Source organism: Pseudomonas sp. USTB-Z (assembly GCF_019691255.1).
GTDB classification, from domain to species: domain Bacteria; phylum Pseudomonadota; class Gammaproteobacteria; order Pseudomonadales; family Pseudomonadaceae; genus Aquipseudomonas; species Aquipseudomonas alloputida.
This window is the reverse complement of the sequence record NZ_JAECZP010000007.1, coordinates 56,258-236,821: the sequence shown is the minus strand read 5'-3', so window position 1 is coordinate 236,821 and position 180,564 is coordinate 56,258. Positions and strand designations below refer to the sequence as shown.

The 180,564-nt window shown below is 59.7% G+C and carries 175 protein-coding genes, 1 tRNA gene and 4 pseudogenes (1 of these 180 running past the window's edge); 84 read left to right on the top strand and 96 right to left on the bottom strand.

Annotated elements, in window-relative coordinates:
• Nucleotides 1-203 precede the first annotated feature (203 nt).
• The 8 genes from I8746_RS11190 to I8746_RS11155 form a co-directional block, all read right to left on the bottom strand.
• Nucleotides 204-977: an enoyl-CoA hydratase gene (locus tag I8746_RS11190; protein ID WP_003250095.1), complete on the bottom strand. Its 774-nt coding sequence runs from the start codon at nt 975-977 to the stop codon at nt 204-206.
• A gap of 13 nt (nt 978-990) precedes the next feature.
• On the bottom strand, nt 991-2,118 hold the full coding sequence (locus I8746_RS11185; RefSeq protein ID WP_012053107.1) for an acyl-CoA dehydrogenase: 1,128 nt from the start codon (nt 2,116-2,118) through the stop codon (nt 991-993).
• 8 nt (nt 2,119-2,126) lie between these two features.
• Complete coding sequence (locus I8746_RS11180) at nt 2,127-3,320, bottom strand: acetyl-CoA C-acyltransferase (protein WP_012053108.1); 1,194 nt, start codon at nt 3,318-3,320, stop codon at nt 2,127-2,129.
• Between the two features lie 11 nt (nt 3,321-3,331).
• Nucleotides 3,332-4,099, bottom strand: coding sequence for an SDR family NAD(P)-dependent oxidoreductase (locus I8746_RS11175; protein WP_003250091.1), 768 nt, complete (start codon nt 4,097-4,099; stop codon nt 3,332-3,334).
• A gap of 13 nt (nt 4,100-4,112) precedes the next feature.
• Nucleotides 4,113-5,759, bottom strand: a complete 1,647-nt coding sequence (locus tag I8746_RS11170) for an acyl-CoA synthetase (protein WP_221100680.1) — start codon at nt 5,757-5,759, stop codon at nt 4,113-4,115.
• Nucleotides 5,760-5,881: 122 nt separating this feature from the next.
• A complete protein-coding gene (locus tag I8746_RS11165) occupies nt 5,882-10,327 on the bottom strand; it encodes an NEL-type E3 ubiquitin ligase domain-containing protein (protein WP_221100679.1) in 4,446 nt (1,481 codons plus the stop codon).
• A 146-nt stretch (nt 10,328-10,473) separates the two neighbouring features.
• Entirely contained in the window at nt 10,474-11,496 is a 1,023-nt protein-coding gene (locus I8746_RS11160; RefSeq protein WP_012053111.1) for an AraC family transcriptional regulator, read from the bottom strand.
• A 200-nt stretch (nt 11,497-11,696) separates the two neighbouring features.
• Entirely contained in the window at nt 11,697-12,560 is an 864-nt protein-coding gene (locus tag I8746_RS11155; protein WP_003250081.1) for a LysR substrate-binding domain-containing protein, read from the bottom strand.
• Nucleotides 12,561-12,672: 112 nt separating this feature from the next.
• On the opposite strand from I8746_RS11155, the gene I8746_RS11150 reads away from it, so the two are divergent.
• Together I8746_RS11150 and phnX are read left to right on the top strand one after the other, a co-directional pair.
• Nucleotides 12,673-13,779: a 2-aminoethylphosphonate--pyruvate transaminase gene (locus I8746_RS11150; RefSeq protein ID WP_014753879.1), complete on the top strand. Its 1,107-nt coding sequence runs from the start codon at nt 12,673-12,675 to the stop codon at nt 13,777-13,779.
• A gap of 34 nt (nt 13,780-13,813) precedes the next feature.
• On the top strand, nt 13,814-14,641 hold the full coding sequence (phnX, locus tag I8746_RS11145; protein ID WP_003250077.1) for a phosphonoacetaldehyde hydrolase: 828 nt from the start codon (nt 13,814-13,816) through the stop codon (nt 14,639-14,641).
• 228 nt (nt 14,642-14,869) lie between these two features.
• Here the strand turns inward: phnX and I8746_RS11140 are convergent, their stop codons facing one another.
• Nucleotides 14,870-15,934 carry an AI-2E family transporter gene (locus tag I8746_RS11140; protein WP_221100678.1) on the bottom strand — a complete coding sequence of 355 codons (1,065 nt, stop codon included), beginning with the start codon at nt 15,932-15,934 and terminating at the stop codon, nt 14,870-14,872.
• Nucleotides 15,935-16,067: 133 nt separating this feature from the next.
• Between I8746_RS11140 and yegQ the strand changes: the two genes are divergently transcribed.
• The 5 genes and pseudogenes from yegQ (at nt 16,068) to I8746_RS11115 (ending at nt 19,799) form a co-directional block, all read left to right on the top strand.
• Nucleotides 16,068-17,402 (top strand): tRNA 5-hydroxyuridine modification protein YegQ, encoded by a 1,335-nt coding sequence (gene yegQ / locus I8746_RS11135; RefSeq protein WP_221100677.1) that lies wholly within the window; start codon nt 16,068-16,070, stop codon nt 17,400-17,402.
• 144 nt (nt 17,403-17,546) lie between these two features.
• Nucleotides 17,547-17,845, top strand: a pseudogene (locus I8746_RS11130) (copper resistance protein B); the annotation flags it as partial.
• Nucleotides 17,846-17,859: 14 nt separating this feature from the next.
• Complete coding sequence (locus I8746_RS11125) at nt 17,860-18,288, top strand: DUF411 domain-containing protein (RefSeq protein ID WP_003248913.1); 429 nt, start codon at nt 17,860-17,862, stop codon at nt 18,286-18,288.
• Nucleotides 18,288-18,725 (top strand): YqaA family protein, encoded by a 438-nt coding sequence (locus tag I8746_RS11120; protein ID WP_003248912.1) that lies wholly within the window; start codon nt 18,288-18,290, stop codon nt 18,723-18,725. Before I8746_RS11125 ends, I8746_RS11120 begins: the two co-directional genes overlap by 1 nt.
• A 75-nt stretch (nt 18,726-18,800) precedes the next feature.
• On the top strand, nt 18,801-19,799 hold the full coding sequence (locus I8746_RS11115) for an alpha/beta fold hydrolase (RefSeq protein ID WP_014753884.1): 999 nt from the start codon (nt 18,801-18,803) through the stop codon (nt 19,797-19,799).
• 74 nt (nt 19,800-19,873) lie between these two features.
• Here the strand turns inward: I8746_RS11115 and I8746_RS11110 are convergent, their stop codons facing one another.
• The 6 genes from I8746_RS11110 to I8746_RS11085 form a co-directional block, all read right to left on the bottom strand.
• The gene (locus I8746_RS11110; protein ID WP_014753885.1) at nt 19,874-20,455 is read right to left on the bottom strand and encodes a DinB family protein; all 582 of its coding nucleotides are present in this window, start codon (nt 20,453-20,455) and stop codon (nt 19,874-19,876) included.
• Between the two features lie 13 nt (nt 20,456-20,468).
• Nucleotides 20,469-21,575, bottom strand: coding sequence for a cell division protein ZapE (zapE, locus tag I8746_RS11105; RefSeq protein WP_221100676.1), 1,107 nt, complete (start codon nt 21,573-21,575; stop codon nt 20,469-20,471).
• A 42-nt stretch (nt 21,576-21,617) separates the two neighbouring features.
• Nucleotides 21,618-22,763: a PQQ-dependent sugar dehydrogenase gene (locus I8746_RS11100; protein WP_047604604.1), complete on the bottom strand. Its 1,146-nt coding sequence runs from the start codon at nt 22,761-22,763 to the stop codon at nt 21,618-21,620.
• 22 nt (nt 22,764-22,785) lie between these two features.
• Nucleotides 22,786-23,103: a hypothetical protein gene (locus I8746_RS11095; RefSeq protein WP_012053118.1), complete on the bottom strand. Its 318-nt coding sequence runs from the start codon at nt 23,101-23,103 to the stop codon at nt 22,786-22,788.
• 155 nt (nt 23,104-23,258) lie between these two features.
• A complete protein-coding gene (gene speB, locus I8746_RS11090) occupies nt 23,259-24,224 on the bottom strand; it encodes an agmatinase (protein WP_221100675.1) in 966 nt (321 codons plus the stop codon).
• 25 nt (nt 24,225-24,249) lie between these two features.
• A complete protein-coding gene (locus I8746_RS11085) occupies nt 24,250-25,329 on the bottom strand; it encodes an extracellular solute-binding protein (protein ID WP_012053120.1) in 1,080 nt (359 codons plus the stop codon).
• Nucleotides 25,330-25,431: 102 nt separating this feature from the next.
• Between I8746_RS11085 and I8746_RS11080 the strand changes: the two genes are divergently transcribed.
• On the top strand, nt 25,432-26,322 hold the full coding sequence (locus I8746_RS11080) for a LysR family transcriptional regulator (RefSeq protein WP_221100674.1): 891 nt from the start codon (nt 25,432-25,434) through the stop codon (nt 26,320-26,322).
• A gap of 206 nt (nt 26,323-26,528) precedes the next feature.
• On the opposite strand, the gene I8746_RS11075 is transcribed toward I8746_RS11080, so the two are convergent.
• On the bottom strand, nt 26,529-28,955 hold the full coding sequence (locus tag I8746_RS11075; RefSeq protein WP_004576765.1) for a TonB-dependent receptor: 2,427 nt from the start codon (nt 28,953-28,955) through the stop codon (nt 26,529-26,531).
• Between the two features lie 227 nt (nt 28,956-29,182).
• The gene (locus tag I8746_RS11070) at nt 29,183-30,307 is read right to left on the bottom strand and encodes a sigma-70 family RNA polymerase sigma factor (RefSeq protein WP_221100673.1); all 1,125 of its coding nucleotides are present in this window, start codon (nt 30,305-30,307) and stop codon (nt 29,183-29,185) included.
• A 131-nt stretch (nt 30,308-30,438) separates the two neighbouring features.
• Between I8746_RS11070 and I8746_RS11065 the strand changes: the two genes are divergently transcribed.
• On the top strand, nt 30,439-30,918 hold the full coding sequence (locus I8746_RS11065; protein WP_221100672.1) for an LEA type 2 family protein: 480 nt from the start codon (nt 30,439-30,441) through the stop codon (nt 30,916-30,918).
• A 20-nt stretch (nt 30,919-30,938) separates the two neighbouring features.
• Here I8746_RS11065 and I8746_RS11060 read toward each other — a convergent pair whose 3' ends face one another.
• Complete coding sequence (locus I8746_RS11060) at nt 30,939-31,202, bottom strand: hypothetical protein (protein ID WP_003248880.1); 264 nt, start codon at nt 31,200-31,202, stop codon at nt 30,939-30,941.
• A gap of 130 nt (nt 31,203-31,332) precedes the next feature.
• On the opposite strand from I8746_RS11060, the gene I8746_RS11055 reads away from it, so the two are divergent.
• The gene (locus I8746_RS11055) at nt 31,333-31,653 is read left to right on the top strand and encodes a YqjD family protein (RefSeq protein WP_003248878.1); all 321 of its coding nucleotides are present in this window, start codon (nt 31,333-31,335) and stop codon (nt 31,651-31,653) included.
• A gap of 22 nt (nt 31,654-31,675) precedes the next feature.
• Here I8746_RS11055 and I8746_RS11050 read toward each other — a convergent pair whose 3' ends face one another.
• Nucleotides 31,676-32,293, bottom strand: a complete 618-nt coding sequence (locus I8746_RS11050) for a tRNA-(ms[2]io[6]A)-hydroxylase (RefSeq protein ID WP_003248869.1) — start codon at nt 32,291-32,293, stop codon at nt 31,676-31,678.
• Between the two features lie 154 nt (nt 32,294-32,447).
• Between I8746_RS11050 and I8746_RS11045 the strand changes: the two genes are divergently transcribed.
• The gene (locus tag I8746_RS11045; RefSeq protein WP_012053126.1) at nt 32,448-33,311 is read left to right on the top strand and encodes a universal stress protein; all 864 of its coding nucleotides are present in this window, start codon (nt 32,448-32,450) and stop codon (nt 33,309-33,311) included.
• A gap of 113 nt (nt 33,312-33,424) precedes the next feature.
• Here the strand turns inward: I8746_RS11045 and I8746_RS11040 are convergent, their stop codons facing one another.
• The 10 genes from I8746_RS11040 to I8746_RS10995 all read right to left on the bottom strand — a co-directional run bounded on the left by I8746_RS11040 (nt 33,425) and on the right by I8746_RS10995 (nt 44,538).
• Complete coding sequence (locus I8746_RS11040) at nt 33,425-33,628, bottom strand: formate dehydrogenase subunit delta (protein WP_012053127.1); 204 nt, start codon at nt 33,626-33,628, stop codon at nt 33,425-33,427.
• Entirely contained in the window at nt 33,625-36,507 is a 2,883-nt protein-coding gene (fdhF, locus tag I8746_RS11035; RefSeq protein ID WP_221100671.1) for a formate dehydrogenase subunit alpha, read from the bottom strand. The genes I8746_RS11040 and fdhF overlap by 4 nt, the downstream gene beginning before the upstream one ends.
• On the bottom strand, nt 36,504-38,063 hold the full coding sequence (locus I8746_RS11030) for an NADH-quinone oxidoreductase subunit NuoF (RefSeq protein ID WP_221100670.1): 1,560 nt from the start codon (nt 38,061-38,063) through the stop codon (nt 36,504-36,506). Before I8746_RS11030 ends, fdhF begins: the two co-directional genes overlap by 4 nt.
• Complete coding sequence (locus tag I8746_RS11025; RefSeq protein ID WP_003248859.1) at nt 38,057-38,539, bottom strand: formate dehydrogenase subunit gamma; 483 nt, start codon at nt 38,537-38,539, stop codon at nt 38,057-38,059. The genes I8746_RS11030 and I8746_RS11025 overlap by 7 nt, the downstream gene beginning before the upstream one ends.
• Nucleotides 38,540-38,941: 402 nt before the next feature.
• Nucleotides 38,942-39,463: a ProQ/FinO family protein gene (locus tag I8746_RS11020; protein ID WP_014753898.1), complete on the bottom strand. Its 522-nt coding sequence runs from the start codon at nt 39,461-39,463 to the stop codon at nt 38,942-38,944.
• Nucleotides 39,464-39,585: 122 nt separating this feature from the next.
• Entirely contained in the window at nt 39,586-40,140 is a 555-nt protein-coding gene (locus I8746_RS11015) for a helix-turn-helix domain-containing protein (protein ID WP_012053131.1), read from the bottom strand.
• A 183-nt stretch (nt 40,141-40,323) separates the two neighbouring features.
• Nucleotides 40,324-41,682: an aspartate aminotransferase family protein gene (locus tag I8746_RS11010; protein WP_019752090.1), complete on the bottom strand. Its 1,359-nt coding sequence runs from the start codon at nt 41,680-41,682 to the stop codon at nt 40,324-40,326.
• A 69-nt stretch (nt 41,683-41,751) separates the two neighbouring features.
• Nucleotides 41,752-42,525, bottom strand: coding sequence for a gamma-glutamyl-gamma-aminobutyrate hydrolase family protein (locus I8746_RS11005; protein ID WP_012053133.1), 774 nt, complete (start codon nt 42,523-42,525; stop codon nt 41,752-41,754).
• A gap of 84 nt (nt 42,526-42,609) precedes the next feature.
• Nucleotides 42,610-43,956: a glutamine synthetase family protein gene (locus I8746_RS11000; RefSeq protein ID WP_003248849.1), complete on the bottom strand. Its 1,347-nt coding sequence runs from the start codon at nt 43,954-43,956 to the stop codon at nt 42,610-42,612.
• A gap of 27 nt (nt 43,957-43,983) precedes the next feature.
• On the bottom strand, nt 43,984-44,538 hold the full coding sequence (locus I8746_RS10995; protein ID WP_003248847.1) for a helix-turn-helix domain-containing protein: 555 nt from the start codon (nt 44,536-44,538) through the stop codon (nt 43,984-43,986).
• 213 nt (nt 44,539-44,751) lie between these two features.
• On the opposite strand from I8746_RS10995, the gene I8746_RS10990 reads away from it, so the two are divergent.
• Nucleotides 44,752-45,645 carry a LysR substrate-binding domain-containing protein gene (locus tag I8746_RS10990; RefSeq protein WP_221100689.1) on the top strand — a complete coding sequence of 298 codons (894 nt, stop codon included), beginning with the start codon at nt 44,752-44,754 and terminating at the stop codon, nt 45,643-45,645.
• Nucleotides 45,646-45,744: 99 nt separating this feature from the next.
• A complete protein-coding gene (locus I8746_RS10985) occupies nt 45,745-46,449 on the top strand; it encodes an SDR family oxidoreductase (protein WP_014859677.1) in 705 nt (234 codons plus the stop codon).
• A gap of 94 nt (nt 46,450-46,543) precedes the next feature.
• On the opposite strand, the gene I8746_RS10980 is transcribed toward I8746_RS10985, so the two are convergent.
• Entirely contained in the window at nt 46,544-47,029 is a 486-nt protein-coding gene (locus I8746_RS10980) for a hypothetical protein (RefSeq protein ID WP_004576755.1), read from the bottom strand.
• Nucleotides 47,030-47,404: 375 nt separating this feature from the next.
• Nucleotides 47,405-48,331, bottom strand: a complete 927-nt coding sequence (locus tag I8746_RS10975; RefSeq protein WP_004576754.1) for a LysR substrate-binding domain-containing protein — start codon at nt 48,329-48,331, stop codon at nt 47,405-47,407.
• A 186-nt stretch (nt 48,332-48,517) separates the two neighbouring features.
• Between I8746_RS10975 and I8746_RS10970 the strand changes: the two genes are divergently transcribed.
• The 4 genes from I8746_RS10970 (at nt 48,518) to I8746_RS10955 (ending at nt 52,387) form a co-directional block, all read left to right on the top strand.
• A complete protein-coding gene (locus tag I8746_RS10970) occupies nt 48,518-49,864 on the top strand; it encodes a dicarboxylate/amino acid:cation symporter (protein WP_221100669.1) in 1,347 nt (448 codons plus the stop codon).
• A 10-nt stretch (nt 49,865-49,874) separates the two neighbouring features.
• Nucleotides 49,875-50,783 (top strand): L(+)-tartrate dehydratase subunit alpha, encoded by a 909-nt coding sequence (gene ttdA / locus I8746_RS10965; RefSeq protein ID WP_004576752.1) that lies wholly within the window; start codon nt 49,875-49,877, stop codon nt 50,781-50,783.
• Entirely contained in the window at nt 50,780-51,388 is a 609-nt protein-coding gene (gene ttdB, locus I8746_RS10960) for a L(+)-tartrate dehydratase subunit beta (protein ID WP_004576751.1), read from the top strand. Before ttdA ends, ttdB begins: the two co-directional genes overlap by 4 nt.
• Before the next feature lie 132 nt (nt 51,389-51,520).
• A complete protein-coding gene (locus I8746_RS10955; RefSeq protein WP_004576750.1) occupies nt 51,521-52,387 on the top strand; it encodes an oxaloacetate decarboxylase in 867 nt (288 codons plus the stop codon).
• 75 nt (nt 52,388-52,462) lie between these two features.
• On the opposite strand, the gene I8746_RS10950 is transcribed toward I8746_RS10955, so the two are convergent.
• The 4 genes and pseudogenes from I8746_RS10950 to I8746_RS10935 form a co-directional block, all read right to left on the bottom strand.
• Nucleotides 52,463-53,440 carry a DMT family transporter gene (locus I8746_RS10950; RefSeq protein WP_143999824.1) on the bottom strand — a complete coding sequence of 326 codons (978 nt, stop codon included), beginning with the start codon at nt 53,438-53,440 and terminating at the stop codon, nt 52,463-52,465.
• A gap of 5 nt (nt 53,441-53,445) precedes the next feature.
• The gene (locus tag I8746_RS10945; RefSeq protein WP_221100668.1) at nt 53,446-54,000 is read right to left on the bottom strand and encodes a TetR/AcrR family transcriptional regulator; all 555 of its coding nucleotides are present in this window, start codon (nt 53,998-54,000) and stop codon (nt 53,446-53,448) included.
• Between the two features lie 438 nt (nt 54,001-54,438).
• Entirely contained in the window at nt 54,439-54,873 is a 435-nt protein-coding gene (locus tag I8746_RS27165) for a hypothetical protein (protein ID WP_259674121.1), read from the bottom strand.
• 186 nt (nt 54,874-55,059) lie between these two features.
• Nucleotides 55,060-55,176 (bottom strand): annotated as a pseudogene (locus I8746_RS10935) (IS5/IS1182 family transposase); the annotation flags it as partial.
• 174 nt (nt 55,177-55,350) lie between these two features.
• On the opposite strand from I8746_RS10935, the gene I8746_RS10930 reads away from it, so the two are divergent.
• Nucleotides 55,351-55,968, top strand: a complete 618-nt coding sequence (locus I8746_RS10930; protein ID WP_080756779.1) for a LysE family translocator — start codon at nt 55,351-55,353, stop codon at nt 55,966-55,968.
• Nucleotides 55,969-56,013: 45 nt separating this feature from the next.
• Here I8746_RS10930 and I8746_RS10925 read toward each other — a convergent pair whose 3' ends face one another.
• Together I8746_RS10925 and I8746_RS27545 are read right to left on the bottom strand one after the other, a co-directional pair.
• Complete coding sequence (locus tag I8746_RS10925; RefSeq protein WP_012053142.1) at nt 56,014-56,322, bottom strand: chorismate mutase; 309 nt, start codon at nt 56,320-56,322, stop codon at nt 56,014-56,016.
• An 83-nt stretch (nt 56,323-56,405) separates the two neighbouring features.
• Nucleotides 56,406-56,559 (bottom strand): annotated as a pseudogene (locus I8746_RS27545) (tyrosine-type recombinase/integrase); the annotation flags it as partial.
• 251 nt (nt 56,560-56,810) lie between these two features.
• Between I8746_RS27545 and dusA the strand changes: the two are divergent.
• The 3 genes from dusA (at nt 56,811) to I8746_RS10910 (ending at nt 60,937) form a co-directional block, all read left to right on the top strand.
• Nucleotides 56,811-57,821 (top strand): tRNA dihydrouridine(20/20a) synthase DusA, encoded by a 1,011-nt coding sequence (gene dusA / locus I8746_RS10920; protein ID WP_003248827.1) that lies wholly within the window; start codon nt 56,811-56,813, stop codon nt 57,819-57,821.
• Between the two features lie 156 nt (nt 57,822-57,977).
• A complete protein-coding gene (tal, locus tag I8746_RS10915; protein WP_012053145.1) occupies nt 57,978-58,904 on the top strand; it encodes a transaldolase in 927 nt (308 codons plus the stop codon).
• Between the two features lie 179 nt (nt 58,905-59,083).
• Nucleotides 59,084-60,937, top strand: coding sequence for an alkaline phosphatase D family protein (locus I8746_RS10910; RefSeq protein ID WP_221100667.1), 1,854 nt, complete (start codon nt 59,084-59,086; stop codon nt 60,935-60,937).
• A 145-nt stretch (nt 60,938-61,082) separates the two neighbouring features.
• Here I8746_RS10910 and rssC read toward each other — a convergent pair whose 3' ends face one another.
• Together rssC and rssB are read right to left on the bottom strand one after the other, a co-directional pair.
• The gene (rssC, locus tag I8746_RS10905; RefSeq protein WP_003248823.1) at nt 61,083-61,565 is read right to left on the bottom strand and encodes an anti-sigma factor antagonist RssC; all 483 of its coding nucleotides are present in this window, start codon (nt 61,563-61,565) and stop codon (nt 61,083-61,085) included.
• Complete coding sequence (gene rssB / locus I8746_RS10900) at nt 61,562-62,743, bottom strand: two-component system response regulator RssB (protein ID WP_003248822.1); 1,182 nt, start codon at nt 62,741-62,743, stop codon at nt 61,562-61,564. The genes rssC and rssB overlap by 4 nt, the downstream gene beginning before the upstream one ends.
• Before the next feature lie 270 nt (nt 62,744-63,013).
• Here rssB and I8746_RS10895 point away from each other — a divergent pair, with 270 nt between their 5' ends.
• Nucleotides 63,014-63,313: a PilZ domain-containing protein gene (locus tag I8746_RS10895; RefSeq protein ID WP_012053147.1), complete on the top strand. Its 300-nt coding sequence runs from the start codon at nt 63,014-63,016 to the stop codon at nt 63,311-63,313.
• A 34-nt stretch (nt 63,314-63,347) separates the two neighbouring features.
• On the opposite strand, the gene I8746_RS10890 is transcribed toward I8746_RS10895, so the two are convergent.
• The gene (locus tag I8746_RS10890; RefSeq protein ID WP_012053148.1) at nt 63,348-64,055 is read right to left on the bottom strand and encodes a VacJ family lipoprotein; all 708 of its coding nucleotides are present in this window, start codon (nt 64,053-64,055) and stop codon (nt 63,348-63,350) included.
• Nucleotides 64,056-64,256: 201 nt separating this feature from the next.
• Between I8746_RS10890 and I8746_RS10885 the strand changes: the two genes are divergently transcribed.
• Together I8746_RS10885 and I8746_RS10880 are read left to right on the top strand one after the other, a co-directional pair.
• Nucleotides 64,257-64,820, top strand: a complete 564-nt coding sequence (locus tag I8746_RS10885) for a hypothetical protein (RefSeq protein WP_012053149.1) — start codon at nt 64,257-64,259, stop codon at nt 64,818-64,820.
• A gap of 122 nt (nt 64,821-64,942) precedes the next feature.
• Nucleotides 64,943-65,206 (top strand): DUF4404 family protein, encoded by a 264-nt coding sequence (locus I8746_RS10880; RefSeq protein WP_003248815.1) that lies wholly within the window; start codon nt 64,943-64,945, stop codon nt 65,204-65,206.
• Nucleotides 65,207-65,237: 31 nt separating this feature from the next.
• Here I8746_RS10880 and queF read toward each other — a convergent pair whose 3' ends face one another.
• Nucleotides 65,238-66,068 (bottom strand): NADPH-dependent 7-cyano-7-deazaguanine reductase QueF, encoded by an 831-nt coding sequence (gene queF, locus I8746_RS10875; protein WP_004576985.1) that lies wholly within the window; start codon nt 66,066-66,068, stop codon nt 65,238-65,240.
• A 68-nt stretch (nt 66,069-66,136) separates the two neighbouring features.
• A complete protein-coding gene (locus tag I8746_RS10870; protein WP_221100666.1) occupies nt 66,137-66,664 on the bottom strand; it encodes a plastocyanin/azurin family copper-binding protein in 528 nt (175 codons plus the stop codon).
• Between the two features lie 199 nt (nt 66,665-66,863).
• On the opposite strand from I8746_RS10870, the gene cinR reads away from it, so the two are divergent.
• Complete coding sequence (gene cinR / locus I8746_RS10865) at nt 66,864-67,544, top strand: two-component system response regulator CinR (protein WP_014753919.1); 681 nt, start codon at nt 66,864-66,866, stop codon at nt 67,542-67,544.
• On the top strand, nt 67,541-68,893 hold the full coding sequence (gene cinS / locus I8746_RS10860; RefSeq protein WP_143999820.1) for a two-component system sensor histidine kinase CinS: 1,353 nt from the start codon (nt 67,541-67,543) through the stop codon (nt 68,891-68,893). Before cinR ends, cinS begins: the two co-directional genes overlap by 4 nt.
• 39 nt (nt 68,894-68,932) lie before the next feature.
• Here the strand turns inward: cinS and I8746_RS10855 are convergent, their stop codons facing one another.
• From I8746_RS10855 to I8746_RS10845, 3 genes are read right to left on the bottom strand one after another with little or no spacing between them, the layout of a single operon-like run.
• Entirely contained in the window at nt 68,933-70,174 is a 1,242-nt protein-coding gene (locus I8746_RS10855) for a lipoprotein-releasing ABC transporter permease subunit (RefSeq protein ID WP_003248806.1), read from the bottom strand.
• Between the two features lie 60 nt (nt 70,175-70,234).
• The gene (gene lolD, locus I8746_RS10850; RefSeq protein WP_014753922.1) at nt 70,235-70,918 is read right to left on the bottom strand and encodes a lipoprotein-releasing ABC transporter ATP-binding protein LolD; all 684 of its coding nucleotides are present in this window, start codon (nt 70,916-70,918) and stop codon (nt 70,235-70,237) included.
• Nucleotides 70,919-70,925: 7 nt separating this feature from the next.
• Nucleotides 70,926-72,176 (bottom strand): lipoprotein-releasing ABC transporter permease subunit, encoded by a 1,251-nt coding sequence (locus I8746_RS10845; RefSeq protein WP_003248802.1) that lies wholly within the window; start codon nt 72,174-72,176, stop codon nt 70,926-70,928.
• Between the two features lie 93 nt (nt 72,177-72,269).
• Here I8746_RS10845 and I8746_RS10840 point away from each other — a divergent pair, with 93 nt between their 5' ends.
• Both I8746_RS10840 and I8746_RS10835 read left to right on the top strand, forming a co-directional pair.
• Entirely contained in the window at nt 72,270-72,854 is a 585-nt protein-coding gene (locus I8746_RS10840; RefSeq protein WP_003248801.1) for a PilZ domain-containing protein, read from the top strand.
• Nucleotides 72,855-72,885: 31 nt separating this feature from the next.
• Nucleotides 72,886-73,602 carry a glycerophosphodiester phosphodiesterase family protein gene (locus I8746_RS10835; protein WP_003248799.1) on the top strand — a complete coding sequence of 239 codons (717 nt, stop codon included), beginning with the start codon at nt 72,886-72,888 and terminating at the stop codon, nt 73,600-73,602.
• A 48-nt stretch (nt 73,603-73,650) separates the two neighbouring features.
• Here the strand turns inward: I8746_RS10835 and sthA are convergent, their stop codons facing one another.
• From sthA to I8746_RS10820, 3 genes are all read right to left on the bottom strand, one after another.
• The gene (gene sthA, locus I8746_RS10830) at nt 73,651-75,045 is read right to left on the bottom strand and encodes a Si-specific NAD(P)(+) transhydrogenase (protein WP_010953139.1); all 1,395 of its coding nucleotides are present in this window, start codon (nt 75,043-75,045) and stop codon (nt 73,651-73,653) included.
• A gap of 204 nt (nt 75,046-75,249) precedes the next feature.
• A complete protein-coding gene (locus I8746_RS10825; RefSeq protein ID WP_221100665.1) occupies nt 75,250-76,248 on the bottom strand; it encodes an FAD:protein FMN transferase in 999 nt (332 codons plus the stop codon).
• A gap of 179 nt (nt 76,249-76,427) precedes the next feature.
• A complete protein-coding gene (locus I8746_RS10820; protein WP_010953137.1) occupies nt 76,428-77,891 on the bottom strand; it encodes a glyceraldehyde-3-phosphate dehydrogenase in 1,464 nt (487 codons plus the stop codon).
• Nucleotides 77,892-78,058: 167 nt separating this feature from the next.
• On the opposite strand from I8746_RS10820, the gene mfd reads away from it, so the two are divergent.
• The 3 genes from mfd to I8746_RS10805 are packed head-to-tail and all read left to right on the top strand — an operon-like array spanning nt 78,059 to nt 85,412.
• On the top strand, nt 78,059-81,508 hold the full coding sequence (mfd, locus tag I8746_RS10815) for a transcription-repair coupling factor (RefSeq protein ID WP_012053155.1): 3,450 nt from the start codon (nt 78,059-78,061) through the stop codon (nt 81,506-81,508).
• A 9-nt stretch (nt 81,509-81,517) separates the two neighbouring features.
• Entirely contained in the window at nt 81,518-82,090 is a 573-nt protein-coding gene (locus I8746_RS10810) for a CsiV family protein (protein ID WP_212627878.1), read from the top strand.
• 4 nt (nt 82,091-82,094) lie between these two features.
• Nucleotides 82,095-85,412, top strand: a complete 3,318-nt coding sequence (locus I8746_RS10805) for a DEAD/DEAH box helicase (RefSeq protein WP_221100664.1) — start codon at nt 82,095-82,097, stop codon at nt 85,410-85,412.
• Nucleotides 85,413-85,780: 368 nt separating this feature from the next.
• Here the strand turns inward: I8746_RS10805 and nagZ are convergent, their stop codons facing one another.
• Both nagZ and I8746_RS10795 read right to left on the bottom strand, forming a co-directional pair.
• Entirely contained in the window at nt 85,781-86,779 is a 999-nt protein-coding gene (gene nagZ, locus I8746_RS10800) for a beta-N-acetylhexosaminidase (protein WP_178085923.1), read from the bottom strand.
• Nucleotides 86,780-86,968: 189 nt separating this feature from the next.
• On the bottom strand, nt 86,969-87,676 hold the full coding sequence (locus I8746_RS10795) for a TetR/AcrR family transcriptional regulator (protein ID WP_003248784.1): 708 nt from the start codon (nt 87,674-87,676) through the stop codon (nt 86,969-86,971).
• Nucleotides 87,677-87,891: 215 nt separating this feature from the next.
• Between I8746_RS10795 and lexA the strand changes: the two genes are divergently transcribed.
• The gene (lexA, locus tag I8746_RS10790) at nt 87,892-88,500 is read left to right on the top strand and encodes a transcriptional repressor LexA (RefSeq protein WP_003248781.1); all 609 of its coding nucleotides are present in this window, start codon (nt 87,892-87,894) and stop codon (nt 88,498-88,500) included.
• Between the two features lie 13 nt (nt 88,501-88,513).
• Entirely contained in the window at nt 88,514-88,990 is a 477-nt protein-coding gene (gene sulA / locus I8746_RS10785; protein WP_104962209.1) for an SOS-induced cell division inhibitor SulA, read from the top strand.
• Between the two features lie 50 nt (nt 88,991-89,040).
• Here sulA and I8746_RS10780 read toward each other — a convergent pair whose 3' ends face one another.
• The 7 genes from I8746_RS10780 to I8746_RS10750 form a co-directional block, all read right to left on the bottom strand.
• A complete protein-coding gene (locus tag I8746_RS10780; protein ID WP_003248777.1) occupies nt 89,041-89,274 on the bottom strand; it encodes a hypothetical protein in 234 nt (77 codons plus the stop codon).
• A gap of 50 nt (nt 89,275-89,324) precedes the next feature.
• A complete protein-coding gene (locus I8746_RS10775; RefSeq protein ID WP_003248773.1) occupies nt 89,325-89,840 on the bottom strand; it encodes a DUF6586 family protein in 516 nt (171 codons plus the stop codon).
• A 189-nt stretch (nt 89,841-90,029) separates the two neighbouring features.
• Nucleotides 90,030-92,639, bottom strand: a complete 2,610-nt coding sequence (gene topA, locus I8746_RS10770) for a type I DNA topoisomerase (protein ID WP_003248770.1) — start codon at nt 92,637-92,639, stop codon at nt 90,030-90,032.
• 100 nt (nt 92,640-92,739) lie between these two features.
• A complete protein-coding gene (locus tag I8746_RS10765) occupies nt 92,740-92,991 on the bottom strand; it encodes a DUF1653 domain-containing protein (RefSeq protein ID WP_003248769.1) in 252 nt (83 codons plus the stop codon).
• A gap of 75 nt (nt 92,992-93,066) precedes the next feature.
• On the bottom strand, nt 93,067-94,242 hold the full coding sequence (gene fadA, locus I8746_RS10760) for an acetyl-CoA C-acyltransferase FadA (RefSeq protein ID WP_003248768.1): 1,176 nt from the start codon (nt 94,240-94,242) through the stop codon (nt 93,067-93,069).
• A 31-nt stretch (nt 94,243-94,273) separates the two neighbouring features.
• Complete coding sequence (fadB, locus tag I8746_RS10755; protein WP_221100663.1) at nt 94,274-96,421, bottom strand: fatty acid oxidation complex subunit alpha FadB; 2,148 nt, start codon at nt 96,419-96,421, stop codon at nt 94,274-94,276.
• A gap of 611 nt (nt 96,422-97,032) precedes the next feature.
• The gene (locus I8746_RS10750; RefSeq protein WP_221100662.1) at nt 97,033-97,470 is read right to left on the bottom strand and encodes a hypothetical protein; all 438 of its coding nucleotides are present in this window, start codon (nt 97,468-97,470) and stop codon (nt 97,033-97,035) included.
• A 110-nt stretch (nt 97,471-97,580) separates the two neighbouring features.
• Between I8746_RS10750 and I8746_RS10745 the strand changes: the two genes are divergently transcribed.
• Entirely contained in the window at nt 97,581-98,021 is a 441-nt protein-coding gene (locus I8746_RS10745; RefSeq protein ID WP_012053160.1) for a universal stress protein, read from the top strand.
• A gap of 107 nt (nt 98,022-98,128) precedes the next feature.
• Here the strand turns inward: I8746_RS10745 and I8746_RS10740 are convergent, their stop codons facing one another.
• Nucleotides 98,129-100,057 (bottom strand): ATP-binding cassette domain-containing protein, encoded by a 1,929-nt coding sequence (locus I8746_RS10740; protein ID WP_003248759.1) that lies wholly within the window; start codon nt 100,055-100,057, stop codon nt 98,129-98,131.
• Nucleotides 100,058-100,277: 220 nt separating this feature from the next.
• Here I8746_RS10740 and I8746_RS10735 point away from each other — a divergent pair, with 220 nt between their 5' ends.
• Nucleotides 100,278-102,203 (top strand): transglycosylase SLT domain-containing protein, encoded by a 1,926-nt coding sequence (locus I8746_RS10735; protein WP_221100661.1) that lies wholly within the window; start codon nt 100,278-100,280, stop codon nt 102,201-102,203.
• 111 nt (nt 102,204-102,314) lie between these two features.
• Here the strand turns inward: I8746_RS10735 and I8746_RS10730 are convergent, their stop codons facing one another.
• Nucleotides 102,315-103,118, bottom strand: coding sequence for an MOSC domain-containing protein (locus tag I8746_RS10730; RefSeq protein ID WP_221100660.1), 804 nt, complete (start codon nt 103,116-103,118; stop codon nt 102,315-102,317).
• Between the two features lie 55 nt (nt 103,119-103,173).
• The gene (locus tag I8746_RS10725; protein WP_003248753.1) at nt 103,174-104,109 is read right to left on the bottom strand and encodes a chemotaxis protein CheV; all 936 of its coding nucleotides are present in this window, start codon (nt 104,107-104,109) and stop codon (nt 103,174-103,176) included.
• Nucleotides 104,110-104,460: 351 nt separating this feature from the next.
• On the opposite strand from I8746_RS10725, the gene I8746_RS10720 reads away from it, so the two are divergent.
• The 3 genes from I8746_RS10720 (at nt 104,461) to I8746_RS10710 (ending at nt 106,882) form a co-directional block, all read left to right on the top strand.
• A complete protein-coding gene (locus tag I8746_RS10720; RefSeq protein WP_017147798.1) occupies nt 104,461-104,970 on the top strand; it encodes a hypothetical protein in 510 nt (169 codons plus the stop codon).
• Between the two features lie 366 nt (nt 104,971-105,336).
• The gene (locus I8746_RS10715) at nt 105,337-106,233 is read left to right on the top strand and encodes a sensor histidine kinase (RefSeq protein WP_221100659.1); all 897 of its coding nucleotides are present in this window, start codon (nt 105,337-105,339) and stop codon (nt 106,231-106,233) included.
• A complete protein-coding gene (locus I8746_RS10710) occupies nt 106,223-106,882 on the top strand; it encodes a response regulator transcription factor (protein WP_012053165.1) in 660 nt (219 codons plus the stop codon). The genes I8746_RS10715 and I8746_RS10710 overlap by 11 nt, the downstream gene beginning before the upstream one ends.
• Here I8746_RS10710 and yegS read toward each other — a convergent pair.
• A complete protein-coding gene (gene yegS / locus I8746_RS10705; protein ID WP_221100658.1) occupies nt 106,866-107,753 on the bottom strand; it encodes a lipid kinase YegS in 888 nt (295 codons plus the stop codon). The genes I8746_RS10710 and yegS overlap by 17 nt on opposite strands.
• 256 nt (nt 107,754-108,009) lie before the next feature.
• Between yegS and I8746_RS10700 the strand changes: the two genes are divergently transcribed.
• On the top strand, nt 108,010-109,257 hold the full coding sequence (locus I8746_RS10700; protein ID WP_012053167.1) for a glycosyltransferase family 4 protein: 1,248 nt from the start codon (nt 108,010-108,012) through the stop codon (nt 109,255-109,257).
• Here I8746_RS10700 and glp read toward each other — a convergent pair.
• A complete protein-coding gene (glp, locus tag I8746_RS10695; protein WP_017147801.1) occupies nt 109,246-110,472 on the bottom strand; it encodes a gephyrin-like molybdotransferase Glp in 1,227 nt (408 codons plus the stop codon). The two genes, I8746_RS10700 and glp, sit on opposite strands and share 12 nt — an antisense overlap.
• Nucleotides 110,456-110,995: a molybdenum cofactor biosynthesis protein B gene (moaB, locus tag I8746_RS10690; protein WP_003248741.1), complete on the bottom strand. Its 540-nt coding sequence runs from the start codon at nt 110,993-110,995 to the stop codon at nt 110,456-110,458. Before moaB ends, glp begins: the two co-directional genes overlap by 17 nt.
• Nucleotides 110,996-111,182: 187 nt before the next feature.
• Between moaB and I8746_RS10685 the strand changes: the two genes are divergently transcribed.
• Both I8746_RS10685 and I8746_RS10680 read left to right on the top strand, forming a co-directional pair.
• Complete coding sequence (locus tag I8746_RS10685; RefSeq protein ID WP_003248738.1) at nt 111,183-111,404, top strand: YgdI/YgdR family lipoprotein; 222 nt, start codon at nt 111,183-111,185, stop codon at nt 111,402-111,404.
• An 80-nt stretch (nt 111,405-111,484) separates the two neighbouring features.
• A tRNA-Pro gene (locus I8746_RS10680) sits at nt 111,485-111,561 on the top strand.
• 107 nt (nt 111,562-111,668) lie between these two features.
• On the opposite strand, the gene I8746_RS27540 is transcribed toward I8746_RS10680, so the two are convergent.
• The 3 genes and pseudogenes from I8746_RS27540 to I8746_RS10670 all read right to left on the bottom strand — a co-directional run bounded on the left by I8746_RS27540 (nt 111,669) and on the right by I8746_RS10670 (nt 115,220).
• Nucleotides 111,669-112,382, bottom strand: a complete 714-nt coding sequence (locus I8746_RS27540; RefSeq protein WP_373270671.1) for a methyl-accepting chemotaxis protein — start codon at nt 112,380-112,382, stop codon at nt 111,669-111,671.
• Nucleotides 112,383-112,553: 171 nt separating this feature from the next.
• Nucleotides 112,554-112,712: pseudogene (locus tag I8746_RS27535) on the bottom strand (HAMP domain-containing protein); the annotation flags it as partial.
• 744 nt (nt 112,713-113,456) lie between these two features.
• Nucleotides 113,457-115,220, bottom strand: coding sequence for an ABC transporter transmembrane domain-containing protein (locus I8746_RS10670; RefSeq protein ID WP_221100657.1), 1,764 nt, complete (start codon nt 115,218-115,220; stop codon nt 113,457-113,459).
• 210 nt (nt 115,221-115,430) lie between these two features.
• On the opposite strand from I8746_RS10670, the gene I8746_RS10665 reads away from it, so the two are divergent.
• A complete protein-coding gene (locus I8746_RS10665; RefSeq protein ID WP_003248731.1) occupies nt 115,431-115,604 on the top strand; it encodes a PA1571 family protein in 174 nt (57 codons plus the stop codon).
• A 114-nt stretch (nt 115,605-115,718) separates the two neighbouring features.
• On the opposite strand, the gene pdxB is transcribed toward I8746_RS10665, so the two are convergent.
• From pdxB to rlmM, 4 genes are all read right to left on the bottom strand, one after another.
• Nucleotides 115,719-116,861: a 4-phosphoerythronate dehydrogenase PdxB gene (pdxB, locus tag I8746_RS10660; protein WP_221100656.1), complete on the bottom strand. Its 1,143-nt coding sequence runs from the start codon at nt 116,859-116,861 to the stop codon at nt 115,719-115,721.
• Nucleotides 116,862-116,921: 60 nt separating this feature from the next.
• Nucleotides 116,922-117,164: a sulfurtransferase TusA gene (gene tusA / locus I8746_RS10655; RefSeq protein ID WP_003248727.1), complete on the bottom strand. Its 243-nt coding sequence runs from the start codon at nt 117,162-117,164 to the stop codon at nt 116,922-116,924.
• A gap of 21 nt (nt 117,165-117,185) precedes the next feature.
• A complete protein-coding gene (locus tag I8746_RS10650; RefSeq protein ID WP_176393465.1) occupies nt 117,186-117,341 on the bottom strand; it encodes a hypothetical protein in 156 nt (51 codons plus the stop codon).
• 651 nt (nt 117,342-117,992) lie between these two features.
• On the bottom strand, nt 117,993-119,057 hold the full coding sequence (gene rlmM, locus I8746_RS10645) for a 23S rRNA (cytidine(2498)-2'-O)-methyltransferase RlmM (RefSeq protein WP_012053172.1): 1,065 nt from the start codon (nt 119,055-119,057) through the stop codon (nt 117,993-117,995).
• Nucleotides 119,058-119,281: 224 nt separating this feature from the next.
• Between rlmM and acnA the strand changes: the two genes are divergently transcribed.
• Together acnA and I8746_RS10635 are read left to right on the top strand one after the other, a co-directional pair.
• Nucleotides 119,282-122,023, top strand: coding sequence for an aconitate hydratase AcnA (gene acnA / locus I8746_RS10640; RefSeq protein ID WP_221100655.1), 2,742 nt, complete (start codon nt 119,282-119,284; stop codon nt 122,021-122,023).
• A 250-nt stretch (nt 122,024-122,273) separates the two neighbouring features.
• Entirely contained in the window at nt 122,274-123,839 is a 1,566-nt protein-coding gene (locus tag I8746_RS10635; RefSeq protein ID WP_012053174.1) for a PAS domain-containing methyl-accepting chemotaxis protein, read from the top strand.
• Between the two features lie 236 nt (nt 123,840-124,075).
• Here the strand turns inward: I8746_RS10635 and I8746_RS10630 are convergent, their stop codons facing one another.
• The 5 genes from I8746_RS10630 to I8746_RS10610 form a co-directional block, all read right to left on the bottom strand.
• Nucleotides 124,076-124,960: a pseudouridine synthase gene (locus I8746_RS10630; protein WP_041168504.1), complete on the bottom strand. Its 885-nt coding sequence runs from the start codon at nt 124,958-124,960 to the stop codon at nt 124,076-124,078.
• Nucleotides 124,961-125,011: 51 nt separating this feature from the next.
• Complete coding sequence (locus I8746_RS10625; RefSeq protein ID WP_003248718.1) at nt 125,012-125,320, bottom strand: hypothetical protein; 309 nt, start codon at nt 125,318-125,320, stop codon at nt 125,012-125,014.
• 65 nt (nt 125,321-125,385) lie between these two features.
• Nucleotides 125,386-125,817 carry a D-Ala-D-Ala carboxypeptidase family metallohydrolase gene (locus I8746_RS10620; protein WP_012053176.1) on the bottom strand — a complete coding sequence of 144 codons (432 nt, stop codon included), beginning with the start codon at nt 125,815-125,817 and terminating at the stop codon, nt 125,386-125,388.
• A gap of 108 nt (nt 125,818-125,925) precedes the next feature.
• A complete protein-coding gene (locus tag I8746_RS10615; RefSeq protein WP_003248714.1) occupies nt 125,926-126,165 on the bottom strand; it encodes a glutaredoxin family protein in 240 nt (79 codons plus the stop codon).
• 73 nt (nt 126,166-126,238) lie between these two features.
• Nucleotides 126,239-127,447: an ammonium transporter gene (locus I8746_RS10610; protein WP_012053177.1), complete on the bottom strand. Its 1,209-nt coding sequence runs from the start codon at nt 127,445-127,447 to the stop codon at nt 126,239-126,241.
• Between the two features lie 312 nt (nt 127,448-127,759).
• Between I8746_RS10610 and I8746_RS10605 the strand changes: the two genes are divergently transcribed.
• From I8746_RS10605 to I8746_RS10570, 8 genes are all read left to right on the top strand, one after another.
• Nucleotides 127,760-128,074 (top strand): YqjD family protein, encoded by a 315-nt coding sequence (locus I8746_RS10605; RefSeq protein WP_010953104.1) that lies wholly within the window; start codon nt 127,760-127,762, stop codon nt 128,072-128,074.
• Nucleotides 128,075-128,083: 9 nt separating this feature from the next.
• Nucleotides 128,084-128,458: a phage holin family protein gene (locus tag I8746_RS10600; protein ID WP_003248706.1), complete on the top strand. Its 375-nt coding sequence runs from the start codon at nt 128,084-128,086 to the stop codon at nt 128,456-128,458.
• Nucleotides 128,455-128,784, top strand: a complete 330-nt coding sequence (locus tag I8746_RS10595; RefSeq protein WP_014591805.1) for a hypothetical protein — start codon at nt 128,455-128,457, stop codon at nt 128,782-128,784. Before I8746_RS10600 ends, I8746_RS10595 begins: the two co-directional genes overlap by 4 nt.
• 144 nt (nt 128,785-128,928) lie before the next feature.
• The gene (locus I8746_RS10590; protein ID WP_014753953.1) at nt 128,929-130,260 is read left to right on the top strand and encodes a deoxyguanosinetriphosphate triphosphohydrolase; all 1,332 of its coding nucleotides are present in this window, start codon (nt 128,929-128,931) and stop codon (nt 130,258-130,260) included.
• Nucleotides 130,261-130,702: 442 nt separating this feature from the next.
• Nucleotides 130,703-132,844: a hypothetical protein gene (locus I8746_RS10585; RefSeq protein ID WP_221100654.1), complete on the top strand. Its 2,142-nt coding sequence runs from the start codon at nt 130,703-130,705 to the stop codon at nt 132,842-132,844.
• Nucleotides 132,837-134,984, top strand: coding sequence for a hypothetical protein (locus I8746_RS10580; RefSeq protein WP_221100653.1), 2,148 nt, complete (start codon nt 132,837-132,839; stop codon nt 134,982-134,984). The genes I8746_RS10585 and I8746_RS10580 overlap by 8 nt, the downstream gene beginning before the upstream one ends.
• Complete coding sequence (locus tag I8746_RS10575; protein ID WP_221100652.1) at nt 134,962-135,516, top strand: hypothetical protein; 555 nt, start codon at nt 134,962-134,964, stop codon at nt 135,514-135,516. The genes I8746_RS10580 and I8746_RS10575 overlap by 23 nt, the downstream gene beginning before the upstream one ends.
• Nucleotides 135,509-136,963: a hypothetical protein gene (locus tag I8746_RS10570; protein ID WP_221100651.1), complete on the top strand. Its 1,455-nt coding sequence runs from the start codon at nt 135,509-135,511 to the stop codon at nt 136,961-136,963. The genes I8746_RS10575 and I8746_RS10570 overlap by 8 nt, the downstream gene beginning before the upstream one ends.
• 302 nt (nt 136,964-137,265) lie before the next feature.
• Here I8746_RS10570 and I8746_RS10565 read toward each other — a convergent pair whose 3' ends face one another.
• Nucleotides 137,266-137,661 carry a hypothetical protein gene (locus tag I8746_RS10565; protein WP_221100650.1) on the bottom strand — a complete coding sequence of 132 codons (396 nt, stop codon included), beginning with the start codon at nt 137,659-137,661 and terminating at the stop codon, nt 137,266-137,268.
• A 950-nt stretch (nt 137,662-138,611) separates the two neighbouring features.
• Here I8746_RS10565 and I8746_RS10560 point away from each other — a divergent pair.
• The 3 genes from I8746_RS10560 to I8746_RS10550 all read left to right on the top strand — a co-directional run bounded on the left by I8746_RS10560 (nt 138,612) and on the right by I8746_RS10550 (nt 140,229).
• On the top strand, nt 138,612-139,160 hold the full coding sequence (locus I8746_RS10560; RefSeq protein WP_221100649.1) for a hypothetical protein: 549 nt from the start codon (nt 138,612-138,614) through the stop codon (nt 139,158-139,160).
• On the top strand, nt 139,157-139,732 hold the full coding sequence (locus I8746_RS10555; protein WP_221100648.1) for a hypothetical protein: 576 nt from the start codon (nt 139,157-139,159) through the stop codon (nt 139,730-139,732). The genes I8746_RS10560 and I8746_RS10555 overlap by 4 nt, the downstream gene beginning before the upstream one ends.
• A gap of 263 nt (nt 139,733-139,995) precedes the next feature.
• Complete coding sequence (locus I8746_RS10550; RefSeq protein ID WP_221100690.1) at nt 139,996-140,229, top strand: hypothetical protein; 234 nt, start codon at nt 139,996-139,998, stop codon at nt 140,227-140,229.
• A gap of 99 nt (nt 140,230-140,328) precedes the next feature.
• On the opposite strand, the gene I8746_RS10545 is transcribed toward I8746_RS10550, so the two are convergent.
• The 3 genes from I8746_RS10545 to I8746_RS10535 all read right to left on the bottom strand — a co-directional run bounded on the left by I8746_RS10545 (nt 140,329) and on the right by I8746_RS10535 (nt 141,545).
• Nucleotides 140,329-140,721 carry a hypothetical protein gene (locus tag I8746_RS10545; RefSeq protein ID WP_221100647.1) on the bottom strand — a complete coding sequence of 131 codons (393 nt, stop codon included), beginning with the start codon at nt 140,719-140,721 and terminating at the stop codon, nt 140,329-140,331.
• Between the two features lie 11 nt (nt 140,722-140,732).
• Nucleotides 140,733-140,951, bottom strand: a complete 219-nt coding sequence (locus tag I8746_RS10540; protein WP_221100646.1) for a hypothetical protein — start codon at nt 140,949-140,951, stop codon at nt 140,733-140,735.
• Nucleotides 140,952-141,101: 150 nt separating this feature from the next.
• Entirely contained in the window at nt 141,102-141,545 is a 444-nt protein-coding gene (locus I8746_RS10535; RefSeq protein WP_221100645.1) for a hypothetical protein, read from the bottom strand.
• Nucleotides 141,546-141,770: 225 nt separating this feature from the next.
• Here I8746_RS10535 and I8746_RS10530 point away from each other — a divergent pair, with 225 nt between their 5' ends.
• From I8746_RS10530 to I8746_RS10520, 3 genes are read left to right on the top strand one after another with little or no spacing between them, the layout of a single operon-like run.
• Nucleotides 141,771-142,157: a hypothetical protein gene (locus I8746_RS10530; protein ID WP_221100644.1), complete on the top strand. Its 387-nt coding sequence runs from the start codon at nt 141,771-141,773 to the stop codon at nt 142,155-142,157.
• Nucleotides 142,157-142,384, top strand: coding sequence for a type II toxin-antitoxin system Phd/YefM family antitoxin (locus tag I8746_RS10525; RefSeq protein WP_221100643.1), 228 nt, complete (start codon nt 142,157-142,159; stop codon nt 142,382-142,384). Before I8746_RS10530 ends, I8746_RS10525 begins: the two co-directional genes overlap by 1 nt.
• 15 nt (nt 142,385-142,399) lie before the next feature.
• Complete coding sequence (locus I8746_RS10520) at nt 142,400-142,723, top strand: hypothetical protein (protein ID WP_221100642.1); 324 nt, start codon at nt 142,400-142,402, stop codon at nt 142,721-142,723.
• A 480-nt stretch (nt 142,724-143,203) separates the two neighbouring features.
• On the opposite strand, the gene I8746_RS27155 is transcribed toward I8746_RS10520, so the two are convergent.
• Entirely contained in the window at nt 143,204-143,422 is a 219-nt protein-coding gene (locus I8746_RS27155; protein ID WP_259674120.1) for a hypothetical protein, read from the bottom strand.
• Between I8746_RS27155 and I8746_RS10515 the strand changes: the two genes are divergently transcribed.
• The 4 genes from I8746_RS10515 to I8746_RS10500 all read left to right on the top strand — a co-directional run bounded on the left by I8746_RS10515 (nt 143,324) and on the right by I8746_RS10500 (nt 148,632).
• A complete protein-coding gene (locus I8746_RS10515; RefSeq protein WP_221100641.1) occupies nt 143,324-143,626 on the top strand; it encodes a hypothetical protein in 303 nt (100 codons plus the stop codon). The two genes, I8746_RS27155 and I8746_RS10515, sit on opposite strands and share 99 nt — an antisense overlap.
• Nucleotides 143,627-143,724: 98 nt before the next feature.
• Nucleotides 143,725-147,039 carry a hypothetical protein gene (locus tag I8746_RS10510; RefSeq protein WP_221100640.1) on the top strand — a complete coding sequence of 1,105 codons (3,315 nt, stop codon included), beginning with the start codon at nt 143,725-143,727 and terminating at the stop codon, nt 147,037-147,039.
• Nucleotides 146,999-147,445, top strand: coding sequence for a response regulator (locus I8746_RS10505; protein ID WP_221100639.1), 447 nt, complete (start codon nt 146,999-147,001; stop codon nt 147,443-147,445). The genes I8746_RS10510 and I8746_RS10505 overlap by 41 nt, the downstream gene beginning before the upstream one ends.
• Nucleotides 147,439-148,632 carry an alpha/beta hydrolase gene (locus I8746_RS10500; RefSeq protein WP_221100638.1) on the top strand — a complete coding sequence of 398 codons (1,194 nt, stop codon included), beginning with the start codon at nt 147,439-147,441 and terminating at the stop codon, nt 148,630-148,632. The genes I8746_RS10505 and I8746_RS10500 overlap by 7 nt, the downstream gene beginning before the upstream one ends.
• Before the next feature lie 138 nt (nt 148,633-148,770).
• On the opposite strand, the gene I8746_RS10495 is transcribed toward I8746_RS10500, so the two are convergent.
• Together I8746_RS10495 and I8746_RS10490 are read right to left on the bottom strand one after the other, a co-directional pair.
• Nucleotides 148,771-148,980, bottom strand: a complete 210-nt coding sequence (locus I8746_RS10495; RefSeq protein WP_221100688.1) for a hypothetical protein — start codon at nt 148,978-148,980, stop codon at nt 148,771-148,773.
• Nucleotides 148,981-149,410: 430 nt separating this feature from the next.
• Complete coding sequence (locus tag I8746_RS10490) at nt 149,411-149,776, bottom strand: hypothetical protein (protein WP_221100637.1); 366 nt, start codon at nt 149,774-149,776, stop codon at nt 149,411-149,413.
• A 15-nt stretch (nt 149,777-149,791) separates the two neighbouring features.
• On the opposite strand from I8746_RS10490, the gene I8746_RS10485 reads away from it, so the two are divergent.
• Both I8746_RS10485 and I8746_RS10480 read left to right on the top strand, forming a co-directional pair.
• On the top strand, nt 149,792-150,232 hold the full coding sequence (locus I8746_RS10485) for a 3'-5' exoribonuclease (protein ID WP_221100636.1): 441 nt from the start codon (nt 149,792-149,794) through the stop codon (nt 150,230-150,232).
• A gap of 141 nt (nt 150,233-150,373) precedes the next feature.
• Nucleotides 150,374-152,971: a hypothetical protein gene (locus I8746_RS10480; RefSeq protein ID WP_221100635.1), complete on the top strand. Its 2,598-nt coding sequence runs from the start codon at nt 150,374-150,376 to the stop codon at nt 152,969-152,971.
• A 48-nt stretch (nt 152,972-153,019) separates the two neighbouring features.
• On the opposite strand, the gene I8746_RS10475 is transcribed toward I8746_RS10480, so the two are convergent.
• The 3 genes from I8746_RS10475 to I8746_RS10465 all read right to left on the bottom strand — a co-directional run bounded on the left by I8746_RS10475 (nt 153,020) and on the right by I8746_RS10465 (nt 154,113).
• Nucleotides 153,020-153,229 (bottom strand): hypothetical protein, encoded by a 210-nt coding sequence (locus I8746_RS10475; RefSeq protein ID WP_221100634.1) that lies wholly within the window; start codon nt 153,227-153,229, stop codon nt 153,020-153,022.
• Between the two features lie 63 nt (nt 153,230-153,292).
• Nucleotides 153,293-153,523: a hypothetical protein gene (locus I8746_RS10470; protein WP_221100633.1), complete on the bottom strand. Its 231-nt coding sequence runs from the start codon at nt 153,521-153,523 to the stop codon at nt 153,293-153,295.
• A 221-nt stretch (nt 153,524-153,744) separates the two neighbouring features.
• Nucleotides 153,745-154,113, bottom strand: a complete 369-nt coding sequence (locus tag I8746_RS10465) for a histone-like nucleoid-structuring protein, MvaT/MvaU family (RefSeq protein ID WP_221100632.1) — start codon at nt 154,111-154,113, stop codon at nt 153,745-153,747.
• A gap of 275 nt (nt 154,114-154,388) precedes the next feature.
• On the opposite strand from I8746_RS10465, the gene I8746_RS10460 reads away from it, so the two are divergent.
• Nucleotides 154,389-155,081, top strand: a complete 693-nt coding sequence (locus I8746_RS10460) for a DUF421 domain-containing protein (protein ID WP_221100687.1) — start codon at nt 154,389-154,391, stop codon at nt 155,079-155,081.
• A 59-nt stretch (nt 155,082-155,140) separates the two neighbouring features.
• Here I8746_RS10460 and I8746_RS27150 read toward each other — a convergent pair whose 3' ends face one another.
• Complete coding sequence (locus I8746_RS27150) at nt 155,141-155,500, bottom strand: hypothetical protein (RefSeq protein WP_259674119.1); 360 nt, start codon at nt 155,498-155,500, stop codon at nt 155,141-155,143.
• Between the two features lie 262 nt (nt 155,501-155,762).
• Here I8746_RS27150 and I8746_RS10450 point away from each other — a divergent pair, with 262 nt between their 5' ends.
• The 3 genes from I8746_RS10450 to I8746_RS10440 all read left to right on the top strand — a co-directional run bounded on the left by I8746_RS10450 (nt 155,763) and on the right by I8746_RS10440 (nt 158,987).
• Nucleotides 155,763-156,557 carry an OBAP family protein gene (locus I8746_RS10450; RefSeq protein ID WP_221100631.1) on the top strand — a complete coding sequence of 265 codons (795 nt, stop codon included), beginning with the start codon at nt 155,763-155,765 and terminating at the stop codon, nt 156,555-156,557.
• A 427-nt stretch (nt 156,558-156,984) separates the two neighbouring features.
• Complete coding sequence (locus tag I8746_RS10445; RefSeq protein WP_221100630.1) at nt 156,985-158,571, top strand: phospholipase D family protein; 1,587 nt, start codon at nt 156,985-156,987, stop codon at nt 158,569-158,571.
• A 65-nt stretch (nt 158,572-158,636) separates the two neighbouring features.
• Nucleotides 158,637-158,987, top strand: a complete 351-nt coding sequence (locus I8746_RS10440) for a DUF5329 domain-containing protein (protein WP_259674124.1) — start codon at nt 158,637-158,639, stop codon at nt 158,985-158,987.
• Between the two features lie 108 nt (nt 158,988-159,095).
• Here I8746_RS10440 and I8746_RS27145 read toward each other — a convergent pair whose 3' ends face one another.
• Complete coding sequence (locus tag I8746_RS27145; RefSeq protein WP_064614520.1) at nt 159,096-159,386, bottom strand: hypothetical protein; 291 nt, start codon at nt 159,384-159,386, stop codon at nt 159,096-159,098.
• Nucleotides 159,387-159,641: 255 nt separating this feature from the next.
• Nucleotides 159,642-159,884, bottom strand: coding sequence for an NUDIX domain-containing protein (locus tag I8746_RS10435; protein WP_256545451.1), 243 nt, complete (start codon nt 159,882-159,884; stop codon nt 159,642-159,644).
• A gap of 459 nt (nt 159,885-160,343) precedes the next feature.
• On the opposite strand from I8746_RS10435, the gene I8746_RS27135 reads away from it, so the two are divergent.
• On the top strand, nt 160,344-160,580 hold the full coding sequence (locus I8746_RS27135; protein ID WP_082916951.1) for a hypothetical protein: 237 nt from the start codon (nt 160,344-160,346) through the stop codon (nt 160,578-160,580).
• Nucleotides 160,581-160,869: 289 nt separating this feature from the next.
• Nucleotides 160,870-161,223: a hypothetical protein gene (locus I8746_RS10430; RefSeq protein ID WP_221100628.1), complete on the top strand. Its 354-nt coding sequence runs from the start codon at nt 160,870-160,872 to the stop codon at nt 161,221-161,223.
• A 1,246-nt stretch (nt 161,224-162,469) separates the two neighbouring features.
• On the opposite strand, the gene I8746_RS10425 is transcribed toward I8746_RS10430, so the two are convergent.
• The gene (locus I8746_RS10425; RefSeq protein WP_221100627.1) at nt 162,470-163,399 is read right to left on the bottom strand and encodes a LysR family transcriptional regulator; all 930 of its coding nucleotides are present in this window, start codon (nt 163,397-163,399) and stop codon (nt 162,470-162,472) included.
• 228 nt (nt 163,400-163,627) lie between these two features.
• On the opposite strand from I8746_RS10425, the gene I8746_RS10420 reads away from it, so the two are divergent.
• The 4 genes from I8746_RS10420 to I8746_RS10405 all read left to right on the top strand — a co-directional run bounded on the left by I8746_RS10420 (nt 163,628) and on the right by I8746_RS10405 (nt 167,295).
• Nucleotides 163,628-165,064: an NAD-dependent succinate-semialdehyde dehydrogenase gene (locus tag I8746_RS10420; protein WP_221100626.1), complete on the top strand. Its 1,437-nt coding sequence runs from the start codon at nt 163,628-163,630 to the stop codon at nt 165,062-165,064.
• An 11-nt stretch (nt 165,065-165,075) separates the two neighbouring features.
• Nucleotides 165,076-165,414, top strand: coding sequence for a carboxymuconolactone decarboxylase family protein (locus tag I8746_RS10415; RefSeq protein ID WP_221100625.1), 339 nt, complete (start codon nt 165,076-165,078; stop codon nt 165,412-165,414).
• Complete coding sequence (locus I8746_RS10410) at nt 165,411-166,430, top strand: NAD(P)H-quinone oxidoreductase (protein ID WP_221100624.1); 1,020 nt, start codon at nt 165,411-165,413, stop codon at nt 166,428-166,430. The genes I8746_RS10415 and I8746_RS10410 overlap by 4 nt, the downstream gene beginning before the upstream one ends.
• A 385-nt stretch (nt 166,431-166,815) precedes the next feature.
• Entirely contained in the window at nt 166,816-167,295 is a 480-nt protein-coding gene (locus I8746_RS10405; protein ID WP_221100623.1) for a carboxymuconolactone decarboxylase family protein, read from the top strand.
• Here I8746_RS10405 and I8746_RS10400 read toward each other — a convergent pair.
• Nucleotides 167,288-168,724, bottom strand: coding sequence for a PLP-dependent aminotransferase family protein (locus I8746_RS10400; protein ID WP_221100622.1), 1,437 nt, complete (start codon nt 168,722-168,724; stop codon nt 167,288-167,290). The genes I8746_RS10405 and I8746_RS10400 overlap by 8 nt on opposite strands.
• A 90-nt stretch (nt 168,725-168,814) precedes the next feature.
• Here I8746_RS10400 and I8746_RS10395 point away from each other — a divergent pair, with 90 nt between their 5' ends.
• The 3 genes from I8746_RS10395 to I8746_RS10385 all read left to right on the top strand — a co-directional run bounded on the left by I8746_RS10395 (nt 168,815) and on the right by I8746_RS10385 (nt 170,562).
• Nucleotides 168,815-169,297, top strand: a complete 483-nt coding sequence (locus I8746_RS10395) for a GNAT family N-acetyltransferase (protein WP_099454507.1) — start codon at nt 168,815-168,817, stop codon at nt 169,295-169,297.
• Nucleotides 169,298-169,327: 30 nt separating this feature from the next.
• Complete coding sequence (locus I8746_RS10390; RefSeq protein WP_221100621.1) at nt 169,328-170,002, top strand: FMN-dependent NADH-azoreductase; 675 nt, start codon at nt 169,328-169,330, stop codon at nt 170,000-170,002.
• A gap of 110 nt (nt 170,003-170,112) precedes the next feature.
• Complete coding sequence (locus I8746_RS10385; protein WP_221100620.1) at nt 170,113-170,562, top strand: carboxymuconolactone decarboxylase family protein; 450 nt, start codon at nt 170,113-170,115, stop codon at nt 170,560-170,562.
• A 282-nt stretch (nt 170,563-170,844) separates the two neighbouring features.
• Here the strand turns inward: I8746_RS10385 and I8746_RS10380 are convergent, their stop codons facing one another.
• From I8746_RS10380 to I8746_RS10370, 3 genes are all read right to left on the bottom strand, one after another.
• Entirely contained in the window at nt 170,845-171,069 is a 225-nt protein-coding gene (locus tag I8746_RS10380) for a PepSY domain-containing protein (protein ID WP_221100619.1), read from the bottom strand.
• A gap of 121 nt (nt 171,070-171,190) precedes the next feature.
• Entirely contained in the window at nt 171,191-171,421 is a 231-nt protein-coding gene (locus I8746_RS10375; protein ID WP_114942061.1) for a hypothetical protein, read from the bottom strand.
• Between the two features lie 99 nt (nt 171,422-171,520).
• Nucleotides 171,521-171,934: an NUDIX hydrolase gene (locus tag I8746_RS10370; RefSeq protein ID WP_180688409.1), complete on the bottom strand. Its 414-nt coding sequence runs from the start codon at nt 171,932-171,934 to the stop codon at nt 171,521-171,523.
• 210 nt (nt 171,935-172,144) lie between these two features.
• On the opposite strand from I8746_RS10370, the gene I8746_RS27130 reads away from it, so the two are divergent.
• The gene (locus I8746_RS27130) at nt 172,145-172,435 is read left to right on the top strand and encodes a hypothetical protein (RefSeq protein ID WP_259674118.1); all 291 of its coding nucleotides are present in this window, start codon (nt 172,145-172,147) and stop codon (nt 172,433-172,435) included.
• Between the two features lie 293 nt (nt 172,436-172,728).
• Here the strand turns inward: I8746_RS27130 and I8746_RS27125 are convergent, their stop codons facing one another.
• Together I8746_RS27125 and I8746_RS10365 are read right to left on the bottom strand one after the other, a co-directional pair.
• Nucleotides 172,729-173,019 carry a hypothetical protein gene (locus tag I8746_RS27125; protein WP_064614514.1) on the bottom strand — a complete coding sequence of 97 codons (291 nt, stop codon included), beginning with the start codon at nt 173,017-173,019 and terminating at the stop codon, nt 172,729-172,731.
• A gap of 139 nt (nt 173,020-173,158) precedes the next feature.
• Entirely contained in the window at nt 173,159-173,560 is a 402-nt protein-coding gene (locus I8746_RS10365; protein WP_221100618.1) for a hypothetical protein, read from the bottom strand.
• Between the two features lie 295 nt (nt 173,561-173,855).
• Here I8746_RS10365 and I8746_RS10360 point away from each other — a divergent pair, with 295 nt between their 5' ends.
• Together I8746_RS10360 and I8746_RS10355 are read left to right on the top strand one after the other, a co-directional pair.
• The gene (locus I8746_RS10360) at nt 173,856-174,671 is read left to right on the top strand and encodes an alpha/beta fold hydrolase (protein WP_221100617.1); all 816 of its coding nucleotides are present in this window, start codon (nt 173,856-173,858) and stop codon (nt 174,669-174,671) included.
• Nucleotides 174,661-175,863, top strand: a complete 1,203-nt coding sequence (locus I8746_RS10355; RefSeq protein WP_221100616.1) for a PAS domain-containing sensor histidine kinase — start codon at nt 174,661-174,663, stop codon at nt 175,861-175,863. Before I8746_RS10360 ends, I8746_RS10355 begins: the two co-directional genes overlap by 11 nt.
• Before the next feature lie 45 nt (nt 175,864-175,908).
• Here the strand turns inward: I8746_RS10355 and I8746_RS10350 are convergent, their stop codons facing one another.
• Nucleotides 175,909-176,136, bottom strand: a complete 228-nt coding sequence (locus I8746_RS10350) for a hypothetical protein (protein ID WP_259674117.1) — start codon at nt 176,134-176,136, stop codon at nt 175,909-175,911.
• Nucleotides 176,137-177,175: 1,039 nt separating this feature from the next.
• Between I8746_RS10350 and I8746_RS10345 the strand changes: the two genes are divergently transcribed.
• From I8746_RS10345 to I8746_RS10330, 4 genes are all read left to right on the top strand, one after another.
• Nucleotides 177,176-178,378: a zinc-dependent alcohol dehydrogenase gene (locus I8746_RS10345; RefSeq protein ID WP_221100684.1), complete on the top strand. Its 1,203-nt coding sequence runs from the start codon at nt 177,176-177,178 to the stop codon at nt 178,376-178,378.
• Nucleotides 178,379-178,391: 13 nt separating this feature from the next.
• The gene (locus I8746_RS10340; RefSeq protein ID WP_064614504.1) at nt 178,392-178,625 is read left to right on the top strand and encodes a PLD nuclease N-terminal domain-containing protein; all 234 of its coding nucleotides are present in this window, start codon (nt 178,392-178,394) and stop codon (nt 178,623-178,625) included.
• Nucleotides 178,626-178,658: 33 nt separating this feature from the next.
• Nucleotides 178,659-179,987: an SDR family oxidoreductase gene (locus tag I8746_RS10335; protein ID WP_221100615.1), complete on the top strand. Its 1,329-nt coding sequence runs from the start codon at nt 178,659-178,661 to the stop codon at nt 179,985-179,987.
• 83 nt (nt 179,988-180,070) lie between these two features.
• Nucleotides 180,071-180,564: the 5' portion of a type 1 glutamine amidotransferase domain-containing protein gene (locus tag I8746_RS10330; protein WP_221100614.1), read on the top strand. It continues 46 nt past the right edge of the window; only the first 494 of its 540 coding nucleotides appear in the window; the start codon lies at nt 180,071-180,073; its stop codon lies beyond the right edge, outside the window.

Genomic DNA, 180,564 nt, shown 5'->3' with positions numbered 1-180,564 from the left:
CTCCCGGGAGTACGCGCTGCAGGCCCCATCCATGGGGCCTCAGCGCTTGACGGGCATCCATGCCCGTCACCTCCCTTCGCAAGCCCTACGCTCGGCCTCCTGAAGTCGCAACCCGCGTCGTCTGAACTATCGCGCACTTAGAAGCAAAAGCCACAGCCACGGCAACGGCAACGGCAACGGCAACGGCAACGAACCGAGTCTGATCAACGGTCCTTGAACTGTGCCTCACGCTTGGCGATGAATGCGGCCATGCCTTCTTTCTGGTCTTCGGTGGAGAACGCCGCATGGAAGACCCGACGCTCAAAACGAACCCCCTCGCTGAGGGTGACTTCAAATGCTCGGTTGACGCTCTCCTTGACCATCATGCTCACCGGAATCGACTTGCTGGCAATGGTCGCCGCCACCTTCAGCGCCTCTTCCACCAGTTCTGCCTGCGGCACGATCCGCGCCACCAAACCTGCTCGCTCGGCTTCTTCCGCCCCCATCAGGCGGCCGGTCAGGCAAAGCTCCATGGCCTTCGCCTTGCCCACCGCACGCGTCAGCCGCTGGGTGCCGCCCATACCCGGCAGCACGCCCAGGTTGATTTCCGGTTGACCAAATTTGGCATTGTCCGCAGCGAGGATAAAGTCGCACATCATCGCCAACTCACAGCCGCCGCCCAGGGCAAATCCAGACACGGCAGCAATGATCGGCTTACGGCGATTGGCAATGCGGTCGGCGTCGCTGAACAGGTCGTCGACGTAGATCTGCGGGTATTGCAGCTCAGCCATTTCCTTGATGTCGGCGCCAGCGGCAAAGGCTTTGGCCGAGCCTGTCAGCACCACGCAGCCGATGTTCGGGTCGCGCTCAAGCTGGTCCAAGGCCTGGTTGATCTCACCGACAATCTGCGCGTTCAGCGCATTGAGCGCCTGCGGGCGGTTGAGGGTGATCAGGCCGACCTTGCCGTGGATGTCCAACAGGATGGTTTCGAATGCCATGCAGTCTGCTCCTTCAAAGATTGCGCGCAATGACCATGCGCTGAATGTCGCTGGTGCCTTCGTAGATCTGGCAAACCCGAACGTCGCGGTAGATCCGCTCCAGCGGGAAGTCACTCAGATAGCCATAACCACCCAGGGTCTGCAAGGCATCCGAACAGACCTTTTCGGCCATTTCCGAGGCGAACAGCTTGGCCATCGACGCTTCCACCAGTGCCGGACGCCCCGCATCACGAAGGGCAGCGGCGTGCAATACCATCTGCCGGGCAACGGAAACTTTCGTTGCCATGTCAGCCAGGCGGAACGCCACGGCCTGGTGCTCGATCAGCGGTTTGCCAAAGCTTTGGCGCTCGTTGGCATAGTCGCGCGCCACTTCGAACGCCGCGCGGGCCATACCCACCGCTTGCGAGGCGATGCCGATACGGCCGCCTTCAAGATTGGCCAGGGCGATCTTGTAGCCTTCACCCTCCGCACCCAGCCGGTTGGCCACTGGAACGTGCACATTGTCGAAAACGATCTGGCAGGTGTCGGAGGCGTGCTGGCCGAGTTTGTCCTCGACCCGCGCTACCTGGTAGCCCGGCGAATCGGTCGGCACGATGAAGGCGCTGATGCCACGCTTGCCAGCCTCCGGGTCGGTGACTGCAAACACGATCACGACGCCGGCGTTCTGCCCCGAGGTAATGAACTGTTTGCTGCCATTGAGCACGTAATGGTCGCCCTCCAGGCGTGCACGGGTCTTCAGGCTGCTGGCATCGGAGCCAGCCTGCGGCTCGGTCAGGGCGAAAGCACCGAGCATCGCACCTGTCGCCAGCGGGGTGAGGAATTGCTCTTTCTGCTGCTCGTTGCCGAAGCGCAGGATCGGCACGCAACCCACCGAGTTGTGCACGCTCATGATGGTCGAGCAGGCACCATCACCCGCAGCGATTTCCTCCAGCGCCATGGCATAGGCCACATAACCCGTGTCGCTGCCGCCCCACTGCTCGGGCACCAGCATGCCGAACAGGCCCAGTTCGGCCATTTCGTCGATGGCCTCTTTCGGAAAGCGATGGTCCTTGTCCCATTGCTCGGCAAACGGCTTCAGGCGTTCCTGGGCGAACGCACGTACCGCGTCGGCGATCTGTTGTTGCTCGTCATTTACCAGCATGGTTCACCTCAGTACAGGCATTCAACAGCCATGGCCGTGGCCTCGCCACCGCCGATGCAGATGGCCGCCACACCCCGTCGCAGATTGTTCTGGCGCAAGGCCGACAACAGGGTGACCAGAATACGTGCGCCAGAAGCGCCGATCGGGTGACCGAGGGCGCAGGCGCCGCCATGGATATTGACCTTGTCGTGTGGCAGGTCGAGGTGTTTCATGGCCGCCAGGGTGACCACGGCGAAGGCCTCGTTGATCTCGAACAGGTCGACTTCGGCCAGGTTCCAGCCGGTGCGCTTCATCAGTTTGTCGATCGCGCCGATCGGGGCGGTCGGGAACAACGCCGGGGTGTCGGCAAAGGCGGCGTGACCGTGGATGACGGCCAATGGCTTGAGGCCACGTTTGTCGGCCTCGGAGCGGCGCATCAGCACCAGCGCCGCAGCGCCGTCGGAAATCGAACTGGCGTTGGCCGCCGTCACGGTGCCGCCTTCACGAAACGCCGGTTTGAGCTGCGCTATCTTGTCCAGGCGTGCCTTGGGCGGCTGCTCGTCATCCTTGATGACGCGCTTTTCCTTGCCCTCGGTGACTTCCACCGGCACGATCTCGGCGGCAAAACGGCCGCTGCTGATGGCTTCCTGCGCTCGGGTCAGCGAGGCGATGGCGAACTGGTCCTGGGCCTCGCGACTGAAAGAATTGGCCTGGGCACAGTCCTCGGCAAAGGTGCCCATCAGGCGGCCTTTGTCGTAGGCGTCTTCGAGGCCGTCCATGAACATGTGGTCGATGATCTTGCCGTGGCCCATGCGGTAGCCGCCACGGGCTTTGTCCAGCAGGTACGGCGCGTTGGTCATGCTTTCCATGCCACCCGCCACTACCACATCTGCGGTGCCGACCAGCAGCAGGTCATGGGCCATGATCGCGGCTTGCATACCCGAGCCGCACATCTTGTTCAGGGTGGTGCAGGTGGTGTGTTTGTCCAGCCCGGCGCCCAGCGCGGCCTGGCGTGCCGGCGCCTGGCCCTGGCCGGCCGGCAGCACGCAGCCGAACAGTACCTGCTCGACACAGGCGGCATCGATGCCGGCACGTTCCACGGCAGCACGAATGGCGGCGCTGCCCAGTTGCGGCGCAGTCAGGCTCTTGAGGTCGCCCTGCAACCCGCCCATGGGCGTGCGCACGGCGCTGACGATAACGATGGGGTCATTGGCGAGGGTCATGTTCGCTCTCCTTACTTGGCAGCCATGCGCAGCGCACCGTCGAGGCGGATGACCTCACCGTTGAGCATGCTGTTCTCGATGATGTGGCGGGCCAGCGCGGCGTATTCCTGCGGGCGGCCCAAGCGGGGCGGGAACGGCACGCCGGCAGCCAGTGAAGCACGCACCTCATCGCTCATGCCGGCCATCATAGGTGTTTCAAAGATGCCCGGAGCGATGGTCATCACGCGGATGCCGAAGCGTGCCAGTTCGCGCGCGGCCGGCAAGGTCAGGCTGGCAATGGCCCCCTTGGAGGCAGCGTAGGCGGCCTGGCCAATCTGGCCGTCATAGGCGGCAATGGAGGCCGTGTTGATGATGACCCCACGCTCGCCGCTCTCATCGGCAGCCCCTTCGGCCATGGCCGCCGCAGCCAGACGCAACAGGTTGAAGCTGCCGATCAGGTTGACGTTGATGACCTTGGCGAAGCTGGCCAGGCCATGCGGGCCCTGCTTGCCCAGCACCTTCTCGGCACCGACGATGCCGGCACAATTGACCAACCCATGCAAGCTGCCAAAGGCGCTGACAGCTGCATCGACAGCCGACTGGGCCGCCTGCTCGTCACTGATATCAGCCACGGCGAAACGGGCGTTGTCGCCCAGTTCGCGGGCCTTGGCTTCGACAGCCTGGGCATTGAGGTCGACCAGCATGACCTTGGCGCCAGCCTCGACCAGCATCTGTGCAGTCGCGGCACCCAGCCCGGAAGCGGCGCCACTGACGATGAAATGTTTATTGGCTATGTGCATGAGTACTTTCCTTTCAGACGCTGACAGGGGTGGCCTGTTGCGCTTGTTGTTTGGCGACTTCCTGGTTGCGCAGGATGAAGCGTTGCAGCTTGCCGCTCGGGGTCTTGGGCAGCTCGCTGACGAATTCGATTTCCCTGGGGTAGGCATGCGCGTAGAGGCGCTGGCGCACGTGCTGGCGCAAGGTTTCTTCCAGCTCGACGCTTCCGGCGTAGCCGCTGGCCAATACCACGAACGCCTTGATCAGCTCGGTGCGCTCCGGGTCGGGCTTGCCGATCACCGCGGCCTCGATCACCGCCGGGTGCTCGATCAACGCGCTTTCCACATCGAACGGCCCCACCCGGTAACCGGAGGTGGTGATCACGTCGTCGCTACGGCCAACGAAGCTGATGCTGCCATCCGGGTTCAGCTCGACAGTGTCGCCGCTGAGGTAGTACTTGCCGACGAAGGCTTTGGTCGGCAGGCCGTGGTAACCGCCGAACCAGCATAGCGGCGACTGCTCGCGGTCAACGGCGAGGATGCCTGGCTGGCCGGCTGGCCGCTCGTTGCCCTGCTCGTCCAGCACCACGATGCGGTGGCCGGGGATGGCATAGCCGGCAGAGCCCAGGTGCACCGGGTGCTTCAGACCATGGTGATTGCACAGCACCATGCCCAGTTCGGTCTGGCCGTAGTGATCGTGAATGGTCACGCCCAGCTCGTCGGCGAACCAGCGGATCACCTCGGGGTTAAGCGGTTCGCCGGCACTGCTGACCACCCGCAGGCGGCCCTTGATCGGTACCGAAAAATCTTTGCCCGCCGCAATCAGCAAGCGATACGCGGTCGGCGAGCCGGCCAGGTTGGTGATACCCAGCTTGTCGATCACCCGGGCGCAGCTCTCGACACTGAACGGGCCATCGTAGAACGTGGTGGCATGCCCCAGCGACAATGGGCCGGTAACGGCGTAATACAAGCCGTACGCCCAACCCGGGTCGGCCAGGTTCCAGAAGTTGTCCTCGGGCAGCAGCTCGATGGCATCACGCATGTAGCCCTGAAACGCGACGATCGCACGCAGTGGTACTTCCAGGGGTTTTGCCGGGCCAGTGGTTCCAGAAGTGAACATCAGCAGGAATGGATCGTTGCCTGAGCGCATCACCGGCTCACATACGTCCGCTGCGCGCTCCAGGCATTGCTGGAAGTCCAGCTCACCACTGCGGGCCTTGACAGTGATGATGGTCGGGCAGACGTGCACATCGTCCAGCTTGGCGCGGTTGTGGCTATCGGTGACTATCACTCGGGCATGGGATTGCTCAAGCCGGTGCTCGATGGCCTTGGGGCCGAACGCGGTGAACAAGGGCTGGTAGACCGCCCCGAGGCGCCAGGTAGCGAGGATGGTCACCAACAGTTCGGGGGTGCGCGGCATCAAGCCGGCAACCCGGTCGCCTGCGCCTACCCCCTGCGCCTTTAGCACATTGGCAAACCGGGCAGCCTGCACCTGAAGCTGATCGAAGCTATAGCGCGCGCTGTTACCATCGCGGTCTTCATGAATCAGTGCCAGCTTGCCGTCACCGGCATGGCGGTCACAGCATTCGACACAGGCATTAAGGGCTTCAAGGTTGCCGTGCAATGCCGCCACAACGGCCTGGTCATGGTCAAACGTGCGAGCGGCCTCGGCGTAATCGCGCATCATCGGACTCCTGGTTTCTTGTTTTTGGAGTTGAAGCATCGGTCCGACGATGTTCGCGCCGCTCATGCGCGGCGGCAATGGCCAAAGCTGTCAATCTGGATGACTGGTTTGGCCGCCGCCCGTCACCCCTCTGCGCGCTCGGCTGCACGCAGGTAGGACTGGGTGAGCCCTGCGACCAGGCGTTCGATGTCGAGGTCCTGCTGTGCCTGCAGCCGGTGTAGTTGCTGCTCGAAGGCCGCCGGCACCAAGACAGGACGTTGAGCCTGCAGCTCAAGCGTACGCCGCGTGTAATCCGCACTGAGGGCATCGAACATCTGGTCATGTAGCTGGCGCAGGTAACGTCGCCAGAACGCGCGCTGGCTCAGGCTATCGGTCAGGCCCTCGATGGTCTGCGCGCGCGTAACCCGCAGGAACGCATCCTCTATCTGGGCCTGTGTCAGCGCGACAGCTTCGGGATAGCGCATGGCATATGGCTGGTTGGGCAGCTGCAACCGGCTACGAAGTTGCACCCTGTAAGCCAGCCCCAATGCCAACTGGTCAATATGTTCACTGGCAGCCAGACGCTGCCGGCCATCCTGGTAGGCAATCCCTTCCAGTTGATCCAGCCGGAACAGTTGCCTGCCCAGTTCGAGCAACTCACCTCTGCTTTCAGGGTTGGCTGCGGCGGCTTCTGCCTGCGCCTGCCTCACCGATACTTGCAGTGCACTGAAATGACTGGCAACGGCGTCCGAACATGACAGCGGCCGGCCGGCCTGTTCAAAGATCCGCCGGCACAGCACCGGGTCGCCGTCCAGCGTAGCCAGCAGTGTCCATACGCCGTCAACCAGCGCATCCCGCCCTTCACCCGCTTCGCTGTAGTCCGCTGTCATCTCCAGGCGAGCCAACAACCTGAACAACCCACTGCTACCCGCTTGCTCCAGCAACCGCAGCCACACGTCCTCCCGCTCGGCCTGAACCGTCGCATCCGTATGGCCCACCCAACGCGTACGGGCCCTGACCAGGTCAACTGACCCCAACTGATCAGGTGAGTGCCGGTGCTCTTCGATCACGTCGAGTGCATACAAGCCTCTTTGCTGCATGACCGACAAGGGGTTGTTTTCTATCAGAATGGCGCGTCGAAATGCATAAGGCATCAGCTGGATCTCGGTGGGCACTTCGCGGAGTTGATTGTTGCGCAGGTCAGCACACTCGAGTAGACCACAGAGCTCCAGGCGACGCGGCCAACTGCCCAGGCGACAATGACGCAGGTTCAGGCTTGTCAGCCGAGAAAGTTGGTGGAAGCTCATGTCCAGCGCTTCCAGCCGGTTATGACTGAGATCAAGATGCGCAAGGTTGGACAAACCATGCAAAACGCCGATCGCCTGGGCATCGAGGCGTATCTCGTTATGCGCCAACCGAAGCGATTGAAGATTCGGTAAATGGGCAATGCCTGTTGGTAGACGCATCAACGCGTTGTTGTTGAGGTTCAGGTGCGTCAGGGCAGTGAAGGGGCGAAGGAAGTCGACCGGTATGTCAGTAATCCGGGTGTCGTTCACGCTCAGCAGGGTAATGCGATGGAAATCGATGTTCGGCGGCAGTGCCGGCAGTGTGCGCAAACTCAAACCGCTCATCGACAAGCGCTGCCCTTGTGTTTGCCCCTCGCCGGCCGAAACAGGCTCGCCCTGCAGTCGCCAGGCTCGCAGGATGCTATCGGCCGTCAACCTGCGGGCGGCGCGTCGACCCTCCTGCAACTCGGCACCGACCCAGCGATTCAGGTACAGCACCAGTTGGTCATGGGCTTCCTGCAGTTCTACCAGGCGCTCGAAGACTGGCTGCGGGCCTTGTTGCACACGCGCCAGCTCCACATCGAGCGCGGCCTCGTCCAGGCCAGGATAAAGCGACCGTAGCTGGTCACGAATGATCGCCCGCTCATCTCTGGGTGCAGCGCCAGGGCGGCCACTGAGCGGGTATCCCACGCGTCCATCGTCCATGCGACGCCCTGGATTGAGCCAGGCCTGCTCCTCTGGCCAGCCGAGCATGCGCGCGATATCCCAATGGGAAGCGGGTAACCGCGCCAGAAGTTTCTCACGCAATTGGCTCGCCGCAGCACTGCCCACCCGTTGCATCGCTGCCCGCTGCTCTGATGTCAGTGCGGCAAAAAGCGCCTCGAAGATACATCCCGGCTCGTCAGCAATAAGCACGTGTGGCACACCTGACCCGTTGTAGATCAGAAACCTGCCTTCATGCCGGACCACTATTCTTCTTGCCTCGGTTTGCCCGCCGCTACCGAGGCGCCTGATAGACCGCCCATCCAGCCCGCTGTCACGCAAGTCAAGGTCAAGGTGCTCGAGTTCGAAGCTATCCAGCAACGCAAGGGCCAACTCGCCGGTGACATCACTGTACGCTGTGCTCAGATACAATCCCGCCAGCCCCCGGCTCAGGCGAGCCAGACGCAAGAGCGAACGGGCGTTGTTCGCGCACGGCAATGGCAGCCGCCGCTCGACCCGCGCCATTTGGTGCTCAAGCTCATGCGCTTGGTCGGTTACTTCATTTATGTAGGCCGAAGGCAAACCCGGGAAGTCCCGCTTGACCAACATGCTCAGCGGGTCTGCTGCAAGTGGCTGCTCTGTCAGGTGGGCAAACAATTGCGGCCGCAACCCGGCCTCATGCACCCGGATCTGCTCCAGTCCGGCGCCCACGTCTGGCCTTGCTTCACACCAGGCCAGCAGTTCACTGTCCGATGGCACCAACGCCTTCAGCCGAACACGCTCGAAAAACGTTTGAATGCGTGCATGCGCCTGGAAGGCGCGCAAGGTTTGGCCAAGGCTCACCGGCGCCGGGCGATTTTCCACGAGAACGCCGCGCAACAAATCTGCATCGATACCTGCCACCCGCATGATCTGCTCGGCCTGATGCGCGTCGACAGGGGAATGCTGTGGCCATAATGCATCCAGCATGCGAGCAGGCGCCTGCCAGCTGAGTGGTTGCTCACGCATCAGCTGCCAGCCACGCTCACCATTGTGCAACACGACCGGCCCGTAGCCGCCCTCACTCGCTACATGGCGCAGGCGATAGGGGCCATCGGCGATAGGCTGATGCACTTCGAAGTTGCGCCCATCGATACGGACCCAGCGGCGGCCCACCTCGCCATAGCGTCCCTCGTCAACCAGGTCGATAGCGCCCGGCAGTGATCGATAATTCCTGGCGTTGAACTGCCACAGGCGACCGCGCCCATTCCCAAGGCTTACCGGCTCCAGGCCCGCAACAAACGCACTGCGCACAAAACTGACACCCGCCACCGTCGCAGCGGTAGCCGCCAAGGTTTCGGCAACCCCCAGCAGATGCTGCAGCGCTTCGTGTTGGTGCCCTCTCGACCAATCCCGTGTCCCTTCGAACACTTCAGCGCACGTCTGGGCAACCACCTGACCCAGCAGCACGCCGCCCACAGCCGGGATGAACAAGCCGGCGAGGTTTACCAGGTCCAGACCTGCCGCTTTCCACTCAGCGTGTCTGGCGCTTACCGCCAGGCTATCAGCGTCGGCAGTCGGTACCAGCAGCAACCGGGCATCTTCCTTGGCCCGTTGCACTTGCCGAGTCGCCAGTTGCGTGAAGATCCCTCCTTCAGGAGTTTCACCCTCAAGCTCCAGGTCCGGCAGCTTGTCTTTCAGGCGCTTGCCGAGGGTACTGACAAAACCTGCACGGTGCTCAAGGCTGATGAGCTGTGTGAAGTACTGCCAGTATCCGGGATCTGGCAACAACATTGCCACGGTACTGTTCATGGAGGCGGCATTGTCGAAGAACCGCAATGCCTGCCGGGGATCACCAGGCAGGTAAAGTACGATGCCCCGATCATTTCCCGCCTTGTCATGCAGGTGGATCAGCAAGCCATCGACCACAGGTTTCCCTAATGCCCTCAGCAGCATGGGTTTGCCTTCAAGCCCTCGTTGTCGCCGCTCCTGACCGTGGTCCACCAGCTCACGCAGTGCAAGCTGCACATCGACGCTTATGTTTCCCTGCAAAGCCGCAAGCTCGGTCGCCAGCTTCAACCCCGAACGTTTGTCTTCAGCCAGCACCGCCTGGGTAGCTGGCGGGAAGATCCTTTGCAACGCGTCCTGATAGCGCTGACCAACGTCCAGATTGCGACAGGCCGTAATCAATGCTTCCAGCGATGCATTCAATGGTTTATCGCTGCCTGGCAAAACCAGCCCCGTGCCCTCGTAGTAGCGGGTATTCGCAGCAAAGTTGCGCATCAGCCGCAGTAACCCGTTTTCACGCGTCTGGCTGTACCCGTATGTCTGTTGCAAGGTACCTGGCAGTGTGCCGAAGCGCGGCGCTACCCGCAGCCATTCGAGCTGGGCAAATACCTGCCCGTCCGGCAACGGTGCATCCAGCAAAGCCGCCAGGTGCTTCTCGGCAAACTGCTGGAGCGGCAGTAACTCAAGCGTCAGGCCACTCAAGCGTGCCTGGCTGGCGTGGTGCGCGTTCAGGCTGGTGCGCAGGGTGTTGATCTGGCCCCGTGACGCGCGTTTGAGCCACTCAGGTAATCGGGCACCGATGAATGGGTCATGGCCCGTCGTGTTGATAATCATGGTGGGTTCCCCCCGCTATTTGACGAAGCCAACCATGTTGTTCAAATGCCGGGCCAGGATGCAGAGGGAACGGGTTCGATCGGCGCCTGCTCGGTAAGCCTTCTGGGCCCGCGCGGTAATGCACTACGACGGGAAGTGTTCGCCCTTCAGTGCCCTGCCCCTCGCGCCTGGATCAATGCCCGATAATGCCCTGGGTTGCAGCCGAACCACTTGCGAAATGCCTTATAGAACGAGCTGCTGTCGGCGAACCCCAAGCGCTCGGCAAGCTCGCCCATGGCCAGGTCTTCCTGGCTGAGCCAGGCGATCGCCAGCTCCCGTCGTACGCTGTCCTTCAAGCCCTGGTAGTTCTGCCCCTCTTCTGCCAGGCGCCGCCGCAGGGTCGATGGCGACAGGCACAGCTGCCGGGCCAGGCGGTCAGCATCGGGCCACTGCGCAGGGGCCAGGCGCAGCAGGTCGGTGCGGATACGCCGCCCGAGGCTGGCCGGGTCACGGTATTTGACCAGGATATTGCCCGGCGCTTCGGCCAGAAAACGCTGCAGTTCCTCTTCACTGCGCCGCAGGGGCAAGTCGAGGCATTGCGAAGCGATGATCATGCGTGTGCGTGGACGCTCAAAATGCAGGTTTTCCGAAAACATGACCCGGTAGTCGTCGCAAAAGGGTGGTTCGGTACACCGCAGATCAATGCTCAGAATCGGGATACGCCGTCCGGCCAGCCAGCAGGTCACGCCATGCACGATCATCCAGAACGTGAAATAGGTGAACGCGCGGCGCGGTTCGTCACGCGGCTCATTGATGACAATTTCGGCCAGGCCTTGCTGGCGCACCAGGCTGGGCTGCATGTCTTGAAGCATCAGCGACAGAAATGCCAGCGAGGTTTCCAGGCCTGCACCCAGAGTTGGTTGGCCCATGCTGGCACGGCACATGAATGCCAGGCTGCCACTGCGCAGACCGCGCGGGTCCATCGCGAAAAATTCGTCGTTGCAGCGCCGGGCCAGCAAGCGCCACAGGCGGGCATAGGACTCGGCACTGACCCTTGCCTCTGGCAGGTGCAATTGTTCAACGGCGATGCCCGCCCTGGCCAGCAAGCCGCTGTCAGGCTCACCGGCAGGGCAGGTCTGCAACAGCGCTTCGCGCACCAGCTGCATGGAAATGGTGTCTTTGTCGCTCATCGACGGTCCTGTCGGCTGATTGCCGGCCATATTAGGGTCTGTATGAAAAGCCTTGAGACGAAGGTCAGGCAAGGCGAAAACAGCCGAGGAAGCGGAGTTTACGGGTTGTAAATGAGCATTCCGAGGCTGTTTTCAACGCAGCATCACCGAGTATCAAGGCTTTTCATACAGAGCCTAGGGTGCCCCGCAGCAAACAGCCATCATAGCCCCGCTGCCAGGCTCAGGAATGCCTGAATCAGGCGCAGTTCGCGACGGCGCTCCAGGCAGCCGATCACGTGTTGGTTGACAAGGCCCTCGCCGGCCAAGGGTCGTGCCACCACACGGGGATCATTGGCCACTTCAGTGGAAGAAACAACGCCAATACCCAGCTGCGAGGCCACTGCCTCGGTTACCGCCTCCCGGCTGTCCAGCTCCAGCAATACACGCGGTTGCACGCCCGCCTTGATGCAGGCCTTGTCGAAGGTGCGCCGGGTGGTGGAGCTGGGTTCGCGCAGCACCATGATCTGCTGGTGCAGCTCGGCCAACGGCAAGTCCTCCCGCTCGCTGGCCCAGGCGTGCCCCACGGGTAACAACGCACACAGGCGCGACTCACAGAGATTTTGCAGGTGCAGCCCTTTGCGCGGCTCGATTTCGGTCAGCACTGCCACGTCGGCATGCTCGCCGAGCAGCGCAGCCAACGTCTCCTGTGCATTGCCCAGACGCAAGTTGACGGTGACGCCAGGGTACCGCTCACGCAGCAGCGCCAGCATCGGCATGACCCGGTGCGGGCCGTCGGCGGCTACCTCCAGGCGCCCGGTCAGCAACTGGCGGTTGGCCTCGAGCATGGCCTGCGCTTCTTCAGCCAGGCCGAACATGGCGCGCGTGATGGCCGCCAGGCGCGTGCCCTCTTCGGTCAGTTCCACGCGCCGTGCAGTACGCCGCAGCAAGGTGATCTGGTAGTGCTCCTCCAGGGCCTTGACGTGCCCGGTCACCGCCGGCTGGCTGATGAACAGGCGCTCGGCAGCGCGGGTAAAGCTGCCCTCACGGGCCACGGCGTCGAAGGCGCGTAGCTGGAACAGGTTCATATTTATCGGCCTGACTTATAGCTGGGATAACAACAAACAATTTGATTGATGACAGTGCGAATTGCAACCTAGGCCCCGTAGTTTCAGCCCACCGCTTGTGAGGAATAACGGAATGAGCAACGCCCCGATTCTGCTGACCCCAGGTCCCCTGACCACATCAATCCGCACCCGCCAAGCCATGCTGGTGGACTGGGGCTCCTGGGACCGTGACTTCAACCAATTGACTGCCAGCGTCTGCGAACAACTGCTGGCCATCATCGACGGCGCCAGCAGCCACCACTGCGTGCCCCTGCAAGGCAGCGGCACCTTCGCCGTGGAAGCGGCCATCGGCACCTTGGTGCCACGCGATGGCAAGGTTCTGGTACTGATCAACGGCGCGTACGGCCAGCGCCTGGCGAAGATCTGCAAAGTGCTGGGTCGCACTTACAGCACCTTCGAAACGGCAGAAGACCAGCCGACCACCGCCGCCGACGTCGACCGGCTGCTGGCCGAAGACTCGGCCATCACCCATGTGGCGCTGATCCACTGTGAAACCAGCACCGGCATCCTGAACCCGCTGCCCGAAATCGCCCAGGTGATCAAACACCATGGCAAGCGCCTGATCATCGATGCCATGAGCTCGTTCGGTGCGCTGCCGATCGATGCCCGCGAAATCCCCTTCGAAGCGCTGATCGCAGCCTCCGGCAAGTGCCTGGAAGGCGTACCCGGCATGGGCTTCGTCTTCGCCGAAAAAAACGCCCTGGCGTCCGCCGAAGGCAATGCCCACTCGCTGGCCATGGACCTGCACGACCAGCACGCCTACATGGCCAAGACCGGGCAATGGCGCTTCACCCCGCCTACCCACGTGGTCGCGGCCCTGCACGAAGCACTGCAGCAATACAACGAGGAAGGTGGCCTTCCGGCCCGCCACCAGCGCTACGCAGACAACTGCAAGACGCTGCTCGACGGCATGGCAGCCATCGGCCTGCGCAGTTTCCTGCCTGCCGAGATCCAGGCGCCAATCATCGTCACCTTCCACGCCCCCACCGATGCCCGCTACCAGTTCAAGGACTTCTACGAGCGGGTCAAGGCCAAGGGTTTCATTCTCTACCCGGGCAAGTTGACCCAGGTCGAAACCTTCCGCGTCGGCTGCATCGGCGTGGTCGGGGCGGACGGCATGCAGGCCGCCGTGAATGCCGTGGCCGAGGTGCTGCGGGAAATGGAAGTGCTGGACATCTGACGCTTTGCCCACCCGAATTCAGGAGTTAGCGCACATGAACTACAACAACCCCACCCAACTGCAAGCCGCCATCCTCGACTGGGCTGGCACCGTGGTCGATTTCGGCTCATTCGCCCCCACCCAGATCTTTGTCGAGGCCTTTGCCGAGTTCGACGTGCAGGTGTCCATCGAAGAAGCCCGAGGCCCGATGGGCATGGGCAAATGGGACCATATCCGCACCCTGTGCGACGTACCGGAAATTGCCGAGCGCTACCGCAAGGTGTTCGGCCGTACCCCGACCGATGATGACGTCACCGCCATCTACAACCGCTTCATGCCGCTGCAGATCGAGAAGATCGCCGTGCACTCGGCACTGATCCCCGGTGCGCTGGACACCCTCACCGGTCTACGCCAGGACGGCCTGAAGATCGGCTCGTGCTCGGGTTACCCGAAAGTGGTGATGGACAAGGTGGTGGAACTGGCGGCGCAGAACGGCTACGTAGCCGACCATGTCGTGGCCACCGACGAAACCCCGAACGGCCGACCATGGCCGGCCCAGGCCTTGGCCAACGTGATTGCGCTGGGGATTGACGATGTAGCAGCCTGCGTGAAGGTGGACGACACCGTGCCAGGCATTCTTGAAGGCCGCCGTGCCGGCATGTGGACCGTGGCGCTGGTCTGCTCGGGTAATGCCTTGGGCCTGACCTGGGAAGGCTTCCGGGCGTTGAGTGCCGAGAAACTGGAAAGCGAGCGCCAGCGCATCCACGCACTGTTTGCCGGCTCCCGCCCGCACTACCTGATCGACACCATCAACGACCTGCCCGAAGTGATTGCCGACATCAACCGGCGCCTGGCCAAGGGCGAGATGCCGCAAGCCTTCTGACCCCTGCAGTTTCGCTGTGGTAGCGGCCCTTGCGCGACACAAGGCCGCGCCTACGGCGGCCTGCGCCCAATCACCGACCTGTGTCTACCCTCGATCAGGTGTAGGCGCGGGTTTACCCGCGAATACGGTAGCGGCGGCAACGGCGAACGGCGGGTGGAGATTGGCCAGCAGGGCCGGCCCTTTCGCGGGTGAACCCGCTCCTACGGCCGACAACCCTGAGCTAGAACGTTATTGTGGCAATTGCACCCGCGGTTTGGTCGCGGCAAAGATCGCCCAGCTTGAGACGAACAGCGCCGCGATCAATGGGCCAATCACGAAGCCGTTTAGGCCGAACACCGCCAGCCCGCCAAGGGTCGACACCAGGATCAGGTAGTCCGGCATGCGCGTATCCTTGCCCACCAGGATTGGCCGCAACACATTATCCACCAGGCCGATCACCAGCACCCCGAACGCGGTAAGCACCACCCCTGGCAGTATCGCCCCGGTCAGCAGGAAATACGCCGCCACCGGCGCCCAGATAATGCCCGCGCCCACCGCCGGCAGCAGCGACAGAAACGCCATCAGCACCGCCCACACCAACGCACTCGGGATATCCAGCACCCAGAAAATAAAGCCTCCCAACGCACCTTGGGTAATGGCCACCAGCACGTTGCCCTTCACCGTCGCCCTCACCACACGATTGAACTTCAACTGCAAACGACGCTTCTGGTGCTCGGGCAGCGGGACGGCCATCCGCACCCGGCGCGCGACTTCCGGACCATCACGCAGGAAAAAGAACAGCAAGTACATCATGATGCCAAAACTGATCAGGAACTCGAATGTGCCCTGCCCAAAGCTGAACGCCTGGCTGGCCAATACCTGGCTACCCTGGGTTGCCCACTTGGCGATCTTGTCACGCAACCCGTCGAGGTTACCCATGCCCATGGTGTCCAGGCCACGCTGGGCGAATGCCGGGAGCATGTCCTTGCCGCGCTCGACGTAACCGGCGATGTCCAGTTGCCCGCTTTCGATGCGCTGGTACAGCGTGGCGCCCTCTTGAACCAGCAGCGCGCTGGTGATGATCACCGGCAGGATCGCCACAAGCAGGCACACCAGCGTAGACGTGGCCGCGGCAAGGTTACGCCGCCGACCGCAGCGGATCAGCAAGTGACGCTGCAGCGGGGCGAACAAAATGCCGAGAATCACCGCCCAGAAGATTGCGCCGTAATACGGCAGAAGGATCCAGAAGAAGGCAATGGTCACCAACGCCAAGAGTACTGCCAGGGCTTTGTTCTGTAGCGCGGTTTCGTTCATCGCAGTTCCTCAAATGGCTTATGAGTGATTAGTGCACCGCACCTGGACAAAAGTGCCGCGCTCACTTGACGCAAATCAATACGCGCCTTGTCCATCGCCCCTAGCATCCCGGCCTTTTTGCCCCGGTGCGCACATGAACCCTACTGCCAAGCCCGAACTGCTGGCCCCCGCCGGCACCCTCAAGACCATGCGCTACGCGTTTGCCTACGGCGCCGATGCGGTCTACGCCGGCCAGCCGCGTTACAGCTTGCGGGTGCGCAACAACGCGTTCGATCACGCCAACCTGGCACTGGGGATCGAGGAGGCGCACGCCTTGGGCAAGCGCTTCTACGTGGTGGTCAACATCGCCCCGCACAATGCCAAGCTCAAGACCTTCCTCAAGGACCTGGCACCCGTGATCGAGATGGCGCCGGACGCGCTGATCATGTCCGACCCCGGGCTGATCATGCTGGTGCGCCAGCACTTCCCACAGATGCCGGTGCACCTGTCGGTGCAGGCCAACACCGTCAACTGGGCCAGCGTGCAGTTCTGGCAGCAACTTGGCCTGAGCCGGGTGATCCTGTCACGGGAGCTGTCGCTGGACGAAATCGAGGAAATCCGCCAGCAGGTGCCGGGCATGGAACTGGAAGTGTTCGTGCACGGCGCCCTGTGCATGGCCTATTCCGGCCGTTGCCTGCTGTCGGGCTACCTCAACAAGCGTGACGCCAACCAGGGTACCTGCACCAATGCCTGCCGCTGGAAGTACGACGCCACGCCGGCCACCGAGAACGCCACCGGTGACATCGTGCGCCAAGTGCAGCCCACCCTGGGCCTGGGTGCGCCCACCGACCAAGTGTTCCTGCTGCAGGAAAGCAACCGCCCCGGCACTGAAATGCCGGCGTTCGAGGATGAGCACGGCACCTACATCATGAACGCCAAGGACCTGCGCGCCATTCAGCACGTCGAGCGCCTGGCCTTGATGGGCGTGCATTCGCTGAAGATCGAAGGCCGTACCAAATCGCACTTCTACTGTGCCCGCGCGGTACAGTCGTATCGCCAGGCGATCGACGACGCGGTGGCCGGGCGACCATTCGACCGCGCCCTGATGGGCAACCTCGAATCCCTGGCGCAACGCGGTTACACCGAAGGTTTCCTGCGCCGCCACGTGCACGACGAGTACCAGAACTACCAGCGCGGCAACTCGATGTCCGAGCGCCAACAATTCGTTGGCGAGCTGACCGGCGTGCGCGTCGACGGCCTGGCCGAGGTCAAGGTGAAGAACCGCTTCGCCGTGGGCGACCATCTGGAGCTGATGACCCCGCGCGGTAACTACCACTTCGACCTGCACCGCCTGTGCAACCGCCAGCAGCACGCCATCGAGGTAGCACCGGGCGATGGCCACGTGGTGTATCTGCCGATCCCGGAACAGGTTGCCCTCGACTACGGCCTGCTGATGCGCGACCTCCGCATCGACGAAGCAGCAAGCTGACAACACTGTAATGTGCACATCAGCTACCTGACAGCCGGCGGCAGCGAACATCGTGGCGCTTCTGCATGAGGCCACGCCATGTTGCGCCCCCCTCGCGCCGTACGTTTGCCAAAGGCCTGGGCGCCGCCAGCACGCCGGCAGGGGCAACAAACCGCGCTGCGCCTGGAAGCCGCTTACGCTATGCTGCTGACCAACCGCTGGATACTGGAGCCGACCTGGAGGCCAACCTCTAAGGGCGCACCGACGCCGGGCGCGAACAAGGCGTGGGGCTGGCCGACAGCGAGGTGGGCCTGCGCCTGCGCGACAAGATCACGCGCGGCTTCGCCCCCTACGTCGGGCTCAGTTTCAACCGCCTGCACGGCTCGCGCGCCAACCAGGCCCTGGAAGACGGCGAAGAGCTGGGCCAGACCCGCCTTGTCGCCGGTATCCGCCTGCGTTTTTAAAGGAGTGCTTCACCATGCTGCGCAAACACCTGCTGACCCTGAGCCTGCTGGCCGTCACCGGCCTGGCCCAGGCCGCCGAGACCATCGACGTCTACCGCGACCCCAACTGCGGCTGCTGCAAGGCCTGGATCAGCCACCTGCGTGACAACGGTTTTACCGTCAACGACCACGTCGAGCCAAACATGAGCGCCGTCAAGCAACGCCTCGGTGTGGCGCCACGCCTAGCGTCTTGCCACACCGGGGTGATCGACGGCAAGTTCGTCGAAGGCCACGTGCCGGCCGAGCAGGTGCGCCTGCTGGCCAAGCGCAACGATCTCAAGGGCCTGGCGGTGCCGGGCATGCCCATGGGCTCGCCCGGCATGGAGATGGGTGACCACAAGGATGCCTACCAGGTCATCGGGGTGACCCAGGATGGCCAGGACACCGTGGTCGCCAACTACTGATGCTCAGCCTGGGGGCGCTGTTTCTCAGCGCCTTTGGTGCCGCCACCCTGCTGCCGCTGCAATCAGAGGCCGTGCTGGTCGGTCTGTTGCTGCGCCAGCCCGAGGCATGGGCGATCCTGCTGCTGGTAGCCACCCTGGGCAACGTGCTCGGCTCGGTGGTCAACTGGCTGCTGGGCCGGGCCATCGAGCACCTGCGCGACAAACGCTGGTTCCCTTTCAGCGCTGCCCAGCTGGCGCGTGCGCAGCAGCGCTACCAACGCTGGGGGCAATGGTCGCTGCTGCTCAGCTGGATGCCGGTGATCGGTGACCCGCTTACGCTGATCGCCGGGATCATGCGTGAGCCGTTCTGGCGCTTCCTGTTGCTGGTGACCCTGGCCAAGGCTGGCCGCTATGCCGTGCTTGCCATGATCACCCTGGGCTGGTTTCACGCCTGGTAACACCTTTCAGGTTTCGCGTGGTCCACTGCCTGTTACAGTCGCCCCATTCAACCTGGCCCTACACGGAGTTCCCCCATGCTGCGCGCAACCGCCCTCGCCCTGGCCTGCCTTGCCAGCAGTTCGGCCATCGCTGCCGAGTCGCCTACCTACGGCCCCCAGCTTGAAGGCTTCAGCTACCCGCACCCCCTCAAGCATTTCAACTTCAAGTCCCAGGGCCAGGCCCTGCAGATGGGCTACATGGACGTGCCCGCCCAGGGCCAGGCCAACGGCCACAACGTGGTGCTGATGCACGGCAAGAACTTCTGCGCCGCCACCTGGGAAACCACCATCGACGCCTTGAGCAAGGCCGGCTACCGGGTCATCGCGCCCGACCAGGTCGGCTTCTGTACATCAAGCAAACCGGCGCATTACCAGTACAGCTTTCAGCAACTGGCCGACAACACCCATGCCCTGCTCGAACAGCTGGGTGTGAAGCAAACCATTGTGCTCGGCCACTCCACCGGCGGCATGCTGGCCACCCGCTATGCGCTGATGTACCCACAGCAGGTGGAACGCCTGGCAATGGTCAACCCAATCGGCCTGGAAGACTGGAAAGCGCTGGGGGTGCCCTACCGCACCGTGGACCAGTGGTATGCCCGCGAACTCAAGCTGGATGCCGAAGGCGTACGTGCATATGAGCGCAAGACCTATTACGCCGGGCGCTGGAAGCCTGAATATGAACGCTGGGTGCAGATGCTGGTGGGCTTGAACAAAGGGCCAGGGCATGAAGCGGTGGCGTGGAACTCGGCACTGATCTACGACATGATCTTTACCCAGCCGGTGTACCACGAGTTCAAGCACCTGCAGATGCCGACCCTGCTGCTGATCGGCGACCAGGACACCACGGCCATCGGCAGCGATATCGCGCCGCCGGAGGTAAAGGCCAAGCTGGGCAACTATGCAGAGCTGGGGCCGCAGGTGGCCAAGCTGATACCCAAAGGTGAGCTGATCACGTTCGAAGGCATGGGGCACGCGCCGCAAATCGAGGAACCGGTGCGGTTCAATCGCACCCTGGTCGAATGGCTGGGCAAGTGAGCCAATGATTGGCCCCTGTGGGAGCACGCAGGCTTTGGGATTTTGCGCACGCCCGCTGCTGCCACAGGGTTCCTTTACACGTTCCAGACCTGCGTTTCTGTCCAGCCCAGCTCGGCAAAGTCGTCCGCCCGCAACTCAGCCTCTTCTTCGCAGAAAAACTCATCCAGCTGTGGTGGTCTGACCGCTGTATCACTGAGCATTGCGTGCACCTGCCCACGGTGATGCACCTGATGTTCGAACAGATGCGCCAGCAACCGCAGCCGCTGCTCGCGCTGCACCCGATCGGGCCGTACGACGCTCACATAGCGGCCAAGGTCGCCATCACTCAGCCCCCGGCAGTAGGCGATCAAACGGTGGTCAGCCTGGGCCTGCTCGGCATGCAGATCGGTACAGGTGGCAAACGGCTGCTCCGGGTCGAAAAAGCGTTCGCCGTCGGCATCGGGCTGCTCGCCGCGCTGCTCGCACTCGAGCATATGCAGGTAAAACCAATCCACCGTCAGCAAGTGGTTGAGGGTGGCCTTGATCGACGGGAAGAAGCTGCAACGCGGGGCGACGAACTCGTCCTGGGTCAGTTGCAGGCAGGCCTTGTACAGGCGATGGTTGGCCCAGCCATTGTTATAGGCCTGGGTCAGCAGATGATGCGATAGCGGCTGCATGGTCGGCTCCTTTTCAGGCGAAGCGTTGCAGTTGCATCTCCCGTAGCCGGCTCAGGGTGCGCTGGTACGGGAACGCCAGATACCCTTGAGTGTAGAGGGCATCGAGCGGCACCTGTGCCTCCAGGTACAACGCCACCCGACGGTCATAGCATTCGTCGACCAGGGCAATGAAGCGGCGAACCGCATCGTCCTTGGGCGACAGCGCCGGCAGTTCACGGTCACCCGCCACGACCCTCGCCGCGCCATCTTCGGTGCCACGGGCAATCCGCCCCGCCCGCTGTTCCCCGCCCAGCGCCGGAATGCCGGAGACCAGAATCGAGGGAAAACGGTCGCACAAGGCCATGAACTCCATGGCCGCCAAGGGTTGATCGCACAGATCCGTGAAACGACACCAGATAGCCTGCTCACTGCGCCGCACGACGTGAATGTGCCTTGAGCCAATAACCAAGGGCTGATCCGTGCCGGCGTCTTCGGGGCTGAGCTGGCGAAACACCTCGGCCAACGGGCTGGCCTGCCCTGCCTCGGCTACCCAATAGCGCTGCCGCGCTTCACCGGGGTGCAGGCGGTGATCCTGCTCGCCCGCTACCGGCAGGACCTGCATGTGACGACCAATGGCGGCGATGGCCGGCAGGAACCGCTCGCGGTTGAAACCATCGCGGTAGAGCTGCTCGGGTGGCTGGTTGGAAGTGGCAACAATCACCACGCCCTGATCGAACAATACCTGGAACAGGCGGCCGAGGATGATCGCATCACCGATGTCGTTGACGAACAGTTCATCGAAGCACAGCACACGGATTTGCCGCGCCAGCTCCGCCGCCAGGGCCAATAGCGGGTCGGCGGTGCCGTTGAGCTGAAACAGGCGTTGATGCACCCAGGCCATGAAGTGATGAAAGTGCTGGCGCCGGCTCGGTATGCGCAGACACTGGTGGAACTGGTCCATCAACCAGGTCTTGCCGCGCCCGACCGGGCCCCAGAGGTAGAGGCCCTGGGTGGGGCGGCCCTGCTCGAGGGACTGGAAGCAGGCTTGCAAAGCCTCGACGACGCGGGCCTGGGCGGGGTCAGCGACGTAGCCCCGAGTGCTCAGGGCTTGCTGGTAGAGGGTTTGGGGGTCGATGGCCATGGCCGCATTCTACCCGACTGTCACCCTCGGTGCAGGCGCGCGTCAGTCGGCCAGGCCGACCTTGAGTAGCGCGCCGTCCTTGTCATCGGTCAGTACATACAGGTAACCATCTGGCCCCATCCGCACATCACGGATACGTGCCTTCAGGTCACCGAGCAACCGCTCTTCGTGCACCACCTTGTCACCCTCCAGTTGCAAGCGGATCAATTCCTGCGTGGCCAGCGCCCCTATGAACAGATTGTGGTCCCAGGCCTTGAACGTTGGGCTGTCGTAGAACGCCATACCGCTGATACCCGGTGACTTTTCCCATACATGGTGCGGGTCGACCATGCCGTCTACATGCTCGCCCTTGGCCTCGGGGATGGGCAGCAGCGAGTAGTTGATGCCGTGGGTCGCAATCGGCCAACCATAGTTCTTGCCAGGCTTTGGAATGTTGATTTCATCCCCTCCGCGCGGGCCGTGTTCGTGGGTCCACAGCTGGCCGGTCCAGGGGTTGAGCGCGGCGCCTTGCTGATTACGGTGGCCGTACGACCAGATCTCCGGGCGCACGTTGTCCTTGCCGACGAAGGGGTTGTCTTTGGGCACTTCGCCGTCCGGCAGAATACGCACGACCTTGCCTTGCAACTTATCCAGGTCCTGGGCAGTGGGACGTTGGTTGTTCTCGCCCAGGGCGATGAACAGGTAGCCATTGCGGTCGAACACCAGCCGCGAGCCGAAGTGGTTACCCACCGACAGCTTGGGCAGCTGGCGGAAGATCACGGTGAAATGCTCCAGCCGGGCGCGGTCCTCGGACAGCTGCCCGCGGCCGACCGCAGTACCGGCCTTGCCGTCACTGCCCTCCTCGGCGTAGGACAGGTAAACGGTGCGGTCCTTGCCGAACTCCGGTGACAGTGCCACATCCAGCAAGCCGCCCTGGCCTTCGGCCCAGACTTTGGGTACACCGCTGATCGGCGGGCCGACCTTGCCTTCGGCATTGACCAGCCGCAGGTTGCCGGCGCGCTCGGTCACCAGCATGTCCTTGCCACCAGGCAGGAAGGCCAGGGCCCAGGGGTTGCGCAGGCCATCGGCAAGCGTGTCGACGATCAAGGTGCCTTCTTCGCTGGGAAACCGCTGTTCGGCCGCGGCATGCGCCCACAGTGGCAGTAGCGCGGCGGCGGTCAGGGTGACTAGCCAGGGTGCTCGAAGCATGCCGGATTCCTTTCAAGTGGGCTTAAGGCGCACGAGGGTTGTCGCGCGGTGGCCGGGTGGGTTCCAGGTTCGGGGTTTGCTGCTGACGGCGCAGGTTGTCGCCATTGCCGATGCCGCGATTGTCCAGGGTGGGTGGGCGCTGGTACGGGTCGGTGGACGGGCCACGTACCGGTGGCGCAGCCGGCATGCTGCCTTGACGGCTGTTGGGGTTGGCCCGCTGGATCGGGCTGTTGTAAGGGTTGTTGTTGCCGGCAGCACGTTGCACGGGCTGCTGCGCAGCCGCGTGCGTGGGCAGGCACAAGGCCAGGCCGAGGGCCAGGATGGGCAATGTCGGGGTCATGCTTCACCTCCTGTACGAAAATGCCGCGCCTGGTGGGTTTGATAGCCTAAGGCGCGAGGGGTTCGTGGCAAAAGTGTGAATGCGGGTGGAGTTGATTCCTGATGTTTCAGTATGGGCCGCGGAGGGCTGCTTCGCCCTCCAATGGCCGCAACCTTCTACTGGCCGTTATCCACCTCGTGCCGCGCCGCATACAGGCACAGCATCTCCATGGCCAGGGTTGCCCCGGCCAATGCGGTGATATCGGCATGGTCATAGGCTGGCGCCACTTCCACCAAGTCCATGCCTACCAGGTTGATGCCACGCAGCCCACCCAGAATCTCCAGCGCCTGCACCGTGCTCAGCCCGCCACACACCGGGGTTCCGGTACCGGGCGCGTAGGCCGGGTCGAGGCAGTCGATGTCGAAGGTCAGGTACACCGGCCGCTCGCCCACCCGCTGGCGAATCGCTGCAATCACCGCCTCTGTGCCCTGGCGGTGCACCTGCCTGGCGTCGAGAATGGCAAAGCCCTGGCTGTCGTCATTGGTCGTGCGCAGGCCAATCTGCACCGAGTGGGCCGGGTCAACCAGGCCTTCGCGGGCGGCATGCCAGAACATGGTGCCGTGGTCGATGCGCTTACCCGCCTCGTCCGGCCAGGTGTCACTGTGCGCATCGAAATGGATCAGCGCCAGCGGGCCATGGCGGCGGGCGTGAGCCTTGAGCAGCGGGTAGCTGATGAAGTGGTCGCCACCAAGGGTCAGCATGGCGCAACCCGCCTGCAGAATGTGCTCGGCATGGGCCTCGATGCTGTCCGGTACCGACTGCGGCGTGCCGCTGTCGAAGGGGCAGTCGCCATAGTCGATGACCGCCAGGTGGTCGAACGGGTCGAACGCCCACGGCCAGTGGCGGGCCCAGGCCTGCTGGACCGAGGCAGCACGGATCGCCCGCGGGCCGAAGCGCGCGCCGGGGCGGTTACTGGTGGCCGTGTCGAACGGCACACCGCTGACCACCACATCCACACCGCGCAAGTCGCGGCTGTAGCGGCGGCGGGAAAAACTGACAACACCGGCGTAGGTGCTTTCTGCGGCGGTACCATACAGGCTATCGCGGGTCATGGCCTGGTCATTGCTTGCGGCTTGGTCCACGGTCGGGCTCCTTGATTGTCATGGGCTACTGCCGGCTGCGGAAGGCGGTCCACAGACGGTTGCGTTGGCGCAGGTCGGCCAAGGCCATGCTGCGGTCGGCATACAGGCGCTGACGCACCTCGGCCGACGGATAGATATCCGGGTCGTTGCGCACCGCTTCGTCCACCAGCGGCGTGGCAGCCTGGTTGGCATTGGCGAAGAACAGCGTGTTGGTCAGCGCTGCCACCGACTCTGGCTTGAGCATGAAGGCGATGAACGCCCGTGCGGCCTCGGGGTGCGGGGCGTCCTTGGGGATGACCAGGTTGTCCTGCCATACCAGCGTGCCTTCGCGGGGGATGCGGTAGATCACCTCGAACGGCTTGCCGGCACGGCGGGCCTGGTCGGCGGCCATCGCGGCATCACCGTTGTAGGTCAACGCCAGGCACACGCTGCCATTGGCCAGGTCGTTGATCTGCCGGCCGTTGGCAACGTAGCTGACCGACGGCTGCAACTGGCTGAGCAGGTTCTGCGCGGCAGCCAGGTCATCCTTGTTCTGGCTGTAAGGGTCCTTGCCCAGGTAGTTCAGGGCTACGCCGATCACCTCCTGGGGCGAGTCAGGCAAAGCGATGCCGCAACCCTTCAGGCGGGTGGCGTACTCGGGCTTGAACAACAGGTCGAGGCTGTCCAGCGGTACATCGCCAAGGCGCTGGCGTACTGCCTCCACATTTACCCCCAGGCCCAGCGTGCCCCAGGTGTACGGCACAGCATGGCGGTTGCCGGGGTCAACCTCGGCCAGTTTGCCCAGCAGGTCCTTGTCGAGGTTGCCATAGCCAGGCATGGCCTGAGCGTCCAGCGGTTGCAGGGCATTGGCCTTGAGCGCCCGGGCCAGCACGGTGGATGACGGCACCACCACGTCGTAGCCGCTACCACCGGTCAACAGCTTGGTTTCCAGCACCTCGGGGGTGTCAAAGGTGTCGTAACGCACCTTGTAGCCCGTTTCCTGTTCGAAGCGCTGCAAGGTTTGCGGGGCGACGTAATCGGCCCAGCTGTAGAGATTGACGACCTTTTCTTCGGCCTGCAGCGGCAGGGCCAGAACCAGAGACAAAAGGCACAACGATCGACGCATGGCGGACACCTCGGCAAATGGGTGGATGCCGCGAGCATGCCAGCCGGGTTACATTGCACAAATGGCAAGTTTGCAAAGCTGACATTCATCAGGAGCAATGTAATGCTCGGACAAGTGCACGACCCCGACCTGCACCTTCTGCGGCTGTTCGTCACTGTAGTCGAGGCGGGTGGCTTCAGCGCCGCTCAAGGCGTGCTGGGCCTGAGCCAGCCCACCATCAGCCAGCGCATGGCGCAACTGGAGGCACGCGTGGGTTACCGCCTGTGCAGCCGCGGCAAGGGTGGTTTTCGCCTGACGGAAAAAGGTGAATTGCTATTGGACGCGGCGCATGGGCTACTGCTGAACATTGAGCAGTTTCGCCAGCAGGCCAACGGCGTTGCCGGGCGGCTGCTGGGAACTGTGCGCATAGGCATGGCGGAAAATCAGGACAAGGCGGTGAGCCTGAAACTGGCGGCGGCCATTGCGGCATTTCGCAGGCGAGAAGAATCGGTGCAACTGGAGCTTGTCAGTGCACCGCCGGCGGAGCTGGAACGGCTGTTGCTGGAGCAGCGGTTGGACTATGCCATCAGCTATTTTTCCGGCAACCAGGCGGCCTTTGATTACCAGCCCTTGTTCGCGGAGCGCCAGCGGCTGTATTGCGGCAAGGGGCATGTGCTGTATGGCGAGACGGATGTTGGGCTTGAGCGGTTGCTGGACATGGACCAGGTGCGCCATCCGTACCGTTTTCTCAAAGGGGGCGAGCCATTCCAGAGCAGACGCAGCACGGCAGTGGCGGAGCAGATCGAGAGCGTGCTGACGTTCATTCTGTCTGGGCGGCATATTGGCTACTTGCCATGCCACTGTGCACAGGCCTGGGAGGCCGAGGGGCTGTTATGGGCGTTGGACCCTGAGCTTGATTTTGGGGTGCCGTTCACCTTGGCCCGGCACCGGGCACAGGGGGTTGGAGAGGCAGCCCATGTATTTGCGCAGGATTTGCTGGCGGCGTTTGCCTGAACCGGCCCCTTCGCGGGTTTACCCGCGAAGGGGCCGGGCCTGCTGGCCAATTTACACCCGCCGTTCACCGTTGCCGCCGCTACCGTATTCGCGGGTAAACCCGCTCCTACATCGGATCGGTGGTGGACACCTGTCGGTGGCTGGGCACAGGCACCGTCGTGTAGGAGCGGGTTCACCCGCGAAAGGGCCGGTTCAGGCAACCACAATCAGTAAGCCATGCTCCAGGTCAGGGTGTAGGTCCGCCCGCGCCCCTGGTAGTCATACAGATACGCCGGCCCGTAGGTCGGCGAATAGAACAACGTCGCACGCTGTCCCCATACCGTGCTGTACTGTTTGTCCAGCACGTTCTGGATACCGGCACTGACGGTGCCGAAACCGGTGTCTTGGCTGCCCAGCAGGTCAAAGGTGGTGTAACCGTCAATCTCGTGATCGGCATCGTCCTTCAGGCTGAAGGCATGGTTGGCCTGCAACCGTGCACTGCGGCCATCGCCTTTCCAGCCGACGAACGCGGTGGCCTTGGACAACGAGGCATAACGGGCATCGCGCTTGATCCAGCCGCCATCCTCGGCCTCTTCCTCGGAGCGTGTCATGTGCAATGTGCCGCCGGTTTCCCAGCCGGTCTGGAAGTGCCGGGTCAGTGCACCTTCAAAGCCAAAGTCGCGGCTTTTCTGCTCTTCCACGTCGATGGTCAGCGTTTGCGAATCGACGTTGATGATCTTGTCCGACCAGATGTAGTACAGCGCTGCCTGTGCATCCCAATCCAGGTCGGCATAGCGCCAGCCCACTTCCACCTGGCGGCTCTTGATACCGGCCAACGGGTTATCGGCCACGCTCAGGCCCGGCTTGCCGTAGTACTTGGCCGGGTCAGGCAGGTCGAAGCCTTCGCCATAGTTGCTCCACACCTGGTGGCCGTTCTTGAAGTCGTAGATGGCACCGACGTTGAACAGGTTGACCTGATAGTCGTTACTGCCACCTGGCACGCCCTTGAAGTCGCTGACATCCACGTCCATCTGCTGGCGCCGGGCACCACCGGACAATGTCAGGTTGTCGGTGGCATGCCAGTCCAGCTGGGCATACACCGACACACCATCCACCCGGTAGCTGGGGTAGCGTGCGGCCTTGCTGTCTTTTTCCAGCTCCAGGCCACCCGACTCGGACGAGGTCTGGGCGTTGAAGGTGGTCTGCTCGGCGTTGAAGCGCTCGCGGTCCAGGTCAACGCCGTAGGTCAGCTTTAGCGTATCCCACTGTTTGGCAAACAGGCCCTTGAGGCTGGTGACTTCGAAGTTTTGCTGCGAGGCCGCAAAGTACACCCCGCGCGAGCCGGTGGGCGTGGCACGGTTGTAGTACGGGAACGGGTAGAAGTTGTCGTCTTCCTTGCGGTACGAGGCCTGCAGGTAGAAGTCCTGGCCGAGCACGTCGGTGTGGTGGTAATTGGCGTTGAGCAGCAAGCGCCGCGTACGCGGCTCCAGGTCCGATGAATAACCGCTGCGCAGTTCGGCGTCTTCCAGGTCGGATGGCGCGTTGTAGTTCAGGTTGGGGAAGTAGATACCCGTGCTGCCGTGGTTGCCCGAGTCGTAGTACTGGGCCAACAGGTCGAGGCTCTGCTGGTCGTTCAGCTGCAGGCCCAAGGTACCGAGTACGTCGATGGTGCGGTTGTACTGCAGGTCGGTCTGGGTGTTGTCGATGAAAATCTGGTCACCAGCACCATCGTAGAAGGCTTCGTTCTGCTCACCGGAAACGCCCAACCGGGCATTGACCCGTTCGTTGCCGCCGCTGACCGACTGGGCGAAGCGGGTGGCCAGGTCGTCGCTGTTGTTGAAACCGCTGCTGGCCCCCAACTGGGTTTCGAAGCGCGCCGGGCCAGGCTCACCCTTTTTGGTCACGATGTTGATGATGCCGCCAGTGGCGCCACCGCCGTAGATGGCGCTGGCGCCAGACAGCACTTCGACGCGCTCGACGTTGAACGGCGAAATGCTGTCGAACTGGCGCGACAGGCCGCGGGAGCTGTTCTGGCTGACCCCGTCGATCATCACCAGCACGTTGCGCCCACGCATGTTCTGGCCGTAATTGGTGCGCCCTTCCGGCGCCAGGTCAAGGCCCGGTACCAGCTTGCCAATGGCTTCCTTCAGGCTGACGCCGCTGTCGATCTGCTCGCGCAATTGCTGCTGGTCGACCACCCAGACGGTCCCAGGGATTTCGCTGATGGCGGTGCTGGTGCGCGAGGCTACGCTGACTTCGATCGGCTTGAGGTTGACCGCCTGCGGCGCGGCCTCGGCCTTGCGCAGGGTGACGGTGCGAGCCTCGCTGAACTGCCAGCTCATGCCGCTGCCGGCCAACAACTGCTGCAGGGCCTGCTCGACACTGTAGTTGCCCTGCAACGCCGGGCTGACCTGGCCGGCGACATCGCCTGTGGTGTACAGCAGGTGCAGGCCGGCTTGGTCGGCGAAGGTGGTCAGCGCCTGGTCCAGCGGCTGGGCTGGCAGGTCGAGCTGGACCTGGCGAGCTTGCATCTGGGTCTGTTCGGCAGTCGTCGCGGCCCCTGCGTGCAGGGGGCCGAGCAACAGGGCCATGGCACTGCAAGACATCAAGGCATGGTGAAAAGGACCGCGACGGCGGTGCAAGGGCTTGAGCATCAGAGGCACGAATGAGCTTCCTGACAAGTCGTAAATGAGAATGGGTTGCTGATCAGTCTCACTACGACGATCTGGCTTGCAGGAACTTGCAGTGCCAAATGGAAAATATTTTTATTTCTGTCCGGCCTCTTCGCGGGCAAGCCCGCTCCTACAACGACTGCGCCCGCCTGAAGATTGTGCGACCTGTGCAGGAACGGGCTTGCCGCTAAGAGGCCGGCACAGGCTGATCAATGCACCACGGCCAACCACGGCAGGTAAGTCACCTTCAGGCCATACCGCTGCTCCAACGTGCGCAACAGGGCCTCAGGTTCATCCAGGTCAAACACCCCGCTCACTTCCATCGCAGCCAGCTTGCTGTCGGACAACACAATGCGCCCATGCCGGTATCGCTCAAGCTCCGTCAGCACCTGCCCCAGCGGTTTGCCGTTGAAGATCAGCTTGCCACGCTGCCAGGCCATCTGCGTGCCGGCATCGGCCGCCACCGCCAGTTCATGTTCACCCACCTTGGCTTCACCGCGTGCCAACACGACGTGGCCATCGCGCTGCACGCTGAAGGTGGCGGCATTGCCCTGCACCCGCGCACCGGCCGTTTCGACCACGAACGGACGTGAATCATCGGCGGTCTCGAACAGCGCCTCACCCGCATCGAGTACCACACGCCGCTCATGCTCGCTGAACGCCACGCTCAAGGCACTGGCGCTGTTCAGCGTCACCCGTGTGCCATCTGCCAGGGTAATGACCTGCCGCTCGCCCACGGCGGAGTGGTAATCGGCCAGCAGCATCGGGGCTTGCTGCCAACCCGCCACGGCGGCGACCAGCAACACCACCGATGCCGCCACACCCGCCTGCTTCAGCCGGCCGCGGCAATGGCGCAAGGCCTGGCCGATATACTTTGCCACCATGCTCTCGGAAACCCCCAGGCGTTGAGCGACCTGCTTCTGGGTCAGGCCCTCGACACGGTTGAGCAACAGCGCCTGGCGGGCATTGTCGGGCAACTGCAACAGCGCCTGGTCAAGAATCTGCAAGCGCTCGCGGGCCAGCAACGCCGCCTCGGGTGCCGGCGCCGGACAGGCCACCTCACAGGCTCCGTCGCTGTCCTCGTGGCTGGCGGCGATGCGTTGCTCACGGCGCAAGGCGTCAATCGCCAGGTTGCCGGCCACACGGAAAATGAAACTGCGCGCGTGCACCACCGGCACCGCCTGCTCGTCGATGTTCACCAGCTTCAGGTAGGTTTCCTGCGCCACATCGGCCGCGCGCTGACGGTCGCTCATGCGCCGCGTCAGAAACTGCAGCAGGTCGTCGTAGTGCTCCTGGAAGCTTGCCAGCAGGCCCGACATGGGTGAAGTCAGCATGATTGGGGAACAGCCAGTAAGAGAGGTTATCGGGCGTTAATGAGAAACAGTATCTTTCATATGAACCGATACTTTCAACGTCGACGCGCATTTGCCACACTGCCAGCTCCACTCCGGCAAGGTCACAGCCCATGACTGCCCGTCTGTACCGCTACACCCGCCTGTTTCTGGTCCTGCTGATGGCCTTTGGCCTGGCGGCCTGTGCGCTGCTCCAGCCACGCGACCCGGTGAACATCAGCGTGATCGGCATCGAACCACTGCCCGGGCAGGAGCTGGAACTGCGCATGGCGGTGAAAATGCGGGTGCAAAACCCCAATGAGGCACCGATCGATTACAACGGCATTGCCTTGAACCTGGAAGTGAACGGCCAGCCGCTGGCCGCTGGTGTCAGTGACCAGCAGGGGCACATTGGCCGCTACGACGAAGCGGTGATCGTGGTGCCGGTAAGCATCACGGCGTTTTCCTTCCTGCGCCAGGCCTATGGGCTGGGCAAGGTAGATTCGCTGCAGGGTCTACCCTACAAGCTGCGCGGCAAACTGGCCGGCGGGCCGCTGGGGACCGTGCGTTTTACCGATGAAGGCAAGCTGGACCTGCCCAAGGGCACCTACTGATAAGCGCCGGGCGGGTGTGCTCAGCGGTTGGCGCTGGCTGCGGCCATCAGCTTGTTGACTTCGCTGCGCACCATGCTGGCGTATTCAGGCGGCGTCATGCCGTCCAGTTCGGCGCGCACCCACTCGGCCCATTTGCCCTTGCGCCGTGGCTTTTCGGCAATCAGCCGGGCGGCTTCGCCCTTGGCTTTGCCCAGGTTGTTCTGCCACATCTCGAACAACCGGGCCTTCTCTGCCTCGATCTGCGCCCGTTCCTCGAAGCTCATGTTGGCCAGATTGAAACTCATGAAGGTACCTGCAGGTTTGAAAATGGCCGCTATCTTACACCCAGGCACAGCATCACCGGAAAGTCGCCGCAACTTTCCCGACGTGGCGGCATCCATTGTTCACATCACCCCCATTGACGAGGACGAGTTCATGGCCCGGAAGAACGCCACACTGGCTGACAGCGATCAGATCAAGGACCAGGTATTCAGCGAACTGCAATCGCTGATAGAAGAATCGGAAAAACTGCTGAACGACAGTGCCGCACTGGTCGGCGAAGAAGCAGAGACGTTGCGCGCCCAGGTGAGCCTGAAGCTGCGCCAGGCACGCCAGGCGGCGAGCAACGTGCGCAGCAAGGCGCAACCGGTGGTGGACGCCACTCAGGACTACATCGGCGGCCACCCCTGGCAGACCGTGGCCATTTCCGCCGGCCTCGGGTTGGCGGTAGGCCTGCTACTGGGTCGGCGCAGTTAAGGCCTGCGCCGCCTGGTGCACATCAGGCGGCCAAAGCCTGCGGGATGCCGCTGTGGAAGCGCAGTTCCTGGTCTGGCGACTGGATCAGCTCCATTTCCGCCGCGCGTACCAGCTCGACACGGCGGGCGATGTCCGCCTCATCACCGTAGTTGTGCGCCAGTTTCAGGTAGCCCTGGTAGTGGCGCGCTTCGCTTTTCAGCAACCCGTGGTAGAAGCGGCCCAGCTCTTCATCCAGATGTGGCACCAGCGCGGCAAAACGTTCGCAACTGCGCGCCTCGATGAACGCGCCCACCACCAGTGTATCCACCAGCTTGACCGGCTCGTGGGCGCGCACCAGTCGGCGCAACCCCGACGCGTAACGCCCCGCCGATACCGGGCGCAACGGCACCCCACGACGCTTCATGAGGCGTAACACCTGTTCGTGATGCACCAGCTCCTCGCGGGCCAGGCGCGACATCATGTTGATCAGATCAAGGTGAGTGTTGTACTTGGCGATCAGGCTCAAGGCCGTGCTGGCGGCCTTGAACTCGCAGTTCTTGTGGTCGATCAGCAGGGTTTCCTGGTCGGCGAGCGCCGCTTCGATCCAGGCGTCTGGCGTCGGGCAGCCAAGAAAGGCGTCGATTTCGGGGATCAGGGACATAAGCGTGCAACCACACAGAACAGGCAGGGCCGGCGATTATACCGGCGGCGGCTGGCGGTGCCAGTGACTATGCTTGATGTACATCAAGCGCTGGAGGGGGAAGCGCCGACTATAGTCAGGCATTGGTCGCCATCATCGAAGGGAGTTAACGCCCATGCAAGCCGTCCGCAGCATTCTCGTCGTCCTCGACCCCGCGCACGCTCACAGCCGGGCGCTTACGCGCGCCAAGCTGATTGCAGGCGTCACGGGCGCACGCCTGCACTTGCTGATGTGTGACAAGCGGCATGATCACAGTGCGCTGCTCAGCCTGCTGAGCAGCCAGTTGCATGATGACGGCTACGCCAATGTCACCCATGAAGAGGGCTGGCGCGACAGCCTGCACGACACCATCATCCATGTACAGCAGGCCGAAGGCTGCGAACTGGTGATCAAGGAACACCGCCCGGACAACCCGCTGAAAAAGGCCCTGCTCACCCCCAGCGACTGGAAGCTGCTGCGCCAATGCCCGGGTACCGTGCTGATGGTCAAGAGCGAACGGCCGTGGACCGGGGGCAAGATTTTGGCGGCAGTGGACGTGGGTAACCAGGACGAAGACCACCGCCGCCTGCATGCCAGCATCATCGACCACGGCTTCGAGATTGCCAAACTGGCCAAGGGAGAACTGCATGTCATTAGCGCCCACCCGTCGCCGATGCTGTCAGCGTCGGACCCGGCCTACCAGCTGAGCGATACGATCGAAAAACGCTACCGTGAAGCATGCAAGGCGTTCCAGGCCGAATACGGCATCAGCGATGAGTGCCTGCACGTGGCCGAAGGGCCAGCGGATGTGTTGATTCCACATACCGAAAAGAAGCTCAATGCAGTGGTGACCGTGATAGGCACGGTGTGCCGCACGGGGATTTCCGGGGCGTTGATTGGCAATACCTCGGAAGTGGTGCTGGATGCGCTGGAGGGCGATGTGCTGGTGCTCAAGAGCGAAGAAGCCATCGCCCACCTGGCGGAGCTGGCCCGCGGCTGAGTAGGCAATATGCAGGCCCCTTGTAGGAGCGGGTTCACCCGCGAATGCGTCATTGATTTCAACGCCACATTCGCAGGCAAACCCGCCCCAAGGTTCCGTTGCCGCCCGGGAATCTAGACCAACGCCTCCCGCACCTTCGGGTCAAGCCCCTCCCCCGCATGGGCCTCGCTCCATTCCGCCAGCTGCCGGCGCATCGCCGGCGTCCAGAAGCTCTGCAAATGCTGCCGCACCCCTTGCACCGCCAGCGCCGGATCAGGCTCGCTGTCGAAGTAATGGGCAATCTGGTTGGCCATCTTGACCAGGTTTTCACTGCTCATCGGCGAACCTCGGCTTTCTCCGCAGCACGGCGCTCTTTCAGCAGCCGCTGCTGTTCATCACTGAAGTCCTGATAGCGCTTCTGCCATTGCGATGGCTGGAACACTTTCACCACCTCCACTGCCGTCACCTTGTACTCGGGGCAGTTGGTGGCCCAGTCGGAGTTGTCGGTGGTGATCACGTTGGCACCCGACTCCGGGAAGTGGAAGGTGGTGTACACCACGCCCGGCGCCACCCGCGCACTGACCTTGGCACGCAGCACAGTCTGCCCGGCGCGGCTGCCGATGCCGACCCAGTCACCGTCGTGGATGCCACGGCTTTCCGCGTCGGTCGGGTGGATCTCCAGGCGGTCGGCATCATGCCAGGCAACGTTGGCAGTGCGCCGGGTCTGGGCGCCGACGTTGTACTGGCTGAGGATACGACCGGTAGTCAGCAGCAACGGGTAGCGGTTGTTGACCTTTTCGTCGGTGGGCACGTAGCCGGTGAGCATGAAGCGGCCCTTGCCACGCACGAACTGGTCGATGTGCATGGTCGGCGTGCCGTCTGGCGCAGCGTCGTTGCACGGCCACTGCAGGCTGCCATGGCGGTCGAGTTCAGCGTAGCTGACACGACGGAAGGTCGGCGTCAGGCGGGCGATCTCGTCCATGATCTCGGACGGGTGGCGGTAGTTCATCGGGTAGCCCAGGGCGTTGGCCAGGGCCACGGTAGCTTCCCAGTCGGCCTTGCCTGCCAGCGGCTCCATGACCTTGCGCACCCGCGAAATACGCCGCTCGGCGTTGGTGAAGGTGCCGTCCTTTTCCAGGAACGAACTGCCCGGCAGGAACACATGGGCGAACTTGGCAGTTTCGTTGAGGAAAATGTCCTGCACCACCACGCACTCCATGGCGAGCAAGGCCGCCGTGACGTGTTGGGTATTGGGGTCGCTCTGGGCGATGTCCTCACCCTGGCAGTACAGCGCCTTGAAGCTGCCATCCAGCGCCGCCTCGAACATGTTGGGAATGCGCAGACCCGGGTCGGGCTGCAAGGTCACGCCCCAGGCCCGTTCGAACTCGGCGCGCACGCCCTCGTTGGAGACATGCCGGTAGCCGGGCAGCTCGTGGGGGAACGAGCCCATGTCGCACGAGCCCTGCACGTTGTTCTGCCCGCGCAGCGGGTTCACCCCTACCCCTTCACGGCCGATGTTGCCAGTGGCCATGGCCAGGTTGGCAATGCCCATCACTGCGGTGCTGCCTTGGCTGTGCTCGGTCACACCCAGGCCGTAGTAGATGGCCGCGTTGCCGCCGGTGGCATACAGCCGGGCCGCAGCGCGGATCTGCTCAGGTGGCACGCCACAAACCGGGCCGAGCACCTCGGGAGCGTTGTCTGGCAGGCTGACGAAGTCGCGCCAACGGGCAAAGTCTTCGGTTTCGCAGCGGGCATCGATGAAGCGCTGGGCCAGCAGGCCCTCGGTGACGATCACGTGGGCCAGGGCGTTGAGCATGGCCACGTTGGTGCCCGGGCGCAGTTGCAGGTGCAGGTCGGCGCGGGCGTGCGGCGAGTCGACCAGGTCGATACGCCGTGGGTCGATCACGATCAGCCGCGCCCCCTGGCGCAGGCGACGCTTGAGTTGCGAGCCGAACACCGGGTGCGCATCGGTGGGGTTGGCGCCAATCACCAGCACAACGTCGGCCTGCATCACCGAGTCGAAGCTTTGCGTGCCGGCCGACTCACCCAGGGTCTGCTTCAGGCCATAACCGGTGGGCGAATGGCACACCCGTGCGCAGGTGTCGACGTTGTTGTTACCAAACGCCGTGCGCACCAGTTTTTGCACCAGGTAGGCTTCTTCGTTGGTACAACGGCTGGAGGTGATGCCGCCGATGGAGTCGCGCCCGTACTTGAGCTGGATGCGGCGGAACTCGCTGGCGGCATAGGTCACGGCCTCGTCCCAGCTGACTTCCTGCCACGGGTCTTCCAGGCGCTTGCGGATCATCGGTTTGGTGATGCGGTCCGGGTGGGTGGCGTAGCCCCAGGCAAAGCGGCCCTTGACGCAGGCGTGGCCGTGGTTGGCGCCACCGTTCTTGTCCGGGACCATGCGCACCAGTTGGTCACCCTTGATTTCGGCGCGGAACGAGCAACCAACGCCGCAGTAGGCGCAGGTGGTAATGACCGAACGCTCAGGCTGGCCAAGCTGCACCAGGCTCTTTTCCGTCAGGGTCGCGGTCGGGCAGGCCTGCACGCAGGCGCCGCACGACACGCATTCGGAAGCCAGGAAGTTTTCGCCCCCCGCGGCCGCCACCCGCGATTCGAAACCGCGCCCGGTAATGGTCAGGGCGAACGTACCCTGGATGTCCTCGCAGGCGCGCACACAGCGGCTGCAGACGATGCACTTGCTCGGCTCGTAGTCGAAATACGGGTTGGAAACGTCTTTTTTCTCGTCCAGGTGGTTGGCGCCGTCATAGCCGTAGCGCACCTCACGCAGGCCCACCTGGCCGGCCACGGTCTGCAGCTCGCAGTTGCCGTTGGCCGAACAGGTCAGGCAGTCCAGCGGGTGGTCGGAAATATACAGCTCCATCACGTTGCGACGCAGGCCGGCCAGGCGCGGGGTTTCGGTGCGCACCACCATGCCTTCACTGACTGGCGTGGTGCAGGACGCCGGGTAGCCACGCATGCCTTCGATTTCCACCATGCACATGCGGCAGGAGCCGAAGGCTTCGAGGCTGTCGGTGGCGCACAGTTTGGGGATGCTGGTGCCCAGCATGGCGGCGGCGCGCATGACCGAGGTGCCAGCAGGCACGCTGATAGCGCGGCCATCGATGCTCAGGCTGACCTGCACGTCGCTTTCGCGGGCCGGGGTGCCGAGGTCGCTGCTTTTATCAGAAGCGGGGTCGAAGAAATTGATCACTGTGCGGCCTCCGTGGTGGTCAGCCCAAAATCGGCGGGGAAGTACTTGAGCGCGCTGGCCACCGGATAGGCAGTCATACCGCCCATGGCGCACAACGAACCGTACTGCAGGGTGTCGCACAGGTCGCGCAGCAACAGCGCCTGGTCATGGCGCTCGGTGATGTCGCTGCTGGCGATCAGCCGGTCGACCACTTCCATGCCCCGGGTGGAACCGATACGGCACGGGGTGCACTTGCCGCAGGACTCCTCGGCACAGAACTGCAGGGCGAAACGCGCCATGCTGGCCATATTCAACGTGTCGTCGGCCACCACCACACCGCCGTGGCCGAGCATCGCGCCCACGGCAGCAAACGCTTCATAGTCCAATGGGGTGTCGAAATGGCTGGGGGGTACCCAGGCACCAAGCGGGCCACCGACCTGCGCGGCCTTCAGCGGGCGGCCACTGGCCGTGCCACCGCCATAGCCTTCCACCAGCTCGCGCAGGGTCAGGCCGAACGCGCGCTCGACCAGGCCACCCTGGCGAATGTTGCCGGCCAGCTGGAACGGCATGGTGCCCAGCGAGCGGCCCATGCCGAAATCGCGATAGAACGCTGCACCCTTGGCCAGAATGATGGGCACCGAAGCCAGGGTAAGCACGTTGTGCACCAGCGTCGGCAGGCCGAACAGCCCTTGCAGCGCAGGCAGCGGTGGCTTGGCGCGGACAATGCCACGCTTGCCTTCGATGGATTCGAGCAGCGCGGTTTCTTCGCCGCAAATATAGGCGCCGGCGCCCACCCGCATCTCCAGGTCGAACGCCTGGCCGCTGCCGGCTACGTCAGCACCCAGGTAGCCAGCGTCACGCGCGATGGCGAAGGCCTGGTCGAGTACCCGGATGGCATCGGGATACTCCGAGCGCACATAGATATAACCCTTGTCGGCACCCACGGCGAGGCCGGCAATGATCATGCCCTCGATCAGCAGGAAGGGGTCGCCCTCCATCAGCATGCGATCAGCGAACGTGCCCGAGTCACCCTCGTCGGCGTTGCACACCACGTACTTCTGCCCGGCGCCAGCATCACGCACGGTGCGCCACTTGATGCCGGCCGGGAACGCCGCACCACCACGGCCACGCAGGCCGGAATCGAGCACTGCGGCAACCACTTCGGCACCGTCCAGCGCCACGGCGGCCTCGAGGCCTGCGAAACCGCCATGGGCACGATAGTCGTCCAGTGACAATGGGCGGGTGATGCCCGCGCGTGCGAACAGCAAGCGTTGCTGGGTCTTGAGATAGGGTATTTCTTCGACCGGCCCCAGTGCCAGCGAGTGGCCACCGGGTTCGCCCGCCAAGGCATCAAGCAGTGACGGCACATCGTGTGGCGTAATCGGGCCGAAACCCAGGCGCCCTTGCGCACTGTCGCACTCGATCAGCGGCTCCAGCCAGTAAAGCCCGCGCGAGCTGGTGCGCTGGATGTCCAGCGGCAACTGGCGGCGCTCGGCCTCATGCAGCAGGGCCTCGGCAACCTGATCGGCACCCACGGCACGGGCTACCGAATCACAGGGAATATACAGCTTCAGCATGCTGAGTCCTCCCGGCAACCGTTGACCAAGTCCCGCAGGCGCTCAGGGGTGAGGCGCGCGTGCACCTGGCCGTCCAGCTCCAGCGCTGGCGAGCAGGCACAGGCACCCAGGCAATAAACAGGGCGCAGGCTGATGGCGCCGTCGGCGCTGGTGCCGTGGTCGTCCAGTGCCAACTGTTCACGCAATTGCGCGGCCAGGGCTTCGGCGCCACGGCTCTGGCACGACTCGGCACGGCACAGGCGCAGGGTGTGGCGAGCGGGCGGCGCGGTGCGGAAGTCGTGATAAAAGCTGATTACCCCACGCACTTCAGCCAGGCTGAGGTTCAGGGCATGGGCGATCTCGGGAACAGAAGCGTCGGGGATGTAACCCAGCTCGTGCTGGACGGCATGCAGGATCGGCAACAGGGCACCCGGGGTGTCCTTGTCGCGGGCCAGAATGCGCTGGATTACAGGCAGGTGGAGCAATTCATCAGGCATACAGCGGACCTCGGCATCACGGACCCTGCCTGATTTTTTTTAAGGGGCAGGTTTCCGGCGTGTTCTGCTGCGGCGCACCGCCCACGTCACAGTTGCGTGGTACTGGCGGCCTCCTCGCCCACGGCCGCACGTCTGCGCGCACTGACCCTTGGGCATCCTGCTAGCATGGCACTTGTAGCGCCGAGGGGTTGCATGCGAGCGACCAGGCGCATTCTGAAACCGACGAACGTGGTTACGCCCCGGCATCATCTGCCGCGGCTTGCCGATCAGGTGGGTCTTGAAACCATCGTTGCATGCACCAGGCCCTCGAAACCGAACCTGGTCCATTGCCGGGCCTGCCAGACGGCAGCCCCGGCAATGGGCTGCCATCCAGCATGGCGACGGGGCAGAACGCGACTGAGTTCAGTCGGTAGACTTCACCGTTGCGGTGTCGGCGGCGGGGGCCGGAGCCTGGGCCTGGACCTGGGCCTTTGACTTCGCTCGATTGCGTCGATCCTGGCTGCGTTGCCGCGCAGCCTGCTGCTTGGCATGCAGCGCCTGAGCGGCGGTCACAGTACCCGCGGCCTGACCGTTCAAGTCAAGGCGCGGAGCATTCTCCACCATGCTCGCCCAGTATCGAGTGCCCCGGCACCACGTGGAAATGCCCAGCTTGAGCTGTTCGCGGGTTAACCCAAGCAGCTCCAGGTGTTGCTCGGCATCCTTGAAAATGCCCTCCTTGAGCGGCACCTTGGGGGCCGGGTTGACCGGGAAAGCCAAGGGAAAATGCTTCTGCAGTGGCCAGATCGCGGCCACCGCCGGGTCCATCTCACGCGGCTTCGCCTGCGGGGGCGACTTGCGCTTGGGCGGTTTCGCGCTCTCGGCCTTTACCTGCCCTTTTTCCGCCCGCAGGCGGTCTCGTAGCTCAGCTAGTTGTTCAAAACCCATTGTTCATTCACTGCTTCGAAGTTGATTGCGTGGTGCAAGGATACCCCATGCAGCCTGCACATTGCTTGCAGGCCAACTTTCCCGGCCAGCCCAGGCACAAGCGCATGCCTGTGCGACGGCCCTCAGCTGAACACCCAAAGCACGCGTATGGGCTTGTCGGTCAGGTTGGCGTAACGGAAACGGGCGTGGGGTTGCAACTGAAAACTGTCATTGGCGTGCAGCGTGACCGGCTCAGCATCGCCCAACCACACCGTCAGTTCGCCTTCGAGCACAAAGCAACCCTGCTCCGAGCTGTCGTCCAGGTACTCCTCGCCACTGCTGGCCCCCGGCTGCAAATGGCTGTCGAGCATGGAAAACGCGCCCGTTATGGAGGGCGATGCCAGCACATCGGTGATACCACCCGCCAGGTGCAGCGTGCGACGCTCGTGCGGGCGGGTCACCCAGTCGAGCTCACGGGGTTTGTCCAGCTTGTAGAAGTAGGCTGTGGATACACCGAGCTCTTCGCTGATGGCTGTGAGATCGGCCACGGTCGGGCGTGACACGCCGCGTTCGACTTGGGACAGAAAGCCCACCGAACGGCCGATGCGCTGTGCCAGCTCGCCCAGTGTCAGGCCCTTGAACTTGCGCAGGTCGCGAATCAGTACTGCCAGGCCTTCGATTTCTTCGTGCACTTTCATGGTTGAATCGCGACTTTCAGACGGAAAATGGATGCCCAGAAAAGTACAGGATTCATTTCATAAAGCAAAATGCTTTGCGGAAGGTGCCTGAGGTGAAATGTACGATGGCGGCACCGATCGAGCACCGCGCAGGCGGCGCTCGATCTCACCGGTGCTGAGAACAGCTAATCAGGCCCTCTGCCCTTACCGAACAGCCTCATAGGTCAGGTCCAGGCACTTGCGGGCTTTCTCCACCAGTTCGTCGATCTCTTCGATACTGATCACCAGCGGTGGCGCGATGATCATGGTGTCGCCTACAGCGCGCATGATCAGGCCGTTGTCGAAGCAGTGCTGGCGACAGATCATGCCGACACCTTTGCCTTCATGACGGGCCCGGGTGGCCTTGTCTTTCACCAACTCGATCGCACCGAGCATGCCCAGGCCGCGCACTTCGCCTACCAGCGGGTGGTCGGCCAGTTCGCGCAGGCGTTGTTGCAGATAAGGCGCGGTTTTATCGTGCACCTGCTGGATGATCTGCTCGTCACGCAGGATCCGCAGGTTCTCCAGGCCCACCGCTGCCGCCACCGGGTGGCCGGAATAGGTGAAGCCGTGGTTGAAGTCGCCGCCTTCGCTGATCACCTTGGCCACCTCGTCACGCACGATCACCCCGCCCATGGGGATGTAACCGGAGGTCAGGCCCTTGGCGATGGTCATCAGGTCAGGCTTGAGGTCGTAATAATCGGTGCCGAACCACTCACCGGTACGGCCGAACCCGCAGATCACTTCGTCGGCGACGAAGAGGATGTCGTACCTGGCCAGGATTTCCTTGATCTTCGGCCAATAGGTCTGCGGCGGAATGATCACGCCACCGGCGCCCTGGATCGGCTCGGCGATGAAGGCGGCAACGTTGTCCACGCCAACTTCGAGGATCTTCTTCTCCAGTTGCTCGGCCGCCCACACACCGAAGTCGGCCTCGGTCATGTCGCCGCCTTCGCCAAACCAGTACGGCTGCGGGATGTGCACGACATCCGGGATCACCCCGCCCTGCTGGTGCATGCCACTCATGCCGCCCAAGGCGGCGCCCGCCACGGTAGAGCCGTGGTAGCCGTTGATGCGGCCAATGATGACCTTCTTGTTCTTCTGGCCCTTCAGAGCCCAGTAATGGCGGACCATGCGCAGCACGGTGTCGTTGCCTTCGGAGCCGGAACCGGTGAAGAACACGTGGTTCATGCCTTGCGGGGCCACCTCGGCGATCGCCTTGGCCAGCTCCAGCGCGGGCGGGTGCGCGGTCTGGAAGAACAGGTTGTAGTAAGGCAACTGCTTCATCTGCTGGCTGGCGACATCGGCCAGCTCATCGCGACCATAGCCGACCGCCACGCACCACAGGCCGGCCATGCCATCGAGAATCTTGTTGCCCTCGCTGTCCCACAGGTACACGCCCTTGGCCGAGGTGATGATGCGCGGGCCTTTCTCGGCCAGTTGCCTGACATCGCTGAACGGGGCCAGGTGATGGTCGCGGCTCATGGTTTGCCAGGCAAGGGTCTGCGAATTCTGTTCACTCATTGACTTCACTCCATCAAGTTGCGCAGCCGCGCTGCGAGGGTATTTTTTACAGGTGGGAAAGGCCGCTGCTCAGGCAGACAGCAACAGCCTCTGGCGCAGTACCGAGCGGTGCCGGCAGGCCTTGCCAAAGGACTGGAAGATGGCCAGGTAATGGGGGTTATCCATGACCTGGAACTCGGGGTGCCATTGCACACCCAGGGCAAAACCCTTGCTGTTCTCGACCGAAATCGCTTCCACCAGGCCATCGGGCGCCAGCGCTTCCACCCTCAGCCCGGGGGCCAGTACGTCGATGCCTTGGCCGTGGATGGAATTGACGTCGAATATTGCCGGCAAGCCCATACGGTCGAGCATGCCGCCAGGCTCTACATGCAGGGTGTGGCGCGGCCCATATTGCTTGTCGAGGGGCTCATCCTTGCCTTCGCGGTGGTCCATGAACATGCCGGTCTCGTGGACCTTCTGGTGCAGGGTGCCACCCAGCGCCACGTTCATTTCCTGGAAGCCACGGCAAATGCCAAGTACCGGTACACCGGCGGCGATGGCGGCGCGCATCAGCGGCAACGTGGTGGCATCGCGCAGAGGGTCGTGATGGGTGCCCGCAGCACTGGCCGGGCCGTTGTAGTGGTATGGCTCGATGTTGGACGGCGAACCGGTGAAGATCAGCCCATCCACCACGTCAAGAATATCGGCGCTGTCCATCAGCTCACCGAGGCTGGGAATGACGATGGGCAGCCCACACGCCGCCTTGGCTGCCGCGCGCGCGTACTTCTCGCTGATGGTCTGGGTTGCATGCAGCTCAATCATGCTGGTGCATGCGGTAATGCCGATCACGGGCACACGTGGCATATCTTCCTCCGGCAAATCCATATTGCGCGTTGTATTGAAACGGTAGAAAGGGAGGGTGCAGCGTCGCTGTTCCAACCTCGGCACCTACAGGAACCAGCGGTATTCGCGGGCATCGATGTGGTGCATGAAGTCCAGTTGCTCCTGGTATTTGTTTTCGCAATAGACCATCACGAACTCGCTGCCCAGGCCTTCGTTGACCACCGGGTGATGACGCATGGCGGCCAAGGCGCTGAGGGCATCCTTGGGGAAGTCGATGCCGCTCTGGCGGTTGTCGTTCAGCGGGGCGATGGGCTCCACGCCACGATCCAGACCATGCTCCATCCCGGTCAAAATGGCCGCCAGTACCAGATACGGGTTGGCGTCGGCGCCAGCGAGGCGGTGCTCGATGCGCAGGTTGCGCGGGTCGGACTCGGGGATGCGGATGCACGCGTCACGGTCTTCGAAACCCCAGCTGGCCTTGCTCGCCGCGTTGACCATGGCGCCATAACGTCGGTAGGCATTGTGGTTGGGGGCAAAGATCGGCATGCAGTGCGGCAGCAGCTCCAGGCAGCCTGCCACCGCATGGCGCAGCTTGCGCTGCTCACTTCCCGCCAGGATGTTATTGCCGGCGGCGTCGTACAGGCTGACGTGCACATGCATGCCGCTGCCTGGCGCGTCCAGGTAGGGCTTGCTCATGAAGCTGGCACGGTAGCCGTGCTTCATCGCGATACCGCGGGTACTGCGGCAGAACAGTGCCGACCAGTCCGCCGCACTGAGGGCATCGTCGCTGTGCGAGAAGTTGATCTCGAACTGGCCTGGGCCCAGCTCTGCGGTGATGACGTTCGCCGGCACGCCCTGCTCGTTGGCGCCATCGACCATCTCGTGCAGGACCGACGAGAAGCGCGACAGCCGCTCGATGTGCATGTTCGGCTGATCGTCTTCATCCTCGGTTGCCGTGTCACGTGGGTACTGTGGCAGGCCGTTATCAAGCTTGCGGTCGAACAGGTAGAACTCCAGTTCGAACGCCACCACCGGGCGGATGCCACGCTTGGCCAGACGCTGAAGCACACGCGCCAGCACTTCACGGGGCTCGAATTCGATCGGCTTTGCGGTGCCGTCGGACGTGATCAGCATCTGGGCGATCACTTCCTTCTCCCAACGCACCGGCTTCAGCGTACCCGGCACCAGGCGCCGGGCGGCATCCGGGTCGCCGTCGGCGAAGCAATAGTCACCAATCGGGTAAAGGCCGCCCTGGGTCCCCAGCAGCACGCAGTTCTGCGGCAGCTTCAGTGGCGCACCGGCTGCGACTTTTTCCAGCATGTCCATGGGGTAGCGCTTGCCGTAGAAGTGCCCGGGGATGTCCAGCGCAATCAGGTCGACATAGCGAATTGCCGGGTGTTCTGCTCGGAACGAGCGCACTTCAGCCAGCAGGTCCGGAAAGATGACACTCATCTTCTTATCCTTGTGAGGTGAACGAATTCAGTTGAAGACCCAGAGCACACGGGTGGTTCTGTCCGTCAGGTTGGCGTAACGGAACGGCGCATGGGGTTGCAGCTGGAAGCAGTCGTTGGCTTGCAGGGTCACGGCATCGCCCTGGTCCAGCCACACCGTGAGTTCGCCCTCGAGCACGAAACAGCCCTGCTCGGAACGGTCGCTCAAGTACGCCTCCCCACTGGTGGCGCCCGGCTCGAGAAGGCTGTCGAGCATGGAGAAGGCGCCTGCGATGGTCGGCGAAGCCAGCACGTCGGTGATGCCCGACTCCAGGTACAGCGTGCGCCGCTCGTTAGGGCGCGTGACCCAGCCAATGCTGCGGGGCTTGCTCAGGTTGTAGAAGTACGCGGTTGATACGCCGAGCGCTTCGCTGATAGCGGTGAGGTCTGCCACGGTCGGGCGCGAAACGCCGCGTTCGACCTGGGAGAGGAAACCCACCGAGCGGTTGATGCGCTCGGCCAGTTCACCCAAGGTCAGGTTCTTGAATTTGCGCAGGTCGTGAATAAGGATCGCGAGGGCTTCAACCTCTTCGTGTCTCTTCATCGTTTCGGACTGCCGTGAAATTTTTAGACTTATTTTTCATGAAAATTTACATGAAAAATTTCACGCGTCAAGCTGAACAATGAAAATGTGCAGCCGCCAACAGAGGGCTTGCTGCGCAGCGTGGCGGCTTGCCTGCGGTGGCGCGGGTTTCTTTACAGGCGCTCGGCGAGTAGCCTCGTGGGTGAATCCTCCAGCCCGACCCTGTCCATCGCCATGCCAAACGGTTTCCCTGATTTGCCCTCACTCAATGCGCTACGTGTGTTCGAAGTGGTTGCCCGCCACCTGAACTTTCGCCTGGCCGCCGACGAGCTGGGGGTGACCCAGGCGGCAGTTGCACAACAGATACGCGGGCTGGAAGCGAGCCTGAACCTTCGTTTGTTCGAGCGCCTGCCCCGGGGCCTGGCACTGACCGATGCGGGGCTGGGCTACAGCGGCAGCATTCGCAACGCCTTGGCGATGATCGATGAGGCAACCCGCCTGCTGCGGCCACAAGCGTCTCATCTGACGGTCAGCGTGACACCGACCTTTGCCTCCAAATGGCTCATTCCCCGGCTGGGTCGCTTTGCGCACAGCCATCCGGACATCGATTTACGTGTACTGGCCACAGATCGGCTGTCCCACTTCAATACCGACGGCGTGGATATCGCAGTCCGCTATGGCAAGCCCGACATCGGCGCGGGTTTGAACAGCGAGCTGTTGATGGAACAGCATATCGTCGCCGTGGCCAGCCCAAGGTTGTTCGAAGCCAGCAAAGTCCCCACCAGCTTCGAGCAGCTTCAAGCGTTCACCCTGCTTCACGATGCCCATGATTTCTGGCCTCGGTTCCTTGCACAACTGTTCCCGCAACACGGGCAAGCGACTGCCAAAAACCTGCGGTTCAACCAGACTTCATTGGCCATCGATGCGGCCATCAGTGGTCAGGGTATTGCGTTGGCAAGCCTGGCGTTCGTCAGTGATGACCTCCTCGCGGGCAGGCTGACCCAGGTCTTCGCTCAGCAACTCAGGCTCGATAAGTCGTTCTATCTGGTATGGCCACGAAAGTTGCAGCAGCCGGAGTCGCTAGGCATTGTCCAGCGCTGGCTCAAGCAACAAGCAGGCAATAGTTAATCTACTGCCTTGGTGAAGTTTAGCTGTCTCCCTCGCGGCCACGACTGCTGCTAATTTTAGTGCACCTAAGCATTAGGCCATTAACGTTCCGGAGGCAGCATGTCAGTAGAAAAAGTTGCGATCATCACAGCAGGTGGCAGTGGTATGGGCGCGGCAGCGGCACGGCGCCTGGCCGCTGACGGGTTCAAGGTTGGCATCCTGTCCTCCTCGGGCAAGGGCGAAGCGCTGGCTGCCGAGCTTGGCGGTGTGGGTATAACAGGTAGCAACCAGTCGGTTGAGGACCTGAAACGCCTGGTCGATGCCGTGGTGGAAAAGTGGGGGCGCATCGACGTGCTGGTCAATAGCGCCGGCCATGGTCCGCGCGCGCCAATCCTGGAAATCAGCGACGAAGACTGGCACAAGGGCATGGACACCTATCTGCTCAATGTCATTCGCCCGACTCGCCTGGTGACGCCCTACATGCAGCGCCAGAAAGGGGGTGTGATCATCAACATTTCCACCGCCTGGGCGTTCGAGCCGAGTGAGCTGTTCCCGACGTCTGCAGTGTTCCGTTCGGGCTTGGCCGCATTCACCAAAATCTTCGCCGACCAATTCGCCGGGGACAACGTGAGGATCAACAACGTCCTCCCCGGCTGGATCGACAGCCTGCCGGCCACCGAACAGCGCCGCGACAGCGTGCCGCTCAAACGCTATGGCACCCGCGAGGAAATCGCCGCCACCATCGCGTTTCTCGCCAGCGAAGGCGCTGCCTACATCACCGGGCAGAACATCAAGGTCGATGGCGGCGTGACACGTAGCGTTTGATTGCCCGTTGGCCGCAGCATACGCAACGGCGACCCCCACCTCCTTCGAAGCTATCGGTCAGCGTCACCCTTGCTGGCCGGTGGCGGGTATTAGGTTAGCGAGACGGCGTGCCCATCTGCTGCTGATGCTGCATCATCTGATCCATCATCATCTGTTGCATTCCCATGTATCTGTCCATCATGTATTGGTGCTGCTTCATCTGCTCAGGCGTCATTCCGGCGTAATGGCTGCTCATCTGCCCCCAGCCCATCATGTGGCCGCTCCCCATCATGCGACCGCCCATCATGCCGCCGCAGCACCCCATCATTCCCTTCATCGTGAGCATTCCTTGCTGCATCATGGCCTGGTGATCTTGCATGAGTTTCTGGCGCTGGACTGGATCGGTAGTTTTGTGGATCAGGCTCATTTGATCCTGCATTTTTTTCAGGTTTTCTTGAGCCTTCGCCATCTCCTGATCAAATTGCTCAATGTTCATCGACTGTTGAGTCGGCTCGGCGGCGCTGGAGGCCTGCTGGGCAAGGGTTAGAGCAGGAAAAAGAACACCCGCCAAAGCCAGGGCGACGAGTTTGGATGCTGTCATGGTTCAGATCCTTATAGGGAATGGCGGGCAGGGAATGGAACGTAGCTGTTCAGTATAGGTCTCGATTAAGGACGCAAACTGGTGCACGTTGAAAGGTGTCGCTGACACCTAAGCAAGTCGTGAGGGGCGCGCGCAAGCATTCATGGGCTACCGGCGCAAAGTTAAATAATGCGCCATCACCCAAACACTGTGTGTCGACAAGGGTTGTGCCGGCGGCGCCGATGGCAATCCAAACCGCCTCTTCGCGTGGAACGGCCCAACCTTCTGCCGTTCATGCTCGCCCCTGGCTTCATTTTTAACGCGGGAGGATCGCCAAGAAGACCTCATGCGCATCATCAGGCGTAACTCAACCAAGCCGATGCGGCTTCGCCAGCGTCATTTCCACGCATCAAGACCGCCAGTAGGGTTCTCAGCTTTGCTTTTGAAAAACTCTCGTAAATGATCAACAAAATAAGCGACTTTCGCAGATAAATTCAGGCGTTCTAAATAGACAGCGTAAATGTCTGCCGGCTCGGTCTCATAATCGTTCAAGACTTCCACAAGCTGACCTGTACGTAGATAACCGGCCAGGTTCCATTCCGCTCGCATCAATATCCCATGCCCGTCCAGCGCCCAAGTCAACGCTACCTCTCCATCGTTAGTACTCAAGCTCCCGTGGACCTTGATGGCGTCGAACTGTTTGCCTTTAGACATACGCCATATCCCGAATGCGGATTCATTTTGACGCAACACGATACAGTTGTGCCGGACCAGGTCTTTTGCCGTCTCAGGAGTTCCGTGGGTACGTAAGTACTCAGGGCTTGCACACAAACGTCGGCGATTAACCGCTATTTTCCTGGCAATGAGCCTTGAATCAGGCAGTTCACCAAAACGGATCGCCACGTCAATTGCGTCATCAGGTAGATGGATAGGCCGGTCCGTCAGGTGAAGCTGAACTTCAACCTCTGGATAGCGCTTGGCGAAGAGTGAGATGGCTGGCCCTACATGGGTGCGGCCGAAGCCCAGCGGTGCATTCACGCGCAACAAACCCTTTGGCTCGGCCCTGCTGCTGGATACCTGCCGCTCCATCTCCTCGATCTCGCCGAGAATGCGTTTTGCATTGATCAGGTACGTCTCACCTTCGGCCGTGAGGCTGATGCTGCGCGTCGTTCGGTTCAACAAACGAACGCCGAGACGCTTCTCCAATTGCGCAAGCCGCTTGGTTACAGCGGGGGGAGTGAGGTTCAGCTCACGGGCTGTCGCTGCCAGGCTGCCAGCCGCCACCAACTGGCTGAAAAAAGCAAGTTCCGACACAGGATTCATAATTAACCTCAAGGAAATAATATCTTAAATCTGAGTCTATTACACCACTCAGAAAAAACCATTACCTTAGGCCTGCCTGATTAACCACAAAAACGCTGGGCTATTTAGCTTTGCCGGTCTTGCCTGTCTGCCGCTTAGCCCAGTCGCCACATAAATCCGACTCACAACAATAATTCGGAGACGGCAATGGCCAAACGATGGATAAGTAAGCTGTATGTGCAGGTACTGATTGGCGTCTCAATTGGGGTACTGCTAGGCGTGCTCTGGCCGGCGGTCGGCGCAGACATGAAGCCACTGGGTGATGCCTTCATCAAACTGATCAAGATGGTTTTTGCACCGATCATCTTTGCAACCGTGGTTCTCGGCATCGCCAAAATGGAAAACATGAAGGAGCTCGGCCGTGTCGGTGCCCGGGCCCTGATCTACTTCGAGGTTCTCTCCTCTTTCGCATTGGTGCTGGGCCTGATCGTTGTGAACCTGGTGCAACCTGGCCAAGGCATGAACATCGACCCTGCCACCCTGGATAGCAATGCCATCTCTACCTACACCGCTGCTGCCGTTAGCGGATCGGGCGGCTTCACCGACTTCTTGTTGCATGTAATCCCCGGCAGCGTAGTGGATGCCTTTGCCAAGAACGAAATCCTGCAGATTCTGCTGTTCTCGACCTTACTCGGCATTGCGCTGGCCAATCTAGGAGAACGCGGCAAGCCCGTAGTCGATGTGCTCGAGTCGTTTTCTCACGGCATGTTCTACATCGTCGGCATGGTGATGCGCATTGCTCCGCTGGCAGCCTGTGGCGCCATGGCTTTCACCGTCGGCAAATATGGCCTGGGCTCCATCGTTTCGCTGGGCAAGCTGATGGCAACTATGTACGTGACCTGCTTCCTGTTCGTGGTGATCGTTCTCGGCTCAATCGCTCGGATGTCTGGGTTCAGCTTGTGGAAGTTCCTCAAGTACCTGCGGGAGGAGCTGTTCACCGTATTGGGCACCAGCTCATCGGAGTCTGTTGTGCCACAAATGATGAACAAACTGGAGAAGGTCGGCGTCTCGAAACCGGTAGTAGGCCTGGTCATTCCTTCGGGGCTGACTTTCAACCCTGACGGCCAATGCATCTACTACACAATGGCGGCGATATTCATCGCGCAGGCAACCAATACCCCACTGACCCTCATGGACCAGCTGATCGTCCTGGGCGTGCTCCTGCTCACATCCAAAGGCTCTGCAGGCGTCACGGGTTCGGGCTTCATCACCCTGGCCGCAACCCTGGCCACCATGGACAACATCCCTGTAGCCGGCATGGTTCTGCTTCTTGGCGTAGACCGCTTCATGTCTGAGGCTCGCGCCATTACCAACACCATCGGCAACGCCGTGGGCACCATGGCCATCGCCAAATGGGTCGGCGCCCTCGATAGCACCAGGATGAATCAGGTCTTGGATGGCCAAGTGGTGGGCGAGCCAGAAAAAAGCGAATCACTGCCTTCGGCTGCCAAGCCTGCCATTGACTCTGACCCAAAAAACCTTGTGATGCACTGAGGAAGTAAACATGGAAACCGTAGACAAAGAAGCCGCTGTGGAATCGCTGACCGACGTCTTGGCGAAGTTCACCGCCTACATCGGCAAGCGCCTGCCCAAGGATGTAAAAGAAAAGACCGCCAAGCTGCGCGCAGCGGAAACCAACCCGCTGGCCATCGCCGTCTACGACTCGATGGCCGACAACCAGGATTACGCTGACAAGCTGAACCGCCCCAGCTGTCAGGATACCGGTGTGATCCAGTATTTCATTTCCGCCGGTGCACGCTTCCCGCTGCTGGGCGAAATGGAGGGCATCCTCGAGAACGCCACCAAGGAGGCGACCATCAAGGGCCCGCTACGCCACAACGCAGTTGAAACCTTCATCGAAAAGAACACCGGCACCAACACCGGCTCGAAGATCCCGTGGCTGGACTGGGAAATCATCCCCGATGCCGACTACGCCATTGTCGATGTGTACATGGCGGGTGGTGGCTGTACGTTGCCGGGCTCGGCCAAGGTGCTGATGCCAGGGCAAGGCTACGAAGGGGTCACAGAGTTCGTCTTCGATGTCATCACCTCCCGCGGTGTCAACGCTTGCCCGCCTTTGCTGGTAGGCGTGGGTGTATCGACCTCGGTCGAGACCGCGGCACGCCTTTCGAAAAAGGCCATCCTGCGCGAAGTGGATTCCAGCCATCCCAACGAAAGTGCAGCGATGATGGAGAAGCTGCTGGAGGAAGGCCTGAACGAAATCGGCATTGGCCCCCAGGGTTTGACGGGCAACAGCAGCGTGATGGGCGTGAACATTGAATCGTCGGCCCGACACCCCTCGACCATCGGCGTCGCGGTATCGACAGGTTGCTGGGCGCACCGCCGCGGCAAGATCCGCATCAATGCCGACCTCACTTATGACATCCTCTCCCATGAAGGCGTAGTACTGTGAAAAAGATCCTGACCACTCCAATAAGTGACGAAGATTTGGCAAGCCTGAACGTTGGCGACGTGGTTTACCTCACTGGCCAGTTGGTGACTTGCCGAGACGTTGCACATCGCCGGCTTATCGAGTTAGGCCGGGAGCTTCCTGTAAATCTTCGCGGCGGCGCGATCTTTCACGCAGGCCCCATCGTCAAGAGAAAGGACGATGGCAGCTTTGAAATGGTGTCGATCGGCCCGACGACTAGCATGCGCATGGAAAAGTTCGAGAAACAGTTCATTGAGCAAACTGGGGTAAAGCTGATCGTCGGCAAAGGCGGCATGGGCCCGGAGACCACCACGGGCTGCCTTGAAAACAAGGCGGTGCATGCAGTGTTTCCAGGCGGCTGTGCAGTCTTGGCAGCGACCCAGGTGGAAGAGATCGAACGCGCCGAATGGCAGGACTTGGGCATGCCGGAAACGCTATGGGTCAACCGTGTACGAGAGTTCGGCCCGCTGATCATTTCTATCGACACCAAGGGCAATAACCTGTTCGAGCAGAACAAAGCCCGGTTCAATGAACGCAAAGGCGCGGTGATCGAGAAGATCAATAGCCAAGTACGGTTCATCAAATAAGCGAATGGGCGGTGAAGGTGATCAACTCCACCGCCCAACACCGCCATCCCCTGCCCTCTCAACGTACTCGCTGAACGTCCAAAGTAGTGGAACGCGACGCGTCATACATCCCAAATACGCCCAGAGACAGCCATGCACAACCGCAGTCATCATCAATTGCGAAATGACTTCCGTGTTCTTCTCAACGGTCACGCTTGCCTGAGTACCGCTTCGGTTTTTGACCCTTTATCCGCACGCATCGCTTCGGATCTCGGCTTCGAAGTTGGCATACTGGGCGGCTCTGTTGCCTCCCTGCAAGTGTTGGGTGCTCCTGACATCGCTTTAATCACCCTTAGTGAATTCGCCGAACAGGCCACCCGAATTGGCCGCGTGGCTAGCCTTCCGATAATTGCTGACGCTGATCATGGATATGGCAACGCCCTTAACGCCATGAGGACAGTTGTCGAGCTAGAACGGGCTGGGGTTGCAGCACTCACCATCGAAGATACCCTCCTGCCTGCCCGATTTGGCAGCGGTGCCCTGGAGCTGATCAGCACCGAAGAAGCCACCGGTAAACTGCGCGCGGCGCAAGAAGCAAGGATTGATAGCTCACTCGCCATCATCGCCAGAACCCACGCTGGTGTGCAGCCGCTACAGGACGTTATCCGTAGAACCAGGGAATTCGAGCGATCGGGTGCCGATGCGGTGTGCCTCGTTGGTGTGAAGGATGTTCATGAACTCGCCGCCATCGCCGATGGATTGACCCTTCCAGTGATGCTAATCACCTATGGCAACAGCGAGCTTCGGGATGCACCTGGCCTGGCAGAACTCGGCGTGCGCATCGTGGTGGATGGCCATCAAGCATACTTTGCCTCGGTTCAAGCCACCTATGAAAGCCTGCGCATACAGCGCCGTCGCCAAGTTAACGCTGACAAATCGGCCTCAACGCTCGTTGCTGGCTATTGCTTGCAAAACGAATATAAAGACTGGGCAGCAGAGTTCATGCTTTTCTCAAAGTAACAACTCAGCACTGTTGAACGCCCCTTTCCGATCCAGGCGACGAATCAATCAAGGGATGATCGCAAACCAGTCCCATCAGTGTCGGCCAAGGTCAGTTATCCCGCCATGTGTCTGGAGGCGTGTTTGCTTGCGGTAAAAGGCGTGAATAGCCCACACCACCCCGACGAACAACATGCCTGTTCCAAGCGCTTCCATAGGAGACGGCCAGCGTTGGTTGATGAGCAGGCCCATCGTAGTTGCATAAATGGTCCCGCTGGCGATCAATTGCCCGCTCAGCGCCAGCGGTAGACGCCGCGTTGCGATTGACCATGCCCAGGCACCTGCAAGGGTGGCCCCTAACCCCTGAATCAGCCCACAGACGATCAGCGCCTGAGTACCTGCCAATCCGCTCGGATGGCTAGCGAAATGAGACAGTTTCAAGTACAGCCCAACCGGGATGAACGCCAGCATTTCGACACTGCACATGAAGATCAACATGGCTGACCACAACATGGGAGACATGCTTGGGCGTCGAGCCAAAGCACTTTCATTCAATAGACCAAAACCGGTCCAGAATGCGATTGCCAGCAACGATGCAAGCAGCCCAAGCAGTAACGATGCGGTTGGGAGCACTGCCGCCGCACGGCTAGCATCAAACACGCTCAGATTGACCAGACTGATGCCCAGACCCGCCACCAGCAGTGGCCCGGCAATGGCGCGCCAGGGCACGCTGGCACTGCGCATGTTGCCGGCAATCGCAAGCACGATCGGTACTGACCCCATCATCACCGGAGGGATCACCGGCCCGGCTGCCAAGACCGCAGTGGTGATCAGGAAGAAGTAGCCAATGTATCCCAAGAAGCCCAGCAGTGCGGCACAGGCCCAGTCAATCAGTCGCAATTGCCGCACTGCGCTACGGTAAACGAACAGCACCAGCAGGCTACCTAACCCGGCAAAGGCATAGCTCACCACCGCCAGGTCAAAAAGGCTGTAGTCACCGACCAGCCCCGGAAAGATGTAGAGCAGCGACCAGGAAAAGGTGGCGGCAATGGCCGCTAACAAGCCCAGGGTCATACGCCCTACTCCTGCCTCTGGATCCAGCAATGAGCTATTTGTCGGGCAGTGTCGAATACCCGCATGTCCTGGCCCATCGCGCCGCTGACAAAACTGCCCTCCAGCAAGATAAACAGCCCTTGGGCAACTGCGTCGGGGTCGTTTATACCGGCGCTCATGGCCAAGGCAGCAAGGTTTTCGCGTATCCCTTGCTTATGCCGGCTCACTGCCAAATGCACGGGGTGGCTAAACTGGGGGAATTCAGCCGCACTGTTGACGAACAGGCACCCGCGCTCGCTATCTTTTAAAAGAAAGCGTTCATACAGATCGAAAAAAGCGAGCATGCCACTGACCGGCTCAGGATGCCTGGCCAAGGTGCACGCTACCTCTTCACGCCAGCGTCGGTCACGCTCCTCAAGGCACGCCACTATCAGCGCATCCTTGGAGGGGAAATGGCTGTAGAGCGTCATTTTGGTAACTCCCGCCATCGCGGCAATGGCCGTTACCCCCGTCACGTATACACCTTGCAACAGAAACAGCTTCAGCGCGGCATCAATCAAACGCTCACGGGTATTGTCCAATTCAAGGCACTCCGGCAAAGGGACGGAGCTGACTATACTGACCGGTAAGATTCAGGCCGCATCCAGATACGACCTGAAGCATGGCCGCTACGACACAGCGCGCAGCAGCAAAATGCAGGCCTGGCCAATCAGAGACTTGCTACGCCAGCTAAGCGCCCCCTGTACTTGGGATGCGAATCTGGGCTGTGTGGCTGATCGTGCCGTCTACCCGCTTGCGAAACACCGCTTGGCCCAACGTGTCTTGGGCATGCCGGTGGCAACTGTGTTTACCGAGATCGATCCCGACCCGTGCTGACTCGCTCGTGATGATGGCCTCCAAAACAAAACACCCTGCGAAAGCTTAGCCCTCGCAGGGTGTGGGGGTGACCCGTTCATTTAGCCCGGTCTACGCTGGGCTTTCGTGCACGCTAAAGCCGTTACTGCATGGATGCGGTCAAATCATCGATCATTTTTTGAAGAAGACCCGACAGCGTTGCTGAGGCCTTTCGAATTATGATCGCCTGGCGTCGTTCGAGAGATGGCCGTGGACTTGGCCAAACCGCGAGTGTCCTTGGAGTGAGCGACACCCGAGGTGGTGGTGCCATGACCGTTGTCGCTGTTGCGCGAGCTTCCGTAATGATTGCCGCTTACCCCATGATCGCGTGTCGCCTTTCCAGCGTGATCACTTCCAAGGCCCTTCCCGCTTCCACTATGCCCTCCCATGCCACCGCCATGTCCGCCGCCACCGCCATGACCACCGCCGCCGCCGCCGCCACCGCCACCACCACCACCCTTGGCATAGGCGGAACTGATCGGGGAGATATCGGCGGGCAAGAATGCCGTCATCCCGAGTGCCAATGCACAAGCAAAGACAGCAACCAAAGGTTTTTTCATTTTTTGTTCGGCTCCGGAGGCGCGAGTGGGTAGCTAAAGTGCGGGTTGGACCTGACACAGACACCAAAGTTCTCGCATTCCGACAGACTGCCAGGGAAACGCTGATCACGTTTTCCCGAGCGCGTAATGAGCAACATCTCGACCGCGCCAGGCCCATTTTTCGGCCGATAGCGCAGCGTTCAACAACTACCGGCGCCCCATCCACAGGTCCGACAGCGCAAACAACGTGGTCCGTTGTGCAGTGTTCTTGACCAAGCCACGAAAGCGAGCCTTCACATAACCGAACTGGCGCTTGAGCGGACGACTGTGTCAGCACAGGAAGTCCGCCCCGTCCTGACGTGTTCGGAGAATCCTCAGCCAACCAAGCAGGGCCGAGCCCGCCAGTGCTAACAGCCCTTGAGGTTCCGCCTTGCTATTGGCGTACCCCGCCGTCAGGATGGATGCTTCATCAGGCTTAAGGAGAGAGCCGTGTTTCCCATGAACGTGTGGTTCGCCTATACCGCCGCCTGCGTGCTGTTGGTGCTGGCACCGGGCCCTGACAACGTGTTGGCCATTGGCCGCGGTCTCAGCCAGGGTAAAGTCGCAGCGGCCGTATCCGGCATGGCGTCAGGAGCAGGCATTTTGTTTCACGTTGCAGCCGCTTCGTTAGGCTTGACCCTACTGATGCAAACCTCGGTGCTCGCATTTTGGGTGATCAAGCTCATGGGTGCCGGCTATCTGCTCTGGCTAGGGATCAAGGTGCTGCGCGCTCGTAACCTCATAAGCTTTCAGCCGGCCTCCAGGCAATCGCTGCCCAGCATTTTTCTGACCGGTCTGCTTTCGGCTGCGCTCAACCCCAAGCCAGGTTTGTTCGTGCTGGCGTTCATTCCCCAGTTCGTCGACCCCGCACGCGGGTCGGTCAGCGTGCAGATGTTGGTTTACGGCGTATGGTTCGCTGCACTCACGGCATTGGGGTTTGCCTTGATGGGCATTTTCGCCACGGGACTGTCTCGCTACCTGTACCGGCGGCCACGGCTGGTGAATGGGCTGAACGTGGGCGCAGGCCTCACCTTCGTCGCGTCTGGCGTCTCGATTGCGGCGTTGAGCCAGAGATAGCAAGCAGGAGAAAGCGGCGGGGCTGCGTATGAGCCCCGCGTTTCATCACGATGCTGAAGCCTCATCGGCCAGCTTCGCATGGGTGTTGAGCTCCTCGGCGATGAAGGCCGAAATCATCGCCCGATAGACCTGTTCCACCACCTCAGCCGAGGCACCGGTTTCGTCAGCCATCTCACGAACCTTCTTGATCACTTGCTCGACCCGAGCGGGTGCACGCACATCATCGGTGGTTTTCTTGAAACCCGCTGCTTGCGTTACGAGCCTTCCACGTTTGGCGAGAAGCGAAACGAGGCTGCGGTCGATTTCATCGATCCGTTGACGGACTTCGTCCAGAGAGGTGCAAGGTACATCCATTTGCTTGACTTCCTTTTCATGAGCCTGCGATGGATTGGAGCAGGCTGTCGTGGGTGATCGGGGCGTGCAGTGTAGCTTCTATGCTAGGTTCGCTTCACGCTCCTTAGAGGGGTGTAACGCCGCAGCGAGTGGCCCGTCACGATGACCGGAAATACTGGATGCACGCGGGATATCTCACTCCATTTCGCACAACCAGCTCACGCCTGCGTGGCGCATGTCGTGAAAATGCAGATCCTCCACGCCAACCATCTTTCACCCCGGCTTGGGCAGCCTGCTGGCGGGCGAATGTCTGGGACCTTTGGTAGACTAGGACACCCTTTTTCTTGAGGCGGATCTGGACGGTATAGCTAACCATTCCATCGGCCTTTTTCCTTGCTCTGATCGTTGCCATGATTTCCGGTGGTACGAGTGTGTTTGGCGGCGGTAGCCCGCACCACTATCAAACCCAACACGCCCCCGGAAAATGGTGCATAAATGCGTAGACCAGAATGCCCCTAGAATCAGCTTCAAAGCCACAAACCACGCGCCCTGAGCCGTCACGCCGCTTCAGCGTTGCCCCCATGATGGACTGGACCGACAGGCATTGCCGGTTCTTCCTGCGCCTGCTCTCCCGGCAAACCCTGCTCTACACCGAAATGGTCACCACCGGTGCCCTGCTGCACAACGACGCTCACCGTTTCCTGCGCCACGATGCTTCTGAGCACCCGCTGGCCCTGCAACTGGGCGGCAGTGTGCCGGCCGACCTGGCCGCGTGTGCGCGCCTGGCTGAAGAAGCGGGCTACGATGAGGTCAACCTCAACGTTGGCTGCCCGAGCGACCGGGTGCAGAACAACATGATCGGCGCGTGCCTGATGGCTCACCCGGCGCTGGTGGCCGACTGCGTGAAGGCCATGCGAGATGCCGTATCGACGCCTGTCACGGTGAAGCACCGCATTGGTATCAACGGCCGTGACAGCTACGCCGAACTGAGCGACTTCGTCGGCCAGGTGCGTGAGGCCGGCTGCCGGAGTTTTACCGTGCATGCACGCATCGCGATTCTGGAAGGGCTGTCGCCGAAAGAGAACCGCGAGATCCCGCCGCTGCGCTATGACATCGCAGCGCAGTTGAAGAGGGACTTCCCGGACCTGGAGATCGTGCTCAACGGCGGGATCAAGACCCTGGACGAATGCCAGGCACACCTTGAAACCTTCGATGGCGTGATGCTGGGGCGCGAGGCGTATCACAACCCTTATCTGCTGGCCGAGGTGGACCAGCAACTGTTTGGCAGCGATGCGCCGGTGGTCAGCCGCAGCGAGGCATTGGCGCAACTGCGGCCCTACATCGTGGCGCATATGGAAAGTGGCGGTGCGATGCACCACGTTACCCGGCATATTCTGGGGCTGGCCCAAGGATTCAAAGGGGCGCGGCGCTTCCGCCAGTTGCTGTCGGCAGACATTCACAAGGCGGCTGAACCCTTGGCGGTGTTTGACCAGGCCGTGGAGTTGTTGCAGGGGCGGTGACCTCAGAGGGAGGGAACCTCGGGCTTGCTTGCGACTCGAATCTTCACCTTTCGTACAGCCCTGTGCGGGCCAGCCGGTCCGCAGGGTTTCGGCGGCCCTTGAGCGGCTGTCGGGGCTCGGGTAATGTCGAGTAAATGCACAGGACAGAGCACGCCCATGACCTCCAAGCTGGAACAACTCAAGCAGTTCACCACCGTGGTCGCCGACACCGGGGACCTGGACGCCATCACCCGCCTGAAGCCGGTCGATGCCACCACCAACCCGTCGCTGCTGCTCAAGGCTGCTGCCATCCCGGGCTACGCCGACCTGCTCAAGCAGGTGAAGGCCGACGCCAAGGGTGATGTCGACCTGGCCTGCGACAAGTTTGCGGTGGCGGTAGGCTCGGGCATTCTCAAGGTCATCCCGGGGCGTATCTCCACCGAGGTGGATGCACGCCTGTCGTTCGATGAGCCAGCCCTGCTGAACAAGGCCCGTCAGCTGATCGCCCTGTACGAGGCGGCCGGAGTGGCAAAAGAGCGTGTGCTGATCAAGCTGGCCTCCACCTGGGAAGGCATTCGCGCCGCCGAAAAGCTGGAAAAGGAAGGCATCCAGACCAACCTGACCCTGCTGTTCTCCTTCGCCCAGGCCCAGGCTTGCGCCGATGCCGGGGTGTTTTTGATTTCGCCGTTCGTGGGCCGTATCTACGACTGGTACAAGAAGAGCACCGGCCAGGAATACGTGGGCGCCGAGGACCCAGGCGTGCAGTCGGTCACGCGCATCTACAACTACTACAAGGCCAATGGTTACAACACTGTGGTCATGGGCGCCAGCTTCCGCAATATCGGCCAGATCGAACAACTGGCCGGCTGTGACCGCCTCACCATCAGCCCCGAGCTGCTGCAGCAGCTGAGTGATGACCAGGGTGAGTTGCCGCAGGTGCTGAAACCGGGCAACGCCGGTGAAGCCAAGCAGCACCTGAACGAAAGCCAGTTCCGTTGGGCGATGAACGAAGACGCCATGGGCACCGAGAAGCTGGCCGAAGGTATCCGCCAGTTTGCGCGGGACCAGGAAAAGCTGGAGAAGTTGATGGCTGAAAAGGCCTGATACAGTTCGGGTTTGCCTGACGGGCGGGAAGTGTTCAGTATTTTCCGCCCGTTTTGTTTGCCACGCCTTAGTTGTGTATTGAATTCTCGGGCCTGTTCGCGGGTAAGCCCGCTCCTACACCAATCGATGTAAGGGCGGGCTTGCCCGCGAACAGGCCGCCATAGCCACCCGAGCTGTCGATGACCTCCCCTAACCCGTTGCCCCTCGTTCTCGCCGGCCCGATACTGCGCCGCCTGGAACCCCAGCGTCTGGCCGTCTGGCTGGTCACTACCCAACCGCTGCAGCCCGCGTTCGTCTGCCTGGCAAGCGAGGCCCACGTCGATTGCCAGGTGGTGCCGATTGGCCGGCATGCCTACGTTCACCTGCTGGACATCCAATTCGCCAGCCCCCTGCCCTGCAACCAGCTGCTCGACTATGACCTGCTGATCAATGGCCAGGGTATCGCCGACTGGGCGCCGCACTTGCTCTACCCGGGCGCCCAGCGCCCAAATCTGGTGCTGCGTGAGCGCCTAGAGCAGTTGCTGCACGGCTCCTGCCGCAAGCCGCACCACCCTGCTGCCGACGGCCTGCTGTGCGCCGACCGGCTGCTGCAGGCGTGCAAGAAGCCCGAAGACCGCCCGGCCGTGCTGTTGATGACGGGCGACCAGGTTTACGCCGACGATGTCGCTGGCCCCATGCTGCGCGCCATCCATAGCCTGATCTCGCGCCTGGGCTTGTTCGACGAGCAACTGGAGGGTGCGGTGGTAGCCGACAGCCAGGCGCTGTACCAGCACCCGGCCAGCTACTACCACCGCGCCGACCTGCTGCCGGCGCTGGAACGCAACGACACCCTGCGCGAGCGTTTTTTCGGCGGCAAGCGCAAGCCGATCTTCTCGTCCAGCAACGCCGACAACCACCTGGTGACCTTCGCCGAAGTCATGGCCATGTACCTGTTGGTGTGGTCGCCGGTGCCCTGGCAGCTGGTGGACCTGGGCATCCCCAGCGGGCTCAGCGACGAGCATCAAGCCCGATACCGGCAAGAGCTGCCGCTGATCCAGGGGTTTGCCGACAATCTCGGTCAGGTGGCGCGGGTGATGGCCCACCTGCCCTGCCTGATGATCTTCGACGACCACGACATCACCGACGACTGGAACCTCTCGGCGCAGTGGGAGGAAACGGCCTACGGCCACCCATTCTCGCGAAGGATCATTGGCAACGCCTTGCTCGGCTACCTGCTCTGCCAGGCCTGGGGCAACAACCCGGACGGTTGCAATCCGCTGATCGAACAGTGCCAGGTGCTGACCCGCCAGAACCAGGATGAGCTGATTGGCGAGCTGCTGCGCTTCCAGGGTTGGCAGTTCAGCCTGCCGACAGAACCACCGCTGCTGGTACTGGATACCCGCACCCGCCGCTGGCGCAGCGAAAGCAACCTGGCCAAGCCGTCCGGCCTGCTGGACTGGGAAGCGCTGAGTGAATTGCAGCAAGCACTGCTCGATCATCCCTCGGCAGTCATCGTGTCGCCTGCGCCGATTTTCGGGGTGAAGCTGATCGAGACGGTGCAGAAGGTGTTCAGCTGGCTGGGCTACCCGCTGCTGGTGGATGCCGAGAACTGGATGGCCCACCGCGGTGCAGCGCAGGTCATCCTCAATATCTTCCGCCACTCGCGCACGCCGGGGCACTACGTGGTGCTGTCGGGAGATGTGCATTACTCGTTCGTGTATGAGGTGCTGATTCGCCACCGCCAGCGCAGCCCGCACTTGTGGCAGGTGACCAGCAGCGGAATCAAGAACGAGTTTCCCCGGCGTTTGCTGGATGTGCTCGACCGGCTCAACCGCTGGTTGTATGCGCCACGCTCGCCGCTCAACTGGTTTACCAAGCGCCGAGAAATGGAGGTGGTGCCGCGTACGCCCAGCCACAGTAAGGCCGGGGAACGGCTGTGGAATGGTGCCGGGCTGGGACAGGTGTTTTTTGATGAACAGGGGCGGCCGGCGCGGGTGTATCAGCTGGATGCGGGCGGGGGTGAGGCTACAGAGTTTAAAAACCGGGAGCAGTGAGATTCAGAATTTTTACAGCCTGTGCCGGCCTCTTCGCGGGTAAACCCGCTCCTACACCTGATTGGGGGTGGACACACATTGGTGTTTGGGCGCAGGCCGTCGTAGGAGCGGGTTTACCCGCGAAGAGGCCGCCAAAGGCTATAGATCAGCCCCGCTCCAGCGCATTGACCAGATCATGGAAGGCTTCGCGGTTGGAGTCATTCAGGCCCATGAGGATCTTGTGCGCCTCCAGCACCTTGGAGCGCACCACCTCTTCATTCTGGTCCTGCGACGGCAAGTCGGTCAGGCAATCGGTGCAGGGAATCGGCCGATCGACAATGTTGAACACCTGATCGAAACCCATCGACTGCAATAGCCGTGAAATGTCCGGATTGGTAGTCACCACCGTCGGCAGCAGGCCCACCTTCTGCCGCGACAGGATCGACAGCTTCGCCAGCAGGCCCAGCGTGGTGCTGTCGATACTCTCGGTTTCAGTCAGGTCGATGACAATCGCCGAGAAGTTCAGCGCAGTGAAAATCTTCTCGATCGTCGCATCCAGCGCCGAACACAGGGTCAGGCGCACTTCACCAACGAATTTCAGTACGAAGGTACCGCTCTGCTCGGCGAACTGAATTCTACCGGTACTCATTGAAGGTTCCTGCTCAACACCAATAGGGCGATATCATCCGGCATCTCCCCAAGCGTAGCCAATCCAAATCGTTGACGCAGCCCATCCAGACTGCCACCTGCTGCCTTGACGATCTCCGGCAAGGCGGCTTCTTTATCTTTGAGCGTATCACCCGGCAAAAGGTCCAGAATGCCATCGGACATCAGGCTGAGGCTGAACTGCGGGGGCAGCTCCACCACCAGGTCCTGGTAGGTGGCCTCATCGAACAACCCCACCGGCAGGCCGCGGCCTTCCAGGTAGCGGCAATGCTCGGGGGTGTACAGTACCGGCAACGGCAAATGGCCGCCGACAGCGTAGGTCAGCAGGCCGGACTCTTCGTCGATCACCCCGCCGACCATGGTGACGTGCTTGCCCAGCTTGCTGTTGATCAGGCCGCGGTTGATGTGGCTGAGCACTTCAGACGGCTTGAACTCACGCATCCTGCTGCGCTTGAGCTCGAACATGAGGCGCGTGGTCATGAATTTCAACAGCACGGTGACAAAGGCCGACGACGCCCCATGCCCGGATACATCGGCGAGGTAGAAAGCAATGCGCCGCTCGTCCACGCGGAAATAATCGACAAAATCCCCCGAAAGGTACAACGACGGGATGATCTGGTGCTCGAAGGCGAACTCGCCGGCCACCCAGGGGCTTTCCGGCAACATGTTCATCTGCACCTGGCGACCGGCGGTCTGGTCCTCCTGCAACAGGTGCAGGCTAGCCTCCAGTTCACGGTTGGCGGCTTCGAGCTTGTCGCGGTAGCGCTGGTTTTCCAGCACAAGGCGCGAGCGGTCGAGGGCGCGGCGCACCGAATGCTCGAGTACGGCCAGGTCTTCCAGCGGCTTGATAAGGTAGTCGGCGGCGCCCAGGCGCAACGCTTCCACCGCATCACTCATGACGCCGGCACCGGACACCACGATCACCGGCAACTGCGGCGCACGCTCGCTGACCTGACGGATCAGTTCGAGACCGCCCATCTGCGGCATGCGCAGATCGCAGATCACGAGGTCGGGCTGGTGTTCTTCGAAGACCTGAAGCCCCTGCTGGCCATTACTGGCCTGGAGGACGCTGAAACCACTGTCTTCAAGGTAGGCGGCGAGGCTGGCACGGACCACGTCGTCGTCATCGATGATCAGCAGCGTTGCACTGGTTTTCTGCATGTGGGCGAACGGCGCCGATTTAGGTTGGTGCAGCGGTGTCGGCAAGGCAGACGGCCAGCTACGGGAATTCTTTATGGTCACACTCTACTTGAGTTGTAGGACAAGAACACCTGCCCGGCAACTGTCAGAGGTACCTTGTAAGGCGCAGACGGTACTCCCATCCGGCAGGGGTTTCAAGCATGCTGGGGTCGACCTCGCCGCTCTTTACAGGGCAAATCACCGGGAGTTATAAGAAAGTCGACCAGCGCAACCCGACGGGAAGGATGCAGCATGCCCCACACGCCCTCCAGCCATAGCGAAAAACGCGACTTCATTCGCATGCGCATCGACACCGAGGTCAGCCTTTTGCACGAAGGCCAGGTGATTGCGGCGGTGTGCCTGGACCTGTCCAGTGGCGGCATGCAGGTGCAGGCGCCGCAGCGCTTTCTGGTGGGTGATCTGATCGAGGTACGGATCGACTCCGACCATCCGGCGCTGAAGGGGCTGCATGCCAGCACCGAAGTGGTATGGATCGCCGACCAGCCGAGTGGGCAGCAGAAGTTCGGGCTGCGGATCCTGGCCATGCATTGATCCTGAGGCCGCTTTGCGGCCCCAGGTTCACAGATCAGAAGTCGTCTTCGACCTCGCCATCCTTCACCTTGAACTCGCGGTTTTGCAGGTAGGCATTACGAATGAAGATGTACTTGTCACCCTGAATCAGCTTTTCGGCCGAGAGCAGGCTGGCGCGGGTGTCGATCAGGTCCAGCGCAAAGATCGAGTTGCGCGTAGGCACGTGGTCGATGTAGCGATAGGGTTTGGTATAGGTGTCCGGGTACTTGGCCACACCGTCACGCACGGTGCTTGGGCCCAGCAGCGGGATGACCACATACGGCCCGCTCGGCACCCCCCAGTAGCCCAGGGTCTGGCCAAAGTCCTCGTCGTTGCGCTGCAGGCCCATCTTGGTACCCACATCGAAGAAGCCACCCAGGCCGAAGGTGGTGTTGACGATCAACCGCGCCGTATCCACGCCCGCCGCATGCGGCTTGAGCTGCAGCACGTCGTTGGCCAGGTTGGTCACGTCCCCCAGGTTGCGAAAGATGTTGTGGATGCCATCTTCGAGGAACTGTGGAGTGACCGCTTGGTAGCCCTTGGCCAATGGTTTGAGGGCATAGGTGTCGAGGGTATCGTTGAAGCGGAAGATCGGGCGGTTGACCGCTTCCCAGGGATCTTCCTCGGTGGCGGCCTGGGTGGCTGCCACGGGCGCCAGCAGCATGCTGGCACAGACACAGGCCTGGGTGACTCGTTCGATCACACTGGCACCGATCCTACGCATAGATGTTTCTCCATCGAATTTCTCGGCCGCAAGCGCAACAGGTCGCGCTGCTGTTAAGGCGGCAGTATAGAGACTTGCGGGCTGATAAACAGCCTTACACATTTTTGCTGAATATTTTGTGAACAACTGTTGCGCAGCGGCCGATGTCACAAGACGGTAACAATCAACGCATAGCCTTCGAACCATTTGGGGGAAGTTGCCATGGACACTGCGCCCGCCTTCACTGCTGTGCTGTTCGGCTTGCGCGGCTGCCTGGTGCAGGCTACCCATGGCGCGCCATCACCCGCCCCCGGCGCCCTGGCCACCCTTGCCAGCCTGCGTCAGCGCCAAGTGCCGTGCATCTGGCTGGATGACCTCAATACCGCGCAAAGCGAGCGCCTGGCCCATGTGCTGCCCGACTGGCTGCCAGGGCATGCGGTCAATGGCGTGCGCTGGCCAGCGCCGAACGCGTGCTGGCAGGCACTGATGGCGCTGGACAGCGAGCGCCTGGATGGCTGCGTATTGGTCAGCGGCGACCCCCGCCTGCTGCAGTCTGGCCTTAACGCCGGCTTGTGGACAGTGGGCCTGGCCGCCTGCAGCCCGTTATGCGACCGCACTTCTGCGCAATGGCAAGCCATGAGCCCGCAAGAGCAGGATCTGGCGCGTAGCAAGGCGACGCTGGCGCTATTCAGCCTGGGCGTGCACTCGGTGATCGACCATCTGGAAGCGCTGGACACCTGCCTGGTGGACATCGCCCAGCGCCGGCGCAAGGGTGAAAAACCCTGATACAGCAGCCTTGACGCGGATCATGCAAATCGCCAGCAGGTAGATTACCCTGAAGACAGGCCAGAACCTTTGCCACGCCGCCGAGGTCCATGGCTTGCCAAGCCATTGATGGAGAATAGCCAATGCCTGCCCGCGAATTGCAAGAGCGCCTGAACAGCTTGCGCGAGCAACTGGACCGCAACGTACCGCTTTCGGAAGAAGAGCTGGCCGCCCTGCACGAAGAGGCGCGCCAGATCGAGGCGCAACTGAAACTTGAGGAAGCCACGCCAGACAACAACCTGGTGGACGGCGTGAACCTGGCGATCGAACGCTTCGAGGCCGACCACCCCGACCTCACAGCCACCCTGCGCAGCATTGCCAACTCGCTGCACAGCATGGGGATCTGAAAGAGCGGGGGCCGCAAAGCGGCCCCCTGTATTACTGCCGTACCAGGCGTTTGTTATCCGGGCTGATCGCCCCGGTGCTGCGATACGGGTTGATATCCAGCCCACCGCGGCGCACATAGCGCGCATAGACCGTCAGGTGCTCCGGCTGCAGCAGATTCTTCAAGTCCAGGTAAATCCGTTCCACACACTGCTCATGGAAGTCGGCATGCTGGCGGAAGCTGATCAAGTAGGTCAGCAGGCTGGCGTGGTCCAGCGCCCTGCCCTTGTACTCAACCACCACGCTGCCCCAATCCGGCTGGCCGGTGACCGGGCAGTTGGACTTCAGCAGATGGCTATGCAGGGTTTCTTCCACCACCCGCGCCGGGTCGCAGCGCAACAGCTCTGGCTGCGGCTGCTCGTAGTTGCTGATGGCCACATCCAGTGCATCGATGCACTGCCCCGGTAGCGCCACCACACCCTGGGCTTCAACCTCGGCCAAAGTGCGCACCTTCACCCCCACCGGCTTGCCGGCAGCGGCGGACAGGTCTTTTTCCAGGCATGCCTGCAACGCGTCCAGCGAGGCGAACACCGTCTGGTTCAGCGAGTTGAGGTACAGCTTGAATGACTTGGACTCGATGATGTTTGGCGAGTCCGCCGGGATGGCGAACTCGCCGATCGCCACCACCGGCTTGCCCGAAGGCAGCAACCAGCTCAGCTCGAAGCAGTTCCAGAAATCCACCCCCAGCCAGGGCAAGGTCTGTGCAGTGACGCCCAGCTCGGCCCACTTGGCAGTACGCGGGATCGGGAACAACTGCTCCGGGGAGTAGGTGGCGATGTATTCGCTGGACTTGCCCAGCGGGGAATGTTCGGCAGCGGGATGCATGGAAACTGACCTAGAGGTTCGAAAATGCCCCTAGTCTACCGGTTTTGCACCCCGCCTTGCAGGGCCAGTCACTCAATGGTCAATGCCCCCACCATACCCGCCTGGTAATGCCCCGGCACGTTGCAGGCAAACTCGATGGGCACCGGTTGGCGGAAGGTCCAGGTCAGCTCGGCGCGTTGGCCGGGCATAACCATCACAGTATTGCCACCCCCGTGACCATGGCCATCGCCGTGGTCCATCATTTGGCCGTGGCTCATCATCTTGCCGTGATCCATGCCTTCGTGGTTCATGGCCTCGGTGAACATCTTGCCTTGCATGGCAACCATTTCCTTCTGGTGTTCGGCATGCATGGCCTTGTCGCCCAGGTTGAATTCGTGCGGCAGGTTGCCCTCGTTGACCAGCACGAAGCGCACCGTCTCGCCGGCTTTTACCTGCAGGCTTTTGGGCTCGAAGGCAATGTCCTTGAGCACCACGTTGACCGTGCGGGTGGCCTTGGCCGCCGGGGCAGGCTCGCCAAAGGCGAAGCTCTGCGCCTGGCTAGCGACAGCCGGCAGGCTGCCCAGGGCAAGGGTGGCGGCAATGAACAGGTGTTTCATGATGACTCCGGGAATACACAGCAGGATGAAGCCACATTAGCCGGGGCGACTGGCAGTTACCTGACAGGCACATTACAACTTCGTCAGTTTGGGCGAGCGGGCACATCGTCACGTATCATTTCACCCACCCCATTACCCCTGTGCTAGCGGTAAAGCGACGCCATAGGCCACGCACAATCTTTCAGAATATGGACAGTGCATGAAACTGCTGATCGTCGAAGACCAGGCCCGCACCGGCCAGTACCTGAGCCAAGGCCTGAGCGAGGCCGGCTTTGCCACCGAGTTGGCTACCGATGGCGAGACCGGCCAGTTCCTCGCCCTGACCGGCGACCACGACCTGCTGATCCTCGACGTGATGCTGCCTGGCCGCGACGGCTGGCAGATTCTTCAGGCCGTGCGCCAGGCAGGCCTGGATACGCCAGTGCTGTTCCTGACCGCCCGCGACGCCGTCGAGGATCGCGTGCATGGCCTGGAACTGGGCGCCGACGACTACCTGGTCAAGCCGTTCGCCTTTTCCGAACTGCTGGCCCGGGTACGCAGCCTGCTGCGCCGTGGCACCAGCCCGAGCCAGGACACGACCCTGAGCCTGGCCGACCTGCGCCTGGACCTGATCCGACGCCGCGCCGAGCGCGCCGGGCAGCGCATCGACCTGACCGCCAAGGAATTCTCACTCCTTGAGCTGCTGCTGCGCCGCCAGGGTGAGGTGCTGCCAAAATCGCTGATCGCCTCGCAGGTGTGGGACATGAACTTCGACAGCGACACCAATGTGATCGAAGTGGCCATCCGCCGCCTGCGCCTGAAGATCGACGACCCGCACCCCAACAAGCTGATCCACACCGTACGCGGCATGGGTTACGTACTCGAAGAGCGCACCGAGTGATGCGCCGGGTTTCCCTCGGTAACCGCCTGGCCCTGCTGTTCGCCGCCTGCACCGCCACTGTCTCGCTGGGCGCCGGCCTGCTATTCAGCCGGGCCAGCGAGCAGCACTTCGTCGAACTTGACCAACAACTGCTGGACTCGCGCCTGTCCTTGTTTCGTACGCAACTGGCTGATGTCAGCACGGCTGATGAGCTCCAGGCCCGCCTGCCTGCCCTGCGCGATGAACTGAGTCACCAGGCCGACCTGGCCTTGCGTATCAGCGCCAGCAATGGCGCCACCTGGTTCGAAAGCCGCAGCGGGCTGCCGCAAGCAGCGCTGGCCACCGGGCTGGCCACCCTGCATGCGCAAGGCATCGACTACCGCAGCCTGTCCGTGCCCCTGAAACAGGGCACCATGCAGTCGCCGCGACTGACCCTGTACCTCGACATCACCCACCACCAGCACTTCCTGCAGGGCATGCAACGGCTGATCTGGCTGACGGTCGGCCTGTCGGCGCTAACCACCGCACTACTGGGTGCCTGGGCCGCCCGCAGCGGCCTGCGCCCATTGCGGCAGATGGGCCAGGTGGCCGCCAGCGTGTCAGCGCGTTCGCTCACCACCCGTCTGCCGGTGGCGCAGATGCCCGAAGAGTTGGCCGAGCTGGCCAGCAGCATGAACGCGATGCTGCAGCGCCTGGACGATGCCTTCCAGCGCCTGTCAGCGTTCTCGGCCGATATCGCCCACGAGTTGCGTACGCCGCTGTCCAACCTGCTGACCCACACCCAGGTCACCCTCACCCGCCCACGTAGCCTCGAAGAATACCGAGAGGCGCTGCATGGCAACCTGGAAGAACTGCAATGGATGGCGCAGATGATCAACGACATGCTGTTTCTGGCCAAGGCCGACCACGGCCTTCTGGTACCGGGGCACGCGCCTTTGGCGCTGCATGACGAGGTGGATGCACTGCTGGAGTACTACGCGCCTCTGGCAGAAGACAACGACGTGCAGATGCTGCGCGAGGGTGAAGCGGTGCTGCACGGCGACCAGCATATGCTGCGCCGGGCGCTGTCCAACCTGCTGGACAACGCCATGCGTTTTACCCCGGCAGGAGGACAGATCAAGGTGACCCTGGGGCCGGGGCCGACGATCAACGTGGCCAATACCGGACTGGCTATCGACCCGGCGGCACTACCGCGGCTTTTCGACCGCTTCTACCGGGTGGACCCGGCTCGACGGGAAGGCAGCAGCGAGCATGCGGGGTTGGGCTTGGCAATTACCCGGTCGATCGTGCAGGCCCATGGCGGGTGCATACGGGCGGAGTGCGAGGGTGGGTGGACCCGATTCGTGATCGAGTTCGCTCAAGATCGGTAACCCTGGGGCGCTTTACGCCCCCAGGATCTCAGGCAAACATCAAACCGCCAGGCCAATCGCCGGCTGCACCTGCGACGCCCGGTAGGCCGGGTAAAGGGTCGCCAGGAAACTCATCACCAGGCCGGCGGTGCAGATGATCGCCACATCCCCCCACTGCAACTGCGACGGCAAGCTGCTGACGAAGTACACATCCGACGTAAAGATGTGCTGCCCGCTCACCCGCTCCAGCCAGCCGACGATCTGGCTCACATTGAACGCCGCAATCACGCCCAGTACGCCACCAATCAGCGTGCCGACAATGCCGATCAGGCTGCCCTGGACCATGAACGTGCCCATGATCTGCGCCGGCGTGGCGCCCAAGGTACGCAGGATGGCAATGTCCGGCCCCTTGTCGTTCACCACCATCACCAGGGTGGCGATGATATTGAACGCCGCTACCGCGATGATCATCATCAGCAACAGGCCGATCATGGTCTTTTCCATCTTCATGGCGCTGAACAGGCTGCCCTGGGTATGCGACCAGTCATCGGCCCGGTAGGCGTCCCCAAGCCCGGCAGCAATCGCCTTGGCCACCTGCGGAGCGGCATACAGGTCGTGCAGCTTAAGGCGCACACCTTGCACCTGGCCCGGCGCCCAGCGCTGCATCTCAGCTGCATCAGCAACATGGATATAGGCCTGCGACCCATCCAGCTCGGCGCCGACCTTGAAGATGCCAACCACGGTGAGGCGCTGCATGCGCGGGGTGATGCCACCCGGTTCCTTGCTGATTTCCGGCACGATCAAGGTCAGCTTGTCGCCGGTGTTCAGGCGGAAGCGGCGTGCGGTCAGCTCACCGATAACCACACCGAACTCACCGGGCTGCAAGCCCTGCAGACGGCCCTGGACGATGTGCTGGCCAACGATGGAAACCTTGCCCTCCTCGGCCGGGTCGATACCACCCACCTGGATCGGCTGCATGGCGCCCTTGTACGACAGCATGCCTTCCATCTCGGTAATCGGCGCCACAGCCATCACCGCCGGATTCTTCATGGCAGCGTCGGCCACCTTGTGCCAATCGTCCAGCGGCTGCACGCCCAGGATGGCGGCATGCGGCACCAGGCCGAGAATGCGCGAGCTCATTTCGCGCTGGAAGCCGTTCATCACCGACAGCACCACGATCATCGCCAGCACGCCCAGCGACAGGCCGATCATCGAAGTCATCGAAATGAACGAGATGAAGTGGTTGCGACGCTTGGCTCGGGTGTAGCGCGCGCCGATAAAGATGGGCAAGGGTCTGAACATGTACGAAATCACCCAATGGAAACAGGAAAACGGGGCAGCACCTGCCACCCCGGCAGTCGATCAGATGGCCACCAGGTGGCCATCGTCGAGCTTCAGCACACGGTCCATCTGCCGCGCCAGGTTGAGGTCGTGGGTGACCACCAGGAATGCCGTGCGCGAAGCGCTGGACAGCTCCTGCATCAGTTCCTGGATGCCCTGGGCGGTATGGTGGTCGAGGTTACCGGTCGGCTCGTCGAGCATCACCAGGCCCGGGCGGTTGACCAGCGCCCGGGCAATCGCCACACGCTGGCGCTCGCCGCCGGAAAGCTCGGCCGGCTTGTGGTTCAGGCGGTGGCCCAGGCCTACCCGCTTGAGCAGCGCCTCGGCACGCTCCCGGGCCTCGGGGATGGGCGTTCGGCCGATCAGCAGCGGCATGCACACGTTCTCGATGGCGGTGAATTCCGGCAGCAGGTGGTGGAACTGGTAGACAAAGCCCAACTCGCGGTTGCGTAGCAGGCCACGGGCACGCTCGCCCAGTGCCGACAGCTCTTCGCCAGCCAGCCACACGCTACCCTGGGTCGGCCGGTCGAGGCCGCCCAGCAGGTTGAGCAAGGTACTCTTGCCCGACCCGGAACTGCCAACGATGGCCACCCGCTCACCGGCCTGCAGTTCCAGGTTGAGCCCGGACAGCACCTGCACCGACTCCGGGCCCTCGTCGTAGGACTTGCCCAGGTTGCGGCAACTCAGAACGGCTTTATCACTCATGCGCGACTCACTCATAACGTAGCGCCTCTGCAGGCTGGGTGCGGGCCGCACGCCAGGCCGGATACAGGGTGGCGAAGAAACTCAGGACCAGTGCCGCACCGCAGACCATGTACACGTCCTGGGCCAGGATCTGCGACGGCAGGTAATCGATGAAGTACACGTCGGCGTTGAGGAACTTGTGGCCGATCAGTGTCTCGATGCCGGCGATCGCCGCGCTCACGTTCAGGGCCGCGAAGATCCCGACGACGGCGCCGATCAGGGTACCGATCACCCCGATCACCGTGCCCTGGACCATGAAGATGAGCATGATCTGCCCGGGCGTGGCGCCCAGGGTGCGCAGGATGGCGATGTCGCCGCGCTTGTCGTTGACCACCATCACCAGGGTGGAAATGATGTTGAACGCCGCCACCGCCACGATCAGCAGCAACAGCAGGCCGATCATGGCCTTTTCCATACGGATCGCCTGGTACAGGTTGCCGTGGGTACGGGTCCAGTCACGGCTATAGAACTCCTGTTCGCCCAGCTGCTGGGCGATGCTCCAGGCTACGCGCGGCGCCTGGAACAGGTCGTCGAACTTCAGGCGCAGGCCCTGGACCTGGTCGGGCTTCCAGCGGTGCAGGCGGGACAGGTCGCTGATGTTGGTCAGGCCCAGGTAGCCGTCGATCTCCCCCGCGCCAACGTGGAAGGTGCCGACCACGGTGAAGCGCTTCATGCGCGGGAACATGCCGGCGGGGGTCACGCTGACCTCGGGGGCGACGAAGGTGAGCTTGTCGCCGATGGCAACGCCCAGCTTGGCCGCCGCCTTGTCGCCGATCATGATGCCCCACTCGCCCGGCGCCAACTGGTCCAGGCGGCCTTGCAGGACGAAGTTGTCGATGATCGACACCTCGCGCTCGCGAGCAGGGTCGATGCCGTTGAGCAGCACCTTCTGCACCTTGCCATCATGGGTCAGCAGGCCCTGCATCTGGGTGAACGGTGCAACCGCCACCACCTGCGGATTCTGCTTTACTTGTTGGGCAAGGGCCTGCCAGTCGGCAATGGGCTGGCCGCTCTCCAGCGTGGCATGGGGAATCATCCCCAACACGCGGGTGCGCATCTCGTGGTCGAAACCGTTCATCACCGACAGCACCACGATCATTACCACCACGCCCAGGGCGAGGCCGATCATCGAGGTCAGGGAAATGAACGAGACGAAGTGATTGCGACGTTTGGCACGGGTATAACGCGTACCGATGAATGCGAAAAGAGGTCTGAACATGTCGGGGCTTGTTCGGATGAAAGGGAACGTCCTTGTGGCGAGGCGCCTACGGCGGCTTTACACTCGGACCACCGCCGCTACCTTGGGTTCGCCATGACGACATTAGACGAAGAAGATCGCCGCGAATACTACCGCATCGAAGATCGGATCGCACTTCAAATAAGCCCCCTTAGCGCGGCTGAAGCCCTTGAACCAGATGTGTTGCAAGATGATTCGCCGTTGTTCAACCTGCTCAGCGAGCTGCACCTGTCGGACTTCGAGTCGCAACACCTGTTGCGCCAGCTAAGCGACAAGGACCGCACCCTCGCCGCGTTCCTGCGGGCACAGAACAAGCGCCTCGACTTGCTCAGCGCGGTGGTTGCACAAACCCTGCTTGGCGAGGTCGGCGAGCCGCTGCCGGTGGTCATTTCCGAAGGCGGCATCGAATCCGCCCAAGCCACACAGATTGCCCCCGGTACCCGGGTGAAAGTGAAAATGGTGCTGATGCCGCGCGCCCATGGCCTGCTGCTGCGCGGCAAGATCACCCATTGCGACCCTCGCCCGGAGGGCGGCTTCGAGGTCGGCACCGAGTTCATCGACATGACCGATGCCCAACGACAACTGCTGGCGCGTTACATCCTGCAGCGCCAGCAACAGCAACGGCGCCAGCAGCTGGAACTGAACGACCCCGCCTCCTGAGCCAATTTCTCCCTGATTTGAAGGAACGAACGTGACCCTGATCTACGGCCATCGCGGCGCCAAGGGCGAAGCACCCGAGAACACCCTGAAGAGCTTTCAGCAATGCCTGTCCCATGGCGTGACCCGCTGCGAGCTGGACCTGCACTTGTCATCCGACAACGAACTGATGGTCATCCACGACCCCACCCTCAAGCGCACCACGGGCCGGCGCGGCAAAGTGGTCGAGCACCCGGCCGCCGAACTGGTCAAGATCGATGCCCGCAAAGGCGGCCCGGGCCATGTGCAGCCCTGCCCGATCCCGAAACTGGAAGAGCTGTTCGAAAAATGCCCGTTCGAACACTGGCAACTGGAGGTGAAAAGCGCCTCGCGCACCCGCGCGGCCACCACCGTCCTGGCGATCCGTGAACTGGCCCAGCAATATGGCCTGCTGGACAAGGTGACCATCACCTCCAGTTCACGCGAAGTACTGGGCGCCGCCCTGGAACTGGTGCCAGACGTGAAGCGTGGGCTGGTGGCCGAATACGCCTGGCTCGACCCGCTGAAGGTGGCACAGAACTACGGCTGCGAACTGCTGGCATTGAACTGGACGCTGTGCACCCCCGAGCGCCTGCTCAAAGCACAGGGCCAGGGTTTGCATGTGTCGGTGTGGACGGTCAACGAGCCGGCACTGATGCGCCGGCTTGCTGACTTTGGTGTGGACAGCCTGATTACAGACTTTCCCGGTTTGGCCAAGACCACCCTCGGGTAGGGTTGAAATCGGTCTCTCCGACCGGCTCAGGCCACCGGTCGGAGCCGCTCAAAAAAGCCGGTTCAGGCCGTCATAGGCAGCTACCCGATAGGCTTCGGCCATGGTCGGGTAGTTGAACGTGGTGTTGACGAAGTACTTCAGGTTGTTCTGCTCACCCGGCTGGTTCATGATCGCCTGGCCAATGTGGACGATCTCCGAAGCCTGGTAGCCGAAGCAATGCACGCCGAGGATTTCCAGGGTTTCGCGGTGGAACAGGATCTTCAGCATGCCCTGCGGCTCGCCGGCGATCTGCGCACGCGCCATGCTCTTGAAGAAGGCCTTGCCCACTTCGTACGGCACCTTGGCCTGGGTCAGCTCCTGCTCGTTCTTGCCGATCGAGCTGATCTCGGGAATGGTGTAGATACCCGTCGGCACGTCGTTGACGAAGCGCCAGCTGCCGTTATCGACAATGCTGCCAGCGGCCGACCGGCCCTGGTCATGGGCGGCACTGGCCAGGCTTGGCCAGCCGATCACGTCGCCGGCACCGTAGATGTTCGGCACGGTGGTGCGGTAGGCCTCGTCGACCTCGATCTGACCGCGGCTGTTCACCTTGATGCCGATGTTTTCCAGGCCCAGCTTGTCGGTGTTGCCGGTACGGCCGTTGCACCACAGCAACGCGTCGGCCTTGATCTTCTTGCCCGACTTGAGGTGCAGGATCACCCCGTTGTCCAGGCCTTCGACACGCTCGTACTCTTCGTTGTGGCGCACGGTGATGTTGTTGTTGCTGAAGTGGTAGCTCAGCGCCTGGGAAATTTCCGAGTCGAGGAAGCTCAGCAGCTGGCCACGGTTGTCGACCAGCTCGACCAATACGCCCAGGCCACTGAAGATCGAAGCGTATTCGCAACCGATCACGCCGGCACCGTACACGATCAGCTTGCGCGGGGTATGGCTGAGGCTGAGGATGGTGTCGCTGTCGTACACGCGCGGGTGGTGGAAGTCGATGTCGGCCGGGCGGTAGGGGCGCGAGCCGGTCGCGATGATGATGTGCTTGGCGTTGAGCTTCTCGACCACGCCGTTCGGGCACACCACTTCCACGGTTTGCTCGTCGGCAAAGCTGCCGGTGCCGACGAACACGTCGACGCGGTTACGGGCATAGTAGCCGGTGCGCGATGCCACCTGCTTGGCGATGACCTTCTCGGCGCTTTTCAGCACGTCCGGGAAGGAGAACCAGCGCGGCTCGCCGATGGCACGAAACATCGGGTTGGTGTTGAACTGCATGATCTGCCGCACCGAGTGACGCAGTGCCTTGGACGGAATGGTACCCAAGTGGGTGCAGTTGCCACCGACCTGGCGACGGTCATCGACCATCGCTACCTTGCGCCCTGCTTTGGCGGCGTTCATTGCCGCGCCTTCACCGGCCGGGCCGGAACCCAGCACCACTACGTCGTAGTTGTAGACAGCCATGCGTACTCCTTCAGAACTGGCCCGCAAGCCACGGTCGCTCGCGGGGCACGATCATGCCGCCGGGGCGCCATGAGAAAATTCGGGTGCAGTCTAATCAACCCTGAACGCCGCGCACATTAACCCTTGGTCGCGTCGTAGGCCAATTTTGCCCGCACTACATATGCTTCACCCATTCCCTGGCGGCAATCATCCCTGCCAGTGCTTTCACTGGCCTTTCACTGCCCGTTCGAACGCGGGCGTAGCTCGGGAGACGAAGCCTCCCTCTGCTCGAGTCACCAAAACCGCCGCCAAGTCATGCGCCACGGCAAAATCCCAGCCTTGCTGTGGGCCCAGGATGAGTAGCAGCGTCGAATAGCCATCGGCCAGCAGTGCTGAGGCGTCCAGCACCGTAACGGCAGCCAGGTCATGTTCGACCGGGCGCCCGAGGCGGGCATCGAAGGTGTGCGAATAGCGCCGGCCATTCTGCTCGAAATAGTGCCGATAGTCACCCGAGGTTGATACTGAAAGGCTATTGACCGGAATAATTTGGCGAGCGATCTGACGGTCTTCGCGGGGCAGTTCCAGGGCAATACGCCAAGGGCTGCCGTCAGGCTTGCGGCCAACCGCCTTCAGCTCGCCAGTGGCCTCGGCGACAAAACTGCTGACACCCATGGCCTGCAGGCGCGCAGCGATCAAGTCGACAGCATGACCGGCGACGATACTGTTGAAGTCGAGCTGCACCGGGGCACCCTTGCACAGGGCTCGACCTTTGACGCGCAGGTGCTGGTAGCCCACACGCTGGCGTACCTGGGCCAGTGCCTGTGGTTCGGGCACCTGCTGGTGACGGGCCTGAGGGCCGAAGCCCCACAGATCGAGCAAAGGCTCTACCGTGAGATCGAAGGCGCCATCGCTCTGCTCGGCAAGGTGCTGGCCCAGGCTGACCAACGCGAGCATGTCAGGCGGCAGGGCCAGGCACTGGCCGGCAGGCAAGCGGTTGAACTGGCTTACGATGGAATCGCTGCGGTAGGTCGAGTAGTGGTGGTCGATGTCGTGCAGGATGGTTTCCACCGCCCTCTGCACCTGGGCCGGCTCCGGGCCACCAGGCTCGCGGACGTACTGGATGCTGTAGCTGCTGCCCATGGTCGGGCCACCCAGGCGCTCCAGGGTGGGGCCCTGGTTGCAGGCGGTGAGTAGCAGCAGAATGAACAGTAGGGCTGTGCGCACAGTAGGGTTTCTCGGTTGCCAGTGCTGGCCTCTTCGCGGGTAAACCCGCGCCTACAGGGGCAGCGATAATCCGGTAGGCGCGGGTTTACCCGCGAAAGGGCCGGCACTGACAACACACATTCAGAATAAAAAAAACGGGAACCCGAAGGTTCCCGTTTTTTCATTGCCTTACAAGCGAATCAGCGTGGAAACGCTGGCGGGTTCACACCGGCCATGTCTTCCATCACACGAACCACCTGGCAGCTATAACCAAATTCGTTGTCGTACCAGACGTACAGAACAACGCGGTTGTCGTTGGCGATGGTCGCCTCTGCGTCAACCACACCGGCATGGCGCGAGCCGACGAAGTCGGTCGAAACCACTTCCTGCGAAGCCACGTAGTCGATCTGCTTGTGCAGCTCCGAGTGCATGGCGGTCTGGCGCAGGTACTCGTTGATCTCGTCGCGGGTGGTGGCCTTTTCCAGATTCAGGTTCAGGATGGCCATCGAAACGTTCGGCGTCGGAACACGAATCGCGTTGCCGGTCAGCTTGCCCTTCAGCACTGGCAGTGCCTTGGCAGCAGCGGTGGCGGCGCCGGTTTCGGTGATTACCATGTTCAGCGGCGCGGCACGGCCACGGCGGCTGCCCTTGTGGAAGTTGTCGATCAGGTTCTGGTCGTTGGTGAACGAGTGAACGGTTTCGACGTGGCCGTTGACGATGCCGTACTGGTCGTTGATGGCCTTGAGCACCGGCACGATGGCGTTGGTGGTGCAGGAGGCCGCCGAGATGATCTTGTCATCGGCAGTGATATCACCGTGGTTGATACCGTGCACGATGTTCTTCAGCGCGCCCTTGCCAGGTGCGGTGAGGATCACGCGGGCAGCACCCGGGCAGGCCAGGTGCTGGCCCAGGCCGTCGGCGTCACGCCATACGCCGGTGTTGTCGACGATGAGCGCATTGTCGATGCCGTACTGGGTGTAGTCGACTTCGCTCGGGCTCTTGGCGTAGATAACCTGGATCAGGTTGCCGTTGGCGGTGATGGTGTTGTTGGCTTCGTCGATGGTGATGGTGCCATCGAACGGGCCGTGCACCGAGTCACGGCGCAGCAGGCTGGCACGCTTGACCAGGTCGTTTTCGGCGCCTTTGCGCACGACGATGGCACGCAGACGCAGGCCGTCACCACCACCGGTCTTCTCGATCAGGATGCGCGCCAGCAGGCGGCCGATGCGACCGAAGCCGTACAGGACAACGTCGGTGCCTTTGCGCGCCGAAGCGTTCTGCTGACCGACCACGTCGGCCAGCTCTTCACGGACGAACTGCTCGGCAGTGCGGCCATTGCCTTCCTGCTTGAACTTGTTGGCCAGCTTGCCCAGGTCGACCGATGCGGCGCCCAGTTTCAGCTCGCTCATGGCCTTGAGCAGGGGGAATGTCTCGTGGACGGACAGTTCGGTTTCGTCGGTTTGGCGGTGGCGCGCAAAGCGGTGCGCCTTGAGGATCGAGATAACCGAACGGTTGATCAGGCTGCGGCCATAAATCGAGCTCACCACATTGTTATTGCGGTAGAGCTGACCGATAAGCGGGATCATCGCTTCAGCCAGGGCTTCACGATCAATCCACTCACCAAGACACTGGTCGGGCTTCTGAGTCACGGGAACCTTCCACATGTAGGGACAGAAAAAAGGGGCTACATTATGACGCCCCAACGCGGAACCGGCAATGAGTGCCTGACGCAGTGACGCAAGCCAGCGTTCATGCCCTTTCGAGCCTGACAGCCGGCACCGTCACCGGTACAATCGGTCTCTTTGCCGCAACGCTTGGAGTGCAATCTCCCGTGTCAGTTCTGCGCCTACCGCAAATGTCGGCCACGGCCGGCAAACAAACCTGGGGCAACCTGCCCGGTGCCGCCCTCAGCCTTGCCATCGCCGAAGCCGCCAGCAGCGCTGGCCGCTTCACCTTGCTGCTGACGGCCGACAGCCAGGCCGCCGACCGTCTGGAGCAGGAGCTGCGCTTCTTTGCCCCAGACCTGCCAGTGCTGCCGTTCCCCGATTGGGAAACCCTGCCCTACGACCTGTTCTCGCCGCACCAGGACATCATCTCCCAGCGCATCGCCAGCCTGTACCGCCTGCCGGAGCTGAGCCACGGCATCCTCGTGGTGCCGATCACCACCGCCCTGCACCGCCTGGCACCCACGCGTTTTCTGCTGGGCAGCAGCCTGGTGCTGGATGTGGGCCAGACGATCGACGTGGAACAGATGCGCCTGCGCCTGGAGGCCAGCGGCTACCGTTGTGTCGACACCGTCTACGAGCATGGCGAGTTCGCCGTGCGCGGCGCGCTGATCGACCTGTTCCCGATGGGCAGCAAACTGCCCTATCGCATCGACCTGTTCGATAACGAGATCGAAACGCTGCGCACCTTCGACCCCGAGACCCAGCGCTCGATCGACAAGGTGGATTCGGTGCGCCTGCTGCCGGCACGCGAATTCCCGATGCAGAAGGAAGAAGTGACCCGCTTCAAGGCACGCTTTCGCGAGCGCTTCGACGTCGACTTCCGCCGCAGTGCAATCTTCCAGGACCTGGCCAGCGGCATCATCCCCGCCGGTATCGAGTACTACCTGCCGCTGTTCTTCGAAGAAACCTCGACCCTGTTCGACTACCTGCCGACCGACACCCAGGTGTTCTCGCTACCCGGTGTGGAACAGGCCGCCGAGCACTTCTGGAACGACGTGCGCGGGCGCTATGAAGACCGCCGCGGCGACCTCAGCCGGCCGCTGTTGCCGCCGGCCGAGCTGTTCCTGCCGGTGGAAGATTGCTTCGCCCGGCTCAAGCAGTGGCCCCGGGTGGTGGTCAGCAGCGAAGCGCTGGAGCCTGGCGTGGGCCGCGAGCGCTTCCCGGCGCGCGCCCTGCCCAACCTGGCCATCGAGGCCAAGGCCAACCAGCCGCTGGCCGAGCTGGCCAACTTCCTCGACCAGTTCCCCGGCCGCGTGCTCTTCACCGCCGAATCAGCGGGCCGCCGGGAAGTGCTGCTGGAACTGCTCGAACGGCTGAAGCTGCGCCCGCATACCGTCGAAGGCTGGGACGATTTCATTACCGGTGCCGAGCGCCTGGCGATCACCATCGCCCCGCTGGACGACGGCCTGCTGCTGGACGATCCAGGGCTGGCCCTGATTGCCGAAAGCCCACTGTTCGGCCAGCGAGTGATGCAGCGCCGGCGCCGTGACAAGCGCGGCGAAACCGCCAACGACGCGGTCATCAAGAACCTCACCGAGCTGCGCGAAGGTGCGCCGGTGGTGCACATCGACCATGGCGTCGGGCGCTACCTGGGCCTGGCCACGCTGGAAATCGACGGCCAGGCCGCCGAATTCCTGACGCTGGAATACGCCGAGAACGCCAAGCTGTATGTGCCGGTGGCCAACCTGCACCTGATCGCCCGCTACACCGGCAGCGACGACGCCCTGGCTCCGTTGCACCGGCTGGGTTCGGAGGCCTGGCAGAAAGCCAAGCGCAAGGCCGCCGAACAGGTCCGCGACGTGGCCGCCGAACTGCTCGACATCTATGCCCGCCGCGCCGCGCGCAAGGGCTACGCGTTTGCCGACCCGTCCGCCGACTACGCCACTTTCAGCGCCGGCTTCCCGTTCGAGGAAACCCCGGACCAGCAGGCCGCCATCGAGGCCGTGCGCGCCGACATGCTGGCACCCAAGCCAATGGACCGCCTGGTCTGCGGCGACGTGGGCTTCGGCAAGACCGAAGTGGCCATGCGCGCGGCGTTCATCGCCGTGCACAGTGGCCGCCAGGTGGCCGTACTGGTGCCCACCACCCTGCTTGCCCAGCAGCATTACAACAGCTTCCGCGACCGCTTTGCCGACTGGCCCGTGACCGTGGAAGTGATGAGCCGCTTCAAATCGGCCAAGGAAGTGGCCGCCGCCGCCGCGGACCTTGCCGAAGGCAAGATCGACATTCTCATCGGCACCCACAAGCTGCTGCAGGACGACGTACGCTTCAAAGACCTGGGCCTGGCCATCATCGATGAAGAGCACCGCTTTGGCGTGCGCCAGAAAGAACAGCTGAAGGCGCTGCGCAGCGAGGTCGATATCCTCACCCTGACCGCCACGCCGATTCCGCGCACGCTGAACATGGCGGTGGCGGGCATGCGCGACCTGTCGATCATCGCCACGCCGCCAGCACGCCGCCTGTCGGTGCGCACCTTCGTCATGGAACAGAACAAGAGCACGGTCAAGGAGGCGCTGCTGCGCGAACTGTTGCGCGGTGGCCAGGTGTATTACCTGCACAACGATGTGAAAACCATCGAAAAATGCGCCGCCGACCTTGCCGAGCTGGTGCCCGAGGCACGCATCGGCATCGGCCACGGGCAAATGCGCGAACGCGAGCTGGAACAGGTGATGAGCGATTTCTACCACAAGCGTTTCAACGTGCTGGTGGCCTCGACCATTATCGAAACCGGTATCGACGTGCCCAGCGCCAACACGATCGTCATCGAGCGCGCCGACAAGTTCGGCCTGGCCCAGCTGCACCAGCTGCGTGGCCGGGTTGGCCGTAGTCACCACCAGGCCTACGCCTACCTGCTCACACCTACCCGTCAGAAGGTGAGCGCCGACGCCGAAAAGCGCCTGGAGGCGATCGCCAACACGCAAGACCTTGGCGCAGGCTTTGTGCTGGCCACCAACGACCTGGAAATCCGCGGTGCCGGCGAGCTGCTGGGCGAAGGCCAGAGCGGGCAGATCCAGGCAGTGGGCTTCACCCTGTACATGGAAATGCTCGAACGTGCGGTCAAGGCAATCCGAAAAGGTACCCAGCCGAACCTTGAGCAACCCCTGGGTGGCGGCCCGGAGATCAACCTGCGCCTGCCGGCACTGATCCCCGAGGACTACCTGCCTGACGTGCATGCGCGCCTGATCCTGTACAAACGCATTGCCTCGGCTGCCGACGAAGAAGGCCTCAAGGACTTGCAGGTCGAGATGATCGACCGCTTCGGCTTGCTGCCAGAGCCGACCAAGAACCTGATGCGCCTGACGTCACTCAAGCTGCACGCGGAAAAGCTCGGCATCAAGAAAGTCGATGCGGGGCCCAACGGTGGCAAGCTCGAGTTCGAAGCCGAAACACCGGTCGACCCACTGACCCTGATCAAGCTGATCCAGGGTCAACCCAAACGCTACAAGTTCGAAGGCGCCACCCAGTTCCGCTTCCTGGTACCGATGGAACGCCCCGACGAACGTTTCAATACCCTGGAGGCGCTGTTCGAGCGCCTGACCCCACAGCCTGCCTAAGGAAGACTCATGCGTGCCATCCGTTGCCTGACCCTGCTGCTGGCGCTGTTCGCCCCAGCCGCCTTCGCTGAAGGCTTGTATCAGGTAGAAATGATTCTGGTGCGGCAGAACAGCGTGCCCGCCTTCACCAGCCCGTTCGCCCCCGAAGACTGGAGCGCTGGCGCCCCACGCCTGGCGAAAGACGCCGAGCGCCGCCCAGCACTGGAAGATGAAGCCACCCGCCTGGAAGCCACCGCCGACTACACCGTGCTGATGCACAAGGCCTGGCAACAGCAGGTGGGCAACGCACCCAGCCGCATCGCCCTGGGCGAAGGCACCGAACAGTTCGGGCACTTCCCTATCGAAGGCAACCTGAGCATCGCTGAAGGCCGCTTCATCACCGTCGAGGCCAACTTCTGGGTCAACCAGCTGGATGGCAACGGCAACGTGCTGCAAAGCGAGCAGTTCAGGCAGAGCAACAGCAACGTCAAGGGCGGCCAGCTGACCTTTCTCGACGGCGGGCACCTGGCGGTGCTGCTGAAGGTGACCCCACCGGGTACACCGAAAATGCCGGTGATGGACCCGGAGATGATGGAGCAGTAAGCCCATGAAGGACGATGCCGCCGAAATGGTGAACGCCTATCCGAACTGGATTCAATCGTTCAGCAAAGCTGCCCTGCAGCGCGGTGAGCGCTATGCCGAGGAAGGCAGGGCCGAACTGGAAGGCATTCATGGGCCAACCATAACGGCCAGTTGCCAGGGGAGCGGCAACAACCACTACCGGCAACACATCAAGTTGCACGTAGCGGGCGGCCGGTGCCATGTGCGCGGTGACTGCGATTGCCCGGTACGGCAAAACTGCAAGCATTGCGCCGCTGTACTTTTCTGCGTCAGCGAGCGCTTTTCCAGCCGTAAGGACACGCAAGCCAACCCGGGCACCTTGTCCGCCGAACTGCAGCACTGGTTGAGCGGCCTGGAGCAGGCCCCACCCAAAGCCGACGCGACCGAAGACAAACGCGGGCGCATGGTGTGCTATCAGCTGCAGCTCACCGACGATGCGGGCTGCGCCCTGCTTGTGCGCAAGGGCACGCGAACGGAGGACGGCATCCGCTTCAGCCGCGTCCAGTCCCTTTACGATTTCCTCTACGAGCCACCGCGCTTCGTAACAGACGAAGACATCCGCATTCTGCGCCTGCTCTCGGCCCTGAATCAGGGCGGCGGCCAGGATCGCGGCTACCGACTGAAGGGCCATGAAGGTGGCGAGCTGTTCCAGCGCGCCCTCGAAACCGGGCGGATGTTCTTCGACACCGACCTCCCCCTGCTTCATGAAGGCCCGGTGCGCCACGCCGAGTTTCGCTGGGTACGCCTGGACAACGGAAATTACCGGGGGCGGTGGTACAGCGGCGAAGCGATGCTGCGCTGCGTCATCCCGCTGCTGCCGCTTTACTACCTGGACCTGCCGACCCGTGAAGTGGGCAAGGTCGAGCACAGCCTGGATCCCCACGTCGCCGTGCAGCTGACTATCGCACCCGATGTGCCGGAACACCTGGTCGTACCCCTGAGCCACAAGCTCAATGCCCTCAGCCACAAGGTGCCGACCCCGACGCAAGTGCAGGAGCAGTTGCTCGATAACATACAGCCAAAACCCCTTCTTGCTCTCGGCAGCCTTGAATACACCGCCTACATGCCGAAAACCGGTCGCATGCAACGGCAAATGCAACACCGCGCCGCATTGGCGTTCGATTATGACGGCTTGCAGGCCAGCGGCACCGACGAAAAGCCGCTGACCCGCCTGGCAGGCAGCACCAGCCAGCGCATTCGCCGACAGACTCAAGCCGAGCAGGCGCTGCGCAAGGTGCTGCGCGATTTCGGCTTCAAGCCCGCCACACGGCAGAGCAAGGCCCTACCCGACAGCGCCGGCGAAATGCACCAGTTGCCTGACGACGAAGCCTGGCTGCGTTTTGCCCGCGAAGGCCTGCCGCGCCTGCGCGAAGCCGGCTGGGACATCGATATTCACCGCGACTTCGCCTTCAACCTGCAGGAGGTGGACGACTGGTATGCGACCATCGACGAAGCGCCTGGCCATGAATGGTTCGACCTGGAACTCGGCATCGTGGTCGATGGCCAGCGCCACAGCCTGCTGCCGATCGTGTTGCACCTGCTGCGCAGCAGCCCAGAGCTGCTACGCCCTAGCGAACTGGCCCGGCGCAGCGATGATGAACATCTGCTGATCGACCTCAATCGCGGCCGTCTCGATGCCCCGGCTTTGCGCGTCGCCCTGCCCTACGGCCGCATCAAGGCAGTCATGGGTACCCTGGGCGAGCTCTACCTGCACGAGGACACGGCAGGCCCTTCCCTGCGCATGGAGCGCGCCGACGCCGCGCGCCTGAACGAAATCGAAGGCCTGCCCCTGCACTGGGAAGGTGGCGAGCACGTACGCGATCTGGGCCGGCGCCTGCGCGATGCCCGGGACCTGCAGGTAGAACCACCCACAGGGCTGCAGGCCAGCTTGCGCCCCTATCAGCAGCAAGGCTTGAACTGGCTGCAGGCCCTGCGCGAGATGGGTACCGGCGGTATCCTCGGCGACGACATGGGCCTGGGCAAGACCCTGCAGGCCTTGGCCCATCTGCTGCTGGAGAAACAGTCCGGACGCCTGAGTGCACCGGCCCTGGCAGTCATGCCGACCAGCCTCATACCCAACTGGCTGGACGAAGCCCAGCGCTTCGCCCCCGACCTGCGCGTCCTGGCACTGCATGGGCCGGGGCGCAGCAAGTACTTCACCAAACTCCATGAGTACGATCTGGTCCTGACCACTTACGCCTTGATGCCACGCGACCTGGAACAGCTGCGCCCCCAGGCCTGGCACATGCTGATACTGGACGAGGCGCAAAACATCAAGAGCAGCAGCAGCAAGGCTGCCCTCGCCGTCTGCGAGCTACAGGCCGGGCAGCGCCTGTGCCTGACCGGCACGCCAATGGAAAACAACCTGGGCGAACTGTGGTCGATCTTCCACTTCCTGATGCCCGGCTGGCTGGGCGACCTGAAGCGCTTCAACCAGGATTACCGCAACCCGATCGAGCGCCACGGTGACAGCGAGCGCATGGCCCACCTGGCCAGCCGCATCCGGCCGTTCCTGCTGCGCCGCACCAAGGAGCAGGTGGCCACAGAACTGCCGGCCAAGACCGAGATGGTGCACTGGGTCGAGCTCAGTGATGCCCAGCGCGATACGTACGAAGCCGTGCGAGTGGCCATGGACCAGAAAGTCCGCGACGAAATCGCCCGCAATGGCGCCGCACGCAGCCAGATCGTGATCCTCGATGCGCTGCTCAAGCTGCGCCAGGTGTGCTGTGACCTGCGCCTGGTCAAGGGGGTAGAAAGCAAAGGCAACCAGGCCGACAAGGGCAAGCTGGGTGCGCTGCTGGAGATGCTCGAAGAACTGCTCAGCGAAGGGCGCCGGGTGTTGTTGTTCTCACAGTTCACCTCGATGCTGGCGTTGATCGAGCAGGAGCTCGAGAAGCGCAAAATCCGCTACAGCTTGCTGACCGGTGACACTCGTGACCGTCGCACGCCAGTGCAGCAGTTCCAGCAAGGTGAAAGCGAAGTGTTCCTGATCAGCCTCAAGGCAGGGGGCGTAGGCTTGAACCTGACGGCGGCGGACACCGTGATCCACTTCGACCCCTGGTGGAACCCGGCCAGCGAAAACCAAGCTACCGACCGTGCCTACCGCATCGGCCAGGACAAGCCGGTGTTCGTGTTCAAGCTGATTACCCGGGGTACGGTGGAAGAGAAGATCCAGTTGTTGCAGCAGGAAAAGGCTGCATTGGCGGCCAGCCTGCTGGACGGCGGGCAGGCTGGGCAATGGCGGCTTGGCGATGAAGAAATCGAGGCCCTGTTTGCGCCATTGCCTGGAAAGCGCGGGCGGTAGACCAAAAGCGGATACAGCCTGTGCGGGCCTCTTCGCGGGCAAGCCCGCGCCTACACACGCATCGGTGATTCGGCACAGGCCGTCGTAGGAGCGGGTTTACCCGCGAAGAGGCCGGACCTGCTGGCCAATTACCACCCGCCGTTCACCGTTGCCGCCGCCACCAAATTCGCGGGTAAACCCGCGCCTACAGGCACGCATCGGTGGTTCGGCACAGGTCGCCGTAGGAGCGGGTTTACCCGCGAAGAGGCCGGACCTGCTGGCCAATTACAACCCGCCGTTCACCGTTGCCGCCGCCACCAAATTCGCGGGTAAACCCGCGCCTACAAGCATGAGATGCGGTACCTGTGAGCGCGAACAGGCCAGCGCAGTCAATCGACCAGCTGAGCTTCCCTCAACGCCCCCAACGCCTCCAGCCAGCGCGGCTGCTGGCGATAATCGGTCCGCGCAAACCCTTGCCCACGCATCCGGGCAATCCGCGGCGATGGCTTGACCTTCATGCGCTGCGCCGCACTCAGCGCCAGCTCCGCCGCCGCCCGGTCATTGCACACCAGGCCCATATCACAACCGGCGCTCAGCGCCGCCTCGATACGGCTGGCCGCGTCGCCAACCACATGCGCACCAGCCATCGACAGGTCATCACTGAAAATCACCCCATCAAAGCCCAGCTCGCCACGCAGGATGTCCTGCAACCAACGCCGCGAGAAGCCAGCGGGCTGGTTGTCAACCTGCGGGTAGATGACATGCGCCGGCATCACTGCCGCCAGTTGCCCACTCAGGCGGGTAAACGGCACCAGGTCGGCCTGGCGCAGTTGTTCCAGGCTGCGCTCATCGGTGGGGATGGCCACATGCGAATCGGCTTCGGCCCAGCCATGCCCTGGGAAATGCTTGCCACACGCGGCCATACCTGCCGCATTCATGCCACGGATGAACGCGCCGGCCAGTCGCGTTGCACGCAGCGGGTCACCCTCGAAGGCGCGGCTGCCCACCACGGCGCTACGCTGGTGGTCCAGGTCGAGCACCGGAGCAAAGCTGAGGTCCAGGCCAACCGCCAGTACCTCGGTCGCCATCAGCCAGCCGCACTGCTCAGCCAGGTACTCGGCATTGTCGTTATCGGCCAGCGCACGCATGGCCGGCAGGCGCACAAAGCCCTGGCGCAGACGCTGTACGCGACCACCTTCCTGGTCCACTGCCAGGATCAGTTCGGGGCGAATGGCGCGGATGGACGCGCACAGTTCGCGCACCTGGCGCGGGCTATCGATATTACGGGCGAAGATGATCAGGCCAGCCACTTCCGGCTGGCGAAGCAGTTGACGGTCTTCGGCGGTCAGCCATTTACCGGCGATATCCACCATCAGGGAGCCTTGCAGGCTGACAGTCATGGGTAATCCTTCATTGAAGACAGAGAGAAGCCCACCGGGGGGCAGCAGACACCGGCAGACACGCGCTGTTGGCCACCGGCGAAGCCATAAAGGCGCTGGTCAGCAAGGGAAATGTGAAGTAGATCGAGATAGGGCATGGGCGCTAGCTTAGCGGAAGCGCCCCGCCACGCCCAGCCTTCAGGCCTTGGCTGTAGCCGAACTGGTCTTGGTTCGCGGACGCAGCTGCGCAGTGGCCATCGCCTCGTCGGTTACACCGCTGTCAGCGCGCATGCCTGCCGCCAGGAACGGCACCATCAGGCGCATCACCTGCTCGATCGAGGTATTGATGCCGAAGTCAGTCTCGGCAATCGCCCGCAAGGCCTTGATACCGGACATGCTGAAGGCCGCGGCACCCAGCATGAAGTGCACACGCCAGAACAGTTCCAGTGGCGGAATGCGTGGCGCAGCCTCGTTCACCAGCAGCATGTAGCGGCGGAACACCTTGCCGTACATGTCTTCCAGATAGCGCCGCAGGTGACCCTGGCTCTGGCTGAACGCCAGACCCAGCAGGCGCATGAAGATCGACAGGTCGTTGTTGCTACGCGGCTGCACGGCCAGCGCCTGCTCCACGAGCATTTCCAGCAGTTCTTCAAGGCTGGGCTTTTGCTCCGGCTTGGCCTGGCGGCGCTCCAGCTCACGCTCGAGACTGGCGCAGAATGGGCCGAGGAAACGGGAAAAAACAGCCTGGATCAGCGCCTTCTTGGAGCCGAAATGATAGTTGACTGCCGCCAGGTTGACCCCGGCCTTGCTGGTAATCAGCCGCAACGAGGTTTCGGCGAACCCCCTTTCCGCGAACAGCTGCTCGGCAGCATCGAGAATGCGTTCAACGGTTTCCGATTGGGCCATGACTACTCCGACTACTCCGTCAGACAAACAGGTGTTTGAAACATACGTTTCAGCCCTGCTTCTGTCAAGGCTCGGTGACTGGGCGGTCGCCATTTAAAAGCGCCAGCCGGCCCACTGCAAGCGCCACCTCTTCTGTTTATTGCGGCTTTTGGCTTGCAGCGCACTCAGTACTGTATATAATCCCAGTCACTGTACAAAAAGACAGAGCGCTTACCATGTTGAAACTGACGCCACGCCAAGCCGAAATTCTCGCGTTCATCAAGCGCTGCCTGGAAGACAACGGCTTCCCGCCTACCCGCGCCGAGATTGCTCAGGAGCTGGGCTTCAAGTCGCCCAATGCCGCCGAGGAGCACCTCAAGGCCCTTGCCCGCAAGGGCGCGATCGAAATGACGCCGGGCGCTTCCCGCGGCATCCGCATCCCTGGCCTGGAAGCCAAGGCCGAAGAAACCGGCCTGCCCATCATCGGCCGGGTCGCTGCCGGTGCGCCGATTCTTGCCGAACAGCACATCGAGCAATCCTGCAACATCAACCCTGCCTTCTTCCACCCCCAAGCCGACTATTTGCTGCGCGTACACGGCATGAGCATGAAGGACGTCGGCATCTTCGACGGTGACCTGCTGGCGGTGCACACCTGCCGTGAAGCCCGTAACGGCCAGATCGTGGTAGCGCGTATCGGCGACGAAGTGACCGTCAAGCGCTTCAAGCGCGAAGGCAGCAAAGTCTGGCTGCTTGCCGAAAACCCCGAATTCGCCCCCATCGAAGTCGACCTGAAAGAACAGGAGCTGGTGATCGAGGGCTTGAGCGTCGGCGTCATTCGCCGCTGATCCAGGAGGCGTCATGCAGCAGTTCATTCACGCACCCGAGCAAGCCCAGTTGCCCCTGTTCGAAGCATTCCTCGCTCAGCCCGTGCTGCCTGGTTTGAAAGCCAGGGAACCGGCGCGCAAGAGCAGTCAGCCCGAGCTGTTCAGCGAACTGTCGCTGCGCGGTGCCCCTGGCCACTGCCAAAGCCTGCTGGCACCCGTGCTGCGCGAACTGAGCGAAGAGGACGAGGCCCGCTGGCTGACCTTGATCGCCCCACCGCCAAGCCTGACACAGGCCTGGCTGCGCGATGCCGGGCTCAACCGTGAACGTATTCTGCTGCTGCAACCCCGCAGCAATCAAAGCGCGCTGCAGCTGGCCTGTGAGGCTTTGCGCCTGGGCCTTAGCCACACCGTGGTGAGCTGGCTGGGCAACGTCAATGCCACTGCACGCCAGCAACTGCTACGTGCAGCCAGCGCCGGAAACGCACAAAGCCTGAACATCCGCCTCGGCTGATGTTCAGGCTTTGCCTGTCACTTCAAATAGCCTGATACGCTGCTGCACACTCAGTGCAGCACACGCGGCCCTTCATCACGCTCGAGCTCGCCATCCATCAGGCGACCGGCCATCTGCACGCCCACACTGAGCATGGCCTTGGCCACTTCCACATGCTGACCCTGCAGGAACACCTTGGCGTCTTCCGAGAAATCCAGGGTTACCAGAGAGCCCTCATCCTCGGCGCGACGAAGTTCGATGCGGCCATCAGGCAACTCGACAATTTCCAGAAAAGACGTAGACATAAATGGCAGTTCTCCGCGAAAGGCGATTATTGTACCAGCCGTTGCGGCTATCAGCACTCACTCAACGCGTCACGGAAACGTCTCACCAAACTTTTAAGGTCATTGCGCCAGCTTTCCAGCTCGGCACGCGACAGCGCTGGATGCTCAGGCTCATCAAGATTGACAGCTTGAATCAGGGGTTGGGTAACGTCGGTTTTCGGCGCTTTTCTGGCGACCGGTGGTCGGAACAAATCGGCATAAGCACCGAGCATTTGCGCCAGCCAGGTTTCCCGCTGGCGGGCCAGTTCCAGCAACTCGGCCACTTCCGGGATGGCGATACCGTTCAGGGCATCGTCGGCCAGGGCTTGCTCCACCGTTGCGACGACCGGCAGGCGATAGAAGCCCCCGATTTCATGGCACAGCCCCAACAGAGCGCCATACAGGTGGAACAGCGCCGACTCGCGCTCAGCCTGAACCAGGCCTTGGGCATTCATGGCCTGGCTTTGTTCAGCCTTGGCCATGGACTCGAGGGCGAGGCCGGCGAAGAACAGTTTCTGGTTGGTGCGGGTGTAGAGTTCCTGGGCCACTTCAGTGCCCTCCCATAAGGCTACAAGGCGGATATCTGCATCATAAATGATTGGGGCCGCTTTGCGCCCCTTCGCGGGCTTGCCTGCTCTCACCAGTACAGCGCCACATTCAAGGGCGGCGCGATACCTGTGGGAGCGGGCAGGCCCGCGAAGGGCCGCAAAGCGGCCCCACATTACAGCACCGATGGATCAGCGCTTGTCTTCAACCTTCCAGGCATTGCCGTCGTAAAACGCCTTCCAGCCGGTCGGCTTGCCATCGACCTCGGACTGCACGTACTGCTCCTTGGTCTTGCGGCTGTAGCGAATCACCGCCGGGCGGCCATCCGGGTCTTTCTGCGGCGCATCGCACAGGAAGTGGTACTTCGGGTCGATCTCATGCTTGTGCGGCACGATCTCCAGCACCAGCGGCGCACGGGTTTCGCGGTTCTTGGGGAACTGGCTGGCAGCCAGGAACAACCCAGAAGCACCGTCGCGCAGCACGTAGGTATCGTCGACCTTCTCGCACTTGAGCTCCGGCATGTCCACCTTGTCCATCTTCGGTGGCGCCGCCTCGCCGCTCTTGAGCAGCTTGCGGGTGTTCTTGCATGCCGGGTTGGTGCAGCCGAAGAACTTGCCGAAACGGCCGGTCTTCAATTGCATCTCGCTACCGCACTTGTCGCACTCCAGGCTCGGCCCTTCGTAACCCTTGATGCGGTAGTTGCCTTCCTCGATCTCGTAACCGACACAATCCGGGTTGTTACCGCAGATGTGCAGTTTGTGTTTCTCGTCCAGCAGGTAGGCGTCCATCGCGGTGGCGCAGATCGGGCAACGGTGCTTGCCCAGCAGTACGCGCGACTCCGACTCGCCCTCGTCGTCAGCGGCAATCTCGTCGCCCGGCACCAGGTTGACGGTAGCCTTGCAGCGCTCTTTCGGCGGCAGGCTGTAGCCAGAGCAGCCCAGGAACACACCCGTAGAAGCGGTGCGAATCATCATCGGCCGACCACATTCCTTGCATGGAATGTTGGTCATGGTCGGCTGGTTGGCGCGCATGCCGTCTTCGCTGGACTCGGCAGTCTGCAGCTTTTTGCTGAAATCGCCGTAGAACTCGTCGAGCACGTTCTTCCAGTCACGCTCGCCCTGGGCCACGTCGTCGAGGTTCTCTTCCATGTCGGCGGTAAAGCCGTAGTCCATCAGGTTGGAGAAGCTCTCCGACAAGCGCTCGGTGACGATGTCGCCCATCTTCTCGGAGTAGAAGCGGCGGTTGTGCAGCGTCACATAGCCACGGTCCTGGATGGTGGAAATGATCGCCGCGTAGGTCGATGGGCGGCCAATGCCGCGCTTTTCCATTTCCTTGACCAGGCTGGCTTCGGTAAAGCGTGCAGGCGGCTTGGTAAAGTGCTGGCTCGGGTCGATCTGGATCAGTTTCAGCGCTTCACCCTGAACCATCTCTGGCAGCACGTCGTCTTCGCCCGGCTTGCTCTGCTGTGGCAGCACACGGGTGTAGCCGTCGAACTTGAGGATGCGGCCCTTGGCACGCAGCTCGAAATCGCCGGCAGCGACGGTAACACTGGTGGACAGGTACTGCGCTGGCGGCATCTGGCACGCCAGGAACTGGCGCCAGATCAGCTCGTACAGGCGCTCGGCGTCACGCTCCATGCCGCTGAGCTTGGTCGGGTGGGTATTCACGTCAGAAGGCCGAATCGCTTCGTGCGCCTCCTGGGCGCCCTCCTTGCTGCCGTAAACCAGTGGCGCCTCCGGCAGGTACTGCTTGCCGAACTCCCGCTCGATGTAGCTGCGTGCCATATCCAGGGCGTCAGCCGACAGGTTGGTCGAGTCGGTACGCATGTAGGTGATGTAACCCGCTTCGTACAAGCGCTGGGCCATCATCATGGTTTTCTTCACACCGAAGCCCAGGCGGTTACTGGCCGCTTGCTGCAAGGTGGACGTAATGAACGGTGCCGATGGCTTGCTGCTGGTCGGGCGGTCTTCGCGCTTGACCACGCTGTAACTGGAAGCCTTGAGCTTTTCCAGTGCAGCCATGGCCTGAGCTTCGTTCAGCGGCTTGAAGGCCTCGCCCTTCTCGCGCGCCACCTCGAAACGCACCTTGGCGTTCTTGGCGGTGCCGAGGTCGGCGTGGATCTCCCAATACTCTTCCGGGATGAACGCGCGGATCTCACGCTCTCGCTCAACCACCAGCTTCACCGCTACCGACTGCACACGGCCAGCGGACAGGCCACGGGCAATCTTGGCCCACAGCAGCGGCGAAACCATGTAACCGACCACGCGGTCGAGGAAACGCCGCGCCTGCTGGGCGTTGACCCGGTCGATGTCCAGCTCGCCTGGCTGCGAGAACGCTTCCTGAATGGCCTTCTTGGTAATTTCGTTGAACACCACGCGCTTGTAGCGGGTGTCGTCACCCCCGATGGCCTCGCGCAGGTGCCAGGCAATGGCTTCCCCTTCGCGGTCCAAGTCGGTTGCGAGATAGATGGTGTCGGCATCCTTGGCCAGGCGGCGCAGCTCTTCGATCACCTTTTCCTTGCCAGGCAGGATCTCGTACTTGGCCTTCCAGCCATGGTCGGGGTCGACGCCCATGCGTGCCACCAGCTGGCGGCGGGCCTTCTCTTTCGGCGAAAGCGCCGGAGCCTCACCCGCAGCCTTGCCACGCTTGGCGGCCGGCTCTTTGCTCGCGCTGGCCGAACCGCTGGTGGGGAGGTCTCGGATATGGCCGATACTCGACTTCACCACGTACTGGTTGCCCAGGTACTTGTTGATGGTCTTGGCCTTGGCCGGGGATTCCACAATGACCAGCGATTTGCCCATGGATCGGAGTATTCCTGAATCTGAAGATAAAAAACGCGCCAAGTGCCAGACGCGGCACCGCTATATATAGTGGCAAAAGTGTGAGGTCAAGCTCGGACGATCACGCGTGCGACTTGCCCAGCAACCCGGGCAGCCCCTCTTCGGCCTTGACCAAAGCAAAGCGTGGCACCTGCTCGCCGTCAAATTCGACGGACTCCTGGAACATCGAAAGGGGACGTACCCAGAAGCTGTAATCACCATACAGGCATTGGTAGAACACCATCCACTCTTCGGTTTCGGAGTGCCGCGCAACACTGAAGACACGGTACTCAGGCCCTTTGTAATGCCGGTATACGCCTGGTTGTATCTGCATGTTGCACACCTCCTGAAGAAAACCTGAAAAAACAAAACCGGGGCACTAGGCCCCGGCTGCTGTCCCGCTACGCGATCAGACGCGTTCGAAGACAGTGGTGATACCTTGGCCCAGGCCGACGCACATGGTCGCAACACCCAGCGTACCGCCATTTTGCTTCATGACGTTGAGCAGGGTGCCGGAAATCCGCGCCCCGGAGCAACCGAACGGATGGCCCAAAGCAATGGCGCCGCCGTGCAGGTTAACCTTCTCATCCATCTTGTCGAGCACTTTCAAGTCTTTCAGCACGGGCAGGGCCTGTGCAGCGAAGGCTTCGTTGAGCTCGATGAAGTCGATATCGGCCATGGTCAGGCCGGCACGCTTGAGGGCTTTCTGGGTCGATGGCACCGGGCCGTAGCCCATGATTGCGGGGTCGACACCGGCCACTGCCATCGAACGGATCACCGCCAATGGCTGGATACCGAGGTCCATGGCACGCTGACCGGACATGACGATCATGCACGAGGCGCCGTCGGTGATCTGCGACGAGGTACCGGCCGTGACCGTACCGCCTTTCGGGTTGAACGCAGGCTTCAGCGATGCCAGGCCTTCGAGGGTGGTTTCCGGGCGAATGGTTTCGTCGAAATCGAACACCTTCAGGAAGCCGTTCTCGTCGTAGCCCTGCATCGGGATGATCTCGTCCTTGAACTTGCCCTCGACCGTGGCCTTGTGGGCCAGCTGGTGCGAACGCAAGCCGAACAGGTCCTGCTGCTCACGGGTGATGCCGTGCATCTTGCCGAGCATTTCTGCAGTCAGGCCCATCATCCCGGAAGCCTTGGCGGCATGCAAGGACAGGTGCGGGTTGGGGTCGACGCCGTGCATCATGCTGACGTGGCCCATGTGCTCCACGCCACCGACCACGAACACATCACCGTTACCGGTCATGATCGCCTGGGCGGCCGTGTGCAGCGCGCTCATGGACGAGCCGCACAGGCGGCTGACGGTCTGCGCCGCGGAAGTGTGCGGGATCTGGGTCATCAGCGAGGCCATGCGGGCGATGTTCCAGCCCTGCTCCAGGGTCTGGTTGACGCAGCCCCAGATCACGTCCTCGACTTCTTTCGGGTCAACCTTGCCGTTGCGTTCCAGCAGCTTGCTGATCAGGTGCGCCGACATGTCTTCGGCGCGGGTGTTGCGGTGCATGCCACCCTTGGAGCGGCCCATTGGCGTGCGACCGAAGTCGACAATCACCACGTCTCTTGGATTCAGGCTCATATCAAATCTCTCGCTCTAGCTCGTTGACCGCTCAGTTGAAGAAGCGCTGGCCGTTCTTGGCCATTTCACGCAGCTTGGCGGTCGGGTGGTACAGCGGCCCCAGGTCGGCATACTGATCGGCCAGGGCGACGAATTCGGCCACACCGATCGAGTCGATGTAACGCAGCGCACCACCGCGGAAGGGAGGGAAACCAATGCCGTAGACCAGGCCCATGTCGGCTTCGGCAGCGGTTTCGACGATGCCGTCTTCCAGGCAACGCACGGTCTCCAGGCACAGCGGGACCATCATCCAGTTGATGATGTCTTCGTCAGTGACTTCACGCTGCTCGAACACGATCGGTTTGAGCACGTCGAGCACGGTGGCATCGAAGACCTTCTTCGGTTTGCCGCGCTTGTCGGTTTCGTAGGCGTAAAAGCCCTTGCCGTTCTTCTGGCCCAGGCGGTTGGACTCGTACAACGCGTCGACTGCCGAGCGGCGCTCGTCCTTCATGCGATCCGGGAAGCCTTCGGCCATGACGTCACGGCCGTGGTGGCCGGTGTCGATGCCGACCACGTCCATCAAGTAGGCTGGCCCCATCGGCCAGCCGAACTTCTCCATGACCTTGTCGATGCGCACAAAGTCGACACCGGCGCTGACCAGCTTGGCAAAACCGCCAAAGTACGGGAACAGCACGCGGTTGACCAAAAAGCCCGGGCAGTCGTTGACCACAATCGGGTTCTTGCCCATTTTCTTGGCGTAGGCCACGGTGGTGGCGACCGCCACGTCACTGGACTTCTCACCACGGATCACTTCCACCAGCGGCATCATGTGCACCGGGTTGAAGAAGTGCATGCCGACGAAGTTTTCCGGGCGCTTGAGCGCCTTGGCCAGCAGGTTGATAGAGATGGTAGAGGTGTTGGAAGCGAGGATCGCATCGTCCTTCACCTGGCCTTCCACTTCTGCCAGTACCGCTTGCTTGACCTTCGGGTTCTCGACCACTGCCTCGACGACGATGTCGACATTGGCAAAATCGCCATAGGACAGGGTCGGTCGAATGGCGTTGAGGGCCTCGGCCATCTTGGCCGGGGTCAGGCGGCCCTTCTCGACGCGGTTGCCAAGCAGCTTGGAGGCCTCGTTCAGACCCAGCTGAATGGCTTCCTCGCGGATGTCCTTCATCAGGATCGGCGTACCTTTGACCGCCGATTGGTAGGCGATACCGCCGCCCATGATGCCGGCGCCGAGCACGGCGGCCTGCTTCACGTCGTGGGCGATCTCGTCATGCGCCTTGGCCTTGCGCTTGAGTTCCTGATCGTTGAGGAACAAGCCGATCAGGCTCTCGGCGACCGAGGTCTTGGCCAGCTTGGCAAAGCCTGCGGCTTCGACTTCCAGGGCCTTGTCGCGACCGAAGTTGGCGGCTTTCTGGATGCTCTTGATCGCTTCTACCGGGGCCGGGTAGTTCGGGCCGGCCTGGCCAGCGACGAAGCCCTTGGCAGTCTCGAAGGCCATCATCTGCTCGATGGCATTGAGCTTGAGCTTTTCCAGCTTCGGCTGGCGCTTGGCCTTGTAGTCCAGCTCGCCACTGATGGCACGCTTGATCAGGTCGAGGGCACCGGCCAGCAGCAGCTCAGGGGCGACCACGGCGTCGACGGCCCCCACTTTCAGGGCGTCTTCGGCACGGTTTTCCTTGCCGGCGGCGATCCACTCGATGGCGTTGTCCGAGCCGATCAGGCGCGGCAGGCGCACGGTACCGCCAAAGCCCGGGTAGATACCCAGCTTGACTTCCGGCAGGCCGATCCTGGCGCTGGTGGACATGACCCGGTAGTCGGCCGCCAGGCACATTTCCAGGCCGCCGCCCAGCGCGATGCCGTTGATGGCGGCAACGGTCGGCACTTCGAGGTCTTCAAAGGCGTTGAAGATGCGATTGGCTTCCAGGTTGCCAGCGACCAGTTCGGCCTCAGGCAGCTTGAAGTTGTCGACGAACTCGGTGATGTCGGCGCCGACGATGAACACGTCCTTGCCACTGCTGACGATCACGCCTTTGACCGAGGCATCGGCCTGGATGGCATCGACGGCCTGGCGCAGCTCGTTCAGGGTAAGGCGGTTGAACTTGTTGACGGACTCACCCTTGAGGTCGAACTTGAGCTCGACGATGCCACTTTCAAGAGCCTTAACCGTGATGGCTTTACCTTCGTAAATCATCAACTGATCTCCACGATATGGAAGCTGAACTGTACACGCCGATCGCTGCAGCAGAAGCAGGCCTAAGCTGCCTTGCCCCAGGCACACCCGTCAGCGCGCTAGTCGGAAGTATGGCTTGGCGTCATGACATACAAACGCTCAATTCATACGCCCGTTTGATTTGGGTGTGCACACATTCTCCGAAAAGATGGGCGTTGTCAAATGCTCACGAGCACGGCGAAAACGCGACTTTCCAGTCATTTTCTATCGTCCGGGTACAAAACATGATGACAGTGATCGCCGGTCATTCATGTCAGCGATTGACCACAAGCATTGGCTGACTGCTTTGCGCTTGCGCGGCGAGCCAGGGCGACTACACTGGCACTTGCTTGAATGAATAACCCGGCCTGCCTGGCCTTTTCTGCGCAGCAGAACGCAAAGCGGCGACTTGGCACCCCACCCCTTCAGGGTTATGCCGAGCCGCCGCTTTGTCGTTACAGAACAGATTGACCCGCCTGGATGCCCCCGTAGGAGCGGGTTTACCCGCGAAGCAGGCACCGCGGAGTTTGGCACCGGCTCTGCCAGTGTTCGCAGATGAATCCGCGCCTACAGGGGTCGCGCATGGGCGGCGCTCAAGCCAAGGTTTCGAGGGCGTAGGCAACATCCTGCAACACAGCAGTATCGCCACGTTCGGTCCAGTAAAGGGCAATCATCCGCGCATCGGCCTCGACCTTGTATACACTCGCCGGCAAGCGCGACAAGGCGCCCATGAAGCGTGGGTCTTCGCAGGGCTCGCGCCACTGGTTCCACCACACCCCGGGGCTGACCTGCCAGAAGCTGAAGCTGTCCTCATGCCCACGGCGCCGGGCTCTGTGATACTGCGGGCAAGGGCTTGGCGGCTCCTTTTCCAGCCAGTGCGGCCACTGCTGCGGCGCCAGTTGCATGGCCAACCCCATGCGCCGCGCCTCCAGGCGCAACTTCATCTGCTCGCTCTGCTTGCGCGAGCTGCGCAGCCAGGAAAGCGGACTGAGAATCAGCGCAAGGATTGACACCACCAGCAATACCATCATATCAGTAGTTCCCATAAAGCGTTGCAAATGAGCTGGTTAGCCATTTTTCACGGTAGACCCGCCCTAAAGCGACCATACTTCTTCTATCGCGATTGTCAGGAGTACCGCTCATGCAATACGAACATTTGTTGGTCGCCGTCGACCTGACCGAAGAATGCGACCCGGTGATCAAGCGCGCCATGGCGCTGGCAGAGCCTTCGAATGCCAAGGTATCCCTGGTGCACATCGTCGAGCCGATGGCCATGGCCTTCGGCGGTGACGTACCGATGGACCTGTCGCAGCTGCAACAGCAGCAGTTCGACCAGGCCAAGGAGCGCATGGACCGCCTGTTCAACAAATACCCGGGAATCAACCGCGGCGACTCGCACCTGACCTACGGCCAGCCTCGCCAGGAAATCCACCAGTTGGCCAAGGACCAGCAGTGCGATCTGATCGTTGTCGGCAGCCATGGCCGTCACGGCCTGGCATTGCTGCTGGGCTCCACGGCCAACGATGTGCTGCACGGTGCGCCGTGTGACGTGCTGGCGGTACGCTTGCTGAAGAAGGATTGACTGGACCTGAACCCGCCTCTTCGCGGGCCAGCCCGCGCCTGCAAGGGTATGGCAATCCCTGCAGGTGCGGCTTTACCCGCGAAGAGGCCGGAACGGGCTAACGCCAATCAGCCTTCCAGCTCAGCCCAGCGCTCCACCAAGACATCCAGCTCGCCCTGCAGCTTCTCGATCCGTGCCAGCACCGCCGAAGTTTCTGCAATCGGCCGCTGATAGAAGCCCGCCGCATTCACTTCTTCCTGGGCTTCAGCCATACGTTGCTCCAGCTCATCGATCTGCCCCGGCAGCATCTCCAGCTCACGCTGCAGCTTGTAGCTCAGCTTCTTCTTCGAAGCGTCTTCCACCACCGGCGCCGCAACAGGCTCAGGCTTGGCCTCGACCTTCTCCACCACCGCGCTGTTGAGCGCAGACTTACCGCCTTTGCTCTCGGTCACACCCAGCAGCTTCGGCGAGCCGCCCTGGCGAATCCAGTCCTCGTAACCGCCCACATACTCACGCACCTTGCCCTCGCCTTCGAACACCAGGGTGCTGGTCACGACGTTGTCGAGGAAGGCCCGGTCGTGGCTGACCATCAGCACGGTGCCCTTGTAGTTGGACAGCACCTCTTCCAGCAGCTCGAGGGTTTCCACGTCCAGGTCGTTGGTCGGTTCGTCAAGCACCAGCAGGTTGGCCGGCTTGCTGAACAGCTTGGCCAGCAGCAACCGTGCACGCTCACCACCCGACAACGCCTTGACCGGCGTACGCGCGCGCTGGGGGCTGAACAGGAAGTCGCCCAGGTAGCTCAGCACGTGGCGGTTCTGGCCATCGATCTCGATGAAATCACGGCCTTCAGCCAGGTTGTCGATTACGGTCTTTTCCAGGTCGAGCTGGTGGCGCATCTGGTCGAAATAGGCCACCTCAAGCTTGGTGCCGCGCTCCACTTTACCCGCAGTGGGCTCAAGGTCGCCCAGCATCATCTTGAGCAACGTGGTCTTGCCAGTGCCGTTTGCGCCCAGCAGACCGATGCGATCCTGCCGCTGCAGGACCATGGAAAAGTCCTTGACCAGCAGGGGGCCGTCCGCGTGATGGAAGCTGACATTCTCCAGCACCATCACCTGCTTGCCGGATTTGTCCGCGGCTTCGATCTGGATGTTGGCCTTGCCCTGTCGTTCACGGCGCTCGCCACGCTCCACACGCAGGGCCTTCAGTGCACGCACGCGGCCTTCGTTGCGGGTACGGCGGGCCTTGATACCCTGGCGGATCCACACTTCTTCCTGGGCCAGGCGCTTGTCGAACAGCGCGTTGGCGGTTTCTTCGGCGGCCAGTGCGGCCTCCTTGTGCACCAGGAAGCTGGCGTAGTCACCGTTCCAGTCGATCAGGCCGCCGCGGTCCAGTTCGAGGATACGGGTGGCCAGGTTCTGCAGGAACGAACGGTCGTGGGTGATGAACAATACCGCGCCGTTGAAGCCACGCAGGGCCTCTTCGAGCCAGGCGATGGCACCGATGTCCAGGTGGTTGGTCGGTTCGTCGAGCAGCAGCAGGTCGGGCTCGGACACCAGCGCCTGGGCCAGCAGTACGCGGCGGCGCCAGCCACCGGAAAGCTCGGCCAGGGTCTTGTCGGCCGGCAGCTGCAGGCGGCTGAGTGTGCTTTCCACCACCTGCTGCAGGCGCCAGCCGTCGCGGGCCTCCAGCTCGTGCTGGACGTGCATGAGTTTTTCCAGGTCTTCATCGCCCTGGATGTTCATGCTCAGGTGGTGGAACTGCGCCAGCAATTCGCCCACGCCGTCCAGACCAGCGGCTACCACGTCGAACACCGTGCGCTCGTCGGCCACCGGCAGCTCCTGTGGCAACTCACCGATCTTCAGGCCAGGGGCACGCCAGATTTCACCGTCGTCGCCCTTCTGCTCGCCCTTGACCAGGCGCAGCATGCTCGACTTGCCGGTGCCGTTGCGGCCGATGATGCACACCCGCTCGCCACGAGCGATCTGCCAGGACACTTTGTCCAGCAGCGGCATGGCGCCGAATGCGAGGGACACATCGCTGAATTTGAGCAGGGTCATGTTCGTCTCCATAAATCGGGCGCGCATTCTACCTGACTTGGCCCCCGACGGCATCCGCCAGGCCAACCGGCGAGCACCTGGCGACATCTGGTCGAACTTAATTTCCCGATACAAGCACAGTGCTTTCACCCACCGCCGGCAAACAGCTAAGCTAAGGCAATAGCTTTCAACAGTGCTGGCTCCGCCGACACTCCCCATGGTTCAACTGCCCGGACGTATCATGCGCAGCCGCCTGTTACACATCGCATCCTGCCTGCTGCTTACCGCTGCCACCTGCGCGGCGCAGGCCACCGACCTGACCCTGCAACGCCAGTACTATGACGAAGCCAAGCGAGCGCTGGCCAAAGGCGACAAAGGCCCCTACCTGCGCTATGCCCAGGCCTTGAGCGACTACCCGTTGACGCCCTACCTGGCCTACGACGAACTCACCGCCCGCCTGAAAAGCGCCAGCAACCAGGAAATCGAAGGTTTCCTGGCCAAGCATGGCGACCTGCCCCAGGCCAACTGGATGAAACTGCGCTGGTTGCGCTGGCTGGCTGAACGCGGCGAGTGGGATACCTTCGTCAAGTACTACGACCCCAAGCTCAACTTCACCGAGCTGGACTGCCTCAACGGCCAATACCAGCTCAGCCACGGCTTGCGCGCCGAAGGTTACGCCACCGCAGACAAGCTGTGGAACGTCGGCAAATCGCAACCTGCCGCCTGCGACACACTGTTCGGCATGTGGGCAGCCGAAGGCCAGCTGACCGAGGCCAAGCGCTGGGAACGCACCAAGCTGGCCGCCCAGGCGCGCAACTACGGCCTGGCCAACACCCTGGTCAAGACCCTGACCACCCTCGGCCCGCAGGGGCGCCTGCTGATCGACGTCGCGCAGAAGCCCGAGCTGCTCAACCAGCCGTCGCGCTTTACCCCGGTCAACGAGGCCATGTCCGACGTGGTCAGCCTCGGCCTTCGTCGCCTGGCCCGGCAGGACCCGGAGCGTGCCATGGCACTGCTCGACGATTACGCGCAGCGCATGCACTTCTCGCGTGACGAAAAGGTGGCCATCGCCCGCGAAATCGGCCTGACCCTCGCACGCCGCTACGACCCACGCGCGCTCGACCTGATGACCCGCTATGATCCCGAGCTGCGTGACAACACTGTCAGCGAATGGCGCCTTCGCCTGCTGCTGCGCCTGGGCCGCTGGGAGGACGCCTACGAGCTGACCAAGCGCCTTCCCCAGGACCTGGCCAGCACCAGCCGCTGGAAGTACTGGCAGGCTCGCAGCCTGGAGCTGGCACAGCCCAACAACCCGCAGATCCCGCTGCTGTACAAGACCGCAGCGCGTGAGCGTGACTTCTATGGCTTCCTCGCCGCCGACCGGGCACAGACACCGTACCAGCTGAACAACAAGCCGCTGCTGCTGAGCCCCCAGCTGGTCAAGAAGGTCCGCAACACGCCCGGCATCCAGCGCGCACTGGAATTCCACGCCCGCGGTCAGATCGTCGACGGCCGCCGTGAGTGGTACCACGTCAGCCGCCACTTCACCCGTGACGAAATGGTTGCGCAGGCACGCCTGGGCTATGAGCTGCGCTGGTACTTCCCGGCCATCCGCACCATCAGCCAGGCCCGGTACTGGGACGACCTGGACATCCGCTTTCCCATGGCCCACCGCGACACGCTGGTGCGTGAAGCCAAGGTTCGCGGCCTGCATTCGAGCTGGGTATTCGCCATCACTCGCCAGGAAAGCGCCTTCATGGAGGACGCACGCTCACCCGTGGGCGCCAGCGGCCTGATGCAACTGATGCCGGCCACGGCCAAGGAAACCGCACGCAAGTTCAGCATCCCGCTGGCCTCACCGGCGCAAGTGCTGAACCCGGACAAGAACATCCAGCTGGGTGCGGCCTACCTGAGCCAGGTACACAGCCAGTTCAACGGCAACCGGGTGCTGGCTTCGGCAGCCTACAACGCCGGGCCCGGGCGCGTGCGACAGTGGCTCAAAGGGGCCAAGCACCTGAGCTTCGATGTGTGGGTGGAGTCGATCCCGTTCGACGAAACACGCCAGTATGTACAGAACGTGCTGTCGTATTCGGTGATCTACGGGCAGAAGCTGAATTCACCGCAGCCACTGGTGGATTGGCACGAACGGTATTTCGATGACATGTGATTGCTGTTGAGCCTGTACCGGCCTCTTCGCGGGTGAACCCGCGCCTACAAGGGTTACGCGGTCGTTGTAGGAGCGGGTTCACCCGCGAAGAGGCCGGTACAGGCAACACACCTATTCCAGGATTTCTACTTCCATCCCCACCTCCAGCCACCCACTGCCATCCACAGCCAGGTTCTGGCCGAACAGCACGTCGCCTTCTTTTTCGCGGAAAGTCTTCAGCGTAGCCATCGGCTCACGGTCAGCGCTGCGCTCCCCGGTGGCTGGATCGATGGTCGTGAAGATGCACCGCACACTGGGCTTGAGCACGCGAAACACCAAGCTGCCGATGCGAATCCGCTTCCAGGCATCCTCGGCAAACGGCTCCGCGCCCTGCACCACCAGGTTGGGCCGAAAGCGCCGCATCGACATGGGCCGGCCAATACGCCGGTTAAGCTCGTCCAGCGAGCCCTGCCCAATCAGCAGCAAGGGGAAGCCATCCGGAAACGCCGCACGGTCACTGTTTAAGCCGTAACCATTGGGCAAGTAACGCGCACGCTGCTCCGGGCAATGCACCAGGCGTACGGCTTTGCCCAGCAACTCACTCAACCAGGCCGCCGCGGCATCGCCAGCGTCCGGCACACGCAGGGTATCGCGCCAGATCGTCACGCCGCGCAGGGCGTCATCGGCAGGCGGTACAGGCACCCGCAACGGCGCCTGTCCAGGGGCTTGCAGCAGCAACTGGCCGCTGTCGTCATCGCTCGCGTCGATCTGGCCAAGTTGTGGCCAGGCACGCTGGGTCAGGAAGCGTCCGTTTTCTTCCTCGACCACCATCCAGCGCCGGTCGCCTTGCAACCCCAACAACCCCACCGGTGATGCCTTCAGGCTTTGCGCCTGCCCCGACTTCACCGGGTATCGATAAAACTCACTGAGAAACATCCCTGCTGCCTCGCTTCATGCCAAAAGCCAAGCTTATACCTGGCCGGCACAACGTTCACGCGGCGGTGGTATCCAGCAGCAGGCGCTGCTTGACCACATCGACCAGGCGATCAGGCTGGAACTTGGAAAGGAAGTTGTCACAGCCCACCTTCTTCACCATGGATTCGTTGAAACTGCCCGACAGCGAAGTGTGCAGCACCACATAGAGCTGGCGCAGACGGGCATCGCTGCGGATCTCGGTGGTCAGCCGATAGCCGTCCATTTCCGGCATTTCTGCATCGGTGAACACCATCAGCAGCTTTTCGCACACGTCCTCGCCGGCGTCGGCCCAGCCCTTGAGCATGCGCAGCGCCTTCAGGCCATCACTGGCCACATGCAGCTTCATGCCCAGCTGAGACAGGGTATCGCGCAATTGCGCCAAGGCCACACTGGAGTCGTCCACCAGCAGCACTTCGCGGCCGCGGGCCCGGGCCAGCACTGGGTCGGCGAGCTTGTCGCCAGAAACCCGGGCGTTGTAGGGCACGATTTCGGCCAGCACCTTTTCCACGTCGATCACTTCCACCAGCTTCTCATCGACCTTGGTGATGGCAGTCAGGTAGTGCTGGCGACCGGCACTGGAAGGCGGCGGCATGATCGACTCCCAGTTCATGTTGACGATGCGGTCGACACCGCCCACCAGGAAGGCCTGCACCGAGCGGTTGTATTCAGTGACGATGATGGTGCTGTCCGGCCCCGGCTGTAGCGGGCGCATACCGATCGCCTGGGACAGGTCGATCACCGGCAGGGTCTGCCCGCGCAGGTTGACCACACCGCAGACATAGGCGTGGCGCTGGGGCATCAGGGTCAACTTGGGCAGTTGCAGTACTTCCTGCACCTTGAACACGTTGATCGCGAACAGCTGGCGACCAGCCAGACGAAACATCAGAATTTCCAGGCGGTTCTCACCCACCAGTTGCGTGCGTTGGTCTACCGTGTCGAGAATGCCAGCCATTGGAAAGCCCCCAGGCTTGAGTCTTAAAAGGTGAAATCATCTACCCTGTATCGGCGGCTTCACGCACACCTTGACCCTTGCGGGAAAATGCCGCGCAGATAATTGATATCACTTTACCATCATGTTTTACTGCCGACACGCCATGGCAAATCGGGGGCACGACAAAAGTTCCCTACCCTAGCCCTTGATCAGGGAAACCCTTAGCGGCAATCGGGTGCAACCTGATGTTCGCGATATCCTTTAGCCATTAATGTGACGCCATTCTCATTGCATGAATGGAGTCAGGCTTTTGCTAGCTATCGTTTCGGCGTGCCCGCCCCCTGCGCCTACCCCACGCGCGGGGACTTGATGATGGACACTGCCTTATCGTTCGATGACGCCCTGCAGGGCTTCCTGCTGGATGCCCAGGTACTGCTGACCCAGGCCCAGGAATGCCTGCAGCATCTGGAGCTTATAGACAATGACCCGGATGCCTGCAGTTGCCTGAACAACACCCTCGACACTATCGCCCGTCAAGCTACGCGCCTGGGCCTGCGTGAAGTTGCCCACTACACCACCGCCCTGCAACAGTTGCTCGCCCCGGCCTGTCACGGTGGTTGCCTGCAGCGTGAAGCCCTACCCGCGATAGAGGCGTGCCTGACCTTGCTGGCCTGGCAGTTGGAGCTGGTCGATAGCCGTACAGGGCGGCTGAACCTGGACATCGGCGAGCAACTGGTTCTACTGGGTGAATTGGCCAAAGTCGTACACCCCCCCTTTGCGCCAGCCTGCGCGTCGTGCGATGAAGAAGGCAGCGCGTGCATTCACCCGCCCAGTGACGTGGCAACCGGCAACCGCCCCAGCCGCTCTAATCGCATGCATTAACCTGACGCAAAGTGCAACTAAGCAACTTTATTGAAACCCGACCATGGTCGAACTTGGAAAGTTCACCAGGCTTTCGGTGCATGCCCTTGAATCATTGCCGCGTTAGTTACAGCACAAGTGGGTACAGGGCGATTAAAGGGTGGCACTTTGCTACCCGAAAGGGCCCGACCAGTAGGCGTTTCAACGCGTTACACGGCCGCGACCGATGCAATGCAAAGTGGTAATATGCGCCCCCACAAACGCTTGCGACCGGAACAAAGGTGGCAAGAATACGTGTTCGAAAAAACAACGAAAGTACTGCGCCAAAGCCTCTGAGCAGCATTGTGCAAGGCCTCCATCAGCAATACTTCAGTGGCCTCCCTACCTATGTTTCCACGCTTGAAGACTTCTTTGCATTGCTGCTCCCGCGCCGCCGTGCTGCGTTGGGCAACGGTCGGGCTTTGCGTGGCCTCACTGGTTGCCAACATGGCGCTGTACCTGGCCAACCAGACAATCCCGGCCACCCTGCTGGTGCTGCAGTTGGTCGCCACGCTGGGTGCTGTTGTACAACTGGGGCTGGGCGCCAGGTCGATCCACCTGCGCCCGGCCGAGCTGGCCGAGCGCATGCTCAAGGTGCAAGAAGACGAGCGTCAGCATCTGAGCCGGGAACTGCACGACGACATCGGTCAACTGCTCACCGCTGCCAAGCTGCAACTGCAGTGGCTGCAACGGCGCATGCCCGAAGACTTGCAGGGGCACTGCGACGTCCTGCGCAGCACACTGGATGACACCCTCGGTAACGTGCGCGATGTTTCCGCGCTGCTCAACCCCCGGCAGTTGGCCAGCCTTGGCCTGGAGGCCAGCCTGCGCGCGCACCTGGTACGCACCCTGGCCAGCAGCGGCGTGCACTGGAGCCTGGCGTGCAACCAGCGCCTGGGCGGCATCGACGAAGCCGTGGCCATGGCGGTGTTCCGTATTACCCAGGAGGCAGTGACCAACATGCTGCGCCACGCCCAGGCACACAACCTGGTCATCCGCCTGCAACGCACCCCTGAGGGGCTGGCGTTGTCGATCCACGACGATGGTCGTGGTTTCGCCCCTGCCCGGCACCCGGCCGAAGCCGGTCAGCGCGGCTTGGCCGGCATGCAGGAGCGGGTAATCGCGCTGCAGGGCAGCCTCGACATCACCAGTCAGCCTGGCCGAGGCACGCAGATCGAAGCGATGTTCCCGTGGTCCCCGCGCACCCAGCAACGCGCCAGGAGTATTACCAACCATGACCTGTAGACTACTGCTGGTAGATGACCACTCGCTGATCCGCGCCGGGGTGCGCGCACTGGTCTGCGATATCCCCGGCTATGACGTGGTCGGCGAAGCCGACGACGGCAACCAGCTACTCGACCAGGTACGCACACTGGCGCCCGACATCATCTTGCTGGACATCTCCATGCGTTCGACCAGCGGCCTGGACGCCCTCACCCAACTGCGGGCCAGCGGCAGTACCTGCAAAGTGCTGATCCTCTCCATGCACACCGACCCGGACCTGATCATGCGGGCGCTGGAAAGCGGTGCCCACGGCTACCTGCTCAAGGACACCAGCGCCACCGAGCTGGAACAGGCGCTGGGTGCCGTACGCCACGGTGAGCGCTACCTCAGCCCGGCCATCGCCCACACCGTCATCAACCAGGCGCTGCGGCACACCAAACAAGGCAAGCAAAGCGCTGGCGAACGGCATAATCTGACCTCACGGCAACTTGAGATCCTGCGCCTGATCGTGCGCGGCAAGTCCACCCGGGAAATCGCGGCGGGCCTGGGCCTGTCGATCAAGACCGTGGAAACTCACCGCTCGCAAATCATGAAGCGCCTGCAGATTCACGACGTGGCCGGCTTGGTGCTGTTCGCCGTACGCGAAAAAATCATCAGCCTGGATGACTGAGCAACGGTGACCCGGCCGGCAGGTGCAGGTGCAACGCCGCCGGCCTTGCCTGAAAGCGCAGGTTGGCAGCTTGCAACGGCTCGCCATCGAGGTTGATGTCCAACCCTTGCGAACTCTTGATCTCGACCCATGGCAACCTGGCCCGAACGAACAGGCCGTCACCGCCCAACAGGTCCCGCAGAGCCCCCACCACTTCCTGTGGTGCAGGCAGAATAGCGACGTCAAGCAAACCGTCGTTGACCATGGCTTCGGGGCACAGCACTTGCCCGCCCCCAGCCTGTCGGCCATTGCCGATACCCAGCGCCAGCAAATCCCCTTGCCAGTGGAAGCCTGGCCCTTGTAGCTCTACCGAAGCCGCCTGTAGCTCACTGAAGCGGGATAACCCGGTGAACAGGTAGGCGGCAGCGCCCAGTACTTTCTTGAGGTCTTCGGAGGTATTGGCGGTGACCTGGCTGCCAAAGCCACCCGTGGCCATGTTGAGGAACAGATGATCGCCAGCCTGCCCCAGGTCTATCGGTTGTGGTGCGACATTCAGCAAGGCCAGCGCCGATGCCGGCTCCAGGGGGATGCCAGCGGCTTTGGCGAAATCGTTGGCCGTCCCCAATGGCAACAAGGTCAGGCTGGCGTTGGTAGCGGCCAAGCCCATGGCCTCGGCCACATCCCGCAACGTGCCGTCCCCGCCACCGGCGACGATATGGCTGTAACCCGCCGCCAGTGCCTCGGCGACCAGCCGTTGGGCGTCGCCCGCCTCCCAGGTAACCCGTACATCCAGCACCCAGCCGCTATCGCGCAGGTCGCGCACGGCGCTGCGCACGTCTTCGTTCATCGCCTGCTTGCCGTGCAGCACCAACATTGCCTTGCGCCCTTGCATGTGCGCGTCTCCGTAAAGTGGACCACCCCCTATCTCGACCACTGGTCCAACCAGATCGTTGCATGCCCTGGAAAAAACAGTGTGCCGGCGCCAGGCCTGCAACTGGTCACGTCGCCGGTCATTTTTTCCACACCTGACAATCCCGGCTATGCTCAGCAAATACCCCTATTGCCATGGACGCGCCCGGCAGTGGCTCCCCCACTGCTGCCAACGGGCGCGTTTTGCTATCTGCAGCCTTTCGCGAGGACTTCGGGTCATGCGCATTCTCTGGACACTGCCCTATCTGCCTTGGCCGACCACCAGCGGCCACAAGACCCGGCAATACCATCTGCTGCGCGCACTGGCCCAGCGCGGTCACCGGATTACCCTGCTGGTGCAGTCGAAGATCCCTCTCTGCGACGCAGCACGTGAGGCCCTTGAGCCCCTACTCGAACGCCTGATCGTGCTACCCCGCAGGCCGCTGCACAGCCCACTCAACCTGCTGGCCTCACCCATCATCGACTACCCCATGCGGGCAATCATCAATGGCCTGGCGCCTTGCCTGCGGCACCGGTTCGAGCAACTGCTGGACGAACCTTGGGACGTGATCCAGATCGAGCACAGTTACAGCTTCCAGCCGTTCGAAAAAGCCCTGCAGGCTCGCAGGCTGCCCTACATGCTTAGTGAGCACACCCTGGAATCGGTAATGGGCAGCGCCTGCCACGATCGCCTGCCGCTGTGGCTGCGCCCGCTCAACGCCTTCGACCGCTGGCGCTACCGGCGCTGGGAGCACCGTGTGCTGCGCCAGCCCACCGAACTGGTGGCTGTCAGCGCCCATGATGCCGAGCTGATCGCGCAGATCAGTGGGCGCCCGGTGAATGTGGTGGTTAACGGCGTGGACTGTGATTTCTACCAGCAGGTGCAACCTGCGCTGCACAGCCAGCGTCTGTTGTTCGTCGGCAATTTCGAATATGGCGCCAATCTGGAGGCCATCGAATGGGCACTGGACGACATCATGCCGAAGGTGTGGATGAGCAACCCGGCGGTGCGCCTGGCGATTGCCGGGCACGCCATGCCGGCCAACTGGAAGCTTCACTGGAACGACCCACGCATTGAATGGTTTGGCTACCGCCCCGACCTGCGTGAACTGCAACGACGTTCAGCGCTGTTCTTTGCTCCCCTGCGTTATGCCGGTGGCTCGAAGGTGAAAATCCTCGAAGCGATGGCCGCCGGCTTACCCGTGATCACCACCGACAAGGGCGTGTCAGGCCTGACCGTGAACAACGGCGAACACTACTTGGGCAGTGACGACGGTGATCAACTGGCATTGCTGATCACCCAGCTGCTCAATCAGCCCTGGCGCATGAGCCAGTTGAGCGATGCCGGGCGCCAGTTTGCCCGCCAGCGCCACGACTGGAGCGTGGCTGCCCAACAACTGGAGAATGTGCACATACGCCTGACCCAGGCGGCACCGGCCGAGGCCACGCCGCTGGCCAGTGCCTGGCTGGGCCGCTCAGCCAAGTAGCTCGCTGAAGGGGATGAATGGCACGATGTCGCCCTGCTTCGGCGTGCTGCCTTCACGCACTTCCACCAGGCCCTCCGCCCAGGCTGCGCTGCGCAGCACACCCGAGCTCTGGTTCTTGTAGATGCGCACGCGGCCCTGTTCGATGCGCGCGCGCAGGTATTCGCGACGCGTACCCGGCTTGGGCCAGTCAAACCCTGCCGGCATGTCGAACCGCAACGGCGTGACGTCAATCACACCCTGACGACGCAGCAGGTAGGGCCGGGTCAGCAGACCGAAGGTGACCAAGGTCGAGGCGGGGTTGCCCGGCAAGCCAATCACCGGCACGCCCTGGAAGTGGCCGAAGGTCAGCGGCTTGCCCGGTTTGATCGCCAGCTTCCACAACGCCAGTTCGCCGGCCTCGCGCAGGGCGGCACCGAGGTAGTCGGCTTCACCCACCGAGACGCCTCCGGTAGACAGAATAAGGTCTACGCCACGCAGTTCAGCCAGGCAGGCGCGAGTGCGCGCCAGGTCATCCGGCAGGATGCCGGCATCGACCACTTCGCAACCCAGCCGCTGCAACCAGCTGACCAGCAGCCTGCGGTTGCTGTTGTAGATCTGCCCAGGCCCGAGCGGCAGGCCTGGCTCGACCAGTTCGTCGCCGGTGGACAGCACCGCCACTTTCACCTTGCGCACCACGTCCAGACGGCCATGCCCCAAGGTCGCCGCCAGGCCCAGTTCGATCGGCCCAAGGCGGGTGCCGGCGCTCATCACCTGCTCGCCCTTGCGGGTCTCCTGACCTTGAGGGCGTATGTTCTGCTCGGTGCGCAACGCTTCAAGAAAGCGCACCCGGCCATCTTCGAGTACTTCGGTGTTTTCCTGCATCTCGACGCAGTCGGCCCCCTCCGGCACAGGCGCACCGGTGAAAATCCGTGCGCAGGTACCCGGTTGCAGCGGCTGGGGCGCATGGCCGGCGAAAATACGCTGGCTGACCGGCAGCGGCTGGCCCTGCCAGTCAGCCAGGCGCAAGGCATAACCGTCCATGGCGCTGTTCGGCCAAGGCGGCAGGTCGAGGGAGGCAACCAGGTCAGTGGCCAGCACGCGGCCTTCGGCTTCAGCCAGCGGCAGGTTTTCGGTCTCGCGGATCGGTGCAGCTTCGGCCAGCGCCAGCAGTTGCTCCAGCGCCTGTTCCACCGGCATCAGCGGCCGGGCCTGGCTGACCTCAGCCACGGCTGTCACAGGCCGCTGCCTGCTTCAGGTGCGCCACGAAGTTGCACGGGCGATGACGGGCATCAAGCTGCTCGGCAAGGATGCCATCCCAACCGGTGCGCACAGCGTTGGTCGAGCCCGGCAGGCAGCACACCAGCGTGCCGTTGGCCAGCCCGGCCAAGGCTCGCGATTGCACGGTGGAGGTGCCAATGTCGGCCACGGAAATCTGCCGGAACAACTCACCGAAGCCGTCCACTTGCTTGTCCAGCAGGCAGGCCACCGCCTCGGGGGTGCTGTCGCGGCCAGTAAACCCGGTACCGCCCGTAATCAGCACCACTTGCACGCTGTCATCGGCGATCCAGGTGGCAACCTGGGCTCGGATCTTGTACAGGTCATCCTTGAGCAGCACGCGCTCGGCAAGGCGGTGACCGGCGGCGCTCAGGCGGTCGACGAACATTTGGCCAGAGGTGTCGGTGTCGAAGGTACGGGTGTCGCTGACCGTCAGTACGGCGATGCTTAGCGCCACGAAGGGGGTATCTGCCTTGGCTTTCATGGGTGTCCGTCACAACAGGATGAGATGGACGCAGTTATATCACAGCGCACCTTTTCCAGCGTTGCCCCCCTAAGCCTTGCCATGGGTCAAGGGGACAAATTAGTCGCTATGCTGCACTTGGAGTGAACTTGCACTAACGTCCTGCGTCATAAATGTCATCTAGCACCATCGCACTTGGAGAAACACGATGATCAAACGGACCCTACCCGCCTTCCTGCTTGCCTTGGGTTTGGGCGCCCTTGCTGGCTGCTCGACCCCAACCGTCATTACCCTGAACGATGGCCGGGAGATCCAGGCAACCGACAAACCGTCCTACGACGAAGACTCTGGCTTCTATGAATTCGAGCAACTCGACGGCAAGCGCACGCGCCTGAACAAGGACCAGATCCGCACCGTCAAAGAGCTCTGATCAAGGCCCCGTTCAGGCCATGGCCCTTTAAACAACAAGGGCTTGCGGGCAAAAACGGGATGCAGTAGGATTTTGGTCATCGGAGTGTAGCGCAGCCAGGTAGCGCGTCTCGTTCGGGACGAGAAGGCCGCAGGTTCGAATCCTGTCTCTCCGACCATATCCTTGTCAAAAAGCCCGCCTTGCGCGGGCTTTTTGTTGTGTGCGAAAAATACGTCAGTGCGCCGCTTCAGCCTCCAGGGGCACATGCAACCCCTGCAGACCGAGTCAAGCGGTCAGCCGGGAGGTGACTTCGCCCAACTGCCCTGACAAACCATGCAGGCGCTGCCCCGCCTGCTCGGTATGCTGCACCGCTTCCTGGTTGGCCGTGGCAATTCGGGTAATTTCGATCAGGTTACGCGAGATATCTTCGGCCACGCTGGTCTGCTCCTCGGCCGCAGTGGCGATTTGCCGGTTCATGTCGCGGATCGCCTCCACCGCCTGGGTAATACGTTGCAGCATCTGCCCGGCCTGCTCGACCTGCTCAGCCCCTTCCTGGCTACGTTGCTGGCCGCTTTCGATGGCCTTGACCGCCTCCACCGCCCCCGACTGTACCGCTTCGATGATCTGGTGAATTTCTGCAATCGACGCTGCCGTGCGCTGGGCCAGGCTACGCACTTCATCGGCGACCACCGCAAAACCACGCCCGGCTTCGCCCGCACGGGCCGCTTCGATGGCCGCGTTAAGCGCCAGCAGGTTGGTCTGTTCAGCAATGCCGCGGATCACTTCCAGCACTTTGCCTATACGCGTGCTGTCATGCTCCAGATCGCGAATGACCGTCGCCGTGCCGGCGATTTCGCGGTTGACCGCGCCGATAATGTCGATGGTCTGCTGCATCACCCGCTCGCCGGCCTGGGCGCTGTGGTCGGCGTCATCGGCCGCGCGGGCAGCCTCGGCGGCGTGGCGAGCGACCTCTTGGGCAGTGGCGGACATTTCGTGCATGGCCGTGGCCACCTGGTCGGTACGCTGGAACTGGTCATGAGTACCGCGGGCCATGTCACCGGCAATACTGCGCAACTGGCCGCTGGCACCTTCCAGCTCCTGCGCGTTGTCCTGCAGCCGGCCGACAGTATCGGCAAGAAAGTCACGCAGGGTGTTGGCCGCCCGCGCCAGGCGCCCCAGCTCATCCTCCCGACGGCTGTCGACCCGGGCAGCAAAGCAGCCCTGGCTGAGCTGCGCGACGTACTCGATCAACTGGCGGATCGGCTCGATCAGGCTACGGTTGACCAGCCACAGGCTGAGCAGCCCCACCAGCACCGCTGAAGCCAGCATCACCAGCAGGCCCAACCATACCGTGCGCTCGGCACTGGCATTGAGGCTGGCGGCACGCTGGCGAGCATCGGCGCGCAGTTGCTCGACCAGTTCGCTCATTTGCTCACTGGCGGCACGGTCCACGCCTTTGACCGCCCGGTCGCCCGCTACCGGGTCACCGCCTGCCGCCAGGAAGGCCTGACGGCCTTGCGCATAGGCCTGGCCCAACTGGCGATGGCTGTCGCGCAATTGCTGCAGCGACACCTTGAGCCTGGCATCGCTGTTGTCGATCAATTGCCCGAGCAGTTGTTGTACTTGCTCTTCGCGGGCCTGGAACTGCTGCCAGTACTTGTCCATTTCCGCAGGCTGGCGCCCGCGCAACAGCACGTTCTTCCATTCCTGCACCTGGATCTTGAACTGCAGGTTGGCTTCGTCAATCAATTGCGAGGCCCGCAGCGGCCCGTCGACCAGCTCGGCGTAACCCCGCACGCTGGACGACAGGAACTGGAAACACACCAGGGCGATCAGCAGCATCGCCAGCACACTGCCGCCGAGCAGCGAGAGAATTTGCACTCTGAGGGATTTACGCAACATCGAGGGTCTCGGAACCAGAGGGAGTAGGCTGAGGCCGCTGTACAGCCCCATTACTGGCAGGCCAAAAAAAAGCTGCCATCACGCAATGGCAGCCAGGTCGAGCACTTACGCAACAGTTGAGGCAAATCTTCTCAGGCAATTACTACAGAAATGTTACAAAGCCACGACACGCTAGCCCGTGGTGAACTGCAGCGCTGCCAGCCGCGCATACAGCGGGCTGTCCTCGATCAACTGACGGTGGGTGCCCACCGCCACCAGCCGGCCCTGGTCGATGACCGCGATGCGCTCGGCATGCTGCACCGTGGCCAGGCGATGGGCGATCACCAGCGTGGTACGGCCGGCCATCAGGCTGGGCAGCGCTTGCTGGATCAAGTATTCGCTTTGTGCATCAAGGGCACTGGTGGCTTCGTCCAGCAACAGGATCGGCGCATCGACCAGCAAGGCCCGGGCAATCGCCAGGCGCTGGCGTTGCCCGCCGGAAAGGCCGATGCCGCCCTCCCCCAGTTGTGTCTGGTAGCCTTGGGGCAGTTGCCGGATGAATTCGTCGGCATGGGCGCCGCGGGCTGCTGCTTCGACTTCAGCCAAGGTCGCCTCGGGCCGGCCATAACGAATGTTGGCCTCCACCGTGCCACGGAACAGCGAGGGGTTTTGTGCCACCAAAGCGAACTGCCGGCGTAGCTGGTCGGGATCACATGCGGTAACCGGCAGGCCATCAAGCAGGATGCGCCCTTGTTGGGGGTCGTAAAAGCGCAGCAACAGATCGAACAGGGTCGACTTGCCTGCCCCGGAAGGGCCTACCAGGGCGACGGTCTGCCCGGGCTCGATGGTCAGGCTCAGGCCGTCGACAGCTGCCACCGTGGGCCGTGAAGGGTAAGCGAACACGACCTGCTGCAGCTCGATACGCCCACTGGCCCGCGGCTGTGGCAGCACCTGCACCACGTCGGGGGGCAGGATGGCACTTCGCGCTGCCAACAGTTCGGCAATGCGCTCGGCGGCACCCGCGGCCCGTTGCAGTTCGCCGATCACTTCACTGAGGGTACCGAAGGCGCTGCCGACGATCAGGCTGTAGAACACAAATGCAGCCAGCTCGCCTGCGGATATACGCCCGGCGATCACATCCATGCCGCCGACCCACAGCATCACCCCCACCGCCCCCAACACCAGCACGATCACCAGGGTAATCAGCCAGGCACGCTGTGTAATCCGCTTGCGGGCAACAGTAAACGCGGCTTCGACCGTATCGGCGAACAATGCGCGGTCGTGCGCCTGGTGGTTGTAGGCCTGCACGGTCTTGATCTGCCCGAGCGTTTCAGCCACGTAGCTGCCCACATCGGCGACCCTGTCCTGGCTCTGCCGCGACAGGCTGCGCACCCGACGGCCGAACAACAGGATCGGTGCCAACACCAGTGGCAGCGTTACCACCACGATGCTGGTGAGCTTGGGGTTGGTGATGAACAGCAATACCACACCGCCAATGACCATCAGCGCGTTGCGCAGGAACATCGACAGCGATGAACCGATCACCGATTGCAGCAAGGTGGTGTCCGCAGTCAGCCGAGACTGGATCTCGGAGCTGCGATTGTCTTCGAAAAAACCTGGGTGCAGGCCGATCAGGTGATCGAAGACCGCACGACGGATATCGGCCACACAACGCTCGCCAATCCACGACACCAGATAGAAACGGCTGAAGGTACCCACCGCCAGCGCCAGCACCAGCACCAGGAACAGCCCGATGGTCTGATTGAGCTGATGCGCGGAGCGGGTCATGAAGCCTTGATCCACCAGCAGGCGGATGCCTTGGCCCATCGACAGGGTAATGGCAGCGGTCACCACCAGCGCCAGCAATGCCAGCAGCACCTGGCGGCGATAAGGGCGAACGAACTGCCAAGCCAGGCGCAAGGCGCGGCGTTGGCGCGGAGAAACCGATTCGGGCATGGCAACGACCACAAAGGGTGGGGAAGCCGCAGCCTACCACTCATCCCGGTCGGGAGACTGCATGAAGGTTGCTATAACGCATCGATCTAACCAGCTTATGGAGCTTTCACAGGGTTTCTGCTGGACTGTTGCTGCCGTGACCCAGAAGCTGTCACAGACCAGTCACGGCGCAGGGCTACCCTGAGCTTGAACCTGAAGAGGAGACAGTGCATGAGCTTGCAGCATGGCAGTGATAACCAGAAGCCCCAAACCTCCCCGCAACCGCAAGTATGCGGTTCGATCATCGACGCCAAGGGGCGCGAAGTGCCGATCACCGAGCAGATGATCCAGCAGGCTTGCAAGGCCCTGGAAGAAAGCCGTGTCGAGCGCGTACGCAAAGGTTGATCGGCGAATTTTTTGCAACCCGGCGCTTGCGCCGGGTTTTTATTGGCCCAGCCAGTGGGCTTGGCCGCCCCCACAGGTAACCGCACCTACCTGCAAGATCAAGGCAAGGCGTGCTTAGACCAACACCCCACCCAGGGCACTGACCAACTGCGCCAACTGCGGCGCCTCCCCGTGCAAGCGCACGGCCAGCCCCTCGATCTCGCGCCTTGGCGGGTATTGCTTGCGCAACTGGTCGAACGCCGCTCGCTGTTGCTGCGGATCATCGCTGAGGCTACGGCGGAAATCGGCATCATCACGGCGCGGGTCATATACGGCGCGACACAGGGTGGCCAAGGCCCATGACAGGTCGGTGCTGGCATCCAGCTCGATCTGCGCCAGCGGTGGCTTGGGCAGCAGCTCGGCCAGTCGCACCTGCTCATTCACACCGAGGAAGCGGCACAGCGCTTGGTAGATCTGCGCCGTGCCACGCTGGCGGCCATCGAGGCTATAGCCGGCAATGTGCGGCGTAGCCAGGGTGCACAGGTCGGCCAACGTCAGGTCGACCTGCGGCTCCCCTTCCCACACATCCAGCACCGCGTGCACGTCTTCACGGTCCAGCAGCAGCTCGCGCAGGGCCACGTTGTCCACCACCGGGCCACGGCTGGCGTTTACCAGCCAGGCACCCGGGCGCAACTGTGCCAGCTGCGCCTGCCCCAGCAGGTGCCAGGTCGGGTGCTGGCCGCCGCGTTGCAACGGAGTATGCAAGCTGATCACATCGCACTGCTGCAGGATGTTTTCGAGGCTGACGTAGTCGCCACCCTCCGCGGCCTGACGCAACGGGTCGCACACCAGCACCTTCCAGCCCAGGCCATGCAGCACCCGCACGAGGCGGCCACCCACTTCACCCGCGCCGACAACGCCATATACGCGCTCAGGCAATGCCACGCCATCCAGTTCGGCCAGGGTCAGCAGGCTGCCCAGCACGTAATCGACCACGCCGCGGGCATTGCAGCCAGGTGCGCTGCTCCAGCGGATGCCAGCTTCTGCAAAGTAGTCCAGGTCCAGGTGATCAGTGCCGATGGTGCACGTGCCGACAAAGCGTACACGGCTGCCTTCGAGCAACTGACGGTCGACCTTGGTCACCGAGCGCACCAGCAGGATATCGGCGTCCTTGACGCTGGCAGCATCGAGGCTTCGGCCGGGGTAGCGGCGAATTTCACCGAAACCCTGGAAGAAGGCATCGAGCAGCGGGATGTTCTCGTCGGCAACTATCAGCATGGCGCTCTCCTGTCTGGGGAGCGCAGTGTAGGCGCAACGCCGGGCGTGTTCCAGAGCGATTCAGTCGGCTTTCTTGCGGATCCAGTACAGGAAAGTGCCGGCGTCCTCTTGTTGCTGCAGCAGCTCGTGGCCGAGGAAGTTGCAGAACTTGGGGATGTCGCGGCGGGTCGACGGGTCGGTGGCGATGACCTTGAGCAGGCCGCCGGCGGCCAGGTTGCGTACGTGCTGGTGCAGCATCATCACGGGTTCCGGGCAGTTCAGGCCGGTGGCATCGAGGATGGCGTCGGGGGTGAAATCGGTCATGGGGGGCTCCGAAAATGATCGCTATTGTCGCGCATAGCGCGACGCGGTCCAAGCACGGCTTTCAAACCCAGCGCTCTTGATCTTGATCTTGATCTTGATCTTGATCTTGATCTTGATCTTGATCTTCGCGACTTCAGGAGGCCGAACGCAGGCCTTGCGAAGGGAGGTGACGGGCATGGATGCCCGTCAAGCGCTGGGCCCCAGGATGGGGCCTGCAGCGCGGTCCTCCCGGGAGCGAGGCCGGAGAGAGGGAACCCCGGAGCGCAGCGCAGGGGCCGGATGATGGGAGCGCAGCGTTTTTTGGTTACTTTTTGTCGCGTTTGACAAAAAGTGACTCGCCGTAAGGGCGAAAAGGTGAGTCAGAGTCGCCATCGCAAACGGACGGTTCGCTGAGTCAAAACAGACGAATTTGCTTCTTGCTTCTTGGATGTGAGCATCCACATCAAGTAGGTATTCATTTGCGAAGGTGGCGCATAGTCACCTTTCCGCCCTTACGGCGGGTCCCTTTTTGTCGTGGCAAAAAGGAACCAAAAACCGTCGGCTCCCATCATCCGGCCCCTGCGCTGCGCTCCGGGGTCCCCTCGCTCCGGGCTTGCTCCCGGGAGGACCGCGCTGCAGGCCCCATCCTGGGGCCCAGCGCTTGACGGGCATCCATGCCCGTCACCTCCCTCCGCAAGCCCTGCGCTCGGCCTCCTGAAGTCGCAATCTGCGTCGCCTGAACTATCGCGCGCTTAGAAGCAACAGCAAAAGCAGACGCAGAAGCAGACGCAGAAGCAGAAGCAGAAACAGAAACAGAAACAGAAACAGAAACAGAACGACGTGCTGGCCTCAGCGTGGCTTCAAGTCGAGCCGCCGCAGGTGGCAGGTTACTTCTTCACGGTCGTGGTACAGCTGCTTGCAGGCAATCGACACCCTGATCTTGCGTGCCTTGAATGTTGCCTCCATACGGTCGAGCAGGCGCCGTACTTCGGCATAACGCTGCTTCATCGGCAACTTCAGGTTGACCACCGCCTCGCGGCACAGCCCCTCACCCAGCCAGGTTTCAATCAGCGAGGTGGTACGCGCCGGCTTCTCGACGATATCGCACACCATCCAGTCTACCGGGTGCTTCGGCTGCCAGGTAAACCCATCGGCCATCAAGTGCTGGACCAGGCCTGTGTCCATCAGGCTTTCGGCCATCGGCCCGTTATCGATGGCTGTCACCAGCATGCCACGGCGCACCAGCTGGTAGGTCCAGCCACCCGGTGAGGCTCCCAGGTCGACGCCGGTCATGTCATCCCCCAGGCGCTGCTCCCACTGCTCACGCGGAATGAACTGGTGCCAGGCCTCTTCCAGTTTGAGTGTCGAACGGCTAGGTGCCTCGCGAGGGAACTTCAGGCGCGGGATGCCCATGGGCCACAAGGCGCTGTTGCTGGCCGATGCCACGCCGACAAATACCCGCCGGCCGCTGATGAAGGTCAGCAGCAAGCGTGGGCGACCGGGGTCGTCGACCAGGCGGCCGGCCTTCTCCAGGGCCTTGCGCAACGGCACTTCGAACTTTCGGCAAAAAGTGGACAATTCCTTGCCTTCGTTGCTGTCCAGCACCTCCAGCCAAAGGCTGCCGAACACCGGGAAGTCAACCAACTGCGCCAGCAGTACGCTGATGCGGTCACTTTCCGGCAGTTCAACGTAACCGCCACGTGCCCACTGCCGCGGGAAAATCAGCTGGTTGAAACGCAGTTCCCCCATCAAGCGCTCGGCACCGCCCTCCTCGCTACAGACAAACTCGGCACTGGCACTTTGCGGCTTGCCTTTGGCATAGCCGGCAACACCCAGGCGGGCGGCATGTTCGCTGATTTCGGCGCAAACCTCACCCTCGAAACCGGGCCGGCAATGCATGAACAGGGTATTCATCTCTCACTCCACGACGGCTGGCGCACCACAGGCGCCGGCAGGGCGGCGATGATAAAGGAAGTTCGGAACCTGCGACACGCCCCGCCGGTCCAGAAAAGGGTCAGGTAGCGTAAACCGGTCTAACCTGACCATTCAGCCAGGTCCGTGCCGTGCGGACCGATACAGAGCGGTGCTGCCGGCAAACCGTGAATATTTGCCGGGCACCGGTGCAGAAGGAGTTGGCAATGCCCTCGCTCGATAGCCTGAACACCCTCAAGCCCCTCAAGGTCGGTGACCAGACCTACCACTACTTCAGCCTCACCGAGGCCGCCCGCCAGCTGGGTGACCTGCAGCGCCTGCCCATGTCGCTTAAAGTGCTGCTGGAAAATCTGCTGCGCTGGGAGGATGGCGCGACCGTCACCGGCGACGACGTGCGCGCCATTGTCCAATGGCTTGGCGAACGCCGCTCGGACCGCGAGATCCAGTACCGCCCGGCGCGGGTGTTGATGCAGGACTTCACCGGTGTGCCCGCCGTGGTCGACCTGGCGGCCATGCGCGCCGCCATGGCCAAGGCTGGCGGCGACCCGCAACGGATCAACCCGCTGTCACCGGTCGACCTGGTGATCGATCACTCGGTAATGGTCGACCGCTACGGCACGCCGCAAGCCTTTGCCGAAAACGTCGACATCGAAATGCAGCGCAATGGCGAGCGCTATGCCTTTCTGCGTTGGGGCCAGAGCGCCTTCGACAACTTCCGCGTGGTCCCCCCGGGCACCGGCATTTGCCACCAGGTCAACCTGGAATACCTGGGCCGCACGGTGTGGACCCGGGAGGCCGACGGCCGCACTTATGCCTTCCCCGATACCTTGGTGGGCACAGACTCGCACACCACCATGATCAACGGCCTGGGCGTACTCGGCTGGGGTGTCGGCGGCATCGAAGCGGAAGCGGCCATGCTCGGCCAGCCGGTATCGATGCTGATCCCCGAAGTGATCGGCTTCAAGCTGACCGGCAAGCTGCGGGAGGGCATCACTGCCACTGACCTGGTGCTGACCGTGACACAGATGCTGCGCAAGAAAGGCGTGGTGGGCAAGTTCGTCGAATTCTACGGCGACGGCCTGGCCGAGCTGCCCCTGGCCGACCGCGCAACCATCGCCAACATGGCACCGGAATACGGCGCCACCTGTGGTTTCTTCCCGGTCGACCAGGTCACCTTGGACTATCTGCGCCTTTCGGGCCGCCCCGAAGCGACCGTGCAGTTGGTCGAACAGTACTGCAAGGCGCAGGGCATGTGGCGCCTGCCCGGCCAGGAGCCGTTATTCAGCGACACGCTGGCGCTGGACATGGACGACGTCGAAGCCAGCCTGGCCGGGCCCAAACGGCCACAGGACCGCGTAGCGCTGGGCCAGGTCAGCCAAGCCTTCGACCACTTCATCGAGCTGCAGCCCAAGCCGCTGGCCAAAGAAGTTGGCCGCCTGGAAAGCGAAGGTGGCGGCGGTGTGGCAGTGGGCAACGCCGACCAGACCGGCGCAGTCGACTACAGCCATCAGGGCCAGACCCACACCCTGCGCGATGGCGCCGTGGTGATTGCCGCGATCACCTCATGTACCAACACGTCCAACCCCAGCGTGATGATGGCTGCCGGGCTGGTGGCAAAAAAAGCACTGGAGAAAGGCCTGCAACGCAAACCTTGGGTCAAGAGCTCGCTGGCGCCAGGCTCCAAGGTAGTCACCGACTACTTCAAGGCAGCCGGGCTCACGCCTTACCTCGACCAACTGGGTTTTGATCTGGTCGGCTATGGCTGCACCACCTGTATCGGCAACTCCGGCCCGCTGGACGAGGCGATCGAAAAAGCCATTGGCAGCGCCGACCTGACCGTGGCTTCGGTGCTATCGGGCAACCGCAACTTCGAGGGCCGCGTGCACCCACTGGTCAAGACCAACTGGCTGGCCTCGCCCCCGCTGGTGGTGGCCTACGCCCTGGCCGGCAGCGTGCGCCTGGACCTGACGCGCGACCCGCTGGGCTCAGGCAAGGACGGCCAACCGGTCTACCTGCGTGATATCTGGCCGACCCAGCAGGAAATTGCCGAGGCCGTGGCCAAGGTCGATACGGCGATGTTCCACAAGGAATACGCCGAAGTGTTCGCCGGAGATGCGCAATGGCAGGCCATCGAGGTGCCACAGGCCGCCACTTACGTGTGGCAGGCTGACTCCACCTACATCCAGCACCCACCGTTCTTCGACGGCATCGGCGGGCCACCGCCACAGATCGCCAATATTCACGGCGCACGGGTGCTGGCGCTGCTGGGCGACTCAGTGACCACCGACCACATTTCCCCCGCGGGCAATATCAAGACCGACAGCCCGGCCGGGCGCTACCTGCGGGAACAGGGTGTGGAGCCTCGCGACTTCAACTCCTACGGTTCGCGGCGTGGCAACCACGAAGTGATGATGCGCGGCACCTTCGCCAACATCCGTATCCGCAACGAAATGCTGGCAGGCGAAGAAGGCGGCAACACCTTGCATGTGCCCACTGGCGAGAAGCTGTCGATCTACGACGCGGCCATGCGTTACCAGCAGGAGGGCACCCCGCTGCTGGTGATTGCCGGCCAGGAGTACGGTACCGGCTCGAGCCGCGACTGGGCAGCCAAGGGTACCAACCTGCTGGGGGTCAAGGCCGTGCTGGCAGAAAGCTTCGAGCGTATTCACCGCTCCAACCTGGTGGGCATGGGCGTGTTGCCGCTGCAATTTAAGGCCGGGCACAACCGCAAACAGCTGGGGCTGACCGGCAAGGAACAGATCGATGTACTGGGGCTGGACGGCGCACATATTCGCCCCGGCATGAGTCTGCCCTTGCGCATTACCCGCGAGGATGGCCAGCAGGAACAGATCGAGGTGCTATGCCGGATTGATACCCTGAATGAGGTGGAGTACTTCAAGGCCGGGGGGATTCTGCACTATGTGTTGCGCCAGATGATCGCCGGTTGAGACGGAGCGTCTGGCCGTAGATTTGTTCTGTTCTCGAGACCGAGCGCTGCGCAGGCGGCGCTCGGTCTAATACGCGCCTATGCCCCAAAGCCTTACGCTTCCAAGTCCCCCGCGTCAGCACTGGCCCTTGGCCATCCATTCGGTCATCATCTGACTTACCCGTCATTGAGTGCAATCAATGAACCAAATATCCATTCAATAAAGCCAGCGGCTTGCCGATACCTGTCGAAAGCCCTGCGGACTATCACCCATGCGTAACAACCAGCCGATTACCCAGAGAGAACGGACTTTCCCTGCCCAGCAGCGGTTGATCTCCACTACCAACGCCAAGGGTGTGGTCACCTACTGCAACGATGCCTTTATCGAAATCAGTGGATTCACCCGCGAGGAGCTGACTGGCGCACCGCACAACCTGGTGCGTCACCCCGACGTACCGCCTGCCGTGTTTGCCCATATGTGGCAGACCCTCAAGCAGGGCCAGCCGTGGATGGGCATCGTCAAGAACCGCTGCAAGTCCGGTGACCATTACTGGGTCAACGCCTATGTCACACCCATCTTCGATAACAACCAGGTTGTCGGCTTCGAGTCGGTGCGGGTCAAGCCCACCGCCGAGCAGATCCGCCGTGCCGAGGCCCTGTATCAGCGCATCAACCAGGGCAAGCCACCGGTACCGCGCCGCGACAAGTGGCTGCCAGTGCTGCAGGACTGGCTACCGTTCATCCTGATCAGCCAGGTGGGCTTCCTGATCGGCAACTGGCTGGGTCATTCCTGGGGCTTTGCCTTGGCCGCTGGGCTTTCGGTACCACTGGGCCTGCTCGGCCTGAGCTGGCAGCAGCGCGGCCTCAAGCGCCTGCTGCGCCTGGCCGAGCAAACCACTTCCGACCCCCTGATCGCGCAGATGTACACCGACAGCCGTGGCGTGCAGGCGCGCCTGGAAATGGCCATGCTCAGCCAGGACGCACGCATGAAAACCTGCCTGACCCGCCTACAAGACAGTGCCGAACACCTGAGCGACCAGGCACGCCAGTCCGATGCCTTGGCGCACAAGAGCTCTACGGGGCTGGAGCGCCAGCGGGTGGAGACCGAGCAAGTCGCCGCTGCGGTAAACCAGATGGCCGCCACCACTCAGGAAGTGGCCAACCATGTGCAGCGCACCGCCGATGCCACCCAGGAGGCCAACCGCCTGACCAGCCAGGGCCGGCAGATTGCCGGAGAAACCCGCGAAGCCATCGAGCGCCTGTCGGCGGCAGTGGGCGAGACCGGCCAGACGGTTACGCAACTGGCCAAGGACAGCGACGAGATTGGTGGCGTGGTCGACGTGATCAAGGGCATCGCCGACCAGACCAACCTGCTGGCACTGAACGCAGCCATTGAAGCAGCGCGCGCCGGTGAAATGGGCCGTGGTTTTGCCGTGGTGGCTGATGAAGTGCGTCAGTTGGCCCAGCGCACCGCCGAATCCACCGGGCAGATCCACGGCCTGATCGCCAAGCTGCAACAGACCGCCAGTAACGCAGTGCTGACCATGGAAACCGGCCACCGCCAGGCACAGGAAGGCGTCGACCGGGTAATGCAGGCCGATGAGGCGTTGGTAGGCATCAGCGAAGCGGTGGCCAATATCACCGACATGGCCACCCAGATTGCTGCTGCAACCGAGGAGCAGACCGCAGTGGCTGACGAGATCAGCCGCAACATCAGCACCATTGCCGAACTGGCCGACCAGACCGCCGAACAGGCGCAGCACTCGGCACTGCTGAGCGAAGAACTGACCAGCACGGCGGGCAGCCAGTATTCGCTGGTGGAGCGCTTCAACCGCTGAAGCTCGAGACTTCCGCTGGGGGTGACACCGGCTCTGCCGGTGTTCGCGGGTAAACCCGCTCCTACAGCGGCCTGTGTTCAACCACCGAGGTGCGTCCGCCACCGATCTGTGCCGAACCACCGATGCGTGCGTAGGAGCGGGTTTACCCGCGAATACGGTAGCGGCGGCAACGGTGAACGGCGGGTGGAAATTGGCCAGCAGGCCCGGCCCTTTCGCAGGTGAACCCGCTTGCTGTGTTACCAGTCCAACCGCAAGCGGCTCTCGAAGTAGCGCTCTTCGCCACTCAGCGGGTCCTCGAAACGCAGGCTCTGCGCCAACAGTTTCAGCGGCCGCTGGTAGTCATCCTCTTCATTGAGCAACTGCGGATAGAACGGGTCATTGCTGATCCCTGCCCCCAAGGCCGCCATGTGCACACGCAACTGATGGGTCTTGCCAGTCACGGGCGATAGCCCATAGCGCCATCGCTCACCGTTCTTCTCCAGCACCTCGGCCAGGGTTTCACTGTTGGCCTCACCCTCCACCTCATGCATGCGGAAAAATGGCTCGCCATGCACCAGGCGGCTTTTGTGCACCAGCGGAAATGTATGCTGCGGCATGGCAGCGGCAATGGCCTGGTAACGCTTGTCGATACGCCGCTCGGGGAACAGCCGCTGGTAGGCGCTGCGGCTGTGCGGGTTGGCGGAAAACAGCACGAGCCCAGCGGTGTGCCGGTCGATGCGGTGCAACGGCACCAGGTGCGGATTGTCCAGACGACGGATCAGGCGGCGCAACAAGGTCTGCTCGACGTATTCACCCGTCGGCGTCACCGGCAGGAAATGCGGTTTATCGGCCACCACCAGGTGCTCGTCCACATGCAGCACCACCTCCTGCACCGGAATCGGCCGTTCGTTCGGCACTTCGCGGAAGTAATGCAAACGCATGCCACGCTTGTAAGGCAGGTCGGCGGCAACTGCCTGCCCCTTGGCATCCAGCACCCGGCCACGGGCAAAGCGGTCAAGCCACTGGGCGCGGTCGATGGCCTTGAAATGGTCACACAAGCAATCGAGCACCGTCACCCAGTTACCAGGTGGCAGGCACACCGTACTGGCTTGCTGGCGGGCGGGGTCGAAAGGCGTGGTCATGGCTGGGCTCGAGACGTTCATGGCCGCGCATTATCGCCCAAGCCCGCCCCCTCAACCAGCCTGGGCCATCGCCTCGCAGCGCTCCTTCAGCCAGCGCAGTACCTGCACCGGCTCCCAGCGGCCAGGGTCGTAGAGTGCATAGAGCAACCCCTCATAACCCACCACATCCAGCCCTCGGTGGTAACCGGCCCGCTGGAACAAGGCCTCGATCTCGGCGAAGCAGGTATTGAAGTGCACTTTGCCGAACGGCGTGCAGTCGCCCGTCACCAGGCCTTCGAGGCGCAGTTCCAGAACCGCGTCAGCCACCCGATCCACGGGCATGCGGTTGACGCTGTACTTGAGTTGCTCGACATTGAGCATGGCTTCACCTCGATACTGTATTTATATACAGCATACGAACATCCCCTTGCTGCCGTCAATGCGCTTCATTGCAGCCCCGCCAGGTAGCCGCTGCCTTTACGCAGGGTCAGCACCTGCCTGCGCGGCGTGCCGCGCGTCACCGACAGGTGCACCCATTTATCGAATTCCAGGATCAGCTGATCGAAGGGCACCGTACTTTCGCTGACTCGCCGAACGGTCTCGCGCGGGCTGACCTCGATCACCGTGAAGTCCGCCGCCAGCCCTTGCACGTGCTGGCTATCGGAGGCGCCACCGATCAACCGATTGACCCTTTCACTGCGATACCCGCTGCTGATGATGATGGGCGCGTCGAACAATGCACGTACCTGTTCCAGCGCATAGCACAGCAATTGCAGGTTGGCCCTGGCTTCGAGGGGCGGTGCATTATCGAACCCTTCGCGGGCGGCGAGCTGGGAAACGGTCATTTCATCGAAGGTGAAATGTGGAGTGATGAACATGGCGAGCTATTCCGATGATGGAGAAGGTTACCGGCGACGGTGCGCCTCCACCGGATCATCAGCTCGCTTCACAGAACATGGAGCAGGGTTGCCACTCCTCTGCAGCCATCATTGCCCAAGGAAGGCCACCACTTGTTCGGTATCGAACGGCCAGTGCAACTCGGCGCCGTTGTCACAGCGCCGCAACACCGGAATGATCAGGCCATAACGTTCGAACAAAAGCTCGCTCTCGGCGATATCGACCAGCTCTACCAGCAGGCCATGATCGACGAGAGGCATCAACACAGCCTCGGCCACTTCGCAGAGGTGGCAGCCGAGGGTGCCGAACAGTTGACATTCAGGCAGCATGTGGCAGGTCCCGGGTTGGCATACACAGAAGCCTATTCTAGGCGCGCCACGCCCACCCTGCATCTGACCTGGCTCAATCCTGGCTGGTAGCACCGATCCGGTGCAGCGACAGGTCCGCGCCTTGGAACTCCTGCTCATGGCTCAAGCGCAGGCCATGCAACGCACGAATGGCTCCGTACACGGCAAAGCCACCGGCCAAGGCCACCAGCACGCCCATCAGGCTGCCCAGCAACTGGCTGACCAGGCTGACACCGCCCATGCCGCCCAGCGCCACCTGGCCGAACACGCCACAGGCGATGCCACCCCACACGCCACACAGGCCATGCAACGGCCACACACCCAGGACGTCGTCGATTTTCCAGCGATTTTGCGCGGCGGTGAAGGTCCAGACAAACAGAGCGCCGGCCACCAGGCCGGTGGCGAGCGCACCCACCGGGTGCATCAGATCGGAACCTGCGCAAATCGCCACCAGCCCGGCCAGCGGGCCGTTATGCAGAAAACCCGGGTCGTTGCGCCCGGCCAGCAACGCCGACAGGGTGCCACCCACCATCGCCATCAGCGAGTTGATCGCCACCAGGCCGCTGACGCCCTGCAAGGTCTGGGCACTCATGACGTTGAAGCCAAACCAGCCGATGATGAGGATCCACGAGCCCAACGCCAGAAAGGGAATGCTCGACGGCGCAAACGCGACCAATCGGCCCTCGCGGTAGCGCCCACGGCGCGCCCCCAGCAGCAGCACCGCCGCCAGCGCCAGCCAGCCCCCCATGGCGTGTACCACCACAGACCCGGCAAAGTCGTGGAACGGTGCGCCGAAGCGTGCCTGCAGCCAAGCCTGCACGCCCAGGTTGCCGTTCCACACCACGCCCTCGAAGAACGGATAGACGAACGCCACGATCAACGCTGTGGCGCACAACTGCGGCACGAACCGCGCCCGCTCGGCAATGCCCCCGGAGATGATCGCCGGAATCGCCGCCGCAAAGGTCAGCAGGAAGAAGCACTTGACCAACGCATAGCCATGGTCGACAGCCAGCGTTGTCGCCGGCTGGAAGAAGTTGACCCCGTAGGCGATCCAGTAGCCTATAAAGAAGTAGACCAGCGCCGAGATGGCAAAGTCGCTGAGGATCTTCGACAAGGCGTTGACCTGGTTCTTGTGGCGCACCGTGCCCACTTCAAGGAACGCGAAGCCGGCATGCATGGCCAGCACCAGAATGGCGCCCATGAGAATGAACAGGGTGTTGGAACCGTGGACCAGAGAGTCCATAGCGCTGTGCATGTTTTCCATGAAATAGGCAGACCTGCTGAAAAAGGCACCAGGACAGTTCAAGAACCTGCATCCCTGCACCGAATCGGTGCCAGCCCCTACCCTGTTCAGGTGAGCGGGGTGAAGCCTGCGTGGTTTTTTCTTGGGTTTGTCGTGGATTGGGTTAAGGTTTATCGGTATCCGCTGCGCGGGCGCCCTGAATCGGCGCAAAACCGGTCACAGGCGCTCCGCAACGTGGCAAAAACTTAGCAAGGCCCATACCAGCAGCCGCACTTGAACCTTCCATGCGTGCTGTCACTCGAACTACCAACACTCATCGACAGGGAGAGACCCATGGCCAGCAAATCGGCAAAGAATGCACAAGAGATATTGATGGCTGACTTCCAGGCCTTGGTGCGCGACACCGAGAAGCTGCTGGCCGACACCGCCAACCTGGCCGGCGACCAGGCCGACGAATTGCGCGAGCAGATTCACGAGCGCCTGGCCCAGGCCCGCGAAACCCTGCAACTGACCCAGGACTCGGTACGTGAACGCGGTCAGGCAGCGCTTGGCAGCGCCGAGCAGTACGTGCAGGAAAACCCGTGGCGGGCAATCGGCATCGCGGCCGGCGTCGGCCTGTTGATCGGTCTACTGGCCAACCGGCGCTAAGGGGAACCCATGGAGAATGACGCCAACGGCGCCGGCGCTTCGGGCAAGCGCCTGGGCGCGGCCATGCTGGGGCTGCTGCACAGTCACATCGAACTGTTCGGTATCGAATTGCAGGAGCAGAAGGGCCGTACCTTGAGCCTGCTGCTGTTCGCCGGCCTGGCGCTGGTGTTCGCCCTGCTGCTGCTGACCGCGCTGTCCGGGCTGCTGCTGGTGCTGCTGTGGGACAGCTATCGACTGGCCGGTATCATTGGCCTGTGCGTGTTCTATGGCATTGCCGCCCTGTACTGCGGCGTGCGCCTGAAGGCGGCGGTGTTCGACGAATCGTCGCCCTTCGGCGCCACCCTCGACGAACTTGCCAAGGACAGGGAGCGCCTGTTGCCATGAGCCTGCCAGAACTGCCAAACACGCGTAACCCGCGCGAACTGCGTAAGGCGCTGCTGCGCCTGCGCATGGAGATGCACCGCCAGGAAATCCGCCATGAGTCCGGTCAGTTGCTTGAACCGCTGCGCCGCGTGCGCGGCATGGGCAGCTCGCTACATGAAGGCCTGGGTATCAAGCATGCGCCACTGTGGGGCATCGGCGCCGTGGTGGCGCTGGGCTTTCTCACCGGCAAGGGCGTACGCAGCGGCAACCTGACGCGCCTGGTACGGTTGGGCAGCACCCTGCTGCCGCTGGTACGCCTCTACCTGCAAGGCAGCCGCCGACCCTGACGCTCGCCCCGGCAGAAGCAGCCTTGTGCTGCGAAGAGGCCCGTTCGATCGATACGAATGCATCAAAGGGCCGGCCTCTTCTTCGCAGCACAATGCGCTCCCTGCAGGGTATGCTGCTGCCTTCGAACGACAGGAGACCGCGCCTTGGACTGGCACACCTTGCTTACCCGCGAACGGCTGGGCAAAGCCCTGTACAGCGCCGATGAACTCGGGCGCAGCCCCTTCCACAAAGACCATGACCGCATCATTTTCTCCGGTGCCTTCCGCCGCCTCGGCCGCAAGACCCAGGTGCATCCGGTGTCGAGCAACGACCATATCCATACGCGCCTGACTCATTCGCTGGAAGTCAGCTGCGTCGGCCGCTCGCTGGGGATGCGCGTCGGCGAGACCCTGCGTGATAACCTGCCGGACTGGTGCGCCCCCAGTGACCTGGGGATGATCGTGCAGTCTGCCTGCCTGGCCCACGACATCGGCAACCCGCCATTCGGCCACTCCGGCGAAGACGCCATTCGCCACTGGTTCCAACAGGCCGCCGGGCGTGGCTGGCTGGACGACATGAGCGATGACGAACGGGCCGACTTTCTCAACTTCGAAGGCAATGCCCAGGGCTTTCGTGTGCTCACCCAACTGGAATACCACCAGTTCGATGGGGGGACCCGACTGACCTATGCCACCCTCGGCACTTACCTCAAGTACCCGTGGAGCGCCCGCCATGCCGACGCCCTGGGCTACAAGAAGCACAAGTTCGGCAGCTATCAGAGCGAACTGCCCCTGCTCGAACAGATCGCCCGCAAGCTCGGCCTGCCGCAGCTGGAACACCAGCGCTGGGCGCGCCACCCACTGGTGTATCTGATGGAGGCTGCCGATGACATCTGCTACGCGCTGATCGACCTGGAAGACGGCCTGGAAATGGAGCTGCTGCAATACGCAGAAGTCGAAGCGCTGTTGCTTGACCTGGTCGGCGAAGACCTGCCAGAAACCTACCGCCAGCTCGGCCCACGCGATTCTCGTCGGCGCAAACTGGCAATACTGCGCGGCAAGGCCATCGAACACCTGACCAACGCCGCCGCCCACGCCTTCGTCGAGCAGCAGCAGGCGTTGCTGGCCGGGCAACTGCCGGGCGACCTGGTGGAACACATGCATGGCCCAGCCAAACGCTGTGTACTGCAAGCCAAGGACATGGCACGCAACAAAATCTTCCAGGACAAGCGCAAGACCCTGCACGAAATCGGCGCCTACACCACCCTGGAGATTCTGCTGAACACGTTCTGCGGTGCGGCCCTCGAGCAGCACGGTGGACGTACGCCATCGTTCAAGAGTCGCAGGGTGCTGGACCTGATCGGCAACAATGCGCCAGACCCACATGCCTCGTTGCACAGCGCCTTCCTGCGCATGATCGACTTCATCGCCGGCATGACCGACAGCTATGCCAGCGAAATGGCCCGGGAGATGACCGGGCGCTCCAGCCCGACCTGAAACGCGTCGGTGCAGCGCGGGCTCGGCCAGGCGCTGCACCACGCTTGCAGGAAACTTCCTACACCGAGGGTAACCACACTAAACGGCACGAATAAAAACTAATGAAAAGTTACCAAAATCGCTTTGACAGCGAGTTAACCACACCTATTCCGTAGCCCATTTTGCTTTATCTTGTAAGCCGTTTCCCATATAAGCCTAACAGCCATTCCTCGCACGCCTGACGACTTCCAACTGCGATAAGGTGCCCACTGTCACCCTCAATCGACCGCAGGGAAGTTGAACATGCATTCCGTTGGTTTTGTGGACGCACGCAAGAGGTAAAATCCTGATATTTTCATATAAATCAAAAGGTTGCACTACAAAAAAGCTACATTTTGACACCTGAAATTTGACACCGCGCACATGGCTACTACGATTTCATCATGATCTCGGAGACACGCCAATGTACTCGTATACTTTGACTGCCCAGCAGATTGTGTTCAGGACGGAATGGCCAAACAAGCAGGGGTTTAGAGAAACGGTAGCTCCGCGCCCGAGCCAGGCCTCCGAACAGAGTCTGCATCTGATGTGCGGAGAAGTCTTAAAGCTCTGCAGGCGCGGCTCCAGATTCAGCGGAACGGCGTGGATCGAGGTTGCAAAACGCATGTTCCGATACGCTGAGGAGCAAGCACAAGAATTCCCTTCTCCTGGCGATCCCAAGTGGAGAAAATTTATTTACGAACACTTCATTTATCATCTGTCCAACCCTGAAAAACGCAGGGGAAGCGGTGACAAAGATGAGTTGACAGTGCGTTCCCAGTGGCGAAGATCTGTAGATTTCTATAAAAACCTGAAACAACAGATGATCGTTCCTTACAACATCTTACTACCATCAATGAGGCTTCCCGACGTTCTTGAAGACCGAGATGACTCGAACATACTCGACTCAACCGAAGAGCAGCTCTGGGAACTGGTAGACAGTGAGGAATTATGGCCAAAAATTTACTTAATAGACAAAGACATTAATGTACCGACTGATAAATTTCTTGAGAAGTTGCAAAGTCAGTTGGAAACACGCTCGAAAGGAATCATCCGCGCCTGTCAGATGTATTGGGATTATGTCGTTGCATGCCAGGCGATTGGCGCAGAACTCATTAACTCGATTCCTATTGAGGTTATTGAAGAAACAATCAGGTCTGGGGAGTTCTATGTAAACGGCAGGCATCTTGCCGACCCAAGCAATCCTGACGGAGCTGCATGGTTCCTAGCGGTCATAGATTATTATTTCATGCGAACTGACAAACTGCAGTACGTCAGCTACGAGCTAATGAAAGAGATTCCCTTCCTGCGTCCTATTTGCAATAACGCAAAAATCCAAACCCGAATGAATGAAAGGCTCAGAGAGATTGCTGGTGGTTATGGTGCTCCAATGGCTCGCACCAATGAAACCTTGAACCGCTTATTAGGACACATATCGGCAAGAGATTGTGCTGCAGCGGCAGCTATCCTCATAGCCGAGAATCCTAAATTTACGCCAATATCGCTCCAAGAAGCAGACTATTACTCCACTACAGATGTACCAATCCATCATTTTAATAGTGAGTTAGATCGCCTCATGTGGAGCGTTAGTAAGCCACGAGCCACGAGTCGAAAAGTTTCACCTCTGCCACCAGCCAGCCGGGAAATGTATTGTGTTCTTGTTCGGGCCACCTCTAAGGCCCGACTTAGGCTAATGCTTGATCACAACCCAAATTACCGGAAGCTCTTTTTGACCTCAACCTTCAACTGGGTTGGATTATGCCCACACATAGACAGCATATTCACCGGCCCACTAGGCATTAATCTCTACACTGTGCTGGAAAAAGAGTTAAGCGAGGCAGGTGTATCAAAAGATAGCTTCTCGCTAAAGCGAATTCGCGGCACCCAGGGCCTGATCGCTTTCCTTAAAGAAGGAACCTATCAAGCAGTCGCCAACACGCTAGGCAACTCCATTGCAGTAGTTAAAAATAGCTATATTCCGAAATGGCTAATGCTGCGATGGAACATCCGAATTCTTAGAATATTCCAAACCAAATTAATTGTCCTTGCAACTAAGGGAAGACCATGGCGAGTAGAGGCTAGTGACTTCACTTGCGAAGAAGACCTTTTCAGGTTTGTAGTCAACGCTGCGAGAGAAGCAGAGACATCAGACCCAATCTCGATAGACCTCAAAAAGTACGCCGCCGAAATCACAGAAGATGCTTCCAACTTCCTGGCCAAGCCCCTGCAGACTCACAATCTTTTGTTGAAGCTATCCCCCCTATCACTAGCGGCTACTTTTCTTTTTGCAGAAACATATAACGCTGCGAACACACAAAGCCCCGAATACATCGATGAAAGATCTGGACTGTCTCCAGAATCCATCATTACTCTTTCAAATCTTATTCATGCTACTTATTCCTACACCACTGAATCAAGCGCCGACAATCCTATCGTAAGAAATATTTCCGGAATCTCCGTACAAAGCTTTCAACAAACATACAGAGAAGCGCTCCAAATAAAAGCTGAGCTCTCCACTAAAATCATTTCAGTGAGACCTCATCACCACGAGGTCTTGAATGGTTAACAAGCGAACAGCCACTGAGCAATCAAGAGCCTTATTTGCAGCACTTATTGCTCACACTAAGGATAGCCTTGAAGAATCAGTTGACTATACTGCCAGCTGGTTAATCGAAGGAGAAATTGGATCGCCTTCATGGGTGGTTCGAGGCAAGAATGACACAATTGAAACAATTAATTTCTCGCAGCCACTTGGTAATCTTACAAACCTTGCAGACGCTGAAAATAAAGTCATCTTAGAAGCGATACAAAAACAGGCGTTCCTCCTGAGAACAGGATATCTGCAGAAGAACATTGGCTTTGACGTCTGGCTCAAGCACATACGTGGCTATATTAATATTGCGAGCTGGGCGTCGCTTCATGAAGAACGATACCAACCGAAAATCTATGGACTTCGGCTAATCAACGAAAACGCTTGCAAATTATTGAGCGCCGGCTATTCCCAAGGGGGATGGGCTGGAGTCCTGGAGTTCAAAGACAGAATCAGCGACCTGCTTTGCCAAGCCACCGGTGAATTGTATAACGGCTTGGGGCTAACGCCAGATCAAATATTAAAAATTTGCGAGCACCTAAAGACAGAAAAACTATACAGCAGCGCCGATAAAGACCAAAGCGACTCGGGGTTAGTTTCCCGAATTTATCTTGCAGAATTACTGGGAACAAATCCATCAGCTTTCCAGCATGATTCCATGCGAGCATTCTTGAGGCAGTTTGAAGTTTCTCTACAAGGCCCGATTTTAGTCGAGGGAACGACAAGACGTGCTAAGCACCAGTCACAGCGAGCATCGCTCTCACAGTCTCCAAGTACGTCTGTGACTAAAAAATCCCTTAAACAGTTCCTTATCATTCTAAAGTCGCTCGCAGCTGGCAACCAAATGCTCCCAGATGTTATGCCGAATTTTAAATTAGATATCAAAACCTTTCTGAACAACACTGAACATAGACTGGATGGCCATACAAAAAAAATACCTCACTCTATTGGCATGCTCGCTCTTGACAAGGCCATTGAATGGATTATTGTTTATGGCAAACCTATAGTTGATGCCACTATCGAGTTAGTTAAGAACTTCAACTCTCAAGAGTTTATAGATAACACCCCGCCGCGTTATCTAACAAGTGAGCGTCAAAAATTATTCGAGAAAATCATAACACACCATGAAACCTCTTCATTTGACAACCTTCCTGCACAACAGCTTTCAACGGCACTGGGCATAACAAAGCTAACAAGCTTATCCCCCAAATCCAACTCAGCTGAAAGCATGACTTTCGCAATAGCATTGGAATGCTTTGTCGCTGCCTGCGCGATTGTCATTGGCCTAACCAAACCCATCCGCGCAAGTGAGCTTGCAAACATCAAAAGAAACTCGCTATTCCTCCAAACTAATGGCGAAGGCGCCTTTCTAAAACATCCTTCGCTAAAAAAAGGCTTGGAGAATCCACCTATCATTAGCCGCCCGATACCCTATATATCTGCAGTAGCCGTGGAACTTTTGTCAGTCCTAGGCAACAATTTAAAAACCATATACAAGGATACCTCTGCGCATTCAGCCGACCTGTTTTATTTCCCATCTTCTAAAGGCTTCAACTGCCCTGGCGGCCAGCAAGTCGATGTTCGAATTGATACTGCAATCAGGTCATTTTGCGACATCATTGAGATCCCAATAGATACGCATGGTCGACGCTGGTACATAAAAGTTCATGAGATGCGCAAATTCTTTATTTTATCAATGTATAGGCACGAGCGATTCTTTACAGAAGATGCCCTACGACATCAGGCCGGACACGCTGACAGAAAGCATCTGGATGACTACTTAAGCGGTGACATTCCAGACGAAGAATTTATTCAATACACGATTGAGTGCATAGAAGACAAACTCATCGAACTCGAACTAGGTCAGATCGATGAAAAGGATCACCAAGGGCTTTCTGCAGTCTATAAGCATGCGTTAGAGACCTTGGAATGCAAATCAATTAAATCAACCAACCAATACAAGTTCGATCAATTTGTTAGAGCACTATTGAACCACGATGGATTCTTAATTTCTACATATACGATACGCCTAACCACTTACGAATCCACAGTCATCGATACCGATATCGCAATAAAATTCGGAGATCTTCAAGATGAAAGCTTCGACAATAGATAATATCCAAAAGCGATATGAATGGTTAAATAGAATCTTCAACGGGAAAATCAAAATATCTCAAACACAGCAGTCGAAGCTAACAGACATGAGATCATTTTGCGACCTAGAGGTTTCTAACACTTTCCAAAAAATCAGCTACAACACATTGAAAAACTTTTGCATCAACAATCGGATACCAGGTGTCGACTCCAAGATTGAAAATCACTGGGAACATTTACTTTCTCTTCGAGAAAAAATCCACACCACATTCATAACAAAGACGTCGACCACTTATACCTTAGCCGAACCAACAACTAACGAGAAGATAAACGAAGCCTTCAACCAAGCCCAGCTAGCTGCAATAGCCTACCTGGAGCTGTTCCAATTCATCAAACAGACTACTGAGTCCGACACATCACTTAGTGATGCGACAAGGCAAAACCTGTCTAACTTTCTTTATGAATCAAATCTAAAATTCGAAAACATTACATCTTACACCCAGCACAACCCAAAACCTTGGAGTGTCATTCAAGGAGGGAAAACAGGTGACTAAATTCCAGCTATACCACACAGGGATGCGCCTAAAATTTCCTTGGAGCGTTAGCTACTCAAGAAAAACTGGCGAAGCAATCGTAAAAAATCGGGTCACAGAAAATAACGTTTATACATTTTGGCCTAATGGGGCCCCCTGCATATTAGTTAACTTGTGGCTTCAGAGCGTCTCATTGAATTCGACAGGCGCAAGCGCGGAGACTTTCGCCTCTCACATGAGCCACTTTATTCGCGACATCTACCACTTCAATATCCAGCTATTTGAAGTAAACGACCAGTACTTACACGATTTCGCCGAGCGACTCAAGAATGAAAAGAAGTTAAAAAATAAAACCTTGCACAATGCGAGAAATCAGAATCATATCGCGTACACACTAAGGCGTGTCATTGACTTTTATATCTGGTATCAAGTCACCTACCGGCTTAGCTCTCAACCAAAATTGATTGGCGAATTGGGCACTGGTGCCAAGATAACAATCCAATGGAAAACAGACAGTATGGGTCGACCATACATCTACCATCCAGCAATTCCAACCAAAGCACCTTTGGTTGGTGATAAAAAGCCTATGCCTGACGATTTCATAGGAAGACTCGCAGACACTGTTGAGTCATTGAGAGGCAAGCCAAGAAGACCATTTGGTGTTTCTAATGGCCCTAAGAGTGAAGTCCTAAATGCGAAAAATGATTACCTCTACAGTAGACGCAATATTACCTTGAAGCTCCAGAGCCTTACAGGCCTCAGACCTGATGAGCTCAACAATATACCTCTCGATTTAAATTCCGAGCCAGTTAAAACCCGAAAGTTATTATTGCCTACATTGAAGCGCCGACAAAAGCCTGCACCTCTCAGGGAGTTCCCATTGACTTTAGAGGACGCGCTGGAAATATCCATATACCTAAATGACCGCCAGAGATTCGTAGAGAGCATTGGCGCCAAAAGAGAAACAGCAACTGATTTCCTGCTGAGCCAGAGCGGCACTTCAGTTGAGACACGCTCCATCGCGAGAGACTTTAGGAGACTCTGTGAGCTTTCAGGCTTGGGAGATGTCCAAGTATGCCTTTCTATGTTTCGACATCGCTTCATTACCACTCAAATCGCATACGAAATCAAGAAAGAGCTCAAACGCGATATAGCTCAAAAAGATCTATGGCAAGAGGCAGTTCAAAGAAGAATATTGTCCCGAGCAGCAAAGCTCACAGGCCATGCAGATCCAATGTCGTTAAAAGTTTATTTCAATGAAGCCTATGCGATTGCACTGACAAAATCTAACACTCCGACCTCGAATGAAGTTGAGTCACTCATAACAAGGCTCGAATCAGATTTACATGACATTACGAGCGACCCCGAACTTGCGCAAAATATTGACCTAGCCCGAAAGATAGCCTCAATCGAAAAAGCAGTCGGCCAGCTTAAGAAACTTCAACTTCAGCAACCCAGCAAGCCTTGAGTGCAGAGGTTTCAGCAGCGTCAATTTAATCTAAATAGATGAACTGGATCATCACTCTACATTAAGGGACATCTACAAGCATCGCAGAACGGAGGTAAACATTGCCAATCAGGAATTTTTGAACTCAAGAGGCACTCTACGGCGCTTCAACTTCCGTCGTTCATTTTTTATGAAGGCACTTTCTCTTGCGGTGCGATTTTTCTTTTCTATTGACCTTACGGCACTCAGCAACTTCCCGCGCTTTTTATTAAACTCAACTCTCTTCCGCAGTTCTACAGACATTGCCGACGCTGGCCATGACATCAACCTTGCCTCATCGAGAAACACAGCCCCCGCGACCATTCCCCCAGCCCACAGGTTATCGATGTAATCGTCCACTGACCGGCAGGATAATGCGAACTCATAGGTTTCATATCCCAGGCAGTTAGCCACCATTCCATATGCCAACATTTGCCTAAGCTTGCCCCCAGACGCCCTTGATACTTTAACTGACCAACTGTCATGCCCTTGGTGGTGCCGAGTAAGATCAATACGTCTGCGACGTTATCATCTCTCAGCAGGTAGCTTTCATCTTGAGCCCAGCTCGAAATATTATTAGCGTTCAGAAAAGCATCAAAATGATCTCCTAAGTGCACCATCGCCACCTTGGCTGTCAACTGTTTAGCTACCGGCTGCGGAGCATACAAAATATGAACCATTACAACCACCTTTTCCCCGAGATATTTTGCCAGCCTAGACAAACAAAAAACATTTCGCAAGCACGAACCCCCCTACTCGTCAATAAACACTTAAAGTTTTAACCATATATTGTCAGCAGCACCTGCTAGTACCATACCGGTGCACGATAACTGCGAAAAAATCCTATGAGTTGTGTGATACTTCTGCACACTTATGTCAATCTTCTACCCGTCCGACACGACAAGGAGCGTAAAGCCATGAAAGCCTTAATTAGATTATGGAGAAGGTTGTTCAGAGACCAGCGCTCGGCCTGGGAGGTCAAGCGGGAGCAGGCGTTTATTGAGGCGGCGAATGGCCTGAAGAATTTCACAGTGACGGATCGGGGCGGTGTCTCGATGGATCCTAAAGAGATTAGGGATTACGTCATCGCTCGGCGGCAGGAGCTCAGCCACCTGGTTGACCCTAAGCATCGAGAGAAGCCGTCAATGGAAACGTCAGGCCTCGCAACGGGGGCGTATGTTGAGGTGATCTCCTGGCGACGTCTGAGCGAACAAGCGGCCATCCGGTACGTTTGCCTACAGGCGCTAGATGGCCGTGGGTACTGCGTGGCGTCTACTCGCTATTTCTCCTCCGAGGATTCGGCTACCGATCAACATGACGAGGGGCGTCGGATCGCTCAGCGTCTGATGGGAGTGGTTAGCGAGCTGCCTCTCGAGTGGCACCCTACCCTTGCGGTAGCGCTAGAAGCGCACGAGTCGGCAATCTGAGCTGTGTGAGATACGGACGGCACGTTGACCCCATACTGCACGATCACCAATGCCCTCAGATGTGAGCTCGAAAGCCTAATCAGCCGTAACGGTATGCGTATAACATACTGATATCTCGTCGGATTATTTGAATAACCACCCACCTCGCCTTGACCCTTTCCGCCCTGCAGTCTTCATTCCTCATACCACAAGGAGGAATGCACATGTCGACACCTGTTCTGTTCCACCCTGAGTGTGATCCCGTGACGGTGGTCGGTGGGCCCGATTACGTCATCTACAGCTGTCTGCAGTGGCGAGACCAGAATCTGCGGGCAATGAACCAAGCGGCGAAGCAGACCTTTTGCGTGATGCACGGCGACTACCTCGATGATCGCTTCATCACGGCCTTGGAGCGTGCTTATCTCAGGGGAGCAATGGCTCCGGTGAAGCTGATCGCTATCCATGAGCAGGATCTGGATATCTTCCTGGACAGCAAGGTTTCTAGCAGCACCATCCCGGCGATTGAGGCTATTTGGGAAATCGACACTCACCTTTATTCGGGCCGGCAGTACACCGTAGCTTTCGCGAGCGAAGACGAAATCTACTTAGGGCGTTCTGACTACCCATTCTGGCCTGTGGTCAAAGAGATCATGGAGTCGACCGCTCTGGGTCTCAGTCCGTATGAGCTCCCCTGCTATGACGAAAATGACCTGGAAGATTTCAGCGACGACAGCTTGAGCTTCCTCCCTTCTATCGATGAGGAACAGCCATGATCTACTCTAGGTTCCTGTATACGGAGTTCGAACAGCCTCATAACGATGACGGTGAAGGCGGCTATACGATTTTTAGCACCCCGCAACCATTGGGTGTCTACGCAACGGACGAACAGTGTGTAGGCTTTCTTAACTTCGCTGTCTTGTGGGATGGAGAACCTGATACCAGGGTCATCTATCTGGCCGAGCAAGCAATCGTCCGTGACGTTATGGCGCCAGTGAGGCTTCTACATGCGCATGAGGGCATGCTCACCGTCGTCTATAAGACTGAGGGCGAAGAGTTCGACTTTGATGCGCTCAAGACAGCATGGGAAGACATCGGTTCTGGCGTACAGCTGGAATGTTGGACTGTTGAAGTGATCGAAGAATGTGTAGTAGGCCACTTGCTCTTCGGTGGGCGGCTGTTCCGCAAATACGCTCCCGAAATTATGGCTAGTGGTAATTTGGGAATGTCGTTTTACACCGAAGAAGATTTCTTGTTTGCGGATGACTGGTCAGAGGATGAAATGTTTGGCTCTGGGAAGCAGCAGGATTCCGACGATGAACCACCACCAAACATGAAACTCTTTTAGGTAGGCCAGTGCTGTAAGGGCCTACTGAGTAGTTTGGGCGCGCCCTTCGGGCCGGCTGTCGTGAACCAAGCCGCTCGCCGCATGGCGGCGTCTTGGCCCTTACGGGCTTCCATCCTCGCGTCTACGCCTTCCTGGCTGCGCGCTCCGCTTGCTAATGAAAAGCGTATTGCCGCAGCCGGAGGCTTGGCATGCGGGCTTTGGAAATTTTCAACCAAACTATTAAGCCACCTCGTTGGCCTACCTGCCGCTAATGGAGCCCCCCCATGAGCAAGCTGACCCAGTACAGTGACGTCAGAGTGATTTTCGAGATTGATGGCTGCCAGGCGGATGCCTTCATGAGCCACGGAGAGGCTATGACACTCGCCCAATTCTTTAAGCGAGCCCACTGGAGCGAGTTTCGTGGGTGCGCAATAGATGATGACGAAGCCTATTCAATACGAGCCGCTGTCGGAAAGGTGCAGGGTGCCCTGGCACGTAGTGGCTATAACCCACGCTGATTTCTTCGGTATCAGTTAAAAAGCTATGACGCTGTCGACCTGGATTTGCCGCTAGGGCCTCCTCCCCTTATTGAATCGGTGCAAGGCGCCCTAGCCCTATCAATCACTGGTTGCTCGATGGCGTTCAAGGTGAGTCATTTCCTGCTGCCACTTTGAAAGAAATTTCAACCAGTCATGCAGATAGGCGCCTTCAGCTACTCGGGTTGAACCGAAGCTTGCACACAAGAAGCGCTGACGCCATGGCTCGGGAATGAACTCATCACGGACGATGGGCGTCCCAATCGGGTGGGGCTCGGAGGCTACCTGATTGGCGAGCTCGTCAATGGTGGCGATTCGACCTAACCCAAGCCAAGCCTGTTCTTGCTGGTCAATCTCATCCAGCACCCTCACAACGCATGGAGCTCTTGGATCACCAAGCTCAAGGTGGGCGAGTGTCCATAATGCCCTCCGCCGCCTTCTCTCGCGGGCATGAAGCGAGTCATTACTGGCCATGGCGTCAATTCCTAGTGAGGCTTGAGACCGAGCCCGGCCTCGCCGGCAAGCATCCGCTCGACAAACTCAATCGACATTTCCAACTCGCCTTGAGCTTCCTGAAAGACCGAATCGAGGGATGGGTGGTCACCGGATGCGCGGAGCTTTGCTAGTAGTTCCAAGAGCTCTCGGCCCTGAGCGATGGGCATTTGAATGCTGCAGTACACGGTGTCTTTGGCGTCTCTGCTCATGGGCTCTCCAAAAATCGTCGAGGTCGGGCGCGCCCGTGCGGGTCGGCTGTCGTTAACCGAGCCGCTCGCCATGGTGGCGGCGTCTCGGCCCTACGGGCGTCCATCCTCGCGCCTGCGCGCTCCGCTTGCTTGGAAAGGGCTAGATATTTCTTAGACCTGGATGCCAGGCGATGGGCTTGTGATTGGAAAGCCCATTTCCGAATAGCGCTTGTGATGGAGCTCGCACACCTCTAACGCATAACGGTGCGATACAGCAGGGTTACCACCGGCTTCAGTGAGATAGTCCGCAGGGTTGGTGGCACGGAGGACTGTCAGCTCATCGAAATTGGCCTGAGCTTCGGCGATTCGCTTGGCGATGATGGTCAATGCAACATCGCCGTGTTCCTTGCTCGGGCCGTTATCCCAATAGAATTGTTTGAGATCCTTGTAAATCTGTAAATGGCGGCTGTCGAAACCGCCGAGGTGCCGACTCGCATCAAAGGGGTATTGGCCACTGTCATACTGGTGGAGCACGAAGTCTTGCAGAAGGTAGGCGGTACTGTACTTACCATCCAGGAGAATATCGCGGTGCTGATGATACGGTGATTGGCACATGTGAATACCCCCGCTTCCATCCGAGACTTTCCAGCTTTGTGATATTGACCATACTTTGAATCACATCATTATCGCCACCCTTCATAATTTTTGTCTAGCGCAACTAAGGGTATGCCAACTGCATACCCTTTAGTTACCTCGACAGTTTCACCACAGCTTGATAACCTTAAACTACACCTGCCCATCAGTTTAAATCATTCGCTCTCCTCCAAGTGCCAGCACCCTATGAATACGGAAACGCCCGAGATCAGCATCGCAGAGTTCAGAGAACGCTATCCGCTGCTGTTCTCCGACCCTTCTGTGGATGACATCTACTGCAGCCGTGGATGGCGTGACCTCCTAGTTACGCTGTGCGACACGCTTCAGGCCCACCTGGATCGGCACCCCGACGTTTCGCAGGTCGTGGTGGCACAGGTGAAGTCGAAATTTGGCGAGCTGCATTTCTTCTATGACGGTGGCGATAGCTACTGCATGGGGGCCGTAGCCCTTGCCGAACAGATGTCGCTGAAGACCTGTGAGAAGTGTGGCGCGCCTGGCAAGCAAATTGGCGGCAGGTGGGTAAATACGCTCTGCCCTATGCACGATGGCAGCCCCCATGCAGGAGACAGCTAGTGCCCACGATAATCAGCCTCAGCCAGGCGCGGAGACGCTTTCGACGGCTCGCCGCGCTCGTCGTCAAAGGGCACTCATTCATCATCACCAGGCACGGTAAACCCTACCTGCTCATGGATGCAGCCGAGCACTGGAACACCCCTAAGCCTGGCAATTTCAAGGAAGGAGAACATTTGTACTCCACCGTAAAAAAACCTTACCAGGCGCACCATGACCGACAGCTGTGATCGAGGAAGAAGCGCATGATCGAGGACGGTGTGAACTCACTCACGGCACGCGAGGTTTCTCAGGTTCTGAGGGAGGCGGTATTCGGGCGAAGCCAGATGCGAAAGACCGGGCCGAAGACTTGGGACGAGATGTTTGTCGGCCTTTTCGAGATCGACATCGGGGGGTGGCGCATCACCATTTTCAACGACTGTGATGAGCTGGACTACTGCGAGCGCTGCGAAAGCCCGGATGGCAGGGTTTGGTGTTTCGACTCTGGAGATCGATACGGGACAGATCCGACTGCACTGCTCAGCACCTGGGAGCACGGGATGCTTGAAAGCTTGCTGAGATCGCTTTGAGAGTGGCCACACCGTGTTTGGGCAGCATGCGATAACCGCACCTATGGCTTCCCTGTAAGAACTAAATCCGGTCTTCTTCGCGGTGGGTCATGAGCTTTCTCCGATGATTGGGTTTCGCCTCCACCCTAGCCCAGGCATAGCGTGCTTTCAATGTGTCCATCGTGCTCAACCGTCCTGGGCAGGTGGAAGACGGCCAGCAGTAATCCTTGCTTCATTGACCTAAAACCAATGGCCGATTAATGACTACAGAATCGAGCAAGGAAAACGAGAGGCAGGCCCCTGATGCCTACGACCGCAAGCAAACTCGAAAACGGCCCGCTTTTCTGAGGCAGGAAACACTTGATCGGATCGCCAACGACCACGCGAATGACCTACAAGAGCTTGGTTCGGGCCATAAAAAGCGTTGAGCTGGCTTTGCTGACCAACCCTGCGGGCCTACCAAGACAAGACAGTTGCTCTCCCCCTCACTGGTAGCTCACGCTAATGAGTCCTAGGAGCGGGCCTACCGAGCGCACCCAGCTGATAATCCGTCACTGCCTGAAACTGTTGTTCTGCGATGAGGCGCAGGCGCTCAAGCTCCTTACCTGAGAGACCATCTGCTTGAGCCTGGTGGTACCGCTTCATCGCTTCTATAGCTTCGGAGTACATTGGATCATCTGCCCGCAAGGCCTTGCTGTGATCCCTCCGTTTCATGGTCATTTCACTCACGTTGGGAGAGGCATCACCTCTACCTGGCTCAATCTGGTTGACGAAATTGCGGGGATGCAGCAGTTCATGAATGCGTTACACGGATTGAGTCTTCTGTCTGGGGAACGACGTGCATCCAAGCTGGCTGAACTGCAGGCGCGGTATGCAGGCACCCCGACAGGTGATGTGCTCGTTCGCCTGTTCGATGCCACGTGAATAAGCTGCAAGATTTGACAGCCACCTCAAGCACAAATGTAGGTGCACGCTGCTCCCTCGAAAGTGTAAAATGATATCATTTTGCCCAAAGTGACATCATGATGAAGTCTCAAAAAAAAATCAAAGGTATTAAGCTCTCATTAGACCCGCGTTTATTGCTTCGTCGAAGAGAGGAGCGAGAAGAAGACACTGCACATAGAGTACAGAGCCTTATCTATCAGTTTGATGCAGCTAATGAGAATGAACTGATCTATCAAGTCGCCTCGCACGCATGGCTCCCATCCATGTTAAACCCTGTCTACGGAAAATCTCGAAGACACTACGAACTCGCAACTGCCCCCTACAGACTGACTGCCCTTGGTTACGAAAGCTGGGCAACTGGTCTTTTCGCAAAAAATTCTCGCTTGCTTACAAGCTTTAACAAGTTGCGAAACCAGCTGAATATATATATTTTACAAAACGACCACACACAGGCTCTTTCAACTCTCGACAGGATTGATGACCTGTGCAAAAGCTGGTGGTCGATAGGGATACGCACCCATATTCTGAAAGAACTGAGAAAAGAAGACACCAAAGCATTTTTAGCCGACTTGCCTTCGAATTTCCCGACAGCCAAAATAGAAACATCGGTATTCAAGCTTCAATTAATGTCAGAAAGTAATGCGATAGGTGTATTCCTTAGCAATTTAAATGCTCGGCTACGTGAGTATCGAAGCTCCGAAATCCCCAGAGCACTAGGCATAGGAGCAATTGAGTCCTGCCGCCATTTACCATACTATCTTGACTCCGAGCGCAAGCCAGAACTAGGATACGTTGTTGAAGAGTGCCACGAATCAATCATAGACCAATTCATAATTTTCAAGGAAGTAGCGCTTGAACTCTCTTTCACCTTAGCGCTACCTTCAGAGCTTAAGTCAAAAGTCCAAAAACTCGCCACCCTGATTGCGGACACGGAATTTGAATCAATCTTACTGCAACCAGCCGCCCCATCAGACATCGTAGCAAAGATTGTCGAAAACTATACTCTCGCCCGCTACCAAAAAGTTATCGACGACACAACCGACCTCCTTAATTCAGGCCATCCTGCGTCCTTCTGCTTGATTGAAATTTACGCCAAAGCGAAAATTTACATTAACTCTCCATTTTCGCGAAATAGTTTTTTTGACAGCATAAGCGCTGATTTGGCGTCAATTCTTCAATGCGAGGCAAGTACCGCAGAAAAAATTGAATATTTGACGAAAATTTGCGTTAAATTTCGGAACGAGCCTTGGGCTAAGTCACTTACGTTCCACTTACTATCTGTCTTAGAGGAGACAACAGAATCCGATGCTGTCGAGCACGCAAGGTTGGAAACCTTATCCTTAGGTTGCAACAACACGCCGAAAGCAATTAATGGTGCAACAGCTTTCACATTGATTCCACGAGATCAACAAAAAATTATTCCTAGCTATAGAGCAGCCAAATACTTCCCTTCTGACAGTTCACCATCAGAAATTACCGAAGACAAATTTCCAGTAAAGTCTGACTACCTAAAGCTCAAAGCCCGAGCACTGATCAAGGCCGGCTGCATCAAAGAAGTCATGAACTTCACCGCCAGAGAATATCAAAAAAATAGATTTAGCTTTTACCATCTCCCCTTTTCTAAAGTTTGCGAGCGAATAGTTGAAGCCAGCGCCTTAGACAGTGACACCAAGCTACTTTGCCTAATCACTCTCGACATATACAACAAAGAGCATTCAAGCAGATACGAAGAACTTAAAAGTGAAATATTTGAAGATTTCTTCCTTATTGCCGGCACTCACAGACCGTCTATTCTCTTTCAGAACGAAGAATTAAATTGCCATACAACCTTTTTTCTTCAGAACCTTTGCATAACGACACAGCTCGATAATTTATTCCAATACCGCAACAACGACGAAGTAGTGCATGAGAGAGTTGCTATAATCGATTTATTGATAAAAGCCAACCCCAAAAACAAAGCAGCATTGAGAGCTGAGCGTGACAAAGTTCTAGAGAGCTTATTTGCTGAAAAACTACGTGCCAAGATTGAGTCAGGCAAGCTCTACGTAGATATCCAGGCCTTCGAAGGCCAAAGGAAACAGCTATATGAGAATCTATACGCTCAGGCAAAGGCACTTACTGGCGGAGTACAACTAGAACCGCTTGCGAACGTAAGCGAGCTTGAGACTTCGAAAGACTTGTTCAAGCTTTCTGAGCGCGACGCAATAGCGTCAACGGAAAAAACTGAGCTGCTATACACAATACATATGTATGCAATTGAAGATTTCGCACTAAATGAAACCTATGGCCTTGACAAATACCTTAGCGCAGAAATTCGCCACATGGTCTTCGTAGCGCAGCTTAGGTCATGTTTCGAAAAAACTAAACTTCTAACTGCCAAGAAAAATGGTGTGTATCTCCCAAATACTTTCTGGCTGAAAGAGTACATGTATGTCAATTCAGAGCTGACACAAGCTGTTGACTCGGTGCTAGGTGAGTTCTCGAAAAAAGTCGATGATCTGCTAGAGATGACAAACGAGCAATTTCGAGTAACCATCCGCCAGGACAATGAGGCGGGCATGTTCGACTTCATTCCCTACCACAGCAGATTGGTAAGTCTATCCAATATCATAACAAAATCGGAGAGTTTTGATAAATTCTTCGAGCAGTTGATACAGTACCTTTGGGATATAGCCGGCCAAGGTGCAAAGAAAGCGCAATTGCTTATTTCAAATGACTTGGCTTCTGACCTGTGCGAGCTGATTGACGACCTTGAACGCTCGATCACTGAGATTAGAGGTAATGTACCTATGGTCGATTTGATGAGAGAGATTAGGACTGCCCGTTCCAACGTACTGAATGAAATTGACATAGTTACCAACTGGTTTAAGTTTGTAGGTAGTAGAAATAGCAACAGTCTAGAACGCCTGGGCTCGGTGGTAGAAGCGACAGTCTCATCATTCGAGTCAATTTACGGCCATATCGGCAGAGAACTACAGTTTACTCAAACAAAAAGCGACCTATTCCTCTCTTACCGAGAAGCACGCTCTTTGTTTGTAGCGATATTCACTGCGCTAGAGAACGCATTTAAGTACAGTGAAAACCATACACCGGTTGCGATTGAGCATGTCAATTCCGACCAACACAATCAAATAATCATTTCTAACCAGCCCGCACCTAAAATACAAAATCCGGATGAATTCGTAAGAGAGCAGAAGTCTAAGTGGACACCTATATATGCAAACCTCAACCGCCAAGAAGGTGGAACAGGCCTCTATAAAATCTTTAGCAGCCTTTCAGACACATCGCAGGGCTTCTCATTTGACATTGAGGTTACCGAAAATCTCTTCACTGCTTGCTTAGGAATTCAGAATGAACATTTTGATAATAGAAGACAACTCCCTCAAGCGTGAGAAAGTCACATTACTATTAGATAGTATCGGCGACCATACAATCATGGAGGCTGCCTCTTACAATTCCGGCTTAACAGCCGCCATGGATAATGAATTCGACTTGATGATAGTCGACATGAGTATGCCAACCTTTGATCGCAGCGAGCATACCCAAGGCGGTAGATTCCGTGCTATAGCCGGAAAAGAAATAGTCGCCAAGCTTTTCAAGCTTGGCAAACTTAAACCATTCATAATACTCACTGGATTCAGAGACTTCAGCGTTGACACGCAAAGCTTAAGCATCGAGCAAATTCACGACTTACTTGGAACTTATGGCCAAGACTACTTAGGCTGTATATTCTTTGAGTCAAGCAACACCTCTTGGCAGGAAGAGCTGACAGCAACAATGGAGAAATTTCAATGCTGAAAGTTTTAATTGTGGACGATTCCAACTCTCGCATTGACCTAATAATAGAAACATTAAATTCCGCCTCCATCTCCAAATACTTGCGAGTAATCCGATGCAATAGTGCCGACACGGCTCGCTCCGAGTTACTAGAGCCGTCTAGCTTAATGATACTTGACGTCCTTTTACCAAAAAAAGACAAAGGAACCCCGCAGGCGAGCCACAGCTTAAATCTACTGGATGACATCAATAATCCCTCGAAGCCATTCATCCGCCCTGGAATGGTAATCGGCATCACAGCCGACTTCAAAGGACTAGCAAGCCACCGAAACAAGTTCTCCGAGTCGGCGTCAATCGTCCTAGACGGGAACTTGAACGAAACGGACTGGCTTTATGACCTAGTCCGACACGTTTCAACATTGATAGATTCAACGCAAAAAACACAGCGACTATTAGTGGATCAGGTTCTTATTAGCGTTCATGGAATTCGAACTTATGGCCAGTGGCAGGCAGCACTAGCCGATGACATAAAAAAATACTCCAGAAGCTTTGAGCACATCGAGGTGAAATACGGGTATTTTGATATTTTATGCTTTTACCTTCCATCCACTAGAGCTAAAAAAGTCAAGCAGCTTGGCGAAAGAGTTTCAAGAATAATTAAAAGCCACGACGGCAAGCGAATCTGCCTAGTTGGCCACAGCTTCGGCACCATTATCCTTAAATATGCTTTCGATCAGCTAGATAACGAAACAAAAGTCGACAACGTTATTCTCTGCGGATCACCTTTACATGAGAGCACTTGCATCGACAATATTATTTCAAAGTCTTCCTTAACCATCAATGAGTGCGGGCTAAACGACAACGTCTTACTGCTTTCAAAGTATCTAGTACCTCAACTAGGCTACGCAGGACGCGTAGGATTTTACATGGAAAACAGCTCAGCATTTCTAAATAGATACCACGAAGGTGGCCACAGCCTCTATTTTGAAAAAACAATATCAGACCAGAATTTTTATGAAGAAAACTGGACTTCGATCATCCTAGGCAACAGCGCCCCAATTAGGATTGACAGTCGTAAATCGTCGGCTAGGGATATCTCTGAGATTCTAAGCAAAGCTGCCTCATCCATTAAGGATTATCGCTATCTTGGGGCCTTTGCAAGCATAGCAGCGCTAGGCTACTTAGCCTTCAAGTTAACATACGGCTGACACATGATCACTCTTTGGTCGGTAAAGTGAATTCAGTTTTAGCCGAAAGCCAATGCGCTGGAAAACTTAAATTCCGTCGGTTCATTTGGAATTTCACCCGCAATGCATCCATCTGCTCAGCCGACCTCAGTGACCAATTCAGTGCTTCGTCTGGCCAAGCACGCCGGCCTTGTGCAATTGATAGTCGATGACGGTTTGGTATAGGTGGTCAGCCTCAATGCGAAGCCTCTCCACCACTTCGGCTGATTGCCCTTTATCCACGGCTTGCTGATGATCACGGATAGCTTGGAGAGCTTGCCGTAGTAGCGGCTCTCCTACCTCGGCCATTCCCAGAATCGTTCTCTTCACTTCGATCACCTATTCTACCGGCTGGAACGGTGTGCTTTCAGGTGCTCAAGCTCTCTCTGCCAGGTCAAAACAAAATTCTCGAAGTCGAGGAAGTACGCCCCCGCAGCCAGTCGAGTAGATCCCACACTCGCTGCCCAAAAGCGCTGACGCCATGGCTCTGGCATACTGTCATCAACGGCTAAGCGAATGCCGTTGTGGTACTGAGTTGTGATGGCCACCATGAGCTCCTGGCTCGATAGCTCACACCCCGTAGTCAGATCCACGAGAGTCTGGTCAACCTCATCGAGCTCTACCAAAACCTTCACTGCGCCGGGGTCGCCAGGCTTCAGGTCGGCAAGGGCCCGCAAGGCTCTACTCTTCGCAACTTCAAGCTTGGCAGCTGGTCATTGATCATGACGCATTGCCCCATCGGTCTGTAGCCAGCATCACCTTATAGGCCCAATTCATCATGGATGCGATCTCCCTTCATCCTGTAAGTGAGCTGGCTCATCGGCAGTCGAGCCATGAGGCCATCAGCCAATTCACTGGCGTGTCTTGAGTACAGCGTGACAGTGTCAGGTACTGCATCACTTAGCGGTACGAATGCTCCGACTCTGCCCTGGGCAATTTTCAGTATATTCAACACCAGGTGGCCCAACGTAGCCGTGGTCAGATGATCAACCGTGGCATGCTCCGGGTAATCAAAAGTGCCCCACAGCTCAACGACGATCTTGAGCAGTAGCTCAGGGCCAAAGTGTTTTAGGGCAATCTCCCAAAGCAGGCGCTCCTGATCGAGGGATAGGCTTTTGCTAGGCATAGAGGATATTCGACTGTGAGACTCTTTCTGGACTGCGAATTCACCGAGCTCAGCCAGCAGGCCAAGCTCATCTCCCTGGCGTTAGTCGCCGAGGATGGCCGGGAATTCTACGTGGAAGTAGTCGACGCGTGGCGAGAAGAGGACTGCAGTGATTTCGTGAAGGAGATCGTACTTCCGCAGTTGTGGGGTGGTGAGTACGCCATGCCAATCATCGAGGCCAGAGCGGCGCTCCTGCGGTTCCTGGAAATCTACGATGAACAGCTCGAAATTGTCACTGACGCACCTGCCTACGACTGGGAGCTGTTCTGCGAGCTCGCCTATGACGATGGGGAATGGCCCAAGAACGTCAGAAACTTGCCTACTGATGCCACGACCCTGATCGCGAAGAATGATGGCGAGGAACTGCCTCACCAAGCCCTGCTGGACGCCAGAATCATCACCAGCATGTTCAGTTAAAGAACGTACCCTGACTGGTGAGAAGGTCGGCCTCAGTTTGGGACAGCTTGGAAATCTTTTGCAATCAGCTTGCAGGGCAATTAATAGCAATATGCCACACCCCGCCTACGCTTAGTGATTTTAGGATATTGGGGAGGAGCTATGTCTACGATTGAAGCTGGGCCGGTTGCGGCTGACGATTTTGAAATCTGGCTGAGCACTCGGCCTAAGTGGCTGCAAACAGCAGCCCGTTTAATGATCGACTCCAAACGGCGTCCGAACGACGCAGAGACCGACGAACTGGTACGGCTCTGCAAGCTCGAGGCGAAGGGAGTAACTGATCCAGGCTTCCTCACGGTTGTTCCTGGCACTCTCTCTGAAGCAGCCAACAAGCCTATGTTGCGAATCGATGAAATTCTGGAAGTGCACGGTCTGAACGCCATCAAGGCCGGCGCAAAGCTTCCTATGGGCAGCAGCAATCTCACTGTGATTTACGGGCAGAACGGAACGGGCAAAAGCGGCTATGCCCGGCTGTTAAAACAAATCTGTGGATCACGCTCCAAGGACGAAATCCGCAGCAACGTTTTCGACCCTACTCCCACCGAATGTCGTGCCCAGTTCAAAATTTCGGTCGATGGCAAAGAAGATCTTGTCCACTGGGACGTTCCGAGCGGGCCCCATGTAGCCCTGCGCCATGCCCAAGTATTCGATACCAAGTCAGCCCAGCTATACATGGGCCAGACAGAGGCATGCTACGAACCCAGCCGAATGAAATTCGTCTCGGCGCTGATCGCCACGGCAGATGCCGTTCGTATGAAATTGGATGCAGAAAAGGAATCGCTTAAAAAAGCTCTTCCCGCGATCCCTGAAACGCTGAAGGGAACAGCCGAAGCCAAGTGGCTCACCGGCCTAAAGAGCACGACATCAGCTGCAAGCATCGATAAAGAATGCCTCTACCCAGAGGCACTCGACCGCGAGCGAATCGAGAGCGAAGGCTTGCTCGCTGAGAAGGATATTGCTGGTCGCCTGCTAGCCATTGGAAAAGAAAAAACGGCGCTCTCGAGCATCGAAAAAACGATGAATTCTCTACTGGACGGCCTTTCCGAAGAGGCAGCCCTTGAGCTGTCACAGTTGAAAACAAACGCTGTCCAGGCGCGAAAAACCAGTGAGGAAGCTGCCACTGCAGTATTTGGAAAGGCTGAGCTGGATGGGGTCGGTAGCACGACATGGCAGCAGATGTGGGAGCAGGCACGTGCCTACTCCACCACCATGGCCTATCCACAAGAGGCGTTTCCGAATACATCGGCTGACTCACGTTGTGTGCTCTGCCATCAGCAGCTCGACGCAGCTGCGAAGACGCGAATGACCGAATTTGAAGGGTTCGTTACGCATGGGCTCGAGACAGCAGCCAAAACAGCGGAGACTGGCTTCAACGAACGGAAAGCCCGGCTTCCTGTCTTGCCTGCCCAGGCGGGTTGGGTCGTGCAGCTGTCGACGCTCGGCTTCGAGGAAGCTGAAGCTATTGCCTCATATGGCCAACTCAAAGCTCGCTCGGAGCACATCGGCCTGGGTCAGCAGATAGCTGACGTTCAAGAATTTGACTGGACTCAAATCAATGCTGCCATCAAGACGAAATCCGAGGCGCTGAATGAGGAAGAACAGAATCTGTCAGCCCTCCAGAAGGATGAACACCGACAAAAAATGCAGCACCGTGTTCTGCAGCTTCAAATGAAGCAATGGCTCGCGCAAAACAGAGCATCAATCCTCGCAGAGAAAGCCAGGCTGACATCAGTTGCTGAGCTGGAAAAATCCAGTCGTTCAGCTTCAACGTCTCAGCTCACGATCAAAAAGACCGAGCTCGGTAAAACCGAACTAGATGCAGGTTACCAGGCTCGGTTCATCGACGAGCTGAGGCTGCTGGGTGGCAAGCGCATCCCCGTCGCGCCACAAAGCAAATCAGGCGGTAAAGGTAAAATCACCTTCGGCCTGAACCTGGTGGGAGCTCATGGCACTCATGGGCCAGAATTCATCTTAAGCGAGGGCGAAACCCGGATCGCATCGCTCGCCGCGTTCCTCGCTGATACCACAGGTTCGAACCAACTGGCCCCCTTCATCTTTGATGACCCGATTTCCTCCCTCGACCAAGACTTTGAGGAAAAAGTTGTCGAGCGCTTAGTCACCCTTGCAGCTACCAGGCAGGTCATCATCTTCACGCACCGGCTTTCTCTCGTGGCCTTGGTAGAAGCAGTGACTGACAAGTGGAGCAAGATGCCAGAGATGCCCACGGTGAAGCCGACTATCACTTCGCTTCGGCGGATGGACAAGTGCGCCGGCATCGTTGCAGCCCAGAGTGCTAGAGACTTAAAACCGGAGAAAGCAGTTCGTGGGCTCATCGACCATACGATCACCCGGTTGAAAAAGCTTCAGGTGGAAGCCGACGTGGACGCCTATGAGATCCATGCCAAAAGCGCTTGTAGCGACTTCAGGATCATCGTCGAGCGTACCGTCGAGTTCATCTTGCTTGCAGATGTCATCGGTCGTTTCCGGCGTGCGATCAATACCCAGAACAAGCTTCACAAGGTTGCCAAGGTCACCAATGCGGATTGTGTTTTCATCGATGACCTGATGACCAGGTACTCGGTCTTTGAGCACTCGCAATCGGATGAGCTGCCTAGCAACGCATTGGAGCTCGATGAGTTCGAGGCCGATGTGACTGCTTTGAATGACTGGCTAAAGGAATTTGTAGCCAGGGCTGCTTGAGGATATCAGGAGAAAGCTCAGGTTCCCGCGTCACCGGGCTTTCTCCTGCTAATGACCTTTCTCAGCGGCCCCGCCAAGGGCGTGCAATTGGTAGTCGGTGACCGCCTGAAAACGATGCTCAGCCATCAACCGAAGACGTTCCAATTCCATCCCTTCGACTCCATCAGCTTCGGCCTGATGGTAGGCCTTCAGCGCTTCCACTGCCTCGGTGTACAACGAATGGTCGGGCATGAGCACCTTGCTCAGATCTCTTTTCACTATCTCTTCCTTTCGCCAGAGCGATCTCGACACGACGCCATGCCACCAAGGCGTGTATTTAGCCTACCACTGCTGATCAGCTTGGACGGAGTGGGCGTACATCAATGCTTCGTCGGCGAGCTCCAGCATATCGGCCAAGGTTCCTGAGTCTACGGCATGGGCATCACGTAGCGCATATGCGTGATGCAGAAGCTCCCTGTGATGTTTCTTAGGTGCGAGGAGCAGAGCCTCGGTGTTGTTGAGCAGCTGCCGCCACTCTTGGATCGACATTACCGGCAGATTGGTGCCTGTCATGGCGGTATTCCCTATTACTGTATGGGCATACAGTATTCGGAAAGTGCCTAGCTGCATAGGTACTGCGGACGAAATGCGTCGCCGATGATCACCGATCAGTCGCTGGTACGAGGTACGCTTTCGCTGTGGGTGGTGATAGCTCGCCCAGATGAATTACCTGACCGCATCACCAAAGAAAAAGCCCCCGTAAGGGGGCTTTTGCAAACCATCGGTGGAGCGTGTTACTGGGCGAGCCAGCCTTCCACCACGTCGCCACCATACTGAGCTTTCCACTCCTTGAGCAGCTTGTGATTGCCGCCCTTGGTCTCAATGATTTCGCCGTTGTGCGGGTTCTTGTACTGCTTTACCTGGCGGGCACGACGAGGGGCTTTCTCTGCAACAGCAGGAGCGGAAGCGCGACGGCTAGCCTGGGGATCCAGGATGTTGATGATGTCACGCAGGCTATAACCATACTTGTTCAGCAGGTCACGCAATTTGGTCTCAAATTCAATTTCCGCCTGCAGCTCGGAGGAGCCTTTCATAGCTTCCAGTTCGGCCAGTTGTGCGGCCAATGTTTGCTCGAGCTTACGGAATTCTGCAAGACGGGACATAGATGCTTCCTCAAATACCGGATGAAATCAGTCGGTTACTGTAAACCATTTCAGCTCGCCCAACTGAAATTTTAAGTATGCATGGCCGTCATTGTTCAATTTCTTGCAGTGGCGTTCAAGTACACGCGCCTGAATCAGCAGTGCGAATAGCTGAGCCTGCCGGCGCCATGAGCGGGGAGCATGAATAGTTACCTCCCTGACACCAGCGCATGAACCAAGACCGAGAATTGCCGGTCAATCTGTTACAGGAGATAGCAACAGGCGGGATACAGCGAATGGTTTCATTTGATCTGCAAAGAATGCTCATTGGCGAGTTCCCGCTGACCTTTCTCTTGGAGGTCGCTGTCCGCGTTTCAGCGGCGTTTCTAGCCGTGTTCTTCTTTCTGAAATTCAGTGGTCGACGTGGAATTAGGCAGCTGTCCCGATTCGAGCTCGTGGTGATCCTCACCTTGGGCTCAGCCGCAGGCGATGTTACCTTTTATGAAGATGTACCCCTCCTCCCAGTCGCATTGGTTTTCCTAACGCTTTTGCTGCTCTATCGCGGAACCGTCTACATGATGAGACGCAGCAGAACATGCGAGGCCTGGATCGATGGGTTGCCCATCACGGTAGTAAAGGACGGAATGTACGAGATCCATTCGCTGCGAAATTTGAACATCTCATCCAACGAGCTCTTCATGGAACTGCGCCAACAGGGCGTGGAACATCTCGGCCAAGTTCGACTCGGTCTGTTGGAAACGGATGGCGATATCAGTCTGTATTTCTATGGGCCTGATGACACCCGGCCTGGGCTGTCAGTGCTGCCAGTCGAACATCGGCAAGAGTACCTAGCGCCGCCGAACGCTGGCCTACACTGTTGCGTCAGCTGCGGCTTCTCGACCTTTCATGAGCCTCAAGACTCAGTCGTATGTGAACGCTGCGGACATAACGTCTGGTCACCTGCACTGAATACCTTACGCAGCCGCTAGAACACATTTTCGCCATTGCTATCCCACACAACACCATCCCAACCGGGCGTGTATTTAACCTACCAATGCTGGTCAGCCTGGACGGAGTGGGCGTACATCAATGCTTCGTCCGCGAGCTCCAACATATCGGCCAAGGTCGCTAAATCCAAGGCATGCGTATCACGTAGTGCATATGCCTGATGCAGAAGCTCCCTGTGATGTTTCTTAGGTGCGAGGAGCAGGGCCTCGGTGTCGGTGAGGAGCTGCCGCCACTCTTGGATCGACATCACCGGCAGATTGGTGCCTGTCATGGCGGCATCCTCTTTAACTGTATGCACATACAGTATTCTGAAAAAGCCCGGCTGCATAGGTAGTGCGGAAAAAATGCACCTGCGATGGGAGCCAAGGTTGGCCGAAATCGAGCAGGGCTTGCCGAGCATCCCACAAGGCCTGTTTTCGGCTTACACAGCTTGGGTTCACGTAAGCGGTACGCGATAGCCCTCGCCCGATACTATTCACGTCCTTTTCACATGCGATGTGGGAGCGTTAGCTATCCCTACGTGTGATAGAAGCTCCCTCGCCCGCCTAGCAGCGGGCTTTCTTTTGCCCACAATTCTTCATCAACTCGGGCCATTCGTCCGTTGGGCTGTCCGCTTCATCGGCCAAGGCTGTCCTCTAAGGACACCAGCCAGAGCCTTTCTCATGCGACAGCTATTCCAATCGATAACTCTTCCCCTCGCCTGCACTCTGCTGTGGGCCTGCTCCGCCCCCGAAACGAAGTCTCCTGTGGAAACACCAGGCAGGCCCGAGTCTGCTAGAACCCAGCTGCTGGAAGCCGGCGCCGCGACGCTGCAGTCCAAGCCGCCCATTGAAGCGATCAACGCCTACCTGGATGGCTTTCACTTCTACAACGGGCATCCGGAGGTGCAGATGGAAGCGCACCACTACTGCTCCATCCTCAACGAGGATGTCATTCAGTGTGTGATATTCGACGGCAATACCAAGGGTGCGAAGATCATGGGCGTCGAGTACATCATCGACGAGAAGCTCTTTGCCGGGCTGCCACCTAAGGAGAAGGCAATGTGGCACAGCCATGGTTACGAGGTCTCCTCTGGGCAGTTGGTCGCCCCAGGCATTCCAGCACCGGCTGAGCATGCCCTGATGGAGCGCCTGGCGCATACCTATGGGAAGACGTGGCACACCTGGCACACCGATCAAGATAAAGCGCTGCCTGTAGGTGTGCCGCAGTTGATGATGGGCTTTACCACAGATGGGCAGGCTGACCCGGCGATGGTCGAACAGCGCAATCGGCGCTTGGGTGTGGATGCTGCGAAAACCAAAGCTGAGCGGGCTGACATTCGTATTACTGATGCTGATCCCCAGGCGGATGGCTGGCAGCACGGTAACGTCATTCAAATCACCGATCCAACCGGCGCGCATCTACACCGCCCCGCTACATCGACTCCGGCGAACACTAACAGCCGTTCCAGTCACTAGCAGCGGTCAGATGCATGTAGCTCTATTGTGGGCGTGCCCCACTGGGGACGGCTGTCGTAAACCGCACCCTCGCATAGCCAGGTTACGGCCCTATCGGGCTTCCATCCTCACGCCTTTGGCCCTCCGCGGGCCGGCGCGCTCCGCTTGCTATGGATAACAGAGCAGTGTCGAGGTGCCCCTGCTGGAAGCTTAAGAGGTTGCCACCTCATGGCCGACATCAAACATCAATTCAGGTCAGGAGCTTCCGCCTTGCCTTCGGCGTAGCCAAGGCCGAGTCCGCTGTCATCAGAGGATGAACTACGCTTCCTAAACAACACCGTAGATCGAAGACGCATTGCAGACGGTCGTTACGGCCGGATGCTGGTGGTAAGGGAATGGCCATTCTTCGGGATCCGAGACCCTCATCACCATCGTCGGGGTGCGCTCCGTGAGAATAAAACAGCTCCAGATTGCCCTTCTGTCACTCACGCTTCTCTTTGGTGGTTGTACAACAGCCTACATTCCCTACGAACCCAGTCACGCCTTGCCTGCTCACGATTCGGCGTTCGGCCGATCTATCCAGAGCCAGGTTGTCCCCCATCAAGGTCAATCGGGCTTTCGCCTATTCCCGGAGAGTGCCGAAGCTTTCGCCGCCCGCGCGGAGCTGATTCGCAGTGCCCAAAGCAGCATTGACCTGCAGTACTACATCGTCCACGACGGTATAAGTACTCGCATACTGCTGAGCGAGCTCCTCGTCGCTGCCGACCGGGGCGTGCGCGTCAGGATCTTGCTCGACGACACCACCAGCGATGATCTAGAGGAGACAATCGCGACACTGGCTATCCATCCGCATATACAGATCCGCGTGTTCAATCCTCTCCATTTGGGCCGCAGTACCGTCGTGACACGCACGATGGGCCGTCTGTTCAACCTCTCTCAGCAACACCGGCGTATGCACAACAAATTGTGGGTGGTGGACAATTGCGTGGCCATCGTCGGAGGGCGCAATCTGGGAGACGAGTATTTCGATGCAGAGCCCAACAGAAATTTTACCGATATCGACATGCTCAGTGTCGGCCCGGTCGCAGAGCAGTTGGGACATAGTTTCGACGAGTACTGGAACAGTGTCCTCAGCAAGCCCATCGAGCAGTTTATATCGTTCAAGCCGACCAGCAGAGATCTGAAAGACCTTCGCGCTCGACTGGACGACTCCCTGGAAGAAACGCGCAACCAAAACCATGAGCTTTATCAACAATTGATGACCTATACCACTCAGCCACGCCTCAACAACTGGCGCAGGGAGTTGATCTGGGCCTGGAATAAAGCGATGTGGGATGCGCCGAGCAAGGTGTTGGCGAGTGGTGAACCCGCTCCATATTTGCTGTTGGCCACCCAGTTGGCACCCGAGCTTAATGGGGTCAGCAAGGAGCTGATTCTGGTATCGGCCTACATGGTGCCTGGCCAGCCGGGGGTGGTGTACCTAACCCGTCAAGCCGACGCCGGCGTGTCGATCAGCTTGCTGACCAACTCGCTGGAAGCCACCGACGTACCGGCTTCGCACGGTGCTTACGCACCCTATCGCAAGACCTTGCTTGAGCACGGTGTGCAGTTGTTCGAATTACGTCGTCAAGCCGGTGATCGAAGCGACAGCGATACCAGGCCGCGCTTCTCTCGCAAGGGCTCCTCCAGCGGCCCTTCTAGCAGCTCCGACTCCAGCCTGCATACCAAGGCGATGGTTTTCGACCGGCAGAAAGCTTTTGTTGGTTCGTTCAATTTCGACTCGCGCTCTTTGCTGTGGAACACCGAGGTCGGTGTTTTGGTTGATGATCCGGAGCTCGCCGGACGGGTGCGCGAACTGGCGCTGGAGGGCATGGCTCCCGCGCTGAGCTACCAGGCTCGGCTGGAAGACAAAAATCTGGTTTGGGTTACCGAAGAAAATGGCCAACAACGCACGTTGACCACTGAACCGGGCGGCTGGTGGCGGCGCTTCAATTCGTGGCTCAGCAGCACGATAGGGCTTGAAAAGTTGCTATAGGGTGGGAAGGACAAATCATGCGATTGTCGACGAAAGGCCGCAGGCGGGTTATCAGCCAACTGATTATGGCGGTGAGTGTTTGCGTTACAGCAATCATCGTTGACACGCGGGTAGTAGCGCTACCTCAAACCGCTAATGAAATAAGGGGATTGCTGGAGTTTATAGAGACCAGTGACTGCACATTTATTCGGAACGGCACCGAATACGCAGGCCCCCGAGCCCGAGCGCACTTGGAGCAAAAGCTGAATTATCTCGAAAGCAAGAACAGGGTGAAAAGCGCGGAAGACTTCATTGACCTCGCTGCGACTAAAAGCAGTATGAGTGGCCGTGCCTATGAGGTGCGATGCTCACAAGGTACGCAACCGGCGGGCATCTGGTTACACCGAGAGCTCCAACGGCAACGGGAATTTCACTAAATCTCTTGAGTCCTCCGCTCCACGACCGGATGTTAGATGGAGCAGTTTGCGTTGAGCAGTTGGCCGTCAGCATCTCCGCTTAACGACCAACCTTGAAATACGTAGTGTCTAGGCCACCTGCTTCGCTGCTGGCCGTTGATCTGTAGCCAGACGTCTGGCTCTACCAACACCCCAAGCCAGAGCTCGAGTCATAGATTCGCCGGGGCGAGAATCGAAGGCTTCTTCATGCAATGCCATTCCACAGCCAGCGTACACACCGATGAACATTTGCGTCTGACCGGTGCGCGAGAGCCTGACCTGGACATCAATCGTGGTGCCGTCGTCCAGTGTCTCGTCATGAGTCCGATGATGAAGCACTGGATCCGCCCAATCCCAAAAAACATCACCTCGAATACGCATGCCGCCCTCCTACGACTTTAGTCTTATACGGAAACCTGACCATAGCAAAGCAAGGAGGCAGTTCAAGGACTTAGGCGGTAGCACCGCGAAGTATCAGACAATCGGCGCAATTTTCGATACAAGAAAATTTCCTTGTACAAGTTTGCAGCAGTGGTCAGGCGGTCAGAGCAGCCAACTGGGTTGCCAAGAGGCCGGCTGCAGCGGAATTCAGCAAGTCAGGCGTGAGCTTTTCACGAAGCACCCATTTACACGCGACTATTTCATGGTCGGCCACAGGCTTCTCAGTTTCGTGGAATCGGGTGGTGAAGATGTGATGCACGACGACCCCACCCTGATCGAGCATAAAGAAAGCAGGCCATGCCCTTCAATGGATGTCTCCTCACGTAGCTCACTTGCTGCAGCACTATGAGGGGTCTCACCAGGCTCAATCGAACCACCCGGAAAATTCCATTTGCCGCTATTTTCCGAACAAGCAGTACCTTGCCGCTTCGCAGACAGATTATCGTCGCCTTGGATTTACTTCTGCATTTTCGTTCGTCCCGCGTGCACACACTCGAAACATCACCACCAATCAAAACCACCATCACGCGACTCAGAGAATGGGCGTCTTCCCTGAAGACGTTTCCATGGGGCGAATCGTTCAATCTCATTGGCGCATCAGCCCTCGGTTCGCCTCGGGTGAGCAGAGCTTGGATAGGTAAGCTCTACCTCGATGGTGCCGTCGGCCTTGTGGAATTTCACCGAGACGGTTTTGCCCCCGAAGAACTAAGACAGTACCGTAGTGCTAACAATTTGCAATAACGATAAAATTCACACACACAAGTCAATATCATTTTAGAAGGGAAATTAGAGTAGGTATTCGATTCACCAAACCTTCGAAAAATCAATACATCAATTTCCTTGCGTGCAGTCATGAACCTAGCTATTACTTACGTCTCCAAGGGAGGGGATGGCAAAATGCAACCAAGATTCGTTATCGTTCCAGCGGTTCCTATAGAAAACGAATCATTCCAGGTTGGAAATCGGTTTTACGCCGCTACAAGCTCGGGAGGTTTTGATATCTACGACAATCAGGAAAAAATTAGAATAAAACGGAATTTCTCAAGTAAATCGCTAGCCATGGCAGCGTGCGAGAAGATGATCTTAGAATCGCGAAACCCGTCCGAGCAATTTCCAATAATGCGGACGGAATAGATTTCAAGAGGAGATTGCCTTCATGGCTCCGCCCACAGACAAGACCTACATTTATTATGGTGCTATTTCAATCGCAGCTGCCTTTGTATTCATTTGCATGGCTTATGAATTTTCGCAGGCGCAGCTAATATGGACAATCATACGTCACTACTAGAGTGTCTCCTTATTCTCACTGGCTCACTGATAGGCGTGGGCTTGGCGGCAGCTTTACTCCATTGGATCGTCTAGCACACTAAGCATGAACCGTTTTTGGCTCACCAATCCCATCCGACAGCACCGGAGGCTCCACATGCCCACCAAGCGGCTTATCGCCGAGCAGGCGAATCAATACAGCGACGATGAGTGTGTAAAACTTATAAGAGAATTTTGGAATTCAGGAAAATCCCTCAATGAGTTCTGCATAATCAAAGGCTACCCTTACTTTCAGGTAATGAAGAGATTGCTAAGTATCTCAACAGCCCCCTGTGAGCGCTCTGACAGTTCCAGCTGGTGTGACATCGCAGACATTGATGATCAATATAATGACGAGCAACTCAGCAGAATTGCCAGCAGCCTCGCACAACTGCACGCCCAATTAAGATCCATCAAGCAAGAGATCGAATCACTTATGAATGGGCTCCACTGTTCACAACCTGACAAGTAACGCCAAATCATTTTCGCAGGAGCACGAACTACTTAACCCATCAAGGTAAATTGCTAGGACTAAGCGACCTGATCAACACATTCTAATTGGCCAGCCTCCAAATTATTTCAAACACTCTCTTCCTGACTCACACCTACTCTAGGCAGGTGATATTACACGACCTTGCCAGCGCAATCATCTCGCCGTTCAGTTTGTCTTAGATGCCAATTCTGAGGCAGCGGGCTAATCACGATGGACAAGATCTGATAGATGCCTACCTCGACGGTGCCAACAGCTTTTAAGCCTGTGCAGTGAAGCGCTAGAGCCTTCCAAAGCTTACGGGCAGCGACAACGCAACCGCCTTGGATTTGTAGGATTGATTTGCTTCACCGTCGCCCTAAACCAGCTCACCGCAGACTCAAGCTCCACACATTTGGCTGTCACAATCAATGTGATAGTGCTCTCAGTCCTTTTCGCCATGCTGGCGTGGCAGCTGGATTGGAACAGGGCTGTGGTAGACGGTCATAAAATTTCAGTCCGCGCTGGCTTCTATTCTCAGCGCTGGCCGCTCAAGGTCATTTACGCGCCTTGGAGCGAGCCCCCCCTCAACGAGTTCCACAGGTGAAACAGCGTCCATATGTACGGATGCTCGGCAAGTTATTACTCACACGCCGAAACTGCCCGCTGCTTCGTCCTGGCCATTGATCATCCGAAAGTCCGTTGCTTACATCTAGAGGGATACCCTCCCCTTTGCCTGGACAGCGAAACTCACTCACGGCTTTTGACACACGCTTCGGGAAGACCTCATGAATAAATTGATCCTACCCGCCGCCATCTTCGTTAGCGTGATCATCGCTGGGAGGGTATCAGAGCATTTCGGGTTAGACGGGAGCTGGAAAATCGGTTTGCTCTGCTTAGTGGCAGCTGTTGTGCAGATAGCAATTACTCGTGTTCAGCTATCACGCGAGAAAAAGCACTCGGCTTAGGTGCCAATTCAATAATGGCGGCTGTAGAGGTATGGCGAGGATCATAGAGTCCTCAGGGAAAACGGACTGCTCAGCCTGAAGCCATCACATATGGGAGGCTATTCCTTCACTCAATTTTCACAGAGCTTGAGATACCCTGAAGCTATCCCTACGTGTGACAGACCTTGCCCGCCTTGCAGCGGGCTTTCTTTTGCCCCCAATTCTTCATCGGTTCGGAGCATTCGTCACTTAGACTGCCCGCTTATGAAATTGATGCCAGTTAGTGGCAGCGCTCGCCAACGTCAAGTATCTATGAGTTCGTCGGCAATCACCGCCAGTCGGCTCCCGACCTTTTCCTTCAGAGCCCCAATGAACCGGGTAATCTTGGCGTCGATGAACTGCCGCGATGAGTACACCGCATACACATTCCGTTCCTCAGTGAAATAATCGGGAAGCACACGTACCAGTTTCCCCGCGCGTAAATCGTCGATGGCTGCGAAGCCCGCGAGCAAGCCGATACCCGCACCGCTTCTGACCGCCACAGACATAGCCTCCATGTCATTCACACTGAAGCCTGGCCCGCTGGGGATGAACGTTGCATCGCCCATTCGACTCTTGAGCTGCCACTCATCTCGGGCGTAATCGACGGTACCTAGCAACAGGCATCGATGATCAACCAGATCCGCAGGTGTCTCGGGTGCTCCATGGTTCGCTAGGTAATCTGGCGATGCCACCAACACGCAGTGGCTGACTCCAATTTTCTGGCTCACATAGCTTGAGTCTGGCAGCACCCTGGCGATCTGAATCGATACGTCCAACTGGTCTTCCAGCAGATTCGGCATACGCTGCGAGAGCATCAAGTCGACCGTTACGTCACCAAACGCCTTGCGGTACTCCAGTGCGGCCTCAGTAACAAGGTGTCGAGCAAGGCCAGGCACACAATGGACGCGGAGAGTGCCTCGTGGTTGGAGCAATGCATTGCTCGCTTCTGCTTCAGCGTTTTCCAGGTCGGCCAGGATAACGGTGCAGCGCTCATAGAATCGTCTGCCCGCATCGGTGAGCGACAAGCGCCGGGTCGAGCGGTGCAGCAATCGTGTATCGAGCATCTGTTCGAGCGCTGACACAGCCCGCGACACATTCCCCACCGTGGAGTCGAGGTGATTGGCCACTGCCGTAAAGCTACCCATCTCAACGACCTTCACGAACACCGACATATTAGAAAACTTGTCCATGCCCTCTTCCCCTGTGCCGGCTAATTCACGTGTCACTGTGTGCAAATCGGTGTCCTTTTGAAAGCGATTTTACCTTTTCGCACAACAATCATTCCCTTCAGCTTGGCTAAATCCATCCCGGCGACCTCCATAGACTCAATTCCACGGGCCGGCGCCAGCCACCGTCTACCAAGTCCTGCGTAGCTTCGCAGCGCAGGTCAACCAGAGAACCCTATGAAGGTCACAGCCATGAACACACCCTATGACTCGCTCTATCTTTTTATTGGCGGCAAATGGATCGACGCAGACGGCCGCAAAACGGCGACCGTCAGAAACCCCGCAACTGAAGAAATCATCGGTCAGGTGCCGCTGGCCACTGGTGACGAGCTCAATCTGGCCCTTGAGGTGGCACAGCGAGGGTTTGAGCAATGGCGCAACACGGTTCCAGCTGAGCGTGCCCGGGTTCTCAAACGCGCTGCCGACTTGATCCTGGAACGTGCGGCACACATTGCTGCCCAGATGACGCTGGAAGAAGGCAAGCCCATTGGCGAGGCCATGGATGAGGTCACCCGGGCGGCAGAGTATTTCGAATGGTTCGCTGAAAGTGCGCGTCGCATCGATGGCCGTGTGGTACCAGCCAACCGCCCCGGTGTGCTGCAACTGGTCAAGCGCCAGCCTATAGGCCCCGTTGCTGCTTTCACCCCCTGGAACTTCCCGGCCATCACGCCGGCGCGCAAATTGTCTGCCGCGCTTGCCGCCGGTTGCAGCGTCATTCTCAAACCTGGTGAGGAAAGCCCCTCCACTGCCCTCGCCCTTGCTCGTGCCTTGGATGATGCTGGGTTGCCAAAAGGTGTGCTGCAAGTCGTGTTTGGTGTGCCTGATGAGGTCTCGAGTCAGTTGATCGCTTCCCCGATTATTCGCAAAGTGACCTTCACGGGCTCTGTGCCCATTGGCCGTCTGTTGTCGAGTCGCGCAGCCGAAGGCGTGAAGCCGATCACGCTCGAGCTGGGCGGGCATGGCCCAGTGCTGGTGTTCGACGATGCCGACGTGGAGCGAGCCGCGGTGGAAGGCGTCGCCAACCGCTTCCGCGGTACTGGCCAGGTCTGCATTTCTTCAACCCGTTTCCTGGTTCAACGGGGTGTCTACGAGCAATTCGTCGACCACTTCGTGGCTGCTACTAAAGCACTGAGGGTTGGAAACGGCATGCACCCCCATACGCAGGTCGGGCCACTCGCCAATCTGCGACAACTGAACAAGATGGAGGAACTGGTGGCTGATGCCGTGGCCAAGGGGGCTCAGGTATTGGCCGGCGGTGAGGCGTTACCTGGCCCGGGCTTCTTCTTCGCGCCAACGGTGTTGGCCGAGGTGCCGATGGATGCCCGCATCATGCATGAAGAGCCGTTCGGCCCCATCGCTATCGTGATGCCATTCGATGGCCTGGCTGATGGATTGGCCGAAGCTAACCGCTTGCCCTATGGCCTGTCGGCCTATGCCTTCACCACCAATGCACGGACGGCCATCGATGTTGCCGATGGTTTGGAGGCCGGCATGATCGGAATCAATCAATACCGCATCGTCGCTACAGAGCTTCCCTTCGGCGGCACCAAGGAGAGCGGTCACGGCTCGGAAGGCGGCATCGAAGGTATCGAGCACTATCTCACCAACAAATTCATCAGCCAAGTTTGAGGAGCCGTCCCATGACAGGTCTCAACTTTACAAGCCCTCGTGAGGCGGCCAGAGCTTTTACGCCGAAACTCTCGGCGTTCATTGACTCAACGCTTTACCCGGAGGTTTGGGGCGACACCTCGCTGTCACCACGTGACCGCAGTCTCATTACCATCGCGGCACTGGTTGCTGGCGGTCATTCCGATGAGTTGCCGGCGCATCTGCGGCGGGGTGTTGCCAACGGCATAACGCGTGAAGAGCTTGCCGGAGCCATTACCCACCTCTCCTTCTATGCAGGACTTCCTGCAGCGATCACGGCATCTGCCATCGCCCATTCCACGCTCGTTGACTCGGAGCCTTTGAACCCATGAAAGCGATCACATTTGAAACCTTTGGCGGCCCTGAAGTGCTCCAAGTGAGTGAGGTACCCGTGCCGGAAGTCCGCCCCGCCGACCTGCTGGTTCGCGTGCATGCTGCCGGCGTGAATCGAGCTGATTTAACCCATCGTACCGGTGGATATGGACGTCCCAATTTCGGTGACTCGCTGATCATCGGCCTGGAAATTTCGGGTGAGGTGATCGAGATAGGCAGTGAGGTATCAGGCTATCAAGTCGGCGATCGCGTGATGGGGGTTGTGGGGGGCGGCGCCTATGCCGAAATCGCGCGTATCGATTACCGCATGGCAATGCCGATCCCTGCTGCACTCGACTACGTGCATGCTGCAGCGATCCCGGAAGTCTTTGTAACCGCTCACGAAGCGATGATCCACTTAGCGAAACTGAAACACGGCGAGTCGGTACTCATCCATGCTGCAGCTGGTGGCGTTGGCTCAGCAGCCGTGCAGCTTGCTTATGCCACAGGCGCCAAGGTCTTTGCCACCGCCGAGGGCGGCAAGATGTCCCGCGTCGAGAACTTGGGAGCCGACTTCGCCATCGACTACAAAACGCAGGACTTCGCCCAGGTCGTCGCAAAGCACACCGATGGGCAAGGCGTGGATGTCATCATCGATTTTGTAGGTGAGGCCTACTTCAGCAGGAATATCAACTCGCTCGCCAAGGGTGGCCGCCTGGTACAGGTCGGTATTCTGGGTGGGGGTGGTGAAGTGAACCTCAAGTTGGAAGACGTTCTATACCGCCACCTGCAGATCATCGGCACAGTGATGAAGTCGCGCACACAGTCTGAAAAACATGCGATGGTCAGACGCTTCCGCGAACACTGGCTTGATCGTTTTGAGGGAGGAGGCAGTCTCGAGCCCGTGGTTGATAGCACCTTCCCATTGGCGAAAGCCGCGGACGCTCACCGTAAAATGGAAGCCTCACTCAATGTCGGCAAGATCATTCTGACGATGCCACCGGCACCTGATTCAATTTCATTCGCTCAATTTTGACGGAGCATGGGAGATTCTGAAGCCATCCCTACGTATATTGACCTTGCCCGCCTAGCTGCGGGCTTTTCCCCATCGGTTCGGGGCCTTTCAACGGTTGAGCCATCTGCGTCCCGGCCAAGACGGTCGTGTAATACACCAGCCGTATTCTCGCTTTGGACGACAGTTCCCACTCGACAGGTGAGTGACAGTTGCCCATCGATTAAGACCGCTCGGGGAGGCGTAAACGGCCTTTAACGCCCCTTCGACCACACCGCTCGGTGGGGTCATGGCGCGCATCGAGACAGACATGGCCTAGTTCGAAACTACCATCTTGGCCCTATGGGGCTAGTCCAAGCGTAGCTACAGTGGGCCCCAACGAAGACCAATCCACTGTGAGTAGCTACCCATGAACAACCGCCTCGATTACTTCAAGCTGTCTCCCCATGCGTCCAACAAACTGGTGGAGCTCACTCTGCAACTGAGCAAGAAGCCGCTACTGGCCGATCTTGCCCACCTGATCATGTTGCGCGCTTCACAGCTCAACGGCTGTGCGTTCTGCGTGGATATGCATGTGAAAGAGGCCAAGATCCATGGCGAGCGCGAGCTGCGTCTTCACCACGTGGCCGTATGGCGTGAGTCACAGCTGTTTTCGCCAGTAGAGCGGGCGGCGCTGGAGTGGACTGAAGCCCTGACCCAACTGCCGCCTCATGGTATCTCCAACAGCCTGTATGCGAGTGCGCGTGAGCAGTTTTCCGAGCAGGAGCTGTCGGATTTGTCGTTCCTAATCGTCGCCATCAATGGCTGGAATCGCCTCAATGTGGCTTTCCAGGCGATCCCGGGCTCGTCCGATGAACTGTTCGGCCTGAACAAGGCCAACCTCAACTGAGTAACTTGCTGATCAACGCGCCAAGCTGCTCGCCTGGAGCAGTCGTGGCGCAGTTGGTAAAACTCAGGAGCAGACCTGACTGACGCTGCGATGAGGCAGCCCAGCGCGACAACGCTTGTACCGACATGCCCCTTGCCAGCACCTGCTCGGCCAGGGCGGTGTCACTTACGTCCTCCGGCAACCGCAGTACTAGGTGCATGCCGCCTGGCGAGCGTTCCACCTGCATACCCTTCGGTAAGCTCCGCTCCAGTGCTTCGATGGTCAATGCCCGTCGCTCGTTGTAGAGGCGGCGCATGCGTTGGATATGCCGAGCGAAGTGTCCCTCGGCAACGAACTCCGCCACCAAAGCCTGGGTAATTGACGGTGACCCGGCAGCAAACAAGGCCCGGCCGACGCGCTCGAACGCTGCCACCTGCGCCTGCGGCACCACCAGATAAGCCAGGCGAATACCGGGAAACAGCACCTTGCTGAAGGTGCCGGCATACAGCACGCGCCCATGGCGATCCAAGCTGGCCAGCGCTGGAAGTGGACGGCTGACGTAGCGGTACTCGCCGTCGTAATCGTCCTCGACAATCCAGCCACCGGTGCGGGCAGCCCAATCGAGTAGCAGTTGCCGGCGTGGCAGCGACAGTGCCATCGACAGCGGGCTCTGATGCCCAGGTGTCACCATGGCGACCTGAGCAGCCCGAGAACCCGCGATGGCGTGTTCTACATTCATACCATCGGCATCAACCGGCACCGCTTCCAGCTCCAGGCCGAACTGGCGAAGCACCTGGCGCGTAGTGGGATAGCCCGGGTCTTCCACCCAGGCGCACTCGCCTGGCTGCAACAGGGTATGTGCGACTAAGGACAGGCTATTGCGCCAACCGCTGGTGATAAACACCTGATGGGCACCGCAATCGATACCTCGGGACACCTGCAGATACGAAGCAATGGCGCTACGCAACGCTGCCAGGCCGTGGGGTGCCGGATAGTCCAGATCTCCCAGTCGCATCCCACGGAGATACCGAGCACCTAGACGCGCCCATATCTTGCGCGGAAATGCATCCAGCGCCGGTACCCCCATCTGGAACGGCAACAGCTGCGGTGGACGCCAGAGCGAATCAGGCGCGTCTTCGATCACTTGGCTGCTGACTGGTAATGCGGTGGCCGCTGACACAGGCTTCTGCAGTTCAGGATTGATTACGGTGCCTTTCTGCCCGAGCGCCAGGAGGTACCCCTCGCTGGCCATCAGCGAATAGGCCAGTTCGACGGTGCCACGGGCCACCCCCAGCTCCTTAGCCATGGCGCGCGCCGACGGCAAGCGGTCACCGGGGGACAACGTGCCAGCGGCAACGGCGGCCAGCACGCGGTCGTACAGTTGACGATAGAGGGGCAAGGCGGACTGCTCTTCCAAGGGAGCAAAAGGCGGCTTGGGGGAGGTCATCATGGCCTAGTTCATATCCCATTTCTTGGCTCAATCAAGTGGGTCAATGGTAGTCCAATATAGCGCCATCACCTACTCATGAGGGCAACTCCCATGACATTCCCTTTGCACAACTTCATACCCAGCGTGCTCGACCTGGCCGACACGGCCCTGCGTCCCCTGGACAGCACCCATGACCTGTGCAGCGCATTCCCGGTAATGCAGCAATTGCGCCCTCATCTGACGAGCGAAGCCGACTTCGTCAGCCGCATCGAGCGTATGCGCGTTGAAGGCTATCGCCTGATTGGCGCTTATGACTCAGGCGTTCTTGTGGCACTGGCTGGTTACCGCTTACAGGAAAACCTGGTCTACGGCGCATTCCTGTATGTCGATGACCTTGTAACCGCCGAGGCTCAGCGGGGTGGCCAGTGGGGGTCGCGCTTATTGCAAGCCTTGGAACGACTGGCGCGCGCCAGCGGTTGTGCACGCCTGGTGCTCGACACGGGTTTGGCCAACGCCCGCGCGCAACGTTTCTACTTCCGCGAAGGCCTGTTGACGGGTGCACTGCGCTTTCAAAAACAGTTCGATACCCCGTAACCCGCACGCACATCCAAGGAGGCAAACCCCATGACATCGTCCCAACAGCCACTTGCTCCTTTGCGCATTCTTCGCCTGGTCGCCAGCCCCAATGCAGAGGCTTCGGAAAGTCTGAAACTGTCCCAGCAGATCCTGTTTGCCTTAGCCAGTCAGGCCGGCAGAAGGGGTATCCAGTTGACCGATTTAGACCTCAACACCTTGGCCCCAGTCGATGCGCCTTACGCCCAGGCGCTAGCCAATCAGCGCGTAGTCATAGCAAGCGGTCAGGAGGGTACGTTGAGCCGTTCCGACGAGTTGATCGACCAGCTGCAGGCATGCGACGTACTGCTGATTGCCACGCCGATGCACAACTACAGCGTGCCCGCCCCACTCAAGATGTGGATCGACCAGGTGGTACGCGTGGGCAAAACGTTTCTGGGCACCGCCAAAGGTAAAATCGGAACGCTGACGGATCGTCCGGTTTACGTCGCAATAGCTTGCGGAGGCTACATCAGCGGCCAGCATGCCCGTCAACCCGATTTTCTGCGCCCCTACCTGTCCGCCGTCCTCGCCACCATCGGTCTCAATCACGTGTACTACTTCACCGTTGAAGGTACCGCCAAGGGTGTGGAGTCACTGAATACTGGAAGGGAAACAGGGTACGGTGAGGTGCAGGCGTTCTTTGGTAGGGATAGCCATAGCGTGGATCAAGTCTGCACGCTTTAAGACCATCTTCAAATTCAAGCGTATAGGTTTGCACATCAGCTGGGCGGTGTGCCGTCAAGCGGCAATCCGCATGTCACGCTCTTCATTGCTCAAAGAAAGGAAAAGAAATCATGAGTCGACTCAATTGGTTTGAAGCTTCGCCTAGTGCAGCCAAGGCTCTTGGCGGGCTGCATAATTTCGTGACCACCGCGACAAATTTGCCAGCCCCGTTGATTCACCTTGTGTTTCTCAGGGTGTCTCAAATCAACGGCTGCGCCCATTGCATCGATCTGCACTCACGCGATCTGATCAAAGCAGGTATGTCAGTGGACAAGGTGCTGTTAGTACCGGTATGGCATGAAGCGCACTATTTGTTCTCGGATCAGGAGCGCTCAGCATTGGCCTGGGCAGAAGAAGTCACGCGTGTAAGCGAGACACATGTATCCGACGGAGCTTATGCAGCAGCATCAACGATGTTTGCAGAAAAGGATCTTGTCGACCTGACAGCGGCTATTGCCGCAATGAACGCTTTCAACCGTATGGGCGTCAGCTTCCGACTAAAGCCTGCGGCTAGAGCTTGATGGCATAGACATTTAATATGTTAAAGCATACTTTAGTGATCACCTAGATCGTCTCCTACAGTCGGACTCTGTCTGTTAGCTGTCTTTCGAGGGTAGCAATTTTGGGTCAACACCTAGCGGTCGCGAACTAATACTATCGATACAGTGTATGAAACGCCGGAATGTACATGGCGATGTTGACAATAGAGGCCCGTGCATAGGAGCGGGCCGCTCAGAGAGCAACTCCCGCCTCGTTCAGTTCTCCAGTTCGTCTTTGATGATCTTACCGTCGTGAGTATCAACCTAGAATTCGTACTGCTTGCCGTCAGCCTTGATGCGCTCGCCTTCCCAGTGACCATCGTCGGCCTCGATCTTGGTGATCTGCGTGTAGCCGGCACCTTTCAGCGTCGCCTCAGCCTTATCTTTGTTCACCTTCCAGTCAGCACCGGGCGTATCAGCCCATGCGGAAGAAGCGCCCATAGCACCAACCAATGCAAGGCCGGTGAAAAGTCGAGTCATCGCTTTCATCATTAACATCCTTTTTGTTGTGAATGTGAACATGCGACCTGGCCCTAACGATCCGGGTTCAGGCGAAGAGTTCGTGTAGAAATTTCATCCGCACCCAGCCCAAGGAGGTGGGCAATCAGCATTACGCGGTGGAAACCTCTATCTGAGACAATCCAAGCAAATCGGCTTGAGCCAGGATGTCGTCAGGCGATGAATCAGCTGCAGGCAGTACAAGGCTGTTTTCACTATCCCCGAAGTGCAGCACGATCAGGTGCATTGCAGCCTCATGACGTCTGAGCTCGTCCTGCTCCAACTCCAGTCGGTAACTCTTCGGCTCTTCAGCCAAGCGATATTGAATGTTGTACGTGGCCATGCTCACCTCAAGGTTTACGGGACTACTAAATCTGACCACCAGGACAACAATCTGTTCCTATGAGGATTGGGCCGCTGGGTTAATACCTGGTCATGTCTGCTACTCGACGATTTGCTGATCGAATGGGGCAAGCGACGAGAGATCCCTCGATAGCAGCGCAGCTGCTGTGGGCTTAAGCATGGTCGGGCTCAGCTGAGCCCACTCTACCCACCTGCAGGCCTCGATCCGCTTTCCTAAGACAACCCGGCAGCCATCAGGTACCTCAGTGGAAAAGAGGTGGTGGAGGATTTTCCCCACTTGGACGGTGCCAGTACCGTGCAGACCGGAGCAATGCAGCGATAGCTCACTCCAAAGCTCGCGCGCAGCTGCAACGATTGGCGCCTCACCTGCAGCGAGTGCCCCACTCGGAAACTTCCACTTGGCGCCCTTTCTGCGCACAAGCAGAACCTTGTCGTTGTGGGTACAGATAATAGTGGCTTTGGCTCTGACTGGGCGATGCTTGGATACGCTCATGACAAATCGCACCTCGATAACGCGCGACATCCTGAACGCTGATGTGACCTTCCATACGATGGATGACCTGACGGATTGAAGTTCAGTTCCGACCAGCATTTTGACGGCTCGAATTACTACCTGCTTTGGAATGTCTCGAAACGTTTGAAAGCTCCGGAGTAGAAAGGACGAGCTAGGCTTGCCGTATGGAGATGTGACGAGGGGCCAAGGATGCGACATCGAGGAGCAGTATTTTGGGCTTGGGCAGATCCTGCCTTGCAACACCATTCGCATCTGGAGTCGCTAGCTGACGGAGCTTGGCTAGACATCCAGGTTCGGCTATCTCGCACTGGCGATACTCAACTGTTAATCGGGATCTACGAGCAATCCGGCCTAGCACGTGTTGAGGAAGCCTATGCAAAGCGGCCAGGTGAGACAGTAACTCGAGCAATGGCGTGGGGCGCTCGCAGAGGTCGGGCACTCGCTGAAACAGGCTCTCAAAGCAAAGCAGGCACTGTTTAGGTCGACGGAGGGAATCCCATGATTGATCCGATCATGCAGCTAGACGCTGAGTTAGAGTGGCTGGGTCAGATCGCAGACGAGCTCGAACGGGAGGTAGCTATCTGCCCTCTTACTCGGCCAACGCTGATCGCGTGGCTAACGGAGTGGGCAGCAAGGCCTGACGGAAAGGCAGGATTGAAGCGGGAGATCCCTCACCTTCCCCAGGCCTTGAAGTCGGCCTACGCAGAGTGGATTCATCACGGTGGGGGTCGCTGATATTACTGCCAGCGACCACCAATCCGTTGCCTAGGCTTTTACGCTACATGCTTCTCGGCAGGACGCTGCTCGGTCGCCAAGCATCTGGCTCTACCTACCCCCCATGCCAACGCGCGTGTCATCGACTCACCCGGGCGAGAGTCGTAAGCCTCTTCGTGAAGAGCCATCCCTGAGCCGGCATAGACGCCAATGAACAACTGCGTATGGCCCGTCCGCGACAGCCGCACCTGGATGTCCATGCTTGTGCCGTTGTCCAAAGTTTCATCGTGAGTTCTATGGTGGAGCGATGGATCAGCCCATTTCCAAAACACATCACCGCGAATCCGCATGCCGCCCTCCTACGACTTTAGTCTTATATGTGGGGTGCCTCTACCATAGTGCAGCGAAGCCGAATCGGCATAACCACCGAGCGGATTATGGATCCGAAATATGACGGGATGTGAATGGTGGAGAAGCAGAACCGAGCGGCTAATTGGCTTCGAGGTACCCCACCCTTTTAAAAGCCTTCTCAAGGTTGCTCCTGAGTGCCGACGTACACCACCTACCAACAGTAATCAGCGCTCCATGTGATCTGAGCCTGGCAGCATCCAGCTCCACCTGCCGTCCGCGCTTTCTCATCACAATTCTCGTCTCCGCCGCCAGATGCAGGCTCGCATCATCAGCGTTGGGTAGCTGAGTTTCCCGAGCTGAACCAGCTTGACTGTGCACCGTGATTTGCCGCGAGCGCAGTGCTTCATAGGCAGTGCGCAACAAGCGCCGAGCGAGACCTCGGTCTTTCGCTGAGCCTGCATCGCTTCCTATGACCAGACAGGCCGCCGCGAATACCTCGGCAATCAACTGCTCAGCCTGATCTTGGTTCTGATGTGGCATGGCATCTTCTTCCGTTTTCCGAGGAGAGCTTTGTGTTGCTTTGATGAGACAACTGACAAAGATTTTAGAGGGCAAACCTCCGCTACCTCCGTTTGTGAATCTGCATTGCCGGCCCCGCTTGGCCTGGTCTCATAGAGAAAACGACCAACGAGGCAGCATTTTGTTCGCTCGAAACGACTTCCTAACCTGCAAGGAGTGTCAGTAGTGGACTGCAAGATCTTGCCCTTTCGATTGTCTCGGCGGCACTATCATTCTCTTGGAGCCAACGCCTCTTGGCCGAGCGGAGAATCGATCCATGGACATTCAGCGCAGGAACAACGTCAGAGTCCATGGCGAAAGCACTTCGACTTTGGTCTTCTCTCACGGCTTCGGCTGCGATCAGACTATGTGGCATTACCTGTTCCAGCACTTCACCAACCGCTTCCGTGTAGTGTTGTATGACTTGGTCGGCGCAGGCAGATCAGATCTGGATGCGTATGAAAGTGGGAAATACGATTCACTGGCCGCTTACGCACAAGACCTGAACGACGTCATAGATCACTTTGGGCGCGGCCCTGTAATCGTTGTCGGCCACTCGGTGAGTGCGATGATCGGCGCACTAGCCGACCGTCTTTCCCCGAATCGCATAGCCGCTCATGTCATGGTTGGGCCCTCTCCGTGCTATATCGATTCTGATGGCTATGTGGGTGGGTTCAAGCTCGAAGACATTCACTCGCTCCTTCACACCTTGGACAGCAACTATCTGGGATGGTCGAGCGCGATGGCCCCTACCATCATGGGTTCACCAGGGCAGCCAGCCCTAGGCGACGAGCTTACAAATAGTTTCTGCCGCACAGATCCGGAGATCGCGAAGCAATTTGCTCGGCTGACCTTCTTATCCGACAACCGCGAAGACATCGCCGGGCTGGATACACCGACGCTCATCCTGCAGTCTTCCGATGACATGATTGCGCCGTTAACCGTGGGCGAGTACATGCATGCACAGTTGCCCAATAGTGTCCTTCATCTCGTAAATAACGTGGGGCATTGCCCGCACATGAGCGCTCCAGAAGCGTGTGCGGAAGCCATGGACAACTTCCTTCAGCCCTGGGTAAGCAAAGATGTCGATTGATAAGCCTCCGGCTCCAGACTTCGAGGATCTTTTCGACGGTGCCCCTTGTGGCCTGGTTGTCACCGACGAAGACGGCACCATCCTGCGCAGCAATCGGATTTTCAGCCTTTGGATGGGCATCAGCCAAGAAGCTCTTACCCAGCGTAGGTTTCAAGATCTCCTGACAATGGGCGGAAAAATCTTCCATCAGACCCACTGGGCGCCACTAATGCGCATGCAGGGCTCCGTTGCAGAGGTAAAACTTGACCTCAAAAACGCGAGCGAGCAGACAGTCACCATGCTGCTCAATGGCGTGAGGCGCGAGCATGCCGATGGCGTTTATTACGAACTGGCGCTGTTCGGGACGACTGATCGGGACAAGTATGAGCGCGAGATTGTGGAGTCACGCCAACGCGCCGAAAAGCTGCTATGGGAAAAAACAAGCGCAGAGGCAGCTTTACTGCAGGCAAAGGTGGAGCTAGATCACGCTTATGAAAAATCCCAACAGCGGGCTTTCTTTGCTGAACAAATGGTCGCTATCGCAAGCCATGACCTCAAGAATCCCCTCACCGCGATCAAAATGGCCGCAGACCTCTTGGTAAGAGGAGCACGTTCTCCAAGAGACACAGAATTACTGGGCCACATCAGCCAGTCATCCGAGCGTGCTCAGCGGATGATCGCAGATCTTTTGGACTTTGCATTGGCTAGGGTAGGTCGTGGAATCGGCATCACGCGAAGGACAGTTGATCTGCACATGGTCATTGAGCGAAGCGTAGACGAGCTACGTGTAGCCTTCCCCCAGGCAAGAATGATCCATGAGCAGGTAGGGGTAGGTTTGGCAGAGGTCGACTCTGACAGAATGCATCAGATTGTTGGAAACTTGGTGGCTAACAGTGTGGCTTACGGGGATCTTGACCAGCCCATAAAAGTCACGTCTACCCTGCAGGGGGATATAGCCATGCTATCGGTTCATAACCTGGGTAACGCTATACCCGAATCTTCGCTGGGTACCCTCTTTGAACCGATGACGAGAGTGAGCGACCTGGACACAGATCTTAGAAGCGTAGGTCTGGGCTTGTTCATCGTCAGGGAAATAGCCAAGGCCCATGGCGGCGATGTGGCCGTCAACTCCACGAACGAAATGGGTACGTCATTTTGTGTGAGTTTCCCCCGTACCGGTACTCCGCCCCCCATAGACGCACCACCCTGCTAAACACCTGGTCGGCGCTTCTCCTCTCGGATGAGCTGTTAGCCGACCTCAGACACTCCCAGCAGCGTCCGTTGAATTCGTATCGGGTGGATTATTGCGGTTGGTGCATTCGTACTCAGCGTCGGCACGTATCGGCAGACGCAGGATCAGCCGCGTTTTCTCTTGGTTATCATAAAGATCGAACCCCACCTCCAATGCACGCGGGAAGCCAATACGCCTAGGAAAATGCTCTTTTCCAGCAGGGAAAGCGGGAACCACAACGAAGCGCTTCAGCATGGCCACCCTCAACCTACAGTTCTTTAGCATTAATCTTCCTGTAGGAAGGATGTCTGCAATCCAAAGTTCATTTTCTTTGGTGAGGCGGCGTGGATGAGGGCCACGGACAGCTACCGGACTCACCAGATATCCGACGGCAACAACACCTACGCGATGACAACCCAAAAGGCCGATTTAAGGGCAATAGCCGTGACTCGAGATGCCATTTTGGTGGCCACCGCCGACTATCGCTTTCCAATACCCTCGAGCATTGAATGGGGTTAATCTCTCGCCGCTTTTGCGCATCCCCCTCACCGACCGGATTTCTGGAGTAGCTATACGTGGAATGCTGCAACATTGGTGCTGCCGCAATACTGGCTTGGCGTAACCGTTTTTTGAGGGCAGGTTCACTCGGGGAGGATGAATACGAGAGTGCGTGCCGTAGCGCTGAAGATCTGGAATTATCCGGGATGATCAGTCGTAGACAATGGGTTCATCTGGTGAGGCAAGCCAACGCTGCGCTTCTCAACTTTGATGAGACCCGAGCGGCCTGACAAGCCATCCACTGCAGCAGAATAATGAACGGGAGCGAGGTTCACGAGCCAAATACCTAAACCAGTCACAGCATGACTAAATAGGTAGAAACCCATGGCTGAACCAAAGGAAACCACCGATCTCCCCCTTGATCCCTATGTTGATCCAATATCGCACAACCCTGGAGAACCCGTCCCGCAACCTGAAACTGAGGCTCCTGATTGGCCCGAGGGTCAGGTACCCCCAGAGGAGCAATCTGATGGTTGAGCTGTCACGCTAGTCTATCGGTCGCTGCCAGTCAGGCGCCTCTCCCACACCGATAACAAGCTCGCACTTCATCTTCCTCCCCGCTGAGCAGCCGGGAGAAGCGCCGACTCTACAGCAGGCCACCGTGAGCCGTCCGGCTGTCACCGCGCTCAAAGCAGTAATGACTACCATCGGACTTGTTGGTCTGAACTTTGCCGACTGTCATGGCTTCCCCTGCATACCTATCACGGAAATATGCGACTGCAGGAGCTGGCCACCAATGAGAGCACTGACCTACCACGGAGCAAACGACGTCAGGGTCGATAACGTTCCTGATCCCATCCTCGAGGAAGCAGACGACATCATCCTCAGGGTCACCGCCACAGCCATTTGCGGCTCTGACTTGCATCTCTACCGAGGCAAAATTCCAGAAACCGAAGCGGGTGATATCTTCGGCCATGAGTTCATGGGGATCGTAGAAGACACCGGCAGCGCCGTCACTAATCTGCAGATCGGCGACCGGGTGGTGATTCCCTTCGTTATCGCTTGTGGCAACTGCTTCTTCTGTCAGCACGATCTGTTTGCCGCCTGCGAAACCACCAACACTGGGCGCGGCTCAATCATCAACAAGAAGGGCATTCCGCCAGGCGCCGCGCTGTTTGGATACAGCCATCTCTATGGCGGTATCCCTGGCGGTCAAGCTGACTACGTCAGAGTACCCAAAGGTAACGTCGGCCCGTTCAAAGTCCCTACCGACCTCGCCGATGACAAGGTGCTTTTCCTGTCCGATATTCTGCCCACCGCGTGGCAAGCGGTCATCAATGCCGAGATTGGCCAGGGTTCATCGGTGGCCATCTATGGCGCCGGGCCGGTGGGGTTGCTGAGTGCCGCCTGTGCACGAATGCTCGGTGCGCAGACCATTTTCATGGTCGATGACAACGATTACCGACTGGCATATGCCCGGGACGCTTATGGGGTTGTCCCCATCAACTTCGAGAAGGACGACGATCCTGCAGACAGCATCATCCGTCAGACGCCAGGCATGCGCGGCGTTGACGCGGTGATCGACGCGGTCGGCTTCGAGGCCAAAGGCAGCACTGCCGAAACGGTGATGACGGCACTGAAGATTGAAGGCAGCAGCGGCAAAGCGCTGCGCCAGAGCATTGCTGCCGTGCGTCGTGGCGGCGTTGTCAGCGTCCCGGGTGTGTACGCCGGCTTTATCCATGCATTCATGTTCGGCGATGCCTTCGACAAGGGACTTACCTTCAAGATGGGCCAGACCCATGTTCAGAAATACCTACCCGAACTGCTGGAGCACATCGAAGCAGGACGCCTGCAACCGGAACTAATCGTCACCCACCGCCTGGCACTCGAAGAAGCGGCCATGGGCTACAAGATGTTCGATCAAAAGCAAGATAACTGCCGCAAGGTCATCCTGGTGCCAGGCGCTGCGGCGGGCACCCTAGGCCCTGACTACGTGTAGAGGAGCCAAGGTCATGAACGGTCTCGCCAGCTACTTCTGGATTGCCGTGGCGGCAATTCTCTTACTCATCGACCTGTGGGCCATCGTGAGCGTATTCAGGAGCGACAAGACGGATGCGGTCAAGGCCGCCTGGGCGCTGCTGATCGTGGCGCTACCGCTTGTTGGACTGGGTATCTGGGGCGTTGCTGGCCCGCGAGGCATCAAGCGAGGCTCTGGGCCCACTTCAGACGAGCACAGTAAAGGCTGACATTTCTGAGCACCACCTATAGGGGGTTGCAACATGATTGATCAAGCGACAGGCATGAAATTAGGCGAACGCTACAGCGTAGAGAACGTCGAGCGCGCCCATCAATTTCCCGGTTTCTTTCTGGATGGAAAATACTACCTTGGCCCTGAACTGCTGACGGCTGTCGGCTGGCTCGAAGGGACAAAGTTCATCTATGACAGCCTGGATGCGCAAGGCGAGCCAGTCTTCCCGGATCGAGTGGCAGGTACCATCGAGGGGCTGAAATTAGTGCTGATTGACGGCACCGCCCTTGAGCTTTCGAGGATAGAAGCCAGTTCCATCCTCGCGTCTGCGACTAACGAGCCGGAGCAAGATTCACCGCCAGCCGAGCAGTCACGCCCAGCACCGACAAAAGGCCCGTTGCGCGGCAAAGTGGTGGTCATCACCGGCGCTTCAAGCGGCATAGGCAGGGCCGCCGCGCATGCGTTTGCCTGCAAAGGTGCTCGCCTGGTGCTGGCCGCACGCGATGAAGAAGCGCTGTTCGATGTTTTGGACGAGTGTACCGATTGCGGGACGGACGCCGTGGCAATCACCACCGACATGACCCGCAGCGACCAGGTGCAAGCGCTGGCCGCGCAGGCAGCCGCATTTGGTCAGGGAAGGATCGATATCTGGGTCAACAACGCCGGCGTTGGCGCAGTCGGCAATTTCGAGGACACGCCATTGGAGGCCCATGAGCAGGTCATTCAGACCGACCTGGTCGGTTACCTGCGCGGCGCCCATGTGGCCCTGCCGTACTTCAAGGCGCAACGCAGCGGCACTCTGATCAACACGCTGTCACTGGGAAGTTGGATTGCCCAGCCCTATGCGGCGGCGTACTCGGCAAGCAAATTCGGCCTGCGTGGCCTGACCGACGCGCTGCGGGGAGAGTTGACGGAATTTCCCGACATCCATGTCTGCGACATCTACCCCGCGGTCATGGACACGCCGGGGTTCAGAGATGGTGGCAACTACACTGGCCACGCCCTGACCCCGCCTGGGCCGATCTACGATGCCGAGTTGGTGGCAAAGGCCATGGTGGCATGCGCTATTTCCCCTCGTGCGCACACTACAGTCGGCGCCGCCGCCCGCGTCGCCCATCTGGCCAGCTTCCTGGTTCCAGGACTACCGCTGCTTTCCGGATGGCTGACACGCTGGGGCTTAAACCGCAGTCCCAGTGCAGCGATTTCATCGGGCAATCTGTTCGAGCCACCCAGTAGCCGACGCAGCGTGGACGGCGGCTGGCGAAACCGCAAAGACAACAAGCCGTTGTTAGTGAGTGCGGCAGTCCTCGGCATCATTGCCGGGTTAGTCATTACCCGCACGCAAAGGCGGCGCCGCTGATTTGAACCACTCAGCATCGCGCAGGAACTTTGCCTGCTGGTGCCGGCCCCTATATGAGTTCTATCGGTACGAGGAGAAGAACGATGAGTGCACAACTGAACGGCAAGCGCGTGGCCTTTCTGGTCACCGATGGCTTCGAGCAAGTAGAGCTGACGGGCCCGCGTGAAGCCTTGGAAAACAGCGGTGCGGTGGTCGATATTCTAGGCGAAAAGGAAGGTGTGGTTCGTGGCTGGAACCATGACAAGCCCGGCGACGAATTCGCAGTTGATGCGACATTCGACGGTGCCGACCTCAACCTCTACGACGCATTGGTGCTGCCTGGGGGCGTGCAGAATTCCGACACCATCCGCCTGATCCACGGTGCGCAAAAGCTGGTGAAGAGCCATGACGCGGCTGGCAAGCCGCTGGCCGTCATCTGTCACGGTGCCTGGCTGCTGGTGTCCAGTGGTTTGGCCAAGGGCAAACGGATGACCAGCTACAAGACACTGCAGGACGACATTCGTAATGCGGGTGGCAATTGGGTGGATGAGCAGGTGGTGGTGGACGGCAACCTGATCACCAGCCGCCAGCCCGACGA

Excerpts from the sequence above, each read along its gene's own strand:
- I8746_RS11110 (WP_014753885.1), bottom strand. The coding sequence starts at position 20,455 with ATGCAGCCGCTATCGCATCATCTGCTGACCCAGGCCTATAACAATGGC.
- tal (WP_012053145.1), top strand. The coding sequence starts at position 57,978 with ATGACCTCCAAGCTGGAACAACTCAAGCAGTTCACCACCGTGGTCGCC.
- I8746_RS10335 (WP_221100615.1), top strand. The coding sequence starts at position 178,659 with ATGATTGATCAAGCGACAGGCATGAAATTAGGCGAACGCTACAGCGTA.
- I8746_RS10380 (WP_221100619.1), bottom strand. The coding sequence starts at position 171,069 with ATGAAAGCGATGACTCGACTTTTCACCGGCCTTGCATTGGTTGGTGCT.
- I8746_RS10890 (WP_012053148.1), bottom strand. The coding sequence starts at position 64,055 with ATGCGTAGGATCGGTGCCAGTGTGATCGAACGAGTCACCCAGGCCTGT.
- I8746_RS10615 (WP_003248714.1), bottom strand. The coding sequence starts at position 126,165 with ATGCTGCCTGAATGTCAACTGTTCGGCACCCTCGGCTGCCACCTCTGC.
- rssB (WP_003248822.1), bottom strand. The coding sequence starts at position 62,743 with ATGCAGAAAACCAGTGCAACGCTGCTGATCATCGATGACGACGACGTG.
- I8746_RS11155 (WP_003250081.1), bottom strand. The coding sequence starts at position 12,560 with ATGAACCTGTTCCAGCTACGCGCCTTCGACGCCGTGGCCCGTGAGGGC.
- I8746_RS10620 (WP_012053176.1), bottom strand. The coding sequence starts at position 125,817 with ATGTTCATCACTCCACATTTCACCTTCGATGAAATGACCGTTTCCCAG.
- I8746_RS27165 (WP_259674121.1), bottom strand. The coding sequence starts at position 54,873 with ATGAAAAAACCTTTGGTTGCTGTCTTTGCTTGTGCATTGGCACTCGGG.
- ttdA (WP_004576752.1), top strand. The coding sequence starts at position 49,875 with ATGGAAACCGTAGACAAAGAAGCCGCTGTGGAATCGCTGACCGACGTC.
- acnA (WP_221100655.1), top strand. The coding sequence starts at position 119,282 with ATGCCCTCGCTCGATAGCCTGAACACCCTCAAGCCCCTCAAGGTCGGT.
- I8746_RS10605 (WP_010953104.1), top strand. The coding sequence starts at position 127,760 with ATGGCCAGCAAATCGGCAAAGAATGCACAAGAGATATTGATGGCTGAC.
- I8746_RS11040 (WP_012053127.1), bottom strand. The coding sequence starts at position 33,628 with ATGAGCAGTGAAAACCTGGTCAAGATGGCCAACCAGATTGCCCATTAC.
- I8746_RS10610 (WP_012053177.1), bottom strand. The coding sequence starts at position 127,447 with ATGGAAAACATGCACAGCGCTATGGACTCTCTGGTCCACGGTTCCAAC.
- I8746_RS10420 (WP_221100626.1), top strand. The coding sequence starts at position 163,628 with ATGAACACACCCTATGACTCGCTCTATCTTTTTATTGGCGGCAAATGG.
- I8746_RS11170 (WP_221100680.1), bottom strand. The coding sequence starts at position 5,759 with ATGCGCGATTACGCCGAGGCCGCTCGCACGTTTGACCATGACCAGGCC.
- I8746_RS11085 (WP_012053120.1), bottom strand. The coding sequence starts at position 25,329 with ATGCGTCGATCGTTGTGCCTTTTGTCTCTGGTTCTGGCCCTGCCGCTG.
- I8746_RS11160 (WP_012053111.1), bottom strand. The coding sequence starts at position 11,496 with ATGAGCGACAAAGACACCATTTCCATGCAGCTGGTGCGCGAAGCGCTG.
- I8746_RS10540 (WP_221100646.1), bottom strand. The coding sequence starts at position 140,951 with ATGAGCAGAGACGCCAAAGACACCGTGTACTGCAGCATTCAAATGCCC.
- fadA (WP_003248768.1), bottom strand. The coding sequence starts at position 94,242 with ATGAGCCTGAATCCAAGAGACGTGGTGATTGTCGACTTCGGTCGCACG.
- I8746_RS10820 (WP_010953137.1), bottom strand. The coding sequence starts at position 77,891 with ATGTGGAAGGTTCCCGTGACTCAGAAGCCCGACCAGTGTCTTGGTGAG.
- I8746_RS27135 (WP_082916951.1), top strand. The coding sequence starts at position 160,344 with ATGCAACCAAGATTCGTTATCGTTCCAGCGGTTCCTATAGAAAACGAA.
- I8746_RS10375 (WP_114942061.1), bottom strand. The coding sequence starts at position 171,421 with ATGGCCACGTACAACATTCAATATCGCTTGGCTGAAGAGCCGAAGAGT.
- lolD (WP_014753922.1), bottom strand. The coding sequence starts at position 70,918 with ATGAGTGATAAAGCCGTTCTGAGTTGCCGCAACCTGGGCAAGTCCTAC.
- I8746_RS27155 (WP_259674120.1), bottom strand. The coding sequence starts at position 143,422 with ATGACCATGAAACGGAGGGATCACAGCAAGGCCTTGCGGGCAGATGAT.
- I8746_RS10395 (WP_099454507.1), top strand. The coding sequence starts at position 168,815 with ATGACATTCCCTTTGCACAACTTCATACCCAGCGTGCTCGACCTGGCC.
- I8746_RS11140 (WP_221100678.1), bottom strand. The coding sequence starts at position 15,934 with ATGAACGAAACCGCGCTACAGAACAAAGCCCTGGCAGTACTCTTGGCG.
- I8746_RS10520 (WP_221100642.1), top strand. The coding sequence starts at position 142,400 with ATGATCGAGGACGGTGTGAACTCACTCACGGCACGCGAGGTTTCTCAG.
- topA (WP_003248770.1), bottom strand. The coding sequence starts at position 92,639 with ATGGGCAAATCGCTGGTCATTGTGGAATCCCCGGCCAAGGCCAAGACC.
- rlmM (WP_012053172.1), bottom strand. The coding sequence starts at position 119,057 with ATGAATACCCTGTTCATGCATTGCCGGCCCGGTTTCGAGGGTGAGGTT.
- I8746_RS11185 (WP_012053107.1), bottom strand. The coding sequence starts at position 2,118 with ATGCTGGTAAATGACGAGCAACAACAGATCGCCGACGCGGTACGTGCG.
- I8746_RS10720 (WP_017147798.1), top strand. The coding sequence starts at position 104,461 with ATGGACACTGCCTTATCGTTCGATGACGCCCTGCAGGGCTTCCTGCTG.
- I8746_RS10650 (WP_176393465.1), bottom strand. The coding sequence starts at position 117,341 with ATGCCCGTCACCTCCCTTCGCAAGGCCTGCGTTCGGCCTCCTGAAGTC.
- I8746_RS10685 (WP_003248738.1), top strand. The coding sequence starts at position 111,183 with ATGATCAAACGGACCCTACCCGCCTTCCTGCTTGCCTTGGGTTTGGGC.
- I8746_RS11180 (WP_012053108.1), bottom strand. The coding sequence starts at position 3,320 with ATGACCCTCGCCAATGACCCCATCGTTATCGTCAGCGCCGTGCGCACG.
- I8746_RS10365 (WP_221100618.1), bottom strand. The coding sequence starts at position 173,560 with ATGCCACATCAGAACCAAGATCAGGCTGAGCAGTTGATTGCCGAGGTA.
- I8746_RS10880 (WP_003248815.1), top strand. The coding sequence starts at position 64,943 with ATGCCTGCCCGCGAATTGCAAGAGCGCCTGAACAGCTTGCGCGAGCAA.
- I8746_RS11080 (WP_221100674.1), top strand. The coding sequence starts at position 25,432 with ATGCTCGGACAAGTGCACGACCCCGACCTGCACCTTCTGCGGCTGTTC.
- I8746_RS10635 (WP_012053174.1), top strand. The coding sequence starts at position 122,274 with ATGCGTAACAACCAGCCGATTACCCAGAGAGAACGGACTTTCCCTGCC.
- fadB (WP_221100663.1), bottom strand. The coding sequence starts at position 96,421 with ATGATTTACGAAGGTAAAGCCATCACGGTTAAGGCTCTTGAAAGTGGC.
- I8746_RS10400 (WP_221100622.1), bottom strand. The coding sequence starts at position 168,724 with ATGATGACCTCCCCCAAGCCGCCTTTTGCTCCCTTGGAAGAGCAGTCC.
- I8746_RS11120 (WP_003248912.1), top strand. The coding sequence starts at position 18,288 with ATGCTCAGCCTGGGGGCGCTGTTTCTCAGCGCCTTTGGTGCCGCCACC.
- I8746_RS11030 (WP_221100670.1), bottom strand. The coding sequence starts at position 38,063 with ATGCTGAAGCTGTATATTCCCTGTGATTCGGTAGCCCGTGCCGTGGGT.
- I8746_RS10955 (WP_004576750.1), top strand. The coding sequence starts at position 51,521 with ATGCACAACCGCAGTCATCATCAATTGCGAAATGACTTCCGTGTTCTT.
- I8746_RS10765 (WP_003248769.1), bottom strand. The coding sequence starts at position 92,991 with ATGCAGATACAACCAGGCGTATACCGGCATTACAAAGGGCCTGAGTAC.
- pdxB (WP_221100656.1), bottom strand. The coding sequence starts at position 116,861 with ATGCTGATAGTTGCCGACGAGAACATCCCGCTGCTCGATGCCTTCTTC.
- I8746_RS10360 (WP_221100617.1), top strand. The coding sequence starts at position 173,856 with ATGGACATTCAGCGCAGGAACAACGTCAGAGTCCATGGCGAAAGCACT.
- I8746_RS10995 (WP_003248847.1), bottom strand. The coding sequence starts at position 44,538 with ATGAAGAGACACGAAGAGGTTGAAGCCCTCGCGATCCTTATTCACGAC.
- I8746_RS10415 (WP_221100625.1), top strand. The coding sequence starts at position 165,076 with ATGACAGGTCTCAACTTTACAAGCCCTCGTGAGGCGGCCAGAGCTTTT.
- I8746_RS10505 (WP_221100639.1), top strand. The coding sequence starts at position 146,999 with ATGAACATTTTGATAATAGAAGACAACTCCCTCAAGCGTGAGAAAGTC.
- I8746_RS27540 (WP_373270671.1), bottom strand. The coding sequence starts at position 112,382 with ATGCACGAAATGTCCGCCACTGCCCAAGAGGTCGCTCGCCACGCCGCC.
- I8746_RS10735 (WP_221100661.1), top strand. The coding sequence starts at position 100,278 with ATGCGCAGCCGCCTGTTACACATCGCATCCTGCCTGCTGCTTACCGCT.
- I8746_RS11100 (WP_047604604.1), bottom strand. The coding sequence starts at position 22,763 with ATGCTTCGAGCACCCTGGCTAGTCACCCTGACCGCCGCCGCGCTACTG.
- I8746_RS10855 (WP_003248806.1), bottom strand. The coding sequence starts at position 70,174 with ATGTTCAGACCCTTGCCCATCTTTATCGGCGCGCGCTACACCCGAGCC.
- I8746_RS10845 (WP_003248802.1), bottom strand. The coding sequence starts at position 72,176 with ATGTTCAGACCTCTTTTCGCATTCATCGGTACGCGTTATACCCGTGCC.
- I8746_RS10745 (WP_012053160.1), top strand. The coding sequence starts at position 97,581 with ATGCAATACGAACATTTGTTGGTCGCCGTCGACCTGACCGAAGAATGC.
- I8746_RS10750 (WP_221100662.1), bottom strand. The coding sequence starts at position 97,470 with ATGATGGTATTGCTGGTGGTGTCAATCCTTGCGCTGATTCTCAGTCCG.
- I8746_RS10725 (WP_003248753.1), bottom strand. The coding sequence starts at position 104,109 with ATGGCTGGCATTCTCGACACGGTAGACCAACGCACGCAACTGGTGGGT.
- cinR (WP_014753919.1), top strand. The coding sequence starts at position 66,864 with ATGAAACTGCTGATCGTCGAAGACCAGGCCCGCACCGGCCAGTACCTG.
- I8746_RS10600 (WP_003248706.1), top strand. The coding sequence starts at position 128,084 with ATGGAGAATGACGCCAACGGCGCCGGCGCTTCGGGCAAGCGCCTGGGC.
- I8746_RS11045 (WP_012053126.1), top strand. The coding sequence starts at position 32,448 with ATGCAAGCCGTCCGCAGCATTCTCGTCGTCCTCGACCCCGCGCACGCT.
- I8746_RS10555 (WP_221100648.1), top strand. The coding sequence starts at position 139,157 with ATGATCTACTCTAGGTTCCTGTATACGGAGTTCGAACAGCCTCATAAC.
- moaB (WP_003248741.1), bottom strand. The coding sequence starts at position 110,995 with ATGAAAGCCAAGGCAGATACCCCCTTCGTGGCGCTAAGCATCGCCGTA.
- I8746_RS10340 (WP_064614504.1), top strand. The coding sequence starts at position 178,392 with ATGAACGGTCTCGCCAGCTACTTCTGGATTGCCGTGGCGGCAATTCTC.
- I8746_RS10595 (WP_014591805.1), top strand. The coding sequence starts at position 128,455 with ATGAGCCTGCCAGAACTGCCAAACACGCGTAACCCGCGCGAACTGCGT.
- I8746_RS10795 (WP_003248784.1), bottom strand. The coding sequence starts at position 87,676 with ATGGCCCAATCGGAAACCGTTGAACGCATTCTCGATGCTGCCGAGCAG.
- I8746_RS10975 (WP_004576754.1), bottom strand. The coding sequence starts at position 48,331 with ATGAATCCTGTGTCGGAACTTGCTTTTTTCAGCCAGTTGGTGGCGGCT.
- yegS (WP_221100658.1), bottom strand. The coding sequence starts at position 107,753 with ATGCAAGGGCGCAAGGCAATGTTGGTGCTGCACGGCAAGCAGGCGATG.
- I8746_RS10780 (WP_003248777.1), bottom strand. The coding sequence starts at position 89,274 with ATGTCTACGTCTTTTCTGGAAATTGTCGAGTTGCCTGATGGCCGCATC.
- I8746_RS10840 (WP_003248801.1), top strand. The coding sequence starts at position 72,270 with ATGACGACATTAGACGAAGAAGATCGCCGCGAATACTACCGCATCGAA.
- I8746_RS11020 (WP_014753898.1), bottom strand. The coding sequence starts at position 39,463 with ATGGGTTTTGAACAACTAGCTGAGCTACGAGACCGCCTGCGGGCGGAA.
- I8746_RS10730 (WP_221100660.1), bottom strand. The coding sequence starts at position 103,118 with ATGTTTCTCAGTGAGTTTTATCGATACCCGGTGAAGTCGGGGCAGGCG.
- I8746_RS10950 (WP_143999824.1), bottom strand. The coding sequence starts at position 53,440 with ATGACCCTGGGCTTGTTAGCGGCCATTGCCGCCACCTTTTCCTGGTCG.
- I8746_RS11175 (WP_003250091.1), bottom strand. The coding sequence starts at position 4,099 with ATGCACATAGCCAATAAACATTTCATCGTCAGTGGCGCCGCTTCCGGG.
- I8746_RS11060 (WP_003248880.1), bottom strand. The coding sequence starts at position 31,202 with ATGAGTTTCAATCTGGCCAACATGAGCTTCGAGGAACGGGCGCAGATC.
- I8746_RS10560 (WP_221100649.1), top strand. The coding sequence starts at position 138,612 with ATGTCGACACCTGTTCTGTTCCACCCTGAGTGTGATCCCGTGACGGTG.
- I8746_RS10990 (WP_221100689.1), top strand. The coding sequence starts at position 44,752 with ATGCCAAACGGTTTCCCTGATTTGCCCTCACTCAATGCGCTACGTGTG.
- I8746_RS11055 (WP_003248878.1), top strand. The coding sequence starts at position 31,333 with ATGGCCCGGAAGAACGCCACACTGGCTGACAGCGATCAGATCAAGGAC.
- I8746_RS10385 (WP_221100620.1), top strand. The coding sequence starts at position 170,113 with ATGAGTCGACTCAATTGGTTTGAAGCTTCGCCTAGTGCAGCCAAGGCT.
- I8746_RS10425 (WP_221100627.1), bottom strand. The coding sequence starts at position 163,399 with ATGGACAAGTTTTCTAATATGTCGGTGTTCGTGAAGGTCGTTGAGATG.
- I8746_RS10465 (WP_221100632.1), bottom strand. The coding sequence starts at position 154,113 with ATGTCCCGTCTTGCAGAATTCCGTAAGCTCGAGCAAACATTGGCCGCA.
- I8746_RS10700 (WP_012053167.1), top strand. The coding sequence starts at position 108,010 with ATGCGCATTCTCTGGACACTGCCCTATCTGCCTTGGCCGACCACCAGC.
- I8746_RS10430 (WP_221100628.1), top strand. The coding sequence starts at position 160,870 with ATGCCCACCAAGCGGCTTATCGCCGAGCAGGCGAATCAATACAGCGAC.
- I8746_RS10500 (WP_221100638.1), top strand. The coding sequence starts at position 147,439 with ATGCTGAAAGTTTTAATTGTGGACGATTCCAACTCTCGCATTGACCTA.
- I8746_RS10970 (WP_221100669.1), top strand. The coding sequence starts at position 48,518 with ATGGCCAAACGATGGATAAGTAAGCTGTATGTGCAGGTACTGATTGGC.
- I8746_RS11070 (WP_221100673.1), bottom strand. The coding sequence starts at position 30,307 with ATGCTGACTTCACCCATGTCGGGCCTGCTGGCAAGCTTCCAGGAGCAC.
- dusA (WP_003248827.1), top strand. The coding sequence starts at position 56,811 with ATGCCCCTAGAATCAGCTTCAAAGCCACAAACCACGCGCCCTGAGCCG.
- queF (WP_004576985.1), bottom strand. The coding sequence starts at position 66,068 with ATGCATCCCGCTGCCGAACATTCCCCGCTGGGCAAGTCCAGCGAATAC.
- I8746_RS10405 (WP_221100623.1), top strand. The coding sequence starts at position 166,816 with ATGAACAACCGCCTCGATTACTTCAAGCTGTCTCCCCATGCGTCCAAC.
- I8746_RS10985 (WP_014859677.1), top strand. The coding sequence starts at position 45,745 with ATGTCAGTAGAAAAAGTTGCGATCATCACAGCAGGTGGCAGTGGTATG.
- I8746_RS10930 (WP_080756779.1), top strand. The coding sequence starts at position 55,351 with ATGAACGTGTGGTTCGCCTATACCGCCGCCTGCGTGCTGTTGGTGCTG.
- I8746_RS10470 (WP_221100633.1), bottom strand. The coding sequence starts at position 153,523 with ATGACAGGCACCAATCTGCCGGTAATGTCGATCCAAGAGTGGCGGCAG.
- I8746_RS10510 (WP_221100640.1), top strand. The coding sequence starts at position 143,725 with ATGATGAAGTCTCAAAAAAAAATCAAAGGTATTAAGCTCTCATTAGAC.
- I8746_RS27125 (WP_064614514.1), bottom strand. The coding sequence starts at position 173,019 with ATGCGGATTCGCGGTGATGTGTTTTGGAAATGGGCTGATCCATCGCTC.
- sulA (WP_104962209.1), top strand. The coding sequence starts at position 88,514 with ATGCAGCAGTTCATTCACGCACCCGAGCAAGCCCAGTTGCCCCTGTTC.
- I8746_RS11095 (WP_012053118.1), bottom strand. The coding sequence starts at position 23,103 with ATGACCCCGACATTGCCCATCCTGGCCCTCGGCCTGGCCTTGTGCCTG.
- I8746_RS10535 (WP_221100645.1), bottom strand. The coding sequence starts at position 141,545 with ATGTGCCAATCACCGTATCATCAGCACCGCGATATTCTCCTGGATGGT.
- I8746_RS10490 (WP_221100637.1), bottom strand. The coding sequence starts at position 149,776 with ATGCCTAGCAAAAGCCTATCCCTCGATCAGGAGCGCCTGCTTTGGGAG.
- I8746_RS27150 (WP_259674119.1), bottom strand. The coding sequence starts at position 155,500 with ATGCTCGGCAAGCCCTGCTCGATTTCGGCCAACCTTGGCTCCCATCGC.
- I8746_RS10370 (WP_180688409.1), bottom strand. The coding sequence starts at position 171,934 with ATGAGCGTATCCAAGCATCGCCCAGTCAGAGCCAAAGCCACTATTATC.
- I8746_RS10545 (WP_221100647.1), bottom strand. The coding sequence starts at position 140,721 with ATGGCCAGTAATGACTCGCTTCATGCCCGCGAGAGAAGGCGGCGGAGG.
- I8746_RS10925 (WP_012053142.1), bottom strand. The coding sequence starts at position 56,322 with ATGGATGTACCTTGCACCTCTCTGGACGAAGTCCGTCAACGGATCGAT.
- I8746_RS10895 (WP_012053147.1), top strand. The coding sequence starts at position 63,014 with ATGCCCCACACGCCCTCCAGCCATAGCGAAAAACGCGACTTCATTCGC.
- I8746_RS10710 (WP_012053165.1), top strand. The coding sequence starts at position 106,223 with ATGACCTGTAGACTACTGCTGGTAGATGACCACTCGCTGATCCGCGCC.
- rssC (WP_003248823.1), bottom strand. The coding sequence starts at position 61,565 with ATGAGTACCGGTAGAATTCAGTTCGCCGAGCAGAGCGGTACCTTCGTA.
- I8746_RS10440 (WP_259674124.1), top strand. The coding sequence starts at position 158,637 with ATGGCGGTGAGTGTTTGCGTTACAGCAATCATCGTTGACACGCGGGTA.
- sthA (WP_010953139.1), bottom strand. The coding sequence starts at position 75,045 with ATGGCTGTCTACAACTACGACGTAGTGGTGCTGGGTTCCGGCCCGGCC.
- I8746_RS10665 (WP_003248731.1), top strand. The coding sequence starts at position 115,431 with ATGAGCTTGCAGCATGGCAGTGATAACCAGAAGCCCCAAACCTCCCCG.
- I8746_RS10450 (WP_221100631.1), top strand. The coding sequence starts at position 155,763 with ATGCGACAGCTATTCCAATCGATAACTCTTCCCCTCGCCTGCACTCTG.
- I8746_RS27130 (WP_259674118.1), top strand. The coding sequence starts at position 172,145 with ATGCGACATCGAGGAGCAGTATTTTGGGCTTGGGCAGATCCTGCCTTG.
- I8746_RS10740 (WP_003248759.1), bottom strand. The coding sequence starts at position 100,057 with ATGACCCTGCTCAAATTCAGCGATGTGTCCCTCGCATTCGGCGCCATG.
- I8746_RS10355 (WP_221100616.1), top strand. The coding sequence starts at position 174,661 with ATGTCGATTGATAAGCCTCCGGCTCCAGACTTCGAGGATCTTTTCGAC.
- I8746_RS11075 (WP_004576765.1), bottom strand. The coding sequence starts at position 28,955 with ATGCTCAAGCCCTTGCACCGCCGTCGCGGTCCTTTTCACCATGCCTTG.
- I8746_RS10585 (WP_221100654.1), top strand. The coding sequence starts at position 130,703 with ATGTACTCGTATACTTTGACTGCCCAGCAGATTGTGTTCAGGACGGAA.
- zapE (WP_221100676.1), bottom strand. The coding sequence starts at position 21,575 with ATGGCCATCGACCCCCAAACCCTCTACCAGCAAGCCCTGAGCACTCGG.
- I8746_RS11010 (WP_019752090.1), bottom strand. The coding sequence starts at position 41,682 with ATGAGTGAACAGAATTCGCAGACCCTTGCCTGGCAAACCATGAGCCGC.
- I8746_RS11015 (WP_012053131.1), bottom strand. The coding sequence starts at position 40,140 with ATGAAAGTGCACGAAGAAATCGAAGGCCTGGCAGTACTGATTCGCGAC.
- I8746_RS10575 (WP_221100652.1), top strand. The coding sequence starts at position 134,962 with ATGAAAGCTTCGACAATAGATAATATCCAAAAGCGATATGAATGGTTA.
- I8746_RS11190 (WP_003250095.1), bottom strand. The coding sequence starts at position 977 with ATGGCATTCGAAACCATCCTGTTGGACATCCACGGCAAGGTCGGCCTG.
- I8746_RS10885 (WP_012053149.1), top strand. The coding sequence starts at position 64,257 with ATGGACACTGCGCCCGCCTTCACTGCTGTGCTGTTCGGCTTGCGCGGC.
- I8746_RS10810 (WP_212627878.1), top strand. The coding sequence starts at position 81,518 with ATGCGTGCCATCCGTTGCCTGACCCTGCTGCTGGCGCTGTTCGCCCCA.
- I8746_RS10390 (WP_221100621.1), top strand. The coding sequence starts at position 169,328 with ATGACATCGTCCCAACAGCCACTTGCTCCTTTGCGCATTCTTCGCCTG.
- I8746_RS10550 (WP_221100690.1), top strand. The coding sequence starts at position 139,996 with ATGAGCAAGCTGACCCAGTACAGTGACGTCAGAGTGATTTTCGAGATT.
- I8746_RS10870 (WP_221100666.1), bottom strand. The coding sequence starts at position 66,664 with ATGAAACACCTGTTCATTGCCGCCACCCTTGCCCTGGGCAGCCTGCCG.
- I8746_RS10350 (WP_259674117.1), bottom strand. The coding sequence starts at position 176,136 with ATGCTGAAGCGCTTCGTTGTGGTTCCCGCTTTCCCTGCTGGAAAAGAG.
- I8746_RS11050 (WP_003248869.1), bottom strand. The coding sequence starts at position 32,293 with ATGTCCCTGATCCCCGAAATCGACGCCTTTCTTGGCTGCCCGACGCCA.
- I8746_RS11150 (WP_014753879.1), top strand. The coding sequence starts at position 12,673 with ATGAGCAACGCCCCGATTCTGCTGACCCCAGGTCCCCTGACCACATCA.
- I8746_RS11125 (WP_003248913.1), top strand. The coding sequence starts at position 17,860 with ATGCTGCGCAAACACCTGCTGACCCTGAGCCTGCTGGCCGTCACCGGC.
- I8746_RS10565 (WP_221100650.1), bottom strand. The coding sequence starts at position 137,661 with ATGGTTCATATTTTGTATGCTCCGCAGCCGGTAGCTAAACAGTTGACA.
- I8746_RS10530 (WP_221100644.1), top strand. The coding sequence starts at position 141,771 with ATGAATACGGAAACGCCCGAGATCAGCATCGCAGAGTTCAGAGAACGC.
- I8746_RS11115 (WP_014753884.1), top strand. The coding sequence starts at position 18,801 with ATGCTGCGCGCAACCGCCCTCGCCCTGGCCTGCCTTGCCAGCAGTTCG.
- lexA (WP_003248781.1), top strand. The coding sequence starts at position 87,892 with ATGTTGAAACTGACGCCACGCCAAGCCGAAATTCTCGCGTTCATCAAG.
- I8746_RS10715 (WP_221100659.1), top strand. The coding sequence starts at position 105,337 with ATGTTTCCACGCTTGAAGACTTCTTTGCATTGCTGCTCCCGCGCCGCC.
- I8746_RS10630 (WP_041168504.1), bottom strand. The coding sequence starts at position 124,960 with ATGACCACGCCTTTCGACCCCGCCCGCCAGCAAGCCAGTACGGTGTGC.
- tusA (WP_003248727.1), bottom strand. The coding sequence starts at position 117,164 with ATGACCGATTTCACCCCCGACGCCATCCTCGATGCCACCGGCCTGAAC.
- I8746_RS10480 (WP_221100635.1), top strand. The coding sequence starts at position 150,374 with ATGTCTACGATTGAAGCTGGGCCGGTTGCGGCTGACGATTTTGAAATC.
- phnX (WP_003250077.1), top strand. The coding sequence starts at position 13,814 with ATGAACTACAACAACCCCACCCAACTGCAAGCCGCCATCCTCGACTGG.
- I8746_RS11025 (WP_003248859.1), bottom strand. The coding sequence starts at position 38,539 with ATGCCTGATGAATTGCTCCACCTGCCTGTAATCCAGCGCATTCTGGCC.
- I8746_RS27145 (WP_064614520.1), bottom strand. The coding sequence starts at position 159,386 with ATGCGTATTCGAGGTGATGTTTTTTGGGATTGGGCGGATCCAGTGCTT.
- I8746_RS11065 (WP_221100672.1), top strand. The coding sequence starts at position 30,439 with ATGACTGCCCGTCTGTACCGCTACACCCGCCTGTTTCTGGTCCTGCTG.
- I8746_RS11165 (WP_221100679.1), bottom strand. The coding sequence starts at position 10,327 with ATGATTATCAACACGACGGGCCATGACCCATTCATCGGTGCCCGATTA.
- I8746_RS10625 (WP_003248718.1), bottom strand. The coding sequence starts at position 125,320 with ATGCTCAATGTCGAGCAACTCAAGTACAGCGTCAACCGCATGCCCGTG.
- I8746_RS10345 (WP_221100684.1), top strand. The coding sequence starts at position 177,176 with ATGAGAGCACTGACCTACCACGGAGCAAACGACGTCAGGGTCGATAAC.
- I8746_RS10410 (WP_221100624.1), top strand. The coding sequence starts at position 165,411 with ATGAAAGCGATCACATTTGAAACCTTTGGCGGCCCTGAAGTGCTCCAA.
- I8746_RS10910 (WP_221100667.1), top strand. The coding sequence starts at position 59,084 with ATGACCTCCCCTAACCCGTTGCCCCTCGTTCTCGCCGGCCCGATACTG.
- I8746_RS10980 (WP_004576755.1), bottom strand. The coding sequence starts at position 47,029 with ATGACAGCATCCAAACTCGTCGCCCTGGCTTTGGCGGGTGTTCTTTTT.
- I8746_RS10460 (WP_221100687.1), top strand. The coding sequence starts at position 154,389 with ATGGTTTCATTTGATCTGCAAAGAATGCTCATTGGCGAGTTCCCGCTG.
- I8746_RS10580 (WP_221100653.1), top strand. The coding sequence starts at position 132,837 with ATGGTTAACAAGCGAACAGCCACTGAGCAATCAAGAGCCTTATTTGCA.
- I8746_RS11000 (WP_003248849.1), bottom strand. The coding sequence starts at position 43,956 with ATGAGTGTCATCTTTCCGGACCTGCTGGCTGAAGTGCGCTCGTTCCGA.
- I8746_RS11005 (WP_012053133.1), bottom strand. The coding sequence starts at position 42,525 with ATGCCACGTGTGCCCGTGATCGGCATTACCGCATGCACCAGCATGATT.
- yegQ (WP_221100677.1), top strand. The coding sequence starts at position 16,068 with ATGAACCCTACTGCCAAGCCCGAACTGCTGGCCCCCGCCGGCACCCTC.
- I8746_RS10670 (WP_221100657.1), bottom strand. The coding sequence starts at position 115,220 with ATGCCCGAATCGGTTTCTCCGCGCCAACGCCGCGCCTTGCGCCTGGCT.
- I8746_RS10805 (WP_221100664.1), top strand. The coding sequence starts at position 82,095 with ATGAAGGACGATGCCGCCGAAATGGTGAACGCCTATCCGAACTGGATT.